General features: G+C 62.3%; 162 protein-coding genes, 11 tRNA genes and 5 pseudogenes (1 of these 178 only partly in view). 82 read left to right on the plus strand and 96 right to left on the minus strand.

What is annotated here, in order from left to right; genetic code table 11:
* On the minus strand, positions 1-86 hold the start of the coding sequence (gene leuC, locus ASF66_RS07210; protein ID WP_049861079.1) for a 3-isopropylmalate dehydratase large subunit. Its footprint begins 1,348 nt before the window's first position; 86 of the gene's 1,434 nt are visible here — the first part of the coding sequence; its start codon is at positions 84-86; the stop codon falls past the left edge of the window.
* A gap of 136 nt (positions 87-222) precedes the next feature.
* On the opposite strand from leuC, the gene ASF66_RS07215 reads away from it, so the two are divergent.
* Entirely contained in the window at positions 223-1,134 is a 912-nt protein-coding gene (locus ASF66_RS07215; RefSeq protein WP_049861080.1) for a LysR family transcriptional regulator, read from the plus strand.
* Here ASF66_RS07215 and ASF66_RS07220 read toward each other — a convergent pair.
* Positions 1,111-1,905: a PhzF family phenazine biosynthesis protein gene (locus ASF66_RS07220; RefSeq protein ID WP_056843285.1), complete on the minus strand. Its 795-nt coding sequence runs from the start codon at positions 1,903-1,905 to the stop codon at positions 1,111-1,113. The two genes, ASF66_RS07215 and ASF66_RS07220, sit on opposite strands and share 24 nt — an antisense overlap.
* Before the next feature lie 89 nt (positions 1,906-1,994).
* Complete coding sequence (gene ybaK / locus ASF66_RS07225; RefSeq protein WP_056843286.1) at positions 1,995-2,468, minus strand: Cys-tRNA(Pro) deacylase; 474 nt, start codon at positions 2,466-2,468, stop codon at positions 1,995-1,997.
* A 296-nt stretch (positions 2,469-2,764) separates the two neighbouring features.
* Between ybaK and ASF66_RS07230 the strand changes: the two genes are divergently transcribed.
* The 4 genes from ASF66_RS07230 (at position 2,765) to glpD (ending at position 7,847) form a co-directional block, all read left to right on the plus strand.
* The gene (locus ASF66_RS07230) at positions 2,765-3,604 is read left to right on the plus strand and encodes an MIP/aquaporin family protein (RefSeq protein WP_056843287.1); all 840 of its coding nucleotides are present in this window, start codon (positions 2,765-2,767) and stop codon (positions 3,602-3,604) included.
* A gap of 55 nt (positions 3,605-3,659) precedes the next feature.
* Complete coding sequence (gene glpK, locus ASF66_RS07235) at positions 3,660-5,162, plus strand: glycerol kinase GlpK (RefSeq protein ID WP_056843288.1); 1,503 nt, start codon at positions 3,660-3,662, stop codon at positions 5,160-5,162.
* A 137-nt stretch (positions 5,163-5,299) separates the two neighbouring features.
* Entirely contained in the window at positions 5,300-6,055 is a 756-nt protein-coding gene (locus tag ASF66_RS07240; RefSeq protein WP_056843289.1) for a DeoR/GlpR family transcriptional regulator, read from the plus strand.
* Between the two features lie 253 nt (positions 6,056-6,308).
* Positions 6,309-7,847: a glycerol-3-phosphate dehydrogenase gene (gene glpD / locus ASF66_RS07245; RefSeq protein WP_056843290.1), complete on the plus strand. Its 1,539-nt coding sequence runs from the start codon at positions 6,309-6,311 to the stop codon at positions 7,845-7,847.
* Positions 7,848-7,923: 76 nt separating this feature from the next.
* On the opposite strand, the gene ASF66_RS23090 is transcribed toward glpD, so the two are convergent.
* From ASF66_RS23090 to ASF66_RS07260, 4 genes are all read right to left on the minus strand, one after another.
* Complete coding sequence (locus tag ASF66_RS23090; RefSeq protein ID WP_286916280.1) at positions 7,924-8,049, minus strand: PA1414 family protein; 126 nt, start codon at positions 8,047-8,049, stop codon at positions 7,924-7,926.
* Between the two features lie 148 nt (positions 8,050-8,197).
* Positions 8,198-9,124, minus strand: a complete 927-nt coding sequence (locus tag ASF66_RS07250; RefSeq protein WP_056843291.1) for a DMT family transporter — start codon at positions 9,122-9,124, stop codon at positions 8,198-8,200.
* Positions 9,125-9,398: 274 nt separating this feature from the next.
* A complete protein-coding gene (locus ASF66_RS07255; protein ID WP_056843292.1) occupies positions 9,399-9,791 on the minus strand; it encodes a hypothetical protein in 393 nt (130 codons plus the stop codon).
* A 141-nt stretch (positions 9,792-9,932) separates the two neighbouring features.
* A complete protein-coding gene (locus tag ASF66_RS07260) occupies positions 9,933-11,276 on the minus strand; it encodes a DEAD/DEAH box helicase (RefSeq protein ID WP_056843293.1) in 1,344 nt (447 codons plus the stop codon).
* A 184-nt stretch (positions 11,277-11,460) separates the two neighbouring features.
* Between ASF66_RS07260 and ASF66_RS07265 the strand changes: the two are divergent.
* Positions 11,461-12,726, plus strand: a pseudogene (locus ASF66_RS07265) (mechanosensitive ion channel family protein).
* 226 nt (positions 12,727-12,952) lie between these two features.
* On the opposite strand, the gene ASF66_RS07270 reads toward ASF66_RS07265, so the two are convergent.
* The 3 genes from ASF66_RS07270 to ASF66_RS07280 form a co-directional block, all read right to left on the minus strand.
* Complete coding sequence (locus ASF66_RS07270) at positions 12,953-13,234, minus strand: hypothetical protein (protein ID WP_056843294.1); 282 nt, start codon at positions 13,232-13,234, stop codon at positions 12,953-12,955.
* Positions 13,235-13,410: 176 nt separating this feature from the next.
* Positions 13,411-13,839, minus strand: coding sequence for a nuclear transport factor 2 family protein (locus ASF66_RS07275; protein WP_056843295.1), 429 nt, complete (start codon positions 13,837-13,839; stop codon positions 13,411-13,413).
* Positions 13,840-14,020: 181 nt separating this feature from the next.
* On the minus strand, positions 14,021-14,905 hold the full coding sequence (locus tag ASF66_RS07280) for a hypothetical protein (RefSeq protein WP_236707053.1): 885 nt from the start codon (positions 14,903-14,905) through the stop codon (positions 14,021-14,023).
* A gap of 250 nt (positions 14,906-15,155) precedes the next feature.
* On the opposite strand from ASF66_RS07280, the pseudogene ASF66_RS23195 reads away from it, so the two are divergent.
* Positions 15,156-16,238, plus strand: a pseudogene (locus tag ASF66_RS23195) (HAMP domain-containing protein); the annotation flags it as partial.
* A 324-nt stretch (positions 16,239-16,562) separates the two neighbouring features.
* Positions 16,563-17,099, plus strand: a pseudogene (locus ASF66_RS23200) (methyl-accepting chemotaxis protein); the annotation flags it as partial.
* A 721-nt stretch (positions 17,100-17,820) separates the two neighbouring features.
* Here the strand turns inward: ASF66_RS23200 and ASF66_RS07290 are convergent.
* From ASF66_RS07290 to ASF66_RS07305, 4 genes are all read right to left on the minus strand, one after another.
* A complete protein-coding gene (locus ASF66_RS07290; protein ID WP_236707075.1) occupies positions 17,821-20,145 on the minus strand; it encodes a TonB-dependent receptor in 2,325 nt (774 codons plus the stop codon).
* A 173-nt stretch (positions 20,146-20,318) separates the two neighbouring features.
* The gene (locus tag ASF66_RS07295) at positions 20,319-21,266 is read right to left on the minus strand and encodes a FecR domain-containing protein (protein WP_056843475.1); all 948 of its coding nucleotides are present in this window, start codon (positions 21,264-21,266) and stop codon (positions 20,319-20,321) included.
* On the minus strand, positions 21,263-21,775 hold the full coding sequence (locus ASF66_RS07300; RefSeq protein WP_049861093.1) for a sigma-70 family RNA polymerase sigma factor: 513 nt from the start codon (positions 21,773-21,775) through the stop codon (positions 21,263-21,265). The genes ASF66_RS07295 and ASF66_RS07300 overlap by 4 nt, the downstream gene beginning before the upstream one ends.
* Before the next feature lie 502 nt (positions 21,776-22,277).
* The gene (locus tag ASF66_RS07305) at positions 22,278-23,465 is read right to left on the minus strand and encodes a sugar transporter (RefSeq protein WP_056843298.1); all 1,188 of its coding nucleotides are present in this window, start codon (positions 23,463-23,465) and stop codon (positions 22,278-22,280) included.
* A gap of 304 nt (positions 23,466-23,769) precedes the next feature.
* Between ASF66_RS07305 and ASF66_RS07310 the strand changes: the two genes are divergently transcribed.
* Together ASF66_RS07310 and ASF66_RS07315 are read left to right on the plus strand one after the other, a co-directional pair.
* The gene (locus ASF66_RS07310) at positions 23,770-24,072 is read left to right on the plus strand and encodes a type II toxin-antitoxin system RelE/ParE family toxin (RefSeq protein ID WP_236707054.1); all 303 of its coding nucleotides are present in this window, start codon (positions 23,770-23,772) and stop codon (positions 24,070-24,072) included.
* Complete coding sequence (locus ASF66_RS07315; protein ID WP_049861095.1) at positions 24,069-24,392, plus strand: addiction module antidote protein; 324 nt, start codon at positions 24,069-24,071, stop codon at positions 24,390-24,392. The genes ASF66_RS07310 and ASF66_RS07315 overlap by 4 nt, the downstream gene beginning before the upstream one ends.
* Here ASF66_RS07315 and ASF66_RS07320 read toward each other — a convergent pair.
* Positions 24,382-25,248 (minus strand): carboxylate/amino acid/amine transporter, encoded by an 867-nt coding sequence (locus ASF66_RS07320; protein WP_056843300.1) that lies wholly within the window; start codon positions 25,246-25,248, stop codon positions 24,382-24,384. The two genes, ASF66_RS07315 and ASF66_RS07320, sit on opposite strands and share 11 nt — an antisense overlap.
* A 148-nt stretch (positions 25,249-25,396) precedes the next feature.
* On the minus strand, positions 25,397-25,714 hold the full coding sequence (locus tag ASF66_RS07325) for a hypothetical protein (protein WP_056843301.1): 318 nt from the start codon (positions 25,712-25,714) through the stop codon (positions 25,397-25,399).
* A 49-nt stretch (positions 25,715-25,763) separates the two neighbouring features.
* On the opposite strand from ASF66_RS07325, the gene ASF66_RS07330 reads away from it, so the two are divergent.
* From ASF66_RS07330 to ASF66_RS07340, 3 genes are all read left to right on the plus strand, one after another.
* On the plus strand, positions 25,764-26,711 hold the full coding sequence (locus tag ASF66_RS07330; RefSeq protein WP_056843302.1) for a LysR family transcriptional regulator: 948 nt from the start codon (positions 25,764-25,766) through the stop codon (positions 26,709-26,711).
* A gap of 148 nt (positions 26,712-26,859) precedes the next feature.
* Positions 26,860-27,423 (plus strand): peptidylprolyl isomerase, encoded by a 564-nt coding sequence (locus ASF66_RS07335; protein WP_056843303.1) that lies wholly within the window; start codon positions 26,860-26,862, stop codon positions 27,421-27,423.
* Positions 27,424-27,489: 66 nt separating this feature from the next.
* Positions 27,490-29,319 carry an ABC transporter ATP-binding protein gene (locus ASF66_RS07340; protein WP_049861144.1) on the plus strand — a complete coding sequence of 610 codons (1,830 nt, stop codon included), beginning with the start codon at positions 27,490-27,492 and terminating at the stop codon, positions 29,317-29,319.
* A gap of 64 nt (positions 29,320-29,383) precedes the next feature.
* Here the strand turns inward: ASF66_RS07340 and ASF66_RS07345 are convergent, their stop codons facing one another.
* Positions 29,384-30,508, minus strand: a complete 1,125-nt coding sequence (locus ASF66_RS07345) for a GNAT family N-acetyltransferase (protein ID WP_056843304.1) — start codon at positions 30,506-30,508, stop codon at positions 29,384-29,386.
* 278 nt (positions 30,509-30,786) lie between these two features.
* Between ASF66_RS07345 and ASF66_RS07350 the strand changes: the two genes are divergently transcribed.
* Positions 30,787-32,070 (plus strand): putative porin, encoded by a 1,284-nt coding sequence (locus ASF66_RS07350; protein WP_049861101.1) that lies wholly within the window; start codon positions 30,787-30,789, stop codon positions 32,068-32,070.
* Positions 32,071-32,155: 85 nt separating this feature from the next.
* On the opposite strand, the gene ASF66_RS07355 is transcribed toward ASF66_RS07350, so the two are convergent.
* The 4 genes from ASF66_RS07355 to fadD2 form a co-directional block, all read right to left on the minus strand.
* Positions 32,156-33,277, minus strand: a complete 1,122-nt coding sequence (locus ASF66_RS07355; RefSeq protein WP_049861102.1) for a beta-ketoacyl-ACP synthase III — start codon at positions 33,275-33,277, stop codon at positions 32,156-32,158.
* A gap of 76 nt (positions 33,278-33,353) precedes the next feature.
* The gene (gene hrpA, locus ASF66_RS07360; protein WP_056843305.1) at positions 33,354-37,265 is read right to left on the minus strand and encodes an ATP-dependent RNA helicase HrpA; all 3,912 of its coding nucleotides are present in this window, start codon (positions 37,263-37,265) and stop codon (positions 33,354-33,356) included.
* Positions 37,266-37,373: 108 nt separating this feature from the next.
* Positions 37,374-39,071, minus strand: a complete 1,698-nt coding sequence (gene fadD1, locus ASF66_RS07365) for a long-chain-fatty-acid--CoA ligase FadD1 (protein WP_056843306.1) — start codon at positions 39,069-39,071, stop codon at positions 37,374-37,376.
* A gap of 260 nt (positions 39,072-39,331) precedes the next feature.
* The gene (gene fadD2, locus ASF66_RS07370; protein WP_056843307.1) at positions 39,332-41,017 is read right to left on the minus strand and encodes a long-chain-fatty-acid--CoA ligase FadD2; all 1,686 of its coding nucleotides are present in this window, start codon (positions 41,015-41,017) and stop codon (positions 39,332-39,334) included.
* A 165-nt stretch (positions 41,018-41,182) separates the two neighbouring features.
* Between fadD2 and ASF66_RS07375 the strand changes: the two genes are divergently transcribed.
* Entirely contained in the window at positions 41,183-41,653 is a 471-nt protein-coding gene (locus ASF66_RS07375; protein ID WP_056843308.1) for a MaoC family dehydratase, read from the plus strand.
* A gap of 57 nt (positions 41,654-41,710) precedes the next feature.
* On the opposite strand, the gene ASF66_RS23205 is transcribed toward ASF66_RS07375, so the two are convergent.
* From ASF66_RS23205 to ASF66_RS07385, 3 genes are all read right to left on the minus strand, one after another.
* Positions 41,711-41,818 carry a cytochrome c oxidase subunit CcoM gene (locus ASF66_RS23205; RefSeq protein ID WP_442962752.1) on the minus strand — a complete coding sequence of 36 codons (108 nt, stop codon included), beginning with the start codon at positions 41,816-41,818 and terminating at the stop codon, positions 41,711-41,713.
* A 73-nt stretch (positions 41,819-41,891) separates the two neighbouring features.
* Positions 41,892-42,092, minus strand: coding sequence for a hypothetical protein (locus tag ASF66_RS07380; protein WP_056843309.1), 201 nt, complete (start codon positions 42,090-42,092; stop codon positions 41,892-41,894).
* A gap of 24 nt (positions 42,093-42,116) precedes the next feature.
* The gene (locus ASF66_RS07385) at positions 42,117-42,443 is read right to left on the minus strand and encodes a hypothetical protein (protein ID WP_049861108.1); all 327 of its coding nucleotides are present in this window, start codon (positions 42,441-42,443) and stop codon (positions 42,117-42,119) included.
* Between the two features lie 191 nt (positions 42,444-42,634).
* Here ASF66_RS07385 and metG point away from each other — a divergent pair, with 191 nt between their 5' ends.
* From metG to ASF66_RS07405, 4 genes are all read left to right on the plus strand, one after another.
* Positions 42,635-44,680, plus strand: a complete 2,046-nt coding sequence (gene metG, locus ASF66_RS07390) for a methionine--tRNA ligase (RefSeq protein WP_056843310.1) — start codon at positions 42,635-42,637, stop codon at positions 44,678-44,680.
* Between the two features lie 104 nt (positions 44,681-44,784).
* The gene (locus ASF66_RS07395) at positions 44,785-45,609 is read left to right on the plus strand and encodes an RnfABCDGE type electron transport complex subunit B (RefSeq protein WP_056843311.1); all 825 of its coding nucleotides are present in this window, start codon (positions 44,785-44,787) and stop codon (positions 45,607-45,609) included.
* A 28-nt stretch (positions 45,610-45,637) separates the two neighbouring features.
* Complete coding sequence (nth, locus tag ASF66_RS07400; RefSeq protein WP_049861111.1) at positions 45,638-46,276, plus strand: endonuclease III; 639 nt, start codon at positions 45,638-45,640, stop codon at positions 46,274-46,276.
* Positions 46,277-46,382: 106 nt separating this feature from the next.
* The gene (locus tag ASF66_RS07405; RefSeq protein ID WP_049861112.1) at positions 46,383-46,562 is read left to right on the plus strand and encodes a PA3496 family putative envelope integrity protein; all 180 of its coding nucleotides are present in this window, start codon (positions 46,383-46,385) and stop codon (positions 46,560-46,562) included.
* A gap of 21 nt (positions 46,563-46,583) precedes the next feature.
* Here ASF66_RS07405 and ASF66_RS07410 read toward each other — a convergent pair whose 3' ends face one another.
* Positions 46,584-47,210 (minus strand): response regulator transcription factor, encoded by a 627-nt coding sequence (locus ASF66_RS07410; RefSeq protein ID WP_049861113.1) that lies wholly within the window; start codon positions 47,208-47,210, stop codon positions 46,584-46,586.
* Between the two features lie 473 nt (positions 47,211-47,683).
* Here ASF66_RS07410 and ASF66_RS07415 point away from each other — a divergent pair, with 473 nt between their 5' ends.
* On the plus strand, positions 47,684-48,232 hold the full coding sequence (locus ASF66_RS07415) for a hypothetical protein (protein WP_156463143.1): 549 nt from the start codon (positions 47,684-47,686) through the stop codon (positions 48,230-48,232).
* A 76-nt stretch (positions 48,233-48,308) separates the two neighbouring features.
* Here the strand turns inward: ASF66_RS07415 and ASF66_RS07420 are convergent, their stop codons facing one another.
* Positions 48,309-49,526 (minus strand): argininosuccinate synthase, encoded by a 1,218-nt coding sequence (locus ASF66_RS07420; protein ID WP_049861116.1) that lies wholly within the window; start codon positions 49,524-49,526, stop codon positions 48,309-48,311.
* Positions 49,527-49,623: 97 nt separating this feature from the next.
* Complete coding sequence (locus ASF66_RS07425; protein WP_056843313.1) at positions 49,624-50,544, minus strand: flagellar protein MotY; 921 nt, start codon at positions 50,542-50,544, stop codon at positions 49,624-49,626.
* Positions 50,545-50,674: 130 nt separating this feature from the next.
* On the opposite strand from ASF66_RS07425, the gene pyrC reads away from it, so the two are divergent.
* The 4 genes from pyrC to bfr all read left to right on the plus strand — a co-directional run bounded on the left by pyrC (position 50,675) and on the right by bfr (position 53,437).
* Complete coding sequence (gene pyrC, locus ASF66_RS07430) at positions 50,675-51,721, plus strand: dihydroorotase (protein WP_056843314.1); 1,047 nt, start codon at positions 50,675-50,677, stop codon at positions 51,719-51,721.
* Positions 51,718-52,392, plus strand: coding sequence for a ribonuclease T (rnt, locus tag ASF66_RS07435; RefSeq protein WP_049861119.1), 675 nt, complete (start codon positions 51,718-51,720; stop codon positions 52,390-52,392). The genes pyrC and rnt overlap by 4 nt, the downstream gene beginning before the upstream one ends.
* Positions 52,393-52,539: 147 nt before the next feature.
* The gene (locus ASF66_RS07440) at positions 52,540-52,761 is read left to right on the plus strand and encodes a bacterioferritin-associated ferredoxin (protein ID WP_049861120.1); all 222 of its coding nucleotides are present in this window, start codon (positions 52,540-52,542) and stop codon (positions 52,759-52,761) included.
* A 199-nt stretch (positions 52,762-52,960) separates the two neighbouring features.
* Positions 52,961-53,437 carry a bacterioferritin gene (bfr, locus tag ASF66_RS07445; RefSeq protein WP_049861121.1) on the plus strand — a complete coding sequence of 159 codons (477 nt, stop codon included), beginning with the start codon at positions 52,961-52,963 and terminating at the stop codon, positions 53,435-53,437.
* 104 nt (positions 53,438-53,541) lie between these two features.
* Here the strand turns inward: bfr and grxD are convergent, their stop codons facing one another.
* Positions 53,542-53,883 carry a Grx4 family monothiol glutaredoxin gene (gene grxD, locus ASF66_RS07450; RefSeq protein ID WP_049861122.1) on the minus strand — a complete coding sequence of 114 codons (342 nt, stop codon included), beginning with the start codon at positions 53,881-53,883 and terminating at the stop codon, positions 53,542-53,544.
* Positions 53,884-54,016: 133 nt separating this feature from the next.
* Complete coding sequence (locus tag ASF66_RS07455; protein WP_049861123.1) at positions 54,017-54,310, minus strand: hypothetical protein; 294 nt, start codon at positions 54,308-54,310, stop codon at positions 54,017-54,019.
* Positions 54,311-54,589: 279 nt separating this feature from the next.
* On the opposite strand from ASF66_RS07455, the gene argF reads away from it, so the two are divergent.
* Positions 54,590-55,510 carry an ornithine carbamoyltransferase gene (gene argF / locus ASF66_RS07460; protein ID WP_056843315.1) on the plus strand — a complete coding sequence of 307 codons (921 nt, stop codon included), beginning with the start codon at positions 54,590-54,592 and terminating at the stop codon, positions 55,508-55,510.
* Positions 55,507-56,592 carry an ABC transporter ATP-binding protein gene (locus tag ASF66_RS07465; protein ID WP_056843316.1) on the plus strand — a complete coding sequence of 362 codons (1,086 nt, stop codon included), beginning with the start codon at positions 55,507-55,509 and terminating at the stop codon, positions 56,590-56,592. The genes argF and ASF66_RS07465 overlap by 4 nt, the downstream gene beginning before the upstream one ends.
* Positions 56,593-56,661: 69 nt before the next feature.
* Here the strand turns inward: ASF66_RS07465 and ASF66_RS07470 are convergent, their stop codons facing one another.
* From ASF66_RS07470 to uvrB, 9 genes are all read right to left on the minus strand, one after another.
* Complete coding sequence (locus ASF66_RS07470) at positions 56,662-57,108, minus strand: Hsp20 family protein (RefSeq protein ID WP_056843317.1); 447 nt, start codon at positions 57,106-57,108, stop codon at positions 56,662-56,664.
* 152 nt (positions 57,109-57,260) lie between these two features.
* On the minus strand, positions 57,261-58,205 hold the full coding sequence (locus ASF66_RS07475) for a tRNA dihydrouridine synthase (RefSeq protein ID WP_049861127.1): 945 nt from the start codon (positions 58,203-58,205) through the stop codon (positions 57,261-57,263).
* Between the two features lie 213 nt (positions 58,206-58,418).
* Positions 58,419-58,856 carry an acyl-CoA thioesterase gene (locus ASF66_RS07480; RefSeq protein ID WP_056843318.1) on the minus strand — a complete coding sequence of 146 codons (438 nt, stop codon included), beginning with the start codon at positions 58,854-58,856 and terminating at the stop codon, positions 58,419-58,421.
* A 107-nt stretch (positions 58,857-58,963) separates the two neighbouring features.
* Positions 58,964-59,039 (minus strand) — tRNA-Glu (locus tag ASF66_RS07485).
* A gap of 43 nt (positions 59,040-59,082) precedes the next feature.
* Positions 59,083-59,158: transfer RNA gene (locus tag ASF66_RS07490), tRNA-Ala, on the minus strand.
* 67 nt (positions 59,159-59,225) lie between these two features.
* Positions 59,226-59,301 (minus strand) — tRNA-Glu (locus tag ASF66_RS07495).
* Positions 59,302-59,370: 69 nt separating this feature from the next.
* Positions 59,371-59,446: transfer RNA gene (locus ASF66_RS07500), tRNA-Ala, on the minus strand.
* Between the two features lie 232 nt (positions 59,447-59,678).
* Positions 59,679-61,157, minus strand: coding sequence for a glutamate--tRNA ligase (gene gltX / locus ASF66_RS07505; protein WP_056843319.1), 1,479 nt, complete (start codon positions 61,155-61,157; stop codon positions 59,679-59,681).
* Positions 61,158-61,554: 397 nt separating this feature from the next.
* A complete protein-coding gene (uvrB, locus tag ASF66_RS07510) occupies positions 61,555-63,570 on the minus strand; it encodes an excinuclease ABC subunit UvrB (RefSeq protein ID WP_049861466.1) in 2,016 nt (671 codons plus the stop codon).
* Positions 63,571-63,856: 286 nt separating this feature from the next.
* On the opposite strand from uvrB, the gene ASF66_RS07515 reads away from it, so the two are divergent.
* Together ASF66_RS07515 and ASF66_RS07520 are read left to right on the plus strand one after the other, a co-directional pair.
* A complete protein-coding gene (locus tag ASF66_RS07515) occupies positions 63,857-65,053 on the plus strand; it encodes an amino acid aminotransferase (RefSeq protein ID WP_056843320.1) in 1,197 nt (398 codons plus the stop codon).
* Positions 65,054-65,112: 59 nt separating this feature from the next.
* A tRNA-Asn gene (locus tag ASF66_RS07520) sits at positions 65,113-65,188 on the plus strand.
* Positions 65,189-65,307: 119 nt separating this feature from the next.
* Here the strand turns inward: ASF66_RS07520 and ASF66_RS07525 are convergent.
* The 3 genes from ASF66_RS07525 to ASF66_RS07535 form a co-directional block, all read right to left on the minus strand.
* On the minus strand, positions 65,308-67,737 hold the full coding sequence (locus ASF66_RS07525) for a TonB-dependent siderophore receptor (RefSeq protein ID WP_056843321.1): 2,430 nt from the start codon (positions 67,735-67,737) through the stop codon (positions 65,308-65,310).
* A gap of 121 nt (positions 67,738-67,858) precedes the next feature.
* Positions 67,859-68,797, minus strand: a complete 939-nt coding sequence (locus tag ASF66_RS07530; RefSeq protein WP_056843322.1) for a FecR domain-containing protein — start codon at positions 68,795-68,797, stop codon at positions 67,859-67,861.
* 3 nt (positions 68,798-68,800) lie between these two features.
* Positions 68,801-69,310 (minus strand): sigma-70 family RNA polymerase sigma factor, encoded by a 510-nt coding sequence (locus ASF66_RS07535; RefSeq protein ID WP_056843323.1) that lies wholly within the window; start codon positions 69,308-69,310, stop codon positions 68,801-68,803.
* A 285-nt stretch (positions 69,311-69,595) separates the two neighbouring features.
* Between ASF66_RS07535 and ASF66_RS07540 the strand changes: the two genes are divergently transcribed.
* The 11 genes from ASF66_RS07540 (at position 69,596) to ASF66_RS07590 (ending at position 82,081) form a co-directional block, all read left to right on the plus strand.
* On the plus strand, positions 69,596-70,606 hold the full coding sequence (locus ASF66_RS07540; RefSeq protein ID WP_056843324.1) for a ligase-associated DNA damage response exonuclease: 1,011 nt from the start codon (positions 69,596-69,598) through the stop codon (positions 70,604-70,606).
* Positions 70,603-72,312, plus strand: coding sequence for an ATP-dependent DNA ligase (locus ASF66_RS07545; protein WP_056843325.1), 1,710 nt, complete (start codon positions 70,603-70,605; stop codon positions 72,310-72,312). Before ASF66_RS07540 ends, ASF66_RS07545 begins: the two co-directional genes overlap by 4 nt.
* 256 nt (positions 72,313-72,568) lie before the next feature.
* Complete coding sequence (locus ASF66_RS07550) at positions 72,569-73,351, plus strand: transporter substrate-binding domain-containing protein (protein WP_049861470.1); 783 nt, start codon at positions 72,569-72,571, stop codon at positions 73,349-73,351.
* A gap of 68 nt (positions 73,352-73,419) precedes the next feature.
* Complete coding sequence (locus ASF66_RS07555; RefSeq protein WP_056843326.1) at positions 73,420-74,148, plus strand: ABC transporter permease; 729 nt, start codon at positions 73,420-73,422, stop codon at positions 74,146-74,148.
* Positions 74,145-74,855, plus strand: coding sequence for an ABC transporter permease (locus ASF66_RS07560; protein WP_049861472.1), 711 nt, complete (start codon positions 74,145-74,147; stop codon positions 74,853-74,855). Before ASF66_RS07555 ends, ASF66_RS07560 begins: the two co-directional genes overlap by 4 nt.
* 9 nt (positions 74,856-74,864) lie before the next feature.
* The gene (locus ASF66_RS07565) at positions 74,865-75,980 is read left to right on the plus strand and encodes a succinylglutamate desuccinylase/aspartoacylase family protein (RefSeq protein ID WP_056843327.1); all 1,116 of its coding nucleotides are present in this window, start codon (positions 74,865-74,867) and stop codon (positions 75,978-75,980) included.
* 13 nt (positions 75,981-75,993) lie between these two features.
* Positions 75,994-76,758 (plus strand): ABC transporter ATP-binding protein, encoded by a 765-nt coding sequence (locus ASF66_RS07570; protein WP_049861474.1) that lies wholly within the window; start codon positions 75,994-75,996, stop codon positions 76,756-76,758.
* A 169-nt stretch (positions 76,759-76,927) separates the two neighbouring features.
* Positions 76,928-78,700, plus strand: a complete 1,773-nt coding sequence (locus ASF66_RS07575) for an N-acetylglutaminylglutamine amidotransferase (protein ID WP_056843328.1) — start codon at positions 76,928-76,930, stop codon at positions 78,698-78,700.
* Positions 78,701-78,703: 3 nt separating this feature from the next.
* On the plus strand, positions 78,704-80,446 hold the full coding sequence (ngg, locus tag ASF66_RS07580; RefSeq protein ID WP_056843329.1) for an N-acetylglutaminylglutamine synthetase: 1,743 nt from the start codon (positions 78,704-78,706) through the stop codon (positions 80,444-80,446).
* 105 nt (positions 80,447-80,551) lie between these two features.
* Positions 80,552-81,742: an osmoprotectant NAGGN system M42 family peptidase gene (locus tag ASF66_RS07585; protein WP_056843330.1), complete on the plus strand. Its 1,191-nt coding sequence runs from the start codon at positions 80,552-80,554 to the stop codon at positions 81,740-81,742.
* Positions 81,743-81,853: 111 nt separating this feature from the next.
* Complete coding sequence (locus ASF66_RS07590) at positions 81,854-82,081, plus strand: YheU family protein (protein ID WP_043187253.1); 228 nt, start codon at positions 81,854-81,856, stop codon at positions 82,079-82,081.
* Between the two features lie 3 nt (positions 82,082-82,084).
* Here the strand turns inward: ASF66_RS07590 and csrA are convergent, their stop codons facing one another.
* Both csrA and ASF66_RS07600 read right to left on the minus strand, forming a co-directional pair.
* Positions 82,085-82,282, minus strand: coding sequence for a carbon storage regulator CsrA (gene csrA / locus ASF66_RS07595; RefSeq protein ID WP_049861478.1), 198 nt, complete (start codon positions 82,280-82,282; stop codon positions 82,085-82,087).
* A gap of 226 nt (positions 82,283-82,508) precedes the next feature.
* Positions 82,509-82,841, minus strand: a complete 333-nt coding sequence (locus tag ASF66_RS07600; protein WP_049861557.1) for a YnfA family protein — start codon at positions 82,839-82,841, stop codon at positions 82,509-82,511.
* 167 nt (positions 82,842-83,008) lie between these two features.
* On the opposite strand from ASF66_RS07600, the gene ASF66_RS21965 reads away from it, so the two are divergent.
* Positions 83,009-83,167: a DUF3309 family protein gene (locus ASF66_RS21965; RefSeq protein ID WP_090356827.1), complete on the plus strand. Its 159-nt coding sequence runs from the start codon at positions 83,009-83,011 to the stop codon at positions 83,165-83,167.
* Positions 83,168-83,269: 102 nt separating this feature from the next.
* On the opposite strand, the gene ASF66_RS07605 is transcribed toward ASF66_RS21965, so the two are convergent.
* From ASF66_RS07605 to ASF66_RS07625, 5 genes are all read right to left on the minus strand, one after another.
* On the minus strand, positions 83,270-84,928 hold the full coding sequence (locus ASF66_RS07605; protein ID WP_056843331.1) for a cation acetate symporter: 1,659 nt from the start codon (positions 84,926-84,928) through the stop codon (positions 83,270-83,272).
* On the minus strand, positions 84,925-85,236 hold the full coding sequence (locus ASF66_RS07610) for a DUF485 domain-containing protein (RefSeq protein ID WP_049861480.1): 312 nt from the start codon (positions 85,234-85,236) through the stop codon (positions 84,925-84,927). Before ASF66_RS07610 ends, ASF66_RS07605 begins: the two co-directional genes overlap by 4 nt.
* A 236-nt stretch (positions 85,237-85,472) precedes the next feature.
* Positions 85,473-86,327, minus strand: coding sequence for a glycine betaine ABC transporter substrate-binding protein (locus ASF66_RS07615; protein ID WP_049861481.1), 855 nt, complete (start codon positions 86,325-86,327; stop codon positions 85,473-85,475).
* Positions 86,328-86,481: 154 nt separating this feature from the next.
* Complete coding sequence (locus tag ASF66_RS07620; RefSeq protein ID WP_049861482.1) at positions 86,482-87,261, minus strand: ABC transporter permease; 780 nt, start codon at positions 87,259-87,261, stop codon at positions 86,482-86,484.
* The gene (locus ASF66_RS07625) at positions 87,258-88,190 is read right to left on the minus strand and encodes an ABC transporter ATP-binding protein (protein WP_049861483.1); all 933 of its coding nucleotides are present in this window, start codon (positions 88,188-88,190) and stop codon (positions 87,258-87,260) included. The genes ASF66_RS07620 and ASF66_RS07625 overlap by 4 nt, the downstream gene beginning before the upstream one ends.
* A 386-nt stretch (positions 88,191-88,576) precedes the next feature.
* Here ASF66_RS07625 and ASF66_RS07630 point away from each other — a divergent pair, with 386 nt between their 5' ends.
* From ASF66_RS07630 to ASF66_RS07640, 3 genes are all read left to right on the plus strand, one after another.
* Positions 88,577-91,024 (plus strand): acyl-CoA dehydrogenase, encoded by a 2,448-nt coding sequence (locus ASF66_RS07630; protein ID WP_056843332.1) that lies wholly within the window; start codon positions 88,577-88,579, stop codon positions 91,022-91,024.
* A gap of 72 nt (positions 91,025-91,096) precedes the next feature.
* Positions 91,097-91,507, plus strand: coding sequence for a PA2817 family protein (locus tag ASF66_RS07635; RefSeq protein ID WP_056843333.1), 411 nt, complete (start codon positions 91,097-91,099; stop codon positions 91,505-91,507).
* A gap of 184 nt (positions 91,508-91,691) precedes the next feature.
* Positions 91,692-92,657 (plus strand): aliphatic sulfonate ABC transporter substrate-binding protein, encoded by a 966-nt coding sequence (locus ASF66_RS07640; RefSeq protein ID WP_056843334.1) that lies wholly within the window; start codon positions 91,692-91,694, stop codon positions 92,655-92,657.
* Between the two features lie 122 nt (positions 92,658-92,779).
* On the opposite strand, the gene ASF66_RS07645 is transcribed toward ASF66_RS07640, so the two are convergent.
* The 4 genes from ASF66_RS07645 to ASF66_RS07660 form a co-directional block, all read right to left on the minus strand.
* Positions 92,780-93,085, minus strand: coding sequence for an addiction module antidote protein (locus ASF66_RS07645; protein ID WP_056843335.1), 306 nt, complete (start codon positions 93,083-93,085; stop codon positions 92,780-92,782).
* A complete protein-coding gene (locus tag ASF66_RS07650) occupies positions 93,082-93,381 on the minus strand; it encodes a type II toxin-antitoxin system RelE/ParE family toxin (RefSeq protein ID WP_056843336.1) in 300 nt (99 codons plus the stop codon). The genes ASF66_RS07645 and ASF66_RS07650 overlap by 4 nt, the downstream gene beginning before the upstream one ends.
* A gap of 89 nt (positions 93,382-93,470) precedes the next feature.
* A complete protein-coding gene (locus ASF66_RS07655) occupies positions 93,471-94,610 on the minus strand; it encodes an acyl-CoA dehydrogenase family protein (protein WP_056843337.1) in 1,140 nt (379 codons plus the stop codon).
* Positions 94,611-94,769: 159 nt separating this feature from the next.
* Entirely contained in the window at positions 94,770-95,663 is an 894-nt protein-coding gene (locus ASF66_RS07660; RefSeq protein WP_056843338.1) for a LysR family transcriptional regulator, read from the minus strand.
* 94 nt (positions 95,664-95,757) lie between these two features.
* Here ASF66_RS07660 and ASF66_RS07665 point away from each other — a divergent pair, with 94 nt between their 5' ends.
* The 12 genes and pseudogenes from ASF66_RS07665 (at position 95,758) to ASF66_RS07720 (ending at position 109,407) form a co-directional block, all read left to right on the plus strand.
* A complete protein-coding gene (locus tag ASF66_RS07665; protein WP_056843339.1) occupies positions 95,758-96,396 on the plus strand; it encodes a cysteine dioxygenase in 639 nt (212 codons plus the stop codon).
* Entirely contained in the window at positions 96,393-97,976 is a 1,584-nt protein-coding gene (locus ASF66_RS07670) for a rhodanese-related sulfurtransferase (protein ID WP_056843340.1), read from the plus strand. Before ASF66_RS07665 ends, ASF66_RS07670 begins: the two co-directional genes overlap by 4 nt.
* A 115-nt stretch (positions 97,977-98,091) precedes the next feature.
* Positions 98,092-98,886: a class II aldolase/adducin family protein gene (locus ASF66_RS07675; protein ID WP_056843341.1), complete on the plus strand. Its 795-nt coding sequence runs from the start codon at positions 98,092-98,094 to the stop codon at positions 98,884-98,886.
* A 61-nt stretch (positions 98,887-98,947) separates the two neighbouring features.
* Positions 98,948-99,724: pseudogene (locus ASF66_RS07680) on the plus strand (ABC transporter permease); the annotation flags it as partial.
* A 5-nt stretch (positions 99,725-99,729) separates the two neighbouring features.
* Complete coding sequence (locus ASF66_RS07685) at positions 99,730-100,512, plus strand: ABC transporter ATP-binding protein (protein WP_056843343.1); 783 nt, start codon at positions 99,730-99,732, stop codon at positions 100,510-100,512.
* Positions 100,513-100,686: 174 nt separating this feature from the next.
* On the plus strand, positions 100,687-102,339 hold the full coding sequence (locus tag ASF66_RS07690) for an ABC transporter substrate-binding protein (protein WP_056843344.1): 1,653 nt from the start codon (positions 100,687-100,689) through the stop codon (positions 102,337-102,339).
* Entirely contained in the window at positions 102,336-103,295 is a 960-nt protein-coding gene (locus tag ASF66_RS07695; protein ID WP_056843345.1) for an ABC transporter permease, read from the plus strand. Before ASF66_RS07690 ends, ASF66_RS07695 begins: the two co-directional genes overlap by 4 nt.
* A gap of 20 nt (positions 103,296-103,315) precedes the next feature.
* Entirely contained in the window at positions 103,316-104,260 is a 945-nt protein-coding gene (locus tag ASF66_RS07700) for an ABC transporter permease (RefSeq protein ID WP_082484533.1), read from the plus strand.
* Positions 104,257-105,877, plus strand: a pseudogene (locus tag ASF66_RS07705) (dipeptide ABC transporter ATP-binding protein). The gene ASF66_RS07700 and the pseudogene ASF66_RS07705 overlap by 4 nt, the downstream one beginning before the upstream one ends.
* 285 nt (positions 105,878-106,162) lie before the next feature.
* Entirely contained in the window at positions 106,163-107,140 is a 978-nt protein-coding gene (locus ASF66_RS07710) for an ABC transporter substrate-binding protein (protein ID WP_056843346.1), read from the plus strand.
* Between the two features lie 12 nt (positions 107,141-107,152).
* Positions 107,153-108,487 carry an LLM class flavin-dependent oxidoreductase gene (locus ASF66_RS07715; protein WP_049861498.1) on the plus strand — a complete coding sequence of 445 codons (1,335 nt, stop codon included), beginning with the start codon at positions 107,153-107,155 and terminating at the stop codon, positions 108,485-108,487.
* Between the two features lie 62 nt (positions 108,488-108,549).
* Positions 108,550-109,407: a TauD/TfdA dioxygenase family protein gene (locus ASF66_RS07720; protein WP_056843347.1), complete on the plus strand. Its 858-nt coding sequence runs from the start codon at positions 108,550-108,552 to the stop codon at positions 109,405-109,407.
* A 102-nt stretch (positions 109,408-109,509) separates the two neighbouring features.
* Here ASF66_RS07720 and ASF66_RS07725 read toward each other — a convergent pair.
* From ASF66_RS07725 to ASF66_RS07740, 4 genes are all read right to left on the minus strand, one after another.
* Positions 109,510-109,585 (minus strand) — tRNA-Gly (locus tag ASF66_RS07725).
* A gap of 3 nt (positions 109,586-109,588) precedes the next feature.
* A tRNA-Glu gene (locus tag ASF66_RS07730) sits at positions 109,589-109,664 on the minus strand.
* A 103-nt stretch (positions 109,665-109,767) separates the two neighbouring features.
* Positions 109,768-109,843, minus strand: a tRNA-Gly gene (locus tag ASF66_RS07735).
* Positions 109,844-109,845: 2 nt separating this feature from the next.
* Positions 109,846-109,921 (minus strand) — tRNA-Glu (locus ASF66_RS07740).
* Between the two features lie 331 nt (positions 109,922-110,252).
* Here ASF66_RS07740 and ASF66_RS07745 point away from each other — a divergent pair.
* The gene (locus ASF66_RS07745) at positions 110,253-111,023 is read left to right on the plus strand and encodes a hypothetical protein (protein ID WP_056843348.1); all 771 of its coding nucleotides are present in this window, start codon (positions 110,253-110,255) and stop codon (positions 111,021-111,023) included.
* Positions 111,024-111,036: 13 nt separating this feature from the next.
* Here the strand turns inward: ASF66_RS07745 and ASF66_RS07750 are convergent, their stop codons facing one another.
* Positions 111,037-111,528, minus strand: a complete 492-nt coding sequence (locus tag ASF66_RS07750; protein ID WP_056843349.1) for a GAF domain-containing protein — start codon at positions 111,526-111,528, stop codon at positions 111,037-111,039.
* Positions 111,525-112,415, minus strand: a complete 891-nt coding sequence (locus ASF66_RS07755) for an ATP-binding protein (protein ID WP_056843350.1) — start codon at positions 112,413-112,415, stop codon at positions 111,525-111,527. The genes ASF66_RS07750 and ASF66_RS07755 overlap by 4 nt, the downstream gene beginning before the upstream one ends.
* 125 nt (positions 112,416-112,540) lie before the next feature.
* Between ASF66_RS07755 and ASF66_RS07760 the strand changes: the two genes are divergently transcribed.
* Positions 112,541-114,850, plus strand: a complete 2,310-nt coding sequence (locus ASF66_RS07760) for a response regulator (RefSeq protein ID WP_056843351.1) — start codon at positions 112,541-112,543, stop codon at positions 114,848-114,850.
* Between the two features lie 18 nt (positions 114,851-114,868).
* Here ASF66_RS07760 and ASF66_RS07765 read toward each other — a convergent pair whose 3' ends face one another.
* Together ASF66_RS07765 and msrB are read right to left on the minus strand one after the other, a co-directional pair.
* Positions 114,869-115,351 carry a glutathione peroxidase gene (locus ASF66_RS07765; RefSeq protein ID WP_049861505.1) on the minus strand — a complete coding sequence of 161 codons (483 nt, stop codon included), beginning with the start codon at positions 115,349-115,351 and terminating at the stop codon, positions 114,869-114,871.
* A gap of 20 nt (positions 115,352-115,371) precedes the next feature.
* The gene (msrB, locus tag ASF66_RS07770) at positions 115,372-115,779 is read right to left on the minus strand and encodes a peptide-methionine (R)-S-oxide reductase MsrB (RefSeq protein ID WP_049861506.1); all 408 of its coding nucleotides are present in this window, start codon (positions 115,777-115,779) and stop codon (positions 115,372-115,374) included.
* 164 nt (positions 115,780-115,943) lie between these two features.
* Here msrB and ASF66_RS07775 point away from each other — a divergent pair, with 164 nt between their 5' ends.
* The 4 genes from ASF66_RS07775 (at position 115,944) to ASF66_RS07790 (ending at position 124,020) form a co-directional block, all read left to right on the plus strand.
* The gene (locus ASF66_RS07775) at positions 115,944-117,155 is read left to right on the plus strand and encodes a pyridoxal phosphate-dependent aminotransferase (protein WP_056843477.1); all 1,212 of its coding nucleotides are present in this window, start codon (positions 115,944-115,946) and stop codon (positions 117,153-117,155) included.
* A 129-nt stretch (positions 117,156-117,284) separates the two neighbouring features.
* Entirely contained in the window at positions 117,285-118,172 is an 888-nt protein-coding gene (htpX, locus tag ASF66_RS07780) for a protease HtpX (RefSeq protein ID WP_049861507.1), read from the plus strand.
* A 125-nt stretch (positions 118,173-118,297) separates the two neighbouring features.
* Positions 118,298-122,590 (plus strand): DEAD/DEAH box helicase, encoded by a 4,293-nt coding sequence (locus ASF66_RS07785; protein ID WP_056843352.1) that lies wholly within the window; start codon positions 118,298-118,300, stop codon positions 122,588-122,590.
* A gap of 254 nt (positions 122,591-122,844) precedes the next feature.
* Positions 122,845-124,020 carry an OpgC family protein gene (locus ASF66_RS07790; protein WP_056843353.1) on the plus strand — a complete coding sequence of 392 codons (1,176 nt, stop codon included), beginning with the start codon at positions 122,845-122,847 and terminating at the stop codon, positions 124,018-124,020.
* Here the strand turns inward: ASF66_RS07790 and nadA are convergent, their stop codons facing one another.
* From nadA to ASF66_RS07885, 19 genes are all read right to left on the minus strand, one after another.
* Entirely contained in the window at positions 124,021-125,079 is a 1,059-nt protein-coding gene (gene nadA / locus ASF66_RS07795; protein WP_056843354.1) for a quinolinate synthase NadA, read from the minus strand.
* A 214-nt stretch (positions 125,080-125,293) separates the two neighbouring features.
* Positions 125,294-125,369 (minus strand) — tRNA-Lys (locus tag ASF66_RS07800).
* Between the two features lie 60 nt (positions 125,370-125,429).
* The gene (gene queC / locus ASF66_RS07805; protein ID WP_056843355.1) at positions 125,430-126,119 is read right to left on the minus strand and encodes a 7-cyano-7-deazaguanine synthase QueC; all 690 of its coding nucleotides are present in this window, start codon (positions 126,117-126,119) and stop codon (positions 125,430-125,432) included.
* 1 nt (position 126,120) lies between these two features.
* The gene (queE, locus tag ASF66_RS07810) at positions 126,121-126,768 is read right to left on the minus strand and encodes a 7-carboxy-7-deazaguanine synthase QueE (protein WP_056843356.1); all 648 of its coding nucleotides are present in this window, start codon (positions 126,766-126,768) and stop codon (positions 126,121-126,123) included.
* Positions 126,769-126,929: 161 nt separating this feature from the next.
* Complete coding sequence (ybgF, locus tag ASF66_RS07815; protein WP_049861513.1) at positions 126,930-127,766, minus strand: tol-pal system protein YbgF; 837 nt, start codon at positions 127,764-127,766, stop codon at positions 126,930-126,932.
* Between the two features lie 6 nt (positions 127,767-127,772).
* Entirely contained in the window at positions 127,773-128,276 is a 504-nt protein-coding gene (gene pal / locus ASF66_RS07820) for a peptidoglycan-associated lipoprotein Pal (protein ID WP_043187198.1), read from the minus strand.
* A gap of 52 nt (positions 128,277-128,328) precedes the next feature.
* Positions 128,329-129,633 carry a Tol-Pal system beta propeller repeat protein TolB gene (tolB, locus tag ASF66_RS07825; protein WP_043187197.1) on the minus strand — a complete coding sequence of 435 codons (1,305 nt, stop codon included), beginning with the start codon at positions 129,631-129,633 and terminating at the stop codon, positions 128,329-128,331.
* A complete protein-coding gene (gene tolA, locus ASF66_RS07830; RefSeq protein WP_442962754.1) occupies positions 129,630-130,739 on the minus strand; it encodes a cell envelope integrity protein TolA in 1,110 nt (369 codons plus the stop codon). Before tolA ends, tolB begins: the two co-directional genes overlap by 4 nt.
* Positions 130,739-131,194, minus strand: coding sequence for a protein TolR (gene tolR / locus ASF66_RS07835; RefSeq protein WP_049861515.1), 456 nt, complete (start codon positions 131,192-131,194; stop codon positions 130,739-130,741). The genes tolA and tolR overlap by 1 nt, the downstream gene beginning before the upstream one ends.
* A gap of 14 nt (positions 131,195-131,208) precedes the next feature.
* A complete protein-coding gene (gene tolQ / locus ASF66_RS07840; protein ID WP_043187191.1) occupies positions 131,209-131,904 on the minus strand; it encodes a protein TolQ in 696 nt (231 codons plus the stop codon).
* A gap of 20 nt (positions 131,905-131,924) precedes the next feature.
* Positions 131,925-132,362, minus strand: a complete 438-nt coding sequence (gene ybgC, locus ASF66_RS07845) for a tol-pal system-associated acyl-CoA thioesterase (RefSeq protein ID WP_056843358.1) — start codon at positions 132,360-132,362, stop codon at positions 131,925-131,927.
* Between the two features lie 140 nt (positions 132,363-132,502).
* Positions 132,503-133,558 (minus strand): Holliday junction branch migration DNA helicase RuvB, encoded by a 1,056-nt coding sequence (gene ruvB / locus ASF66_RS07850; RefSeq protein ID WP_056843359.1) that lies wholly within the window; start codon positions 133,556-133,558, stop codon positions 132,503-132,505.
* Entirely contained in the window at positions 133,559-134,167 is a 609-nt protein-coding gene (gene ruvA, locus ASF66_RS07855) for a Holliday junction branch migration protein RuvA (RefSeq protein ID WP_049861518.1), read from the minus strand.
* A 125-nt stretch (positions 134,168-134,292) separates the two neighbouring features.
* On the minus strand, positions 134,293-134,817 hold the full coding sequence (gene ruvC, locus ASF66_RS07860) for a crossover junction endodeoxyribonuclease RuvC (RefSeq protein ID WP_043193311.1): 525 nt from the start codon (positions 134,815-134,817) through the stop codon (positions 134,293-134,295).
* A 104-nt stretch (positions 134,818-134,921) separates the two neighbouring features.
* A complete protein-coding gene (locus ASF66_RS07865; protein WP_049861519.1) occupies positions 134,922-135,668 on the minus strand; it encodes a YebC/PmpR family DNA-binding transcriptional regulator in 747 nt (248 codons plus the stop codon).
* A 102-nt stretch (positions 135,669-135,770) separates the two neighbouring features.
* Positions 135,771-137,546: an aspartate--tRNA ligase gene (aspS, locus tag ASF66_RS07870; protein ID WP_056843360.1), complete on the minus strand. Its 1,776-nt coding sequence runs from the start codon at positions 137,544-137,546 to the stop codon at positions 135,771-135,773.
* A 101-nt stretch (positions 137,547-137,647) separates the two neighbouring features.
* Complete coding sequence (locus ASF66_RS07875; RefSeq protein ID WP_049861560.1) at positions 137,648-137,869, minus strand: FmdB family zinc ribbon protein; 222 nt, start codon at positions 137,867-137,869, stop codon at positions 137,648-137,650.
* A gap of 60 nt (positions 137,870-137,929) precedes the next feature.
* The gene (locus tag ASF66_RS07880) at positions 137,930-138,301 is read right to left on the minus strand and encodes a ribbon-helix-helix domain-containing protein (protein WP_056843361.1); all 372 of its coding nucleotides are present in this window, start codon (positions 138,299-138,301) and stop codon (positions 137,930-137,932) included.
* Between the two features lie 223 nt (positions 138,302-138,524).
* Positions 138,525-138,995 (minus strand): Dps family protein, encoded by a 471-nt coding sequence (locus tag ASF66_RS07885; RefSeq protein WP_043187180.1) that lies wholly within the window; start codon positions 138,993-138,995, stop codon positions 138,525-138,527.
* A 313-nt stretch (positions 138,996-139,308) separates the two neighbouring features.
* Here ASF66_RS07885 and ASF66_RS23095 point away from each other — a divergent pair, with 313 nt between their 5' ends.
* Positions 139,309-139,899 carry a cold-shock protein gene (locus ASF66_RS23095; protein WP_049861522.1) on the plus strand — a complete coding sequence of 197 codons (591 nt, stop codon included), beginning with the start codon at positions 139,309-139,311 and terminating at the stop codon, positions 139,897-139,899.
* 60 nt (positions 139,900-139,959) lie between these two features.
* Here ASF66_RS23095 and ASF66_RS07895 read toward each other — a convergent pair whose 3' ends face one another.
* Both ASF66_RS07895 and ASF66_RS07900 read right to left on the minus strand, forming a co-directional pair.
* Positions 139,960-140,166, minus strand: a complete 207-nt coding sequence (locus ASF66_RS07895) for a SlyX family protein (protein WP_049861523.1) — start codon at positions 140,164-140,166, stop codon at positions 139,960-139,962.
* On the minus strand, positions 140,163-140,594 hold the full coding sequence (locus tag ASF66_RS07900; RefSeq protein WP_056843362.1) for an HIT domain-containing protein: 432 nt from the start codon (positions 140,592-140,594) through the stop codon (positions 140,163-140,165). Before ASF66_RS07900 ends, ASF66_RS07895 begins: the two co-directional genes overlap by 4 nt.
* A 901-nt stretch (positions 140,595-141,495) precedes the next feature.
* Between ASF66_RS07900 and ASF66_RS07905 the strand changes: the two genes are divergently transcribed.
* The 3 genes from ASF66_RS07905 to ASF66_RS07915 all read left to right on the plus strand — a co-directional run bounded on the left by ASF66_RS07905 (position 141,496) and on the right by ASF66_RS07915 (position 145,611).
* Complete coding sequence (locus tag ASF66_RS07905; RefSeq protein WP_049861525.1) at positions 141,496-142,767, plus strand: OprD family porin; 1,272 nt, start codon at positions 141,496-141,498, stop codon at positions 142,765-142,767.
* Between the two features lie 162 nt (positions 142,768-142,929).
* Entirely contained in the window at positions 142,930-144,645 is a 1,716-nt protein-coding gene (locus tag ASF66_RS07910) for a proline--tRNA ligase (RefSeq protein ID WP_049861526.1), read from the plus strand.
* Positions 144,646-144,660: 15 nt separating this feature from the next.
* Positions 144,661-145,611, plus strand: a complete 951-nt coding sequence (locus tag ASF66_RS07915; RefSeq protein ID WP_056843363.1) for a hypothetical protein — start codon at positions 144,661-144,663, stop codon at positions 145,609-145,611.
* A 9-nt stretch (positions 145,612-145,620) separates the two neighbouring features.
* Here the strand turns inward: ASF66_RS07915 and dinB are convergent, their stop codons facing one another.
* On the minus strand, positions 145,621-146,685 hold the full coding sequence (gene dinB / locus ASF66_RS07920) for a DNA polymerase IV (RefSeq protein ID WP_049861528.1): 1,065 nt from the start codon (positions 146,683-146,685) through the stop codon (positions 145,621-145,623).
* 255 nt (positions 146,686-146,940) lie between these two features.
* Between dinB and ASF66_RS07925 the strand changes: the two genes are divergently transcribed.
* Positions 146,941-147,017: transfer RNA gene (locus ASF66_RS07925), tRNA-Met, on the plus strand.
* Between the two features lie 65 nt (positions 147,018-147,082).
* Here the strand turns inward: ASF66_RS07925 and ASF66_RS07930 are convergent.
* The 8 genes from ASF66_RS07930 to ASF66_RS07965 all read right to left on the minus strand — a co-directional run bounded on the left by ASF66_RS07930 (position 147,083) and on the right by ASF66_RS07965 (position 154,086).
* Positions 147,083-147,676, minus strand: coding sequence for a nucleotidyltransferase family protein (locus ASF66_RS07930; protein WP_056843364.1), 594 nt, complete (start codon positions 147,674-147,676; stop codon positions 147,083-147,085).
* 53 nt (positions 147,677-147,729) lie between these two features.
* Positions 147,730-148,752 carry a UDP-N-acetylmuramate dehydrogenase gene (gene murB / locus ASF66_RS07935; protein WP_056843365.1) on the minus strand — a complete coding sequence of 341 codons (1,023 nt, stop codon included), beginning with the start codon at positions 148,750-148,752 and terminating at the stop codon, positions 147,730-147,732.
* A complete protein-coding gene (gene kdsB, locus ASF66_RS07940) occupies positions 148,749-149,513 on the minus strand; it encodes a 3-deoxy-manno-octulosonate cytidylyltransferase (protein ID WP_056843366.1) in 765 nt (254 codons plus the stop codon). Before kdsB ends, murB begins: the two co-directional genes overlap by 4 nt.
* Positions 149,510-149,695, minus strand: a complete 186-nt coding sequence (locus ASF66_RS07945; RefSeq protein WP_049861532.1) for a Trm112 family protein — start codon at positions 149,693-149,695, stop codon at positions 149,510-149,512. Before ASF66_RS07945 ends, kdsB begins: the two co-directional genes overlap by 4 nt.
* 23 nt (positions 149,696-149,718) lie before the next feature.
* On the minus strand, positions 149,719-150,714 hold the full coding sequence (lpxK, locus tag ASF66_RS07950; RefSeq protein WP_056843367.1) for a tetraacyldisaccharide 4'-kinase: 996 nt from the start codon (positions 150,712-150,714) through the stop codon (positions 149,719-149,721).
* Positions 150,714-151,142, minus strand: a complete 429-nt coding sequence (locus tag ASF66_RS07955; protein ID WP_056843368.1) for an ExbD/TolR family protein — start codon at positions 151,140-151,142, stop codon at positions 150,714-150,716. The genes lpxK and ASF66_RS07955 overlap by 1 nt, the downstream gene beginning before the upstream one ends.
* Positions 151,139-151,774, minus strand: a complete 636-nt coding sequence (locus ASF66_RS07960; protein WP_056843478.1) for a MotA/TolQ/ExbB proton channel family protein — start codon at positions 151,772-151,774, stop codon at positions 151,139-151,141. Before ASF66_RS07960 ends, ASF66_RS07955 begins: the two co-directional genes overlap by 4 nt.
* 80 nt (positions 151,775-151,854) lie before the next feature.
* Complete coding sequence (locus ASF66_RS07965; RefSeq protein ID WP_056843369.1) at positions 151,855-154,086, minus strand: DNA internalization-related competence protein ComEC/Rec2; 2,232 nt, start codon at positions 154,084-154,086, stop codon at positions 151,855-151,857.
* A gap of 147 nt (positions 154,087-154,233) precedes the next feature.
* Here ASF66_RS07965 and ASF66_RS07970 point away from each other — a divergent pair, with 147 nt between their 5' ends.
* From ASF66_RS07970 to ASF66_RS07980, 3 genes are all read left to right on the plus strand, one after another.
* Entirely contained in the window at positions 154,234-154,746 is a 513-nt protein-coding gene (locus tag ASF66_RS07970) for a DUF2062 domain-containing protein (protein WP_056843370.1), read from the plus strand.
* A 177-nt stretch (positions 154,747-154,923) separates the two neighbouring features.
* Positions 154,924-156,222, plus strand: a complete 1,299-nt coding sequence (locus tag ASF66_RS07975) for a serine/threonine protein kinase (protein ID WP_049861537.1) — start codon at positions 154,924-154,926, stop codon at positions 156,220-156,222.
* Complete coding sequence (locus tag ASF66_RS07980; protein WP_056843371.1) at positions 156,215-156,994, plus strand: MlaA family lipoprotein; 780 nt, start codon at positions 156,215-156,217, stop codon at positions 156,992-156,994. The genes ASF66_RS07975 and ASF66_RS07980 overlap by 8 nt, the downstream gene beginning before the upstream one ends.
* Positions 156,995-157,070: 76 nt before the next feature.
* Here ASF66_RS07980 and ASF66_RS07985 read toward each other — a convergent pair whose 3' ends face one another.
* The gene (locus ASF66_RS07985) at positions 157,071-158,003 is read right to left on the minus strand and encodes a lipid A biosynthesis lauroyl acyltransferase (protein WP_056843372.1); all 933 of its coding nucleotides are present in this window, start codon (positions 158,001-158,003) and stop codon (positions 157,071-157,073) included.
* A gap of 138 nt (positions 158,004-158,141) precedes the next feature.
* On the opposite strand from ASF66_RS07985, the gene minC reads away from it, so the two are divergent.
* The 6 genes from minC to ASF66_RS08015 all read left to right on the plus strand — a co-directional run bounded on the left by minC (position 158,142) and on the right by ASF66_RS08015 (position 164,547).
* Entirely contained in the window at positions 158,142-158,867 is a 726-nt protein-coding gene (gene minC / locus ASF66_RS07990; protein ID WP_049861540.1) for a septum site-determining protein MinC, read from the plus strand.
* 153 nt (positions 158,868-159,020) lie between these two features.
* Positions 159,021-159,833, plus strand: a complete 813-nt coding sequence (gene minD, locus ASF66_RS07995; RefSeq protein WP_049861541.1) for a septum site-determining protein MinD — start codon at positions 159,021-159,023, stop codon at positions 159,831-159,833.
* Positions 159,833-160,087 carry a cell division topological specificity factor MinE gene (minE, locus tag ASF66_RS08000; RefSeq protein ID WP_049861542.1) on the plus strand — a complete coding sequence of 85 codons (255 nt, stop codon included), beginning with the start codon at positions 159,833-159,835 and terminating at the stop codon, positions 160,085-160,087. The genes minD and minE overlap by 1 nt, the downstream gene beginning before the upstream one ends.
* Before the next feature lie 89 nt (positions 160,088-160,176).
* Positions 160,177-160,812 carry an RluA family pseudouridine synthase gene (locus tag ASF66_RS08005; protein ID WP_049861543.1) on the plus strand — a complete coding sequence of 212 codons (636 nt, stop codon included), beginning with the start codon at positions 160,177-160,179 and terminating at the stop codon, positions 160,810-160,812.
* Positions 160,813-161,006: 194 nt separating this feature from the next.
* Entirely contained in the window at positions 161,007-162,296 is a 1,290-nt protein-coding gene (locus tag ASF66_RS08010) for a M18 family aminopeptidase (protein ID WP_056843373.1), read from the plus strand.
* A 112-nt stretch (positions 162,297-162,408) separates the two neighbouring features.
* Positions 162,409-164,547, plus strand: a complete 2,139-nt coding sequence (locus ASF66_RS08015) for a mechanosensitive ion channel domain-containing protein (protein ID WP_049861545.1) — start codon at positions 162,409-162,411, stop codon at positions 164,545-164,547.
* A 117-nt stretch (positions 164,548-164,664) separates the two neighbouring features.
* Here the strand turns inward: ASF66_RS08015 and ttcA are convergent, their stop codons facing one another.
* Complete coding sequence (ttcA, locus tag ASF66_RS08020) at positions 164,665-165,489, minus strand: tRNA 2-thiocytidine(32) synthetase TtcA (RefSeq protein WP_056843374.1); 825 nt, start codon at positions 165,487-165,489, stop codon at positions 164,665-164,667.
* Between the two features lie 164 nt (positions 165,490-165,653).
* On the opposite strand from ttcA, the gene ASF66_RS08025 reads away from it, so the two are divergent.
* The 3 genes from ASF66_RS08025 to ASF66_RS08035 are packed head-to-tail and all read left to right on the plus strand — an operon-like array spanning position 165,654 to position 168,753.
* On the plus strand, positions 165,654-166,148 hold the full coding sequence (locus ASF66_RS08025) for a SprT family zinc-dependent metalloprotease (RefSeq protein ID WP_056843375.1): 495 nt from the start codon (positions 165,654-165,656) through the stop codon (positions 166,146-166,148).
* 41 nt (positions 166,149-166,189) lie between these two features.
* The gene (locus tag ASF66_RS08030; protein WP_056843479.1) at positions 166,190-166,897 is read left to right on the plus strand and encodes a 4'-phosphopantetheinyl transferase family protein; all 708 of its coding nucleotides are present in this window, start codon (positions 166,190-166,192) and stop codon (positions 166,895-166,897) included.
* Between the two features lie 38 nt (positions 166,898-166,935).
* On the plus strand, positions 166,936-168,753 hold the full coding sequence (locus tag ASF66_RS08035; protein ID WP_056843376.1) for a DUF4350 domain-containing protein: 1,818 nt from the start codon (positions 166,936-166,938) through the stop codon (positions 168,751-168,753).
* 15 nt (positions 168,754-168,768) lie between these two features.
* Here the strand turns inward: ASF66_RS08035 and ASF66_RS08040 are convergent, their stop codons facing one another.
* Together ASF66_RS08040 and ASF66_RS08045 are read right to left on the minus strand one after the other, a co-directional pair.
* Positions 168,769-169,131 (minus strand): PilZ domain-containing protein, encoded by a 363-nt coding sequence (locus tag ASF66_RS08040; protein ID WP_049861562.1) that lies wholly within the window; start codon positions 169,129-169,131, stop codon positions 168,769-168,771.
* 120 nt (positions 169,132-169,251) lie between these two features.
* Positions 169,252-169,626 (minus strand): tetratricopeptide repeat protein, encoded by a 375-nt coding sequence (locus tag ASF66_RS08045; RefSeq protein ID WP_056843377.1) that lies wholly within the window; start codon positions 169,624-169,626, stop codon positions 169,252-169,254.
* A 190-nt stretch (positions 169,627-169,816) separates the two neighbouring features.
* On the opposite strand from ASF66_RS08045, the gene pyk reads away from it, so the two are divergent.
* Positions 169,817-171,271 (plus strand): pyruvate kinase, encoded by a 1,455-nt coding sequence (gene pyk / locus ASF66_RS08050; RefSeq protein ID WP_056843378.1) that lies wholly within the window; start codon positions 169,817-169,819, stop codon positions 171,269-171,271.
* A 165-nt stretch (positions 171,272-171,436) separates the two neighbouring features.
* Here the strand turns inward: pyk and ASF66_RS08055 are convergent, their stop codons facing one another.
* Together ASF66_RS08055 and ASF66_RS08060 are read right to left on the minus strand one after the other, a co-directional pair.
* A complete protein-coding gene (locus tag ASF66_RS08055; RefSeq protein WP_056843379.1) occupies positions 171,437-172,366 on the minus strand; it encodes an iron-sulfur-binding ferredoxin reductase in 930 nt (309 codons plus the stop codon).
* Positions 172,359-173,465 (minus strand): GGDEF domain-containing protein, encoded by a 1,107-nt coding sequence (locus ASF66_RS08060; protein WP_056843380.1) that lies wholly within the window; start codon positions 173,463-173,465, stop codon positions 172,359-172,361. Before ASF66_RS08060 ends, ASF66_RS08055 begins: the two co-directional genes overlap by 8 nt.
* Positions 173,466-173,795: 330 nt before the next feature.
* On the opposite strand from ASF66_RS08060, the gene ASF66_RS08065 reads away from it, so the two are divergent.
* From ASF66_RS08065 to ASF66_RS08075, 3 genes are all read left to right on the plus strand, one after another.
* Positions 173,796-175,319 carry a fumarate hydratase gene (locus ASF66_RS08065; protein WP_056843381.1) on the plus strand — a complete coding sequence of 508 codons (1,524 nt, stop codon included), beginning with the start codon at positions 173,796-173,798 and terminating at the stop codon, positions 175,317-175,319.
* A 143-nt stretch (positions 175,320-175,462) separates the two neighbouring features.
* Positions 175,463-178,372, plus strand: a complete 2,910-nt coding sequence (locus ASF66_RS08070) for an RHS repeat-associated core domain-containing protein (protein WP_056843382.1) — start codon at positions 175,463-175,465, stop codon at positions 178,370-178,372.
* 164 nt (positions 178,373-178,536) lie between these two features.
* On the plus strand, positions 178,537-178,751 hold a 215-nt coding region (locus ASF66_RS08075; RefSeq protein WP_056843383.1), incomplete at its 3' end, for a hypothetical protein.

The raw sequence follows: 178,751 nt of genomic DNA on the forward strand, positions 1-178,751 counted from the left end.
TCGATGTAGATCAGCGCCGAACCATCGTCGCGCTGCTTGACCAAATGCGAATCCCAGAGCTTGTCGTAGAGCGTTTTGCCGGCCATCAGACGTTTCCTCATCAGTGTTTCTAATCTTTCTATGCCAATAACCGCTTGGCTTGTAGGGATGATGCTATGGGGTTATCTTGAATAACTCAAATTCATAATTTTCATACTTTGGATAACCAAAAGGAATCGGTTCATGGACCTGGCCAGTCTCAATGCCTTTATTGCCATCGCCGAAGTGGGCAGCTTCTCCAGGGCCGGGGATCGCCTGCATTTGACTCAACCTGCGATCAGCAAACGCATTGCCAGTCTGGAACAGCAGTTGGGTGTGCGCCTGTTCGACCGGCTGGGTCGGGAAGTCAATCTGACCGAGGCTGGCCGAGCGCTGCTGCCGCGGGCCTACCAAATTCTCGACGTGCTCGAAGACACCCGTCGCGCCCTGACCAACCTCAGCGGTGACGTTACCGGTCGGCTCACGCTGGCCACCAGTCACCATATCGGCCTGCACCGATTGCCCCCGCTGCTGCGTACCTACACGCGCATGTACCCCAAGGTCGCCCTGGACATTCAGTTTCTCGATTCGGAAGTGGCCTATGAGGAGATTCTCCACGGCCGGGCGGAGCTGGCCGTGATCACCCTGGCACCCGAGCCCCACCACCTGGTGCGCTCGGTGCCGGTGTGGCATGACCTGCTGGATTTCGTCGCCGCCCCCGAACACCCGCTGGCCCTGCAGGACGCGGTGAAGCTGAGCGATATCGCCGAACATCCGGCGGTGTTTCCCGGCGGCAATACCTTCACCCACCACATCGTCAGCCGTCTGTTCGAGGCTCAGGGCCTGAGCCCCAACATCGCCATGAGTACCAACTACCTGGAAACCATCAAGATGATGGTGTCGATCGGGCTGGCATGGAGTGTGTTGCCGCGCACCATGCTCGACGATCAGGTGGCGCGCTTCGTACTGCCCGGTGTGCAGCTGAGTAGGCAGCTGGGCTACATCCTGCACACCGAAAGAACCCTGTCGAACGCCGCCCGGGCCTTCATGGCGTTGCTCGATGGCCAGGCCAGCATTTCGGCGGCGGATGAATCAGAGCTGCGGGCCCAGGAGTAGCCGGCCGCTGCTGACCAGCGTGGCATAGCCGCCGATCTTGACCCGATCGCCTTCCCTGCGGCAAAACAGCTCGCCCCCGCGGGCCGAGCACTGGTACGCGCTGAGGCTGGTCTTGACCAGGCGCTTGGACCAGTACGGAATGAGGCTGCAGTGGGTGGAACCGGTCACCGCGTCTTCATCGATGCCAATGGCCGGGGCGAAATAGCGCGAGACAAAATCGTGATGATCACCCCGTGCGGTGATGATCACCCCAGGCCAGGGCAAGCGAGCCAGCGCCGCCATGTTCGGCTGACATTCGCGCACTGCCTGCTCCGACTCCAGCAGCACGAACAGGGACGCTGCCGCCATCACATCGACCGCCTCGCAGCCCAGCGCACGCTCCACATCCAGCGTCAGGCCCAGTTGTTCTTCAGGCATCATGGCCGGGAAATCCAGCCACAGGCGGTCGCCCTCGCGGCTGACGGTCAGGGTGCCGGAACGGCTGGCGAACGACAGGCTGGTCGCGGTTTCGCCATAGACGTGGAACAAAACGTAGGCACTGGCCAGAGTGGCATGACCGCACAAGGGCACTTCAGTGCGCGGCGTGAACCAGCGGATGTGCCAGCCCTGAGCCTCGCGCACCATGAACGCGGTCTCGGCCAGGTTGTGTTCGGCAGCGATCTTCTGCATCAGTTCGTCGGCCAGCCAGCTGTCCAGGCGATAGACGATGGCCGGGTTGCCAGCAAACGGATGTTGGGCAAACGCATCGACCTGATGGAAATCCAGTTGCATGGCATTCCTCGCTGTAGCGGAAAGGGGTAGCGCCCAGGCCGTGGGCTATCGGCGTTCGACTCGTGGAGTCGATGAATAATTTCTTGCGTTCATCCAGCACGACCGATATCGGCGAAGCAGCCCTGGGTATGCTCGGCCAGCAACTGCGGCGCCAATTCCACTTCCAACCCGCGCCTGCCGGCGCTGACATACACGCTGGGCAACGTCGCTGCGGTTTGATCGATGAACGTGCGCAGGCGCTTTTTCTGCCCCAATGGGCTGATGCCGCCCAGCAGATAGCCGGTGGCGCGCTGTGCGGCTTGTGGGTCTGCCATCTCGCACTTCTTGACCCCCGCCGCCTGTGCCAGTGCCTTGAGGTCCAGAGAGCCGGTCACAGGCACCACTGCCACCAGCAGTTCGCTTTTTTCAGTGGCCGCCAGCAAGGTCTTGAACACTTGCGCCGGAGCCAGACCGAGTTTTTCGACCGCTTCCAATCCGTAGGAGGCGGCCTTGGGATCGTGTTCATAGGCATGCACCCGATGGTCGGCGCGATGCTTCTTCAAGAGGTCCAGGGCGGGTGTCATGCAGGGACTCCAGACAAATAAAACCGATGCCCGGCATTAGGACACAGGCAGGCAAGCCACGCCAACCGTGGCTTTGCCGCAAATAGGCGAATCCATTCTCGATCATTGAATGAACTCGTTCACTTTCGACCTTTGACAGCGGCGTTTCTTGTCTATATTTTTTCGTTTGTGAAGATAGGCACGATAGTACAATGTGCTGAAAGGTTGTAATCCGGCGTGCGATGGGGATCACACGACGGCAGATTCCAGGCGCCAAAAACGGCGTCAGACAAAAAAAACAATTGGGGTAACACACAATGACCGCACAGCAACAACCGACCCTGTCGGGTCAGTGCATTGCCGAGTTTCTCGGAACCGCACTGCTTATCTTCTTCGGTACTGGCTGCGTCGCGGCGCTCAAGGTCGCAGGGGCCAGCCTCGGCCTATGGGAAATCAGCATCATCTGGGGCGTCGGCGTGAGCATGGCGATCTACCTGACGGCTGGCGTGTCCGGAGCGCATCTGAACCCGGCAGTCAGCATCGCCCTGTGCCTGTTCGGCGGTTTCGAAAAGCGCAAGCTGCCCTTCTACATTCTGGCTCAGGTTGCCGGCGCGTTCTGCTCGGCGGCGCTGGTCTACACCCTCTACAGCAGCCTGTTCTTCGATTACGAACAGACCCACGGCATCGTCCGCGGCACGCAGGCGAGCCTGGAAACGGCGAGCATCTTCTCCACCTATCCGCACGCGGCGCTGTCCATCGGTCAGGCTTTCCTGGTTGAGATGGTCATCACCGCGATCCTGATGGGGGTGATCATGGCCTTGGGCGACGAGCACAATGGCCTTCCGCGCGGCGCCATGGCACCGTTGCTGGTGGGTTTGCTGATCGCCGTGATCGGCAGCGCCATGGGCCCGCTGACCGGTTTCGCCATGAACCCGGCCAGGGATTTCGGTCCCAAGTTGATGACCTTTATCGCCGGGTGGGGTGAAATAGCCTTCACCGGTGGCCGTACGATCCCCTATTTCATCGTGCCCATCGTGGCGCCGATCGTAGGTGCCTGCCTGGGCGCCGGCGCTTACCGGGTACTGATCGCCCGCCACCTGCCCAACTCGCTCAACGAGTCGGCCAAGGTGGCCGCATCGAAGGTGCAGGCCTCCTGAGCCTGCACAGCTACTTCATTCCGCATCTATTTCAAACTTGCGCAAGGCCATCGACATGACCGATACCGACAACAAGAACTACATCATCGCCCTGGACCAAGGCACCACCAGCTCGCGGGCCATCATTTTCGACCGCGATGCCAACGTCGTCGGCACCTCGCAGCGCGAGTTCGCCCAGCACTACCCGCAGGCAGGCTGGGTCGAGCACGATCCGATGGAAATCTTCGCCACCCAGAGCGCGACCATGGTCGAAGCCCTGGCCCAGGCCGGGTTGAGCCACGCCCAGGTCGCAGCCATCGGCATCACCAACCAGCGTGAAACCACCGTGGTGTGGGACAAGAACAGCGGTCGTCCGATCTACAACGCCGTGGTCTGGCAGTGCCGACGCAGCACCGAGATCTGCCAGCAGCTCAAGCGCGATGGCCTGGAAGACTACATCAAGCAGACCACCGGCCTGGTCGTCGATCCGTACTTCTCGGGCACCAAGCTCAAGTGGATTCTGGACAACGTCGAAGGCAGCCGCGAGCGCGCCCGCAACGGCGAGCTGCTGTTCGGCACCATCGATAGCTGGCTGATCTGGAAATTCACCGGCGGCAAGGTCCACGTCACCGACTACACCAACGCCTCGCGCACCATGCTCTTCAACATCCACACGCTGGAGTGGGACGAGAAGATGCTGCAGACCCTGGACATCCCCCGCGAGATGCTGCCAGAGGTCAAGTCGTCGTCGGAAGTCTACGGTCACACCAAGAGCGGCATCGCCATTGCCGGTATCGCCGGCGACCAGCAGGCCGCCCTGTTCGGCCAGATGTGCGTCGAACCCGGCCAGGCCAAGAACACCTACGGCACCGGCTGCTTCCTGCTGATGAACACCGGCAAGAAAGCCGTGACTTCGCAACACGGGATGCTCACCACCATCGGCTGCGGCCCGCGTGGCGAAGTGGCCTACGCCCTGGAAGGCGCCGTGTTCAACGGCGGCTCGACCGTGCAGTGGCTGCGCGACGAACTGAAGATCGTCAACGACGCCTACGATACCGAATACTTCGCCAGCAAGGTCAAGAACACCAACGGCGTGTACCTGGTACCGGCCTTCACCGGCCTGGGCGCGCCCTACTGGGACCCCTATGCCCGTGGCGCACTCTTCGGCCTGACCCGCGGCGTGCGCGTGGACCACATCATTCGCGCCGCACTGGAATCGATCGCCTACCAGACCCGCGACGTGCTCGACGCCATGCAACAGGACTCCGGCGAACGCCTCAGCGCCCTGCGCGTGGACGGCGGCGCGGTGGCCAACAACTTCCTCATGCAGTTCCAGGCCGACATCCTCGGCACGCCGGTGGAGCGTCCGCAGATGCGCGAGACCACGGCGCTGGGCGCCGCCTACCTCGCAGGCCTGGCATGCGGCTTCTGGGGCAGCCTGGACGAATTGCGCGGCAAGGCCGTGATCGAGCGCACCTTCGAGCCGCTGCTCGATGAAGCCGGCAAGGAAAAACTCTACGCCGGTTGGAAAAAGGCCGTCGAACGCACCCGCGACTGGGAACCGCACGAAGAACAGTGATCGAGCAGGCACCGGCCGGGCAATCCGGCCGGTGCCTCGCGGATTGATGCAATGCCGGCCCCTGCAATCAAGTCTGGCGATGGGGGCCTTTCCTGCGGCATCATGCATGCTTTTGCATGGCAGCCAAAGGAAGCCCCATGAACCTGCCTCCCCGCCAACAGCAGATCCTGGAACTGGTACGCGAACGCGGCTATGTCAGCATCGAGGAAATGGCCCAGCTGTTCATCGTGACACCGCAGACCATTCGGCGTGACATCAACCAACTGGCCGAGGTCAACCTGCTGCGCCGTTATCACGGTGGCGCCGCCTACGACTCGAGCATCGAGAACACGGCCTACGCCATGCGTGCCGACCAGATGCGTGACGAGAAACAACGCATCGCCGAAGCCATCGCCGCCCAGATCCCCGACCACGCTTCGCTGTTCATCAACATCGGCACCACCACCGAATCCATCGCTCGCGCCCTGCTCAACCATAGCCATCTGAAGATCATCACCAACAACCTGCACGTGGCCTCGATCCTCAGTGGCAAGGACGATTTCGATGTGCTGCTGGCCGGCGGCAACGTGCGTCGCGACGGCGGCGTGGTGGGCCAGGCCAGTATCGATTTCATCACCCAGTTCAAGGTCGACTTCGCCCTGGTGGGCATCAGCGGCATCGACGAAGACGGCAGCCTGCTGGACTTCGACTATCAAGAGGTTCGCGTTAGCCAGGCGATCATCGCCAACGCGCGGCAGGTCATCCTGGCCGCCGACTCGAGCAAGTTCGGCCGCAATGCCATGGTTCGCCTGGGCCCGATCAGCCTGATCGATTGCCTGGTCACCGACCAGCCCCCCGTCCCCGCCCTGCTGCAATTGCTACAACAGCACAAGATCCGTCTCGACATCGTCTGACCCTGTGGCAGCGGCGCAAGCCGCGCCCGTCTCCCGCCCGTTCGCCCGCGAAGCCCACCCGGCAAGGCTCGCGTTCGGTTGCGTGCACCTCTGATGTTCACATTTCTTCGCTTTCGCCTGCGACGATCAACAAATTCAATCATCTTCGACTGGCTAACCCCTACGTATTGGGCTAGTATTTTCGAAATTGAACATTGATGTTCGAATTCAAAGCACTCATTCGAACGCTCCTTGATAAACGCAGGAGGCTGCCATGCCCCATTCGACCTTGCCCCGCCAACCGTTGGCTGAAATCTACGACGTCGCCGTGATCGGTGGTGGTATCAATGGTGTGGGGATCGCCGCCGACGCTGCCGGGCGTGGGCTCTCCGTCTTTCTCTGCGAGAAGGACGACCTTGCCAGCCACACCTCGTCGGCCAGCAGCAAGCTGATCCATGGTGGCCTGCGTTATCTGGAACACCATGAATTCCGCCTGGTGCGCGAAGCGCTGGCCGAACGCGAAGTGCTGCTGGCCAAGGCCCCGCACATCGTCAAGCCGATGCGTTTCGTGCTTCCACACCGACCTCATCTGCGTCCTGCGTGGATGATCCGCGCCGGGCTGTTCCTCTACGACAACCTGGGCAAGCGGGAAAAACTGCCCGGCTCGCGCAGCTTGCGTTTCGGTGCCGACAGTGCACTCAAGCCAGAGATTACCCGTGGCTTCGAATACTCCGATTGCTGGGTGGACGACGCCCGCCTGGTGGTATTGAACGCCATGGCCGCGCGGGAAAAAGGTGCACACATCCACACCCGCACCCGCTGCATCGATGCGAAGCGTGTGGACGGTGTATGGCAAGTCAATCTGCAGCGCGAAGACGGCAGCACCTTCACGTTGAAGGCTCGCGCCCTGGTCAACGCAGCCGGCCCATGGGTAGCGAAGTTCATCCGTGACGACCTGCAACTGCAATCCCCGTACGGCATCCGCCTGATCCAGGGCAGCCACCTGATCGTGCCACGTCTGTACGAAGGCGAGCAGGCGCACATCCTGCAGAACGAAGACCAGCGGATTGTCTTCACCATTCCGTACCTGGACCGCTTCACCATCCTGGGCACTACCGACCGCGAGTACACCGGCGATCCGTCCAAGGTGGAAATTACCGACGCCGAAACCGACTACATCCTCAAGGTGGTCAACGCCCACTTCAAGAAGCAGGTCAGCCGCAGCGACATCGTGCGCACTTATTCAGGTGTTCGCCCGCTGTGCAACGACGAGTCGGACAATCCATCGGCCATTACCCGCGACTACACCCTGTCGCTCAGCGGCGGTCAGGGTGAAGCGCCGATCCTGTCGGTGTTCGGCGGCAAGCTGACCACCTATCGCAAACTGGCAGAATCGGCCATGGCGCAGCTCAAGCCATTCTTCACGCAGATGCGCGGCAGCTGGACGGCGACCAGTGCCCTGCCGGGCGGCGAAGACATGACCACGCCCCAGGCACTGGCCCAGGCCATGCGCGCCAAGGCACCTTGGCTGCCAAGCGGGCTGGCCGAACGCTGGGCCGTCAGCTATGGCAGCCGCAGCTGGCGCCTGATCGAAGGCGCACAGTCGCTGGCCGATCTGGGCGAAGAACTGGGCGCAGGCCTGTACAGCCGCGAAGTGGATTACCTGTACGAGCAGGAATGGGCCACACGCAGCGACGACGTCCTGTGGCGGCGCAGCAAGCTGGGCTTGTTCGTAGACGACGCGGCAATCGCTCGGGTAGACGCCTACCTGGCCAAGATCGACGCCAGCCGCGCGAATACTCAGGCGGCTTGAACCACGCCAGCGATGCCCACAACGAAAAACGCCCCGTAAGGGGCGTTTTGCATGGCGCGAGGCGGGCCGAAAAGGCTCAGCGCCGTGGACGCTGTCGTGGTCGGTGGTTATCGGCCGGGATGGGCACAGGCTGCGGCGGCGGTGGCACCAGCCCCAATGCGACAGCCAAATCATGGAGCCAGTTGTACAAGTTACCGTTCATATCGCCCCCCTTCAGGGAAAACCCTAACGACGGTCATGGTCCGTCGCTTCTGTTCGATCATAGCGCTAAGCGACGTAGGATGCATGCACGCACTTGTGTCGAAAAGTCGCAGTCCTATTAATTGATCATCGACCCGGCGAGTAATTCATTACGTTATCCAGATTCGTAACCGACGGCGCACCCACTGCTCGGCGCTGACCAGGGTGATGCCCAACAGCACGCAAACCGCCCCCAGAATGAAGTTCATGCTCAACGGCTCGCCCAGCAATACCACACCGAAGGTCACGCCGAACAAGGGCGTCATGAACGAGAACACGGCAAGGTTGGACGCCAGGTAGCGGCGCAGCAGCCAGAACCAGATCAGAAAGCTGGCAAAGGAGACCACAACGCCTTGGAACAACACGCTGGCGGTGCCAATGGGCGTGAAGGTGACATGGCTGAACTGGCCCGTGGCGAGGGCGATGATCAACAATCCAACCACGCACACGATCAGCTGATAGAACAAGGTCAGGGCAACGGGCGCTTCGGACAGCCGTGAAGTGCGTACCACCACCGTGGTCGCCCCCCAGCAGAGCCCCGCCATTAAGCCCATGGCGTCCCCCAGCAGCATGCGTCGATCCAGATGCTCCCAGGAGATGCCTCCCGCGAAGGCAAATGCGATACCGCTGAACGCCAGGGCGATGCCCAGCCATTGCAAAGGCCGCAGTCGCTCCCCTGGTAGCAGCGCATGCAGGCCGAGTGCGGTAAAGACCGGCGCGGTGTAAAGAAAGACCGACATGTGCGCCGCCGAAGTCAGCTTCAGTCCTTCGGCGATGAACAGGAACTCCAGACCGAACAGCGAGCCGGCGGCCAGCCCGGCACGCCAAGTGTAGGGCACGTGCCCCCAACCACCGCGCCAACAGAGCAGCATCGCCACCAACACGGCGGAAATGCCCGAGCGCATGGCCGCCTGCATCACCGGGGCGATATCGGCAGCGGCCCATTTGATGGTGACCTGCTGGATCCCCCAGATCAGGCAAAGCCCCAGCATGACCTTGAGGGCGAAGCCATCGGTCTGACGACGTTCTGCGCTCATGGGACGAATGACCTCGGCATCACAGTGCTCTCCCGCAAGGAAAACACCAGTGTATCAAGCCATTCATCCCAAGGCCTTCAACGGTACCAAGCATTCCGAAAGATGACCGCTCCGGCACGGATTCATGTGGGAGCGGGCTCTGCCCGCGAAGCAAACCCCGCGATCTGTCAGGCAAAACACCCTGTGGGAGCGGGGCGGGCGGCGAGCCCTCTGCCCGCGAAGCAGGCGCCGCGAAGTTTCAGGCAGACCGCCCTACCGAATTATCCGCCCCAACTCAAACAATCTGCGGCTTACTGGCCACTTCATCAAAAGTCGCCGGGTCCAGCGCATCATCCTGATCATCGAGCACTTCGAGCCCGTGGTCATTATCCGGAATACTGCTATCTATCAGGCTCAGCAGACTGGATCCGCGCAAGGTCAGTTGGAAATTGCGCCCCGTGCCGCCCTCGCTGTCCGGACGCTGCTCGATGAAGCCCCGCTCAAGCAACAGCGCTTGATAATCGCTCGCTTGAGTCGCCAACTGATCGACAGCGGCCGACGTATCACCCTGCGCGGTGGTCGCCTCGGCGTGGTCCTGAGCGTAGATATCTGGGGTGAAATCCTGATGGGCGCCGTTCTGCACTTCGTGCAACAGACGCTCGATCAATTGCCAGTTGTAAGTGGTCATCCGGAAGAACCTCCAACACATGAGTGAAAGGGCTTGCCAGGCATGGGACCGGGTGTGTGCGGGGGAGTTGCGGGAAGACGGCTTTGCGGGGTGTTTTGGCAGGTCTGGCCTCCGGAGGGAAGCAGACCTGCCCTACGCAGGTTACTCGCTGACGGCAGGCTTGCGGCGCTTGAGCGGCGCCAGGCCGTCCTGGCTCACCAAGGCTGGGGTATCGGCCTTGGGACGGTTGACGCTCTTGCGCTTGGTCGGGCCCTTGGCGACGCTTTTCTTGTCGCCCTTCTTGTCCTTGTCGGTCTTTTTCTTCTTCACGCCGACTGCCTTGCCCGACGCCTTGACCTTCTTCGGTCCGCCGTAGGTGCCTTTCACTTCCTTGATCACGCGACGCTCGAAGGTCTGCTTGAGGTAGCGCTCGATGCTGGACATCAGGTTCCAGTCACCGTGACAGATCAGGGAAATTGCCAGGCCTTCGTTGCCGGCACGGCCGGTGCGGCCGATGCGGTGCACATAGTCATCGCCGCTGCGCGGCATGTCGAAGTTGACCACCAGGTCCAGGCCATCGACATCCAGGCCGCGGGCCGCTACGTCGGTGGCCACGAGGATCTTCACGCCACCCTGCTTGAGGCGGTCGATGGCCAGCTTGCGGTCTTTCTGGTCCTTCTCGCCGTGCAGGACGAAAGCCTTGTATTCCTGCGCCACCAGACGGCCGTAGATACGATCGGCCATGGCCCGGGTGTTGGTGAAGATGATCGCCTTCTGGTACGTCTCGTTGGCCAGCAGCCAGTTGAGGATCTGCTCCTTGTGGACGTTGTGGTCGGCCGTGACGATCTGCTGGCGAGTGCCCTCGGCCAGCTGGCTGACGTTGTTGATCAGCAGGTGCTCGGGGTCCTTGAGCACCTTGCCGATCATCTCGCGCAGACCGGCGCCGCCGGTGGTCGCCGAGAACAGCAGGGTCTGTTCGCGCTGGGCACACTCCTGGCTCAGGCGCGTCACGTCTTCGGAGAAGCCCATGTCGAGCATGCGGTCGGCTTCATCGAGCACCAGCACCTCGACGTTCTTGAGGTCCAGGTTGCCAGCGTTCAACTGCTCCAGCAGACGGCCCGGCGTACCGATGAGGATGTCCGGCACCTTGCGCAGCATGGCGGCCTGCACCTTGAAGTCTTCACCACCGGTGATCAGGCCGGCCTTGATGAAGGTGAACTGGCTGAAGCGCTCCACTTCCTTCAAGGTCTGCTGCGCCAGCTCGCGGGTCGGCAGCAGGATCACGGCACGGATGTCGACGCGGACCTTGGCCGGACCCATCAAGCGATTGAGGATCGGCAGCACGAATGCCGCGGTCTTGCCGCTGCCGGTTTGCGCCGTCACCCGCAGGTCGCGCCCTTGCAAGGCCAAAGGAATGGCCGCTACCTGCACCGGCGTCGGCTCGACAAATTTCAGCTCGGCGACGGCTTTGAGCAGGCGTTCATGCAGGGCGAATTGGGAAAACACGGGTGTTACCTCGACGGAGTACATAAATTCGACTGCATAGGGTACCGGTTTGCGGACGATTAGCCGAATTTCTTTACCCGTAACTCGGTAAATTGCATGCAAATCTTTCCAGGCGTGGCGATTGCCCTGCGCAATGGGCTTTAATCCCCGCCCCCTTTTCAACTCGGGAGCTGCACGCCCACCCATGAATATCGAATCGCTCTGGCAACAAACCGTCACCTTCATCACGGGCCTCGACGACCAGCCGATCCTGCAGGCCGGTGTGTCGCTGTTCCTGCTGCTGATCGCCGCCTTCACCCTGGGCCGCCTGGCACGCTTTCTCACCCTGCACGCGGTCAAGCTGCTCAGCCGCCGACGTTCGCTGCACTGGCTCACCGACTTCCTGCACAACAAGGTCTTCCACCGCCTGGCGCAAATGACGCCGTCGCTGGTGGTGCAGTTCAGCCTGGGCCTGATCCCGGTGCTGAGCGACAACAGCAAGCACGTCATCGGCAACATCGCGCTGGGCTTCACCATCCTGTTCATGGTGCTGGCGCTGGGCGCCCTGCTCAATGCCCTGCTCGACATCTACGCCCGCACCGAACACGCCCGCACCCGCTCGATCAAGGGCTACGTGCAACTGGCCAAGATGATCCTGTACATCTTCGGTGCCATCATCATCGTCGCCACGTTGATCGACCGCTCGCCGCTGTTGCTGCTGTCCGGGCTGGGTGCCATGTCGGCCGTCATCCTGCTGGTCTACAAAGACACCCTGCTGTCGTTCGTGGCCAGCGTGCAGTTGACCAGCAACGACATGCTGCGCGTCGGCGACTGAATCGAGATGCCCCAGGTGGGCGCCGACGGCGACGTCGTCGACATCACCCTGCACACGGTGAAGATCCAGAACTTCGACAAGACCATCGTCTCCATCCCCACCTGGCGGCTGATGAGCGAATCGTTCAAGAACTGGCGCGGCATGCAGCAGTCCGGCGGCCGGCGCATCAAGCGGGCGCTGAACATCGATGCCAGCGGCGTGCGTTTTCTCGACGAACAGGAACAGCTACGCCTGACCCAGGTGCATCTGCTCAGCGGCTACGTCAGCAGCAAGCAGGCCGAACTCAAGGCCTGGAACGCAGCCCAGGGCGAAGTGGCAGAACTGTCCGCCAACCAGCGCCGCATGACCAACCTGGGCACCTTCCGCGCCTACGCCCTGGCGTACCTCAACGCCCACCCCGACATCCAGCCGAACATGACCTGCATGGTCCGGCAGATGGAAGCCACTGCCGAAGGCGTACCACTGGAAATCTACTGCTTCACCCGCACCACAGCCTGGGCCGAGTACGAGCGGATTCAGGGGGATATCTTCGATTACCTGCTGGCGGTGCTGCCGGAGTTCGGGTTGAGCGTGTACCAGAAGCCCAGCGGCGCCGATTTGCGCGGTGGGTTGGTGGCGGTGGCTGGCCCGCATTGAAAGCCACGCCCTTCGTAGGAGCGGTCCGTGGCCGCGAACCAGGCGCTGCGGTGTGCCAGGAACTACGCAGTGCGCCCTTCGCGGCCGATGACCGCTCCTACGGGATGCCGCAGCCTCTGTGGAGGCGAACCAGGCGCTGCGGTGTACCAGGAACTACGCAGTGCGCCCTTCGCGGCCGATGACCGCTCCTACGGGATGCCAGTGCCTCAGTGGAAACGAACCAGACTCACCCCTCCGACTTCGCCTTCTCCTCCCGCTCCGCAGCCGAATGCTGGGTCTCTGCTTCCTTGTCACCGTCCGTTATCCACGGCTTGGCGCTTTGCTGTGCCTTGTCGATCGTCTCGTTGATCTGCTTGGCGGATTCGCTGAAGGTGTCGCGCGCAGCTTCGACCAGTTGTGCTTTGGACGTTTCGATGACTTTGTTCGCAGCATTCTCGGCCGCGTCGCAGCCAGCAAGAAGCACGGTCAACGCGAACACGGCCGGGTAAGCGATCAGTCTGGACGACATGGAAACCTCTGCAAGGGATGGGGATGCGGGAGATCATACCTTTGCCGGTTTTGGCCGAAGCGAGGATTCTTAAGTCAAGGTGTGTCTTAGTGAAGCGCGTCCGCCAAGCCGGCGATTCGAGGGCACCGGCCGGTGACAGCTCCAGGACAGAACTGCCAAGCGCTTGGAATCAAATGCTAGAAGCGAAAGGCCTGACGGCCGATCAATAGCCATTCGCCCTTCTGTTTCTGCCAGATCTGAAAGTTTTCGATCTCAGTGGGCACTACTTTTCCGCTGTTCACGGCCTGGGCAGAAAAATGATTGCGTACCAGAGCGACATCCCCGGAAAGGGTGATCTTCTGATTGAGCATCTTCAGCTCGTTGAAGGCGCTTTTACCGGTTTCGATGTCGGCGATGAATGCTTTTTTGTCCTGAATGTTGCCACTCGAATGCCCGTAGGTCAGGTTCTCGGCCGTGAGTGCATTGAGTTGCGCAATATCCTTGTGCCACATAGCCTGCGTCAGTTTATCTACGGCAGCGGCGACGTCAGTTTCGTCGGGAACCGCAGCTGCTACATAACCCGTGAAGAGGCACAGAAAACCTACCAGCAATGTCAGCTTTTTCATGCATAGATCCTTTTGTTGTAGTTGTAGGACACAATGGGAAAAATCGCAGATGACTATTCTTGTCTGTCATCGTACAACAATCAGGATTCTGCCTGCCGATCGCGCGCAATTGCAACTGTTTGTAAATATGGGCGGGCATTTAAAGAAGGCTCGCCACCCGCCCCTCTCCCATAGGCGCTAGTCAATACGCCATGGACAGACTCAGGGTCACCTGAGGCACGACGCTGTCGGTCTCTCCGTCCGGGCCACTGAGTTCTCGCAAGGCACCATCGCGATAGATGGCCAAGGCCTCGGCGCGCGCGCTCCAGCGGGTTTCGCTCCACTGGAAGGGCTGCTCGAGCGCCAGTCCGGTACGGGCATACAGGCGATCGCCTGAATCGGGACCGTAGAAACCGTTCCAGCCGACTCCGAGGGCACTGGGGAAACTCAAGCGCAGGCCTGCATCGCTCAAATCCATGCCGGGCTCCAGCGTGCCTTGGGTGTAGAGGCCGCTGTCACCCTGAGTGCGGCTGGTGATGGCCAGTCCTGGTCGCCACGCGCCGAAGCCGATGTCGGCCTGGTAAGCCAGAGTGAAGCTTGCCTCCTGAGTGGTGGCGGCGACATCGTTGGGGCTGGTCTTGACGGTATAGACGAAGCCCAGTCGCAGCCCCTCGCTGGGCGAAACCACCAGACCGAGCAGGTTGTTGCTCTCGTACCAACGGCGCGGGCTCACCGTTTCGTCGCTCGACGCGCTATGGAAACCGTTGCTGGTGCTGAACACCAGCCAGGCATCGGCGCTGCCGTCGGCGGCCTGGTGCAGGTCCAGGGCGAAGCCGGCCTGGGCATGCAACGGAATCCGATCGAGGCTGGCGGCGTCATCGTCGTAGTTGCCTCGCGCGAAATCACCATTGCGGGCATCGATGCTCAACTGCGGGTGAAAGCGACCGGAGGCCTCGCCGATCTCGACACTGCCCAATGCGGCATCTTCGGTTTCGATGGAAGGCACGCTGCGCGGCTCAGCCAGGCAGGGTTGCATGACCGCTGCCAGCGCAGCGGCGAGCAGAGGAAGGCGAGGTACGGTGGGCATGCGCGAAGGCTCTGTGAGGAAGGTCGCTCTGTAGACCCTGCACGGTTGGGAAAGTACCGCCGAACAACGCTCATCCCTCACTCTTTTCGATACTCCGCCCCTCCGTCTGTCCGGTCGCCGATGGGCCTCATTCAGATTTGCCGTTCGTCGCCGATAGTTAGAAAACACTCAAAAGAATATGCCCAAATTTCACGCTGCACGTCTTGTCTTTTTCTGCCGACCAACACTTACAACACCAGCGGAATAGTCCATGAATATCAAGCAAAAACTCACCTGGGGCTTTGCGGTCATCGCCTGCCTCCCGGTCATCGTGGTGGCCGTGCTCGTCGTCTTCAACTTGCGCGAGGCGGCCAGGGCCGACTTCGTCGACAGCAGCGGCCGTGAGATCCGGCAGATCGACAATGGCATCAAACAGCTCTTCGACGGCATCAGCCAGAACGTCGAATACATCGCCAAGGATCCTCGTATCGTCGCTGCCAGGGATCTGAAGAACTACACAGGCGCGGACGCAGCGCAGGTGCCTCTGACCGAGAGCAATCGGCGCCTGCTGGACATCTTCGACGGCTTCGCCAAGACCCATCCGAGCACGGCTTACCTGTCGCTGGGCTTGAGCGACGGTGGTTATGCCAGTTGGCCCGATGATCCCAAGATCGCCAATTACGACCCGCGCCAGCGACCCTGGTACAAGGCTGCGATGGCCGCTCCGGGAACCACGGTGCGCACCGACGCCTACTATTGGGCACCGGACGATGTGTCGTTGATCGGCACGGTGCGCAGTGTCACCGACGCCGCAGGCCAGGTGGTCGGCGTGGTCGGCCTGGATGTGTCGCTCAAGCAGATGACCGAACTGGTGAAGAACATAAAGCTGGGCAACAGCGGCTACCTGATGCTGATCGAAGCCAATGGCAACGTGCTGGTGGATGCCAGCGATGCGAAGCACAATTTCAAACCGCTGGCCGACCTGGGTGGCAACTACGCCGAGTTGGCCAGGCATGGCGATGGTTCGACTCAGATCGAGATCGACGGCAAGGTCTACATGGCCAACATCGTCAGCTCGGCCGGACTCGGCTGGCGGTTCATCGGCCTGATCGAGCGCGAAGAAGTGATGGCCCAGGCTTCGAACCTGACCTGGCTGATCGCGGCCATCGCGGCAGTGCTGGCCGTCGTGTTCGCCTTAGTTGGCGCCAGCTTCGCCGGTGTCATCGTGCGTCCGATCCGTGGCGTCGCCAATGGTCTGCAGGAGATCGCCGAGGGCGAAGGCGACCTGACGCGCCAGCTCAAGGTACAGGGCAAGGATGAAACGGCGGCGCTGGCGGGCTGGTTCAACCAGTTCGTGGGGATGATCGCTCAATTGGTGCAACGCATCGGGACCGCGTCTTCCGATCTGCAGGTGGCCGCTGCCGACACCCAGGAGGTGGCTCGCAACATGGACGAAGTCGCCGGTCGCCAGCGCGAAGCGGTGGAACTGGTCAGCACCGCGTTCAACGAAATGGTCGCCACCGCCAACGAAGTGGCCCGCTCCTGCGGGCAGGCGGCCACCAGCGCGGACAACGGTTATCAGCAAGTCCATGACGGCCAGCAGCGCATCGGCGAGGCGACCACCAGCGTGCTCAGGCTGAGTTCCGAGCTGCAGCAATCGACCGAAACCATGCAGCTGCTGCAGCAGGACAGCAAGAACATCAATAGCATTCTGGACACCATTCGTTCGATCGCCGAGCAGACCAACCTGCTGGCGCTGAATGCGGCCATCGAAGCGGCTCGGGCCGGTGATCAGGGTCGCGGTTTTGCGGTGGTCGCCGATGAGGTACGGGCGCTGGCGCGGCGTACGGCCGACTCGACCGGCGAGATCGATGGGCTGCTAGGCAACCTTGCCCGCCGCACCGAGGTGATCACCCAGCAGATGCAGGGCAGCCTGCAGGTGTCCCAGGACAGCGTCGAATGCATCCAGTCGGCGCGGGACAGCTTCGACAAGATACGTACTTCGGTCGATTCGATACGCGACCAGAACAACCAGATCGCCACGGCCGCCGAGGAGCAGCATCAGGTGGCCGAAGAGATCAACCGGCACATCGCGCAGATTCATGCCGATGCTCAGTTGGTCGAGGAGTATGCGCACACGGCGCAGTCGGGGTCGGGGCGTCTGACGGACATTTCCGGGAACCTGCGCGGCCTGGTCGGACGCTTCAAGGTGTGACGCCGAAATCCGCGGCGCCTTCTTCGCGGGCAGAGCCCGCTCCCACATTTTGTTGGTGCTCCACAGGTTATCAGCACTGCGCAATGGGGCAGGCTAGAACCGCTCCCACAATTTGTTGGTGCTCCACAGGTTAGCAGCACCGCGCAATGGAGCAGGCTCGCACCGCTCCACTGTGGGAGCGGGCTCTGCCCGCGAAGGCTTCACCGCGGTACACCTGACCCACCGCAGCGCTCCTTTCGCGGGCAGAGCCCGCTCCCACATTTTGTTGGTGCTCCACAGGTTATCAGCACTGCGCAATGGGGCAGGCTAGAACCGCTCCCACAATTTGTCGGNCTCTATACCGCAACCGCAACTGCCACCGGTGGCCGTGATGGCCGTGCTGTCTCCAGGGCGCCTTCTTCGCGGGCAGAGCCCGCTCCCACATTTTGTTGGTGCTCCACAGGTTATCAGCACTGCGCAATGGGGCAGGCTAGAACCGCTCCCACAATTTGTCGGTGCTCCACAGGTTAGCAGCACCGCGTAATGGGGCAGGCTAGAACCGCTCCACTGTGGGAGCGGGCTCTGCCCGCGAATGCTTCACCGCGGTACGCCTGACACACCGCGGTGCTCTTTTCGCGGGCAGAGCCCGCTCCCACAGATGGCTGCTCTCACATATAGCTGCTCCCACACATGGCGGGCTCTACAGATGGCCGGCTGCACCGATAGCCGGTCCCATAGACAGTCAGAAGCCGACCGTGGCGGAAACCAGATAGGTTCTCGGGGTAGCGAGGGTCAAGCCGGGCTCGCTGTCGTCGGAGGCGCCGGCCGAGGCCCAGTAGCGTTTGTCCAGTACGTTCTCGACATTGGCGCGCAGGGTGACTGCCTTGCCCTGCACCTTGAATGCATACCGGGCACCCACATCGAACCGCTCCCAACTGTCGATTTCCTTGCTGTTGGCCTGATCCAGGTATTGCGAGCTGGAATAGATACCGCGCCCGGTGAGGGTCAACCCGGGCAATGCCGGAACGTCCCACTCCGCCCCCAAATTGACATTGAGCTCGGGCGTGGCCGGTGCGCGGTTGCCATCGAAGGCCCCTGCGCTGGTGCCCGTCAACTCGCTGTCGATGTACATCACCCCGCCCAGCAGGCGCACGCCCGTCAGCGGTTCACCGAACACACTCAATTCCACGCCATTGTTCTCGCGCTTGCCATTAGGGCCGAAGGTGCGGGTGAGCGCGTTGGTTTCGTACGCCGGCTGCTTGATGCGAAAAGCAGCGGCGGTGATGGCCAGGCTGCCGAGATCGTACTTCGCACCTACCTCGACCTGCCGGCTGATGAAAGGCGGGAATATCTCGTCTTCGTTGATCGACGTGGAAGGCGCAATCTTGCCTTGGCTCAGACCTTCCAGATAGTTCGCATACAACGACAGCTCGTTGGTGAGCTTGTAGAGCACGCCCGCCGACGGTGAAAACTTTTCCTCGTCGTAAGCCGTATCGCCTTTCACCCCATCGCTCCAGTCATCCACCTTGACCCGCTGCCAGCGCCCACCGAGGGTCAACAGCAGCCGATCGTCGAAGAAGCCAAGAGTGTCGGACAGGGCCACGCCGTCGAACCGGTTCTCGGTATAGACCTTGGGATCCTGACGGGTGGCATTGGACGGCGTCGCCGTGGCAACGGGCGCGTAGAGATTGCTGCGCCCTCTGGCGTAGCGCGCGCCGCCGTTGGTGAAGTCCATGTAGAAATGACTGACAGCCAGGTTCAGCTCGTGGCTGACCGGGCCGGTCTGCAGCCACTTGCGCGCGCCCAGCGTGGCCGTGCGTACGCTTTCATCACGGGTGAAGTCGCGGGGCAGCACGTCGAAATCGCCGGCATCATTGATGACCGACACGTTGTGCCGAAGGAAATCATGATTACTCTCCCGGGCACCGACGCTGCCGTACAGCATCAACGAATCGCTCAGATCATACTCACCATTGAACGCCCCGAACGTGTCCTGGGTACGCGCCTTGCTCCAGCCCTGCGCATAGTTGTCGCGCACATGGTTGGCACCGGGCACGCGGGCATTGGCGCCGACCTGAACACGCTCCTGAGGCGCATCGGTATCACGCTCGGTATGCCCCACATCGGCAGACAGCCGCAGGCGTTCGCCGCGGAAATCCAGGCCGATCACGGCCATTTCCCGGTCCACGCTCTGTTTGTCCCAGGTAGTGTCGCCCGCCTGTTTCACCGCGTTCAGGCGCAGGCCAAACTGGTTGTCCTTGCCAAAACGTCGGCCGATGTCCACGGCGCCACCGGCCTGGCTGTCGGAGGCATAGCTGGCGGTGAACTCGTTGATCGGCGTGTCGGTGGCGCGCTTGGGCACCACGTTGATACCGCCGCCGACGCTACCCCGAGGGGAGATGCCGTTGATCAACTGGCTGGGCCCACGGAGGATATCCACCCGCTCGGCCATCTCCATGTCGATGGAGTACGTGGGCAGTATCCCGTATAGCCCGTTGTACGACACATCGCTGTTGAACAGGCTGAAGCCGCGGATGGTGAACTGCTCGAAACGCCCGCCGGCCGGGTTGGTGGTACGCACCGCCGGGTCGCTGGCCACCAGATCGCCCAGGGTGCGGGCCTGCTGATTTCGCGCGGTCTCGCTGGTGTAGCTGGTCATGCTGAAGGGCGTGTCCATGAAGTCACGTGCGCCGAGCAAACCTTGGGCGCCGCTGCGCGCGACCTGCCCACCGGCATAGGGCTGCTCCGCCACGCTGCCTTGTGCGGCACCGGTCACGGTGGTGGGCGTGATCTCCAGCACGTCGGCACCCAAGGGCGCAGCCACGAGCGTATAGGCATCCTCCCCCACCGCTTGCAGGCGCAGACCGCTGCCGGCCAGCAGTTGAGCGAAGCCGCCTTCCACGCTGTACTCGCCGACCAGGCCAGCGCTCTGCCGACCGTTGACCAAGGCAGGCGCCACCGACAGGCTGACGCCCGCCTGGCTGGCAAAGCGGGTCAGCGAGGCGGCGAGTTCGCCTCGGGGTATGTTGTAGACACGCGCCATGTCGTCGGCAAAGGCCATCTGCATGGGCACTGGTGCAAGGCCGATCAGCAGGCTGAGGGGCAAGGCCCGCGCGTAGTGCGCCGAGGATGTGCGGCTGTAACGGAGAAACGAACAAGGGGGCCGTGGGGGCATGGCTGAAGGCTCTTTGAGTGTGCTTACCTCTCCATGACAAGCGAGCGCGAAAAAGGGGACAGGCGCTAGGCAGGTTTTTCCTGTGGCACCAGCGTGGCCCAATAGCGTGTGCGCCACTGGACCCGCAGCGGCAGACTGACAGCCAGCAGGTTCAGCACCTGATCCGGATCTTCCAGGCGGAAACTGCCCGTGACGCGCAGTGCTTCCAGCTCCGGCTGCCAGCGCAGGATGCCGGGACGATAGCGATCCAGATCGCGCAGAAAATCCCCCAGGGGCTGGTTCAACGCAACGATCACGCCCTCGCGCCAGCCCGGCTGGCGAGGGTCGAAGCGCTCGATCGGACCTGGACCGGTGCCGGATAACTGAACGTGCTGGCCCGCGCGCAAGGTGAGCGGCGCAAAACCGGTAGGCCGCACATCGGCCTGCCCGGCGAATACCGACAGCCGACAGAGGCCTTCGTCCTGGCGCACATTGATTTCACCTTGGTCCAGCGTCACGCTGCCAAGCGGCGTACGGATGTCGAACGGCATGGCATTGGCCAGGCGCAACCGAATCTCCCCGCGCAGCAGCGTGAGTCGCCGTTGGCCAGGGTCGATATCGACCGCAGTGGCGGTATTGATGTGCAACACGCTGCCATCGGCCAAGGTCAATTGACGTCGCTCGCCGGTGGCGGTGGCCACGTCGGCGCGCCAGGCATCGATGGGCAGCTCACGCATAACCCACCAGGCGGCTGGCGCGGCCACGGCCAGCCCCAACAACCCCTTGAGCAGGTCGCGGCGGCCGTGGCCGGGACGATCGAGGCTGGCCATTGCCAGCGCCGGGGGCAGAACCTGGAAGCGGCCCTTGAGCGCCGCTACCCGGCGCCAGGCGGACTCATTCGCCTCACTGGCCTGGCGCCAGCGTTGCAGGCGGGCGAGGTCCTGTTCCGTGACGGCGCCAGACTCCATGCACACCCACCAGCGGGCCGCCGAGCGGGCAGCTTGGCGTGCTTCGTCACTCGGCTCGGCATTCAGCACAGTTCGGCCAGCAGGCAATGTTCGTAGGCCTGGGCCATGTAGCGCTTGACGCTGCGCTCGGTGACCTTCAAGCGCTCGGCGATTTCTCGATAGCCCAACCCTTCTAGCTGGCTGAGCAGAAAGGCCCGGCGAACCTTGGCCGGTAAGCCATCGAGCAGTTGATCCAGAGCGTGCAGGGTTTCCAACACCTGCCAGCGCTGTTCCGGCGCAGGGGCGACATCGGCGGGCAAGGTGGCGAGCGCGTCGAGATAGGCCTGTTCCAGACTGCGCCGACGGTAGAAATTGATCAGCAGCCGTTTGCCGACTGTCTTGAGGTAAGCACGCGGCTCCTGCAACTCGGCCACCGACTGGGAACTGGCCAGCACCCGGATGAACGTATCCTGGCTCAGGTCCGCCGCATCCCAGGCACTGCCCAGGCGCCGGCTGAGCCATTGCTCCAGCCAGCTGCGATTGTCGCGATAGAGCGTCTCGAACGCCCGAGCGTCCACCCTCGCCGGCTCGACCATCATCGGCACCCTGTCAGATGTAAATGAGATCGATTGTATTTTAAAAAGGGTTTGCAGCGGAACCGTTAGTTACGCCCTCGATGCTGCATTCGGCCGCAATGCGTTCAGCCAGACAAACCGCGTGCACCGCCGACGCGGNTTAAAAAGGGTTTGCAGCGGAACCGTTAGTTACGCCCTCGATGCTGCATTCGGCCGCAATGCGTTCAGCCAGACAAACCGCGTGCACCGCCGACGCGGCTCGCGCCGCTGCTACAGAGACCGCATTCCGTGCACCAGCGGCGCAAGCCACGTCCGGCAACAACGCATTTGCATGCACCAACGGCCAACCCGCGTCCAGCATCAACGCATCCCCTGTAGCAGCGGCGCGAGCCGCGTCCGGGATCGACGCGGTATTGCAGACCGATCAACCCGAGGCAGGCGCTGACTGAACGCGCCGATAGGTCGTGTGCCAACACAGAAGCAGACCCGCCCCTGCCATCANCGACGCGGTATTGCAGACCGATCAACCCGAGGCAGGCGCTGACTGAACGCGCCGATAGGTCGTGTGCCAACACAGAAGCAGACCCGCCCCTGCCATCAACGCGCCAACGAGGCCGATGTTGGCCACGCCCACCTGGGTGATCACCACACTGCCCAGCAACGCCCCACCGCCGATACCGACGTTGTAGATCCCCGAATGCAGCGCCATGGCCACGTCCGTGGCATCCGGGGCCAGCTCCAGGACCTTGGACTGCATCGCCAGGCTGAAGCACATGATCGAAATGCCCCAGACCACACTCACCCCACCCAGATAGGTGGCGTAGCGCGCCAACGGCAGCAACAGCATCAGGCAGAGGGCCAGCAACGCGATCGACGCCACCATGAAACCACGCGGATAGCGACCGCTGTAGCGGCTGAACACCAGCGAGCCGATCACCCCGGCACCGCCGAACAGCAACAGCAGCGTCGTGGTCATTTCCCCGCTCATCTGCGCCGCGGCTTGCACGAACGGCTCGATGTAGCTGTACGCCGTGTACTGCGCGGTGATCACCAGCGCGGTCGTCACATACAACGCCACCAGCACCGGCCGCTTGAGCAGCATGGGCAAGCTGCGCAGCGAACCTGAATTCTGGCTGGGCAGCGCCGGCAGGCTTTTCGCCAGCCACAGCGCCACTAGCGTGGCCACCACGCCGATTCCCACGAACGTGGTGCGCCAGCCCAACGCTTCACCGACCACCCGCCCCAATGGCACGCCCAGCACCATGGCCAGGCACGTGCCGGTCGCCAGCAGCCCCAAGGCTTGGGTTTGCTTGCCCGGTGGCGCCAGCCGCACCGCCAGCGATGCCGTGATCGACCAGAACAAGGCGTGGGCGAACGCGATGCCGATACGGCTGGCCAGCAGCACGCCATAGCTCCAGGCGATACTGGACACCGCATGGCTGGCCACGAACAGGATGAACACCCCGATCAGCAACCGACGCCGCTCGATGTTGCGCGTGAGCAGCATGATCGGCAGCGACATCAGCGACACCACCCAGGCATACACCGTCAACATCAGCCCCACCTGCGCCGTCGGCATCGCAAAGCTCAGACCGATCGAGGTCAACAGCCCGACCGGCGCGAACTCCGTGGTATTGAAGATGAAAGCCGCAAGGGCCAACGCAATCACGCTGGACCAACTGCCTGTGGGTGTATTCGAAGGCGTATTCATTGGATGGCTTCAGCGACTCTCGAAAATAGTGGGAACGGTCGCGCCTTAACAAACACCACGCATACGTGTGCCGCCGGACCTTCAAGCCAAGCGGAGCATGCAATGAATGATTGTTATGAGTGTTGAGAGGCGACGCCAGATGCGGCGGATTCTACGCCCCGCATACGGTAGGCACAATGCGGTCGCCCACCTCGCGTATTAAAGTAGAAGACGATACCTGGAAACCTCGGTACACAGTTTCAGGCTTGTCCTCGGAATCAGCGATCGAGAAAATTTGTATCCCATGGGATACGGATCTATGCTGATGAAGATCGCCACAACGGATGCGTTTGAGCGCTGGTTCACTCGATTGCGCGATCGCCAGGCAGCCATACGGATCCAGGCCCGGATCGACAGGCTGGAAGACGGAAACTGGGGTGACTGGCAGTCAGTGGGAGAAGGCGTATGCGAGATGCGGCTTCATTTTGGGCCAGGGTACCGCCTGTACTTCATGCAACACGAGCAGTGCTGGATAGTGCTGTTGGCCGGTGGCGACAAGTCGACACAGTCCTCCGACATTGCTATCGCCAAGCGCATGGCACACCAACTTCAGGAACAGGAACGATGAAAATCAAGCTACGGGAATGGGATAGCGCCGAACATCTCAAAACCGATCAAGACATGATCATGTACTTCGATGCTTGCATGGCCGAAGCTGGTGATGACGCGGCATTCATTGCCAAGGCGTTGGGCAACATTGCGCGCGCCAAGGGCATCGCCCAGGTGGCGAGGGACACCGGGCTGGGTCGGGAGAGTCTGTACAAGGCTCTTTCGGAGGACGGCAATCCGAGCTTCGCGACGATACTGAAGGTGACGCGTGCACTGGGTATCTCGCTGCATGCAGGGCTGCTTGCATCACCTTCCCGCCCTGCGCCCACTATCGGCTAGCGATCTGGGCGCGCGCACCCAACCGACTCAACCAGACCGATAACAAGATCACCCCACCGCCGAGGAACAGTCGCCCCAAAGGCTCGTCCTGGTTCCAGATCAGCAGGTTGAGCAGCAGGCCGACCGGCACGTGGAGATTGTTCATCACCGCCAGCGTGGCGCCTGGCACGCGGCTGGCGCCCTTGTTCCACCAATACATGCCAAGCGCCGTTGACACCAGCCCCAGGAACGCCAGCACGCTCCACTGTACCGGCGTCTGCGGCAGATTGTGGGGGTTGCCGAACAGCAGGAAGGCCGGCAGCACCACCAGCAAGGCACCGACGTAGAAGTAGCCGAAGCGTCGGTACTGTGGCTGGTCGCTGGGGTGGCGTGCCAGCAGATGCTTGTACAGCACCTGTCCGGCCGCATAGGTGAAGTTGGCCAGCTGCAGCAACAGGAAACCGATGAAGAAGTCCGGGCTGACGCGGTCGAAACGAATCACTGCGGCCCCCGCCACCGCGACCAGCGCCGCCATCAGCGCCCAGCGGTTGAAGCGACGGTTCAACGCGTCCTCGATCAGCGTCACGTGCACTGGCGTCAGGATGGTGAAGAGCAGCACCTCCGGCACGCTCAAGACCCGAAAGCTCAGGTACAGACAGACGTAGGTGATGCCGAACTGCAGCGCGCCGATCAGCAGCATGGCGCGCAGGAAGCGCGGTTCGACCTGACGCCAGCGCGTCAGCGGCAGGAACACCAACCCGGCGAGCAGCACCCGAGCGAGGACGGCAAAATAGCTGTCGACGTGGCCAGCGAGGTATTCGCCGATCAAGCTGAAAGAGAAAGCCTGGATGAGGGTGACGATCAGAAGGTATTGCATGGTGCGTCCCGAATTGGCGAGGCGCGGACCTTAGCGCATCTGGACCGGATCAGGCCAGTGAAGCCAGCCTTGGATCGCTACCGTGATTCATCAAATGAGTTGTCTTGGCCGATCATTGCTCTACCCTGTGTCGCATCTATGCGGGTGGCTACACGCTCGGCTGGCATTGCACCTCGATTCGCAACCTGAGAATGCTGCGCTTGAAGCTGGCCACCGCATCGGCCGACGCCCCTGCGGCGACGCTGACCCGCCGGGTCCGCACCGGCTCGGGGCCATTGCGAAAGCGCACACTGCACTGCGCCGCGCGGGCTCCGTAGTTCTGCAGGGTCACGGCGGCCATGTCGGGAGCCGTGTCATGGGCCGTGACCAGAATGTCGGTGTCGTCGAGCTGCTTCTGCACGTCGATGGGGTAGGCGAAACACACGCCTGGCAGCAGGGCCAGCACTACAACGCAGCATTTGATCATCGAGCAGTCTCCGTGGCGGGCTGCCAGCTTAGGACACCAGGAGTCGAAGATGAAAGCGCCCCGCGTCACCCTTGAGCAATGGCGAACCCTGCAGGCCGTGGTCGACCACGGCGGCTTCGCCCAGGCTGCCGAAGCCCTGCACCGTTCGCAGTCGTCGATCAGCTACACCGTGGCGCGCATGCAGGACCAGCTCGGCGTGCCGCTGTTGCGCATCGACGGCCGCAGGGCGGTGCTCACCGATGCCGGCGCGGTGCTGTTGCGCAGGTCCCGCCAACTGGTCAACCAGGCCAGCCAGCTGGAAGACCTCGCCCACCACATGGAGCAGGGCTGGGAAGCCGAAGTGCGCCTGGTGGTCGACGCAGCCTATCCCAATGCACGGCTGATCCGCGCCCTTACCGCGTTCATGCCGCAGAGCCGCGGCTGTCGCGTACGGCTGCGCGAAGAAGTGCTGTCGGGGGTCGAGGAAGTGCTGCAGGAAGGCGTCGCCGACCTGGCGATCAGCGGCTACGGCATACCGGGCTACCTAGGCACCGAACTGAGCGCTATCGAATTCATCGCCGTGGCCCACCCCGAGCACGCGTTGCTGGGCATGGGTCGCGCGCTCAGCGTGCAGGATCTGCACGGCCACATGCAGGTGGTGATCCGCGATTCGGGCCGCCAGCAACCGCGTGATGTGGGCTGGCTGGGCGCTGAGCAGCGCTGGACGGTCGGCAGTCTGGCCACGGCGACCAGTTTCGTCGGCAGCGGCCTGGGCTTCGCCTGGTTGCCGCGGCACATGATCGAACGCGAACTGCGCGAGGGCACACTCGCCGCCTTGCCGCTTGAGCAAGGTGGCAGTCGGCACCCAACCTTCTATCTGTATTCGAACCGGGACAAGCCCTTGGGTCCGGCCACACAAATTCTCGTCGAATTGCTACGCACCTTCGACACCGCGCCCCTGGACGTGCCGATTCCGGCTTTTGAACAGGCCAATGCCCTCATGGGGCATGACGACTGACCGTCTTGCGAACATTAAGTAACATTCATTTTTTCCATCCCCGCTCGCTTGGGCCGCCCTTTGGCGGCACGCTTGCTACATTGCCCCGAACGCTTGCGCCGCTTGCGGCTCAAAGCCTATGCCTCTCCCCCTCAAGGACCTCGTACAGATGCTGAAGAAAATCCTCCTGGCCGCCTGCTCCCTCTCCTTCGCAGGCCACCTGATGGCTGCCGATGCCCAGCACCCCCATGTGTTGATCGACACCAGCATGGGCGCAATCGAAGTCGAACTGGACGCGGTCAAGGCGCCGATCAGCACCGCCAACTTCCTCGCCTACGTCGACAAGGGCCATTACAACAACACGGTTTTTCACCGAGTGATCCCGGGCTTCATGGTGCAAGGCGGCGGCTTCGACGCCAACATGCGTGAAAAGCCCACCCAGGCCCCGATCAAGAACGAAGCCGACAATGGTTTGCACAACGTGCGGGGAACCCTCGCGATGGCGCGCACTCAAGTAAAGGACTCGGCCACCAGCCAGTTCTTCATCAATCAGAAGGACAACGATTTCCTCGACCACGGTGGTCGCGATTTTGGCTACGCGGTCTTCGGCAAGGTGGTCAAAGGCATGGAAGTGGTCGACAACATCGCCAACACGCCGACGACCACCAAAAGCGGCATGCAGAACGTGCCCAGTGATCCGATCATGATCAAATCGGCGAAACGCGTGGACTAAGCCGCGCGTCCTGCCGGCCATGTCTCAGCCAGGACCGTCAACCCGCACAGGAGAGCACGCTTGAGCATTTATCGCCGCTTCGAACAATGGATCGATATCTTCCGCGAAGCGCCTACGGAAACGCCTCCCAACAAGGTCCTGGCCTTCTACATCTACTACCTCAAGCAGGTCTGGCCCAGCTTCGCCACGCTGTTGGTGGTGGGCCTTATCGGCGCGCTGATCGAGGTCGCGCTGTTTCGCTACCTCAGTCGCATCATCGACATGGCCCAGGGCACACCCAACGTGCACTTCTTCAGCGACAACGCGCTGGAGCTGACCTGGATGATGGTGGTTGCGCTGGTTTTGAGGCCCATCTTCATCGGCCTGCATGACCTGCTGGTGCATCAGGCGATCAGCCCGGGCATGACCAGCCTCATTCGCTGGCAGAACCACAACTACGTGCTCAAACAGAGCATGAACTTCTTCCACAGCGACTTCGCCGGACGCATTGCCCAGCGCATCATGCAGACCGGCAACTCCCTGCGCGACTCGGCGGTGGCGGCGGTCGATGCGCTGTGGCATGTGCTCATCTATGCGATCAGCGCGCTGGTGCTGTTCGCCGAAGCCGACTGGCGGCTGATGATTCCATTGATTCTGTGGATCATCGCCTATGTGATTTCGCTGTATTACTTCGTTCCGCGGGTCAAGGAACGTTCGGTGGTGTCCTCCGACGCCCGCTCGAAGTTGATGGGGCGCATCGTCGATGGCTACTCCAACATCGCAACGCTCAAGCTGTTCGCCCACACCAGCATGGAGCAGCAATACGCCCGTGACGCGATCAGCGAGCAGACCGAGAAAACCCAACTGGCCAGCCGGGTGATCACGGCCATGGATTTCGCGATCACCACCATCAACGGTCTGTTGATCGTCGGCACTACGGGCCTGGCCCTGTGGCTGTGGACGCAGTCGCTGATTTCCGTGGGGGCAATCGCTCTGGCAACGGGCCTGGTGATCCGTATCGTCAACATGTCCGGCTGGATCATGTGGGTGGTCAACGGCATCTTCGAAAACATCGGCATGGTCCAGGACGGCCTGCAGACCATCGCCCAACCGGTCAGCGTGACCGACAAGAAGGGCGCGCCACGGCTCAAGGTCGACCGCGGCAACGTGCGTTTCGAAGACGTGCATTTCCACTACCCCAAGGGCGACAGCATCATCGAAGGCCTGACCCTGGATATTCGTCCGGGCGAGAAGATCGGGTTGATCGGGCCTTCCGGGGCGGGCAAATCGACGCTGGTCAACCTGCTACTGCGTCTCTACGACCTGCCCAGCGGGCGCATCCTGATCGATGGCCAGGACATTGCCGACGTGACCCAGGAAAGCCTGCGCGAGCAGATTGGCCTGATCACCCAGGACACGTCGCTGCTGCACCGTTCCATTCTCGACAACCTGCGCTACGGCAAGCCCAATGCCACCGAGGAGCAGGTCTGGGAAGCAGTGCGCAAGGCGCGTGCCGATGATTTCCTGCCGTTGTTGTCCGACAGTGAGGGTCGTCGCGGTTTCGATGCCCATGTCGGGGAGCGCGGTGTGAAGCTGTCCGGTGGTCAGCGCCAGCGCATCTCCATTGCTCGCGTGCTGCTGAAGAATGCACCGATCCTGATCATGGACGAAGCGACTTCGGCGCTCGACTCCGAAGTCGAGGCGGCGATTCAGGAAAGCCTGGAAACCTTGATGAAGGGCAAGACCGTGATTGCGATTGCCCACCGGCTGTCGACCATCGCCAAGATGGATCGCCTGGTGGTGTTGCAGAAAGGCAAGGTGGTGGAAATCGGCAGCCATACCGAGCTCCTGGCACAGCAGGGCCTGTATGCACGCCTCTGGCACCATCAGACCGGCGGTTTCGTTGGGATGGATTGATCCTGGCGCTCCCATGGCTCACAGGGCCATGGGAGCACCCCTGTAGAACCGGTCAATGAATGACTCAGGCCTGCCGATACGGCAACGCCTCCCGCGCTTGCTCCGCGTACCCCAGCACCCCCACCCGCTCCTCTTGCAGAAAATTCTCCACCGCAGCCCGCAATCCCGGATGCCGCAGGTAGTGCCATGACCGCGTGATCACCGGCTCGAACCCGCGGATCAACTTGTGCTCACCCTGGGCCCCGGCATCGAAACGCTGGATACCGTGGGCAATCGCATAGTCCATGCCCTGAAAGAAACAGGTCTCGAAGTGCAGACGGTCATATTCGGCCAGGCATCCCCAATAGCGACCATAGAAACTGTCGCCACCCAACAGACTGAAAGCCATCGCCACCGGCCGACGTTCATGGGTCGCCAACACCACGCGTATCGCCTCGGGCATGCGTTCGGCCAGTAGGCTGAAGAAGTCTCGGGTCAGGTAAGGCGAGCGCCCACGCACATGGTAGGTGTTGGCGTAGCAGGCATAGACGAAATCCCATTCGGCCTCGCTGACCTGCCCGCCCTCGCGCCATTCGAACTCGATGCCTTGCGCCCGTACCTGTTCGCGCTCCTTGCGCATCTGCTTGCGCTTGCGCGAGCTGAGTGCATCGAGAAAATCCTCGAAATCCCGATAGCCGCGGTTATGCCAGTGATACTGGCAACCCAGCCGTTCCATCCAGCCTTCCTCGGCGCCGATCAGCGCATCGAAGGCAGGATCGGTGAAATTGACATGCGCACCACTGAGTCCTTCCAGCTCCAGGTACCCCGGCACACTGCGCAGCAACTCGACGCCATACTCGGGCCGGCGCATCAACAAGCGTGGGCCGCTGACCGGACTGAACGGCACCGCCCCCAGCAGCTTGGGGTAGTAGTCGATACCGGCCCGCGCGCAGGCGTCGGCCCAGCCGTGATCGAACACATACTCCCCATACGAATGCCATTTACGATAGCTGGGCAAGGCCGCCACTAGCTGCCCCTCTTCGATCAGCACCAAGTGCTCCGGCGCCCAACCGGAGCGCTCGCCCAGACTGCCACTGTCTTCCAGTGCGCTGAGAAAGCCATGGCGCAGGAACGGTTGGGATTCGGGCAGCAGCACGTCCCATTGCGCGGCGTCGACGGCGGACAAGCTGGCAGCAACATGCAACGGCATCGGTAGGCTCCAATGGATGAGACGTGCCGAGCAGTATCGCGCAGCATCTGCCTGCGGTCACCCGCCAATACGGTGCCATCACTCGGCGAACGCTCTGGATCAATGCATACCGTCTTTTCAATGTCATCACTAAGCCATTGTTCTGACATTGTTTTGTCATCACCCCTCGCAATACTTGCGCCAGTTTTTCGGGGTCTGCCACGCCATCTGCCAGGCGTGTCCGAAAGCACTTTCAGGTTCGGCGCTTGCCGGCCTTTTTTTGCGATAGGGAGAATGTCATGCGTCGTGTTTCAACACTCACCAAGGTCAGCCTGAGCGCCACCGTTCTGATGGCCATCAGCAGCCAGGCCAGTGCTGCGGTCGATGCCAAGCTGCTCGACATGCTGCGCGCCAACGGCTCGATCAACGCCGCGCAATACGCCGAATTGAAGACCGAGCTGGACAGTGAGAAACAGGCCCAACAAGTGGCTGCCGCCGAACAATCGAAGAAGATGAGCGCATTCGACCAAAAAGTCGCCTGGGCCGCGAAGACCCAGATCAAGGGCGACGTGCGCCTGCGTCATGAAAGCATCAACGTCGACGGCGAACGTGATGGTTCCAGCGGCGACCGCAACCAGGACCGCCAGCGCATCCGCGCACGTCTGGGCGTCTACAGCGAGATCAACCCGCAGGTCGATGCCGGTATCCGCGTCGCCACCGGCAGCAGCGCCGATGCCCGCTCCACCAACCAGAGCCTGGATGGCGCCTTCAGCAAGAAATCCATCTGGCTCGATCAGGCCTACCTGGACTGGCACCCAACGGCCGTCAAGGACCTGCACCTGATCGGCGGCAAGATGAGCCAACCTTGGGTCAGCATGGGCGACGTGATCTGGGACGGCGACATCAACCCCGAGGGTGTGGCCGCCACCTACAAGCTGCCATTGGGCGGCGCCGAACTGTTCGGCAGCACCGGCTACTACGTGCTGACCGACAACATCGACGGTGAAGGTCGCCAGTTCGAACATGACCTGCGCATGTACACCGGCCAGGCCGGCGCGCGCTTCGCGCTGGGCGACAACGTCAAGATGACCCTGGGCGGCAGCGTCTATTCCTACGACAACGACAACGCGACCAACGCCGCTGCCGTACTGGCCGTCAACGGCAACGCCTCGACCGAATTCACCCTGTACGAAGGCTTCGGTCAGCTGGACATCACCGGCCTGCCCCTGCCGCTGTCGATCTATGGCCAGTACGTGGTCAACGGCGATGCCGAAGCCACCGCCACCGTCGGCAAGCAGGACACCGCATGGTTGACCGGCTTCAAGACCAAGTTCGCCGGTTTCGGCCTGGACTACAACTACCGCGACGTGCAACGCAATGCCGTGGTGGGCGCATTCACCGACTCCGACTTCGCCAACGGTTTCACCGGCTCGCGCGGCCACAAGGTCAAGCTGGGCTACGAGATCGACAAGAACTTCGCCGTCGGTGCCACCTACTTCCTGGCCGAATCCGACGTCGCCAGTCGTACCCGTACCGATGCCGACGTGAACACCCTGCAGCTGGACCTGGAAGCCAAGTTCTAAGCCTGCTCTCCTCGCTTCAGACAAAAGGCGCAAGCTGCGAGTGCATCGCAGGTTGCGCCTTTTTCATTGCCAATGCCGCCGTCGATCAGCGCTTGCGCAGAATCACGCTACCAATCGAATAGCCTGCACCGAACGAGCTCAGCACGCCGAGCGAACCCGCTGCCAGGTCGTCCTGATGGGTATGCAAGGCGATCACCGAGCCGGCCGAACTGGTGTTGGCATAGCGGTCGAGAATCACCGGCGCCTCCTCGACGCTGGCATCGCGGCCCAGCAGCTTCTTCACGATCAAGTGGTTCATGCTCAGGTTGGCCTGGTGCAGCCAGAACCGCCTGACGGCCTGCACGGCAATGTCGTTCTGCGCCAAGTGGGCGGCGATCAGCTCGGCAACCATCGGGCAAACTTCCTTGAACACCTTGCGACCTTCCTGGACGAACAGTTTGTCCTCTCCACCAGGCCCCAGCGCCTCCGCCCGATTCAGAAAACCGAAGTTGTTGCGAATATTGTTGGAAAACTGGGTCTGCAGACGGGTGCTGACGATGTCGAACTGGTGGGCCGAGGTCGCCAAGTCCGCACGCTCCACCAACACGGCAGTGGCCGCATCGCCGAAGATGAAGTGGCTGTCGCGGTCGCGGAAATTCAGGTGCCCGGTGCAGATCTCTGGGCTCACCACCAGCACCGCCCGCGCCTGTCCCAACTGCACGCTGTTGCTGGCTTGCTGGATACCGAAGGTGGCCGACGAACATGCTACGTTCATGTCGAAACCGAAGCCCTGGATACCCAGCGCCTGTTGCACCTCGATGGCCACCGCCGGGTAAGGCCGTTGCAGGTTGGAACAGGCAACGATCACCGCGTCGACGTCGGCAGCCGTGCGACCGGCGCGTTGCAGCGCCTGCTCCGCTGCAGCCACGGCCATCTGGCACAGAATCGACTGCTCTTCGTTGCTGCGCTCGGGCAGGTTGGGTTTCATCCGCTGCGGATCGAGAATGCCCGCCTTGTCCATGACGAAGCGGCTCTTGATGCCGCTGGCTTTCTCGATGAAGGCCGCGCTGGAGGGGGCCAGTGCCTGCACGTCGCCGCGCTCGATGGCCGCAGCGTTGTCTTGGTTGAAGGCGGCTACATAAGTGTTGAAAGACTCGACCAGCTCCTCGTTGGAGATGCTCTGGGCCGGTGTGTACAGGCCGGTGCCGCTGATGACGACGTTATGCACGGTCGTTCCTCTATTGTTAGGGGCAACTCAATCAGATGAATGCCACGCAAGCCCGAGTCGAAAGACCGGGCCGCACTCAGGCGTCCACTGCACTCCACTGCTTGCTCAAGCGCTTGTCCGACACGGGCACCTTGGTGCCCAACTGTTGCGCGAACAACGACACTCGATACTCCTCCAGCAGCCAGCGGTATACCTCCAGCTGTGGATCACGCTTGCCCTCCTGGCCATGCTTGTTCAGGCGTGTCTGATACTGGCTCCACAGATTAGCCAACTCGCCGCTCCAGACTCGATCTTTCTGCACCTGACCCGGCAGCTTCTCCAAGCGTAGCTCGACCGCCTTGAGCAGGCGCGGCATTTCCTTGAGCCAGGCTGCCGGGGTATCGCGCACGAAACCGGGATAGACCAGATGGCTCAACTGCTGTTTGATATCGTTCAGCGCCACGGCATGGGTCAGATCGATCTTGCCCTTGAAGCGCTTTTGCAAGCCATGCCACAGCTTGAGGATATCCAACGTCAGGCGCGCCAGACGTTCGGCGTGCTCTGCCCAGGCTCCGCGCTTGCGCTCGGCCAGTGCCGCCAGCGCCACACCGTCGCGCGGCAGGCTTGCTTCACCTTCCAGCACGCAACTGTCCAGGCTGGCCAGCAGGATGTCCTCGACGAGGGCTTCGACACGGCCGAGTTCTCGGTACAGCAGGCCCAGTTCGGTCTGGCCCGGCAACTTGCTGCGCAGGAACTTGGCCGGTTCGGCCAGTTGCTGCAGCAGCAGCCGCTGCAGGGCGCGTCGGTGCTGGTACTCGGCTTCGGCGCTGGTCGAGAACCGCCCTTCCTTGACCGTGCCGCCTTCCTCGACCAAGGCCGGGTAGACCGTCATCGACAGTCCGGCGATGTTCTGCTGGGTGGTCTGCTCGACCTTGGCGAACGCCTTGGCCTGCACCGGTTGCTGGCTCTTCGCGGTATTCGGCACCGCCAATGCGGCGCTGCTGGCCTCGGCGAAACGCGCGGTCAGCTCGGCCAGGTCACGTCCCTCACCAAGAAATTTGCCTTGGCCGTCGAGCACTTCGATGTTCATCCGCAGATGGCTGTCGACCTGCTGCGCGGCCTCGGCCCATGCCTCGTCGCTGACCCGCGCGCCGGTCATGCGTAGCAGTTCGCGGCCCAGGGCCTGGGGCAAAGAGCCTTCGCCGAAGGTCAGACGTGCGAGGGCGGCGCGAACGAAGTCCGGCACCGGCACGAAATTCTTGCGCAGGGCCTTGGGCAGGTTGCGCACCAGGGAAATGCACTTGGCCTCCAGCAACCCCGGCACCAGCCATTCCAGGCGCTCGCCCGGCAAGGCCGGCAGCAGCGGCGCGGGCACGCGCAGGGTGACGCCGTCGCGAGGGTGATTGGGCTCGAAGTGGTAGCTCTGCTGCAGGCTCAGATCGCCCAGACGCAGGGTGTCAGGATATTGCGCGGCTGTGACTTCGCTGGCCTCGCGGGCCAGTACGTCCTCTTCGCGCATGATCAGAAGATCGGGGTTCTTCTGGCTGTTGATCTTGTACCAGCTGTCGAACGTCGCCGTCTGGTGGATCTCGGCGGGCAGGCGCGCCTCGTAGAACCCGTAGAGGGTTTCTTCGTCGGCCAGAATGTCGCGTCGGCGGGCCTTGGCCTCCAGCTCGTCGAGCTGCTCGAGCAGCTGGCGGTTGGCCGTCAGGCACTTGGCCCGTGACTGGATCTCGCCGCGCACCAGCCCTTCGCGAATGAACAGCTCGCGCGACGCCACCGGGTCGATGGGTCCGAAATGCACCGGGCGACGGCCAACCACGATCATGCCGTAGAGGGTGATCTGCTCGAACGCCACCACCTGACCGCGCTTCTTCTCCCAATGCGGCTCGAAATGGTTTTTCTTGATCAGGTGCCCGGCTAGCGGTTCGATCCAGTCCGGCTCGATCTTGGCGACCATGCGCGCATACAGCTTGGTCGTCTCGACCAGCTCGGCGGCCATCAGCCACTGCGGCTTCTTGCGCCCCATGCCCGACGACGGATGCACCCAGAAACGACGCTGTCGCGCGCCCAGATAGTCGCCGTCTTCGGTTTTCTGGCCGATCTGGCTGAGCAGGCCGGACAACACCGCCTTGTGAAACTTGGGATAGTCCGCAGCGTCCTTGTTCACTTGCAGTTGCAGGTCACGGCAGATCAGGCTCAGTTGACGGTGCGCATCACGCCATTCGCGCAGGCGCAGGTAATTGAGGAACTGTTTGCGGCACCAGTTGCGCAACGCACTGGAGCCCAGTTCCTGACGCTGGGTTTCGAAACCACGCCACAGGTTGACCAGCGCGGCGAAATCCGAGTCGGCATCCTTCCACTGCGCGTGGGCCTGGTCGGCCGCCTGCTGACGCTCGGGCGGACGCTCGCGCGGATCCTGCACCGATAGTACGCTGGCGATGATCAACACTTCCTGCAAACTGCCCTGGCGCGCGCCTTCGAGCAGCATGCGTCCCAACCGTGGATCGATCGGCAAGCGCGCCAACTGTCGGCCCATCGGCGTCAGCTGGTTCTCGCGGTTGACCGCGGACAGCTCCTGCAGCAGGTTGAAGCCATCGCTGATGGCCTTGCCGTCCGGTGGCTCGATGAACGGGAAGCGGTCGATTTCGCCCAGGCGCAGGTGCAGCATCTGCAGGATCACCGCCGCCAGGTTGGTGCGCAGAATCTCGGGATCGGTGAATTCGGGGCGCGAGAGAAAATCCTCTTCGCTGTACAGGCGGATGCAGATGCCGGGCTCGACTCGGCCACAGCGACCCTTGCGCTGATTGGCGCTGGCCTGGGACACCGCCTCGATCGGCAGACGCTGGACCTTGGCCCGGTAGCTGTAGCGACTGATGCGCGCGGTGCCGCTGTCGATCACGTAGCGGATGCCGGGCACGGTCAGCGAGGTCTCCGCCACGTTGGTGGCCAGCACCACGCGACGCCCGGGATGGGACTGGAAAATGCGCTGCTGCTCGGCCGGCGACAGGCGCGCGTACAGCGGCAGGATTTCCGTGTGCCGCAGTTGAGCCTTGCGCAGCATGTCGGCAGCATCGCGGATCTCGCGTTCGCCGGGCAGGAACACCAGCACGTCGCCCGGCGTCTTGCGCTCGCTGCGCTCGAAGGCGGCGATTTCGTCGAGCGCCGCCAGAATCGCCTGGTCGACGGTCAGGTCGTTCTCGATCTGGTTGCCTTCTTCGTCCTGCTCGGCCGTCAGCGGTCGGTACCAGGTGTCGACCGGGAAAGTGCGCCCGGACACCTCGATGATCGGCGCATCGTCGAAATGCTCGGAGAAGCGCTGCAGATCGATGGTGGCCGACGTGATGATGACCTTGAGGTCGGGACGCCGTGGCAGCAGGGTCTTCAGGTAGCCCAACAGGAAATCGATGTTCAGGCTGCGCTCGTGGGCCTCGTCGACGATGATGGTGTCGTAGCGTTCGAGAAAACGATCATGCTGGGTCTCGGCCAGCAGGATGCCATCGGTCATCAGCTTGACCAGGGTATTGGCATCGCTCTGATCTTCGAAACGCACCTGGTAACCCACCAACCCGCCCAGCGGCGTCGCCAGTTCCTCGGCGACACGACTGGCCACGCTGCGCGCAGCGATCCGGCGTGGCTGAGTGTGGGCAATCAAGCCATGCTGGCCGCGGCCCAGCTCCAGGCAGATCTTGGGCAACTGGGTGGTCTTGCCCGAGCCGGTTTCGCCGGCAATGATCAGCACCTGATGCTCGGCGAGCACCTTCTTGATTTCATCGCGCTTGGCGGCAATGGGCAGACTGTCGTCGTAGCGCACGGTCGGCACGCTCAGCCGACGCGCCTCGACGCGAGCGAACGAAGCCTGGACTTTCTCGACCCACTGACCAAGCTTTGCCTCGTCGGGCCGCTTGCGCAGTTCATGCAACTGCCGGCGCAGGCGGTGACGGTCGCCGATCATGGCCTGGTCGAGGTTTTTCAGCAGCTGGTCAATCGAAGCGGTTTGGTCGGTCATCAGGTACGCAGAGGTCTTGGTGGGGTACGTCGAAGGTCACACCCCGCAATTGTCGCAGATTTGCGGGGGTTGTGTCGGTAGCACCCGGCACCCGGCACCCGGCAGGGATCAAGCCGATTTCTTGATGCCCAGCTTCTTCAGTTCTTCATCGCGCAGCTCGCGGCGCAGGATCTTGCCCACGTTGGTGGTCGGCAGCACATCACGGAATTCAACCGTGCGCGGAACCTTGTAGGCAGTGACGTTGGCGCGCATATGTTCCATGACCTTTTCCTTGGTCAGGGTGACACCAGGTTTGGCCACGACGAAGATCTTGATCGACTCGCCGGACTTTTCGTCCGGTATGCCGATGGCGGCGCACTGCAGCACGCCCGGCAAGGTGGCGAGGACGTCCTCGAGTTCGTTGGGGTACACGTTGAAGCCCGAGACCAGGATCATGTCCTTCTTGCGATCGACGATACGCATGTAGCCGTCGGGCTGGATCAGCGCAATGTCGCCGGTCTTCAGCCAGCCCTGCGCATCGAGGATCTCGGCGGTGGCCTCCTGGCGCTGCCAATAGCCCTTCATGACTTGCGGGCCCTTGATGCACAACTCGCCGATCTCACCCAATGGCAGTTCTTCGCCTGCATCGTTGATTATCTTGGCCAGAGTGGACGGCACGGGAATGCCGATGGTACCGATCTGGATGCGCTGGTTGGGGTTGACCGTCGCCACCGGGCTGGTTTCGGTCATGCCGTAACCTTCGCAGATGGCGCAGCCGGTCACTTCTTTCCAGCGCTCGGCGGCGGCCAGTTGCAAGGCCATGCCGCCCGACAGCGTGACTTTCAGCGCCGAGAAGTCCAGCTTGCGAAACGCCTCGTTGTTGCACAGGGCCACGAACAGCGTGTTGAGCCCGACGAAGCCGCTGAACTTCCACTTCGACAGTTCCTTGACCATCGCCTGCAAGTCGCGCGGGTTGCTGATCAGCACGTTGTGGTTGCCGATCAGCATCATGGCCATGCAGTGAAAGGTGAAGGCATAGATATGGTAGAGCGGCAGCGGCGTGATCAGTATTTCGCAGCCTTCGTCGAGGTTGGACCCCATCAAGGCCTTGCACTGCAGCATGTTGGCCACCAGGTTGCGATGGGTGAGCATCGCCCCCTTCGCCACGCCGGTGGTGCCGCCGGTGTACTGCAACACGGCCACTTCCGAGCTGGCCGGGTTGGCCTCGTTGACGATTTGGCCGCGCCCCTTGCTCAACACATCGTTGAACTTCACTGCCCGTGGCAGATGATAGGCCGGGACCATCTTCTTCACGTACTTGATCACGCTGTTGACCAGCAGACGCTTGAGCGGCGGCAGCAGGTCGGCGACTTCAGTGACGATGACATGGCGGACGGACGTCTTGGGGACGACCTTTTCCGCCAGGTGCGCCATGTTGGCCAGGCACACCAGGGCCTTGGCGCCGGAGTCCTTGAACTGGTGCTCCATTTCCCGCGCGGTATACAGCGGGTTGGTATTGACCACCACCAGGCCTGCGCGAATCGCACCGAAGACCGCCACCGGATACTGCAGGACGTTGGGCAACTGCACCGCAATGCGATCACCCGGCACCAGGTCGGTGTTCTGCTGCAGATAGGCGGCGAAGGCTCCCGATAGCTCGTAAAGCTCACCGTAGGTGAGGGTCTTGCCCAGGTTGCTGAACGCCGGCTTGTCGGCGAAGCGCTGGCAGGACTGCTTGAGCACTGCCTGGATATTGGGATACATGTCTGGATCGATATCCGCCGCGATTCCAGCCGGATACTTATCCTTCCAGAAATTTTCGATCATGGAAGCCCACTCCTCCAGCGCCAGCGAATCTTCACCGCATTCGATGCGATTATTATTGATATGTCAGCACGACCCATACAGGTCCGAATGCCGAAAAGCGCGCCGAGAGTAGCAGCTTTGCCATGAGGCGACTAGAGGCTGAAGGTGGCCAATCGGTCACCATTGTGACCGGATTTACAGTTTGGGTCACATCGACTTCAGGTTGTATTCGAGCTCGCTGGCGCCCGTCTACCACGCCAGCGACAACCTCATCAGCTACATCAACCGTCGCGCAGTTCACGTCGCAGGATCTTGCCCACGGGTGTCATCGGCAAGGCGTCGCGCAGGACGATTTCCCGTGGCAGCTTGTAGCCGGTGAAGTTGGCCTTGCAGTAGGCCATCAGCTCAGCCGTGGTCAGCTGTGGATCACGGGCCACCACGAACAGCTTGACCGCCTCGCCGGAGCGCTCGTCCGCTACCCCGATGGCCGCGCAATTGGCAACCTGAGGATGCGCCATGACCACGTCCTCGATTTCGTTCGGATAGACGTTGAAACCCGAAACGATGATCAGGTCCTTCTTGCGGTCGACGATGCGCACGTAGCCATCGGGATCGATGACGGCGATGTCGCCGGTCTTGAACCAGCCGTGCGCGTCCAGCGCCTCGGCGGTCGCCTCGGGCTGCTGCCAATAGCCGCGCATCACCTGCGGACCCTGGATGCACAGCTCGCCACGCTCGCCCAGCGGCAACTCGGCCCCTTGGTCGTCGATCACCTTCAGCCCGGTGCCGACCACGGGAATGCCCACGCTGCCGATGCGCGCGCTCTGGCCATAGGGATTGGTGCAGGCCACCGGCGACGTCTCGGTCAGGCCGTAGCCTTCGACGATGCGGCAGCCGGTCAGGCTTTCCCAGCGCTCGGCCGTGGCCTTGACCAGCGCCGTACCACCGGAGTTGGTGACCTTGAGATGGGAGAAATCCAGGGAGCGAAACTCGGCATGCTCCATCAATGCCACAAACAGCGTGTTCAGGCCCAGCAAGGCGGTGAACTTCCATTTCTTCAGCTCCTTGATGAAGGCGCCGATATCGCGGGGGTTGGTGATCAGCACGTTATGGTTGCCGGTGACCATCATGCACAGGCAGTTCGCCGTGAACGCGTACACGTGGTAGAGCGGCAGCGGCGCGATCATCACCTCGTGGCCTTCGCGCAGGATCGTCTGGCCCTGCTCGTCGAGCTGGCGGAAACAGGCCCTCACCTGCAGCATGTTGGCGACCAGATTGCCATGAGTGAGCATGGCGCCCTTGGCCAGCCCAGTGGTGCCGCCGGTGTATTGCAGCACCGCGAGGTCATCGAGGGTCGGCGTCACCGGACGGGGTGGCGACCCCGCGCCTTGCGCCAGAATCGTCTTGAAGGGTATCGCCTGGGGCAAATGGTAGGCAGGGACGCGCTTCTTGACCTTGCTCACCAGCGTGTTGATCAGCCAGCCCTTGGCAGCGGGCATCAGGTCGCCCAGACGGGCTTCGATCAGGTATTCCAGCTTCGTGTCCTGCAGCACCTGCTCGACCTTGTCGCCGAACAGGTTGAGGTAGACCAGCGCCCGTGCTCCGGAATCGGAGAACTGATGGCGCATTTCGCGCGCGGTGTATAAAGGGTTGGTATTGACCACCACCAGGCCGGCGCGCAATGCACCGAACACCGCAATGGGGTATTGCAGGACGTTGGGCAACTGCACCGCGATGCGGTCGCCGGGGATCAGGTCGGTGTGCTGCTGCAACCAGCTGGCGAAAGCGGCGCAGTACCGGTCGAGCTCGGCATAGCTCAGGGTCACGCCCATGTTGCTGAAGGCCGGACGCTGGGCAAAAGTGGTACAGGAGCGGTCGAACACATCGACAATGGAGGTGAATTCACCGACCGCAAGAGTGTGGGGCACGCCCGGCGGGCGCTTGTCGTTCCAGAAATCAGGATGCATTATTATTGTCCTCTGATTCGAAGCCCGCCCGGCCATTGCGCCTGCGGTATGCTGCCGACGTTAGCAGCTGCCGCAACCGACGCAAATGCGCACGACCCTCCTGTTAACATCGTGAATCTATTTGACGCGGCACCGGTCCCGTCAAGCCAAGGAACCCGCACCCCCATGACCCAAGTCAGCAATACTCCGTACGAAGCGCTCGAAGTCGGCCAGACCGCCAGCTTCAGCAAGACCGTGCAGGAGCGCGACATCCAGCTGTTCGCCGCGATGTCGGGAGACCACAACCCGATTCATCTGGACGCCGAGTTCGCCGCCGCCAGCATGTTCAAGGAGCGCATCGCCCATGGCATGTTCAGCGGTGCATTGATCAGCGCCGCTGTCGCGTGCGAGCTGCCCGGACCGGGCACCATCTACCTGGGTCAGCAGATGAGCTTCCAGAAACCGGTGAAACTGGGCGACACCTTGACCGTGCGCCTGGAAATCCTCGAAAAGCTGCCCAAGTTCCGTGTCCGCATCGCCACCCGCGTGTTCAATCAGCGCGATGAGCTGGTCGTCGACGGCGAAGCTGAAATCCTTGCCCCACGCAAGCAGCAGACCGTCACCCTGGTCAGCCCGCCACCCATCACCATCGCCTGAACGCGACCCACAAAAAAGGGGCGACCCTAGTCGCCCCTTTCGTTGATCCGCCACCGCTCACCGGTCACTGTAGGAATCTCTCCAGATGTACAGCGCAACGCCGACCGTGAGCAAGGTCGCGAGGCCGAAGGTCAGTGCCCCGGCAAAAAAAATGTCATCGAACATCATCGCTGGTCGTTCCCGCATCCACTCGAAACGTCACCCTACGCGGGCACGCCGTTGCCTGGATTGACCTAGGTCAACGCTTCTTCGGCTTCTTGGTCTTTTTCCTGGACTTGGCCGGATCCAGAGGAAGCGCCTGTTCGAAGGCCTGACGCATCTCGTTGAGGCGCTTGTCCTTGAGGTCGTGGATACGCTTGCCGCGTTCGCTGGCGAAATCGATCAGGTTGTCGTCTTGGCTCATGGCGGTGTCGAATCGGTGGCGAAAAGAATCGTTCATGATGCAGCGCGCGAACGGCCCTGCCTAGACCTGGATGTCGACCCACAGTCCCTGGCGCGGCGGGTCCTCGACCAAGGGGGCCACCGGTACCGTGTTGTCGGCGTTGAGCGAGTCGCCCGGCACCGGCGCGTGCTCATCCGGATCCGGTGGTCGGCCTTCGCGCTGACGCCGTCGCTGCTCCTCGCGCAGCACCAGCGCCGCTTGATCGGCATCGTGATGACGCAGATCGATGGCATTGTCATTGGAGCCTGGCTGAGCCGGCGCCACAGGTGCGATGCTCGGCGTTGGCTTGACCGGGTCGAGTTGCGAGGTCACCGGCACGACGCTGATCGGAATCAGGGGCGGAATCATGAGGGAGGTCTCCTAATCCCAGGTTGTCGGCAGCCGCGGCGGCAACTTGAGACATTTTGTCGCAGTCATGCAGGCCATGACATAGCGCTCCCCACTGGCTGGCGGCATCGCAGGCCCTGACAAGAGGTGAAAAAATCCCCTCGCGCCTTTATAGTGTTCGGTCTTCGTTTCACTTCCAGTAGCCGAGCCCCATGTCCGAGCCACGCAAGATTCTCGTCACCAGCGCCCTGCCCTATGCCAACGGTTCCATCCACCTTGGCCACATGCTGGAGTACATCCAGACCGATATGTGGGTGCGCTTCCAGAAGCATCGCGGCAATCAGTGCGTCTATGTCTGCGCAGACGACGCCCATGGCTCGGCCATCATGCTGCGTGCGGAAAAGGAAGGCATCACGCCCGAGCAACTGATCGCCAACGTCAAGGCCGAGCACAGCGCCGACTTCGCCGACTTCCTTGTGGACTTCGACAATTTCCACTCTACCCACAGTGAAGAAAACCGCGAGCTGTCCAGCGAGATCTACCTGAAGCTGCGCGATGCCGGCCATATCGCCCAGCGCTCGGTCACCCAGTATTTCGACCCGCAGAAGCAGATGTTCCTCGCCGACCGTTTCATCAAAGGCACCTGCCCCAAGTGTGCAGCGCCCGACCAGTACGGTGACAACTGCGAAAAGTGCGGCGCTACCTACGCGCCCACCGAGCTCAAGGATCCGAAATCGGCGATCTCGGGCGCCACGCCCGTGCTCAAGGACTCACAGCACTTCTTCTTCAAGCTGCCCGACTTCCAGCAGATGCTCGAAGGCTGGACCCGCAGTGGCACCCTGCAGGACGCGGTGGCCAACAAGATCGCCGAATGGCTCGATGCGGGCCTGCAGGAGTGGGACATTTCCCGCGATGCACCGTATTTTGGCTTCGAGATTCCGGGCGAACCCGGCAAATACTTCTATGTGTGGCTGGATGCGCCGATCGGTTACATGGCCAGCTTCAAGAACCTCTGCGCCCGCCGTCCGGAACTGGACTTCGATGCTTACTGGGCCAAGGATTCCACAGCCGAGCTGTACCACTTCATCGGCAAGGACATCATCAATTTCCATGCGCTGTTCTGGCCAGCCATGCTCGAAGGCGCCGGCTACCGCAAGCCGACGGCGCTCAACGTGCACGGCTTCCTGACGGTCAACGGCGAAAAGATGTCCAAGTCCCGTGGCACGTTCATCAAGGCCCGTACCTACCTGGATCACCTGGCGCCCGAGTACCTGCGCTACTACTTCGCGTCCAAGCTGGGCCGTGGCGTGGACGATCTGGACGTCAACCTCGACGACTTCGTGCAGAAGGTCAATTCCGACCTCGTCGGCAAGGTGGTCAACATCGCCAGCCGTTGTGCCGGTTTCGTCCACAAGGGCAACAACGGCGTATTGGTCGCCGCGAATGCCGCACCGGAGCTGACCAAGGCATTCCTGGACGCAACGCCCAGCATCGCCGAAGCCTACGAAGTGCGCGACTTCGCCCGCGCCATGCGCGAAATCATGGCCTTGGCCGACCGTGCCAATGCCTGGATCGCCGAGAAAGCACCTTGGTCGCTGGCCAAGCAGGAAGGCCGCGCCGACGAAGTGCAGGCCGTCTGCGCAGTGGGTATCAACCTATTCCGCCAGCTGATCATCTTCCTCAAGCCGGTCCTGCCCGAGCTCGCACGGGAAGCCGAACGTTTCCTCAATATCGAGCCACTGACCTGGAACGACCACACTACCTGGCTCGCCGAGCACTCGCTCAACCCGTTCCAGGCATTGATGACCCGCATCGACCCGGTCAAGGTGCAGGCCATGACCGACGCTTCCAAGCAGGACCTGGCCGCTGCTCAGGATCCTGCCGTAGCGGCCACTGGTAACGGTGAGCTGGCCAAGGAGCCATTGGCTGCCGAAATCGATTTCGATGCGTTCGCCGCGGTCGATCTGCGCGTTGCGCTGATCCTCAAGGCCGAAGCCGTCGAAGGCGCGGACAAGCTGCTGCGCCTGACCCTGGACATCGGCGATGAACAACGCAACGTCTTCTCCGGGATCAAGAGCGCCTATCCGGACCCGGCTGCGCTGGAGGGTCGACTGACGATGATGATTGCCAACCTCAAGCCTCGCAAGATGCGCTTCGGCGTCTCCGAGGGCATGGTCATGGCCGCAGGCCCTGGCGGCGAGGAGATCTACCTGCTCAGCCCCGACAGCGGTGCCAAGCCGGGCCAGCGTATCAAGTAAGCCAAGGCTCACGCGCCCTGCCGCTTGTCTTCATCGCAAGACGAGCGGCGGGATCGCCGCCATCTCACCATCGACACATGCCTCCCTTTGCATTCCGGCCTTCCATGAACCTGATCGAACGCATTGACGCATTGCTGCCACAGACTCAGTGCGGCAAATGTGGCCATGCTGGCTGCCGGCCCTACGCAGCCGGCATCGAGGCCGGCGAGCCGATCAACCGTTGCCCGCCGGGGGGTACGGCGACCATCGCCGCCTTGGCGCAGCTGCTTGAGGTACCGGTGCTGGCGCCGGACCCGACCCATGGTACGGCCCCCGCCCAGATCGCCTATATACGCGAAGCCGAATGCATCGGCTGCACCAAGTGCATCCAGGCCTGTCCGGTGGACGCCATTCTCGGCGCCGCGAAGTTGATGCACAGCGTGCTGGTCGACGAATGCACCGGTTGCGACCTGTGCGTTGCACCCTGCCCTGTCGATTGCATCGAAATGCGCCCCTCACCAGCGTCAGCGTTCACGTCGTTGGCGAGCGACCCCGGCTGCAGCACGCAACAGCAACGTGTGCGTCTGCACAAGCGCGATCGCGCCCGCCAACGCTACGAAGCCCGGAACCAGCGCCTGCAAAAAGTCCAGGCGGCACGCCACGCCGAGCGATCAACCAGGCCGCAGCGAGCGGCGACCCTCGCGCTACCGCCGTCCCCGGCCATGTCGGCGATCGAGCGGATCAAGGCGGCAAAGGCGGCCCAGGCAAGCACTGGCGATGGCGCTCTGAAAGAGGCGAGAATCGCCGTGGCCATGAGCCGTGCGCAGTTGGCGAAAACCCAGAAGGCTTTCGTGACCCCACCCACGTTCGAGCAGTTCCTCATACTCGAAGCTCTGAGCCGCGAACATGAGGCCGCTGAAGAGCGGCTCACAGCGCTTCAATCACTCTAGCCCCGCCCGCGAAGGACCAATCCGCCCCATGAACGCCACGAAACGCCAGGAAATCTTCCGCCGGCTTCACGAAGACAACCCTGAGCCCAAGACTGAACTGGCCTATGGTTCACCCTTCGAATTGCTGATCGCGGTGATTCTTTCTGCGCAATCCACCGACGTCGGTGTGAACAAGGCGACTGCGAAGCTGTTTCCCGTCGCGCCGACGCCCCAGGCGATGCATGCGCTGGGTGTCGAGGGGCTATCGAGCTACATCAAGACCATCGGTCTCTACAACAGCAAGGCCCGCAATGTCATCGAGACCTGTCGCTTGCTCGTCGAAAGGCACGGTGGCGAGGTGCCACAAACCCGCGAGGCCCTCGAAGCGCTTCCCGGGGTCGGCCGCAAGACCGCCAACGTGGTGCTCAATACGGCGTTTCGACAACTGACCATGGCCGTCGACACGCACATATTCCGCGTTAGCAACCGGACCGGAATCGCCCCCGGCAAGAACGTGGTGGAAGTTGAACGGAAACTGATGAAGTTCGTCCCTCGGCCTTACCTGCTCGACTCGCATCACTGGCTGATCCTGCACGGGCGTTACGTCTGCCAGGCACGCAAGCCCCGCTGCGGCAGCTGTCGCATCGAAGACCTGTGTGAATACAAGCACAAGACCAGCGACGATTGAGGTTGCCTGTAAGAGCTCGGCTCTCGATTGAAAAAATCTTTTTTACGCCGTCTTCGAATATCGCTATAAGGTCCGCCATTGGCAGCACATGCCTGGAGCTGACGTCATGAGTACCGATAAAGAAGTGCTGGAAACGGAAGACGACTTCATCACCGCTGAGAGTGAAGAAGCCGAGCCCGTCGTCGAGCCCGTCAAGAGCAATCTGAGCAAGCGCCGTACGATCGATAACCTGCTCGAGGAAAGACGTCTGCAACGGCAGTTGGCTGACTACGATTTCGATCTATAGGCCACACGGCCTGCCTGCAGATCAGGCCAACCCATTGCGCTGAGCCAACTCGATCAGATCGACGAGCGACCGGGCATTGAGCTTCTGTAGCAAGCGCGTCTTGTAGGTGCTCACGGTCTTGTTGCTCAGAAACATGCCATCGGCGATCTGCTTGTTCGATTTGCCCTTGGCCAGTTGCTGCAACACCATCATTTCTCGCCCCGACAGGCGATCCACCATGTCGGCCTCCGAGGCATTGCCCAGGCTCGCTCGCACCGAGTGCAAGGCCTGGTTGGGGAAATAGCTGTAGCCAGACAGTACCGCCTTGATCGCGCTGAGCAACTCGGTGAGATCCTGCTGCTTGCACACATAACCCGCCGCACCCGCCTGCATGCAGCGCATGGAAAAATGCCCCGGCGCCTGCGAGGTCAGCACCATCACCTTGAGCTGAGGTTCGCTTACCGTCAGCCGGCTGATCACCTCCAGCCCATCGAGCTTGGGAATCCCGATGTCGAGGATGACGATGTCGGGCGCATGGTCACGGGCCAGTTGCAGCGCATCGACACCATTGTCGGTCTCGGCAACCACCTCGTAGCCATGGCGCTCCATCAGCAGCCGCACGGCGAGGCGGATGACCGGATGATCGTCCACGATCAGCACTTTATTCATGGGAAGATCCAATTTTTCGCGGTTCGAATTCTAGAGCCCGCACATTACCCCAGACACCTGCCGTCTTCGACGATTCAGAATCCGGGCAGGCAATAACTAAGACACTTCCTACAATGACAGGAGAATATTCCTACATATTGAGCCTGTGAAAATTCTTGTACAGTGCCTGACGGCTTCGAGCTCTGCTTATGAAACTAAGGAGCAGGAGCATTGCATAATTGCCCTGCCGCTTCAATTGAGCCGTGCCCTGTAAACCAGCCAAGCTGTTGCAGGATAAATACCACCTGGAAACGCTCGCCATTTCGGAAGCAAAGCGCCGCGCCAGAGCCTTCACGACGGCTCCTGACGCCTTCTGCCTACTCAGGGTCCCGCGGCTTTGTCGGTTGGATAATTATGCATCCTGCGCAGCCCGGCGAGCCTACTACTATCGGTGGCCAAGCAACCATCGGCCCATGCGGCCCTGCGAGGCATTCGTGGCCCACAAGAAAATCACCCGTCCCAACCCGCTCGGCATCATCGCCTTGTTCACAGCGATGGTCGAGGCATCCGCCTTGGCCAGCCTGCCCTTTCTGGATGAAACCAGCCAGACGATCTATATATGGTTTCTGGTGGGCTTTCCAACTTTCCTGGCCATTCTTTTTTTCGCCACGCTCAACTTCAATCGCCGAGCGCTTTACTCGCCATCGGACTTCGAAAGTTCGGCTTACTTCATGGAAAGTCTGGATACCGAAGTGGACGTTCATAAACATCATGTCGACAATCGGGTGACGCTGGCGCACAACGACTTGCACATCATCGACACCAGTAGCCTGCCAACGCGAGCGCGCATGACGGCCAATCTTGAACGGCTGGCCAGTGCGCTCGAGACGCGCAAGCACGCCAGACCTCTGCTGATCGTGCTGGTAGGACAGACTCCCCCGCCCCCCTTGTCCAATGCGCTGGCGGCGCGACTGGCCAGGCTCAATTGCCAGGTCGCGGCGTTGCAACCGAACCGACTGAAGTGGACGGTACTGTTGGGATAATAAAAAACCCCGGTCGAGACCGGGGTTTTCGGGACACGCCTGGCGGGTATCGCGACCGCTGCTGTGAAAACAGCTGTCAGAACAACGTGCGGCCCTTGTTCGCGGCAATGCGCATACGCAAGGCGTTGAGCTTGATGAAGCCCGCCGCGTCGGCCTGGTTGTAGGCGCCGCCGTCTTCCTCGAAGGTCGCGATATTGGCGTCGAACAGCGAGTCATCGGACTTGCGGCCAGTGACGATCACGTTGCCCTTGTACAGCTTGAGCCGGACCACACCGTTCACGTTGACCTGCGAGGCGTCGATCATCTGCTGCAGCATCACGCGCTCAGGGCTCCACCAGTAGCCGGTGTAGATCAAGCTGGCGTACTTGGGCATCAGCTCGTCCTTGAGGTGCGCCACTTCGCGATCCAGGGTAATGGATTCGATGGCACGGTGGGCGCGCAGCATGATGGTGCCGCCTGGGGTTTCGTAGCAACCCCGGGACTTCATCCCCACATAGCGGTTCTCGACGATGTCCAGCCGGCCAATGCCGTGCTCGCCGCCGATGCGGTTCAGGGTGGCCAGCACGGTGGCAGGTGTCATCTCGACGCCGTCCAGCGCGACGATGTCGCCGTTGCGGTAGGTCAGCTCCAGATACTGCGGGGTATTCGGGGCGTTCTCCGGCGAGACCGTCCAACGCCACATGTCTTCTTCGTGCTCGGTCCAGGTGTCTTCGAGCACGCCGCCTTCATAGGAGATGTGCAACAGGTTGGCGTCCATCGAGTACGGCGACTTCTTCTTGCCGTGGCGCTCGATCGGAATGTTGTGCTTCTCGGCGTAGTCCATCAGCTTTTCACGCGAGAGCAGGTCCCACTCGCGCCATGGCGCGATGACCTTGACGCCCGGCTTGAGCGCATAGGCACCCAGCTCGAAACGCACCTGGTCATTGCCCTTGCCGGTGGCGCCGTGGGAGATGGCATCCGCACCGGTTTCGTTGGCGATTTCGATCAAGCGCTTGGCGATCAACGGCCGTGCGATGGATGTGCCCAGCAGGTATTCGCCTTCGTACACGGTGTTGGCACGGAACATCGGGAACACGAAGTCGCGCACGAACTCTTCGCGCAGGTCGTCGATGTAGATTTCCTTGACGCCCATGGCCTGCGCCTTGGCGCGTGCCGGCTCGACCTCTTCGCCCTGGCCGAGATCGGCAGTGAAGGTCACTACTTCACAGTTATAAGTGTCCTGCAGCCACTTGAGGATCACCGAAGTGTCCAGGCCGCCGGAATACGCCAGAACGACCTTGTTTACGTCCGCCATGCCATCACTCCACGGGGTTCTACGGAAAGCCGTCGATTCTACCGCCCAAGGCTACGAATTTACAGGGGCGCGACAGCTTTGGTTGAACACGCGACAGTCACAATGGTTTCGCTGGCGGCTTGTCGGTGGCCAGAACGGCGGGCGAATCGGCGGCCGGGGCAGCGCTTGGCGGCGCCTCCACACGAGCCAACTCGATGCTCACGCGACGGTTTCGGGCCCGATTGGCAGCGTTGCTGTTGGCCACCAGCGGATAGCTTTCGCCGTGAAAGCGCAAGGTGATCTGGCTTTCGCTCATGCCATGGGCCAACAGGTAGTCCTGAACGGCCAGCGCCCGGCGCCTGGACAGGTCGCGGTTCACCAGACGGTTGCCGCTGTTGTCCGAATGGCCGTCGAGCTGCACGTGATTGACGCTGGGATCGGCTTTCATGAAGGCCAGAAGCTTGTCCAGACGCGCCTTGGCCGGCGCGTCGAGTTCGAGACCGCGGGGAAAGCCCACTTCGCTCAGGCGAATCTGGTCGTAGTTCATCGGCAACAGCTTAGCCGCACAGGCCTGGTACTCGCCGAAAGCCTGGCCGAAGCGTGCCGACAGCAGGCGGATTTCCACCGGCTGTCCGCCGGACTGGCTGCGTATCAGGGTCATGCGCCCTTCCAGCAGCCCGTTCATCAGACCACTGGCCTGGCTTTGCGAGCTGGTCAGCAGGGCTTCGCCATGGCCCAGCCGGACGCTGCCCAGGTTGATGTCGCCACGGCCCGGCTGCCAGGGTGCTGCGGCAGCCAGAAGGGTCGCAGAGCCCGTCCCCAGCAGACGGCTGGCCGAGTTGAGGCGAAATACCGCCTGCTCACCCGCACGCCGCACGAATTCCGCCGAGCCGAAATTGGCAACCGGCTGGCCCAACCGGCACTCGAACTGATCGCCCGCCACTTTCCACTCGACGTTCTCCAGACGGGTCTGGAAATTCATCGCCAGGGCCGGAAGGCTGGCAAACACACTGAGCAGGGCAAGATAACGCTGGCGCACGACAGGCTCCACGGGTTCGAACGGGGTACTTCCAAGGTATCGGACATGGCCTGCAAAACTTGATAGCGGATGCCGTGGGCGGCGTTTTCCGGTAGCATTCGCGGCGAGTTCGAACCGCCTGGAATCCCCAATGTCCGACCGCCTGACCCTTCTGCGTCCCGACGACTGGCACATACATCTTCGTGATGGTGCCGTGCTGCCGCATACCGTGGCCGATGTATCGCGGATCTTCGCCCGCGCCATCGTCATGCCCAACCTGGTACCGCCGGTGCGCACCGCCGCCGACGCCGATGCCTATCGCCAGCGCATCCTTGCCGCACGCCCCGCAGGCAGCGCCTTCGAACCGCTGATGACCTTGTACCTGACCGACCGCACCAGCGCAGCCGACATCCGTGCCGCCGCCGCTTGCGGATTCGTCAAGGCGGCCAAGATGTACCCGGCCGGCGCCACCACCAATTCCGATTCCGGGGTCACCAGCCTGGACAACATCACCGAGGCGCTCGAAGCGCTCAGCGATGCCGGGATGCCCCTGCTGATTCACGGCGAAGTCACTCGTGGTGACGTCGACGTGTTCGACCGCGAGAAAATCTTCATCGACGAGCACATGCGCCGGTTGGTGGAGCGCTTCCCGACGCTCAAGGTCGTCTTCGAGCACATCACCACCGCCGAGGCCGCCGAGTTCGTCAAGGCCGCCCCGGCCAATGTCGCCGCGACCATCACGCCTCAGCACCTGCTCTACAACCGCAATCACATGCTGGTGGGCGGAATCCGGCCGCACTTCTATTGCCTGCCGATCCTCAAGCGCAATACCCATCAGGTCGCCCTGCTCGACGCCGCCACCAGCGGCAGCGGCAAGTTCTTCCTGGGTACCGATTCGGCGCCCCATGCCCAGCATGCGAAAGAAGCCGCTTGCGGCTGCGCCGGTTGCTACAGTGCATACGCCGGCATCGAGCTGTATGCCGAGGCGTTCGAGCAGCGCAATGCCCTGGACAAACTCGAGGGCTTCGCCAGCCTGCACGGCCCGGACTTCTACGGCCTGTCCCGCAACACCGACACCATTACCCTGGTCCGCGACGAGTGGACCGCCCCAACCAGCCTGCCCTTCGGTGAGCAGGTCGTCATTCCGCTGCGCGCCGGTGAAAAACTGCGCTGGCGCCTGCTGGAGAAAGATGCGTGAGTGAAGACAACTACGACGACGAAGACACGGGCAATGCGGGTACGGGCTCGCGCCATCCCATGGCCGCCCGTTTTCGTGGCTACCTGCCGGTAGTCGTGGACGTGGAGACTGGCGGCTTCAACAGCGCTACCGATGCCTTGCTGGAGATCGCCGCGACCACGATCGGCATGGACGAGAAGGGTTTCGTGTTTCCCGACCACACCTACTTCTTCCGCGTCGAACCGTTCGAAGGGGCCAACATCGAGGCCGCGGCGCTGGAGTTCACCGGTATCAAGCTGGATCACCCCCTGCGCATGGCGGTCAGCGAAGAGACAGCACTGACCGACATCTTCCGCGGCATCCGCAAGGCGCTCAAAGCCAACGGCTGCAAGCGCGCGATCCTGGTGGGCCACAACAGCAGCTTCGACCTTGGCTTTCTCAACGCTGCGGTCGCGCGTACCGACATGAAGCGCAACCCGTTCCATCCTTTCTCCAGCTTCGACACCGCCACCCTGGCGGGCCTTGCCTACGGTCAGACCGTTCTGGCAAAAGCATGCCAGGCCGCGGATATCGACTTCGACGGCCGCGAAGCCCATTCCGCGCGATATGACACGGAAAAGACTGCCGAGCTGTTCTGCGGCATCGTCAACCGCTGGAAGCAGATGGGCGGCTGGCAGGACTTCAACGATTGAGCACCTGCGCAGGAGCTGCCGGCAACGGCCGGCGCTCCTGCACCGTTCATCGATTGTCACAAGCGTAGTCGCGAGTTGTTTTGACAAGCATTCTCATTAACATTAGGATCGTCCGCACTGAAACCAACACAGCGGCGGTTCTTACGTATGTATGTCTGTCTTTGCCAGGGTGTCACCGATGGTCAGATTCGCGATGCAATCTACGAAGGCTGCTGCAGCTATCGTGATGTGCGCGAAACCCTCGGCGTTGCTACTCAATGCGGTAAATGTGCCTGCCTTGCCAAGGAAGTGGTACGCGATACGCTGACGCAAATCCAGACTGCCCAGGCATCCACCCTGTCCTACCCCGTGGAATTTACACCTGCCTGAAGCACCCCCCTTTTGAGAAACCGGGCCATGCCCGGTTTTTTTATGTCTGAAATACAATGACTTAGCAACAAACGCGGAACTCAGTCATTCTTATTCCGATTAATTTTCATATAGTATTCAATAACTTAGGTTTGACATGGCAACTTCCTGAGGCCAAACTTCGCGCTATTACTCCTATTCCCGCGCAGGCTCTCCGACCATGAAAGGCGAAATCAGCGTCATCCAGCATCTCAACAGAATCCTCGGAAACGAGCTGGTCGCCATCAACCAATACTTTCTGCATGCCCGCATGTACGAAGATTGGGGTCTGAACAAGCTGGGCAAGCACGAGTACAAGGCCTCGATCGATGCCATGAAGTACGCCGACAAGCTGATCAAGCGCATTCTCTTCCTCGAGGGGATTCCCAACCTTCAGGAACTGGGCAAGATCCTGATCGGTGAACACGCCAGCGAAATGCTCGGCTGCGACCTGAAAATCGAATACAAGGGTCTGGCCGATCTGAAAGGCGCCATCGCCCACTGCGAGACTGCCGGTGACTTCGGTAGCCGTGAAATGCTCGAAGACATCCTTGAAGGCAAGGAAGAGCAGATCGATTGGCTGGAAACCCAGCTGAGCCTCATCGACAAGGTTGGAATCGAGAACTACCTGCAGTCGAGCATGGGCGAAGAAGACTGATCCCACTGCGCTGCCGAAGCGGCACCATGAAAAAGCCCCGCGCTGTGTGAACAGGCGGGGCTTTTTTCGTTCCTGGCCGACTTGAATGTCGGCCACTCACGGGATCAGGCGTCGGCTTTTGGCTGAGCGGCCTTGGCCGAAGCTTCCTTGACCAGGGTCTGCAATTCACCGTTGGCAGCCATTTCGGCCACGATGTCGCTGCCTCCTACCAGTTCACCGGCTACCCACAGCTGCGGGAAGGTCGGCCAGTTGGCGTACTTGGGCAGGTTGGCGCGAATTTCAGGGTTCTGCAGGATGTCGACGTAGGCGAATTTTTCGCCACAGGCCATGATTGCCTGCGAAGCCTTGGCCGAGAAACCGCACTGAGGCGCGTTCGGCGAGCCTTTCATGTAAAGCAGGATTGTGTTGTTGGCAATCTGCTCTTTGATCGTTTCGATAATATCCATGGAGCACCTCGCTCGGCTTGTCTATCCGACACTGTCGTCGGCACGGTGAGGCATTGTAACGGAAAGCCGAGCGCAACGCTCGGGCTCTTGCAGCGCGGGGCGTTGGGAGAAGAGCTTGCGGTGGTCGACCGATTCAGTTCATCGGCACAGAAGAAGGCAATGCCTGCATCTGGATTTCCAGCACCGTCTCGACTTCTTCCTGGGCAACATGCACGCCGGTCAGTTCGCCGATGAGTCGCCAGTGGTCGTCCAGTCCGGTGCTGATGGTCGCCATGCGATCGATCATGTGTTTGCCGGCAGAACGTGTGACCTCGTCGGAACTGCGCAGCAGCTCGAACGACATGGAGGTCATGGACGCCGTCAGGTGGGTCAGGGTGCGGGCGGTCAGACCCAGCAGCTCCAGCAGTTGTTGTTCTTTCGATTCCATTCCGCAAACTCCGTGTGCTTCTCAATACGCATTTATAACTCACAGACGATGTTTAGGAAACGTCAGATGGTCGGCAGAAACATCCGGCGATCGAAACCTTCGGAAACTTGTGCGTGCCGGTTAAAACTTCAGCGGCTATTGGTAAAAGGCGACAGTTCCTTATAGGATGGCGCCTTCCCTTATTTCGTCGCCCCGTGCGGCTTTCGCCGCAGGTCTCACTCGTTTTTCCGAAAAACCTGTTTTCGAGCACCTGCGGTCCGTGGCAAAAGGTAGTCAATGATGAGCGCAAGGCACTTTCTCTCCCTTATGGATTGCACGCCCGAAGAGCTAATCAGCATCATTCGTCGAGGCATCGAGCTCAAGGACCTGCGCCAGCGCAGCGTGCTGTTCGAGCCTTTGAAGAACCGCGTACTGGGCATGATCTTCGAGAAGTCGTCGACGCGCACCCGTCTGTCTTTCGAAGCCGGCATGATCCAGCTCGGTGGCCAGGCCATATTCCTGTCCCCGCGCGACACGCAGCTGGGCCGTGGCGAGTCCATCGCCGATTGCGCCATCGTCATGTCGCGCATGCTCGATGCGGTGATGATCCGCACCTTCGCCCACCAGACACTGACCGAGTTCGCGGCCAATTCGCGCGTACCGGTGATCAACGGTCTGTCCGATGACCTGCACCCCTGCCAGCTGCTGGCCGACATGCAGACGTTTCTCGAACACCGCGGCGCCATCCAGGGCAAGACCGTGGCGTGGATCGGTGATGGCAACAACATGTGCCACAGCTATATAGAAGCGGCCATCCAGTTCGATTTCCAGCTGCGCATCGCCTGCCCTGAAGGCTTCGAGCCGGACGCACGCTTCGTGGCCATGGCGCCGGAGCGCGTCAGCGTGGTCCGCGATCCTCGCGAAGCCGTGCGTGGCGCCCATCTGGTGAGCACCGATGTCTGGACATCCATGGGCCAGGAAGAGGAAACCGCGCGGCGTCTGAAACTGTTCAAGCCCTTCCAGGTGACCCGCGAACTGCTCGATCTGGCGGCCGATGATGCGCTGTTCATGCACTGTCTGCCGGCCCACCGTGGCGAGGAGATCAGCCACGATGTGCTCGACGATCCCCGCGCCGTGGCCTGGGACCAGGCGGAGAACCGCCTGCATGCACAGAAAGCGCTGCTGGAATTTCTGGTCGCTCCCGGATATCGCCCTGAATGAGCACCGCATTGCTGCTCGAACTGCGCAACCTGGCGTGCGGCTATGGCGCTCAGCGTGTAGTCCAGAACCTCAACCTGCACCTCAACGCGGGCGACATTGGCTGCCTGCTCGGCTCTTCCGGTTGCGGCAAGACCACGACCCTGCGCGCCATTGCCGGCTTTGAATCGGTCCATGAAGGCGAGATCACCCTCGACGGCGAGGTCATTTCCCGGCCCGGCCATACCCTGGCTCCGGAAAAGCGTCGAATCGGCATGGTCTTTCAGGACTATGCACTGTTCCCCCATCTGACCGTTGCCCAGAACATCGCTTTCGGCATTCGCAAGCACCCCCGGCAGGCACAGGTGATCGGCGACATGCTCGAACTGGTCAACCTTGGCGGGCTGGACGCGCGCTATCCCCATGAGTTGTCGGGAGGCCAGCAGCAGCGTGTCGCGCTGGCCCGGGCTCTGGCACCGGAGCCGCAACTGCTGTTGCTGGACGAGCCGTTCTCCAACCTCGACGTCGAGCTGCGCCGTCGCCTGAGCCATGAGGTGCGCGACATTCTCAAGCGCCGGGGTACCAGCGCCATCCTGGTCACCCATGATCAGGAAGAGGCCTTCGCCGTCAGCGACCACGTCGGAGTGTTCAAAGAGGGTCGGCTGGAGCAATGGGATACGCCGTACAACCTGTATCACGAACCCGCCTCGCCGTTCGTGGCGAGTTTCATCGGCCAGGGTTATTTCATTCGAGGTCAGTTGGTGGATCCGGAGACGGTGACCACCGAGCTGGGCGTGCTGCGTGGCAACCGCGCCTACACATGGCCTGCTGGCAGCGCTGTCGACCTGCTGCTGCGTCCCGATGACATCGTGCATGCGCCCGACAGCTCACTCAAGGCGCGCATCGTCGGCAAGAGTTTCCAGGGTGCGGCAACCCTGTATCGTTTGCAGCTGCCCACCGGCAGCCAGCTCGAAGCCGTGTTTCCCAGTCACCTGGATTACCTGCCAGGCGCTGAGGTGGGCATTCAGGTCGCCGCCGACCATCTGGTGCTGTTTCCTGCCGCCGGTAGCGTGCCAGTGCTGAGCGAGCCGCGTCGACACGCCTGACACATCTGCCAAATCAAGGGCAATAAAAAGGGCGCTCCACCAAGCGCCCTTTCTTCTACAGCTCAAGCGTTATTGCAGACGGGTCTGCGCAGATCCGTTGATCGGGATGCGCTTGGCCTTGGCCTCTTCAGGCACGACACGCAGCAGGTCGATGTTGAGCAAACCGTTGGTCAACGCAGCGGCCTTGACCTCGATATGGTCGGCGAGGCGGAACGACAGCTTGAACGCGCGCTGGGCAATGCCTTGGTGCAGGTAGGTCACGTCGGTGGTCTCGGCCTCGCGCTTGCCACCGCTGACGGTCAGAACGCCCTTTTCGACTTGCAGCTCCAGGTCTTCTTCCTGGAAGCCTGCGGCGGCGATGACGATCCGGTACTGATCATCGGCGTGCTTTTCGACGTTGTAGGGCGGGTAGCTGCTGGCCGACTCGTTGCGTGCGGCAGACTCGAACAGATCGTTGAAACGATCGAAGCCCACGGAGTGGCGGAACAGTGGAGCAAGGGAAAATGCAGTAGCCATGTGTTTCTCCTGAATCTCAGCGAGTGATTGTCTCCGCGACCCGAATTCGGCATCGCGTAACCCATAGATAGGGACCACCCAAACGCTTTCAAGAGCTTCCAGGAAAATTTTCTTTCGCAATGCGAAGAGTTTTCTTGTGACCAGCCGACTGGCTAGCCCGGCTGCAGCAGGCGTTCGACCGCGTCACAATCCTGTTCGCGGCGCACGAGGGTGAACAGCTCGGACGCTTCGGGGTAGGTGCGGGTCAGCATGGCCAGCCACTGCTTCAGCCGGCCCGGTGCCTGTCGTGGTGTGAGCTGCGCACGGGCCTGGCGCCAGAATTCGCGGATCAGCGGCAGCAGCTCGGCCCAGGTCATGTCTGGCAGCTCGATGCCCTGCTCCGCAGCGGCGATCTGCCGCGCCAGGTCGGGCTTGGATACCAGCCCGCGACCGAGCATGAAGTCCTTGGCACCGCTGACTTCACGGCAGCGCTGCCAGTCGGCGACGGTCCAGATGTCACCATTGGCATAGACCGGCACCTTCACCACGTCCTGGACCTTGGCGACCCATTCCCAATGCGCTGGCGGCTTGTAACCGTCGACCTTGGTCCGCGCATGCACGACCAACACCTCGGCGCCACCTTCAGCCAGTGCCGTGGCGCACTCGATGGCGCTGTCGGGGGTGTCGAAACCCAGGCGCATCTTGGCCGTCACGGGAATGTGCGCAGGCACCGTAGCGCGCACTTCACGCAGGATGCGATGGAGCAGTTCCGGCTCCTTGAGCAGCACTGCCCCGCCACGCGACTTGTTCACCGTCTTGGCCGGGCAGCCGAAATTCAGATCGATTACTGGCGCACCGAGAGTACAGGCGAACGCGGCGTTGTCGGCGAGCGCCACCGGGTCCGAACCCAGCAACTGCACACGCAACGGCACGCCAGCGCGTGTTTTGGCATCGGTCAGCAGCTCTGGGCCGAACTTGTGGTAGTAGGCCGCAGTGAGCACGCGTTCGTTGACGCGAATGAACTCGGTAACGCACCAGTCGATGCCGCCGACCTGGGTCAGGACGTCGCGCAGGATATCGTCGACCAAGCCTTCCATGGGCGCCAAGGCTAATTGCATGAGGTGTTTCTCGAACAGGGGCGTGAAAGGGAGCGGATTCTAGCAGAAAGCCCGCGCGCGGGCGGGCTCTCTAGGGTCTGTGTGAAAAGTCTTGAGACGAAGGTCAAGCAAGGCGAAAACAGCCGAGGAAGCGGAGTTTACCGGTTGTAAATGAGCATTCCGAGGCTGATTTCAACGCCGCATCACCGAGTATCAAGGCTTTTCACACAGAGCCTAGGATTGGAGGACTATGGCTTGACCATACCCATCCAGAAACTCGGCCGGCATGCGTTTGGGCTTGCCGCTGGACAGTTCGATGCAGACGAAGGTGGTGCGCGCCCTGAGCACGATCGCGCCATCACGGGGACGCCGTAATTGGAAATGGCGCGTCATCTTCAGACGTCGATCCCAGTCGAGGATCCAAGTGCCTAATTCCAGCTCATCGCCTTCGTGGGCGCTGGCAAGATAGTCGATTTCATGGCGGACCACGGCCATGGCGCGATCGAGTTGTCGATAGGTCGCAAGATCCAGACCCAGGTGCTGCGAATGCTGCCAGGCACAACGTTCGAGCCAGGTGACGTAGACGGCGTTGTTGGCATGTCCGAGGCCGTCGATGTCCTCGGGCTGGACTGTCAGGGCTATGACGAAGGGGGCGGGCCGATCCCAGTTCATGGGCGCTCCTGGAGAATTAGGAACAGGCGGATATGACGAGGGCAGAAAAACAAAAGGCTCATTCAATAATCGAATGAGCCTTATAAGTCCCGCAGAGCGGGTAATCGTGGCGTCCCCTAGGGGACTCGAACCCCTGTTACCGCCGTGAAAGGGCGGTGTCCTAGGCCACTAGACGAAGGGGACGCAAAACCTTCAGTCGAGCCCGCTAACGCGAACTCTGGCAAATTGGTGGAGCTAAACGGGATCGAACCGTTGACCTCTTGCATGCCATGCAAGCGCTCTCCCAGCTGAGCTATAGCCCCGAATTTATCGCCCTGCGGCGGAATACCGACTTCACTCGGCATTCTTTACTCTTTGTAGCTGTACAACTGGCGTCCCCTAGGGGACTCGAACCCCTGTTACCGCCGTGAAAGGGCGGTGTCCTAGGCCACTAGACGAAGGGGACATACCTTCTACCAAGATCAGTCTGGAACTGATCGGCTCGTTGTCAACCTGCGACATCAAGCCTGGAATTTGGTGGAGCTAAACGGGATCGAACCGTTGACCTCTTGCATGCCATGCAAGCGCTCTCCCAGCTGAGCTATAGCCCCAAACAGTGTGTTGCTGTGTGGACGGGGCGCATATTAAGACGACCTCGCCAGGGTGTCAAACTTATTTTCAGAATTATTTCGAAGTTTTTTATCGCGATTACAGGGACTTACCGGTTTTGCTGGGTTTGGGCGAAGAGCGACGCGGCTTGCGCCGCTGCTACAGGGATGGTGGTGCACCGGATGCACCCGGGCCCGCGATCTTCTGTAGCAGCGGCGCGAGCCGCGTCGGGGGTCAGGCGATTGCGGCCAGGAGCTTTTCCCATTCCTTGTTTTCTTTCTTGGAAACACCGCCGAGCAGATCGAGAGCCTGGCGCAGGCGGAAGCGGGTCAGGTCGGGGCCGAGGATTTCCATGGCGTCCAGGACCGACACCGAACTGGCTTGCCCGGTGATCGCGGCAAACATCAGAGGCATGGCGTCACGCAGCTTCAGGCCCAGCGACTCGACCACCGCCTGGATGGTTGCGGTGATGCGTTCCTTGTCCCACTGGCGCAGGCTTTCCAGCCTCCAGAGGATCAATTGCATCAGCTGCCGCACCTGGTCGGCAGACAGCTTCTTGCTCTCGAACAGGCAGGCATCCAGTTGCAGGCCGCCGGCGAAGAAGAAGCCGCCCAGCGGAACGATCTGACTGAAGGTCTCTACCCTGCCCTGCACATGGGGGGCGATCTTCATCATGTAGTCGGGATTGAACGCCCACTGCTGCACTCGTGCGGCGAACTCCTGTACCGGCAGCTCGCGCAACCACTGGCCGTTGAGCCACGAGAGCTTCTCGATATCGAAGATCGGACCACCCAGGGAAACGCGGGAGAGATCGAAGTGCTCGACCATTTCGGCGAGGGAAAACTTCTCGCGCTCGTCAGGCATCGACCAGCCCATGCGGCCCAGGTAGTTGAGCATGGCTTCGGGCATGAAGCCCATGCGCTCGTAGAAGGTTACCGAGGTCGGGTTCTTGCGCTTGGACAGCTTGCTCTTGTCCGGATTGCGCAGCAGCGGCATGTAGCACAGCGCCGGTTGCTCCCAACCAAAGTATTCGTAAAGCTTCATGAGCTTGGGCGCCGACGGCAGCCATTCTTCGCCGCGCAGCACGTGGGTGATGCCCATCAGGTGGTCGTCGACCACATTGGCCAAGAAGTAGGTAGGCAGGCCGTCGGTCTTCATCAGGACTTGCATGTCCATGCGGTCCCAGGGGATTTCGACGTCGCCACGCAGCATATCGGGAACCACGCAGACGCCTTCGGTGGGGACCTTCATGCGGATGACGTGGGGTTCGCCGGCGGCCAGGCGGCGCTGGACTTCCTCGGCCGACAGCAACAGCGCGCGGCCGTCGTAGCGAGGGGTTTCGCCACGGGCGGTCTGTTCGGCGCGCATCTGGTCGAGTTCTTCGGCGGTGCAGAAGCACGGGAATGCGTGGCCCATGTCGACCAGTTGCTGGGCGTATTGCTTGTAGATGTCGCCCCGCTCGCTCTGCCGGTACGGACCGTGCGGGCCGCCTACGTCGGGGCCTTCGCTCCATTCGATGCCGAGCCAGCGCAGGGCGTCGAAGATCTGCTGCTCGGATTCGCGGGTCGAGCGCAACTGGTCGGTGTCTTCGATGCGCAGGATGAACTCGCCGCCATGCTGTTTGGCAAAGCAATAGTTGAACAGGGCGATGTAGGCCGTGCCGACATGGGGGTCGCCGGTGGGCGATGGGGCGATACGCGTACGAACGGTCATTGAAGGTCTCGAGCAGGTTGAATCGAAACGCCGATGTTAGCAGGGCTTGGGGGGCAGGCTCCAGAATCGTGTGGCGGGGGGTATGGGCGTTCGGTTTGGGGACGGTGGTGTGGCCTTCGCGGGCAGAGGGCTCGCCGCCTGCCCCGCTCCCACAGGTTCTGCGTTTGCGGGTTGGCTCTGGTGTGGACTTTCGCGGCCGCTGACCGCTCCTACAGATCGCGCGCTTGCAGGTTGGCTCTGGCGCGGACTTTCGCGGCCGCAGACCGCTCCTACAGATCGTGCGCCTGCGGGTTGGCTCTGGTGCGGACTTTCGCGGCCGCTGACCGCTCCTACAGATCGTGCATTTGCAGATCTCTCGTAGGAGCGGTCAGCGGCCGCGAATGGGAACGGCTTGGGATCAGACCTTGAGCAAGCGCTCGCGCAGTTTGCCGATTTCGTCGCGCATCTGCGCGGCGGCTTCGAATTCCAGGTCGCGGGCCAATTGGTACATCTTTTCTTCCAGTTGCTTGATGCGCTTGGTGATCTCGCTGGGCGAACGCAGCTCGTTTTCGTAGCGCGCATTTTCCTCGGCGGCCTTGGCCATGCCCTTGCGCTTCTTGCTGCGCGAGCCAGGCACGGTGGCGCCTTCCATGATATCGGCGACGTCCTTGACCACGCCTTTGGGCACGATGCCATTGGCTTCGTTGAATGCGATCTGCTTCTCGCGACGACGCTCGGTCTCGCCGATGGCGCGCTCCATCGAGCCGGTCATGCGATCGGCATAGAGGATGGCCCGCCCATTGAGGTTTCGCGCGGCACGGCCGATGGTCTGGATCAGCGAGCGATCCGAACGCAGGAACCCTTCCTTGTCGGCATCGAGGATGGCCACCAGCGAAACCTCGGGCATGTCCAGGCCTTCGCGGAGCAGGTTGATCCCAACGATCACATCAAATGCGCCCAGACGCAGGTCGCGGATGATCTCCACGCGCTCCACGGTATCGATGTCAGAGTGCAGGTAGCGCACGCGCACGTCGTGGTCGGCGAGGTAATCGGTAAGGTCCTCGGCCATGCGCTTGGTGAGTACGGTGACCAGAATGCGGTCGTCGTTGGCCACCCGCTTGCGAATCTCCGACAGCAAATCGTCGACCTGGGTCAATGCGGGCCGCACCTCGACCTGGGGATCGACCAGACCGGTCGGCCGTACCACCTGCTCGATGATTCGCCCGGCATGCTCGGCCTCGTAGTTGCCGGGGGTGGCCGAGACGAAAATGGTCTGGGGGCTCACCCCTTCCCATTCGTCGAAACGCATGGGTCGGTTGTCCAACGCCGAGGGCAGGCGGAAACCGTATTCGACCAGGGTTTCCTTGCGTGAACGGTCGCCCTTGTACATGGCCCCCACCTGCGGAACGCTGACGTGGGACTCGTCGATCACCAGCAAGGCGTCAGGGGGCAGGTAGTCATAGAGGGTGGGCGGAGCTGCGCCAGCAGGACGTCCGGACAGGTAGCGGGAATAGTTTTCGATACCGTTGCAGTAGCCCAACTCCAGGATCATTTCCAGATCGAAGCGCGTGCGTTGTTCCAGACGCTGGGCTTCGACGAGTTTGTTCTTGTCGCGGAAGTAGTCCAGGCGGTCCTTGAGTTCTTCCTTGATGCCTTCCACGGCGCCAAGCAGGGTTTCCCGTGGGGTGACGTAGTGGCTCTTGGGGTAGAAGGTGAACCGTGGCAACTTGCGCGTGACCTCGCCGGTCAGCGGATCGAACGCGGCGATGTTCTCGACTTCATCGTCGAACAGCTCGATACGGATGGCTTCCAGATCGGATTCGGCGGGGAACACGTCGATCACGTCACCACGCACGCGGAAGGTGGCACGGGCGAAGTCGATCTCGTTGCGGGTGTATTGCAGGTCGGCGAGCCGGCGCAGCAGTGCGCGCTGGTCGAGCTTGTCGCCGCGGTCGACGTGCAGAACCATTTTCAGATAGGTTTCGGGACTGCCCAGACCATAGATGCAGGACACAGTGGTGACGATGATGGCGTCCTTGCGTTCGAGCAACGCCTTGGTCGCGGACAAGCGCATCTGCTCGATGTGGTCGTTGATCGAGGAGTCCTTCTCGATGAAGGTGTCCGACGATGGCACGTAGGCCTCGGGCTGGTAGTAGTCGTAGTAGGAGACGAAGTATTCGACCGCGTTATTCGGGAAGAACGCCTTGAACTCACCGTACAGCTGAGCGGCCAAGGTCTTGTTCGGCGCCAGCACCAGCGTCGGGCGTTGAACCTGCGCGATCACGTTGGCGATGCTGAACGTCTTGCCCGACCCGGTTACCCCCAGCAAGGTCTGGTGCGCCAGACCCGCTTCGATACCCTCCACCATCAGGCGAATGGCTTCCGGCTGGTCGCCGGCCGGCTCGAAACGGGTAACCAGTTGAAACTCGGACATGCCACACCTCATGAGTCGCTACAGCCGGACTTTTCCGACTGTATTTATAGACAGTACTTAACCCTAATTGGCACCTGTTGCGGTAAGTTTCAAGGGCATGGCCCAAGACCTTCGGCAAGCACGGGACCAATGGTCGAAAAATAATCGGCAAAAATCGGTAAAACCAGGTGCAACCTGTCGCCCCATGGGCCAAGCGTCTTTATACTGACTCCCCACTCGTGCACCGCTTCGTGCCGCATGGATGAAGCGTGCATCCTCTTCACTCCCGATCAGAGCTACGGTAAAAATGAGCCTGTTTTCCGCTGTCGAATTGGCACCCCGCGATCCTATCCTGGGCCTCAACGAAGCATTCAACGCCGACACCCGCACCGACAAGGTGAATCTGGGCGTTGGTGTGTACTGCAACGAAGAGGGGCGAATTCCCCTGCTGCGCGCGGTCATCGAAGCCGAAACCCAGCGCGTTGCACAGCACGCCGCACGTGGCTACCTGCCCATCGACGGTATCGCCGCCTACGACAAGGCTGTACAGACCCTGATCTTCGGCGCCCAGTCCCCGCTGCTGGCGGCAGGTCGCGTGGTGACCACGCAGGCCGTCGGCGGCACCGGCGCCCTGAAGATCGGTGCCGACTTCCTCAAGCAATTGTCGCCTGACGCCGTGGTCGCGATCAGTGACCCAAGCTGGGAAAACCATCGTGCCCTGTTCGAGACCGCCGGTTTCAGCGTGCAGAACTATCGCTACTATGATGCGACCAGCAACGACGTGAACCGTTCAGGCATGCTCGAAGACCTCGACGCCCTGCCCGCCGGTTCCATCGTCGTGCTGCATGCCTGCTGCCATAACCCGACCGGCGTCGACCTCAGCGCATCCGACTGGGTCAACGTGCTGGACGTGGTCAAGCGCAAGGGCCACGTGCCGTTCCTCGACATGGCCTACCAGGGTTTTGGCGAAGGCATCCATGAAGACGCCGCGGCCGTGCGCCTGTTCGCCGAGTCGGGTTTGAGCTTCTTCGTGTCCAGCTCATTCTCCAAATCGTTCTCGCTGTATGGCGAGCGTGTCGGCGCATTGTCGATCGTCACCCAGTCGAGCGACGAGACCTCTCGCGTGCTGTCGCAGATCAAACGCGTCATCCGCACCAACTACTCCAACCCGCCGACCCATGGCGCAATGATTGTCGCCAACGTGTTGAACAGCCTGGAGCTGCGCGCCATGTGGGAAGACGAGCTGGGCGAGATGCGCCAGCGCATTCGCGGCATGCGTCTGCAAATGGTCGAGGGGCTGGCGGCCCAGGGTGCGAACCGCGATTTCGGTTTCGTTGCCCGTCAGGCCGGCATGTTTTCCTATTCGGGACTGAGCGCCGAGCAGGTCGCTCGCCTGCGCAACGAGTTCGGCATCTACGCACTGGACACCGGACGTATCTGCGTGGCCGCGCTGAACCAGCGCAACATCGATGGCGTGATCAAGGCCATCGTTCAGGTGCTGTAGCCTTTTTGCCTGGGGGAGGCTTGACTTCCCCTTAGCAATCAGTAACATACGCAGCAGATTCCGCGATAGCTCAGTTGGTAGAGCAAATGACTGTTAATCATTGGGTCCCTGGTTCGAGTCCAGGTCGTGGAGCCAAACTAGATGTCAGAGAGGGTTCCTACCCACTCTGACATCACCAAAAAACCCGCCTTATGGCGGGTTTTTTCGTTTTGGCACCTTGAAGAAGACGGGCATGAACGGATCGAATTCGGCGATCACCAAATGTACTTGACGCTGGTCAGCAACGTGCGTCGCATGCCAGGGTAGCACTCGTAGGAGTCGTCACAGGTGGCCACATACTCGGTATTCAACAGGTTTTGCGCGTTGACCGAGACAGTCACGTGTTTGTTGATCGGATAGCTGACGCCGGCATCGAACAGGGTGTAGTTGTCGATGTGATAGGTATTGCCGTTGTCGCCATACAGCACGCCGGTGTAACGGACACCGCCACCCAGGCTCAGCCCCTTGAGCGGGCTGTCGTCGAACGTGTAGTTCAACCAGGTGGACGCCATGTGCTTGGGCACGTTGGCTGGCCGGTTGCCTTCGTCGCCACGATTGCTCCTGGTGATTTCAGCGTGGGTGTAGGTGTAGGACGCAATCAGGTCCCAGTGCTGATCCAGCCGCGCCTTGATCTCGGCTTCGATGCCGCGCGATTGCTGCTCGCCCGACGCAATGGTGAAGCCGGTGTTCACACCACCAATGATTTCAGTGGTCAGCACATTGGTCTTGGTCAGGTCATAAGCAGACAGGGTCATCAGGATGGCATCGCTGGGTTGGTATTTCACACCCACTTCCCATTGATGCGCCGTGCTGGGGTCGAACGCACTACCGCTGCGGTCGGTGCCGGTATTGGGCGTGAACGATTCGGCGTAGCTGACGTAGGGCGCCAGACCAAACTCCGTGAGATAGGTCAAACCAAGGCGTCCGGTAAAGGCAGTGTCCTTCTGGTTCGATGAGGCACCTACATGGTTGTCCAGGTCGTTGCGAACATAGTCATAGCGCCCGCCGGCCGTGAGAATCCAGCGATCGTCGAACTTGATCTGATCCTGAATGTAACCGCCCGCCTGTTCGATGGTCTGGTCGTAATCGATCGAGCTCAGACTGTTGCCAGCGCTGGGACGAGCGATCGCCAGGCCATACTGTGGCGCAGTCAGGTTCAGACTTGGCGCTCGGGTGCGCCAGCGCGAGATATCGGCGTCTTGCCAGGTGTAGTCGACGCCCATCAGAAGGGTGTGGCTCAGTGGGCCGGTGGTAAAATCGGCTTGCAATTGGTTGTCGAGGTTGAACGTGTTGAGGTGCTGATCGAAGCGGTCGGCGATCCGTGTCACATTGCCTGTGGTGGTGTCGACAGCGGCCGGTAGCAAGTTCTGGAAGATCAAGTCGACCTGTCCGTAGCGGGCGTTCTGGCGAAACTCCCAAGTATCGCTCAGCCGATGGCGGAATTCGTAGCCCAGACTGAATTGCTCCTGGTCCAGATGGTTGAAGCTGTGATCGCCCATCAGCGTGTTGGTGGTATGACCGCTCGGCGTGCTGTAGGCGAACAGCGAGCCGCCGTTCGAATCGCGCATGAAGTCGCTGAACATGGTCAGGCTGGTGTCTTCGTCCGGCGCCCAGGTCAGAGACGGCGCTATGTACAAGCGGTCGTCCGTCAGCGCGTGGCCATCCGCATAATCCACCTGGGTATCGGCTTCGCGGGCGAGGCCAACCATACGGTAGATCAAATGTTGGTCGTCGCTGAGCACACCGCCTACATCGAACTGGCCTTGCAGGCGATCATGGTTGCCACCGGTCAACTGCACTTCGTTGACGTGGTTGGCCTCGGGTCTCTTGCTCACACGGTTGACGATGCCACCCGCGTCCCCTTGACCGAACAGGCTGGAGGCCGGGCCTAGTACGACGTCTATGCGCTCCAGAGAATAGGGTTCGCTGCGGAAAAACGCGTAGCTGTTGTTCTGCTGACGCAGCCCGTTGAGATAGTCACTGCTTGCCTGGCCGTTGAAGCCGCGGATATACAACCAGTCAAAACCTTTGGGGTCCAGACCGTAGGCTTCCACTTTGACGCCAGGCACGTAACGCAACGCTTCGGTGACGGTCTGCACGCCTTGAGCCTGCATCTGCTGACGGGTCACTACCGAGATCGACTGCGGGATCTCGATGATAGGTGTATCGGTCTTGGTAGCTGCGCTGCTACGAATGGCCACGTAACCCTCCACCGGGCTGGCAGCTGAGTCAGCCGATCTGCCGGTGATGTTCGTGGGGTCCAATTGCAGCGTTGCGTCGATGACAGGGATCAGCGAGTAGCTGCCGTTGCTCAGCGGCACGGCTTGCAATTTGCTCCCGGACAACAACTGGCGCAAGCCTGAGTCCACGGTGTAGACGCCATGCAGACCCGGCGAGCGTTGTCCTTGTGCCTGGGCTGGATCGAAAGACACATTGATTTGCGCCGCAGTCGCGAACTGCGCCAGCGCGGCGTTGACCGTGCCGGAAGGGATATCGAACTGAAGGGTCGCGGCCGTCTGCCCCCAGGCGGGCGCAGCGTTCATGACCGAGGTCAGCGGTGCGCCCAACGCGATGCCGAGCAACGTGCGGCGCACGATGCGGGTCAGTGACGGAGGTCGTTGAGTGATTGGCTTGTGTCCGGACATACCGTTTCCTTTCGCCCAGTGGCAGTAGAGTGACAGCGCCGTGTGATGCGCTTCTATCTACCAAGTCGAATGAAAACTGGAATCGACAACCCCAAGCGGCTATTTATTTTGTGGTATTGGTTCAGACCGACTCCACGCGCGTCCAATAACGGCTGAATCGGCGAATACGCACGGGCAGGGTCGAGGAAAGGTTTTCCAGGATCGTATCGATATTGCGCAACTGAAACGCCCCCGAGATGCGCAACTCTGCGATCTGCGCCTGACAGCCCAAATGCCCGGGACGGTAGCGTTGGAGCTCGAGGATCAAATCTTCCAGCCGCCAGTTGTTGACGACCAGCATGCCGCGAGTCCAGGCGTCGGCGTCGGGCCTAGCAGCCTGCACGTTGCCCATTTGGTCCTGGTTGAACCACATTTGCTGGCCCGCCTCCACCCGCACGGTCGGCGTGAGAATTGCGCTGCGCACTTCCACGGCCTGTTCGAGCACGCAGACTTGGGTTCGAGCGTCCAGGCGGCGCACGATAAAGCGTGTACCCAGCGCGCGGATGCTGCCTTCTTGGGTGTGCACCACAAAAGGCCGCGCCAGAGAATCGCGCGCCGTTTCCACGAAGATTTCTCCATTGAGCAGTTGCAGCTCGCGAAGGCTTGGGCCGAAGTGGATGTTCACCGCGGTGGCGGTATTGAGGCGTACCTGACTGCCATCCTCCAGGGACAGGCTTTTGCTTTCACCCGTTATGGTGTGCTCATCTGCTATCAATGACGGCAGGGCTGTGTTACGCCAGGCCAACGTGCCAGCTCCTCCGGCCGCGAGCAATAGCGACAGCACCTTGAGCGCTTCGCGGCGTTTGATTCGAGCACTTTTGAGCGTTGGCTCGGCCATTCCAGGGCCGATCTGATCAAAGCGTTCCTGTAATCGGATCAGCCTTTCCCAGGCCTGGCGATGGCCGGGCGCACTCTCAAGCCAGCGCAGATGCGCTTCCCGAGTGGCGTTATCGGCGTCATCACATCGCAAATCGACGTACCAGCGCGCGGCGGCTTCAAGGATCGCGGTCTCCAGTGCCACGCTTTAATCCTCGGTGGCTAACAAACAATGCATCAAAGCGCGCACCGCGTGTTTCTTGACGGTGTTGACCGATACCTGCAGTTGCCGTCCGATTTCCACATAGCTCAAGCCATCCAGGTGGGCCATCAGGAAAATCTGTCGAGTTCGAGCACCGAGGCCGTGCAGAATTCGGTCGATTTCCAATAGCGTTTCAATGATCAGAAGGCGTGTTTCCGGCGAAATATCCAACGCTTCGGGTCGGGATGCCAGGGTTTCCAGATACGCCTGCTCCACCGTGCGGCGCCGGAACATATCAATCATCAGGCTACGTGCGATGGTGCTTAAATACGCACGCGGCTCACGCAGTTCGTGGGCCTTGCGCTGGGTCAGTACCCGCATGAAGGTGTCCTGCGCCATGTCAGCCGCGTGATCGACGCAGCCCAGGCGCTGGCGCAGCCAACCACATAACCAGCGATGATGATCGAGGTACAGGGTGTGTACGGTCTGTTTATGCAGGTGGTCGACGCAAGACATGGCTCAAACCTGGGAAGGCTTATGTGATAATGACTCTCATTTTCGTGTTTGCCGGGTTATTTTGCAATGCTGGAAACCGGGCCGGTCTGCGTCATTTCGACTGTAAATCAGTCACAGCGATGGGACGACCGGTTTTAGTCGTGAGCGCCGACCACGTCGTCGACGAAGCGAGGATCATTTCTTACGTCCGACTCAATGCAAGCTATCTATCCTCAAGCCTTCGCACCCGAACTTTCCCCCGCCCTCCTCGCTCATAACAACACACCCATCACCTGGCCACCTGCCATGGACCTAGTCGTCGCGCGTCCCGAAGGTTTGTATTGCACTGCCGGGGATTTCTACATTGACCCATGGCGGCCCGTCGAGCGTTCGGTGATCACCCATGGACACGGCGACCATGCACGCACCGGCAATGAACACTATCTGGCGGCAGCGCCGGGTGAAGGCATCCTGCGTACCCGTCTTGGCCAGGACATCAATCTGCAGTTGCTCGAGTACGGGGAAGTCCTGCAGCACAACGGCGTGACGCTGAGCTTTCATCCGGCTGGACACGTACTGGGCTCGGCCCAGGTTCGCCTGGAATACAAGGGTGAGGTGTGGGTCGCGTCCGGTGACTATAAAGTCGAGCCGGACGGTACGTGCGCGCCCTTCGAGCCGGTGCAATGTCACACCTTCATTACCGAATCGACGTTCGGCCTGCCGATCTATCGCTGGCAGCCGCAGGCGGAGATTTTCGAGGAAGTGAACCAGTGGTGGCGTGCCAACGCCGAGCAAGGCAAAGCCAGCGTTCTGTTCGCCTACGCGTTCGGCAAGGCTCAGCGCTTGCTGCACGGTATCGATGCCAGCATCGGCCCGATCCTGGCCCATGGTTCGGTGGAGCCGCTCAATAGGGTCTACCGCGATGCCGGCGTCTACATCCCGGAAACCCAGTATGCCGGCGATTTCAAGAAAACCGACCCGGCGTTGCGCAATGCCCTGATCATTGCGCCGCCCTCGGCGGGTGGCAGTACCTGGATGCGCCGCTTCGGCGACTACAGCGATGCTTTCGCCAGTGGCTGGATGCGTCTGCGCGGTACCCGTCGGCGCCGCGGCGTGGACCGTGGCTTCGTGCTGTCCGACCACGCCGACTGGCCAGGGCTGCTGTGGGCCATCGAGCAGACCGGGGCCGAGCGGGTGATGGTGACTCACGGCTCGGTGGAAGTGCTGGTGCGCTACCTGCGCGACATCGGCCTGGACGCCCAGGGCTTCACCACCGAATACGGTGACGAAGAGGAACCTCAGGAGGCCGCGTCTTGAAAGCGTTCGCACAGTTGTATGCCAATCTCGACGAAACCACTTCGACCAATGCCAAGCGTCAGTTTCTGGAAGACTACTTTCGTCAGGCCCAGCCGGCCGATGCGGCCTGGGCGGTATATTTCCTCTCCGGCGGCCGACCCCGGCAACTGGTGCCGACCAAGGTCTTGCGCGAGTTGGCCATCAAGCTGGCGAACGTGCCTGAATGGTTGTTCGAAGAAAGTTATCAGGCGGTAGGGGATCTGGCCGAAACGTTTTCGCTGCTGCTGCCCGAAGCAGAACAGACCAGTGACGAAGGCCTGGCCTGGTGGCTGGAGAATGCCCTGCTGCCCTTGCGCGGGCTGCCACCTGAAGAATTGCACCAGCGCTTGCCGCCGCTGTGGGCTCAGCTTGATCGTGCCAGCCTGATGCTGTGCCTGAAGCTGATCACCGGCAGCTTCCGCGTGGGCGTTTCGAAACTGCTGGTGACCCGAGCGCTGGCGCAGATGGCCGGTCGGGACAGCAAACGCGTGGCCCAGCGCCTGGTGGGCTACACCGACCTTTCGCACCGTCCGGTCGCCGACAGCTACCTCAAGCTGATCGCCGAGGAATCCTCGGACGAACATGCCCAGCGTGGCGGCCAGCCGTACCCATTTTTTCTCGCCCATTCGCTGCAACAACCGGTCGATCAGTTCGACACCCTGCTGGGTCCCAGCAGTGACTGGCAGGTGGAGTGGAAATGGGATGGGATCCGCGCGCAGCTGGTCAAGCGGGACGGACGCCTGTGGATCTGGTCGCGAGGCGAGGAGCTGGTGTCGGATCGCTTTCCCGAGCTGCATTCCCTCACCGCGAGCCTGCCTGACGGTACCGTGATCGACGGCGAGATCGTGGTCTGGAAGACTCCGCCACCGGCAGATGTGGCGCCCGAGGATTTCAGCCTGGACGATGCATCGAGCACCTCGGCGGATGCACCGGCGGTGCAGCCGTTCGCTCTGCTGCAACAGCGCATCGGTCGCAAGACCTTGAGCAAGAAGATTCTCGAAGAGATTCCCGTGGTGGTGCTCGCCTATGACCTGCTCGAATGGCACGGGGAAGACTGGCGCAGCCGTCCGCAACACGAACGTCGCACACAGATGGAACAGGTCATTGCGCAGGCGGCCGATCCGGTACTGCGTCCTTCGCCGGTATTGACCGGCGAAGACTGGCTGGATCTGGGCCGACAGCGTGAGGCGTCACGGGCACTGGGCGTCGAAGGCATGATGCTCAAGGCGCGCGATTCGCTCTATGGCGTGGGCCGGACCAAGGACATGGGCACCTGGTGGAAGTGGAAGGTGGACCCCTTCAGCGTCGACGCGGTTTTGATCTATGCCCAGGCCGGCCATGGGCGCCGGGCGAGCCTGTACAGCGACTACACGTTTGCCGTGTGGGATGGTCCGCCGGAAGCGTCCGAGCGCACGTTGGTGCCGTTCGCCAAGGCCTATTCCGGATTGACCGACGAGGAGATGCGCAAGGTCGACGCGATCGTGCGCAAGACTACCGTAGAGAAATTCGGCCCGGTGCGTAGCGTGACGCCGACGCTGGTGTTCGAACTGGGGTTCGAAGGGATTGCCCTGTCCAAGCGTCACAAGAGCGGCATCGCCGTACGTTTCCCGCGCATGTTGCGCTGGCGCCATGACAAACCGGTAGCCGAAGCCGACAGTTTGGCGACCCTGCAGGACCTTCTGGCCTGACCTATTGAATGCACCGCCACGGTGCATTTTTTTGCCATGGATTATTTCGGGGCATTGCTGTACCAATGGCACGCGCTTCGAGCGAGCCGACGCGTGCGAGCCCGCAGAAAAGTTGCAGCGACGCGACACAACCTTACTCAAGCCGGTCTGCACTGGGACTATGGTGCGGAAATTGCTATCAGAATGATGTCTGGCACTCGCCGGTAACGCACATCGCCCTCACCCAACGCATTCAACTGGTTTTAAGGACTGCACGATGAAAAAAGCATTGCTGACCCTTTCTGCTCTGGCCCTGGCGTTCTCGGCCGGCAGCGCGATGGCCAAGGAATACAAGGAGTTGCGTTTCGGGGTCGATCCATCCTACGCACCGTTCGAATCCAAGGCAGCCGATGGCAGCCTGGTGGGCTTCGACATCGATCTGGGCAATGCCATCTGCAAGGAGCTGAAGGTCACCTGCAAATGGGTCGAAAGCGATTTCGACGGCATGATTCCAGGCCTCAAGGCGAAGAAGTTCGACGGCGTGATTTCCTCGATGACCGTGACCCCTGCCCGTGAGAAAGTCATCGACTTCTCCAACGAGCTGTTCTCCGGCCCGACCTCGCTGGTGTTCAAGAAAGGTGCAGGCCTGAGCACTGACTTGGCCTCGCTCAAGGGCAAGACCGTAGGCTACGAACAGGGCACGATCCAAGAAGCCTACGCCAAGGCCGTGCTGGACAAGGCAGGCATCAAGACCCAGGCCTACCAGAACCAGGACCAGGTCTACGCCGACTTGATCTCGGGTCGTCTGGACGCTTCGATCCAGGACATGCTGCAAGCCGAACTGGGCTTCCTGAAATCGCCGCAGGGCGCGGGCTATGAAGTCAGCGAGCCGATCGACAGCGAGCTGCTGCCGTCCAAGACCGCCGTGGGTATCGCCAAAGGTAACAAGGAACTCAAGGCGTTGATCGATAAAGGTATCAAAGCGTTACACGATGATGGCACCTACACCGAAATCCAGAAGAAGCACTTCGGTGAGCTGAACCTGTACAGCGGCAAGTAAGTACCGCTGTGACAGCGCCCATTCCCGCTCGGGGATGGGCGTTTTTTTGACCGGCACAGGCCAGATTCATGTTCGACGACCTTTTGCAGTACCTCGGGTTGTCCGCGTTCAGTTTGAAGGGCTTTGGCCCGCTGCTGCTCGAAGGCACCTGGATGACCATCAAGCTGTCCCTGCTGTCGCTGCTGGTCAGCGTGGTGCTGGGGCTGATCGGCGCCAGCGCCAAGCTGTCCGGTACGGCAGTGCTGCGCGTGCCTGCCCAGCTCTACACCACTCTGATCCGCGGCGTGCCCGACCTGGTGCTGATGCTGCTGATTTTCTACAGTCTGCAGACCTGGCTGACCGGCCTGACCGAAGCCCTGGAATGGGACTACATCGAAATCGATCCTTTCGCCGCCGGAGTCATTACCCTGGGCTTCATCTACGGCGCCTATTTCACCGAAACCTTCCGTGGTGCCATGCTCGCCGTGCCGCGCGGCCAGCTCGAAGCGGCCACGGCCTACGGCCTCAAGCGCTCGCAGCGTTTCCGCTACGTGGTCTTCCCGCAAATGATGCGTTACGCCCTGCCCGGCATCGGCAACAACTGGATGGTCATGCTCAAGGCCACGGCGCTGGTCTCGATCATCGGCCTGGCCGATCTGGTCAAGGCCGCCCAGGATGCGGGCAAAAGCACCTATCAACTGTTCTATTTTCTGGTGCTGGCCGCGCTCATCTATCTGCTGATCACCAGTGCTTCCAACATGGCCCTGCGCTGGCTTGAACGACGCTACAGCGCGGGCACCCGGGAGGCGCTGCGATGATCGAACTTCTTCAAGAATACTGGCGGCCGTTCCTCTATTCCGATGGGCAGAACATTACCGGCCTGGCCATGACCCTGTGGCTGCTCAGTGCGGCGCTGGTGATCGGCTTCGTGGTTTCGGTACCGCTGTCGATCGCTCGCGTCTCGAGCCGGCGCTGGGTGCGCTGGCCGGTGCAGTTCTACACCTACCTGTTCCGCGGAACGCCGCTCTATATCCAGTTGCTGATCTGCTACACCGGCATCTACAGCCTGGAAGCCGTGCGGGGGCAGCCCCTGCTCAACGACTTCTTCCGCGACGCGATGAACTGCACGATCCTGGCCTTCGCCCTGAACACCTGCGCCTACACCACGGAGATCTTCGCCGGGGCGATCCGCAGCATGAACCACGGCGAGGTCGAGGCGGCCAAGGCCTATGGCCTGAGCGGCTGGAAGCTGTATGCCTACGTGATCATGCCGTCGGCCCTGCGCCGTTCGCTGCCCTACTACAGCAACGAAGTGATCCTCATGCTGCACTCGACCACGGTGGCGTTCACTGCCACCATCCCGGACATCCTCAAGGTCGCACGGGACGCCAACTCGGCGACCTTCCTGACCTTCCAATCCTTCGGCATCGCCGCGCTGATCTACCTGACCATCACCTTTGCCCTGGTCGGACTGTTTCGCCTGGCCGAACGCCGCTGGCTGGCCTTTCTCGGCCCGACGCACTAGGACCTGAACATGCAACACGACATTCATGAATTGCTGGCTCGCCTGCCCGGTACCGCGCGCCAGATCCACAGCTTCAGCTACGGCCCGACGGGTGCCGGCAAAGTCTATATCCAGGCCTCGCTGCACGCCGACGAGTTGCCGGGGATGCTGGTCGCCTGGCACCTGCGCCAGCGCCTGGCCGAACTGGAGGACGCAGGACTGCTGCGCCGGCAGGTGGTCATCGTACCGATCGCCAACCCCGCCGGGCTCGATCAGATCGTCATGGACACGCCACTGGGCCGCTACGAGCTGGAAACCGGCGAGAACTTCAACCGGCGCTTCGTCGACCTGGCCGATCAGGTCGGCTGCGCCGTCGAGCCGCTGCTGGGTGATGATGAGGCACGCAATACGGCGTTGATCCGCACGCACCTGAGCCAGGCGCTGAACCAGTTGCAGCCGACCACAGCCCTGCAATCACAGCGCCTGACTCTGCAGCGCCTGGCATGCGATGCCGACATGGTGCTGGACCTGCACTGCGATTTCGAGGCCGTGCAGCATTTGTACACCACACCCGAAGCCTGGCCGCTGGTAGAGCCATTGGCACGCTACCTGGGCGCTCAGGCCAGCCTGCTGGCCACTGACTCGGGCGGGCAGTCGTTCGACGAATGCTTCAGTCTGTTCTGGTGGCAACTTCAGCAGCGCTTTGCCGAGCGTTTCCCGATCGCCATGGGCAGCTTTTCGGTGACCGTCGAGTTGCGCGGCCAGGGTGACGTCAACCACCCCATGGCCAGCGGCGACTGTCAGGCCATTCTCGACTACCTGGCCAGCACCGGGGCCATCGACCGCACGCCGGCACCGTTGCCTGCCCTGCTCGCCGCCGCCACGCCGCTGGCCGGCGTGGAACCGGTGACCGCGCCGGTGGGTGGACTGTTGGTGTTCACTGCGGTGCCCGGCCAGTACCTGGAAGCCGGGCAGTTGATCGCCGAAATCATCGATCCGCTGAGCAATACGGTCACCCCTGTGCGCAACCGCCAGCCGGGGCTGATGTACGCCCGCTCGCTGCGTCGCATGGCCACTGCGGGCATGCTGGTCGCCCATGTCGCCGGCACCCAGGCCTGCCGCAGCGGCTATCTACTTCAACCCTGAGGACCTGTTGCGCATGTACAAACTGACCATCGATGGCCTGCACAAAAGCTATGGCGACAACAAGGTGCTCAAGGGTGTTTCGCTCAAGGCCAGCACGGGTGACGTGATCAGCCTGATCGGCGCCAGTGGCTCGGGCAAGAGCACCTTCCTGCGCTGCATCAACTTCCTCGAACAGCCTGACGACGGTGCCATGAGCCTGGATGGCAAGGCCATTCGCATGACCACCGACAGCGGCGGCATGCGCGTCGCCGATGCCGAAGAACTGCAGCGCTTGCGCACGCGTCTGGCCATGGTGTTCCAGCACTTCAACCTGTGGAGCCACATGACCGTGCTCGACAACATCACCATGGCCCCGCGCCGGGTGTTGGGCGTCGACAAGGACGAAGCGCGGGAACGGGCGTTGCGCTACCTGGACAAGGTCGGCCTGCCGGAGCGCGTGGCCAGCCAGTATCCGGCCTTCCTGTCCGGTGGCCAGCAGCAGCGCGTTGCCATTGCCCGCGCCCTGGCCATGGAGCCGGAGGTCATGCTGTTCGACGAGCCGACCTCGGCACTGGACCCGGAGTTGGTGGGCGAAGTGTTGAAGGTGATCAAGGGCCTTGCCGAGGAAGGTCGTACCATGATCATGGTCACCCATGAAATGAGCTTCGCCCGTGAAGTCTCCAGCCAGGTGCTGTTCCTGCATCAGGGCCTGGTCGAGGAAGAAGGCTCGCCTGCACAGGTGCTGGGCAGCCCGAAAAGCGAACGCCTGCGGCAGTTTCTCAGCGGCAATCTCAAATAACCCTCAGGCAACACACCCTGTGGGAGCGGGTTCTACCCGCAAATGCCTACCCAGCAAATGGATCCCTTATAACCGATCGATCTAAAACTCTCGCTACCTGCCTCGGTCAGTTTCATACCTGGCCGAACTTCCATCGGCCGTTCCCCAACGGAAAAACCGGTAAGGACTTATGTGCGGATTAGCTGGTGAGTTGCGCTTCGATTTTCAACCTGCGGACCTTGCGGCCGTGGAACGCATCACCCACGACCTGGCCCCACGCGGCCCGGATGCCTGGGGCTTTCAGGCGCAGGGGCCGATTGCCCTGGGCCATCGTCGGCTGAAGATCATGGATTTGTCGGACGGCTCCGCGCAGCCGATGACCGATGCCCATCTCGGCTTGAGCCTGGCCTTCAACGGCGCCATCTACAACTTCCCCGAACTGCGCGCCGAACTGGAAGCGCTGGGCTATGGCTTTCATTCCGGTGGCGACACCGAAGTATTGCTCAAGGGCTACCACGCCTGGGGTGAAAAGCTGCTGCCCAAGCTCAATGGCATGTTCGCCTTTGCCATTTGGGAGCGTGACACCCAGCGCCTGTTCATCGCCCGTGACCGTCTGGGCGTGAAGCCCTTGTACCTGTCGCGCACCGACAAGCGCTTGCGTTTTGCCTCGGCCCTGCCGGCGTTGCTCAAGGGCGGCGACATCAGCCCGATCCTCGACCCGGTGGCGTTGAACCACTACCTGAACTTCCACGCTGTGGTGCCTGCGCCGCGCACATTGATCGCGGGCATCGAAAAGCTGCCACCAGCGACCTGGATGCGCATCGACGCCAACGGCAAGACCGAACAGCAGACGTGGTGGACCCTGCCCTACGGGCCTCATGCCGATGAAGCCAATCTGACTCTGGAAGATTGGCGCGACCGCGTGCTGGACAGTACCCGTGAAGCGGTTGCCATTCGCCAGCGGGCCGCCGTGGACGTCGGCGTGCTGCTCTCGGGCGGTGTCGATTCGAGCATGCTGGTGGGCCTGCTGCGTGAAGTGGGCGTGAAGGATTTGTCGACCTTCTCCATCGGTTTCCAGGACGCCGGTGGCGAGCGCGGCGACGAGTTCCAGTATTCGGACCTGATCGCCAAGCACTACGGTACTCAGCACCACCAACTGCGCATCGAAGAACGCGAAATCATCGAGCAACTGCCCGCCGCGTTCCGCGCGATGAGCGAACCGATGGTGAGCCACGACTGCATCGCCTTCTACCTGTTGTCACGCGAAGTCGCCAAGCATTGCAAGGTGGTGCAGAGCGGCCAAGGCGCCGACGAACTGTTCGCCGGCTACCACTGGTATCCGCAAGTGGACGGCGCCAGCGATCCGTACCAGGCCTACCGCGATGCTTTCTTCGACCGCAGCTACGATGACTACGCTGCAACCGTCGCGCCCAAGTGGCTGACGGCGAACGATGCAGCCGGCGATTTCGTGCGCGAACATTTCGCCATGCCCGGTGCCGATGCGGCGGTGGACAAGGCGTTGCGTTTGGACAGCACGGTGATGCTGGTCGACGACCCGGTCAAGCGGGTCGACAACATGACCATGGCCTGGGGCCTGGAAGCGCGTACGCCGTTCCTGGATTACCGCCTGGTCGAGCTGTCGGCGCGCATCCCCGGCAAGTTCAAGCTGCCTGACGGTGGCAAGCAAGTGCTCAAGGAAGCGGCGCGGCTGGTGATTCCCAGTGAGGTCATCGACCGCAAGAAAGGTTATTTCCCAGTGCCCGGCCTGAAGCATCTGGAAGGCGATACGCTGAACTGGGTCAGGGACCTGCTGCTGGACCCCAGCCAGGACCGCGGCTTGTTCAACCCGAACATGCTCGACCGCCTGCTGACCGACCCGCAAGGTCAGCTCACCCCACTGCGCGGCTCCAAGCTGTGGCAGTTGGCGGCGTTGAATCTGTGGCTCAGCGAACAAGGACTCTGATCGATGAAAGCTCACGCCACGGCCTTCAATCAGCGCCTGATGCGCGGCCAGTCGCCGTCGTACGAGCGGCTGCAGGCGCGCTTCGCCGAAGACGGCAACAGCGACGATCTGCAACAGCGCCCGCTGCACTGCGGTTGGGGACGGCTGCTCGTCGGCCATACGTATCCGGACCCCGAAGCACTGGCGGCCGAACTGCTCAACGAGCAGCAGGGCGAGCGCGACATTGCTCTGTACGTGGCCGCGCCCCAGCAGGTGTTGGCCCAAGCGCCGCAGCAGCTGTTTCTCGATCCGTCCGACACGCTGCGTCTGTGGTTCAGTGATTATCGGCCGGCACAGCGCGTCTTCCGTGGGTTCCGCATTCGCCGGGCGCAAACCGAAGGCGACTGGCAGGCCATCAACCAGCTGTACCTCAAGCGCAAGATGCTGCCTATCGATCAAAGCCTGCTGACACCCCGCCACCAGGGCGGTCCGGTGTACTGGCTGGCCGAAGACGAAGACACCGGCCATGTGATCGGCAGCGTCATGGGGCTCAACCATGCCAAGGCCTTCCGCGATCCGGAAAAAGGCAGCAGCCTGTGGTGCCTGGCGGTCGATCCGCGCTGCACGCGTCCGGGCGTGGGCGAAGTGCTGGTTCGGCATCTGGTCGAGCACTTCATGAGCCGTGGTCTGGCCTACCTGGACCTGTCGGTCATGCACGACAACCGTCTGGCGAAGAATCTCTACGCCAAGCTGGGCTTTCGCAACCTGCCCACCTTCGCCATCAAGCGCAAGAACGGCATCAACCAGAAGTTGTTCCTGGGCCCCGGCCCTCAGGCCGATCTCAACCCCTATGCGCGGATCATCGTCGACGAAGCGTTCCGTCGTGGCATCGACGTGCAGGTAGACGACGCCGAAGCCGGCCTGTTTACCCTGATCCATGGGGGTCGGCGGATCCGCTGCCGCGAGTCGTTGTGCGACCTGACCAGCTCGGTGAGCATGACCCTGTGCCAGGACAAGAGCCTGACCCACAAGGTGCTGCGGGCGGCTGACCTGAGCCTGCCGTCGCAGCAGCTCGCGGGCAGCGCCGACGACAACCAGGATTTTCTCGATGAACACGGTCGCGTGGTGGTCAAGCCGCTGGACGGTGAACAGGGCAACGGCGTGGCCGTTGACCTGAGTACGCTGGAGGAGGTGCAGGAGGCCATCGAGCACGCGCGTCAGTTCGACAGCCGAGTTCTGCTGGAAAGTTTCCATGAGGGCGTCGACCTGCGCATCGTGGTCATCGGCTACGAAGTGGTCGCAGCGGCCATTCGCCGTCCCGCGCAGATCATCGGTGACGGGCACACCAACATTGGCACCCTGATCGAGGTGCAGAGTCGCCGTCGCCAGGCCGCCACCGGGGGCGAAAGCCGCATCCCGATGGACCAGGAAACCCTGCGTACCGTACAGGCTGCCGGTTTCGACATGGACAGCATCCTGCCCAGCGGCCAGGAGTTGACGGTACGCAAGGCCGCCAACCTTCACACCGGTGGGCACCTGGAAGACGTGACGCAGATTCTCCATCCGGTGCTGGTCGACGCAGCGGTGCGCGCAGCCCGCGCACTGGACATCCCGGTGGTGGGTCTGGACCTGCTGGTGCCGGCTGCCGACCAGCCGGAGTACGTGTTCATCGAAGCCAACGAGCGGGTAGGACTGGCCAACCACGAACCGCAACCCACGGCAGAGCGCTTCGTCGATCTGCTGTTTCCCCATAGCCGCCCGATGTAGCGGCCATGCATGGTGCCTGCCGGGTCAACTGCGCAGGCACCTCGCCCCTGTTTTACCGGGCCCGTGACACCCTCGCCGTCACCTCTATCCACCTCAGGAGTTTCCATGACTTCCAAAATTCCCGAACCGGATATCCAGTATCTGCAGAAAGTACTGCTGGAGATGCTTGCCATTCCCAGCCCTACCGGGTTCACCGATACCATCGTGCGCTATGTGGCCGAGCGTCTCGAAGAACTGGGCATTCCGTTCGAAATGACCCGCCGCGGCACCATTCGCGCCACGCTCAAAGGCAAGCAGAATTCGCCGGACCGCGCCGTGTCCGCCCACCTGGACACCATCGGCGCCAGCGTGCGCGCCGTGCAGGACAATGGGCGCCTCTCGCTGGCCCCGGTGGGCTGCTGGTCGAGCCGTTTCGCCGAGGGCAGCCGGGTCAGTGTATTCACCGACAACGGAGTGATCCGCGGCAGCGTGCTGCCACTGATGGCCTCCGGGCATGCCTTCAATACCGCCATCGACCAGATGCCGGTGAGCTGGGATCACGTCGAACTGCGTCTGGATGCCTATTGCGCGACCCGCGCCGATTGCGAGTCGCTGGGCGTTAATATCGGCGACTACGTGGCGTTCGATCCATTGCCCGAGTTCACTGACAGCGGCCACATCAGCGCCCGCCATCTGGATGACAAGGCGGGTGTTGCGGCGCTGCTGGCATCGCTCAAGGCGATCGTCGAAAGCGACTACGAGCCCCTGATCGACTGTCACCCGCTGTTCACCATCACCGAGGAAACCGGCTCCGGTGCGGCAGCTGCGTTGCCTTGGGACGTCAGCGAGTTCGTCGGCATCGACATCGCGCCGGTCGCCCCGGGCCAACAGTCGAGCGAGCATGCCGTCAGCGTGGCGATGATGGACTCCGGTGGTCCCTACGACTATCACCTGTCGCGGCACCTGTTGCGCCTGGCCGATGAAAACGAATTGCCCGTGCGGCGCGACTTGTTTCGCTACTACTTCAGCGACGCCCATTCCGCCGTTACCGCTGGCCATGACATTCGTACGGCACTGTTGGCGTTTGGCTGCGATGCCACGCATGGCTATGAACGTACCCACATCGACAGCCTGAGTGCGCTCAGCCGGATTCTCACGGCCTACATGCTCAGCCCGCCGGTGTTCGCCAGCGATGCCAAGCCCAACACCGGCTCGCTCGAGCGCTTCAGCCATCAACTGGAGCACGATGCGCAGATGGAGTCGGACACTCGCGTGCCCGCGGTTGAAGACGTACTGGGGCAGAAAACCAGTAGCTGAGAAGCCTGATGCGCTCGTCAATGCCCGCGCCACCCTGCCCTTGCCGTCAGGCTTCGGACACCGGGGTGCGCGGCACTGTTACACTGCGCGCCTACCCTGCGAGCACCTGACATGCTGATTCCCTACGACCATCTCGAAGCCGACACCCTGACCCGCCTGATCGAAGACTTCGTGACTCGGGACGGGACCGACAACGGCGACGAAACGCCGCTGCAGACCCGGGTCGAACGCGTGCGTCATGCGCTGGGCAAGAAACAGGCGTTCATCGTGTTCGACCCGGAAAGCCAGCAGTGCACGCTCATGCTCAAGCACGACATAGCGCCCGAGCTGTTCGACTGAGACTTACACTACAGGCACCTGCTTGGCGTGTTTGCCGTGTTTCTCCTGGATTCGTCGATAGACCTCGGCACGGTGCACCTCCACGTCCTTGGGTGCCTGAATGCCGAAGCGCACGGTGTTGCCGCGCACGTCCAATACCTTGATCCAAACGTCATCTCCGATGGAGATGAGTTCGCCCACATGTCGCGTCAATACCAGCATGGCTTTGTTCCCTCAAATGAATGCTTGTTGAGGGTGGACCCTGTTTTCGCGCACCACAAGGCAATCAGGGTAATACAGTTTAAGCCTACGAAAGTTAGTAAATTCCCTGTCAGATATTTCGTACTTACTCGCACTTACAAGGGACATGGAGTAGAAAGTTGTACCCCTCCATACACTTTCAATCATCTTGTATGGATATTTACACACTTTCAAACCTTGGGCAGGCTTAAGCCTGTTGCAATCTCGGCCCCCAGAGGATAAGGCTCGCACCCAAGACACAAAGCAGAGCGCCCATCCAGTCAAACATCTGCGGGCGCACCCTTTCGACCACTGCCAACCACCCCAGCGACGCAACGATGTAGAGGCCGCCGTAGGCCGCATAGGCACGTCCGGCATAGGCTGCTTCGACCCGGGTAAGCACCAGCGCGAAACAGGTCAGGCTCAACAGCCCGGCCACCGCCCACCACGCGCTTTTATCCAGCCGCAGCCAGAGGTAAAAGGCGTAGCAGCCGGCGATCTCGAAAAGCGCGGCCAGTAGAAACCAGCAATAGTTGAGCATCTGAGGCATCCAGCTAAATATCAGAGCGCCAGCATACGACAGCGCATCCATCGCAGAAACATTTTTTAATCTTTGGGACTTTTTATGACGCGCCACAGTCCGACCTATTAAGCAGTCGAGCGCTGCGTGGCTTTACTGACGAATCTTCTCACTGTCCACATAAGGAAATCGCCATGGGCACCATACTGATCATCGTTCTGATTCTGCTGTTGATTGGCGGATTGCCAGTATTCCCGCACTCCAGAAGTTGGGGCTACGGTCCGTCGGGTATCATCGGTACCGTACTGATCATCCTGCTGATTCTGGTATTGCTCGGCAAGATATAGCCTTGCAGGTGTGCAGGCCTTCTGGGGCAGCGCGCCAGGAATGAAAAATCCGATGCCCTTGCGGGCATCGGATTTTTTTTTGCGTGGCAATGGGTGCGGGTATCAGTGCGAGACTGCGCCGCTGGAACCCAGACCGGTCTGCGAGCGTACGAACTGCGGGTAGAACAGTGCGCGCTCTTCGTCGGCAGCTGCCGACTTGTCGGTGATCGAGAAGAACCAGATACCCACGAAGGCGATCGCCATCGAGAACAACGCTGGGTACTCGTACGGGTAGATCGGCTTGTCGTGGTGCAGGATCTGCACCCAGATGGTCGGGCCGAGGATCATTAGCGTCACCGCGCTGATCAGGCCCATCCAGCCACCGATCATGGCGCCACGGGTGGTCAGCTTCTTCCAGTACATGGAAAGCAGCAGCACCGGGAAGTTGCAGCTGGCCGCGATCGAGAATGCCAGGCCCACCATGAAGGCGATGTTCTGGCTTTCGAACGCGATACCCAGGCCGATCGCCAGGACACCGAGGCAGACAGTGGTGATCTTGGAGACGCGGATCTCGTCCTTGTCGTTGGTCTTGCCCTTCTTGATGACGCTGGCGTACAGGTCGTGGGACACCGCCGAAGCACCGGCCAGGGTCAGGCCGGCAACGACCGCCAGAATGGTGGCGAACGCTACGGCCGAAATGAAGCCCAGGAAGATGCTGCCACCCACGGCATCGGCCAAGTGCACCGCGGCCATGTTGTTACCGCCGAGCAAGGCGCCAGCGGCATCCTTGAACGCCGGATTGGTGCTGACCAGCAGGATCGCGCCGAAACCGATGATGAAGGTGAGGATGTAGAAGTAGCCGATGAAACCGGTCGCGTACAGCACCGACTTGCGGGCTTCCTTGGCATCGGACACGGTGAAGAAGCGCATGAGGATGTGCGGCAGGCCGGCAGTACCGAACATCAACGCCAGACCCAGCGAGAACGCCGAGATCGGATCCTTCACCAGCCCGCCCGGGCTCATGATGGCCTCACCCTTGGCGTGTACCCTGACCGCTTCGGAGAACAGCATGTTGAAGTCGAAGTTGACGTGCTTCATCACCATCAGGGCCATGAAGGACGCACCGGACAACAGCAGTACCGCCTTGATGATCTGCACCCAGGTGGTCGCCAGCATGCCGCCGAACAGTACGTACAGGCACATCAGGATGCCCACCAGAACCACCGCCACGGCATAGTCGAGGCCGAACAGCAGCTGGATCAGCTTGCCGGCACCGACCATCTGCGCGATCAGGTAGAACGCCACCACCACCAGCGAACCACAGGCCGACAGGGTGCGGATTTCCTTCTGCTTCAAACGATAGGACGCGACGTCGGCAAAGGTGTACTTGCCCAGATTGCGCAAGCGCTCGGCGATCAGGAACAGGATGATCGGCCAGCCCACCAGGAAGCCGATGGAGTAGATCAGGCCATCGTAGCCGGAGGTGAACACCAGCGCGGAAATGCCCAGGAAGGATGCCGCCGACATGTAGTCGCCAGCGATCGCCAGGCCGTTCTGGAAACCGGTGATCTTGCCGCCTGCCGCGTAGTAGTCCGCCGCCGACTTGTTGCGCTTGGACGCCCAGTAGGTGATGCACAGCGTGGCACCCACGAACAGTACGAACATGACGATCGCCGAGACGTTGAGGGGCTGCTTCTGCACCGCGCCGGTCAGCGCCTCGGCAGCCATCACGCTTGGGGCCAGGGCGAGTGCGCCCATTGTTGCCAATAGACGCCGCATCATTGCTTGGCCTCCTGCAGGATCAGACGATTCAGGTCGTCGAACTCGCCGTTGGCGCGCTTGACGTAGATGGCGGTCAACACGAAGGCGGAAAGGATGAGGCCGACACCGATGGGGATGCCCCAGGTGATCGACGATCCCGGACTGAGCTTGGCGCCCAGAATGTGGGGGCCATAGGCGATCAACAGGATGAAGGCCGAATACAGTCCGAGCATGATCGCCGAAAGTATCCAGGCAAACTTCTCCCTCTTTCTCACCAGCTCCTTGAAACGCGGGCTGTTTTGAATCGAGAGGTAAATGCTGTCGTTCATTGTTTTTGTCCTCGCAGCATAGATGGATAGAACGTATTCCACTTTAGGCTGCTCTGGGGCGCACTCCAGACGACCTTAGTAGTAGATCGGGGCTCGCAGACGCAAAAAGGTCGCCCTGGGGCGACCTTTCATGGTTCAACGTAGGAGCGGTCAGTGGCCGCGAAGGCTGCACCGGGGTTGACCCGATATAACGCAGTGCCTGATTCGCGGCCGATGACCGCTCCTACAGGGAGGGGTTACTTGGCGGTCCACTCGGCCACACGGTCCGGGTGCTTGGCGACCCAGTCCTTGGCGGCAGCGTCAGGCTTGGCGCCGTCCTGGATGGCCAGCATCACTTCGCCGATCTCGTCCTTGGACGACCACTGGAATTTCTTCAGGAAAGCTGCGACCTCTGGCGCCTTCTTGTCCAGACCCTTGCTGCCAATGCTGTTGACGGTTTCCGCCGCGCCGTAAACGCCCTTCGGATCTTCCAGGAAGCGGAGTTTCCACTTGGCGAACATCCAGTGCGGAACCCAGCCGGTCACGGCAATGGACTGCTGGGCGTTTTCGGCGCGCGTCAGTTCCGCAATCATGCCTGCACCCGAGCTGGCCTGCAGCTTGTAGCCGGACAGACCGTAATCCTTGATCGCCTGTTCGGTCTTGAGCATGACGCCGGCGCCGGCGTCGATACCGACGATGCGGTTCTTGAAGGTGTCGTCGGTCTTGAGGTCTTCGATGCTCTTGGCCTTGACGTATTCGGGCACGATCAGGCCGATCTTGGCATCCTTGAAGTTGGGGCCGTAGTCGACCACCTTGTCCTGGTTCTTGCTCCAGTACTCGCCATGGGTCACCGGCAGCCAGGCCGACAGCATCGCATCGAGTTTGCCGGTGGCCACGCCCTGCCACATGATGCCGGTGGCAACCGCCTGCAGCTTCACGTCATAGCCCAGCTTCTGCTTGATGACTTCGGCGGCGACATGGGTGGTGGCGACGCTGTCCGACCAACCATCGACGTAGCCGATGGTGACTTCCTTGGCGGCAGCACTGGCCCAGCTGCAGCCCATGGCCAGAACCAGAGCAGCACTGGCTCCGAGAACTTTCTTCATGCTCATTCTGCTTCCCCGATAAGGCTGCGCGCGACGAATGCCGCACGGCAAATGTTGGCGTACTGATCATCGACTTCACGCGCCGATGATCATGCTCCACCTACGACCTTGAACCGTCGAGAAACGACATGGCCGGGCCTTGCGGTCCGGCCGGGGGAACTCAGCTGCGCATGCCACGGCCGCTGACCAGCAGCTTCACGCAGGCGAAGTACAGCACCACCGTGGCCACCAGCATGAACGCCACCGCTACGCCGATGCTGATATCCGAAACGCCGAGGATACCGTAACGGAAAGCGTTGACCATGTGCAGCACCGGGTTGGCTAGCGACACCGTCTGCCAGAACGGCGGCAGCAGGCTGATGGAATAGAACACCCCGCCCAGGTAGGTCAACGGCGTGAGCACGAAGGTCGGCACGATGGAGATGTCATCGAAGTTGCGCGCGAACACCGCGTTGATGAAGCCGAGCATGGAGAAAATCGTGGCCGTCAGCAGCACCACCAGCACGGTGATACCCAAGTGATGCACCTGCAGATCGGTGAAGAACAGCGACAGCACGGTGACGATGATCCCCACCATCAGGCCGCGCAGCACACCGCCCGCCACATAGCCCACCAGAATGGTGTGCGGCGACAGCGGTGACACCATTAGCTCCTCGATGGAGCGCTGGAACTTGGCGCCGAAGAAGCTGGAAACCACGTTGCCGTAGGAGTTGGTGATCACCGACATCATGATCAGCCCCGGCACGATGTACTCCATGTAGCTGAAGCCACCCATGCCACCGATCTGCTTGCCGATCAGGTTGCCGAAGATGACGAAGTACAGCACCATCGTGATGGCCGGGGGCAGCAGCGTCTGCGGCCAGATCCGCGTGAAGCGGCGCACTTCACGATAGATGATCGTCTGCAGGGCGACCATGTTGGCCTGAAATTCGGAACTCATACCGCAACCTTCCTCAGATTCTTCTCCACCAGGGACACGAACAGCTCCTCCAGGCGATTGGTCTTGTTGCGCAGGCTCAGCACCGGAATGTTCAGCAATGCCAACTGGCCGAACAGCGAAGTGATACCGATCTCCTTGTCGACCTGCACTTCCAGGGTCTGCGGATTGACCAGCGTGCAGGGATAGCCCTGCAACTGCGGCGCAGCCTTGAGCGGTTGCCCCAGATCGAGCAGGAAGGTCTCCACGTGCAGAGTGCCGAGCAGATCGCGCATGCTGGTGTTCTGGACGATGGTGCCGTGGTCGATGATGCCGATGTTGCGGCACAGCTGTTCGGCTTCTTCCAGGTAATGGGTGGTAAGGATGATGGTGATGCCTTTCTCGTTGAGCTCGGTGAGAAAGCTCCACATCGAGCGACGCAGTTCGATGTCCACGCCCGCGGTGGGCTCGTCGAGAATCAGCAGGCGCGGCTCGTGGATCAGCGCCCGCGCGATCATCAGGCGGCGCTTCATGCCACCGGACAACGATCGCGACGGCGTATCGCGCTTGTCCCATAGCCCCAGTTGGGTCAGGTACTGCTCGGCGCGCTCCTTGGCGACCTTGGCTGGAATGCCGTAGTAGCCCGCCTGGGTCACGACGATGTCGAAGGTCTTCTCGAACTGGTTGAAGTTGAACTCCTGGGGCACCACGCCGATGCTGCGCTTGAGCGCGGCCGGCTGGCGGTCCAGGTCGTTACCGAAGATGTTGACCGTACCGCTGGTCTTGTTGACCAGGGTGGAAAGGATGCCGATGGTGGTCGATTTACCGGCGCCGTTGGGGCCCAGCAGTGCGAAGAAGTCGCCTTCCGCTACGTCGAGATCGATGCCACTGAGGGCCTGAAACCCGTTGCCGTAGGTTTTGGTCAACTGTCGAATGGACAGAGCAGAACTCATAAGGGGTCTATACGCCGTGTTGAGAATGGTGATGAATTGAGGGCGACTGCGATGATTTGCAACCAGATGTGTGTGAACGGACGCCATGATGGGTGCCGTCTACGCTGTCGTAAAGTGACCGTTGTCGATAGTGGACATCAGTCTCACGCGTGCCGCGTCTGGGTATTCACATAGGGCCACAACCGCTGGCGAACGTTCCGGGCAACTGCCCACCGCCACGCGCTGTGCGAACTCCCCTACCCCGCAATGGTCACTATCCAGGCAAGACCTGGATCTGTCCCACACCGAAGCTACGTGCCTGGCCACCGTTTTTTTCCGTGTGCCGTCGTTCTCTCGACGGCGTCCGCAGGTGGTTCGTCCCACCTGGCTTTCACGGAGAAAACACTATGCTGTTGTTGTGGATCGTCGCCCTTGTGGTCGGCATCGCCTGGCTGGCTCACCGCCGCATTCCCGCGTTGCCTGCCATGGGCATCGTCGCCGTCTTCCTGCTGGTCATGGGCGCGGCCAGTCGCGCGCCAGGCTGGCTGCTGGCGGTGTTCTGGCTGCTGCTGATTGCCAGTGCCCTGCCCCTCCTGCTGCCAGAGGCGCGCCGCAAGTGGTTCACCGCGCCCTTGTTCCGCTGGTTCAAGAAGACCCTGCCGCCGATGTCCGACACCGAGCGCGACGCCATCGACGCTGGCACGGTCTGGTGGGATGGCGAATTGTTCAGCGGCCGACCTGACTGGAATACGTTGCTGGCCTACCCCAAGGTCCAGCTGAGTGCAGAAGAACAGGCGTTTATCGACGGCCCCACCGAGCAGCTCTGCGCCATGGTCAGCGACTGGCAGATCGGCCAGGACATGGACCTTCCGCCAGCGGCCTGGACGCATATCAAAGAACACGGCTTCTTCGCCCTGATCATTCCCAAGGAATATGGCGGTAAAGGCTTTTCGGCTTATGCCCACTCCCAGGTGGCGATGAAACTGGCCACCCGCAGCGGCGACCTGGCTTCCACGGTCATGGTGCCGAACTCCCTGGGCCCTGCCGAACTGCTGCTGCACTACGGCACGGACGAGCAACGCAACCACTATTTGCCACGTTTGGCCCGTGGCGACGACATTCCTTGCTTCGCCCTGACCGGCCCCCTGGCCGGTTCGGATGCGGGGGCGATGCCCGACGTCGGCGTCATCTGCAAAGGCCAGTGGCAAGGCGAAGAAGTCATCGGCATCTGCCTGACCTGGGAAAAGCGCTACATCACACTCGGCCCCGTCGCCACATTGCTCGGCTTGGCCTTCAAGGCCCACGACCCGGAGCGCCTGCTGGGTGACAAGGAAAACCTGGGCATCAGCCTGGCGCTGATTCCGACCGATACGCCCGGCGTCGAGATCGGTCGTCGCCACTTGCCCTTGGGCGCCGCGTTCATGAACGGGCCGAACTCGGGCAAGGACGTGTTCATCCCACTCGACTACCTGATCGGCGGCCAACCCATGCTGGGCAAGGGCTGGATGATGCTCATGAACTGCCTGTCGGTGGGCCGTTCGATCTCGTTGCCAGCGGTCGGTACCGGGGCGGCCAAGTACACCAGCCTGGTGACCGGTCAGTACGCCCAGGTGCGCGAGCAGTTCAACGTACCGCTGGCGGCCTTCGAAGGCATTCAGGAATCTCTGGCACGTATCGGTGGCAACGCCTGGCTGATGGACAGCGCGCGTATGTTGACGGCCAACGCCGTGGACCTGGGAGAAAAGCCCTCGGTGCTGTCGGCCATTCTCAAGTACCACCTCACCGAGCGCGGACGCGACTGCATCACCCACGCCATGGACGTCCACGGCGGCAAGGGCATCATCATGGGGCCCAACAACTACCTGGGTCGCAACTGGCAAGGCGCACCGATCTTCATCACCGTGGAAGGGGCAAACATTCTCTCGCGCAACCTGATGATCTTCGGTCAAGGCGCCATCCGCTGCCATCCGTTCGTGCTCAAGGAAATGGCCCTGGCCGCACGCGAAGACCAACACCAGGCGCTGCTGGAATTCGATGCCCTGCTGCTCAAGCACATTGGTTTTGCGGTGAGCAACGCGGCCAGCACCTTCATTCTCAACCTGGGGTTCGGGCATTTCGAACAGGCGCCGGGTGACCGCCTGGCCCAAGGCTATTTCCGGGCTCTGAACCGGCAGGCTGCCGCCTTCGCTCTGCTGGCGGACTTGAGCATGATGCTGCTCGGTGGCGAATTGAAACGTCGTGAACGCCTCTCGGCGCGGCTGGGCGATGTGCTGAGCTACCTGTACCTGAGTTCGGCGGCGCTCAAGCGTTATCACGACCAGAACTCGCCCGAATACTTGGAGCCACTGCTGCGCTGGGCCATGGAAGAAAGCCTGGGCAAGGCCGAACACGCACTGGACGCCATTCTGAAGAACTTCCCCAGCAAGCTGCTCGGTTGCCTGTTGCGCGGCGTGGTGTTCCCGTTCGGTCGCCGTCACACTGGCCCGTCCGACAAGCTGGAAGCCGAAGTGGCCGCGATCACCGGTCGCCACAAGGGCGACCCGGCACTGGAAGAGCTGCTGGCCGGCTGTTACCGCCCACAAGGCGCGGACGATCCGGTCGGCGCCCTGCAGGTCGCCTTCGACCTGCTGCGTGACAGCCAGCCGTTGCACAAGAAGCTGCAACACGCCTACAAGGCACGCCAGTTCAGCGCCACGCCCGGGCAATCGCTGATCGATGCGGCGCTCGAGGCTGGTGTCCTGCAACCGGCTGAGGCGCAGACGTTGCAACAGGCCGAAGCGGCGCGACGCAAAGTGATCGACGTCGACGACTTCAGCAAGGATGAACTGTTGCCCACCGCCGGCAAGGTCCGCTGAGGATCTGCAATAAGACAGCGGGCGCGTGGAGCTTTATACTCCCGCGCCCGTTTCGCTCTAGAGGACCCCACCATGGTCACTGCCCATCTCGAACACCACCTCGTCCTGCTGGACCACTTGCGCGGCATCCTCGTGGCGCTGGGCGAGGCGGAGCAGGTACCCGAGGAAAGCCACGCGTTGTTCCTCGAACGCTTCGATGAACTGCGCGCGCAGCTGCCGGTCGACCCCGTGGAAAGCCAGTACCTGGGCCAGGACATCCTGTGTCAGGTGATCACCCGCTACCCGCAGATCGCCCACCTGGTGCCACGTGACCTGCTGTGGTTCTTCGCCGGTGACTGCCTGCACTACATGCCCGACGAAGAGATCGAGCTGTATCAAGCACTGGAAGAACGCCGCTTCGAGGCCGAGGAGAACGACGAGCCGTTCGATTGGAATCAGGAGAAGCAATTGATGGCCATGTCGGGTCCGCAAAGCCACCATTGACCGTGCTTCACTTCGCCGTCGCAATGACGGCGAAGTGCTGTCTGCATAAGCTGATAACCAAACGCCATTACCCTCCCCCCTGTCGTTCTTCTATAGTCGCCTCACCGGATCACCGGGCATGCCCTCCCCTGTTCTCTTCGAGCCGACCGCGCCAAGCGGATGCGTCGAAGACGAGACTTACATCATGTCCACCCTCTTCACCCCACGACACCTGCTCGCCGCAAGCCTCAGCGTTGCGCTGGGCTTGTCTTTCAGCGTCGCGGCCCACGCCGAAACGCAGCTGCGCATCGGCTACCAGAAATCATCGACCCTGATGGTGCTGCTCAAGCAGCAAGGCACGTTGGAGAAACAACTGGCTGATCAAGGCGTGCGCGTCAGTTGGCATGAATTCGCTAGCGGCCAACCGCTGCTCGAAGCGCTCAACGTTGGCAACGTCGACCTGTCCGCCGACGTCGCCGATACGGTGCCGGTGTTCGCTCAGGCCGCCGGGGGCAAGCTCACTTACTACGCATCCGAGTCGGCCTCGCCGCAGGCCCAGGCGATCCTGGTTCGAAAGGACTCGCCACTCAAGGCACTGACCGATCTCAAAGGCCATACCGTGGCGGTCACCAAGGCGGCCGGGGCGCACTACCTGCTGCTGGCCGCCTTGCGCAAAGCCGATCTGAAGTTCAGCGATATCCAGCCCGCCTATCTGACCATCGCCGACGGCCGGGCCGCCTTCGAAAACCAGAAAGTGGATGCCTGGGTGGCGTGGGAACCCTTCCTCAGCGCCGCGCAGCAGCACCAACCCACGCGCGTGCTGGCCGGCAGCGAAGGCCTGGCGGCGTACAAGCGTTATTACCTGGCCGGCACACCCTACGCCCAGGCCAACCCGGCCATTCTGAAAACCGTATTCGATGATCTGGCCGAAACCGGCAAATGGGTCAAGTCGCACCCTGCCGAAGCGGCCGCGATACTGGGTCCATTATGGGGCAACCTGGACCCGGCCGTGGTACAGCAAGCCAACGCCCGCCGCAGCTACGACGTGCAGCCGGTCACCCGCGAAGGGCTGGCCGAGCAGCAGAAGATCGCCGACGCCTTCCACGACGAGAAACTGATTCCCAAGCGGATCGACGCGGTGAACGTGGAGGTGTGGGCGCCGGGCAGTTAGCGGTTTATGTCCGGAAGGGTTCCAAGTCAACGACCTCTATTCGAGCCCCTGGCCACCGTGCTAGATCCGACTGTTCGACGGGCCGTGTCGCATGGCCGGCGCTCTGCCCGCCTGAAATTGCTTCAGCCGGGCGTTTCTGATTGCACATGCGCTCTGGCAGTCAAATCGACTCCCAGCGCCCGCATCACTGTCAGCATGGTTTTCAGTGTGGGGTTTCCACGTTCACTGAAAGATTTGTAAAGCTGTTCTCTGGCCAGCCCTGTTTCCTTTGCCAGTTCGGTCATTCCTTTCGCACGAGCAACAACACCCATGGCCTTGGCTATGTAGGCAGCATCTCCAGTGTCGAAGGCGTCTGCCATGAATACCGCTATCGCCTCTGGGCCGTCGAGCGCCTGTGCGGGATCGTAGTCATAGATTGGCTCGCTCATTGTGGCCTCCACTCATTCGCCAGGCGTTTTGCAGTCTCAATGTCTTTTGTCTGACTGCTCTTGTCTCCACCACATAGCAGGATGACGATTTCATTCCCGCGCTGCTGGAAATAAATCCGATACCCTGGGCCATAGTGAATTCGTAGCTCGCTGACTCCCTGGCCGACGGGTGAAACGTCGCCGGGCAGACCATTTGCCAACCTGAAGATACGAGCGGCAATTGCAGCTTTTGCTCGCTGATCTTTCAGCTTGCTCTCCCAGGTCATGTAAGTGGCAGTTTGCTTGATTTCAATCATAGCTGGATTGTATTTTATAAATCACGGCTAAACAACCGGATCTACCAGGGCGCCAGTGGATGAGTCATTCCTCGTAGACTCGTGCCCCCTTACCTTCTCTCTTCAAACGCCAACAGCGCCTGCCGCCCGATGGCAACCAGTGCACTGTCATCCTGAGGCGTATGGATGCGTGCGCAGAGCACGTTGCGGTAGTGCCGCTCCAGCGCGTTGCGGCGGTCCAGCGCGGGGTTGCCGCCGGCTTCGATGGCCAGGGTCACGGCGCGGATGGCCTGGTTGCAGACCAGGTACTTGATGGCCGGCAAGCGTTCGGCGGGCAGGCGGCCTTCGGCGGACGATTGCAGCAGCGCCTGGTTGGCCAGCAGCAGGCTGTCGATCTCGCCGACCCGCTCCTGAAAGCGCGGCAACGTCGCCAGGGCCGCGCCGAGGTTGGCCGGCACACGATGCTGCAACCAGTCGATGAACGAGTCCCGCGCGGCCTGGGCGACACCGTCGTAGACGCTGGACATCAGCACCGCCATCCAGCGCAGGCCTTCGGCATCGAGCTCCGGCTGCGGAGCGCTGGCCGGGCTCACGCTGACCGCTTGGTCGAGGGGCACCAGCACGTCGTCGAAGACCACGTCGTGGCTGCAGGTGGCGCGCATGCCCAGGTGGTCCCAGGTGTCTTCGACGCTGACGCCGGGCGTGTCCCTGCGCACCAGCCATGAGCCGACCAGCGGATCATCGTCGTCACTGCGCGCCCACACCAGCAGCCAGGTCAGGCCATGGCTGCCCGTGGAGTAGATCTTGCGCCCACTGAGTCGCCAGCCCTCGGTGGTCCGTCGCGCCACGGTGTTGGGCACACCGCCGCGCGCCGGGGTGCCGAGTTCGGGCTCGACCCGCAGGGCATTGATCAATGCTCCGGTTTCCACGGCCTCCAGAGCCAGGCGTTGCTGCCAGGCCTTGGGCCAGCGCTCGCTTTGATGCAGGCGAGCCTGCTGCAGATACTGCATGACCAGAATCAACGCCGTGGCCGGCTCGCCCTTGGCGACGGCCGCCACCACTTGCTGCGCCGTGGCCAGGTCGGCCCCACCGCCGCCATAGGCGGTGGGCACGGTCAGGGCGAGCAGGCCCAGGCTGTGCAGGTGCTCGATGTTGTCATGGGGAAACTCGCCGCTGCGGTCGTAGCGCTCGGCGTGCAGGGCCATTCGCTGAGTCAGCGCGGCAAGGGCGATGGGGTCGAGTGGGGTCATGGGAAAACTCTGTCGCGCCGTTTAGTAACGGCAGGCCGGCGGCAGCGCGACTCACCGCCGCGCGGCCGTTGATTTGCGCCCATCTAACCATCCGTCGTGACATGAGTAAAATTCAATTTAGTCATATCCTAATATGCGAAAACCGAGCAATGACTGTCGTCAGTCCGTGTTCATGCCGTGGGCCACGGTTTCCCCGAACACACGAATCGCACCCTGCAGATTGCCGACGAAGGCGGCGTGCACCAGCCACAGGTCGACCATGGGTTTGAAATCCGAGATCTGCAGCACCTGCAGTTGATCGCGGTGTCGGCTGTGCTGCAACAGCGGTGCCGGGACTAGCCCCAGGCCCATGCCGCTGGCCGCCAGACCCAGCTGCAGGTCGGTACCGAAAATCTCCAGATTGAGTTTCAGGCTCAGGCCCTGCTCGGCCAAGGCGTGCGAAAGGCCAGCACGAAAGCCGCAGCCATCAGGGTTCAAAACCCATCCGGTACTCTGGCAATCGGCGAGCTTGCACCGTTTACCGAGGTCCAGGCCCTTGGCGCCGACCACCAGCAGCGGCATGCGCGCCAGGGAGTGACCCACCACGCCCTCGGGAAACACCTTGCCGGCCGGGAACAGCGCCGCAGCGGCGTCCAGCTCCCGGTGCTGAATGCGCTGGACCAACTGGCCACCCCAACCGTGTGCGACCTGCACCTGCAGATCCGCGAAGCGCTGCTTCAAGGCTTGCAGGGCATCGAGCAGCACCGCGTCGCCCACGGTCTGCGGCACGCCGAGGCGCAGGGTGCCGGAAGGCGCTGCATCTTCGGCCACCAACTCATGCAACGAATCGATCTCGCGCATCACGCCCTGGCAGCGTTCGTACACACGCAGGCCAATGGCTGTGGGTTTCATGGGCTTGGTGTGGCGATCGAGCAGGATCGCCCCCAGTGACTCTTCGAGACTCTGCAGACGCCGGGTGATGGCGGACTGGGTCAATTGCAGGGATTCGGCGGCAACGCTCAACGATTGCAATCGCACGACCGCCAGAAACGCTTGGATGTCATCTATCTTCATTCGCTTTTCGCATATTAGCTTATGAACAAATTGAATTTCGGGAAGCTTACCCCCTTTGCTAGGGTAATAACGAATCTGTTCGAGGGCTACTGAAATGACTCATCCCCTGCGCTATGACCGTTTTCGCCAGTTCGTCGGCGACCTGGCCGAGCTGCTCGAGCGCACGTCCAGCGAGCCCGAGGTGCTGGAGCACGGCGCGCTGTTGCTGCAACGACTGGTCAGCCATGACGACTGGCTGCCGGAAATCGCTGCGCAACCGGATCCGCAACGCTACCAGCAATTCCTGCTGCACGCCGATGCGCGCCAGCGCTTTTCCGTGGTGAGCTTCATCTGGGGCCCGGGGCAACGCACACCGATTCATGACCATCGCGTCTGGGGCCTGATCGGCATGTTGCGCGGCGCCGAATTTTCTCAGGGCTTCAGCCGCACGGCCGATGGCCGCCTGGCGCCCGACGGTGCGCCTGTGCGTCTGGGTCCGGGGCAGGTCGAGGCGGTCTCGCCCAGCGTCGGCGATATCCATCAGGTCAGCAATGCCTTCGACGACCGTGTCTCCATCAGCATCCATGTCTACGGCGCCAACATCGGTGCCGTGAAGCGCGCCGTGTACAGCGAGAGCGGCGAGGAAAAACCCTTTATTTCCGGCTATTCCAATGCCGGCATCCCCAATTTCTGGGACCTGTCCAGAGAGCCTGCGTCCACCGAAAGCTCGATCAAAGAGAGATCGCCCGCATGACCAAGATTGCCGTACGCCCCTACTCCGCCATTCGCCGTGCATTGCTGGACAAGCAGGAGCTGGCCCTGATCGATGTGCGCGAGGAAGCGCCCTTCGCCGAGGCGCATCCGCTGTTCGCCGCCAACATTCCCCTGTCGCGCCTGGAGCTGGACATCTATGCCCGCGTACCGCGTCGGGATACCGCGATCACTGTCTACGACGATGGCGAAGAACTTGCCCAATTGGCGGCGCAACGCTTGCAGGCGCTGGGCTATACCGATGTGGCCCTGCTGGAAAACGGTCTGGCCGGCTGGCGCGAGGCGGGTGGAGAATTGTTTCGCGACGTCAACGTGCCGAGCAAAGCGTTCGGTGAACTGGTGGAAAGCCGTCGCCACACACCCTCGCTGGCGGCCGAGGAGGTTCAGGCACTGCTCGACCGTCAGGCGGACGTGGTGGTGGTCGACGCGCGCCGTTTCGATGAATACCAGACCATGAGCATCCCCGGCGGCATCAGCGTGCCGGGCGCCGAACTGGTGCTGCGCATCCGCGAACTGGCGCCGAACCCGCAGACACAGGTGATCGTCAACTGCGCCGGGCGCACCCGCAGCATCATCGGCACGCAGTCACTGGTCAACGCCGGGATTCCCAACCCGGTGGCGGCGCTGCGCAACGGCACCATTGGCTGGACGCTGGCCGGTCAGGCCCTGGAGCACGGCCAGCAGCGTCGTTTCGGTGAAGTCGACGAACACACCCGTGCCGCGGCGGCGCAGTCGGCACGCGCAGTGGCAGACAAGGCCGGCGTGCAACGGGCAACGCTGGCGGCACTGGGCAACTGGCAGGCCGAACAGGGGCGCACCACCTATGTGTTCGACGTGCGCACCCCGGAAGAATACGCGACCGGGCACCTGCCTGCGGCTCGCTCCACGCCCGGCGGTCAGCTGGTGCAGGAAACCGATCACTTCGCCAGCGTGCGCGGCGCGCGCCTGGTGCTGGTCGACGACGACGGTGTGCGCGCCAACATGAGTGCGTCGTGGCTGGCCCAGATGGGCTGGGACGTGTCCGTGCTGGACGATGCGCAATCCAGCGACTTCACCGCCACTGGCGCCTGGCAGGCACCATTGCCGCCCCTGCCCGAGGCGCCGACGGTCAGCCCGACCACACTCGCCCAGTGGCAGAGCGAGGGCGACACCCAGGTGTTCGATTTCACCACCAGTGCCAACCATGTGCAGCGCCACATCGCCGGCGCCCACTGGGCACTGCGCGCGCAACTGCCCCAGGCCTTGGAGAATGTACCGGTGGCCGAGCGCTACGTGGTGACCTGCGGCAGCGGTCTGCTGGCGCGCTTCGCCGTGGCCGACCTGCGAGCCTTGACTGGCAAACCTGTCTTCCTCCTCGAAGGCGGCAACGCCGCCTGGGTGGCGGCAGGCCTGCCGGTGGAGCAAGGCGAGCATCATCTGGCGGTGCCTCGCAGCGATCGCTACCGCCGCCCCTACGAGGGCACCGACAACCCCCGCGAGGCCATGCAAGGCTATCTGGACTGGGAGTTCGGTCTGGTCGAGCAACTGGCCAAGGATGGCACCCACGGCTTCAAGGTGATCTGACCGCGCCACACCCCTTACCTCACTGGCAGCTCGGGACCTGATGAAACCGGACCGAGCGGCGATCGCGCCTCAGCGCCGTCGCCGCCGGTCTGTACGTTTTTCAGGAGAGACCCGAATGACTTCGTTGTCCGTTCTGCACGATTCCACGCCCACGCTGCGCCAGCGTGTCACGCCCCAGGAATGGGAGGTGCGCGTCAAGCTCGCGGCTGCCTATCGACTGGCCGCGCAATTGCGCTGGACCGACCATATCTACACGCACTTCTCGGCGCGGGTACCCGGCGATCAAGAGCACTTCCTGATCAACGCCTTCGGCCTGCTGTTCGATGAAATCACGGCATCCAACCTGGTCAAAGTCGAAATCGACGGTGAACTGATCGACGACCCCCTGGGCCTGGGCATCAACCACGCAGGCTATGTGATCCACAGCGCCATTCACCGCGCGCGTCCTGACCTCAAGGCCGTGTTGCACACCCACACCCGCGACGGCGCCGCCGTGTCGGCGCAACGCAACGGCCTGCTGCCGCTGTCCCAGCACGCCCTGCTCTACTACAGCCGCGTGGCCTACCACGGCTATGAAGGCATTGCCCTGGACCTCGACGAACAGACGCGCCTGGTCAGCAACCTGGGCGACAGCAACATCCTCATCCTGCGCAACCATGGACTGTTGACCGGTGGCGTCAGCGTGGAGCACGCCTTTCGCGAACTGCATGGCCTGGAGCGGGCCTGCAACATCCAGATCGCCGCCCAGGCCGGCGGCAATGCCGACCTGCTGCTGGCGCCGCACGCGGCCATCGACAAGGTGCACCAGCAGTCCGCCAGTGCCGCCAGCGGCGACAACCCCAAGATCCAGCTGCACTGGGACGCCTTGATCCGTCAGCTGGACCGCGAGGGCCAAGACTATGCCACCTGAAATCGCCCTCCAGCCGGTTGCACAAGCGCCCTTGCAGATGCTGGACATCACCCCCAGTGCGTCCCGCCGCGGCGTGCGCGTGCCAGGCTTCGTGCTGAGGCTGCTGAGCCCGCTGGCGATCCTGGTGCTGTGGGAGCTGGCCTCCCGGGCCGGGCTGATTCCACCGCGCATCATCGCCGCGCCGTCGAGCATCGCGGTGACCTTCTGGGCCCTGACGGTCAGCGGCGAACTGCCCATGCACCTGTTGATCTCCCTGCAACGCGCGGTGTCGGGGCTGGCCATCGGAGTCGTCATCGGCACCGTCGCCGCGCTGTTCACCGGGCTGTCGCGACGCGGCGAAGTGCTGCTCGACTCGCCCATGCAGATGCTGCGCACCGTGCCGTCACTGGCGCTGGTGCCGCTGTTCATTCTCTGGTTCGGCATCGGCGAATTCACCAAGGTCGCGCTCATCGTCATGGGCACCACCTTTCCGGTGTACCTGAACCTGTTCGCCGGTATCCGCAGCATCGACCCCAAGCTGATCGAAGCCGGCAATACCCTGGGGCTGAACCGCCGCGAACTGGTCTGGCACGTGATATTGCCCGGCGCATTGCCGTCCTTCTTCGTCGGCCTGCGCTATTCCCTGGCGATTTCCTGGCTGGCGCTGGTGTTCGTCGAGCAGATCAACGCGACCTCCGGCATCGGCTTTCTGGCCAGCGACGCGCGAGACTTCATGCGCACCGACATCATCGTCATCTGCCTGCTGGTGTACAGCCTGCTGGGGTTGGTGATCGACGGCATCATCCGCGCCCTGGAGCACTACGCCCTGGCCTGGCGCCCCTCCTTCGTGAAGAGCTGATTCCCATGACCGCACACACCGCGCTGCACCCCCAACCCGCCGTCAGCCTGCAGAACGTGGTGCGCCAGTTCGGCGCCAATCGTGTCATCGACGGCCTGGACCTGGACATCGCGCCCGGCGAGTTCGTTGCCCTGCTGGGCGCCAGCGGCTCGGGCAAGACCACTCTGCTGCGCTCGCTGGCCGGGCTCGATCCGATCGAGGGCGGCCGCCTGCTGGTGCCCGCGGCGCGCTCGGCAGTGTTTCAGGAACCGCGCCTGATGCCGTGGAAACGGGTGTGGAAGAACGTTACCCTCGGCGTGCGCGACCCGCAGGCTCGCGAGCGGGCGGTCAAGGCCCTGACCGAAGTGGGCCTGGCGCATCGGCTCGATGCCTTTCCGGGCACCTTGTCCGGCGGGGAAGCCCAGCGCGTGGCACTGGCCCGCAGCCTGGTGCGCGAGCCTCGTCTGCTGTTGCTGGACGAACCCTTCGCGGCCCTCGACGCATTGACCCGTATCCGCATGCATCAACTGATCATCGACCTGTGGCGCGCCCACGGACCGGCAGTGTTGCTCGTCACCCACGACGTGGAAGAAGCGATCCTGCTGGCCGATCGCATCATCGTGCTCAAGCAGGGGCGCATCGCCGAGGCGCTGCCCATCGGCCTGGATCGCCCTCGGGAAAAAGGCACCCCGGCCTTCAATGCCATTCGCCGTCGTCTGCTCGGACTGCTGGGCGTGGACGCCAGCCCGCCTCAGGTGGCCGATGGGCCCCTGCCGCTGGCCAGCAGACCCAGAGCGCTCGCGACCTGAATCCAGGTGAGCCCTTCGCGGGCAGAGGGCTCGCCGCCCGCCCCGCTCCCACAAAGAACTCGCCGCCCGCCCCGCCCCCACAGGCACCACCAACCTCTGTGGGAGCGGGCTCTGCCCGCGAATGGCCCCACCCCAAACCCAAGCCGATCACAGCACTACAAAGGACCCTCACCCATGCCCCACCCAACCCCCTCATCGGCTTCGAACCCACACCAACGCCCCCGCCTGCTAGCGCTCGGCGTACTGCTCGCATCGCTTGCGGGCTGCTCACCCTCGGCCCCCGAGCAGGCCGACAAGACCCTGAAGATCGCCTTCTTCGGCGACAACACCACCCTGGTCAGCGTCGACCCGTTCCAGGTCTACTGGCTCGAACACCGCGTGCTGTTGCGCAACGTTGCCGAATCCCTGACCGATCAGGACCCCGACAGCGGCAAGATCATTCCCTGGCTGGCGAAAAGCTGGAACATCAGCGACGACGCCCTGAGCTACACCTTTCACCTGCGTGACGACGTCACCTTCAGCAACGGCGAGCGCCTCGATGCACACGCGGTCAAGACGGCGTTCGACAGCGACAAGGCCTTCGCTCAGGAACTGCCGGCCACCTTCGGTGCCACCTACCTGGCCGGCTACGACCACGCCGAGGTGCTGGACGACTTCACCATCAAACTGGTGCTGTCGCGACCCAACGCCGGCTTCCTCCAGGCGACGTCCACCACCAACCTGGCGATTCTCGCCCCGGCGTCCTACCAGTTGACCGCCAAGCAGCGCTCGCTGGGCCAGATCATCGGCACCGGGCCTTTCGTGCTGGAGCACTACACACCGGAGAGCGGCGCCCGCCTGACCCGTCGCACGGGCTATCACTGGGCGTCGGCGAACATGAAGAACAAGGCCGACGCTCATCTCGATGCGGTGGACATCAGCTACATCGCCGAGGAAAGCGTACGCAATGGCCTGTTCCTGCAAGGCAAGGTCGATGTGCTATGGCCGCGCAACCCCTTCTCGGAGGTCGACCTCAAGCTGTACCAGAGCAAGGGCGCGACCATCCAGAGCCGTGCCTTGCCGGGCCCGGCCCTGAACCTCTACCCCAACACCCGCAACGGCCGCGTGCTGGCCGACAAGAAGGTCCGTCAGGCACTGCTCAAGGCCATCGACCGCAAGAGCTACGCCAGCACCGTGTACAACGCCGATTTCCCGGTGGTGACCGGCGTCTACGACAGCACCACGCCGTACTTCAAGGCCCAGGGCGACAAGCTGGCCTACGATGCCGCCGGTGCCGCGCGCCTGCTCGACGAAGCGGGCTGGGTCACGGCTGCCGACGGCTATCGGCACAAGGACGGCAAGCGCCTGAGCCTGGCCTACAACATCAACGGCAGTGAAACGGCGGGTGATGTGCTGGTGCAGGACCAACTGCGCAAAGTGGGCATCGACCTCAAGCTCAACGTGGTGACCCGCGCCGAATGGACGGCGGCCAACGCCCAGGGCAACTACGACCTGACGTCCACCTACATGACCCGCGCCGACCCGATCATCCTGCAGACCATTCTCGATCCGCGCAGCGCCAACAGCTCGACCCTGGCCACCAACACCTACGAACCGGCCACTCTCAACCGCGCGACCGCCCTGTTCGATGCCGGCATCACCGCCACCCAGACCGAGCAGCGCGCCAAGGCCTATGGCGACCTGCAGGACCTGTTGGTGGACGAAGCCTCGGCCTTTCCGATCTACGAGCGGGTCTGGCAGGCCGCCACCGCCGCGCGGGTGAAGAACTTCCACTGGACCGCCGAGGGCTTCGCCTTCCTCGGTGACATCGAGGTCGGCACGCCATGAACCGTTACCTGCTGGGCCGTGTCGGCCAGGCGCTGCTGGTGCTGTGGGGCGCCTATACCATCACCTACTTCATCCTCTACCTGCTGCCGGGCGATACGCTGTCGATCATGCTCAGCGCGTCGGGCATCGAGGTCGATGCGCTGTCACCTGCGGACCTGGCCAAGGCGCGTGCCTACTACGGGCTGGACCGCGGTCTGTTCGAGCAGTACGGGCACCTGCTCTGGCAGGCCCTGCAGGGTGACTTCGGCCAGTCGCTGTCACTCAACCGGCCCGTGACCGCTTTGCTGGCCGAGCGTCTGCCCCAAACCCTGACCCTGGCGGGCACCGCCATCGTGCTGTCGTTGATCGGCGGCATCGGCCTGGCCTACCTGACCGCCTACGTGCGCTGGCAACCCCTGCAATCGGCCATGGCGCGCCTGCCGTCGCTGGGGTTCTCGGTGCCGGTGTTCTGGCTGGGCCTGCTGCTGATCCAGGTGTTCGCCTTCGGTCTCGGCTGGTTTCCCGCCACCGGCAGCCAAGGCCTGGACAGCCTGGTGCTGCCGGCCATCACCCTGGCGATCCCCAGCGCGGCAGTGTATGCGCAGGTGCTGCAACGCGGATTTCAGCACGTGGCTCGCGAGCCCTACATCACCACCGCCTACGCCAAGGGCCTCAGCCGCGCCCAGGTGCAGTACCGCCACGGCCTGAAGAACGCAGCGCTGCCCATCCTCACGCTGTTCGGCCTGCAGGTCGGCAATACCGTGTCCGGCGCGGTGCTGGTGGAAACCATCTTCAGCCGCAACGGCGTCGGTCGCCTGGCCCAGGAAGCGGTGCTACGCCAAGACATCCCGGTGGTGCTGGCCATTGTCGCGATCTCGGCCGCCGCCTTCGTGGTGGTGAACCTGCTGGTGGACCTGCTCTACCCGATCTTCGACCCCCGTATCACCCACGCGCCTGCCGCGCCCACAGCGGCCTAGGCCAGCCAAGGACTTCCCTCATGCCTTCATCCAATGCCGTGCGTGATCTCGACCAGCGCCTCATCCCGGCCGCGCCTGCTGCGACGGTCTACGCGCCGCCACCGACAGCGGTCCTGCCCGCCTGGCGGCGGCGCAGTCGCTGGGCGCGCCTGCTCGCGGCCTCACGTCCCTCGTCACGCCGACCTGGCTTCCTGCTGGCAGCCCTGATGGTCGCCTTCGCCTTGCTCGCGGCCGTGGCACCGGGCGCGCTGAGCGGCTTCGACCCCAATGCCACCGCGCCGCTGGCCAAACTCACCGCGCCGAACGCGACCCACTGGTTCGGCACCGACGAGTTGGGCCGCGATCTCTACACCCGGGTGATACACGGTGCCAGCCTGTCGATCCAGGCTGCGCTACTGGCCGTCGGCCTGGCCCTGCTCGGAGGCCTGACCCTGGGCGTGCTGTCGGGGTTCGCCGGTGGCCGCGTGGATGCGGTGATCATGCGCGTGATCGACGTACTGCTGGCCCTGCCCGGCTTGCTCCTGGCCCTGGCCATTGTCACCGCCATCGGCTTCGGCACCTTGCCGGTGGCCCTCGCCGTGGGTGTGGGAATCATCCCCGGCTTTGCCCGCACCACCCGCGCCGAAGTCCTGCGGGTCAAGACCCTGCCCTATGTCGAGGCCGCACGACTGGGCGGCGCGAGCTGGCTGCAGACCTTGTGGCGGCACATCCTGCCCAACGCCTGGGGCCCGGTCGCGGTACTCGCCACCCTGGATTTCGGCGCGGCCATCCTGGCCACCGCCGGGCTCAGCTTCCTGGGTTTCGGCGCCGCACCACCGGCGCCGGAATGGGGCACGCTGATCGCCACCGGCCGGCACTTTCTGATCACCGCACCCTGGGTGGCGCTGTTGCCCGGCGTGTTCGTCGTGGCAGTGGTGTTCAGCCTCAACCACCTGGCCCGCACCCTCGAAGAGATCAAGCGATGAATCCGCTCATTGAAGTGCACGACCTGAGCATCGCCTACCGTCACGGGCCGCAACAGACCCAGGCCGTGACCGATGTATCGTTCAGCCTGATGCAAGGCGAGACCCTGGCCATCGTCGGTGAATCCGGCTCGGGCAAGACCACCATCGCCAACGCCATTCTTGGCTTGCTGCCGGACAGCGCCGTGGTCACCGCCGGGCGCCTGTTGGTGGCTGGTCAGGACCTGAGCCAGGCCAGCGAACGGACCAAACGCCAGTTGCGCGGGCGCACCATCGGCCTGGTGCCGCAAGACCCGATGGTCAGCCTCAATCCGACCCAGCGCATCGGCCGCCAGATCGCCGAAGCCTTGGTGCTGGCCAAGGGTGCGCGCTACAAAGGGCTGGACGCCGACGTCAGCGAACTGCTGGCGCAGGTGGGTCTGGACAAACCGCAGCTGCGCGCCCGGCAGTACCCCCATGAGTTGTCCGGCGGCATGCGCCAACGGGTGCTGATCGCCATTGCCCTGGCCGGCAACCCGCGCTTGATCATCGCCGACGAGCCCACCAGCGCCCTGGACGTCACCGTGCAGCGGCGCATCCTCGACCATCTCGAAGGGCTGGTACGCGAGCGCGGCATTTCCCTGCTGATCATCACGCACGACCTGGGCGTGGCTGCCGACCGAGCCGACCGCGTGCTGGTGATGAAGGCCGGCGCGTTGGTCGAACAGGGCACGCCGCACCAAGTGCTGGCCAACCCGAGACAGCCCTATACCCGCGCGCTGATCGCCGCCGCGCCGGCGTTCGCCGAGCCCCGCGCACCGCGCCCGGCTCTCGCCTCGGGACAGATACCCCTGCTTTCCCTGACGGCGGTGAACAAGCATTACCGCCTGCCACGCATACGCGGCCAGGCCGAGCGTTTCCAGGCGCTGGCCGATGTGAGCTTCAAGGTCTGCGCCGGGCAGACCTTGGGCATCGTCGGCGAATCGGGCTCGGGCAAGAGCACAGCGTTGCGCATCGCCTTGGGCCTGGAGAAAGCCGACAGCGGTCGCGTTCAGTTCGCCGATCAGGATCGTGACCGACTTCGGCTGGCGACAATTCAGACCGTTGCGGCGGCGCATGCAGTTAGTCCAGCAGAACCCCTTCGCAGCGCTGGACCCGCGCCTGTCGATCTTCGACAGCATCGTCGAGCCGCTGGTCTCGTTCGGGCTGGCCAAAGGTGCGGCGCTGGATCGCGCCGCGCGTGAGCTGATCGAACGGGTGCATTTGCCGGCGCATTTTCTCGACCGTCTGCCCAGAGAACTGTCCGGCGGTCAGCGCCAGCGCGTGGCCATCGCCCGGGCGCTGGCGTTGCAGCCCGATCTGGTACTGCTGGACGAGCCGGTGTCGGCGCTGGATGTTTCGGTGCAACGGCAGATTCTCGACCTGCTGGACGAACTGCAACGCGAGCTGGGTATCGCCTATGTGATCGTTTCGCACGATCTGGCGGTGATCGCCAACGTGGCCGATGACGTGCTGGTCATGCGCCAGGGCCGCATCGTCGACCAGGGCCCCACCGCCCAGCTGTTCGACCAGCCATCGAACCCCTACACCCGAGCGCTGCTTGACGCCGTTCCCGGCAAGCGCCAACGGGCCCTGGCCTAGAACCCGCAAGAGCGGTCATAGGCCGCGAACCTGGTACCGCGTGGTTTCTGGTAGACCGCGGCGTTGCGTTCGCGGCCGATGACCGCTCCTACGGGGATGCAGTAAATGGGGCAGGATCACAATATGCGCATTACGCATAATTTAGTATTTGATAAACCCACAAAAAGAATAATTAACATAGAACTAAATGTCATTTCACAGCGCCCCTTTAGAGCTTTAGTTTGAACCCAGACCGACCCCTTGCCTGGTGGAGGTAACTCAATCCCTCTTCAGGAGTCGCTGTCCATGACCCGTTCCCGTGTCCTTTCCCTCGTTCTGGCGGTGGGGCTGCTGGCCGCTGGCCCGCTGGCCTTGGCCGACAAGCTCGAACCGTTGCGCGTCGCCAATCAGAAATCAAGCCTGAAGCTGTTGCTCACCGCAGCGGGAGAACTCAAAGACGTTCCCTACCCCATCGAGTTTTCCGAGTTCGCTGCCGCCGCGCCCCTGGGCGAAGCGCTGAACGCCGGTGCGGTAGACGTGGGTTACCTGGGCGATGCGCCTTATGTATTCGCGCTGGGTTCCGGCGCGCCGCTCAAAGCCGTCAGCATCACTCATTTCGAAGGCCGCTACACCACCTCCATTCTGGTGCCCAAGGACTCGCCACTGCAGTCGGTTGCCGACCTCAAGGGCAAGCGCGTGGTCACCAACCGCGGTTCCATCGGCCACTTCCTGGTGATCAAGGCCCTGCGCGACGCGGGCCTGAAAACCTCCGACATCACCTTCGTCAATTTGCTGCCCAGCGACGCCCAGGGCGCACTGCAACCCGGCGATGCCGACGCCTGGTCGACCTGGGACCCCTACACCACCATCGCGCTGAACCAGGGCAACGCCCGCATCCTGCGCAAGGGCACCGACCTGCTGACCAACAACACCTACCTGGTGGCCACCCAACAGGCCACCGAAAACAAACGCGCTCAGGTCGAGGACTTCGTCGTGCGCCTGGAGCGTGCCTACCAGTGGGCCAATACCCACCACGACGAGTTCGCCGCCGCTCAGGCCCAGGTCACCCGCCTGCCCTTGGCGGTGCACCTGGCCTCGGTCAACGAGACCCGCTACACGCGCGCCGAGATCACCGACGCGGTGATCGCCGACCTGCAGCAGACCGCCGACATCTATCTGGAAGAAGGCGTGCTGGCGCAGCCGGTCAAAGTCGCCCAAGGCTTCGACAAACACTTCAACGACTTCCGCGCACCCACCCAGACCCCGCTGGCCAGCGCGCCATAACAGGAGATTTCCATGAGCACACGACAACTGAAACTGGGCGCCATGATCCACGGCGTAGGGCACGGCTGGGGCGAGTGGCGGCATCCGCAGGCACTGGCCGACGCCAGCACCAACCTGCGTTACTACCAGCACCAGGCGCGGCTGGCCGAAGACGCCCGCTTCGACTTCGCCTTCATCGCCGACAGCCTGCACATCCACGAGCGCTCCAGCCCCCATTACCTCAACCGCTTCGAGCCGCTGACCCTGCTCTCGGCGTTGGCCGCCACCACCGAGCACATCGGCCTGGTCGCCACCATCACGGTCAGCTACACCGAGCCCTACCAGGTCGCCCGGCAACTGGCCTCCCTCGATCACATCAGCGGGGGGCGCGCCGGCTGGAACGTGGTCACCTCGTGGCTTTCAGGCACCGCCGACAACTTCAGCAAGGCCGAGCATCCACCCCATGCCGTGCGCTACAAGATCGCCCGGGAACACGTGGATGTGGTCAAGGGACTGTGGGATTCCTGGGAGGACGACGCCTTCACCCGCAACAAGGCCACTGGCGAGTTCTTCGACCGCAGCAAACTGCATGCCCTGAACCATCGTGGTGAGTTCTTCCAGGTCAAGGGACCGCTGAACATCGCTCGTTCGCGCCAGGGCCAACCGGTGATCTTCCAGGCCGGCGTTTCCGAGGACGGCCGCAATTTCGCCGCCCAGAACGCCGATGCGATCTTCTGCCGACACGAGTCGTTCACCGAGTCGCGCGCCTATTACCAAGACCTCAAACAGCGCGCTGCCAGCGCCGGTCGCAATCCGGACAAACTGTTCGTCCTGCCGGGCATCAGCCCCATCACCGGGCGTGATCGCGAAGAGGTGGAGCGTCGCTATCAAGAGGCCGCAGACCTGGTCGGCATCGAAGACGCCATCGTCGCCCTGGGCCGCCCGTTCAACGACTACAACTTCAGCGGCCACGATCTGGACGCCCCCTTCCCCGACCTCGGCGACCTGGGCGCCAACAGTCACAAGGGTACGTCCGAGCGGATCAAGCAACTGGCCCGTGACGAGCACCTCACCTTGCGCGAAGTGGCCCTGCGCTTTGCCAAACCCGAGCGGGATTTCGTCGGCCTGCCGGAGGAGGTTGCCGACGCCGTGCAAGCCTGGTTCGAGGGCCACGCCGCCGACGGGTTCATCATCAACTCGCTGCTGCCCGACGGCCTCGAATACTTCACCCGCTACGTGGTGCCGATCCTTCAGCAACGCGGCCTGTTGCGCACCGAGTACCCCGGCCTGACCCTGCGCGACAACCTCGGCCTCGAGGTGCCAGCCAATCGCAACGCGGCCCTGCGCCGCAACGAAGAAGTGGCCTGAAAACCGATTCCCCACCCGCCGTGGCCGTGGGCTCCGGCACTCGATCGCAAAGGACACCTGCCATGTTTGCCGAAAAAATACAGCGCCCCGCCACGGCGATCCGCGCCACCGCCTTGGAGCCGACCATCGGCGCGCAGATCGAAGGCGTCGATCTGCGCCACCCCCTCGACGCGCAAACCCGTGATCAGATACGTGCGTTGCTGCTCAAGCACAAAGTGTTGTTCTTCCGTGACCAACACATCGATACCGCCCAGCAGTTGGCCTTCGCTCGCCAATTCGGCGAGCTTTACCAGCATCCAACCACTCAGAAACAGGACCGAGAGCGGCCCAACGCTCACCTGATCCTGGCCAGCGAAGCCCGCGACCGTTATGGCGATGCCCGCAAGGGGCGCTGGCACACCGATACCAGCTGGATGCTCAAACCCACCTTCGGCGCCGTGCTGCGCGCCGTGTCGCTGCCCGAAACCGGCGGCGACACGCTGTGGGCCGACACGGGACTGGTGTACCGCAGCCTGCCGACGGCGCTGCGCGAACGCATCGATAACGCCTTCGTCACCCACAACTTCAAATCCTCGCTGGACAAGGTCGGCTACAACTATCCGATCCTCGCGCACCCGCTGGTGCGTACCCATCCCGAAACGGGTGAAGATGCCCTGTTCATCAATTTTTCGATGTCGCCGCAGATTCTCGGCCTGTCACTGGAGGAAAGCCGCGAGATCGTCGGCCTGCTGCTCAAGGAAGTGAGCAACCCCGAATACCAGCTGCGCTTCAAGTGGCAGCCGGGCGATGTAGCGTTCTGGGACAACCGCGCCGCCCTGCACTATCCGGTCTACAACTACGGTGATTTCCCGCGCGTGATGGAACGGGTCCTGATCGCCGACGATGACATTCCCCATCGACGCCGGGCTGATCCGGATTAATCGCGCTGAGCCCTTTGCGGCCGATGACCGCTCCTACGGTCGGCTCGCTAACGCGCACAAACAAAAACGCCGCTCATCTCTGAGCGGCGTTTTCATTGAATTTGGAGCGGGAAACGAGACTCGAACTCGCGACCCCGACCTTGGCAAGGTCGTGCTCTACCAACTGAGCTATTCCCGCAAATGGCGTCCCCTAGGGGACTCGAACCCCTGTTACCGCCGTGAAAGGGCGGTGTCCTAGGCCACTAGACGAAGGGGACACGCTGACCGAAACACATGGTGTGTATTACGGCGCCCAGACCCATGTCCGAAGACTGGATACTGGTTTCACTCAGTGCCGCCCGAGAGCCACACTGCTTAAACTGGAGCGGGAAACGAGACTCGAACTCGCGACCCCGACCTTGGCAAGGTCGTGCTCTACCAACTGAGCTATTCCCGCAATGGCGTCCCCTAGGGGACTCGAACCCCTGTTACCGCCGTGAAAGGGCGGTGTCCTAGGCCACTAGACGAAGGGGACACGCTACAACATTCACTCCCTGCCGCGCTTCGCTGTGTGCTTTACGCTGCAAGTGGCGCGCATTCTATGGATGCTTTCGAGGGTCGTCAACCCCCTGTTATAAATTTATTTAAATCAATGACTTCACTGCGCTTTGCAGGCCCTGTGGCAGGCCACTGCCAAGCGGCAATGCGCAGGAGGACCAATAAGCTTTTGACACCGTTAGTAGCACAAAGCCATAGTTGCCACACCCCTCCATGAGCAACCCATGGCTGCGGCAGGGCGGGCTGGGCTACCCGTGTCGGCACAGCGGCCCTACACTTGAACTTCATTCCACCTCGAGAGCTCCCCGGTGACTCCACTCATGATCACCCTGTTCATCGTAACGGGGATCGCCATCCTTATCGTCATCGGCCTGCTCAACAATATGGTCGAGAGCAACAAGCTGGCCAAGGCGCGCGACAAGCTCGAGCTCACCGATCGCCTGCGCCGCTGCGGCCGTATCGACGAGACGTTCCCCGGTCAACTGATGACCCCTGCCCTCAAGCAACTGCTCGCGCGACTGGAACTCAACATCAGCCAGCGCCTGCTGCAGCTCGACAAGCAGGACGCACCGCTAAAGGCTCGCCTGGAAGCTTTGCAGGCGGAAATCGCCAAGGGCGATGACATTGCCATCAATAACCCTCCTCTCCCGATCATGACCGAAGACCGAGCCAAGGAAGTGCGCTTCCTGCTCGAAGCCCTGCACGCCCAGGTAACCCGGGCCGGGCAGGAAGGCTTTCTCAGCACCGTCGAGACCAAACACTGGGCGAACGAAATCCGCGGCATCCTCGTGCTGCTGCACATCGAGTTCTTCAATAACCTGGGCCAGCAACTGCTGGGAGAGGGTCTGCCGGGTCGCGCCCGCCTGGCCTTCGAGCGCGGCGTGCAATACCTCAAGAGTCAACCCGACGCCGTGCTCTACCAGGAGCAACTGCAATACCTGCAGAAGATGCTCAAGCGCACCAACGCCATGGTCCTCAGCGAAATGGAGCCGACCGGAGACGAGGTCAACGAACTCACCGACGGTTTGAAAGCCGACGAGAAGGAAGACCCGTTCCAGAAGAAAGCCAACTACGACTGAAAGCGGTCGCGCTTCAGTAGCGGCTGCAGTCGGTCGATTGCAGGAAAATCGCCGCCAGTTGTTCCAGACCCTGCTGGTCGGCTTCGCTGAAGCGTGCGAGGCGCGGGCTGTCCAGGTCCAGCACACCGATCAGCCTGCCGTCCTTGAGCAGCGGGATCACCAGCTCGCTGTTCGACGCACTGTCACAGGCGATGTGGCCAGGGAACGCATGCACGTCCTCGACCCGCTGGGTCTCGCGGCTGGCTGCAGCCGCACCGCACACGCCACGGCCGAACGGGATGCGCACGCACGCCACCTGCCCCTGAAAAGGCCCGAGCACCAATTCCTCATTGCGGTTCAGATAGAAACCCGCCCAGTTCAGGTCATCGACCTGATTGAACAGAAATGCCGAAAACTGCGCCGCATTGGCGACGAAATCACGCTCGTCGGCCAGCAGCGATTCCAGTTGAGCGCACAGCATACGGTAGCCTTCCAGCCCCGCGCCTGCGGCGTGCAGATCGATCATGGTTGTTGCTCCAACAGTTTGAGACCCACCCAGTAGCGGGCGAATTGATAGGCGCAGCGGCCGTTGCGGTTGCCGCGGCCAGTGGCCCAGCGCACGGCGAGAATATCCAATTGCTCGTCACGGGACCATTGCAGGCCGCTGTCGCGGGCGAGCTCGCCGATCCAGTGTTCCACCACGCGCAGGAAATGCTCCTGGGTGAAGGGATAGAACGACAACCACAGGCCGAACCGGTCCGACAGGGCGATCTTGTCTTCGACCGCTTCGCTGGGGTGCAACTCGCCGTCGACCCGGGACCAGTTCTCGTTGTCGCTCTGATGTTCGGGAACCAGGTGGCGGCGGTTGGACGTGGCGTACAGCAGCACGTTGTCCGGCGCCTGCTCCAGCGAACCGTCAAGCACGCTCTTGAGCACCCGATAATCGCCCTCGCCCGCCTCGAACGACAGGTCATCGCAAAACAGCACGAAGCGTTGCGGCAGCTTCTGCAACCGCTCGACCACCCGCGGCAGATCGGCCAGGTGGTCACGCTCGATCTCGATCAGGCGCAAGCCCGCGGCGGCATGCTCGGCAAGCAACGCCCGCACCAGCGACGATTTGCCCGTGCCGCGCGACCCCCACAGCAACGCATGGTTGGCCGGATGGCCGTCGAGGAACTGCTGCGTGTTGCGCGCCAGCTGCTGGCGCTGTTGATCGACCCCGATCAGATCGCTCAGGCGCATGTCCAGACTGACCTCCAGCGGCAGCAGATAGCCGCTGCGGCCCTCGCGCTGCCAACGCGCAGCCAGGCACTGGTGCCAGTCGATTTCAGGGCGCAGCGCAGGCAGCAGCGGCTCAAGCCGCGCGAGTACGGACTCGGCGCGCTCAAGAAAGGCATTCAAACGAGAGTCCACGACTTTTCCTCAAGGCAAGTTGCGTGTAAAAGGTTCGGCAAGGGGACATGCCGTCGCACACTGCGGCGCACAGACATGGTCCATGCTTTGGCCCTGCGCACGGAATGGAAATTGGCCCAGTATCCATGGATATAAAATTCACCCAGCGGCTGTCCTATAAACAAGCCCGCTTGACGGTACTGGTCGGCTTCATTCTGGGGGCTTTGCTCAGCGTTATCCAGATCGGCATCGATTATTCCATCGTCGATCAAACCATCGATCGGCAAATGCGTTCGCTGCTGGAAATCAGCCACAACCCCGCCTCGCGCATCGCCTACAACATCGACGCCGAGCTGGCCAAGGAACTGACCCTGGGCCTGTTGCAATCGGAGTCGATCACCGCTGCACGGCTGACGGACAACACTGGCAACATCCTGGCCAGCGTGCAGCGGCCACGCCTGGAAAGCAGCTACCGCTTCATCAGCGACATCCTCTTCGATGCCCAACGTCAGTACGAAGACCCGCTGTTCCTCTCGCACATGCCCGACGACCGCCTCGGCACCCTGCAGTTGACCGTCGACACCTTCGCCATCGGCAACCGCTTCCTGCGCCGTGCCGAAATCACCTTGGCCAGCGGCTTCCTGCGCACGGCGCTGCTCACCGCGCTGCTCCTGGGCTTTTTCTACGTGATGCTGACCAAACCACTGAACCGGGTCATCCGCGCGTTGAGCAATAGCGATCCGCACCAACCCAAACCGGCGCGCCTGGACTTTCCCCCGGGCCACGAACATGACGAGATCGGCGTACTGGTGAAGGTCGCCAACCAGCAGTTCATCAGCATGGCCACGGAAATCCAGCAGCGGCGCAGCGCCGAGAACCGCCTGACCGAGTACCTGGGCGAGCTGGAAAACATCGTCTCGGCACGCACCACCGAGCTCAAGGCCAGCAATACCCGCCTGAGCATGTCCAACGAGGAGCTGGAGAAAGCGCGCCGTACGGCCTTGGACATGGCCCAGGCGCGCGCCTCGTTCCTGGCCAACATGAGCCACGAGATTCGCACCCCGCTCAACGGGTTGCTGGGCATGATCGCGCTGTCGCTGGACAGCCCGCTCAATGCCGAACAGCGGCAGCAACTCTCCATCGCGCACGATTCGGGCAAGGTGCTGGTCGAGTTGCTCAACGATATCCTCGACCTGTCCAAGTTCGACGCCGGGCAGCTGGAGCTCGAGCGCATCCCTTTCGACCTCGGCGCGCTGATCGAAGACACTGCCAACCTGCTGTCGCAGAACGCAGCGCCCAGTGTCGAGCTGACCTGCCTGATCGACCCGCATTTTCCGGCACTGGTCCTGGGCGACCCGACTCGGGTTCGGCAGATCGTCAGCAACCTGCTGTCCAACGCGCTGAAATTCACCCGCTTCGGCCGGGTCGACGTGCGCCTCTATACCCGGCCAGGTGGGGTGCGCATCGAAGTCAGCGACACCGGCATCGGCATCGCCCAGGAAGCCCAGGTCAAGATCTTCCAGCCCTTCACCCAGGCCGGCGCCGGCATCACCCGCCAGTTCGGCGGCACCGGCCTGGGCCTGGCCCTGACCAACAACCTCTGCGAGGCTATGAAGGGCCGCTTGAGCATCAGCTCCGAAGCCGGATTCGGCAGCCAGTTCTACGCCGACCTGCCGCTGGTTGCGCACAGCCCTGCCCAGGTGCCACCGCTGCTGCGCGGCCAGGTGGTGTTGGTCGGGCATGCCGGCAGCGGTCTGGCGGAGCTGTTGCTGGACGTGCTGCCACTGCGGGGCATCGATTACCAGCGCTACGACCTGGGCGGGGACCTCTCCGGCATCGCGCCGGACCTGGTGATCACCGATAACCTGGACTGCCTGTTCAGTCTGCGCCCAGGCATCCAGGCGCCGATTCTGCTGGTGACTGCCTATGGCAACTTCCTGCCGACCGAGCAGGCCAACGCGCTGATGCCGCTGCAGCAGCAAGCCCGACCGCTGGCACGCAACGCGCTGTATCAGGCCTTGCGTCGCAGCCTGGTGGGTGATGAGCCGGCGACGCTCGACAATCTCGCCAACCGGCGTAGCGCGCAGCGTCGCGCGCGTATTCTTCTGGTGGAAGACAACCCGGTGAACCAGCTGGTGGCCAAGGGCATGCTGAGCAAGCTGGGGTGCGAAGTCACAGTGGCTGCCCATGGTGGCGAAGCACTGAGCGAGCTGGAAAAGCGCGAGTTCGACCTGGTGCTGATGGACTGCAACATGCCGGTCATGGACGGCTACGAAGCCAGCCGGCAAATCCGTCGAAGCGGCCGCTGGCCACAGTTGCCGATCGTGGCACTCACGGCCAACGCCATGCCCGAAGAGCGCGAACGTTGTCGCGCCGCAGGCATGAGCGACTACCTGGCCAAGCCGTTTCGCCGTGAAGAGCTGGTGATGCTGATTGACCAATGGGTACCCGTATAGCCAGGCACCCAACCTGCTTCAGCCCAGCGCCCGCTCGATCTCGTGCGCCAGGTCGGCAGGCTTGGTCAGAGGCGCGAAGCGTTTGACGCTGCCGTCAGGCGCCACCAGAAACTTGGTGAAATTCCACTTCACCTTTTCCGAACCGAACAGTCCGGGCGCGCTTTTCTTCAGGTGAGCGAACAGCGGATGGGTCAGCTCGCCGTTGACGTCGATCTTGCGGAACATCGGAAAGGTGACGCCGAAGTTCTTCTCGCAGAACTGCACGATGTCCAGCGTATCGCCGGGCTCCTGATTGCCGAACTGGTTGCAAGGGAAGCCCATCACCACCAGCCCCTGCTTGCGATAGGTCTGCCACAGTTCCTCCAACCCCTTGTACTGCGGGGTGAAACCACACTGGCTGGCGGTATTGACCACCAGCAGCACTTTGCCGGCGAAATCGCCGACCGTCTTGTGCTGGCCGTCCAGGGTGATGCATGGGATGGAGAGAAGATCTTTGCTCATGGTCGCTTTCTTGTCAGAGGTCATGCAGGCTGTTCGGCCCGCGGCTGGAAATCCAGGCACACCGAATTGATGCAGTAGCGCAAGCCAGTCGGCGCCGGCCCATCGGGGAACACATGGCCCAGGTGCGACTCGCACGTGGCGCACTTGACCTCGGTACGGATCATGCCGTGGCTGGTGTCACGGATCTCGACCATCGCCTGCTCGCCGATCGGCGCGTAGAAGCTTGGCCAACCGCAGCCGGAATCGAACTTGGTGCGCGAATCGAACAGGGGCTCATTGCAACCCACGCAGATGAAGATTCCGTCACCTTTGAAATCGTTGTACTTGCCCGTGAACGGCCGCTCGGTCGCGCTCAGCCGGCAGACGTTGTACTGCTCGGGGTCGAGCATTTCCTTCCATTCTTGTTCGGTTCGCGTGAGCTTGGCCATCGGTACACCTCGGCGGTTCAAAAAGCCCGATCTGTGTCTTTTGCAACGATCGGGCGGCACGTATGATTGCGCCTTTGGACAGCAGTCTGTCACCCGCGTTTCAGCGATTCAATTTTTTCATCTTCAGGGCCGGCGCGGGCCTTGTCATCTTTCGGGACCTCACCATGCAGTTCAGCAAATCGAACAAGCTCGCCAACGTCTGCTACGACATTCGCGGGCCGGTGCTCAAGCACGCCAAGCGCCTGGAAGAGGAAGGCCACCGCATCCTCAAGCTGAACATCGGCAACCCGGCGCCGTTCGGTTTCGAGGCGCCGGTCGAGATCCTCCAGGATGTCATCCGCAACCTGCCCACCGCCCAGGGCTACAGCGATTCCAAGGGGCTGTTCAGCGCGCGCAAGGCCGTCATGCAGTACTACCAGCAGAAGCAGGTGGAAGGCGTCGGCATCGAAGACATCTACCTGGGCAACGGTGTGTCCGAGCTGATCGTGATGTCGCTGCAGGCCCTGCTCAACAACGGTGACGAGGTCCTCATCCCAGCGCCCGACTATCCGCTGTGGACCGCTTCGGTGAGCCTGGCCGGCGGTCACGCCGTGCACTACCTGTGCGACGAGCAGGCCAACTGGTGGCCAGACCTGGACGACATCAAATCCAAGATCACCCCCAACACCAAGGCCATGGTGATCATCAACCCGAACAACCCGACCGGCGCCGTGTACTCCAAAGAAGTGCTGCTGGGCATGCTGGAAATCGCCCGCCAGCACAATCTGGTGGTGTTCTCCGACGAGATCTACGACAAGATCCTCTATGACGATGCCGTACACATCTGCACCGCGTCGCTGGCGCCGGACCTGCTCTGCCTGACCTTCAACGGCCTGTCCAAGTCCTACCGCGTGGCCGGTTTCCGTTCCGGCTGGATTGCCATTTCAGGGCCCAAGCACAACGCCCAGAGCTACATCGAAGGCATCGACATCCTGGCCAACATGCGCCTGTGCGCCAACGTGCCGAGCCAGCACGCGATCCAGACGGCTTTGGGCGGCTACCAGAGCATCAACGACCTGGTCCTGCCCAACGGTCGCCTGCTGGAACAGCGCAACCGCACCTGGGAACTGCTCAACGACATTCCCGGTGTCAGCTGCGTCAAACCCATGGGCGCGCTGTACGCGTTCCCGCGCATCGACCCCAAGGTCTGCCCGATCCACAACGACGAGAAGTTCGTGCTCGACCTGCTGCTATCGGAGAAGCTGCTGGTGGTCCAGGGCACTGCGTTCAACTGGCCCAACCCGGACCATTTCCGCGTGGTGACGCTGCCGCGAGTCGATGATCTGGAGCAGGCCATCGGTCGCATCGGCCGCTTCCTCAAGAATTATCGCCAGTAAAAACCGAACGTATTCAAGTGTCCGTCTGCATATACACAGTTTGAAATAGTCCCCCGGTTGAATCGACCGGGCGCGCACCTTATATAGCGCATACGCAACACTTTTATCCGTCAGGAGAACGTTACAACCATGATGCGCATCTTGCTGTTTCTGGCCACTAACCTTGCGGTGGTGCTGATTGCCAGCATTACCCTGAGCCTGTTTGGCTTCAATGGGTTCATGGCGGCCAACGGGGTGGATCTGAACCTCAATCAGCTGCTGATCTTCTGCGCCGTGTTCGGCTTCGCCGGTTCGCTGTTTTCGCTGTTCATCTCCAAGTGGATGGCGAAGATGAGCACCGGTACGCAGATCATCACCCAACCGCGCACCCGTCACGAACAATGGTTGCTGCAGACAGTCGAGGAGCTGTCGCGCGAAGCGGGCATCAAGATGCCCGAGGTCGGCATCTTCCCGGCGTACGAGGCCAACGCCTTCGCCACCGGCTGGAACAAGAACGACGCGCTGGTGGCCGTCAGCCAGGGCCTGCTCGAGCGGTTCTCGCCCGATGAGGTCAAGGCGGTCCTGGCCCACGAGATCGGCCACGTAGCCAACGGCGACATGGTCACCCTTGCGCTGGTGCAGGGCGTGGTGAACACCTTCGTGATGTTCTTCGCGCGAATCATCGGCAACTTCGTCGACAAGGTCATCTTCAAGAACGAACAAGGCCAAGGGATCGCCTACTACATCGCGACCATCGTGGCCGAACTGGTGCTGGGTATCCTGGCCAGCATCATCGTCATGTGGTTCTCGCGTCGCCGCGAGTTCCGCGCCGACGAAGCCGGTGCACGCTTGGCCGGCACCAACGCGATGATCGGCGCGCTGCAACGCCTGCGCTCCGAGCAAGGCGTTCCGGTGCAGATGCCCGATTCGCTCAATGCGTTCGGCATCAACGGTGGTCTCAAGCACGGCCTGGCCGGCCTGCTCATGACTCACCCGCCTCTGGAAGACCGTATCGAGGCGCTGCGCCGTCGGGGTTGAAGCAACAGGCTGGACAGAGGGCGACGAAAGTCGCCCTTTTTCTTGGGCGTCGAAAATACGGCAGGTTGTGCGCCGTTTGCATTGTCTGGTTTGCAACTTCGCCGCCCTCCCCCCATCAATAGATCATGAACCTACCTGAACAGCCTGATTCGCCACTGGCCCACTTCCACCCGGCAGTAAGCGCCTGGTTCAGCCAGCACTTCGCGGCCGTCACCCCTGCCCAGGTCCAAGCCTGGCCGTTGATCCAGCAGGGCCTCTCGACCTTGATCGCGGCACCTACCGGGTCGGGCAAGACACTGACGGCGTTCCTGGCCGTGCTCGACGAACTGGTAAAACGGGGCCTGGAGCACCAGGGTCGGTTGCCGCAACGCACGACCGTGCTGTACGTCTCGCCCCTCAAGGCGCTGTCCAACGACATCCAGCTCAATCTGCAACGTCCGCTGCTGGGCATCGCCGAGCACTTGACGACCATGAATCTGCCCGCGGTGACCATCGTCGCCGGTGTACGCACCGGCGACACGCCGCAGAAGGAGCGTGCCGCCATGCGTCGGCAGCCGCCGCACATTCTGGTGACCACACCCGAATCGCTCTACGTGCTGCTCGGTTCGGACTCGGGCCGAGGCATGCTGGCGGATGTGCACACGGTGATCGTCGATGAGATCCACGCGGTGGCCGGCAGCAAGCGCGGCAGTCATCTGGCCTTGAGCCTGGAGCGTCTTCAGGCGCTGTGCAGCCAGCCTTTGCGACGCATCGGCCTGTCCGCCACGCAGAAGCCCATCGCCCAGGTGGCGCAATTCCTGGTGGGGGCGCAACGCGCATGTTCGATCGTCGACATCGGTCACGCGCGGCCTCGGGACCTGGCGATCGAAGTGCCCCCGGTGCCGCTTGCCGCAGTCATGCCCAACGATGTCTGGGATCTGCTCTACGACCGCTTGGCAGCCCTCGCACAGGCTCATCGAACCACTTTGGTGTTCGTCAATACGCGGCGCCTGGCCGAACGCGTGGCGCGGCATATGAGTGAGCGCCTGTGCCGTGAGCACGTCGCGGCCCATCATGGCAGTCTGGCCAAGGAGCACCGGCTGGATGCGGAGCAGCGCCTCAAGCGCGGCGACTTGCAAGTATTGGTGGCCACCGCTTCGCTGGAGCTGGGTATCGATATCGGTGACGTCGACCTGGTGTGCCAGATCGCCTCGCCTGGCGCCATCTCCGCGTTCCTGCAACGGGTGGGGCGGTCCGGGCACCATGTCGGTGGCGTTCCCAAGGGCCGCCTGTTTCCCACGTCGCGAGATGACCTGATCGAATGCGTGGCTTTGCTGGACTGCGTGCGCCAAGGCGAACTGGACACCTTGCAGATTCCTCAGGCACCGCTGGACGTGCTGGCCCAACAGATCATCGCCGAGGTCAGTTGCCAGGAATGGCCGGAGCAGGCGCTGCTGCAGATGTTCCGTCAGGCCACGCCTTACGCCGGGCTCGACGACGCGCGTTTCGAGGGCTTGCTGCGCATGCTCGCCGAGGGCTACAGCGGACGTCAGGGCGTACGTGCAGCCTATGTGCATCGCGATGCCGTGACCCGCACCCTGCGCGGTCGACGCGGCAGCAAGTTGACCGCAGTCACCAGCGGTGGGGCGATTGCCGATAACGCCGACTACGCGGTGCTACTGGAACCCCAAGCGTTGAGCATCGGCAGCGTCAACGAGGATTTCGCCGTGGAAAGCCTCGCCGGCGACATCTTCCAACTGGGCAACCGGTCCTACCGCATCCTGCGCATCGAAGGCGGCAAGGTCAGGGTCGAAGACGCCCACGGCCAGGCGCCGAACATCCCCTTCTGGCTCGGCGAAATGCCGGGGCGCAGCGCCGAGCTGTCGGCCAGCGTGGCGCGATTGCAGGCATCGATCGACCAGCGCCTGGCGCTCAGTGAAGGTCAGGTCGAGTCGTTGCTGCCCTGGTTGCAGGACGAACTGGGCCTGGGCCGGGACAGCGCCGAGCAACTGCTCGATTATCTGGCGCGCACACGTCAGGCGCTGGGCGCCCTGCCCTCGCAGGACACCCTGATCATGGAGCGCTTCTTCGACGCCTCCGGCGCCACGCAACTGGTCATCCATACGCCCTTCGGCAGCCGTATCAACCGCGCCTGGGGTCTGGCCCTGCGCAAGCGCTTCTGCCGCACCTTCAATTTCGAGTTGCAGGCGGCCGCCAGCGAAGATGCAATCGTGCTGTCGCTGTCGACCAGCCACAGCTTCGAGCTGGAGGAGGTGTGGCATTACCTGCACAGCAACAGCGCTGAAGCGATACTGATCCAGGCGCTGCTCGATGCGCCGCTGTTCGGCGTGCGCTGGCGCTGGAACGCAGCGACGGCCCTGGCCCTGCCCCGCTACAGCGGCGGACGCAAGGTGGCCCCGCAACTGCAGCGCATGAAAGGCGAGGATTTGATCGCCACGGTATTTCCGGACCAGATCGCCTGCCTGGAAAATATCGTCGGCGAGCGGGAGATTCCCGATCACCCGCTGGTCCAGCAGACTCTCGACGATTGCCTGCACGAGGCCATGGACAGCGCGGGCTGGCTGACCCTGCTGCGGCGCATCGAGAGCGGTCAGATCACCCTCATCCAGCGCGACCTGCCCAGCCCTTCACCATTGGCGGCGGCTATTCTCAATGCGCGGCCCTACGCGTTCCTCGACGACGCGCCGCTGGAAGAGCGACGCACCCAGGCAGTCCTCAACCGACGCTGGGACGAACCCCGCTCGCCAGACGACATGGGTGAACTGGACACGGACGCCATCGCTGCCGTGGCCGCCGAAGCATGGCCCGCCCCCATCAACGGCGACGAGATGCACGAAGCCTTGATGAGTCTGGGCGCCTTGGCCGAACACGAAGCCCAGCCCGGCGAGCTGGCGCTGTTGAAGACGCTGGCGCGCACCGGCCGTGCTGCGCGCCTGACGCTGGGCGATGGGAATCGCCTGTGGCTGGCCCTGGAGCGCATGGCCTGCCTGCAAACCCTTTACCCCAACGCCGAGCTATCCCCCGCACTGCAGGTGCCGGCACATCTGGCCCAGACGTGGACCCAGGAGAGTGCGACGCTGGAGTTGATACGCGCCCGCTTGAGCGGATTCGGCCCGCAGCGACTGGGGGACATTGCCGCCCCGCTCAACCTGCATCCTGCCGTGGTGGAACTGGCGCTGCTGGAACTGGAATCCCAGGGTTACGTGATGCGCGGCCAGTTTCTCACCCACATCGAGGAAACCCAGTGGTGCGAGCGGCACCTGCTGGCGCGTATCCATCGCTATACGGTGAAGCGCCTGCGGCGGGAGATCGAACCGGTCAGCCTGCAAGTGTTCATGCGTTTTCTGCTCGACTGGCAGTGCCTGGCGCCCGGCACCCGCCTGCAAGGCGAGGAGGCCCTGCCCAAAATCCTGGAACAGTTCGAAGGGTACAGCGCCCCGGCTGGCGCCTGGGAGAGCGATCTGCTGCCCGTACGGCTGCGTGGCTACGACCCATCGTGGCTGGACCGCGCCTGCCGCAGCGGCAAGACGGTCTGGGCGCGGTTGGCCAGCAGCGGCAAAGGAACCACCCTGCGCGGTACGCCCATCGTGCTGCTGCCCCGCGCGCGCCTGCCCCTGTGGCGCAGCCTGGCTCCGACAGTCCAGCCGCAGGAATTGTCCATGCGCGCGCAGAAGGTCGAACAAACCCTGGCCGCGCAGGGCGCGATGTTCTTCGACGATCTCGTCCACGATGTGCGCCTGCTGCGCACCGAAGTGGAGAACGCGCTGCAGGAACTGGTCGCCGCAGGCCGCGTGAATGCCGACAGTTTCGCCGGGTTGCGCGCGTTGATCACACCCGCCGGCAAACGTCAGGCGCGCAGCAGCCGCCGTGGTCGCGGTGCTTTCATTGGCGGCATGGACGATGCGGGGCGCTGGGCCTTGCTCCAGGCAAACGGCAGTGCCCCCGATGAAGCCGTCGAACAGATCGCGCTAGTGCTGTTGCGTCGCTACGGCGTGGTGTTCTGGCGCCTGCTGCAACGCGAAGCCGACTGGCTGCCCAGCTGGCGCGACCTGCTGCGGGCATTGCAGCGACTGGAGGCGCGCGGACAGATTCGCGGGGGGCGTTTCATCGACGGCTTGCCCGGCGAGCAATTCGCCTTGCCAGAGGCCATTCCAGCCCTGCGCGAGGTACGCAAAAGACCTGTGGATGGCAGCTTGGTGTCCATTTCGGCCAGCGACCCATTGAACCTGGTGGGCACCCTGCTGCCATTGCCCGGCGCCGACCCCCAGCAGATCCACAAGACCGTGCCAGCACTGCCGAGCAACCGCGTGCTGTACCGCGACGGGCTGCCCGTGGCGGCCTTGATCGCTGGCAAGCCGGTGTACTGGAGCGAAGAAACCACGGAGCTACGCCAGCAGCTGATCCATCCCCCACTGTAGCAGCGGCGCAAGCCGCGTTGGGCCTCAACGCGTCTGTTCAGGCATACCGTATGCACCGATGACGCGGCTTGCGCCGCTGCTACAGGGCTGCGGTAACTTGGCGTTGTGACATTCCGTAATAGCCAAACTTTTGCAATTCGTTGCGAAACCCGCCACCCTCCGCGCCGCTGGTCGATAATGACCGCCGACGCGGAACCGCAATGCCCGCTGTCCCATCCCTACTACATCCTTCCTATTCGCAAGAGCCTGTCGCCATGACTAACGATCGAGACCATCGGATCGATTTCTATCGGGGTTTGGCGTTGATCTTCATTTTCTGGGATCACATACCGCAAAACCCGCTGGCCAGCGTCACGCTGCGCAACTTCGGCTTCAGCGATGCTGCAGAAGTGTTCGTGTTCCTCGCCGGCTATGCCGCCGTGCTGGCCTACGGCAAGATCGCCCTGCGCGACGGCTATCTGGTGGCCGGCATGCGCATCCTGCGTCGCGCCTGGGTGCTTTACGTGGTCCACATCTTCCTGCTGGCGGTCCTGATGGGCATCATCTTCGTCGCCAACAATCACGTCGAAACCCGCGACATGATCCAGGAGATGAACCTCACCTATTTCGTGTCAAACCCGCAACAGGCGATGGTCGACGAACTGCTGCTGCGCTTCAAACCCAACCTGATGGACCCCTTACCGTTGTACATCGTGTTGCTGCTCGGCCTGCCGATCGTCTTGCCGTTGCTGGTCAAGCGGCCGGCCCAGGCCATCGGCCTGTCGCTGGTGTTGTACCTGATGGTGCAATGGCTGGGCTGGAATATTCCTGCGCACGACAACGGCCTCTGGTATTTCAATCCTCTGGCCTGGCAGGTGCTGTTCGTACTGGGTGGCGCCACGGCGCTGCATTCGACGCGCAGGCAGGCGGCGCAGACCCGCCCCTTGAGCCGCCAACCCCTGTTCCTCGCGTGCGCCATACTCGTGATATTTAGCGCGCTGGTTGCCCTGGGATGGCGCTGGCCAATGCTGCACGAGGCACTGGTGCCCGGCTGGTTCAGCCAACTGCTCTACCCCATCGACAAGACCAACCTCTCGCCGTCACGCCTTCTGCACTTCCTGGCCTTGGCCTACTGTGTGGCCAAGCTGATACCTCAGGGCGCATGGGTGCATCACCTGTTGGCACGCAAAGTCGGGCTGATGGGACGCTATTCGCTCGAGGTCTTCTGCCTCAGCGTGGTGCTGGCACCGTTGGCCGACATGGCCAATGCCCTGACAGATGATCTATTCGCGATGCAGATCGCGAGCGCGCTGGTCGGCGCAGGCCTGATGCTGGCTTTGGCCGAATGGCTGGAACTGAACAAACGACTGGGCCGTCCGCGGTCTGAGTTGCCAAAGCTTGAACTGCCGAAGTCCGAAAGGCCCGTGGTCGTACTCCGCAAAGGCCTTTGATCAAGCGTTGCCAGCCACTATCAGGCGCGCTGCCTGGGTAAAGTCCAGCATGCGCTTGAGCGGCCGAACAGCTTGGGGAATCAGCGCCGGATCCACAGTGATTTCGTTGCTGCCGGCGCGCAGGCATTCCAGCGTGCGCTCAAGTGTGTTCATGGCCATCCACGGGCAATGCGCACAGCTGCGACAGGCAGCACCGTTGCCCGCCGTGGGCGCCTCGATCAGCGTCTTTCCAGGCACGGCCTGCTGCATCTTGTAGAAGATACCGCGATCGGTTGCCACGATCAGCGTCTGCTGCGGCAACGTACGGGCAGCGGCAATCAATTGGCTGGTGGAGCCCACGGCGTCAGCCAGTGCGATGACCTCTGCCGGCGACTCGGGGTGCACCAGAATCGCGGCATCGGGATACAGCGCACGCATGTCGCTTAGTTGCCGCGACTTGAACTCCTCGTGCACGATGCAGGCACCGTCCCACATCAGCATGTCAGCGCCGGTGTGGGTCTGGATGTAGTTGCCCAGATGCTTGTCCGGCGCCCAGATGATCTTCTCGCCGTTGTCCATCAGGCTCTCGACGATTTCCAGCGCGCAGCTCGACGTCACTACCCAGTCGGCCCGCGCCTTGACCGCTGCCGAGGTGTTGGCATAGACCACCACCGTGCGCTCGGGATGCTGATCGCAGAAAGCCGAGAATGCATCGACCGGGCAACCCAGGTCCAGCGAGCAGGTCGCTTCCAGGGTGGGCATGAGCACGCGTTTTTCAGGGTTGAGGATCTTCGCCGTTTCGCCCATGAACCGAACACCCGCCACCACCACGGTGCGAGCGGAGTGCTGGTTGCCAAAACGTGCCATTTCCAGCGAGTCGGACACACAACCGCCGGTTTCCTCGGCCAGCGCCTGGATCACCGGATCGCAGTAGTAGTGAGCAACCAGCACCGCGTCCTGAGCCTTGAGCTCGGCAGCGATGGCTGAACGGTAGTCGGCTTCCTGCTCCGGTGTCAGGGGCTTGGGCTGCTTGGCATCCAGGTGAGCCTGAACCAGAAGGCGTTCGGATATCTGCGTCATGGGGCAAGACCTGCGAGCGCTGATGCGCGAGAGTCGAGTATAGACCGGGCCGACAAGGGCCTGGGAGTATATGCCCTGGCTTTCGTGAGGCTTTTGAGGGCTGGCGCAGGCTACAGAGAAACGAGGTGTTAGCAAAGCCCTATCGCTGCAAGGATAGCCACCGAATTCCGGGCATAAAAAAACCCGCAGCTTTTGCAAGCTGCGGGTTTCGAAATGGTGGGTCGTGTGGGATTCGAACCTACGACCAATTGGTTAAAAGCCAACTGCTCTACCAACTGAGCTAACGACCCGTTTCGTGGGGCGTATAATACCGAATTCTTTTGGTAATTCAACACCCTACAGAAAAAAAATCAAAAATAACGTGTAGGGTCACTCACACCGGCTGCAGTGAAGCCTTCCGCGCGCAAGCGGCAGCTGTCGCATTTGCCACAGGCCTGGCCTTCGTCGTCAGCCTGATAGCAGGACACCGTCAGGCCGTAGTCCACACCCAGTGCCACGCCCGCCTTGACGATCTGGGCCTTGCTCATGTTCTGCAACGGCGCCTGAATGGTGAAGCCATTGCCTTCCACACCAGCCTTGGTAGCTAGATTGGCCAGGCGCTCGAAGGCCTCGATGAATTCGGGTCGGCAGTCCGGGTAGCCGGAGTAGTCAACCGCATTGACACCGATGAAGATGTCCCGCGCCTCCAGCACCTCGGCCCAGCCCAGTGCCAGCGACAGAAAGACCGTATTGCGCGCCGGCACGTAAGTCACCGGAATGCCCTCGCCCAAGGTTTCGGGAACGTCGATCGACGTATCGGTCAGCGCCGAACCGCCCATGCCGTCCAGATTCAGTCCAATGACCTTGTGCTGGACCACGCCCAGATCGCGAGCCACCCGCGCCGCCGCATTCAGCTCGGCGCGATGGCGCTGACCATAGTCGAAACTCATGGTGTAGCAGGCATAGCCCTGGTCTTTGGCCATCGCCACTACGGTGGCGGAATCCAGGCCGCCGGAGAGCAGGATGACCGCTTTTTCCTGATGCTCGGTTGTGTCGTTCATGTCAGCGCCCCGGCTCGTCGTTCCAAAGAAGTTTGTGCAATTGCATCTGCAGGCGCACCGGCAGGTTGTCGGCCACGATCCAGTCGGCCAGATCGGTTGCCCGCAACTGATCCTTGCTCGGCGAGAACAGTACTTCGCCAGCCCGCTGGTCCAGACCGTACTGAATCAGCTTGGAGACGGCCCAGTCGTAGTCTTCGCGCGAGCACAGGACGAATTTTACCTGGTCGTTGCGGGTCAGCAGCTCGATGTTCTCGTAGCGATTGCGATGGACCTCGAGGGAACCCGGGGTCTTCAAATCAAGCACCCGACTGACTCGAGTGTCCACTGCGCTGATGTCGAGCGCACCGCTGGTTTCCACGGAAACCTCATAGCCGGCATCGCACAGACGCTGCATCAATGGAATGGCATTGGGCTGAGCCAACGGCTCGCCCCCGGTCACGCATACATAGCGGGGCTTGTAGCTGGCCACCTGCTCCATGAGCGAGTCGAGGGTGCGCTGGATACCCCCGCTGAATGCATAGGCGCTGTCGCAGTATTGGCAGCGCAGAGGGCAACCGGTCAGGCGCACGAAAACCGTGGGCAGGCCAGCGGTCCGCGTCTCACCCTGCAAGGAGTAGAAGACTTCGGTGATACGTAGTGTGTCTTGCATAGGGTCCACGGGCGTGACAGCGAAACAGGCTGACCGCCTCCGTTGGGCACTTCAAGCAGCCCGCGCTCGCGTGGCTTCAGGAAGCGTGTTCATAAAATGGCGGCAAATTCTAACAAAAAACCCGCGCCAGGCGCGGGTTTCTTCGAATCACTCGGCAAGCTTCACAATCTTTGCAGGTCTTTCTGCGCCAATTGCGCCGCGGAAGTACCCGGATACTGGGTCACAACCTGCTGCAGAATACCTTTGACTCGATCGGTATGACCGAGGCGACGTTCGACGTCGGCCAACTTGTACAGCGAATCCGGCACCTTGTTGTGCTTGGGATACAGCTGGCTAACCTTGGCGAAGGCTTGACCTGCGCCTTGCAGATCACCTTTGGCAAGGTTGACCTCGCCCAGCCAGTACTGGGCATTGCCCGCATACTGGCTGTTCGGGTATTTGCGCAGGAATGCGGCAAATGCCTGGCTGGCCTTGTCGAAATCCTTGGCTTTGATCAGGTCGAAGGCTGCATCGTAATACAGCTTCTCCTTGGCCGGATCGCCAGGCTCTGAACTGGCTGTCGATTGACCGCCAGCCGATGAAGCACCAGCGCCGCCGGAGGCGCCGCTGGCTGAAGAATTATCCGGTTGGGCAGCGGGTGCAGGTGCAACCCCAGCGCCAATCCGACGATCGAGATCCTGATACCGCTCGAGCCCTTCCTGTTTCAGGCGCTGGATATCGTTTTGCTGGACTTCGACCTGACCTCGCAGACGCGCGATGTCTTCCTGCATTTGCTGCAGTTGCATGAACAGCTCGCCCTGAGCCGAGACAGGCGCTTGCGCACCTGACCCGGCCGAGGCGCCGTTCGTACCGTAACCTGCAGGCGGATAGCTGCCACCAACGGCGCCACTGTTACCGTAGCCTCCATTGTTGTTGCTATCGACCACAGGCACCGCGCCCCAAGCCATCACAGGCAGGGCGAAAGCCAGAACAGTTACAGCACGACGGCACGTTCGCATGACGAATTACTTACGCAGTTCGACGCGACGGTTTTGAGCCCACGACTGCTCGTCGTTGCCGGTAGCTACTGGACGCTCTTCGCCGTAGGAAACCAGTTCCAGCTGAGCTGGCGAAACGCCTTGCAGTACCAGGTAACGCTGAACGGCCTTGGCGCGACGCTCGCCCAGTGCCAGGTTGTACTCGCGAGTACCGCGCTCGTCGGTGTTACCTTCCAGGACGACGCGAGCGCCGTTGGCTTTCAGGTCCTTGGCGTGAACGTCCAGAGCGCGCATGGCTTCTGGCTTCAGGTCCGAGCTATCGTATTCGAAGTAGAAGGTGGTGATTGCGCGCAGAGCAGCTTCTTCGCTCAGGGAACCGTCAACGGCACCGGTGTTTGCGCCGTAACCAGCGTTAGGGTCGACAGCAGCGCCGCCTTGACCAGCATCTTCGCCGCCTTTGGACGAGCAACCTACAGCTACGGACAAGGCCAGGGCCAGCGCAGCAAACTTACCAAACTTCAGCATTTCCATCGTGAAACTCCTAATGAACCCCAGTGTGTTAAGTACAACGTATTACGCCGCGTCAGTTCAGGTAAGGGGACCAGGACGGTTCTCTGACTTCGCCTTGAGCGGTAGGAAGCGGGAGCCTCACGCGGCCATTTAGCGACACGAGCATCAAGACTCCCCGGCCCTGCTGGCGGGTGGCGTAGATTACCATGGTGCCGTTGGGCGCAACAGTAGGCGACTCATCAAGAGTTGAATCTGTGAGGATCTTTACGCTTCCGCGTTCCAGGTCCTGCGCCGCCACCTTGAAATTGGTGAAACCATCTTGCCGGTGAATCATTACAAGCGTCTTTTCGTCAGCCGAAAGTTTCGGGTTGGCGTTGTAGTTGCCCACGAACGTCACACGCTCGGCATTGGCGCCACCGGAAGTGCTGGTCTTGTAGATCTGCGGCTTGCCGCCACGGTCCGACGTGAAATAAAGCGTCGAGCCGTCCTTGCCCCAGAAGGGTTCGGTATCGATCGCCGGGCTGTTGGTCACGCGAGTCAATGCGCGCGACGCCAGGTTCATCACGTAGATTTCCGGGTTGCCATCCTTGGACAGCACCAGCGCCAGACGGTTGCCGTCAGGTGAAAACGCCGGTGCGCCGTTCAGGCCTTCGAAGTTGGTCAGCTGCTCGCGGCGACCGGTGTCGACGTTCTGCAGGAAAATCCGCGGACGACGCTGCTCGAACGATACATAGGCAATGTTGCGGCCATTGGGCGAGTAGCGTGGCGACAGGATCGGCTCGCGTGACTGCAGCAGGGTCACGGCACGTGCCCCGTCGTAGTCAGAACGCTGCAGGGTGTAGCGAGTAGCGTTGGTACCGGCGCGCTCGGCGGTGACATAGAGCATGCGCGTGGAGAACGCACCCTTGATCCCGGTCAGCTTCTCGAACGACTGGTCGGAGATGAAGTGGGCCATGTCACGCAGCTGATCGGTGGTGCCCGACACGCTGCCGGTCAACACGGGTTGCTGGGTGTTGACGTTGAGCAGCGCGTACTGCACCTGCAGGCGACCACCGGCCGGCGTGATGCTGCCGACCATGACGTACTGGGCACCCAGCGCCTGCCAGTCGCGGTAGATGACTTCGCTGGCCTGGGACGGCTGGCTGATCATATTCTGCGGTGGAATGGGTGAGTAGTAGCCCGAGTTGCGCAGGTCGTTGCCGACGATTTCGGCAATGTTGTCAGGCAACACGCTACCACCCTGGAAGCCGAACGGGACGACCGCGATCGGCGTCGCCCGGTCGGCACCGCTGGTGACCAGAATGTTCTTTTCGTCCGCAGAGGCCATGCCGGCGGCGCAGCACAGGACGACGAGCAGTCCTCGAAGAAGGGTAATCACAAGGCAAGATCCTCAGGTGTAAATGTCATCTTGAAGGAACGATAGGGGTTGAAGTCAGCTGGTTTCAAACCCTGCATTTCCGTTAAACGGCCAATGTTCTTGACCGCAGCAACCGCCGAACTGTCGAAAGGCCCATCGCCACTGGAGCGCGAAACGCTGACGTTGGTGACAGTACCATCGGGCAACATGTTGATCTGCAATACCACAGTCATGTTCTTGCGTGCAGAAGGCGGACGTGCCCAACCTTCGGCTGCTCGCGAGCGAATGAGATCGTCGAAGTTGCCCGCGACTTCATCACCCTGCTCATCGGCGAGCGCCTGCTGGCGTTCGGGCTTGTCGGAAAGCAGATCGGCCAATGCCTGCGCCTTCTTGTCTTCCGCAGCCTTGCGTGCCGCATCCTGGGCCTTCTTCTTCGCAGCGTCGGCTGCAGCCTTCTTCTTCGCGTCCTCGGCAGCCTTTTTCTTGGCATCTTCGGCAGCAGCGGCAGCAGCGGCAGCTTTCTTGGCGTCGTCTTCGGCTTTCTTCTTCGCGTCTTCGGCGGCCTTCTTCTTGGCGTCTTCGGCAGCCTTCTTCTTGGCTTCCTCGGCCGCCTCCTTCTTGGCCTCCTCTTGCTCGGCTTTCTTCTTGGCGATATCGGCCAACTCGCTCTTCTTGGCTTCGGCAGCTTTTTCAGCCGCTTCAGCCTTGGCCGCTTCAGCCTTGGCTGCGGCCGCCTCTGCCGCTTCCGCCTTGGCGGCGGCATCGGCTTTCTTGGCTTCGTCGGCCTTCTTCGCCGCTTCGGCCTTTTGAGCGGTTTCCTCTTTCTTTTGTTCCGCTGCCTTTATGGCTTCCTGTTCTAGCTTCTTGGTCTCCATCTGCTCGACTTCGGTCTGTCGCGCGGCAGACTTCTTCGCCTCGCCCGCCAGCTTCTGATTGGTCTGAGTGGTGGCCTGGCTCTTGGACTTGAGCTGATAGAGCGTAGCCTGCACGATGGGGCGCGCTTCGGGCAGTTCGGGCGTCATGGCGAAACTGACGAACAACATCCCGAAAATCAGCACGTGCAGGGCTACCGCCCAGACCGTGGGCCAGAAGAAGCTTTCCGAGGCTGAATGCTCTCGCTTTTGCATCACGGGGCCTCGGTAATCAAGCCAACGTTACCGACACCTGCCTGCTGCAAACCACCCATGGCGCCCATGACAGCGCCATAATCCACGGTCTTGTCACCGCGAATGAAGACCTGGGTCTTCTTCCCGTTGGCATTGCCCTGGTTGATGATCGCGGTCGCGGCCTGGGTCATCTGCGCCAGGGTCATGGCCTTGTCCTGCTGCTTTTCAGTGTCTACTTCCTTGCCGACGTTCCAGTAGTAGGTCTTGTCGGCCTTGATGGAAATGGTGAGCACCTGAGTGTTGTTGTCCTGCGGCAACGCTTCGCTGGAAACCTTGGGCAGATCGACCTTCACACCTTGGTTGATCATCGGAGCGGTGACCATGAAGATGACCAGCAGTACCAACATCACGTCGATGTAGGGCACCACGTTCATCTCGGCGACCGGCTTGCGTTTTGGGCGACGACCTCGAGTCATTGGGTTATCCCTGCTCACTCTTCGCTGGTGTGCACTTTACGGTGCAGGATGGCCTGGAACTCGTCAGCGAACGTGTAGTAACGGTTGATCAGGGTCTCGCTGCGGGCAGCGAAACGGTTGTAGGCAATAACGGCCGGAATGGCAGCGAACAGGCCGATGGCCGTGGCGATCAGCGCTTCGGCAATACCCGGTGCAACGGTCGCAAGCGTCGCCTGCTGGGCCGAAGCCAGACCGCGGAACGAGTTCATGATGCCCCATACGGTACCGAACAGACCGACGTACGGGCTGGTGGAACCGACCGTGGCCAGGAACGGCAGGCCCTGCTCGAGCTTCTCTTCCTCACGGGAGATCGCAACGCGCATGGCACGACCGACGCCTTCCATGACCGCATCGGGGTCGACGCCCTGCTGCTGGCGCAGACGGGAGAACTCCTTGAAGCCGGCACGGAAGATCTGCTCGACGCCCGAATCCGGATCCGGATTGCTTCCAGCCTGGCGATACAACTTGGACAGGTCGATGCCCGACCAGAAGCGCTCCTCGAAGCTGTCCAGAGCACGACGCCCGGCGCGCAGCATCGAGCTGCGCTGAAAGATCATGATCCACGAAGTGACCGAGGCGGCCACCAGAATCAGCATGACCAACTGCACCACGACACTGGCATTGCTGACCAAACTCCACATGGAGGTATGGTCGACGACGTTAGCTTCCACGCTTAATCTCCTGCATTGGATTATTTGCCCAGGTCGCCCGCGTCGGCGAGGGCCGTACGCAAGGCTGGGGGAATGGCCTGGGGTTTGAAATTATCGGCGCGCACACAGGCCACCATGAACTGCCCTTCGCAGAGCAGTGTTGCGTCCTTCATCCGCCATACCTGCTGCTTGAAACGCAGGCTGGCGCGATTCAATTCGATTATTTCGGCGGTCACCTTCAGTTCGTCGTCCAACCGCGCTGGCGCATGGTAGCGCGCCTCTGCCGAATGGACGACGAACAGCAGGTTCTCTCCGGCCAACTGCGACTGGACGAACCCCAGCGCACGCAGGCGCTCGGTCCGAGCCCGCTCCATGAATTTGAGGTAGTTGACGTAGTAGACGACGCCGCCGGCATCGGTGTCTTCGTAATAGACCCGACACTGATGGGCGAACACCTGAACCCCGTTTTGCGCGCGCATACTCTAGTGCTTACTCCTCAGGTTGCCAATCCGCCCAGGCAACTGTTTTTTCGTTGCGTGTGCAGGCAAAGCGCAGGCGAAAGCTGCGTCAGCCCCTAGGACCACGCAAACCCGAATTAGATCGCTGCGCAATTGGCCTTTCACGCGTCGACTTCCTCGGCTTGGGCATCACCGGCAGGCATGTCCCCCAACCGGTTGGGAATGTTAAGGCCGAAATGCAGGTAGGCGTGGCGAGTGACGACGCGCCCGCGCGGGGTCCGCATGATGTAACCCTGTTGAATGAGGTAGGGCTCAAGAACATCTTCGATCGTGTGCCGCTCCTCGCTGATGGCCGCCGCCAGGCTGTCGACGCCCACCGGACCGCCGTCGAATTTCTCGATCATGGTCAGCAGAAGGCGCCGGTCCTGATGGTCGAAGCCGCGCTCGTCGACGTCCAGCATGTTCAAAGCCAGGTCGGCGATGGGCTTGGTGATGTGGCCCTTGCCCCGTACCTGGGCGAAGTCCCGGACCCGGCGCAACAGCCGATTGGCAATTCGCGGCGTACCGCGGGCGCGCCGGGCGATCTCGAAGGCGCCTTCATCTTCGATCGCCAGCCCCAGAATGTTACCCGAGCGGCTGACGATGGTTGCAAGGTCCGCCGTGCTGTAGAACTCCAGACGCTGGACGATGCCGAAACGGTCGCGCAGCGGGTTGGTCAACATGCCGGCACGGGTGGTGGCACCGACCAGGGTGAACGGTGGCAGATCAAGCTTGATGGAGCGTGCCGCCGGCCCCTCGCCGATCATGATGTCGAGCTGGAAATCCTCCATGGCGGGATACAGGACTTCTTCGACGATGGGCGACAGCCGGTGGATCTCGTCGATGAACAGCACATCGTGGGGTTCCAGATTGGTCAGCAGGGCAGCCAGATCTCCCGGCCGCTCCAGCACCGGGCCCGAGGTGCTCTTGATCGACACGCCCATTTCCTGGGCAATGATGTTGGCCAGGGTCGTCTTGCCCAGCCCTGGCGGGCCGAAGATCAAGGTGTGATCAAGGGATTCGCTGCGCCCGCGTGCGGCCTGGATGAACAGCTCCATCTGCTCGCGCACGGTGGGCTGGCCGATGTACTCGGCCAGGCTGAGCGGGCGGATGGCCCGGTCCTGTACTTCTTCGCGATCGCGGCCAGTGGCGGCGATCAGGCGGTCGGCTTCGATCACTTAGATCATTCCCTTCAACGAGCGGCGGATCAATTCTTCGCTGCTCAGCCCCTTGGCATCGATGGCTGCCACGGCGCGGCTGGCTTCCTGCGGCTTGTACCCCAGGGAGATGAGCGCGCTGACGGCATCGGCCTCGGCGCTGCTGACCGGCGCAGGCCCCTGCGGCCCACTGGGTACCAGTTCGAACATGCTCGGCGTAGTTTGCCAGGCCTTGAAGCGATCCTTGAGCTCGACCAACAGGCGCTCGGCGGTCTTCTTGCCTACGCCGGGCACCTTGACCAGCGCCGAGGTGTCCTGTGCCTGCACGCAACGCACCAGCTCATCGACATCCAGCCCTGACATCAGTGCCAGGGCCAATTTGGGACCGACGCCGTTCAGGCGGATCAGCTCGCGAAACAGCTCACGCTCGCGCTTTTCATAGAAGCCATAGAGTAACTGAGCGTCTTCGCGCACCACCAGATGGGTGTGCAAGGTCACGGTTTCGCCGACCGGCGGCAGGCGATAGAGCGTGGTCATCGGCACTTCGAGCTCATAGCCCAGCCCGTTGACGTCGAGAATCAGGTGCGGAGGCTGCTTTTCAGCCAGGGTACCGCGCAGGCGTCCAATCACGTTTGAATCCTTTGTCGGAAGGCGCAGTCACGCCCTGCTCATGCTGGCCGGATCTTCGAATCCGTGGCCATCATTGCAGGACTTGGGTGAGCTGCAAGCAAAAAAGTTTGAAACGATGTAAGCCGCTACAGACGCAGGCGGCCACCGCGGCTGCGGGCGGTGCTCAGGCCGTGGGGCATGAGACTGGACCGGGTGTGCGCATGGGTCAGCGCGATCGCCAGGGCGTCGGAGGCGTCGATCTGGGGTTTCTGGGTCAGCTTGAGCAGGTGCATGACCATCATCTGTACCTGTTCCTTGTTGGCTGCGCCGGTACCGACGATGGCCTGCTTGACCTGGGTAGCGCTGTACTCGGCAATCTCCAGCCCCTCCTCGGCCGCCGCAACGATGGCCGCGCCCCTCGCCTGACCCAGCTTCAGGGCCGAGTCGGCGTTGCGGGCCATGAATACCCGCTCGATGCCCATGGTCACCGGACCGTAGGTCTGGATCACTTCACGTACGCCGCGGAAAACGATCTGCAGACGATCGTGCAGCAGCCCCCCGCCGGTACGGATGCAGCCTGAAGCTACGTACTCGCAGCCTCGTCCGGTTTCACGCACGACGCCAAACCCGGTGATGCGCGAGCCTGGGTCGATTCCAAGAATTAAAGTCATAAAGCCTGCAGTAGTGAGAAACACGGCTGACGCCTTCGCGGGTCATCTACCCGCGAAAAGGCCAGCCCTGTCGAAGCATGGCTTCGATGAAACAAACAGGCCGGTCAGCCGAGCTGTTCCATCACGGCATCGGATATTTCGGCATTGGAATAGACGTTTTGCACGTCGTCCAGGTCTTCGAGCATGTCGATCAGCTTGAGGACCTTCTCGGCACCTTCCGCGTCCAGTTCGGCGCTGGTGGTCGGGGCCATGACGATTTCTGCCTCGTCCGCCTTGAAACCTGCTGCCTGCAGCGCATTGCCCACCGCGTAGAAGCTGGCGAACGAGGTGAACACGTCCATCGAGCCATCAGCGTGGGTGACGATGTCGTCGGCATCGGCCTCCATGGCCGCTTCCATCAGGGCATCTTCATCGACGCCCGGAGCGAAGGACAACTGCCCCTTGCGCTCGAACAGGTAGGCCACCGAGCCATCGGTGCCCAGGTTGCCGCCGCATTTGCTGAACGCGTGGCGCACGGCGGCGGCGGTACGGTTGCGGTTGTCGGTCATGCACTCGACCAGCACCGCGACACCACCGGGACCATAACCCTCGTAGCTCAACTCGACCACGTCATCGCTGCCCGCCGCTCCGGTACCCCGGGCGATCGCACGATCGATGATATCGCGGCTCATGTTGGCGCTCAGCGCCTTGTCCAGCGCCAGCCGCAGACGCGGGTTGGACCCTGGCTCGCCGCCACCCTGACGGGCTGCGACAGTCAGCTCACGAATCCACTTGGTGAAGATCTTGCCCCTCTTGGCATCCTGGCGCTCTTTGCGGTGCTTGATGTTCGCCCACTTGGAATGACCAGCCATAACGCAACTCCGATTTCTGTGTGTTACCCATACGACCCTGCCTCGGCAAGGTTTTCCACTGCCCAACGCAAGGGCGCATCCGAAGATGCGCCCTGTCAGCCGTCACTCAGCCTTGGGCTGTTCGCGCAGACGAATGTGCAGCTCACGCAGTGCCTTGGCATCGACGACACCAGGTGCCTGGGTCATGACATCGGCGGCACTTTGTGTTTTCGGGAAGGCAATGACTTCACGAATCGACTGCGCGCCAGTCATCAGCATGACCAGGCGATCCAGGCCGAAGGCCAGGCCGCCGTGTGGTGGCGCGCCGTATTTCAGGGCATCGAGCAGGAAGCCGAACTTCTCTTCCTGTTCCGCCGCTTCGATGCCGAGCAGACGGAACACAGCCTGCTGCATGTCCTTGCGGTGGATACGGATCGAACCGCCGCCCAACTCGGTGCCGTTGAGCACCATGTCGTAGGCACGCGACAGCGCTGTAGCCGGGTTGGCCTCCAGCTCGGCCGGGGTGCACTTGGGGGCGGTGAACGGGTGGTGCAGCGCGCTGAAGCTGCCGTCTTCGTTCTCTTCGAACATGGGGAAGTCGACGACCCACATCGGCGCCCATTCGCAGGTCAGCAGGTCCAGATCGTTACCCAGCTTGATGCGCAGCGCGCCCAATGCCTCGCTGACGATCTTGGCCTTGTCGGCACCGAAGAACACGATGTCGCCATCGACCGCACCGACGCGATCCAGGATCACGTTGAGGTTGGCTTCCGGGATGTTCTTGACGATCGGCGACTGCAGGCCTTCGACGCCCTTGGCGCGCTCGTTGACCTTGATGTAGGCCAGGCCCTTGGCGCCGTAGATGCCGACGAACTTGGTGTAGTCGTCGATCTGCTTGCGCGGCATGCTCGCCCCGCCTGGAACGCGCAGTGCGGCAACGCGGCACTTGGCATCGTTGGCCGGACCGCTGAAGACCTTGAATTCGACGTCCTTGAGCTGGTCGGCAACGTCGACCAGTTCCATCGGGTTGCGCAGGTCCGGCTTGTCCGAACCGTAGCGCCGCATGGCTTCTTCGAAGGTCATGTGCGGGAACTCGCCGAATTCGACGTCCAGCACTTCCTTGAACAGCTGGCGCACCATGGTTTCGGTGAGGCCGATGATTTCCTTCTCGTCGAGGAAGCTGGTCTCGATGTCGATCTGGGTGAACTCAGGCTGACGATCGGCACGCAGGTCTTCGTCGCGGAAGCACTTGGCAATCTGGTAGTAACGGTCGAAACCGGCCACCATCAGCAACTGCTTGAACAGCTGGGGCGACTGCGGCAGAGCGAAGAAGCTGCCGGGGTGGGTACGGCTTGGAACCAGGTAGTCACGCGCGCCCTCGGGTGTGGCCCGGGTCAGGATCGGCGTTTCGACATCGAGGAAGCCGTTCTCGTCGAGGTAGCGACGGATGCTGGTGGTGATACGCGAGCGCAGGCGCAGCTTCTCGGCCATCTCGGGACGGCGCAAGTCGATGAAGCGGTAGCGCAGGCGGGTTTCCTCGCCAACGTCGGAGTATTCGTTGAGCGGGAACGGCGGGGTTTCCGCCTCGTTCAGCACTTCAAGCTCATAGCCGAGCACTTCGATGGCGCCGGACGCCATGTTCGGATTGACCGCACCGGCCGGGCGTGCGCGGACCTTGCCGGTCACCTTGACCACGTACTCGCTGCGCACGCGGTCGGCGGCGGCGAAGCTGTCGGCGCGATCGGGGTCGAAGACCACCTGGGCCATGCCTTCACGGTCCCGAATGTCGAGGAAGATCACCCCGCCATGGTCGCGACGGCGATGGACCCAGCCGCACAGGGTTATTTCCTGACCTTCCAGGGTCTCGTTCAGTTGGCCGCAATAGTGGCTGCGCATCATAGTAGTGGTTTCACTTCTCGTAATTCATGATTCGATGACGGCGTGTAGCTGGACACGCGGCACCCTGGACATCGTGCAGGAGCGGGCGGGAGCCGGACAACTCACTCGGCCTTGTCGCCACCCGCCAGATTCTTCTTGTTGCCGGTCTTGAAGTCGGTCTCGTACCAACCGGTGCCGCTCAGGCGGAAACCCGGCATGGAAAGCATCTTCTTCAATTCCGGCGCCTGGCAGGCAGGGCAATCGGTCAAAGGCTCGGCGCTGATCTTTTGAATGACTTCCATCTGGTGACCACAGGAAGCACATTGATAGTCGTACATCGGCATGGGTAGTGTCTCGGCAACCAAATAACCGCGGCGCGAGCGGCGCCAGGGTGAAACGCGGGATTATATCCGGTTAATCGGCGCCGCGCAGCCGTCCAAGGTAACAGACGACGCACGATCGCGCCCCATCAGGTGAGTGACGCAGACCACGCGCACCAGCCCGCTGAAATTCTTCACGCCGCCGTGGCGCAGGTGGACTTCGCGGTCGACATAGGAAAGCAGTGCGTTCACCGTGCACTCATTGGCCAGGGCGATGCGCTCCAGGATCTCCCAGTAGATCCGTTCCAGACGCAGGCACGTGGCGAACCCGTTCAGGCGAACCGAGCGGGAGACGGGTCGAGCCATGCCCATGTCGAAGTTTTCTGCGTAGGGATCGACGGCAAGCCTGCTCGATCGGTCGAGCTGTCGTGCTCGGGTGATGATGTTTCCTTCCATGGATCCGTGCCTCCTTGATGATCGCCACCTCCAACCCTGGAGGTGTGCTGACGGATCTATGGAAGCGTATCGAGGCGCGATGCCGACAGAGGAATAAAGAGTTGCAGGTGTGCGAAGGGCGGCGTCGTTGCGTAGGAGCGAACCATGCTTCGACCGGGCGCAAAGCGCCAGGATCGATACGGCGGACACCCTGCTGGCGCGGGTGCCGCCGCACCAAAAAGGATCAGCCTTCGAGCAGCGAACGCAGCATCCAGGCGGTCTTCTCATGCACCTGCATGCGCTGGGTCAGCAGGTCGGCCGTCGGCTCGTCACTGACCTTGTCCAGCAGCGGGAAGATGCCTCGGGCAGTACGGGTAACGGCTTCCTGACCTTCGACCAGTTGCTGGATCATGTCCTGGGCCGAGGGCACGCCCTCTTCTTCCTTGATCGAAGACAGACGGGCATAGATGGAATACGCACCGGGCGCCGGGAAGCCCAGGGCACGAATACGCTCGGCAATGGAGTCCACCGCCAGCGCCAGTTCGGTGTACTGCTCTTCGAACATCAGGTGCAGCGTACGGAAAGCCGGGCCGGTGACGTTCCAGTGGAAGTTGTGGGTCTTGAGGTAGAGCACGTAGGTGTCGGAGAGCAGACGGGACAAGCCGTCCACGATCGATTTGCGATCTTCTTCGCTGATGCCAATATCGATTGCCATGTAATGTCCTTGTAGACGATGAATATACACCCCACTGGTGGACGCCCACTTTACCAAGACCCATCGACCCGCGCAGCCTTTGCCTTGCTCGCTTTGTGTCGACTATCCGCCCGACGGCGGTGGGCGGCACTCTGGCCGATTTGAGAAGGATCCGGCTTTGCTGTTAAATAGGCCGCGTGTCGCCCGGCGATTCATCAAGCCGCGGTGCATAGGCTGATCCCTGCAGATGCCCGGCAATTCTTGTCACCCCAACGCTGTGCGTGGTGCGGTATCAGCTCTTCCTGTATGCCTGATCTTAGAGTGAGCCAATCAAATGTTGAAAATCGTCCACCTCCTGACGGGCGCAGCGGCCGTGCTGCTGTCCTTCATACCAAGCCTGCGGGCCGATGTAGCGCCTTACCTGCAACAACCCGACGCAATCTACCTGGCGCTGTTCGGTCTGCTCAATCTGCTTTTGGCTCCAGTGATACCACGCTGGAACAAAGGTCCACGTCATCTGTTGCAAAACCTGGTCAGTGTCCTGCTGGTCGCCTCGGTGATCACCCAGACCCTGACATTGCTGGTACCGCTGCCGGCCATCGGCATCCTGCCGGGTCTGCTGTGCGCACTGCTCGCGTGCCTGGCGCACCTGTCGATCAGCTTCTACCGTGCGTCACCGGCGCCCAGCGCCGTGCAGTACGACATGACCAACCGCGATACGGGCACCGTGAAGTGGTTCAACACGTCCAAAGGCTTCGGCTTCATTTCGCGTGACTCGGGCGACGACATCTTTGTGCATTTTCGTGCCATTCGTGGCGAAGGTCATCGGGTATTGGTCGAAGGCCAGCGCGTCGAGTTTTCGGTGATGAACCGTGACAAGGGGCTGCAGGCCGAAGACGTGATTGCGGCATCGCCACGTCGCTGAATCCAGCAGGCAACAAAAAACGCGGGCACTGCCCGCGTTTTTTATTGCCTCGAAAAAATCTCAATAATGAGGCGGCGGCGCTTCTTGAGTGGCCGTCTCGAACTGGCCGACCATTTCTTCCTGCCGCTTGAGCAAGGCTGCGAGCTGCATCTGCAGGCGCTCGATGGCCCGCTGCTGCAGGATCAACTCGTCGCTGAGCGAGGACAAGGTGTCATCCTGAAACGCCAGGCGCGTCTCCAGCTCCATCACTCGATCTTCGAGGCTCATGCGCTGCCCTCCGCGAAAACGAATTCGTCGCCCAGCAGGCTTGCCAGTTTTTCACGAACCGATGCCAGCTGCTCAGCGGTATAGGGTACGGCTGGCAACTTGCCCCAGACCGGCGCAGGCCAGGCGGCATCGGCGCGATACCGGACGATTACATGCATGTGCAACTGGCTGACTACATTGCCCAGGGTGGCAATATTGATCTTGTCGGCGGCATAGCCTTGGTGAAGCAACTTCGCCAAGGCATGAGTTTCATTCCACAGCGTTTGATGGTCCGCCTCGTTCAACTGGAAGACTTCGCTGATATCGGGACGACGTGGCACCAGAATGAACCAGGGATAGTTGGCATCATTGCTGAGCAGCAGACGACACAGTGGGAAGTCACCCAGGACATGAGTGTCTTGGGCAAGTCGGGCATCCAGGCTGAACACGGGCGTTCTCCAAAAAGCGGGATGGGGGACCGGGCCATGGCCACGAATCATCGAGCATCAAGGATACCGTGCCCGGTCGCTTTTTTTCGAGGTTGTCGCACATTCAGCTGATCTACTGCGCCACGCGAGCCCGTCAGTATGCCCGGAACAGGGCACAGTCCTGGTGCCCTTCGCCCCAGGATCGCCCGCCTCGTTCAACCCTGAGCGGCACGCCCTGTGCGGACTTCACGCGTTCCATTCAGTACTACACGTAACTACCTGACCAGCGGTACTTCTTTAGGCCAGCGCCACGTTGCCAATTTCATAAGCTGGGCTAGCCTTGCGATTCGAGACGTCACTTTTCGCACCAAAAAGATCCACCAGGGACGCTGTCGGTGCACGCAGACTTCGGAATCTACCCACTCTTGTCACCCTACGGTAACGTTTGCGCTGCGAAATGGGAGGCGATCGCAATCACGACACAGTGACCGAAAAAACAGGACATGGCTCGACAGGCTGGATTCCCGTGGGCTTCGCCGAGGAGAAGCAAGAAAAGTGAAAAATATGTGAAGGCCTGGCACGTTTGTGCACGCTTGTTGCATTCATCATCGCAAGGTTCAGCGGGGACGTGGGAAGACGATACCCGGGGACAAACAGTAAACCGCCGTATGACGTTTTCATGCATTTGCAACTTGGCATTGTCAACGACTCAATTCACGGCAGTGCATAAAGGCAAGACGGATGAAACAGCGTTAGTGCACACGCGCAAGCGAAGTGCAGTTGCAAGCGCGAACTTGAAAGTATCGCCAACATGGCTGGCGTGGTATACGTTCCGCGCCGTCATAAAAAGAAAGAACTGCCTCAGATAAAAAAACAGGTGAGGCAGTGGTTACTCTTCTTAAAACCAAAGGAGCAAATCACGATGCGCGTGATGAAGTGGAGCATGATCGCACTGGCTGTAACAGCCGGCACCTCGCAGTTGGCTTTGGCGTCCGCCCAGGACGATTCCAAGGGTTTCGTGGAAGACAGCACCCTGAACCTCAAGCTGCGCGCCCTGTACATGAACCGTGACTACAAGCACGGCGCGGGCAATCCTACCGCTGGCAGCGACAAGGGCTATCGCGAAGACACCGGTCTTGGCGCCCAGATGTTCTACGAGTCGGGCTTCACCCAGGGCACCATCGGTGCAGGTGTGGATGCAATGGGCTTTGGTTCGGTACGTCTGGACGGCGGTACCGGTCGCCGCAGCAACGGCCTGTTCGCAGCCGATGACGAAGGCAACCTGGAGCACAGCCAGACCAAGGGTGGCGCGGCCGTCAAGTTCCGCTTCTCCAATACCGTGCTCAAATACGGCCAACAGATCGTCGCCAGCCCGGTCTTCGCGACCGATGACGGTCGTCTGTTGCCTGAAGTCGCCACCGGCACCTCGATCACCAGCAACGAAATTCAGGACCTGACCCTGAACATCGGCCGCTTCACCTCGATGAGCGCACAGACCGGCATGGGTCGCGACTCCCTGGGCCTGAAGTCCGCCGACATCGCCGGCGCCACCTACGCCTTCACCAAGAACTTCACCGGTACGGTTGCAGCGTCCGACGTGGAAGACTACTGGAAGCGTCAGTACGTCAACCTTAACTACACCCTGCCGATCGACGATCTGCAGTCGCTGAACTTCGACTTCAACGCCTATCGCACCAAGAGCCAGGGCGAAGACCTGGGCGGCGACGTCGACAACAAGATCTGGAGCACCGCGGTTGCCTATAGCCTGGGCGCGCACAAGTTCACCCTGGGCTACCAGCGCAGCTCCGGTGACACCGGTTACGCCTACGGCGTGGACGGCGGCGGCACCGTGTTCCTGAACAACTCCGTGCAGTACTCCGACTTCGTCGGCGCCGAAGAGAAGTCGTGGCAGGTTCGCTACGACCTCAACATGGCTACCTACGGCGTACCGGGCCTGAGCTTCATGACTCGCTACATCACTGGCGACAACATCGAAGCCAGCAACGGCGAAGAAGGCAAAGAGCACGAGTGGGACTTCGAGACCAAGTACGTGGTTCAGCAGGGCCCGATCAAGGACATGTCCTTCCGCCTGCGTAGCGCCGTCTACCGCGCCAACAACGCCTACGACGCCGACTACGGTCCGTCGAACAACGATCTGCGCTTCATCGTCGAGTATCCGCTCAGCATCATGTAATTCGCTGCGGGTAGCTGCACCCTTGAAAAGCCCGGCCCCGCCGGGCTTTTCTGCGTCTGGGTTCCCGTGCTCCGCAAAGCGCGGCCCTATGCCTGTACGTCGTCCAATCACGCCCGTACAATGCCAGGCCTCGATAAAATTTCGCCAAGACAACGGTCAACCATGCGCACCAGTCAATATCTGCTCGCCACACAGAAAGAAACCCCTTCCGATGCCGTCGTGATCAGCCACCAGCTGATGCTGCGTGCCGGCATGATCCGCAAGCTCGCCTCGGGCCTGTACACGTGGCTGCCGATGGGTCTTCGGGTGATGCGCAAGGTTGAGCGGATCGTGCGCGAGGAAATGGACGCCGCCGGTGCCCTCGAGGTGCTGATGCCGGGTATCCAGCCGGCAGAACTGTGGCAGGAATCGGGTCGCTGGGAGCAGTACGGTCCTGAACTGCTGCGCCTGAAGGACCGCCACGACCGTGAGTTCTGTGCAGGCCCTACCCATGAAGAAGTCATCACCGACCTGATGCGCAACGAGCTGAACAGCTACAAACAGCTGCCCATCAATCTGTACCAGATCCAGACCAAATTCCGTGACGAGATCCGTCCGCGCTTCGGCCTGATGCGTGGCCGCGAATTCATCATGAAGGATGCTTACTCCTTCCATGCCGACCAACCGTCGCTGCAGGTCACCTACGACCGCATGCACCAGGCCTACAGCAACATCTTCACTCGCCTGGGCTTGAAGTTCCGCGCTGTGGAAGCCGACAACGGCTCTATCGGCGGCGCCGGCTCCCACGAGTTCCATGTGCTGGCAGAGTCTGGCGAAGACGACATCGTGTTCAGCGATACGTCCGACTACGCGGCCAACATCGAGAAGGCCGAAGCGATTCCACGCGAGACCGAGCGTGGCGCTGCGCAGGAGGAACTGCGCCTGGTCGACACGCCCAATGCCAAGACCATCGCGCAATTGGTGGAAAACTTCGGCCTGCCGATCGAGAAAACCGTCAAGACGCTGGTGGTGCATGCCGCCGAAGAAGGCAAGTTGATTGCCTTGGTCATCCGTGGCGATCATGAGCTGAACGAGATCAAGGCGGCCAATCAGCCTCAGGTCGCCAGCCCGCTGGTCATGGCCAGCGAAGCCGAACTGCGTGAGGCCATCGGTGCAGGTGCAGGTTCCCTGGGCCCGCTGAACCTGCCCCTGCCGTGCATCATCGATCGCTCCGTCGCCTTCATGAGCGATTTCGGCGTAGGCGCCAACATCGACGACAAGCATTACTTCGGCGTCAACTGGGAACGCGATCTGCCGCTGCCTGAGGTGGCCGATCTGCGCAACGTGGTTGACGGCGACGCCAGCCCGGATGGCCAGGGCACCCTGACCATCAAACGTGGTATCGAGGTAGGTCATATCTTCCAGCTGGGCACCAAGTACAGCGAAGCCATGAAGTGCCAGGTACTTGGCGAGAACGGCAAGCCGGTGACTCTGGCCATGGGCTGCTACGGGATTGGCGTATCGCGCGTGGTCGCAGCGGCCATCGAGCAGAACAACGATGCCGGGGGCATCATCTGGAGCGACACCCTGGCGCCCTTCCAGGTGGCACTGGTACCGCTGCGCTACGAAACCGAACAGGTCCGCGAGGCCACCGATCGGTTGTACGCGCAACTGACCGAAGCGGGTTTCGAAGTGCTGCTGGACGACCGCGACAAGAAGACCAGCCCCGGCATCAAGTTCGCCGACATGGAGCTGATCGGCATTCCTCACCGGATCGTCATCAGCGACCGCGGCCTGGCCGAAGGCAACCTGGAATACAAGAGCCGTACCGAGGACGCAGCCCAGGCTTTGCCTGTCGACGAAGTCCTGTCTTTCATCCAGGCTCGCGTGCGCCGCTGACAGACTCGAGAAACCATGTTCAAGCGAACTACCATGGCCCTCGGGGGTGCTGCCCTGTGCAGCACCCTGCTGGTCAGTGGCTGTGCCAACCAGATGTCGCAGCGCAACGAACACGAAGAGCGGATCGAGCGCAAGCTGCTCGAACACAACCTGCAGATCGACCTGGGCAAGCCCGAGGTCCTGCAGACACCGCAACGCCGCGTGCGCATTCGCGAACTCAAGGACTTCGAAGTCACGGCGTTCGAGACCACCCGTCACTACGATCGCTACACTCCCTATCAACCCTGGCGTGAGGTCTACGAGATTCCGCTGGGCGCAGTTGCCGTGGTGGCGGGCGTGGGCGCCAATGTGGTGAACGTGGCAACATTCGGCAGCTTGCCCGATAGCGTTACCAAGGATTGGGTCAGCTATGGATTTGCCGGTCTCAATCCGTTCATGAACGTGCAATCCAACGGCCGCGCCGAGCAGAACCTGGCTAGCATCGACGAGGTGCAGACCGACAAGCGCGTGGAGCACAACAGCACGCCCTGGAGCGAGCGGCCCGTTCAGGTCGGCACCGGTCGCAAGACCTTCGACCTGGAGACCGATGCTAACGGCGTGTTGCGCATCAACCTGCTGGACAGCCCGTTCGCCGAACAGGATCTGACCCGTGTCACGCGCTTGCAGCTGAGCGTGGTGGATGAGGACAGCCAGACCCGCGCCAGCGCCCTGCTGCCGGTCAGCCCGGATCTGCGCGGCAAGCTTGCCGAAGCACACAGGCTGATTTTCGATGACCTGGAAGGCGACGAGGTGGGTCAGTGGGTGTTTCGGGTCAAGCGACTGGCTGAACTGGGTCTGGAAGATGAAGCCAGTGAGCTGGAACAGAGCCTGATCGAATTGACCCGCAACGACCCTGAATTGCAGCAGGATTTCCTCAAGTCGCTGCGCAAGGAAACCGGGCGACTGGTTGCCGATCCTGGGACCTGAGCCCGCCGATCAGCGCTCGCTGAACAGCTCCAGCTGCTCGTGAGCGCCACGCAGGTCCAGCAGACGCACGCCGATGCCCAACAGCCGCACCGGCTTGCCGCCCCGGGCGAACGCTTGACCCAATAGCTGCTGGTAGCTTTCCAGATCCCGGCCCGCCCCGGCCTGCTCCAGGGTGGTCTGGGTGAAGTCGTGGAACTTCACTTTGACGAACGGCTTGCCGGGGCGATAGCTGCTGTCGATCCGGCCGATGCGTTCGGCCAGGGTCTGCATCAGCTCCGGAAGCTTGCCCAGGCAGCTGGCCAAGTCCGGAAGGTCTGCCTCATACGTGTTTTCCACGCTGATGGACTGCCGCCGGCTATCGTTCTGCACCACACGATCGTCGATACCACGGGCCAGGCTGTAGAGGCGCTCGCCGAAGCTGCCGAATTCGCGCACCAGCGCCAATTTGCTCCACTCACGCAACTCCAGGCAGCTGTCGATGCCCAAGCGCGCCAGCTTGTCCGCAGTGACCTTGCCCACGCCGTGCAGTTTGGTAACCGGCAAGGCGGCAACGAAGTCCTCGACCTGTGGCGGGGTGATGACGAACAGCCCGTCGGGCTTGCGCCAGTCGCTGGCAATCTTGGCCAGAAACTTGTTCGGCGCCACCCCGGCCGAAACCGTGATGTGCAGACGCTTGGAAACCTTGCGCCGAATGTCCTGGGCGATACGCGTGGCACTGCCGGAAAAATGCGGGCAGTCGGAGACGTCGAGGTAAGCCTCGTCCAGTGACAGCGGCTCGATCAGGTCGGTGTACTCGCGAAAGATGCCCTGAATCTCCCGCGATGCTTCTTTATAGGCATCCATGCGGGGCTTGACGATGGTCAGGTCAGGACAAAGTTTGACCGCATGACGTGAACTCATGGCCGAGCGCACGCCATAGGCGCGCGCCTCGTAGTTGCAGGTGGCGATCACGCCGCGACGCTCCGCGGAGCCGCCGACGGCCAGGGGCTTGCCGGCCAGCCGCGGGTCGTCACGCATCTCGATGGCGGCGTAGAAGCAGTCACAGTCGACATGGATGATCTTGCGCTGCGTCATGGTCTGGGCGAGGTACCGGGCGGGTAATGGATCGTACACATACCACGGTATTATCCCACTCGCAGCAGTAAGCGCCATCACCAAAGCCTGACGGCGCTGTTTCGGCTCATCGAAAAAACATCGGAAATACCGCTGAAAGCCCCGTCCCGCCTGCCTCTTCAGGCCATTGGCAAAGCTAAGCGATTGATGGAAAAGAGTTTTCTCGAAATCAAGGTTTGACAAGCGCGCGCCGCGCTGTAGAATAGCCCACACAGACGCGGGATGGAGCAGTCTGGTAGCTCGTCGGGCTCATAACCCGAAGGTCGTCGGTTCAAATCCGGCTCCCGCAACCAAACAACGAAGAAGGCCACTTGAAAAAGTGGCCTTTTTTGTTGCCTGCGTTTTACCCGACCGCTGATTATTCAATCAGGTCGTCAGGCCGATCCACATCGCGGTAGATACCCAGGTCATCGCACGCCACACGATGCAGGTGTTCTTCGGCAAACAGTCGTCGTGCACCTTGATCGCCACGCAACACCAGCAGCTGTTCGCGGAAAGCGCGGCCAAAGCCCACCGGGTGCCCCTGCCCTTGCGGGCCATGGGCGATGCTGATGCGCTCCGGCGCCATGGACCGGCGCACCTTGGCGAAGGTGCCAGCGGTCACGAACGGCATGTCGCCCAGGCACACCAGCCAGCCATCGGCGTTGGCACTGGCTTCGACGCCGGTGCGCAGGCTGTCGCCCATGCCTGCGGAGTCGAGCAGCACCACTTCGCAGCCGTAAGCCTGGGCGACCTCTATCACTTGTGTCTTGTGCGTACGGGTGACCAGCACACGACGCTCGACTGCCTCGCCGAGATTGCGCAGCACCTGCTCGATGACACTGCGCTCGATGCCATCCAACCCTCGACATCGAGCGAGCAGTTTGTCGCTGCCCTGCCCTGCCGCTTCCTGAAAACGCCGACCCTCTCCCGCAGCGAGGATCAGGGCGCAAGGTGCAATGATGGCTGACATGTCGTTGAGCTCCGGTGATCACATGGCGCACTGCAGATGGAATGGCGTCGCGATCAATACAGGTTGGGTTCCATTTCCAGCGCTACGCCAAAGCGCGACTGGATATCGTCCTGGATCCGCTGAGCCAGCGCATACAGCTGCTTGCCTGAGGCGCCGCCGTAGTTGACCAGCACTAGCGACTGCAAGCGGTGCACGCCAGCGTCGCCGTCGCGATAGCCTTTCCAGCCTGCGCGCTCGATCAACCAGCCGGCCGCCAGCTTGAAGAGCCCATCGGCCTGGGGATAGGCCACTGCATCAGGGTGCTCGCGGCGAATGGCGTCCAGCATCGGCGCGGTCACTACCGGATTCTTGAAGAAGCTGCCGGCGTTGCCCAGCTCGGCAGGATCGGGAAGCTTCTCTCGACGAATGCTGCAGATGGCGGCACTGACGTCCTTGGGCGTGGGGTGCTGGATACCCTGGTCGGCCAATCGTTGACGCACAGGGCCGTAGTCCAGATGCACCGGCGCCGAACGCGACAGCTTGAAACGCACACGCAGGATCACCCAGCGTCCGGGCTGGCGCTTGAACACGCTGTCGCGATAGCCGAAGGCGCAGTCGGTGACACTGAAGTCGCGGACCTGCAGCGTGTCCCGGTCCAGCGCGGTCAGGCCGGCGAACACGTCCTTGATCTCGACACCGTAGGCCCCAATGTTCTGCATCGGTGCCGCGCCCACGGTGCCGGGGATCAGGCTGAGGTTTTCCAGCCCCGCCAGACCCAGCTCGAGCGTCTGCAACACGAAAGGATGCCAAGGCTCGCCGGCTTCGGCTTCCAGCAATACCTGATCGCCATTTTCTTCGAGCACACGGATGCCACGATTGTCCATGCGCACCACCAGCAGCTCGCTCAAGTCAGTGGTCAGCAGCAGGTTGCTGCCGCCACCGATGACCAGCACGCGCAGATTCCTCGTCGCCGCCCACGCCAGTGCCTGCTCCAGTTCGCCATCGCTGTGCACGGAGACGAAGAACGCCGCTCGAACGTCGATGCCGAACGTGTTGTAGGGCTTGAGCGACTGGTTGGCGCGGATGTCCAGACTCATGACGCCAGCAGGCGCCGCACGCGCTCAAGGTCTTCGGCGGTGTCGACACCGGCGGGTGGCGCCTGCACGGCGTCGGCGACATGGATGCGCACACCGTGCCAGAGCGCACGCAGCTGCTCCAGGCGCTCGGTGCTTTCCAGCCAGCAAGGACCCCACTGCACGAAATCCTGCAGGAAGCCGGCACGGTAGGCATAGATGCCGATGTGACGACGATAGGGCACCTGGGCTGGCAGGACGTCGCGATCGTTGGCGAAGTCATCGCGAGCCCAGGGCAGCGGTGCGCGGCTGAAGGTCAGCGCCAGGCCGTTAAGGTCCGTGACGACCTTGACCACGTTGGGGTTGAAAAGCGCCTCCACGTCTGCGATCGGCTCGGCCAAGGTCGCCATGGCGGCCTCGCGACTGGCGGCGAGATTGGCCGCCACCTGGTCGATCACCACGGGCGGAATCAACGGCTCGTCGCCCTGCACATTGACCACGATCGCGTCGGCATCCAGGCCCAGCACCTGGCAGACCTCGGCCAGGCGGTCGGTGCCGGACTCGTGGTCAGGACGGGTCATCACCACTTCGGCGCCGAAGGCACGGCAGGCGGACTCGATGCGACCGTCGTCGGTGGCGACCACCACCCGCGCAGCGGTGCTCTTGCAGGCCTGCTCCCAGACATGCTGGATCATCGGCTTGCCAGCGATCATCTGCAGCGGCTTGCCCGGCAGGCGCGTCGACTGGTAGCGGGCGGGGATCACGACAGTGAAGGCCGTGCTCATTTATCCAGGCGCTCGTCGTCGGTGAGGGTGCGGGCTTCGGTTTCCAGCATCACCGGAATGCCGTCGCGAATGGGGTACGCCAGGCCTGCGCCCTTGCTGATCAGTTCGGTCTTGTCGGCGCTGAGCTTGAGCGGACCCTTGGTGATCGGGCAGGCGAGAATGTCGAGCAATTTGGTGTCCATGGAAAATCCTTCAAGGCAGGGAATCAGGGCAAAAGGTCGGTCAGACGCTGGTCGAGCCAACCGATGAAGCGTGGCGAGGGCTGGGCGTCGGCGGCCAGGTACCACCAATCCGCGGCGGCGAACTCGCGGCACTTCACGGCATCCTTCTCGGTCATGATCACCGGCAGCGGCGGCTCGAAACTCAGGGCCTGGGGCGTGAACCGGGCATGATCGGCGAAAGGGTGCGCGACAGGCTGCCAGTGTAGCGCCTGCAGGGTGTCGAAGAAACGTTGCGGATTGCCGATCCCGGCCACGGCGTGAAGGGCCTGTCCGGGGGGGAAATGGCTCAAGGGTCGGCGTTCGCCGCTGCGCACGTTGATCAGCGCCTGGGCTTGCAGGGTCAGGCCGTAGCCTTGCGGGGAATCGTCGGCGGTACCGTTGCACAGCACGGCATCCACCGTCTGCAGGCGTTCGGCGGGTTCGCGCAACGGGCCTGCAGGCAGGCAGCGGCCGTTGCCCAGCCCGCGCGCGGCGTCGATCAGGACCAGTTCGATGTCACGAGCCAGGCGGTAATGCTGCAGGCCATCGTCACTGAGGACGAGGTCCACGGGTTCGGCTTCGAGCAGCGCACGCACGGCGCGGCCCCGATCGGGGTCGATCACCAGCGGTACGCCACTACGCCGCACGATCAGCAGCGGTTCATCGCCCGCCTCGGCTGCGTCCTGATCGGCGCTGACCCGCCACGGCAGGCTCGGCGGCTGGGCGCCGTAGCCACGACTGACCACGCCGACGCGCAGGCCGCGCGCGCGGCAGTGCTCGATCAGCCAGAGGATCATCGGTGTCTTGCCGGTGCCACCAACGGTAATGTTGCCGACCACCAGCACCGGCACCGGTGCCCGGTAGATCTCGCCCTGCCCGGCCTCGAAGCGCCGCCGCTTGCGCAGCACGACGTGGCGGTACAGGCATTCCAGCGGACGCAACAGCCACAGCGCACGATGGCCGGTGTACCAGGCGGCGGACAAGCGGTCGGCGAAGCTCATCAGGGATTCGCCTGCGCCTCGACGGTGATCATGCTGATCTGGCTGAAGCCCAGCTTGCCGGCAGCATCCATGGCGCTGATCACCGCCTGATGGGGCGTCTTGCCATCGGCGCTGATCGACAGGGGCAACGTGCTGTCACCCGCCGACGCGGTACGCAGGGCCTCGATCAGGGTCGGCAGGTCGCTCTTGGGCAGCAGTTGGTTGTTGACCGCGTAGACGCCCTCGGCGCTGATGGCGATGTCGATGCGCTTGAGGTCGCTGGCCTGCTCCGGCGCGCCATTCACCGCCTCGGGAAGCTCGACACGCAACTGGGTCTCGCGGGTGAACGTGGTGGTGATCACGAAGAACAGCAGCAGCACGAAGACGACGTCTATCAGCGAGATCAGGTTGAGCTCGATGTTCTCCCGACTGCGACGACGAAACTTCACGCTTTTTCCTCGGCCAGGTCGACCTCGCGATCACCCTGCACGACTTCCACCAGCTTGATGGCTTCCTGTTCCATGCCCACTACCAACTCATCGATGCGGCGCTGCAGCAGGCGATGGAAGAACAGCGCCGGGATCGCGACGATCAGGCCGGACGCGGTGGTGACCAGCGCCTTGGAGATACCGCCGGCCATGACGCCGGGGTTGCCGCTCACGGCGCCGCCGGTGAACGAGCCGAAGATCTCGATCATGCCGATGACCGTGCCCAGCAGGCCGAGCAGTGGGGCCATCGCGGCAATGGTGCCCAGGGTGCTGATATAGCGTTCCAGCTCGTGGATGACGCGGCTGGCGGCTTCCTCGATGCTTTCCTTCATGATTTCACGGCCATGACGCGAGTTGGCCAGGCCAGCGGCGAGAATTTCACCGAGGGGCGAGTCGGCGCGGAGCTCCTTGAGCTTTTCCTTGCTCAACTGCTTGTCTTTCTTCCAGCGCCAGACCTGGCCGACCAGGTGGGCGGGCGAGACGCGGCTGGCACGCAAGGTCCACAAGCGCTCGGCGATGATGGCCAGCGCAACGATGGAACTCACTATGATTGGCAACATCATCCAGCCGCCAGACTTAACCAATTCCCACACAGGTGCGATCCCCTCGAAAAAGTTCGCCACTCTACCATAGGGGTGCGGCGGGTCGAAGTGCGCGATGACCGCTGGGAAGCTCATGGCTTAACGGCCGCGTCACGCCAGAAACGTCGCTGGTCGCGCTGCCGCTGCACGGGGCGATAGGCCCCCAGCTGGATGCGCAATGCGCCCGCCTCGGCCGTATCGTGAGGGGTGATGCCCAATGCCTGGTAACGCGCCAGCACGTCAGCGTGAGGATGACCAAAGGTGTTGTCGTGTCCACGCGATATCAGCGCGGCGTGAGGCTGCACCGCTTCCAGGAACGGCTTGCTCGATGAGGTCTTGCTGCCATGATGCGGCGCCTGCAACCAATGCGCCTGAGGCGCCAGACCACTAGCGAGCAGGGCCCTTTCGGCCGACGCGTCGATGTCGCCTGCGAGCAACAGCCGTTCGCCATTGGCTTCGACCCAGAGCACGCAGGAAGCGGGATTGCCGGGCACCGCCGACGGCCAGCGCCACAGCACGAACCTGACCCCATCCCATTCCCAACTACGACCCGGCTTGCAGGGCTGCGCCTGCCACGCAGCCGGAAGCGCGTCGGGTTCGCCGGCCAATGTCTGGGTGACGGGCAGGCGTCGCCGCACGGAGCCTGCACCGCCAGAGTGATCGAGGTGGGCATGACTGATGATCATCGCATCCAGACGCCGTACGCCCAGCGCGACCAGGCTGGGCACGACGACACTGGCGCCGGCATCGACTTCGCCCAGCCCAGGACCGGTGTCATAGAGCACTTGGTGGTGGGCGGTGCGCACCAGCACCGCCAGGCCCTGGCCAACGTCCAGCACCCAGATATCGGCCTGGCCCACGGGCGGCGCCTGACGCGAGCCGAACAGCAGCAGCCCGACCATCGGCACGCCCAGCCAGCGCAACGGCACGCCCGCTGGCAGCAACAGCAGCAGGATGCCGATCGCGAGCACCAGCCACACTTCTGGCGACACGCCGGGCGGCAGCCAGGGAGGACTCCATTCGGCGGTCCAGGTCAGCCATTGAAACAGACCGCGCAGTGCCCCGCCAGCCAGCCACAACAGGCTTTCGCCGATCCAGGGCACCGGTAGCAGCACGGCGCCGGCCATGGCCACCGGGAGTACCACGAGGCTGATCCAGGGTACGGCGAGCAAATTGACCAGCGGCCCGCTGACACTGACCGGCAGGGCCAGGGCCACCATCACCGGCAGCAGCCCGACGGCCACGCAGCACTGCGCACGGGTCCAGGCCTGCCACCAGCGCCACCCCCCGAGGCGCCCTGAGAACGTCAGCAGCAACACCCCCACGGCAGTGAACGATAGCCAGAAGCCGGGCTGCAGGCTCACCAGTGGGTCGACCAGCAACACCAGGGTGAACGCCAGCAGCAGCGGCCACCAGACGCCCAGGTGGCGAAAGCGCAGCCGCCACGTCAGCACCAGGCCGATCATGATGCAGGCGCGACGTACCGGCACCTGGAAGCCGGCCAGCAATCCGTACGACAACGCGGCGGCGAACGCCAAGACGCAGGCGCAGGGCAACCACGGCCACCGCGCCGGCCACAGGCCGACTTTGGCCAACAAAGCCACCAATCCATACACCAGCCCCGCCAGCAGGCCGACATGCTGGCCGGAAATGACCAACAGATGCACGGTGCCGGTGGCCTGGAGCACTTCCCACTGCTGGCGCGAGACCCCGGAGCCGTCACCCAGCAGCAAGGCGGCCAGGGTACCGCCCTGTTGTTGGCTGTCGACCGCCAGCAGACGCTGGCGCAGTCCATCGCGCCAGGCCAGGCGGGCTGCACGCACCCGCTTGCCGGCCTTGACGCTGCCCGTGGCGCCGAACCCCTTGGCCAGGGCCCAGGCCTGGGCGTCGAAACCGCCAGGATTGACCAACGCACGCGGGCGTTTGAGTTTCACCGCCAGGCGCCAGCGTTCGCCGCTGGCCACCGGTGGGCCGCCGTACCAGGCCAGACGCAGCCGTGACGGCAACTGCGCGCGGCGCGACCAGGCATCCGTCAGCTCGAAGCGCACGGTGCTGCCGTTCGCCGCTGGCAAGCCGACCACTTCGCCTTCGAGCCACAGGGTCTGTCCGTCGAGCGCCCGCGCCAACTGATCGTTCGTCGCCCAGTGGGCATGCAGACACGCCCAGCACAGCCCCAGCAAAAACAGCCCGCAGTGCCAGCGGCGCGACATCAGCAATAGCGATGCAACCGCCGCCATCCCCATCAACCAGCCCAGCGACGGCAAGGCTGGCAGCCCGCGCAGACACACCATCCCGGTCGCCAGCGCCAACATCGCCGTGCGCATACCTTCCTCCCTGGAAAAACCGCCGGCCAAGGCTAAGGGGAATCGCAGCGCGGCGCGCCTTATCAAATGTCACAAAGTCTGAGCTCCGACGTCGGGGAACTTGTGCATACTGCCGGACACATCCAGACAGATATGTGCGAGACCGCTATGCCGCGTCGCCTGTTCAAGCGCTACATGCCGGACCCTGAGACGATTCGCGAACACAAGTCGCTGCGATTTCTGGGTCGCCTCCTGCATGACGCCAACCTCTGGCACCTGAACCGTCATTCGGTGGCCCGGGCCATGGCGGTCGGGTTGTTTGCCGCCTTCATGCCGATTCCCTTGCAGATGCTGCTGGCTGCGGCGCTGGCGATCGTGGTGCGTGGCAACATGCCGATCGCGGTCAGCCTGGTGTGGCTGACCAACCCGATCACCATACCGCCGGTGTTCTATTGCACGTACAAGGTGGGCTCGTGGCTGTTGGGCCAGCCGCCCCGGCAACTGCCCGATTCCTACAGCTGGGACTGGGTCATGAGCCAGATGTCCACGCTGTGGCAGCCGTTTCTGCTCGGCTCGGTGGTGACAGGCGTGGTCCTGGGCGCCCTGGCCTACCTGTTGACCATGCTGTACTGGCGCTGGTGGGTGAGCCGCCAGTGGCGCCGACGCAAGCAACGGCGCTAGCGGTTCCCTGGCTGGCAGGGAAATCGGCACCCGCGCATCGCGGGGCGATTTCGGTGTATCGTGCGGCCGGTCAGGACGAGTGGTCGCGTTAAAAGTTCAGCGGTTTGGCAACTTGCCACCAGTGCGCTTGTCCTAGCCTCGAACGTCAACACAGCATTCTCCTCTAGGGACTCCGTCATGCTCCGATCATTGCGCTTCGCTGCCCTGCTTGGCGGCCTCATCATGAGTGCGTCCGCGTTGGCGAAGGATATCGACCCCGCCACCTATGGCTATCCGCTCACCAACCCGTTCGAGGCCACCATCGCGTCGACGCCGCCGGAGTTGCGCCCCAAGCTGCCTCTGGACGAAGACATCGATCAGGCCGACTACAGCCTGAACCTGCGCCCGGAGCGCGAGTTCATCCTGCCGGACAATTTCTGGGCGGTGAAGAAACTGCGTTATCGCCTGGCCCAGCAGGACCACGCCGCGCCGCTGATCTTCCTCATCGCCGGCACCGGCGCGCCCTATAGCAGCTCGCTCAACGAATACCTGAAGAAACTGTATTACCAGGCCGGCTACCACGTTGTTCAGCTGTCCTCGCCGACCAGCTTCGACTTCATCAGCGCTGCCTCGCGCTTCGCCACACCGGGCGTGACCCGCGAAGATGCCGAAGACCTGTATCGAGTCATGCAGGCCGTGCGTGCACAGCATCCCAAGTTGCCGATCACCGAGTTCTATCTGACCGGCTACAGCCTTGGTGCGCTGGACGCGGCATTCGTCAGCCAACTGGATGAAACGCGCCGCAGTTTCAATTTCAAGAAAGTGCTGCTGCTCAACCCGCCGGTCAATCTGTACACGTCGATCACCAACCTCGACAAACTGGTGCAGACCCAGGTCAAGGGCATCAACAACAGCACCACGTTCTATGAACTGGTCCTGAACAAGCTGACGCGCTACTTCCAGCAGAAGGGCTACATCGACCTCAACGATGCCCTGCTCTACGATTTCCAGCAGTCCAAGCAGCACCTGTCCAATGAACAGATGGCCATGTTGATCGGCACCTCGTTCCGCTTCTCCGCCGCCGACATTGCCTTCACGTCCGACCTGATCAACCGCCGCGGGCTGATCACGCCGCCCAAGTATCCGATCAGTGAAGGCACCAGTCTCACGCCGTTCCTGCGCCGGGCGCTGCAGTGCGACTTCGACTGCTACCTGACCGAGCAGGTGATTCCGATGTGGCGCGCCCGGACCGATGGCGGCAGCCTGCTGCAGCTGGTGGATCAGGTGAGCCTGTATGGCATCAAGGACTACCTGCAGAACAGCCCCAAGATCAGCGTCATGCACAATGCCGACGACGTGATCCTGGGCCCTGGCGACCTGGGCTTCCTGCGCAAGACCTTTGGCGATCGCCTGACCGTTTACCCCTATGGCGGCCATTGCGGCAACCTCAATTACCGCGTCAACAGCGACGCTATGCTGGAGTTCTTCCGTGGCTAGAAAATTCCTGTTGATGGCAACGCTGCTCTGCGCAGGCCTTGCTCAGGCCGACGACAGCACCGTACAGAAGGTCGACAGCGACGGCTTCAAGCAACCGTTGCAGGTTCTCAAATTCAATCCGGGCCTGGATCAGCGCGAGTTCGAGCGCTCCACCCTGACGGCGTTGAACGTGTACGACCCGCTGGAAAACCTGAACCGACGCCTCTACCACTTCAACTACCGCTTCGACGAGTGGGTGTTCCTGCCGGTGGTGAATGGCTACACCTATATCACGCCGTCGTTCCTGCGCACCGGCGTGAGCAACTTCTTCAGCAACCTGGGCGAAGTGCCGAGCCTGGTCAACAGCCTGCTGCAGTTCAAGGGCAAGCGTGCCCTGGACACGTCCGGACGGTTGTTGGTGAACACCACGCTGGGTGTGGCAGGGCTGTGGGATCCAGCGACCTGGTTCGGCCTGCAGAAGCAGTCCGAGGATTTTGGCCAGACCCTGGGCTTCTACGGTGTACCCAACGGCGCCTACCTGGTGCTGCCGATTTTGGGTCCGTCCAACCTGCGTGACACCACTGGCCTGGTGTTCGACTTTGCCGTCGAGAACCAGATCAACTTCCTCAATGTGGCCGAGGTGAGCAGCAACCATCCGGAGCTGTGGGCACTGCGGGCCGTGGATCGGCGCTACAGCAACAGCTTTCGCTACGGCCAGATGAACTCGCCGTTCGAGTACGAGAAGGTGCGCTACGTGTATACCGAGGCGCGCAAGCTGCAGATCGCCGAGTAGGTGCATCTGCGACGGGTCTCTTCGCGGGCAGAACCTGCTCCCACAGGAACCGCGCGAAGAGGCCGTCAGGGCTGGCTCATCGACGCTTGTCGTAGAGTTTGGGGGCACCGGCCGGTCGTGACTTGAAGCGCCGGTGGGCCCACAGATACTGCTCAGGGCATTCGGTCACGGCCTGCTCCACCCACTGGTTGATGCGCAATGCATCAGCCGCTTCGCTTTCGCCGGGGAACCCTTCCAACGGCGGATGCAGAACCAACCGATAGCCACTGCCATCTTCCAGCCGTCGTTGCGTGAACGGGATGACCCGTGCCTTGCCCAGACGGGCGAAGTGGGTGGTCGCCGTCACCGTCGCTGCTTCGATGCCGAACAACGGTACGAAAATACTCTGCTTGGCGCCGTAGTCCTGATCGGGGGCATACCAGATCGCGCGGCCCTTGCGCAGCAGCTTGATCATGCCGCGCACGTCCTCGCGCTCCACCGCCAGCGAATCGAGATTGTGGCGCTCGCGGCCCTGGCGCTGCACGAAGTCGAACAACGCATTGCGATGCTCGCGGTACATGCCGTCGATGGTATGACGCTGGCCCAGCAGCGCCGCGCCAATCTCCAGGGTGGTGAAATGCAGGGCCATCAGAATCGCCCCCTCGCCGTCACGCTGGGCCGCCTGCAGGTGTTCAAGCCCTTCAATGTGCGCCAGCTTGGCCAAACGCTTCTGTGGCCACCACCAACTCATGGCCATTTCGAAAAACGCGATGCCGGTCGAGGCGAAGTTTTCCTTGAGCAGGCGCTTTCTTTCGACGGGCGGCATCTGCGGGAAGCACAGCTCCAGGTTGCGCGCCGCTACGCGGCGACGTTCGCTGGCCACGCGGTACATGCCCAGACCCAGCCAGCGCCCCAGGCGCAGCAACGCGCCGTAGGGCAGTTGCACGACCAGCCACAACCCGCCCAGCCCCAGCCACAGGGGCCAGAAGCGCGGATGAAGAAAATATCGGCGAAAGCGCGGGCGTTCCATTGACGATTCCGTACAGGCAACAAGGCCGCGCATTCTACATGGGTTGACCTTCCATCGCTGCGTCGCGGCTTGCAGGGGAAGGTGGTTCTCGCTATAAGTCTCGGCACTTTTTTAGTTACAAGGCGCGTTTTGCCGACCATGAGCCAGACCGATCAGCTAGACCAGGAACCTGTGTTCCAACTCAAGGGCAGCATGCTCGCCATCACCGTGCTTGAGTTGGCGCAGAACAACCTTGCCGCCCTGGACCGCCAATTGGCAGCCAAGGTGGCCCAGGCACCGAACTTCTTCAGCAACACGCCGCTGGTGCTGGCGCTGGACAAGCTGCCCGCCAACCAGGGCAGCATCGACCTGCCCGGCCTGATGCGCATCTGCCGTCATCATGGCCTGCGGACCCTGGCAGTGCGCGCCAGCCGTATCGAAGACATCGCCGCAGCGATCGCCATCGACCTGCCCGTGCTGCCGCCGTCGGGCGCGCGCGAGCGGCCTCTGGAAGTTGAAGAAAAGAAGCCGGAAAAGCCGCCCGAGCCTTTGATCCAGCCCACTCGCGTGATCACCACGCCGATCCGCGGTGGCCAGCAGATCTATGCCCAAGGCTGCGATCTGGTGGTGATCAGCTCGGTCAGTTCGGGTGCGGAACTTCTCGCCGATGGCAACATCCATGTCTACGGCCCGATGCGCGGACGCGCCCTGGCCGGCATCAAGGGCGACCGCAAGGCGCGCATCTTCTGTCAGCAACTGGGCGCCGAGCTGCTGTCCATCGCCGGGCAATACAAGGTCTCCGAGGACCTGCGACGCGACCCGTTGTGGGGTTCGCCCGTTCAGGTCAGCTTATCCGGGGATGTGTTGAACATCACCCGTCTTTAACGGATACTGCCGCCATTTTCAGCGCAACTTTCAAATAGCGCGGTTGTCGCGCGGTACCGCTTCCAGTACCGCCGGCTCATGCAGTCCGCCGATGTTTTGAAGTCATGTTTTTTCGGGGATTAACCGTCCCTTTTTCAGTAGAGGTGATACACCTTGGCCAAGATTCTCGTGGTTACATCCGGCAAGGGTGGTGTGGGCAAGACCACCACCAGCGCCGCCATCGGCACCGGCCTCGCATTGCGCGGCCACAAAACCGTCATCATCGACTTCGACGTCGGCCTGCGTAACCTTGACTTGATCATGGGCTGCGAACGCCGCGTGGTGTACGACTTCGTCAACGTGGTGAACGGCGAAGCGACCTTGCAACAGGCCCTGATCAAGGACAAGCGCGTCGAGAACCTCTTCATCCTGGCTGCCAGCCAGACGCGCGACAAGGACGCCCTGACCAAGGAAGGCGTCGAGAAGATCATCAACGAGCTGTCAAAGACCCACGACTACATTCTGTGCGACTCCCCGGCGGGCATCGAGAAAGGTGCTCACCTGGCCATGTACTTCGCCGACGAGGCGATCGTGGTGACCAACCCGGAAGTCTCTTCGGTGCGAGATTCGGACCGCATGCTGGGCTTGTTGGCGAGCAAGTCGCGCCGCGCCGAACAGGGCGAGGATCCGATCAAGGAACACCTGCTGATCACCCGCTACAGCCCCGAGCGCGTCAGCAAGGGCGAAATGCTGGGCGTCGAGGACGTCGAGGAAATCCTCTCGGTCCGTCTGCTGGGCGTGATCCCGGAATCCGAGGCCGTGCTCAAGGCGTCCAACTCGGGTACGCCGGTGATCTTCGACGACCAGAGCGACGCCGGCCAGGCGTACAGCGATGCCGTCGACCGTTTGTTGGGCAAGGAAAAGCCGCACCGTTTCCTTGATTTCAAGAAAAAGGGCTGGATCGAGCGCCTGTTTGGAGGTCGCTAATGAATATTTTCGACTTCTTTCGCGATCGCAAGAAAGGCAGCACCGCGTCGGTTGCGAAAGAGCGTCTACAGATCATCGTGGCGCATGAACGCGGCCAACGCACGACCCCTGATTACTTGCCCGCCCTGCAGAAAGAGCTGGTGGAAGTGATTCGCAAGTATGTGAACATCGAGAGCGACCAGGTACAGGTTGCACTCGAGAATCAGGGTAGCTGCTCGATTCTGGAATTGAACATTACCTTGCCTGACCGCTGAGCCTCGCGCTCGGCTCCACGGCGGCCCGGCGGCCCTTTGTTGAAAAGGGTCGACGCGCCGCCGTTGGCGTTTCTGAGAGATAGACTTTCATGCCGTTGTCGAACATTCGCATCATTCACCAGGACGCCGCCGTGCTGGTCATCGACAAGCCGACCCTGTTGCTGTCGGTGCCTGGACGCGCCGAAGACAACAAGGACTGCCTGATCACCCGCCTGCAGGAGAACGGGTTTCCCGAGGCCCGCATCGTGCATCGCCTGGACTGGGAAACCAGCGGGATCATTCTGCTGGCGCGGGATGCCGACAGCCATCGCGAGCTGTCCCGTCAGTTTCACGATCGCGAAACTGAAAAGGCCTACACCGCACTGGCCTGGGGGCAACCGGCGCTGGACAGCGGCAGTGTCGACCTGCCGCTGCGCTACGACCCGCCGACCAAGCCCCGGCATGTTGTGGACCACGAGCAGGGCAAGCATGCGCTGACCTTCTGGAAGGTGCTGGAACGCTGCGGGGAGTGGTGCCGCGTCGAGCTGACGCCGATCACCGGGCGTTCGCACCAATTGCGCGTGCACATGTTGTCGATCGGTCATCCGTTGCTGGGTGACCGGCTGTATGCCCATCCGCAGGCGCTGGAGGCCCATGAGCGGCTGTGCCTGCACGCGAGCATGCTGGCATTCACCCATCCGGTGACAGGTGAGCGGATGAAATTCGAGTGTGCTGCGCCGTTTTGAATTGTGGTGGGGTCTTCGCGGGTACGCCGGATACACTGCGGCGGGGCTTTCGCGGGCAGAGGGCTCGCCGCCCGCCCCGATCCCACAAGTACCGCGGTGGGGTCATCGTGGGCAGGGGGTTCGCCACCAAGGATTGAGCAGCCCTATCCGTGGGCAATCGGGTAAACTGGCTGCATTGCTGTCTGGAGTTTTCTATGCGCGAAGCTTTGAACCAGGGCCTGATCGATTTCCTCAAGGCCTCCCCTACCCCCTTCCACGCCACTGCCACCTTGGCGCGACGCCTCGAAGCAGCCGGTTTTCAGCGGCTGGACGAGCGCGAGAGCTGGAACACGGTGCCCGGCGGGCGCTACTACGTGACCCGCAACGATTCCTCGATCATCGCCGTCAAGCTGGGCAAGCACTCACCGCTGCTCAACGGGCTGCGCATGGTCGGCGCCCACACCGACAGCCCCTGCCTGCGCGTGAAGCCGCAACCCGAGTTGCAGCGCCAAGGCTTTTTCCAACTGGGTGTCGAGGTGTATGGCGGTGCCCTGCTAGCACCCTGGTTCGACCGCGACCTGTCGCTGGCCGGCCGGGTGACGTTTCGCCGCGACGGCAAGGTCGAAAGCCAGCTGATCGATTTCCGCCTACCGATCGCCGTGATACCCAACCTGGCCATCCACCTCAACCGCGAGGCCAATCAGGGCTGGGCGATCAATGCCCAGACCGAACTGCCGCCCGTGCTGGCCCAGGTGGCTGGGGATGAGCGCGTGGATTTCCGCGCACTGCTGACCGAACAGCTGGCTCGCGAACACGGGCTGAACGCCGATGTGGTGCTCGACTACGAGCTCAGTTTCTACGACACGCAAAGTGCTGCGGTCATCGGCCTGAACGGCGACTTCATCGCCGGCGCGCGGCTCGACAACCTGTTGTCCTGCTATGCGGGCCTGCAGGCCCTGCTCGATACGCAAGGCGACGAAAGCTGCGTGCTGGTGTGTACCGACCATGAAGAGATCGGTTCCAGCTCCGCCTGTGGCGCTGACGGTCCGATGCTGGAACAGGTGCTGCAACGCCTGATCCCTGAAGGCGACGAGTACGTGCGCAGCATCCAGCGTTCGCTGCTGGTGTCGGCGGACAACGCCCACGGCGTGCACCCCAACTATGCCGAGAAGCACGATGCCAATCACGGACCCAAGCTCAATGCCGGGCCGGTGATCAAGGTCAACAGCAACCAGCGCTACGCGACCAATAGCGAGACGGCCGGTTTCTTCCGGCACCTGTGCATGGCGGTGGAAGTGCCGGTGCAGAGTTTCGTGGTGCGCAGTGACATGGGTTGCGGCTCGACCATCGGTCCGATCACCGCCAGTCACCTGGGGGTGAGGACCGTCGACATTGGCCTGCCGACCTTCGCCATGCATTCGATTCGCGAGCTGGCTGGCAGCCATGACCTGGCGCATCTGGTCAAAGTGCTGGGTGCCTTCTACGCCAGCAACGAGCTGCCCTAGTCACGCCCCTGCCGCGACGTGGCCCGACCTGAACACCCGTACGCGGGCAGAGGTCGTTCTCTGTCCGCGCAGGGCGCACCACCCAAACACCGATCTACAGGTGACTCCACTGATGGTCCTTTTCCTGCGCCTGGCGCTTGCCGTCCTGCTTTTGCTGCCCATTACCGCTCAGGCAGTCGGCCTGCCCGGCCTGTTGGGGGGCAGCTCGGAGAAGCCGGCCGAACAGCCCGCCCAGCCGTTGGGCCAGTCACTGGATCAGGTGATCCAGACCCTGGAAAACGACCAGCAACGCACCAAGCTGTTGAGCGACCTGAAAAAGCTCAGGGACAGTACCCGGCAGGCCCAGCCGGCCGCCGAGCAAGGCGTGCTGGGCATGATCGGCAGCGCCCTGGCCCACGTCGACCAGCAGTTTTCCGGGGACAACAGCCCGTTCCGGCGCTGGGGTGAGGAAGTCGCCCTGGCCCACGATGAATTGCTGGCGCTGGCCCTGCCCATGGCGGAATGGCCGCCGATCATCGGCGCTTTTTTGTTGATCATGCTGGTGTGGAGCCTGCTCGCCTACAGTCTGATCTGGATCGGCCATCGCGTGCGCCTGCGCTTCGGCCTGTCGGAAGAACTGCCGCAGCATCCACGCACCCTCGACCTGCTGCGCTTTGCTTTGCGCAAGCTGGGGCCGTGGCTGGTGGCGCTGGTCATTACCGTTTACGTGGGCTACGCGCTGCCTTCGTCGCTGGGCAAGAGCCTGGCCATGGTCATGGCCTATGCACTGGTGGTGGGCACGCTGTTCTCCGCGATCTGCGTGATCGCGTTTTCCCTGCTGGACGGTCCGCATCGGCACCGTGCCTTGAATATCCTGCGGCACCGGGCCTTTCGGCCGCTGTGGCTGATCGGCAGTTTCGCCGCCTTCGGCGAGGCGCTCAGTGACCCGCGCATGGTCGCCGCGCTCGGTCAGCACCTGGCCCACAGTGCGGCAACCCTGGCCAACGTTCTGGCCGCCCTGTCGACCGGCCTGTTCATTCTGCGCTTCCGTCGGCCCATCGCCCACCTGATCCGCAACCAGCCCTTGTCGCGCCGGCTGACGCGTCGGGCGTTGAGCGACACCATCGAGATTCTCGGCAGCTTCTGGTACCTGCCGGCCCTGGTGCTGGTGGGCATCTCGCTGTTCGCCACGTTCTTCTCGGCCGGCGACACCAGTACGGCGCTGCGTCAGTCGCTGATGTGCGCGGTGCTGCTGATCCTGTGCATGGTCATCAATGGCCTCATCCGTCGCCATGCCCTGCGCCCGCCCAAGGGTCCAAGGCGCCATGCCTTGTATTCGGAGCGCCTGAGTCACTTTGCCTACACCCTGATGCACCTGCTGATCTGGGTGGTGTTCATCGACCTGGGCCTGCGTGTGTGGGGCATGTCGCTGATCGGTTTCACCGAAGGCGATGGCCACGAGATCTCGGTGCGCCTGGCCAGCCTGGTGGGCACTCTGATTTTCGCTTGGCTGGTGTGGATTCTGGCCGACACCGGCATCCATCACGCCCTCACCCGTTCGCGCAAGGGCATGGCCAACGCGCGCGCGCAGACCATGATGCCGCTGATTCGCAACGTGCTGTTCGTGACCATTTTCATCATTGCCGCGATCATCGCCCTGGCCAACATGGGCATGAACGTGACGCCGCTGCTGGCGGGTGCGGGGGTGATCGGTCTGGCCATCGGTTTCGGTGCACAGTCGTTGGTGGCAGACCTGATCACCGGGTTGTTCATCATCATCGAGGACTCGCTGGCCATCGATGACTACGTGGATGTGGGCGGCCATTTGGGCACTGTCGAAGGCCTGACCATCCGCACGGTTCGCCTGCGCGACATCGACGGTATCGTGCACACCATCCCCTTCAGCGAAATCAAGAGCATCAAGAACTACTCGCGGGAATTCGGCTACGCCATCTTTCGCGTAGCGGTGCCCTACAGCATGGGGATCGACGACGCCATCAAGATGATGCGCGAAGTGGGCCAGAAGATGCGCAGCGATCCGTTGCATCGGCGCGATATTTGGTCCCCGCTGGAGTTTCAGGGGGTAGAAAGCTTCGAGTCGGGCACGGCGATCCTGCGCGCGCGGTTCAAGACCGGGCCGATCAAGCAGTGGGAGGTGTCACGGGCCTTCAATCTGGCGCTCAAGCGCCAGCTGGATGAAGCCGGACTGGACCTGGCGACACCGCGCCTGAGCGTGCAGGTGGTCACGGCGGGGGCGGTTGGCGAGAAATAGCGCGGTAGCCTTCGCGGGCAGAGCCCGCTCCCACAAAAAGCAATCCAGCCCGCAGCGATCAGTGTGGGAGCCGGGCGGGCGGCTGAGGCCTCTGCCCGCGAAAGGGGCGCTGCGGTGTTACAGGTTCACCACATTGGCGATCCGCACCGGGGCGTTCTCGTCGATGCGCAGGTTGTGGAAATCGAACAGGCCGCGGTCGGCCAGCTGCGACGGCATCACGTTCTGCAGGCTGCGGAAGATGCTGTCGGTGCGGCCGGGCGTTTTGCGTTCCCAGTCCAGCAGCATGTCCTTGACCACCTGGCGCTGCAGGTTCTCCTGGGAGCCGCACAGGTTGCAGGGGATGATCGGAAAGCCTTTGAAGTCCGAGTACGCCTGGATGTCTTTCTCGTGGCAGTAGGCCAACGGCCGAATGACCACATTGCGCCCGTCGTCGGCGCGCAGCTTGGGCGGCATGGCCTTGAGCGAGCCGTTGAAGAACATGTTGAGGAAGAATGTCTCGACGATATCGTCGCGATGGTGACCCAGTGCCATCTTGGTCGCGCCGATCTGGTCGGCGAAGGTGTACAGCGTGCCGCGGCGCAGGCGCGAGCACAGCGAGCAGGTGGTCTTGCCTTCCGGGATCAGCTCCTTGACCACCGAATAGGTGTCTTTCTCGACGATGTGGTATTCGACGCCCAGCTGTTCCAGATAGGCCGGCAGCACATGCTCGGGGAAGCCCGGCTGTTTCTGGTCCATGTTCACCGCCACGATGCTGAACTGGATGGGTGCGACCTTTTGCAAGTGCAGCAGCACATCGAGCAGGGTGTAGCTGTCCTTGCCACCCGAGAGGCAGACCATGACCTTGTCGCCGTTCTCGATCATGTTGTAGTCGGCGACGGCTTCACCGGCCAGGCGACGAAGGCGTTTCTGCAGTTTGTTCTGGTTGACTGAAAGAGTGCCCATGGCGACAGGATCCCGCGAGGTGGGTGACAAAGGCCGGGCATTTTACGCACTTTGACGCGTGCCGTGTACCGTCTGCGAAGCGTGAGGGCCGCACGGCACCGACGGATGGCTCGGCACTGCACGGAGGTTGCGGCATAATCGCTGCACCTGGAGTGTGTCGAAGAATGCCCGAGCAACTCAATCAACGCGTCGAAGCCTGCTTTCGCCAGGCCGAGCTGTTTTTCAAGCGCCCTTTCCGGCGCCCGGTGGTCAGCACCCAGCTGCGCGGGCAGAAGGCCGGTGTGGCGCACTTGCACGAAAACCTGCTGCGCTTCAATCCGCAGCTCTACCGCGAGAATGCCGAAGACTTCCTCAAGCAGACCGTGCCCCACGAGGTCGCGCACCTGGTGGCGCACCAGCTGTTCGGCGATCGCATCGCGCCTCACGGCGAGGAATGGCAACTGATCATGCGCGGTGTCTACGAACTGACCCCGCACCGTTGCCACAGCTACGCCGTGAAACGTCGCCAGGTCATTCGCTATCTGTACAAATGCCCCTGCCCCGAGAGCGAGTTCGCCTTTTCGGCGCAACGCCATGGCCTGGTCGGCAGAGGTCGCCGCTACCTGTGCCGGCGCTGTCGCCAGCCCCTGGTGTTCAGCGGTGAAACGCGCGTGCAATGATCGCCATTCCCTTGCACGACCAGGCTGGGCAGAATGCGCACATGAATACAGCCCTCCCCGCTTGCCTGAGCGACCTGCGACAACACTGGCCCCTGCCCGAGGCCGTGCCCGGCGCGCGTTTGTTCAGCAGCCGTTTCGACCACCGCGCGCTGACCGCCGAAGACTTCGCGCAGTGCGGCATTGCCCCGCCTGCGTCGATTCAGCGTTCGGTGGCCAAGCGTCAGGCCGAATACCTGGCAGGACGGGTATGCGCACGTGACGCGCTGCAGGCGTTGACCGGCGAGGCGCAGGTGCCGGCCATCGGCGCCGACCGCGCCCCGGTCTGGCCTGAGCAAATCGTCGGGTCGATCACCCACGGCAGTGGTCGGGCAGCGGCCGTGGTCGCCCATCGGGACCACTGCCTGGGGCTGGGTCTGGATATCGAAAGCCTGCTGCCAGCGGCGCGCGCCGAACGGCTTTGCGCGGAAATCCTCACCCCGGCGGAAATGACGCGGATGGATCCGGCGCAGGTGGATACGCTGGTCACCCTGACCTTCTCGCTCAAGGAAAGCCTGTTCAAGGCGTTGTACCCGTTGGTCGGGCAGCGCTTCTATTTCGAGCATGCCGAAGTGCTGTACTGGTCGGCCGAAGGGCATGCGCGGCTGCGCCTGTTGACCGACCTGTCACCAGAGTTTGGCGACGGATTCGAAATCGACGGGCAGTTTGCCTGGTTCGACGGACACCTGTTGAGCCTGGTAGCGGTCCGTTGAGGCCAGCCCAGGGGCAGCGTATCCGGCGTTCTGCGGCCTTGCTCGTCACGCTGGCCTTGTGGGTCAGCCTGACCGGCGCAAGCGGTCCCGACAGCCCGCGCCTGCTGGACCAGACGCTGGACAGCCAGAGCGCCCGGCAATCCATCGCGCGCATCGTCGCTTCGCCTCCGTCAGGGAATACGCCCTATCAAAGCGCCCGCGACTTTCTGCGGGCTCAGGGGCTGGCCAACCACACGACAACCACTTGGGCCGCCCTCGACACCCTGCCTGCAGCGGGAAACAGCCTGATGTTGCTGGACCGGCAAACGCCGCTGTCCATCCAGCAGGTCGACCGACTGTTGGGCTGGGTACAGCGCGGCGGACGCCTGCTGACGGTGGCCGACGCCCTGTGGGACGAAGCCAGCGCCACCAGCGGCGATGCGCTGCTCGATCGCCTGCAGATCCGCGTTCAGTTGAGCGCGCAGCTGCCGCAGCTTCCCCCTGCTGCAGACGATGAGTACCCGAGCCTGACCAAGCTCTATCTGGAAGACGAGGAAGCGCCGGCGTATTTCAGCTTCGATACGCAACGCCATCTGGATGACCCGACCGGCAAGGTTCAGGCATGGGCCAACAGCAATGGCGCCACCCATCTGATGCAGATGGCCTACGGCGACGGTCTCATCACCCTGGTCAGCGATGCGCAACTGTGGAAGCGCGAGCAGATCCAGCGCTACGACAATGCCTGGCTGCTGTGGTACCTGAATCAGGGCAGTGACGTGACCTGGCTGTTCGAACCGGCGGCCGATCAGCCTGGACGATACGTGCCGTGGGCGCTGGTCGTGCTGTTGCTGGCCGCCGGGTCGGGGCTCTGGTGGATGAGGACGCGGCGGCGTCCCTACCAGGGCTTGAACGGGCTGGACCGACATCAGCTGCGCCGGCTACGTGGATACGGACGTCAGTGTCTGCGCGAGCAGGGTCCACAGGCGTTGCTCGGCCATCTGCGTCAAGACGTGCTGCAGCGCGCGTGTCTGCATCATCCCGGCTTCGACAAGCTCGCCGTTGCCGACCAGTGGCAGGTGCTGGCGCAACTGTCGCAGCATTCGACCCGCAGCGTTGGCGCCGCGTTGATGCCAGCCGGCCACCGACGTCTGTCGAGTCGAGCATTCACCCGCGCGGTGGCGCAACTGCAAAGCCTGCGGGACAGCCTGGGACCGATGTCGGTCGGCGCGCGGATCAACCGTCCTTTGAGTATGGCCGCAAGAGAGGCCGACCCAGTGGTGATGATGCTGCTGGACGGCGGCGCCTGGGCCGGCCACCGCGAAACCGACCTGAGGCATGCCGTGCACGCGTGTCTGCAAGTAAGCGAAGCAGCGCTGACGGACGGGTATGCCGTGGGCCTGCAGGTGTCATCCTGCGTGACGCCGGTGAGCCTGGCAGCGCAATCCGGAGCCGAGCAGCTGCAGCGAATGGCCGAAGCGCTTGCGCATCTGCAACCCTCCTCGACGGCGGGGGACTCGACCGCGCCCCTGGATGCCTTGCTTGTCGAAGACCAGGCCATTGTGCTGGTGGTCATGGTCACCGGCTTCCAGGAGATTGACGAGCCGGACCGGGTCTCTGCGTTGGCCAAGGTCGCGGTGCGCCATCCGGTGCTGCTGGCCAGCTTGCGCGACGAAGCCCTCGAGCGCCTGCGTCAGCAGCCGGTCAAGACTCGGCGCGATGCCCTGCTCTATTGCGGGGTGATGCAGCGGCTGCTCTGGCGTCAGGGGCTGCACGATCGGCTGGTCGCGGCAGGTGTTACTGTCGTCGATGCATGGCCGGGAGAGATCGCCACCGAAGCGCTGCTGCGCTATCGAAGCCTGCGCCAGCCGCGCGCCTGAGTTTCAGGTTCTACGTCAGGCCGACGTGCCATGAGGATGGAACGTGAAATAGTGGCGCAACGCGTCTACCAGCTTGAGAAACTCCGTCGGCGCCGGGCCCTGCAGTTCGAAGCCCGAATCGTAGTGACCAGGGGTCGCGTCTTCTTTGCACCACAGGCAATGCGCCGACAGGTCGATCAGCTTGGGCTCGCCCTCGACCGAGGGGATTTTCACCTGCAGTTCGAACACCGGACCGACCAACAGCGGCAGTTCGCTGATCAGCATCAGGCCGACGTCCGAAATGTTGCCCATGTAGCCCATGGCGCGGCCGGTGTAGCGGTTGTAGACCTTCAGGTAGTACGGCAACTGGTGCCGTTCGATCCGACGCTCGGTGTACATGATGGGTCTGCTGTAGATATCCGGCATAAGTGTCGCGTTCATCCTCTGTCGTTTCACAGGTCCACCCGTGCAGGTGTCCCAGGCGTTTTCCAGATCGTTTCAGGGTACAGGAAATTCACCTCAGAATGCCGCCGGACGTGGCTGTGCAGGCACACCGGGACGCACGTGGCCAAGCTGATCCAGAGTTTGCAGACGCGCCTGGGCGCGGTAGGCGTACTCGCTGGAGGGATAGCGATTGATGATGTACTGGTAGGTCTGTGCCGCATCGACGTAGAGCTTCTGGCGCTCCAGGCATTGGCCTCGCAGCATCGAGACTTCCGGTTGCACGTACGGCCGCGAACGGCTCTTGCGGTCGACCTGGGACAGCTCCAGTACGACCTTTTCGCAGTTGCCGTCGTCATAGGCGCGGTAGGCGCTGTTCAGGTGCTGGTCCATCGACCAGCGGGTACAGCCTGACACCGCGATGGCCAGGGCAATCAATACAAGCGCGCGCATGGGACTCTCCTGCCGCAGGGGGTATGAGGCTTTATCGACCCGTTGCCGGGAATCTTCAATACCCGGGCGTCCGATGCCGGCACGCGCCAACTGTCTCTGTCCAAATCCTCTCTATCGAGTGCAGAGGAACGATGACGCCAGCGCAATTGAGGAGTAGCCTTTGCCAGCGCTTCAATAAAGGAGTCAGTGCATGACCGTTCGCCGTACCAAAATCGTTGCCACCCTGGGCCCCGCCTCCAACTCGCCGGAAGTGATCGAACAACTGATCAAGGCCGGCCTGGATGTCGCTCGCCTGAACTTTTCCCACGGTACACCGGATGAGCACAAGGCTCGCGCCCGTCTGATCCGCGAGATCGCTGCACGGCTGGGGCGTCACGTCGCCCTGCTGGGCGATCTGCAAGGTCCGAAGATCCGCATCGCCAAGTTCGCCAACAAACGCATCGAACTGAAGGTCGGCGACCGCTTCACCTTCTCCACCAGCCATCCGCTAACCGAGGGCAACCAGGACGTCGTGGGTATCGACTACCCTGACCTGGTCAAGGACTGCGGTGTCGGCGACGAGCTGTTGCTCGATGACGGCCGTGTGGTCATGCGCGTGGAAACCGCCACCGCCGACTCGCTGCATTGCTCGGTGCTGATAGGCGGCCCGCTGTCCGACCACAAGGGCATCAACCGTCGCGGTGGCGGCCTGACCGCCCCGGCCCTGACCGAGAAAGACAAGGCCGACATCAAGCTGGCCGCGGAAATGGACCTGGACTACCTGGCCGTGTCCTTCCCGCGCGATGCGTCGGACATGGAATACGCGCGCCAGCTGCGTGACGAGTCGGGCGGTACCGCCTGGCTGGTGGCCAAGATCGAACGCGCCGAAGCGGTTGCGGACGACGAGACCCTCGACGGCCTGATCCGCGCCAGCGACGCCGTCATGGTGGCGCGTGGCGACCTGGGTGTTGAAATCGGCGACGCCGAGCTGATCGGTATCCAGAAAAAGATCATCCAGCACGCACGCCGCAACAACAAGGCGGTGATCGTGGCGACCCAGATGATGGAGTCGATGATCCAGAACCCGATGCCGACCCGCGCCGAAGTGTCCGACGTGGCCAACGCCGTGCTCGACTACACCGACGCCGTGATGCTCTCGGCCGAAAGTGCTGCCGGTTCCTATCCGATCGAAGCCGTGCAAGCCATGGCACGCATCATCGTCGGCGCGGAAAAGCACCCGACCAGCAAGAAGTCCAGCCATCGTCTGTACACCCAGTTCGAGCGTTGCGACGAAAGCATCGCGCTGGCCGCCATGTACACGGCGAACCATTTCCCGGGCGTGAAGGCGATCATCGCCCTGACCGAAACCGGGTACACCTCGCTGATCATGTCGCGCCTGCGCTCGTCGGTCCCGATCTTCGCCTTCTCGCCGCAGCGCGCCACCCAGGCCCGCGCCGCCATGTTCCGCGGGGTCTACCCGGTCGACTTCGATCCGGCCGTGTTGCCGCCGAGCGAAGTGAGCAAGGCCGCCATCGACAAGCTGCTGGAAATGGGCATCGTGCAACAGGGCGACTGGGTCATCCTGACCAAGGGCGACAGCTATGCACAGACTGGTGGCACGAACGGGATGAAGATCCTGCACGTGGGTGATCCACTGGTCGATTGATGATTGCTCGCTGAAAGACCAAAGGCCCCGGGGTTGAAACCTCGGGGCCTTTTGCATTTCTGTAGGAGCGGTCTGTGGCCGCGAAGGATGCGCTGCGGTGTGTCAGGTATAGCCTGGAACTCTTTTCGCGGCCGATGACCGCTCCTGAAGGGGGCGGTCATCGCCTCAGCCGCGTCCGACGAACACGTCGCTGTACAGCTGGCTTCTGGGCAGTCCGGCCAGGAACAGCCGTCGGGAGAACTCCTCCACACTGATCGGCGAGCCGCACACCAGCGCGATGGTCTGACGCGAGGAAAGCCGCAAGGGCGGTGGCTCGCCGGCCGGGAACTGCTCGACCATCAGGTTGGGATGCGCCTGGGCAAGCGCCCGCAAGGGTTCATCCAGATAGTGCTCATCGGCCATGTGCAGCACGCGGATCGGTCCCTGATGCCCTTGCCGCAACGCCTCGCGCAGCACACCCCACAAGGGAGCCAGACCGGTACCGGCAGCGAACAGCCACAGTGGCCGGGACTGCCATTCGGGATCGTAATGCAAGGCGCCGCCGCGGACTTCGCCTACCTGCACAACATCGCCCACCTTGAACTGACGGGCCTGATCGATGAAAGCGCCGGGGCGTCGACAGCTCAGATGAAACTCCAGAAACTCGTCGGCCTGGGCGAGGCTGGCGATGGAATAAGGCCGCGCGACCCGCACTCCTGCGGCCGTGGCGGTCCAGAGCACCACGTGCTGCCCGGCGTGATAGCGCAGTTCACGTTCCGCCTGCAGCCGCAGGCGCAGCACGTTGGCCGACAGCCAGTCATGGCCGATCACTCGCGCAGCCGTACCGTCACCTTGAGGATCGAACACCGCCACCTGCAAGTCCTCGACGATTTGACACTGGCAGGCCAGGCGCCAGCCCTGCTCGCGCTTGCCGACACTCAGGGCGTCAGGTTTGCGGTCGTGGGGCTCGCCAGCCAGGCAGCGCACCAGACACGCATGGCAACTGCCTGCGCGACAACTGAAAGGCACGTGCAGGCCGGCCTCGTTGAGGGCATCGAGCAGGTTGCTGCCGGTCGCGACCGTCCAGCGCTGCTGGCCTGTTTCCAGTTCAGGCATCGGCCATGTCCCAAGCTGCCGCGCAGCGGTTGCGACCCTCGCGCTTGGCCCGATACAGCGCCTGGTCGGCACGTTGCAGCGCGTCATCCAGATCGTCGCCCGGCACCAGCAAGGTCATGCCCACCGACAGACTCAGATTGGCCGCGTCCAGGCCTTGCGGGTCGGCGTTGGCAAACGCGCGACGCAACCGCTCGCAGCTGCGCACCAGGTGATCGGCATCGACTTGCGGCATCAACAGCACGAATTCTTCCCCGCCATAGCGGGCCAGTACATCGGTATCGCGCAGGCAGTCCTGGGTCACGGCAGCGAAGAGTTGCAGCACCTGATCACCGGCGGCGTGGCCATGGATGTCGTTGATGCGCTTGAAGTGGTCGAGGTCGATCAGTGCCAGGCCGTGCTCGACACCCGGCTTGAGCGTGGCCAGTTCGCGCGACGCCAGGCGCAGGAAATGCCGCCGATTGAACAGGCCCGTGAGTTCGTCGGTGGCCACCAGGTCTTCGAGCTGGCGCATCATGCCGCGCAGGGTGTCCTGGTGCGCCTGCAGGGCGTAGCGACGCTGGCGCATGCGCTGGCGCGAGCTCTGCACGTAGCTGGCGTACATGCATAACCACAGCAGCACCACCAGCATGGCGCAGATCTGCAGCGTGGCCAGCCCCGGATCGGGCAGTGCCATGCGATAGGCTTCCCACAGAATGACCCCGACGAAGGCGACGAACACCACCAACGCACAGCGCACGAACGCCAGGCGCGGCAGGTGGAACACGCCGAACAGCAGGATCAACACGTACACCACCATGAAGGTGCCGCGAGCCACTTCCAGATTGGCGATCAGCCAGGTATGCCAGGCCACGGCCAGCAGCACTTGGAACTCGGTAAGGCTGGGGTCGCGAAAGCGCTGGTTGGTGCCGCTGCGGAAGACCCAGTACAGCACGCCCTGGCTGGCGACGACCAGGCAAGTGCTACCCACCGCTGTCACGAGCGACACGCTGCAATACTGAGTCAGGATGGCTACCCACACGAGCACCAGCACCAATGCATAGGTGCAGGCAGCCAGCGAGAAACGCTTGATCAGTAGATGTTGAAGGGCGGACTCGGTCACTCGCAGACTCGCTGTGCTGAACGGGAATCCATCCCCTGATTGCACCGTAACAGTGCAAAGGTGTGATGCCATAATAATGGCCAAGGGGTCAAATAACTATTCAATTTTGGAGGGCTCGACGAAGTCTACCGGGTATCGGACCAACGGTGCATCCGCCTCGACCCCACGCAACTCCATCGATCCAGCGTGTCAGCGCGGTTCAGCCGCGCTATACTGCCGCGCCTTTTTCGCGCCAACCTGCTACACGTTGACGCACCTCGAAAGCCGTGCGCCAGGCTAGACCTGACCCGCTTTCTTAACGAATGTTCCCCACCAAGAGGAGCGCGCCCCATGACCGTGATCAAACAAGACGACCTGATTCAGAGCGTCGCCGACGCCCTGCAATTCATTTCCTATTACCACCCCGTGGACTTCATCCAGGCCATGCACCAGGCCTACCTGCGTGAAGAGTCCCCGGCGGCGCGCGACTCCATCGCCCAGATCCTGATCAACTCGCGCATGTGCGCCACCGGCCACCGGCCGATCTGCCAGGATACCGGCATCGTCACCGTGTTCGTGCGCGTGGGCATGGACGTGCGCTGGGACGGCGCCACCATGGGCCTGGACGACATGATCAACGAGGGCGTGCGTCGCGCCTACAACCTGCCGGAAAACGTCCTGCGCGCCTCGATCCTCGCGGACCCGGCCGGCGCTCGCAAGAACACCAAGGACAACACCCCGGCGGTGATCCACTACTCCATCGTTCCCGGCAACACCGTGGAAGTGGACGTAGCAGCCAAGGGTGGCGGCTCCGAGAACAAGTCGAAGATGGCCATGCTCAACCCTTCCGATTCGATCGTCGACTGGGTCCTGAAGACCGTACCGACCATGGGCGCGGGCTGGTGCCCGCCCGGCATGCTCGGCATCGGTATCGGCGGCACGGCCGAGAAGGCTGCGGTAATGGCCAAGGAAGTGTTGATGGAGTCCATCGACATCCACGAACTCAAGGCCCGCGGCCCGCAGAACCGTCTCGAAGAGATCCGTCTGGAGCTGTTCGACAAGGTCAACCAGCTGGGCATCGGCGCGCAGGGCCTCGGCGGCCTGACCACCGTGCTCGACGTGAAGATCATGGACTACCCGACCCACGCCGCCTCGCTGCCGGTGTGCATGATCCCCAACTGCGCCGCGACCCGTCACGCCCACTTCGTGCTCGACGGTTCCGGCCCGGCCGAACTGGAAGCGCCGGACCTGGACGCCTACCCGGAAATCGTCTGGGAAGCCGGCCCGTCGGCTCGCCGCGTCAACCTCGACACGCTGACGCCTGAAGAAGTGCAAAGCTGGCAGCCGGGCGAGACCATCCTGCTCAACGGCAAGATGCTCACCGGTCGCGACGCGGCGCACAAGCGCATGGTCGAGATGCTGAACAAGGGTGAAACCCTGCCGGTGGACCTCAAGGGCCGTTTCATCTACTACGTCGGCCCGGTCGATCCGGTCCGCGAAGAAGTGGTCGGCCCGGCTGGCCCGACCACGGCCACGCGGATGGACAAATTTACCCGGCAGATCCTCGACCAGACCGGCCTGCTGGGCATGATCGGCAAATCCGAGCGTGGCCCGACCGCCATCGAAGCGATCAAGGATCACAAGGCCGTGTACCTGATGGCCGTGGGCGGCGCCGCCTACCTGGTGGCCCAGGCCATCAAGAAATCGCGCGTGGTGGCCTTCGAAGAGCTGGGCATGGAAGCCATCTACGAGTTCGACGTCAAGGACATGCCCGTGACCGTGGCCGTCGACAGCAAAGGCGAGTCGGTACACATCACCGGCCCGGCCATCTGGCAAGGCAAGATCGCCGAAAGCCTGGCGGTTGAAGTGCAGTAAACACTGCGTGCGACCTGTGAAAGCCCGGCCATCGTGCCGGGCTTTTTCGTTTCAGCCAGCTTGTCTAGCTGGCACATTTGACAGTATCGCCAACGGCGGCTTGGGCATAGAAAAGGTGGTTTTGCAATAGGAGCAATTCCATCATGACGGGCTCGAACCGTTCACAGTCGTACAGCACCTTCAAGAACACTCCGATGCTCAGCGTCCTCAATGGCCGCGGGCTGGCCGTGGCCGAAGTGCTGTACCACCGCCATCCCGAGCAATTGGAAATCGTTGAAGCGCGCATCACCCGGCACGCCTTCAGCGTTTCTGGCCAACATATAGCCTCCGTCGATCCGCGCCTTCACGCTCACGTTCGGCGGGATGGCAGTTACACCCCCAATATTCGCTACCAACGTTCCCTGGCAGGCAAGGTGTTGAGCAGCGACAGTGTCGATGCCGGGCGCAACTACCAGCTGGACGATGCGTTGAGCAGACCGGCCCTGAGCCTCTCCGCCACCGGCGTCAAACGCACCTGGGCCTACCTGGCCAACCAGCCCGCGGACCGGGTCAGCACCGTCACCGAACACACCGAGGCCGGCGCGGGCCAGGTGATCGAGCGCTTCATCTGGGCCACCCCCAGCGCCTCTCAGCAAGCGCTCAACCTGAGCGGTCGCTGTGTCAGGCATTACGACACGGGCGGCCTGCACCAGCGGTCGGCCCTGAGCGTCAACGGTGCAGTCCTGTGTGAAAGCCGTCGACTGTTGCGCGGCGACAGCCAAGCGAACTGGCAAGGCACCGATGAACAGGCCTGGAATGCCCTGCTGGACACCGACGCGCTCACCCACCAGTACCAGCTCGACGCCACCGACACCCTGATCACACAGATCGACCCGCAGCTACACCGCCAGCGCATTGCCTACGACCGACTTGGCTTGCAAAAGGCCAGTTGGCTACGCCTCAACGGCCAGGGCGAACGACCGGTGGTGATTGCCCAGCACTACAGTGAAAGCGGCCAACTGCTGCGCAAGGAACAGGGTAATGGCGTGTTCAGCACCTTCACCTACGGCCCTTGCGATTTGCGTCTGGCCGGCGTGTGCGTCGAGCGTCCGGCTGGCCATCGACTCGGGGCGCAACGCCTGCAGGATTTGCGCTACAGCTACGATCCAGCCGGCAACGTGACGGCAGTGGAAGACACGGCGCAGGCCACCCGCTTCTGGCGTAACCAGCAGGTGCCCGCGCAGAGCCGCTTTGTCTATGACAGCCTCTATCAGTTGGTGAGTGCCAGCGGCCGCGAGTGTGCCAGCCATTCACGCCAGGGCGCGCCGAGCACGCCCATGCTGCTCGACGATGGCGCAGTGACGCTGTACACCCGGACCTATCAATATGACCGTGCCGGCAACCTCGTTCGTCTGCGCCACAGCGCACCGGCCAGCGGCAACAACTACACTCGCCATATCACCGTTGCGACTTCCAGCAACCGCGCCGTGCCGGGCGAACTGAGCGAAGACCCCAATCAGGTCGATTGCCTGTTCGACGCCGCCGGCCACCAACTGCATCTACGCCCCGGCCAACCTCTGAGCTGGACACCGCGCGGGCAGTTGCAGAGTGTCACCGCGCTGCGCCGTGAAGGCCAAATGCCCGACGACGAACGCTACCAATACACCGCAGACGGGCAACGCATCAGTAAACGGGCCAGCGCTCAGGGCGGCACTCAGCAGCAGACCCGGCGTACGGTTTACCTGCGCGATCTCGAACTGCACACCCAGCATGTGGGTGAAACCCTCACCCAACAGTGGCAGACGATCAGCGTCGGCGCGCCCGGCAGTGGCCAGCTTCGGGCGCTGCTGTGGACGCAGGGTAAGCCGGATGGCGTCGACAACGGCGCCCTGCGTTACAGTTACGACGACTTGCTTGGCAGCGGCGGGCTTGAAGTCGATGGCGAGGGTGCTCTGATCAGTCGCGAAGAGTACTACCCTTTCGGCGGCACTGCCGTGTGGGCGGCACGCAACGAACTGGAGGCCTGCTACAAGACCGTTCGCTATTCGGGCAAGGAGTGCGACGCCAGTGGCCTGTATTACTACGGCCACCGCTATTACCAGCCGTGGGCCTGTCGCTGGCTGAGCGCCGACCCGGCCGGCACCATCGATGGCTTGAACCTGTTCAGGATGGTGCGCAACAACCCGATGACCCTGCGCGATGCCGACGGCCTGGAGCCTAGCGGTGCCCAGCAGCCCAACGGGTTGTACGCGCCGAAACTGCGTACGGGCAAGAGCCGCGATCGCCAAGGGGCTTCAGTGCCCGCGCCGCCACCTGATGGTCAGGTGACCCTGACCTTGAATGCACAACCGGTACCGTTGCGCGAAGTTCTGAGCGACGGCAGCCAAGCCTCCGAGCCCCTACTGACGGATCTGATCAACGCGCAAAAAGTATCCATACCCACCGCAGCCAATGGGGTACTGAACAAGGTTCAAGGTGGCGGGCGACTGTTGTTCGGTGCGCTCAAGGTGAGCGAACAAGGCAGAAGCTACAACGCCTTGACCATCATCGACCCCAGCGTCAACCAGCCCATGGCGGCCGGTGATTACGCCTATTGGGCCCCTCAGGGTGGCTACGTGGACATTCCCATTCATCCAAGCAACGGTGAGCCGGAATTGTTGTTCACCCCCGGTTTCAGCGGGTGTACCTTGGCCGTCGACCAGATGGACGGGCAGACGTTGCGGGTACGGCATGTCCAAGGCAGCAAGGAAGACGCCGAGTACAACAACCTGAGCAACGCCGAGCATGGTCGCGGGATGGTCAATGCCATGGAGTACACCGACTACGGTTACCACCAGGGCAGCGCCGGCACCACCGTGGAGAATATCCAAGGCTCGGCCTTCATGCGTTATGACCGTTCAGCTCGGCAGTGGGGCATTCACCACCAAAGCCTGCTGAACGCCCCAAGCATCATCAAGCTTGAAAACAAAACCACAGGGTTATTCAAGAAGCAGGTCAACCGCCAGGTCACGACCCGGTTTTCCAAGGCCTCGCGCGTGGTCAATCACCAGAAGATCAGCCTGAAGGCTGCGTAAGGATTACTCGGCAAGTGGCCCTGAGCGAGCCGCTTGCCGCGTGTGCCCACACCCTGTCCTACACCCACTTGGAAGCCTTGCCTACCTATCACTTCTACGGATACCACCAAGTATTCGCGCACCGTAAAACATCAGGCTGTCATTTCCCTGAACGAGTGCGAACCATGAACAAGCCTGAACTGCCCGAACCCCTCTTCGATAACGACGAAGAGATGGCCCCCGAAGTCGAACTGCCGACCCAGCCCGAACCCGTCTACAACCCACTGTTCGAAAACCTCGTGCCCCAGCAGCCCGAAACCCGCCTCGCCGGGCGCCTCAGCTTCGCCGACGCCATGCCGCAGATGGGCATGAGCTCGGTGTTCGACATCATCCGCCAGCC

The organism is Pseudomonas sp. Leaf129 (genome assembly GCF_001423465.1).
GTDB classification, from domain to species: Bacteria; Pseudomonadota; Gammaproteobacteria; order Pseudomonadales; family Pseudomonadaceae; genus Aquipseudomonas; species Aquipseudomonas coleopterorum.

Excerpts from the sequence above, each read along its gene's own strand:
- ASF66_RS07215 (WP_049861080.1), top strand. The coding sequence starts at position 223 with ATGGACCTGGCCAGTCTCAATGCCTTTATTGCCATCGCCGAAGTGGGC.
- ASF66_RS07220 (WP_056843285.1), bottom strand. The coding sequence starts at position 1,905 with ATGCAACTGGATTTCCATCAGGTCGATGCGTTTGCCCAACATCCGTTT.
- ybaK (WP_056843286.1), bottom strand. The coding sequence starts at position 2,468 with ATGACACCCGCCCTGGACCTCTTGAAGAAGCATCGCGCCGACCATCGG.
- ASF66_RS07230 (WP_056843287.1), top strand. The coding sequence starts at position 2,765 with ATGACCGCACAGCAACAACCGACCCTGTCGGGTCAGTGCATTGCCGAG.
- glpK (WP_056843288.1), top strand. The coding sequence starts at position 3,660 with ATGACCGATACCGACAACAAGAACTACATCATCGCCCTGGACCAAGGC.
- ASF66_RS07240 (WP_056843289.1), top strand. The coding sequence starts at position 5,300 with ATGAACCTGCCTCCCCGCCAACAGCAGATCCTGGAACTGGTACGCGAA.
- glpD (WP_056843290.1), top strand. The coding sequence starts at position 6,309 with ATGCCCCATTCGACCTTGCCCCGCCAACCGTTGGCTGAAATCTACGAC.
- ASF66_RS23090 (WP_286916280.1), bottom strand. The coding sequence starts at position 8,049 with ATGAACGGTAACTTGTACAACTGGCTCCATGATTTGGCTGTCGCATTG.
- ASF66_RS07250 (WP_056843291.1), bottom strand. The coding sequence starts at position 9,124 with ATGAGCGCAGAACGTCGTCAGACCGATGGCTTCGCCCTCAAGGTCATG.
- ASF66_RS07255 (WP_056843292.1), bottom strand. The coding sequence starts at position 9,791 with ATGACCACTTACAACTGGCAATTGATCGAGCGTCTGTTGCACGAAGTG.
- ASF66_RS07270 (WP_056843294.1), bottom strand. The coding sequence starts at position 13,234 with ATGTCGTCCAGACTGATCGCTTACCCGGCCGTGTTCGCGTTGACCGTG.
- ASF66_RS07275 (WP_056843295.1), bottom strand. The coding sequence starts at position 13,839 with ATGAAAAAGCTGACATTGCTGGTAGGTTTTCTGTGCCTCTTCACGGGT.
- ASF66_RS07280 (WP_236707053.1), bottom strand. The coding sequence starts at position 14,905 with ATGCCCACCGTACCTCGCCTTCCTCTGCTCGCCGCTGCGCTGGCAGCG.
- ASF66_RS07290 (WP_236707075.1), bottom strand. The coding sequence starts at position 20,145 with ATGCAGATGGCCTTTGCCGACGACATGGCGCGTGTCTACAACATACCC.
- ASF66_RS07300 (WP_049861093.1), bottom strand. The coding sequence starts at position 21,775 with ATGGTCGAGCCGGCGAGGGTGGACGCTCGGGCGTTCGAGACGCTCTAT.
- ASF66_RS07305 (WP_056843298.1), bottom strand. The coding sequence starts at position 23,465 with ATGAATACGCCTTCGAATACACCCACAGGCAGTTGGTCCAGCGTGATT.
- ASF66_RS07310 (WP_236707054.1), top strand. The coding sequence starts at position 23,770 with ATGAAGATCGCCACAACGGATGCGTTTGAGCGCTGGTTCACTCGATTG.
- ASF66_RS07315 (WP_049861095.1), top strand. The coding sequence starts at position 24,069 with ATGAAAATCAAGCTACGGGAATGGGATAGCGCCGAACATCTCAAAACC.
- ASF66_RS07320 (WP_056843300.1), bottom strand. The coding sequence starts at position 25,248 with ATGCAATACCTTCTGATCGTCACCCTCATCCAGGCTTTCTCTTTCAGC.
- ASF66_RS07325 (WP_056843301.1), bottom strand. The coding sequence starts at position 25,714 with ATGATCAAATGCTGCGTTGTAGTGCTGGCCCTGCTGCCAGGCGTGTGT.
- ASF66_RS07330 (WP_056843302.1), top strand. The coding sequence starts at position 25,764 with ATGAAAGCGCCCCGCGTCACCCTTGAGCAATGGCGAACCCTGCAGGCC.
- ASF66_RS07335 (WP_056843303.1), top strand. The coding sequence starts at position 26,860 with ATGCTGAAGAAAATCCTCCTGGCCGCCTGCTCCCTCTCCTTCGCAGGC.
- ASF66_RS07345 (WP_056843304.1), bottom strand. The coding sequence starts at position 30,508 with ATGCCGTTGCATGTTGCTGCCAGCTTGTCCGCCGTCGACGCCGCGCAA.
- ASF66_RS07350 (WP_049861101.1), top strand. The coding sequence starts at position 30,787 with ATGCGTCGTGTTTCAACACTCACCAAGGTCAGCCTGAGCGCCACCGTT.
- hrpA (WP_056843305.1), bottom strand. The coding sequence starts at position 37,265 with ATGACCGACCAAACCGCTTCGATTGACCAGCTGCTGAAAAACCTCGAC.
- fadD1 (WP_056843306.1), bottom strand. The coding sequence starts at position 39,071 with ATGATCGAAAATTTCTGGAAGGATAAGTATCCGGCTGGAATCGCGGCG.
- fadD2 (WP_056843307.1), bottom strand. The coding sequence starts at position 41,017 with ATGCATCCTGATTTCTGGAACGACAAGCGCCCGCCGGGCGTGCCCCAC.
- ASF66_RS07375 (WP_056843308.1), top strand. The coding sequence starts at position 41,183 with ATGACCCAAGTCAGCAATACTCCGTACGAAGCGCTCGAAGTCGGCCAG.
- ASF66_RS23205 (WP_442962752.1), bottom strand. The coding sequence starts at position 41,818 with ATGTTCGATGACATTTTTTTTGCCGGGGCACTGACCTTCGGCCTCGCG.
- ASF66_RS07380 (WP_056843309.1), bottom strand. The coding sequence starts at position 42,092 with ATGAACGATTCTTTTCGCCACCGATTCGACACCGCCATGAGCCAAGAC.
- ASF66_RS07385 (WP_049861108.1), bottom strand. The coding sequence starts at position 42,443 with ATGATTCCGCCCCTGATTCCGATCAGCGTCGTGCCGGTGACCTCGCAA.
- metG (WP_056843310.1), top strand. The coding sequence starts at position 42,635 with ATGTCCGAGCCACGCAAGATTCTCGTCACCAGCGCCCTGCCCTATGCC.
- ASF66_RS07395 (WP_056843311.1), top strand. The coding sequence starts at position 44,785 with ATGAACCTGATCGAACGCATTGACGCATTGCTGCCACAGACTCAGTGC.
- nth (WP_049861111.1), top strand. The coding sequence starts at position 45,638 with ATGAACGCCACGAAACGCCAGGAAATCTTCCGCCGGCTTCACGAAGAC.
- ASF66_RS07405 (WP_049861112.1), top strand. The coding sequence starts at position 46,383 with ATGAGTACCGATAAAGAAGTGCTGGAAACGGAAGACGACTTCATCACC.
- ASF66_RS07410 (WP_049861113.1), bottom strand. The coding sequence starts at position 47,210 with ATGAATAAAGTGCTGATCGTGGACGATCATCCGGTCATCCGCCTCGCC.
- ASF66_RS07420 (WP_049861116.1), bottom strand. The coding sequence starts at position 49,526 with ATGGCGGACGTAAACAAGGTCGTTCTGGCGTATTCCGGCGGCCTGGAC.
- pyrC (WP_056843314.1), top strand. The coding sequence starts at position 50,675 with ATGTCCGACCGCCTGACCCTTCTGCGTCCCGACGACTGGCACATACAT.
- ASF66_RS07440 (WP_049861120.1), top strand. The coding sequence starts at position 52,540 with ATGTATGTCTGTCTTTGCCAGGGTGTCACCGATGGTCAGATTCGCGAT.
- bfr (WP_049861121.1), top strand. The coding sequence starts at position 52,961 with ATGAAAGGCGAAATCAGCGTCATCCAGCATCTCAACAGAATCCTCGGA.
- grxD (WP_049861122.1), bottom strand. The coding sequence starts at position 53,883 with ATGGATATTATCGAAACGATCAAAGAGCAGATTGCCAACAACACAATC.
- ASF66_RS07455 (WP_049861123.1), bottom strand. The coding sequence starts at position 54,310 with ATGGAATCGAAAGAACAACAACTGCTGGAGCTGCTGGGTCTGACCGCC.
- argF (WP_056843315.1), top strand. The coding sequence starts at position 54,590 with ATGAGCGCAAGGCACTTTCTCTCCCTTATGGATTGCACGCCCGAAGAG.
- ASF66_RS07465 (WP_056843316.1), top strand. The coding sequence starts at position 55,507 with ATGAGCACCGCATTGCTGCTCGAACTGCGCAACCTGGCGTGCGGCTAT.
- ASF66_RS07470 (WP_056843317.1), bottom strand. The coding sequence starts at position 57,108 with ATGGCTACTGCATTTTCCCTTGCTCCACTGTTCCGCCACTCCGTGGGC.
- ASF66_RS07475 (WP_049861127.1), bottom strand. The coding sequence starts at position 58,205 with ATGCAATTAGCCTTGGCGCCCATGGAAGGCTTGGTCGACGATATCCTG.
- ASF66_RS07480 (WP_056843318.1), bottom strand. The coding sequence starts at position 58,856 with ATGAACTGGGATCGGCCCGCCCCCTTCGTCATAGCCCTGACAGTCCAG.
- gltX (WP_056843319.1), bottom strand. The coding sequence starts at position 61,157 with ATGACCGTTCGTACGCGTATCGCCCCATCGCCCACCGGCGACCCCCAT.
- uvrB (WP_049861466.1), bottom strand. The coding sequence starts at position 63,570 with ATGTCCGAGTTTCAACTGGTTACCCGTTTCGAGCCGGCCGGCGACCAG.
- ASF66_RS07515 (WP_056843320.1), top strand. The coding sequence starts at position 63,857 with ATGAGCCTGTTTTCCGCTGTCGAATTGGCACCCCGCGATCCTATCCTG.
- ASF66_RS07525 (WP_056843321.1), bottom strand. The coding sequence starts at position 67,737 with ATGTCCGGACACAAGCCAATCACTCAACGACCTCCGTCACTGACCCGC.
- ASF66_RS07535 (WP_056843323.1), bottom strand. The coding sequence starts at position 69,310 with ATGTCTTGCGTCGACCACCTGCATAAACAGACCGTACACACCCTGTAC.
- ASF66_RS07540 (WP_056843324.1), top strand. The coding sequence starts at position 69,596 with ATGGACCTAGTCGTCGCGCGTCCCGAAGGTTTGTATTGCACTGCCGGG.
- ASF66_RS07550 (WP_049861470.1), top strand. The coding sequence starts at position 72,569 with ATGAAAAAAGCATTGCTGACCCTTTCTGCTCTGGCCCTGGCGTTCTCG.
- ASF66_RS07555 (WP_056843326.1), top strand. The coding sequence starts at position 73,420 with ATGTTCGACGACCTTTTGCAGTACCTCGGGTTGTCCGCGTTCAGTTTG.
- ASF66_RS07560 (WP_049861472.1), top strand. The coding sequence starts at position 74,145 with ATGATCGAACTTCTTCAAGAATACTGGCGGCCGTTCCTCTATTCCGAT.
- ASF66_RS07565 (WP_056843327.1), top strand. The coding sequence starts at position 74,865 with ATGCAACACGACATTCATGAATTGCTGGCTCGCCTGCCCGGTACCGCG.
- ASF66_RS07570 (WP_049861474.1), top strand. The coding sequence starts at position 75,994 with ATGTACAAACTGACCATCGATGGCCTGCACAAAAGCTATGGCGACAAC.
- ASF66_RS07575 (WP_056843328.1), top strand. The coding sequence starts at position 76,928 with ATGTGCGGATTAGCTGGTGAGTTGCGCTTCGATTTTCAACCTGCGGAC.
- ngg (WP_056843329.1), top strand. The coding sequence starts at position 78,704 with ATGAAAGCTCACGCCACGGCCTTCAATCAGCGCCTGATGCGCGGCCAG.
- ASF66_RS07585 (WP_056843330.1), top strand. The coding sequence starts at position 80,552 with ATGACTTCCAAAATTCCCGAACCGGATATCCAGTATCTGCAGAAAGTA.
- ASF66_RS07590 (WP_043187253.1), top strand. The coding sequence starts at position 81,854 with ATGCTGATTCCCTACGACCATCTCGAAGCCGACACCCTGACCCGCCTG.
- csrA (WP_049861478.1), bottom strand. The coding sequence starts at position 82,282 with ATGCTGGTATTGACGCGACATGTGGGCGAACTCATCTCCATCGGAGAT.
- ASF66_RS07600 (WP_049861557.1), bottom strand. The coding sequence starts at position 82,841 with ATGCTCAACTATTGCTGGTTTCTACTGGCCGCGCTTTTCGAGATCGCC.
- ASF66_RS07605 (WP_056843331.1), bottom strand. The coding sequence starts at position 84,928 with ATGATGCGGCGTCTATTGGCAACAATGGGCGCACTCGCCCTGGCCCCA.
- ASF66_RS07610 (WP_049861480.1), bottom strand. The coding sequence starts at position 85,236 with ATGAACGACAGCATTTACCTCTCGATTCAAAACAGCCCGCGTTTCAAG.
- ASF66_RS07615 (WP_049861481.1), bottom strand. The coding sequence starts at position 86,327 with ATGAGCATGAAGAAAGTTCTCGGAGCCAGTGCTGCTCTGGTTCTGGCC.
- ASF66_RS07620 (WP_049861482.1), bottom strand. The coding sequence starts at position 87,261 with ATGAGTTCCGAATTTCAGGCCAACATGGTCGCCCTGCAGACGATCATC.
- ASF66_RS07625 (WP_049861483.1), bottom strand. The coding sequence starts at position 88,190 with ATGAGTTCTGCTCTGTCCATTCGACAGTTGACCAAAACCTACGGCAAC.
- ASF66_RS07630 (WP_056843332.1), top strand. The coding sequence starts at position 88,577 with ATGCTGTTGTTGTGGATCGTCGCCCTTGTGGTCGGCATCGCCTGGCTG.
- ASF66_RS07635 (WP_056843333.1), top strand. The coding sequence starts at position 91,097 with ATGGTCACTGCCCATCTCGAACACCACCTCGTCCTGCTGGACCACTTG.
- ASF66_RS07640 (WP_056843334.1), top strand. The coding sequence starts at position 91,692 with ATGTCCACCCTCTTCACCCCACGACACCTGCTCGCCGCAAGCCTCAGC.
- ASF66_RS07645 (WP_056843335.1), bottom strand. The coding sequence starts at position 93,085 with ATGAGCGAGCCAATCTATGACTACGATCCCGCACAGGCGCTCGACGGC.
- ASF66_RS07650 (WP_056843336.1), bottom strand. The coding sequence starts at position 93,381 with ATGATTGAAATCAAGCAAACTGCCACTTACATGACCTGGGAGAGCAAG.
- ASF66_RS07655 (WP_056843337.1), bottom strand. The coding sequence starts at position 94,610 with ATGACCCCACTCGACCCCATCGCCCTTGCCGCGCTGACTCAGCGAATG.
- ASF66_RS07660 (WP_056843338.1), bottom strand. The coding sequence starts at position 95,663 with ATGAAGATAGATGACATCCAAGCGTTTCTGGCGGTCGTGCGATTGCAA.
- ASF66_RS07665 (WP_056843339.1), top strand. The coding sequence starts at position 95,758 with ATGACTCATCCCCTGCGCTATGACCGTTTTCGCCAGTTCGTCGGCGAC.
- ASF66_RS07670 (WP_056843340.1), top strand. The coding sequence starts at position 96,393 with ATGACCAAGATTGCCGTACGCCCCTACTCCGCCATTCGCCGTGCATTG.
- ASF66_RS07675 (WP_056843341.1), top strand. The coding sequence starts at position 98,092 with ATGACTTCGTTGTCCGTTCTGCACGATTCCACGCCCACGCTGCGCCAG.
- ASF66_RS07685 (WP_056843343.1), top strand. The coding sequence starts at position 99,730 with ATGACCGCACACACCGCGCTGCACCCCCAACCCGCCGTCAGCCTGCAG.
- ASF66_RS07690 (WP_056843344.1), top strand. The coding sequence starts at position 100,687 with ATGCCCCACCCAACCCCCTCATCGGCTTCGAACCCACACCAACGCCCC.
- ASF66_RS07695 (WP_056843345.1), top strand. The coding sequence starts at position 102,336 with ATGAACCGTTACCTGCTGGGCCGTGTCGGCCAGGCGCTGCTGGTGCTG.
- ASF66_RS07700 (WP_082484533.1), top strand. The coding sequence starts at position 103,316 with ATGCCTTCATCCAATGCCGTGCGTGATCTCGACCAGCGCCTCATCCCG.
- ASF66_RS07710 (WP_056843346.1), top strand. The coding sequence starts at position 106,163 with ATGACCCGTTCCCGTGTCCTTTCCCTCGTTCTGGCGGTGGGGCTGCTG.
- ASF66_RS07715 (WP_049861498.1), top strand. The coding sequence starts at position 107,153 with ATGAGCACACGACAACTGAAACTGGGCGCCATGATCCACGGCGTAGGG.
- ASF66_RS07720 (WP_056843347.1), top strand. The coding sequence starts at position 108,550 with ATGTTTGCCGAAAAAATACAGCGCCCCGCCACGGCGATCCGCGCCACC.
- ASF66_RS07750 (WP_056843349.1), bottom strand. The coding sequence starts at position 111,528 with ATGATCGATCTGCACGCCGCAGGCGCGGGGCTGGAAGGCTACCGTATG.
- ASF66_RS07760 (WP_056843351.1), top strand. The coding sequence starts at position 112,541 with ATGGATATAAAATTCACCCAGCGGCTGTCCTATAAACAAGCCCGCTTG.
- ASF66_RS07765 (WP_049861505.1), bottom strand. The coding sequence starts at position 115,351 with ATGAGCAAAGATCTTCTCTCCATCCCATGCATCACCCTGGACGGCCAG.
- msrB (WP_049861506.1), bottom strand. The coding sequence starts at position 115,779 with ATGGCCAAGCTCACGCGAACCGAACAAGAATGGAAGGAAATGCTCGAC.
- ASF66_RS07775 (WP_056843477.1), top strand. The coding sequence starts at position 115,944 with ATGCAGTTCAGCAAATCGAACAAGCTCGCCAACGTCTGCTACGACATT.
- htpX (WP_049861507.1), top strand. The coding sequence starts at position 117,285 with ATGATGCGCATCTTGCTGTTTCTGGCCACTAACCTTGCGGTGGTGCTG.
- ASF66_RS07785 (WP_056843352.1), top strand. The coding sequence starts at position 118,298 with ATGAACCTACCTGAACAGCCTGATTCGCCACTGGCCCACTTCCACCCG.
- ASF66_RS07790 (WP_056843353.1), top strand. The coding sequence starts at position 122,845 with ATGACTAACGATCGAGACCATCGGATCGATTTCTATCGGGGTTTGGCG.
- nadA (WP_056843354.1), bottom strand. The coding sequence starts at position 125,079 with ATGACGCAGATATCCGAACGCCTTCTGGTTCAGGCTCACCTGGATGCC.
- queC (WP_056843355.1), bottom strand. The coding sequence starts at position 126,119 with ATGAACGACACAACCGAGCATCAGGAAAAAGCGGTCATCCTGCTCTCC.
- queE (WP_056843356.1), bottom strand. The coding sequence starts at position 126,768 with ATGCAAGACACACTACGTATCACCGAAGTCTTCTACTCCTTGCAGGGT.
- ybgF (WP_049861513.1), bottom strand. The coding sequence starts at position 127,766 with ATGCGAACGTGCCGTCGTGCTGTAACTGTTCTGGCTTTCGCCCTGCCT.
- pal (WP_043187198.1), bottom strand. The coding sequence starts at position 128,276 with ATGGAAATGCTGAAGTTTGGTAAGTTTGCTGCGCTGGCCCTGGCCTTG.
- tolA (WP_442962754.1), bottom strand. The coding sequence starts at position 130,739 with ATGCAAAAGCGAGAGCATTCAGCCTCGGAAAGCTTCTTCTGGCCCACG.
- tolR (WP_049861515.1), bottom strand. The coding sequence starts at position 131,194 with ATGACTCGAGGTCGTCGCCCAAAACGCAAGCCGGTCGCCGAGATGAAC.
- ybgC (WP_056843358.1), bottom strand. The coding sequence starts at position 132,362 with ATGCGCGCGCAAAACGGGGTTCAGGTGTTCGCCCATCAGTGTCGGGTC.
- ruvC (WP_043193311.1), bottom strand. The coding sequence starts at position 134,817 with ATGACTTTAATTCTTGGAATCGACCCAGGCTCGCGCATCACCGGGTTT.
- ASF66_RS07865 (WP_049861519.1), bottom strand. The coding sequence starts at position 135,668 with ATGGCTGGTCATTCCAAGTGGGCGAACATCAAGCACCGCAAAGAGCGC.
- aspS (WP_056843360.1), bottom strand. The coding sequence starts at position 137,546 with ATGATGCGCAGCCACTATTGCGGCCAACTGAACGAGACCCTGGAAGGT.
- ASF66_RS07875 (WP_049861560.1), bottom strand. The coding sequence starts at position 137,869 with ATGCCGATGTACGACTATCAATGTGCTTCCTGTGGTCACCAGATGGAA.
- ASF66_RS07880 (WP_056843361.1), bottom strand. The coding sequence starts at position 138,301 with ATGGAAGGAAACATCATCACCCGAGCACGACAGCTCGACCGATCGAGC.
- ASF66_RS07885 (WP_043187180.1), bottom strand. The coding sequence starts at position 138,995 with ATGGCAATCGATATTGGCATCAGCGAAGAAGATCGCAAATCGATCGTG.
- ASF66_RS23095 (WP_049861522.1), top strand. The coding sequence starts at position 139,309 with ATGTTGAAAATCGTCCACCTCCTGACGGGCGCAGCGGCCGTGCTGCTG.
- ASF66_RS07895 (WP_049861523.1), bottom strand. The coding sequence starts at position 140,166 with ATGAGCCTCGAAGATCGAGTGATGGAGCTGGAGACGCGCCTGGCGTTT.
- ASF66_RS07905 (WP_049861525.1), top strand. The coding sequence starts at position 141,496 with ATGCGCGTGATGAAGTGGAGCATGATCGCACTGGCTGTAACAGCCGGC.
- ASF66_RS07910 (WP_049861526.1), top strand. The coding sequence starts at position 142,930 with ATGCGCACCAGTCAATATCTGCTCGCCACACAGAAAGAAACCCCTTCC.
- ASF66_RS07915 (WP_056843363.1), top strand. The coding sequence starts at position 144,661 with ATGTTCAAGCGAACTACCATGGCCCTCGGGGGTGCTGCCCTGTGCAGC.
- dinB (WP_049861528.1), bottom strand. The coding sequence starts at position 146,685 with ATGACGCAGCGCAAGATCATCCATGTCGACTGTGACTGCTTCTACGCC.
- ASF66_RS07930 (WP_056843364.1), bottom strand. The coding sequence starts at position 147,676 with ATGTCAGCCATCATTGCACCTTGCGCCCTGATCCTCGCTGCGGGAGAG.
- murB (WP_056843365.1), bottom strand. The coding sequence starts at position 148,752 with ATGAGTCTGGACATCCGCGCCAACCAGTCGCTCAAGCCCTACAACACG.
- kdsB (WP_056843366.1), bottom strand. The coding sequence starts at position 149,513 with ATGAGCACGGCCTTCACTGTCGTGATCCCCGCCCGCTACCAGTCGACG.
- ASF66_RS07945 (WP_049861532.1), bottom strand. The coding sequence starts at position 149,695 with ATGGACACCAAATTGCTCGACATTCTCGCCTGCCCGATCACCAAGGGT.
- lpxK (WP_056843367.1), bottom strand. The coding sequence starts at position 150,714 with ATGAGCTTCGCCGACCGCTTGTCCGCCGCCTGGTACACCGGCCATCGT.
- ASF66_RS07965 (WP_056843369.1), bottom strand. The coding sequence starts at position 154,086 with ATGCGCACGGCGATGTTGGCGCTGGCGACCGGGATGGTGTGTCTGCGC.
- ASF66_RS07970 (WP_056843370.1), top strand. The coding sequence starts at position 154,234 with ATGCCGCGTCGCCTGTTCAAGCGCTACATGCCGGACCCTGAGACGATT.
- ASF66_RS07975 (WP_049861537.1), top strand. The coding sequence starts at position 154,924 with ATGCTCCGATCATTGCGCTTCGCTGCCCTGCTTGGCGGCCTCATCATG.
- ASF66_RS07985 (WP_056843372.1), bottom strand. The coding sequence starts at position 158,003 with ATGGAACGCCCGCGCTTTCGCCGATATTTTCTTCATCCGCGCTTCTGG.
- minC (WP_049861540.1), top strand. The coding sequence starts at position 158,142 with ATGAGCCAGACCGATCAGCTAGACCAGGAACCTGTGTTCCAACTCAAG.
- minE (WP_049861542.1), top strand. The coding sequence starts at position 159,833 with ATGAATATTTTCGACTTCTTTCGCGATCGCAAGAAAGGCAGCACCGCG.
- ASF66_RS08005 (WP_049861543.1), top strand. The coding sequence starts at position 160,177 with ATGCCGTTGTCGAACATTCGCATCATTCACCAGGACGCCGCCGTGCTG.
- ASF66_RS08010 (WP_056843373.1), top strand. The coding sequence starts at position 161,007 with ATGCGCGAAGCTTTGAACCAGGGCCTGATCGATTTCCTCAAGGCCTCC.
- ASF66_RS08015 (WP_049861545.1), top strand. The coding sequence starts at position 162,409 with ATGGTCCTTTTCCTGCGCCTGGCGCTTGCCGTCCTGCTTTTGCTGCCC.
- ttcA (WP_056843374.1), bottom strand. The coding sequence starts at position 165,489 with ATGGGCACTCTTTCAGTCAACCAGAACAAACTGCAGAAACGCCTTCGT.
- ASF66_RS08025 (WP_056843375.1), top strand. The coding sequence starts at position 165,654 with ATGCCCGAGCAACTCAATCAACGCGTCGAAGCCTGCTTTCGCCAGGCC.
- ASF66_RS08030 (WP_056843479.1), top strand. The coding sequence starts at position 166,190 with ATGAATACAGCCCTCCCCGCTTGCCTGAGCGACCTGCGACAACACTGG.
- ASF66_RS08040 (WP_049861562.1), bottom strand. The coding sequence starts at position 169,131 with ATGTACACCGAGCGTCGGATCGAACGGCACCAGTTGCCGTACTACCTG.
- ASF66_RS08045 (WP_056843377.1), bottom strand. The coding sequence starts at position 169,626 with ATGCGCGCGCTTGTATTGATTGCCCTGGCCATCGCGGTGTCAGGCTGT.
- pyk (WP_056843378.1), top strand. The coding sequence starts at position 169,817 with ATGACCGTTCGCCGTACCAAAATCGTTGCCACCCTGGGCCCCGCCTCC.
- ASF66_RS08055 (WP_056843379.1), bottom strand. The coding sequence starts at position 172,366 with ATGCCTGAACTGGAAACAGGCCAGCAGCGCTGGACGGTCGCGACCGGC.
- ASF66_RS08065 (WP_056843381.1), top strand. The coding sequence starts at position 173,796 with ATGACCGTGATCAAACAAGACGACCTGATTCAGAGCGTCGCCGACGCC.
- ASF66_RS08070 (WP_056843382.1), top strand. The coding sequence starts at position 175,463 with ATGACGGGCTCGAACCGTTCACAGTCGTACAGCACCTTCAAGAACACT.